Origin of the sequence: Candidatus Nitrosocaldus islandicus (assembly GCF_002906215.1) — an archaeon.
GTDB lineage: Archaea > Thermoproteota > Nitrososphaeria > Nitrososphaerales > Nitrosocaldaceae > Nitrosocaldus > Nitrosocaldus cavascurensis.
Window position 1 is genome coordinate 1,321,548 of record NZ_CP024014.1, and the last position, 228,515, is coordinate 1,550,062.

The following is a 228,515-nucleotide window of genomic DNA, read 5'->3' on the forward strand; positions in this document are numbered from 1 at the left end:
TCATGGATGAGGTAAGATGAGCTATCTAATAAAATCATAACTCGCATCTAATTGGTACTATATACCCTAGATTGGTTTATAAGCAGTATGCAGGTTAAGGCATCTGTATGGATGATAGTAATGATAATAACAATAAGTTAGTGCTAGATACCAGCATAATAATAGATGGAAAGGTAAGCAGGATGCTTGAGTATGGTGAGTTGAACAAGTGTGAGATAATAATACCAATTGCGGTTCTGGATGAACTACAAGCACAGGCATCTCTAAGCAGGGAGCAAGGCTTCATTGGCCTGAATGAGGTTAAGAGGCTAAGGGAGCTATGTTCAAGCAAGGGGATAACGCTAAGGTTTGAGGGTGAGAGGCCAAGCATGGATGATATAAAGTTGGCTAGGCATGGGAGGATAGATGCGTTGATAAAGGATGTTGCAAAGAAGGAAGGAGCGACACTTATAACTGCAGATTATGTACAAGCACTGGTAGCAGAGGCTGAAGGTATCAATGTGAGGTATATACGCAAGGATGTGAAGAGAGAGCTATCATTTGAGAGGTACATAGATGAGCAGACCATGAGCCTGCACATGATGGAGGATGTTAGCATATTTGCAAAGAAGGGTAAGCCTGGTGCATTCGAGTTGGTTAAGGTTAGAGAGGAGCCATGCACACATGCAGAGTTGATGAACATGATAAGGGAGATATCAGATGCAGCAAGGTTAACCCCTGGTGCAAATGAGATAAGCATGAATGGTGCAACAGTGATCCAGTTAGGAAACTACAGGATAGCAATAACTAGACCACCATTCTCAGATAAACTTGAGATAACTGTAGTTAGACCAACTGTAAGGCTAACGCTAGATGATTATAGGGTATCGAAGAGGCTCATGGAGAGGCTCAAGAGCAGGGCTGAAGGTATACTAATAGCAGGACCCCCAGGCTCTGGCAAGAGTACACTGGCAAGTAGCCTGGCAGAGTTCTACATGAAGCAAGGGAAGATAGTGAAGACATTCGAGTCACCAAGGGATCTACAGGTTAGCGATGCAATAACACAGTACGCACCATTGGAGGGGAGCTTCAAGAAGGCTGCAGAGATACTCTTGCTTGTAAGGCCAGACTACACAATATTCGATGAGGTTAGGAAGAGTGAGGACTTTGAGGTCTTTGCTGATATGAGGTTGGCAGGGGTAGGGATGGTTGGTGTAGTGCATGCATCAAGTCCATTGGATGCTATACAGAGGTTCATAGGCAGGGTTGAGTTGGGCATGATCCCCCATATACTTGATACAATAATCTTCGTTAATGCTGGAGCAATAGTCAAGGTTTATGAGTTGAACCTAACGGTTAGGGTACCTACTGGCATGGTTGAGCAGGATCTTGCAAGGCCTTTGATAGAGGTTAGGGACTTTGAGACTAACAGGTTGGAGTATGAGATATACACGTTTGGTGAGGAGAATGTTATAGTGCCAGTTGAGGCAGAGAGCAGTGGTGATGGTATAAAGAGGCTTGCAGAGGAGAGGATACTTGAGGTTGTAAGGAGGTTTGATAAGAGCGCTGAGGTGAAGATAACTGGTAGCAGTAGTGCACTGGTTAGGGTTGATCGTTCAGCAATACCATTGCTTATAGGCAAGAGTGGTTCAACAATAAAGGAGCTTGAGAGAATGCTTGGCATAAGCATAGATGTTGAACCAAGGATCAGATCTATGGGAGAGCAAGTAAAGTTTGATATAAGTGAACAGGGTAACTCACTATACATAACATTTGAGGATATTGTAAACAAGAGTGTTGATGTATACGTTGATGACCAATACCTATTCTCTGCAATGGTTGGAAAGAAGGCTAGGATAAAGGTCTCCAAGGACTCTGATGTTGGTAAGAGGCTACTACAGGCATTGCTTGCAAATAGCAGGATAAGCATATTGGTAGACAGAAGGGGTAATGGATAAGACTAACTATAATAAAAGAGAGTAGAGATAACATTATATCAGATGACATCATAACTATCTGTATGAGTGGGATGCTTGATGATGGTTCAGCACTTATAATAGTTGATATGCAGAACGACTTCATGCCAGGAGGCTCCCTACCAGTACCAGATGCAGATAAGATCATACCTATCATAAACAAGTATATAGAGATATTCATGGCCAAGGGACTACCAATATTTGCTAGCAGGGACTGGCATCCTCCAAACCATATATCGTTCAAGCAGAGGGGAGGAGTATGGCCTGTGCACTGTGTTAGGAATACCTTGGGTGCAAAGTTCCATCCAGATCTTAAACTGCCTAGAAGTGCAATTGTTATATCGAAGGCAACTGATCCAAACAGGGAAGCATATTCAGCATTCGATAGGACTGAACTTGCTGATAGGTTGAGGGAGAAGAACATAAAGAGAGTGTTTATAACAGGGGTTGCAACTGATTACTGCGTAAAGAATACTGCATTGGATGCGCTTGAGAATGGGTTTGAGGTTATACTGCTTGAGGATGCTACAAAAGGGCTAGCAAACAGTGAATCTGCAATAGAGGAGATGAAGGCCAAAGGGGTTAAGATGATGAGGTTGGAGCAGCTCATAGCAGTAAAGAATAGATGATAAGCATACCTCACCTCTTATTTAGTTATGTTGTAAATAATATGGTATTATAGATTGCTTATCCTCTTCGCTATGCTCTCATCACTCTTTATAATCTGTATAAGTTGCTCTAACCTCTTGAGCGATCTGTTATCGAAGTAATGCTCTATACCCTCTGTTATCCTGTGCGCATCCTCCTCCTCTATACCTAGAAGTAGCAGTAACTCTATAAGTATGCTATGCCTCTCCCTTATCATCTTGGCAATCTCTAGCCCTTTATCCTTCATCCTTATCCCTCTATACTTCTCATACTCTATGTAGCCAGATTCATGCAGCCTCTGCACCATCTTTGTAACGCTAGCAGAACTAACGTTGAGGTAGTTGGATATATCGCTCATGCTTACATAACCCTTATGCTCCATAAGCTCGTATATAACCTCCAGATAATCCTCCATCCTTTGAGTCCTTCCTCTTCCACCCATGCCATGCTTACTATGTGCAGCCTTTATGGACTCTAGCCTATCCCTAGCCTTACCCAATACTATAATCTGGCTAAACCTACTTATATACACTTTATGTATGTATGTATGGTTATGCTAGTAACTGTTGATGAATTGAAGAAGATGCTAGATGCAAAGGCTCAAGACCTCCTCATAGTAGATGCTAGATCATGGCATGAGTACTGCTATGGGCATATACCTGGAGCAGTTAACATGGACCTCTTTGCATTCCACTGGGCAGATACAAGTGATGAGGGTATAGAGAGGTTCAACTCAAGCCTGAAGATGCTGCTCAAAAGTGCTGGCATAACATATGATAAGCATATCATATTCTATGATGATATAACTGGCACTCTAGCTGCTAGAGGCCTATGGCTCATGCATTACATATGCCATGAGCATACAATGGTCCTTGATGGTGGGTTTAGCATGTGGAGGAGGAGAGGCTATCCAGTTGAGAAGGAGCCTACAAGACCAAGCCCTGTGAATGAAGAGTACACATACAGGTTCAATAATGATGTGCTTGCAACATACAGATACATACTAGAGAGGATGAACAACCATAATGTTAGGATAGTTGATGCAAGGAGCAGGGAGGAGTATTATGGTATCCATGTGAGAGCATCAAGGGGAGGGCATATACCAAATGCAGTGAACATAGACTGGGAGGCTAACATGATGCATAATGGTACGATGAAACCTGTTGAGATGCTCAGATCGGTGTACTCTTCTATTCTGCATAGAGATGATGAAGGTAATGATGATAAAGAAGGTGTAAAGGAAGATGATGATAATGATATGGAGATAATCTGCTACTGTCAGGGAGGTTACAGGGCAGCCCATGCATACCTAGCATTAAAACTACTAGGCATGAAGAAGGTTAGAGTATACCTTGGATCATGGTATGAGTGGGGGAATAGGTATGAACTACCAGTAGAGTAAGTTAAGTTACCCTAATCCTTCCCCCTCTCCTTCATTCATTCATTAATTAATTCATCCATTCCATTATGCAACTATGTTGAATGGTCTTATACCCCTTGAATTCATGAACCTTCTTATATCCTCTATTATAGAGGATAATGGGATTATGGATCTTGATGGTTTTGATTTAGATACCTGATCTACATACTCATCCATCATATAGACCCTTACATTATCTACCATATCAGTTTCAGCATCGCCAACAATAACAGCCCACACGTTCACCTTTGGATGAAGAGCATAAACCCTTTCCAGTCTATTGTTAAGCAAACCCATCTCATCACCTCTAGCAATTAGTATGATTAGTGTATTATCTGGATTAGACCTCAATGCTCTCATCGATGGTATGACTAGATCAAGCATAACATCATCAAGTTGAATCTTCCTCTCGCTCTGGATCATGCACTCAGTAAGCAGGTAATGCATGAGTGCTGTTACTAGCCTAATGATAACATCTTTATCCTTATCCATATCGTTACTGCTGAGCTCTTTCATGCATGAGTGCATTATTGTTGCTATTGCACTCCTACTATCCTTTGCAAGATCCCTCCTCAACTCATCCCTCCCAAGCCTCTCTATAACTGAGTAGAGTAGTGCCTTTGCATCAACACCATCGATACCTGAACCATCCATCGCTATATGCTCAATAACCATCTATATTAAATTGATTCTGCTAATCCAGTATTGTAATTGTTGAGCCTATACCTATGTTATGCTCTCTCACGAATCCAGAGTTAACCTCAAGCACGTATCTTGCCCTAACATCTGGGTAGTATGTGCACTGCCTTATATCCTCTCCACTGCTACCCTTGCATGGTTCAGCATCCTCAACTATGTACACAACCCTCCCAGATGAGTCTATCCAGAGTATGTCAATATTGAACCTCATATTCATCATCCAGAATGAGTATCTACCCTCTGTAGGGAATATGAATAGCATCCCTTTACCATCATCAAGCCCTTCTCTATACATAAGCCCTAACGCTCTCTTCTCATCAGTATCTGCAACCTCAACCTCCAGCATTATACCATCTATCATTATCCTCTTAACCTCATATTTAGAGGGTATATAACTAGCCGTATCGTTACTCTCATCTACCCTACCTATCCCTGTAGTCATGGATAGTAGGAGTGCTGTTATCCCATATGCAACTGCCCCTACCCCTACTGCTATCAAGAGATGCTTTAACTGCAATCTAAAGGATAATACATGCTCACTTATATAATACTATCATGAGCATCAACATGGATGAGTTCACTGAACATGAGAAGGAACTGCTCAAGCAGCACTTCTCCAACACAGATAAGCCTGTATTCGTGATAACAACACCAAAGCAGGTTGATAGAGGAGCTCTGATGTCAAGGTACAGTAGATCAAGCAAGAGTATGAGGAGGATCTTCCTAGATGAGTTCCTCAACAATCCCAGCAGAGGAGAGGAGTTCTACGAGCGTGTACTAGTTGAGTATGGGGATGATAGCGTTGCTGAACTTGGGCTTGTACAGGTTGGCATAGAGGGTATATCACAGATAGCCATACAGAGCATTGAGGATAGGAGAATAGGCTTATCGTACCTTGAAAAGTCAACAAGGTATGTTAGGTTTGATCAGAAGGGCAAGGATGGCATGTACCAGTATTATAGAGGCGAAGATATGATGGAGTTGAGGTATGCTGATTCCTATATAGAGGCATGTGATCTAGCATTCAACACATACAGCAAGAGTATAGAGTCAATGATCAAGTACCTTAAGGAGGTTGAGCCTATACACTCAATGTACTTCCTAGATAGCAGTAAGGGTGTAGAGGTGCCATTCGATGAACTCAAGAGCAGTGATGATATAAAGAGGGCAGAGAAGGCATACGAGGCTAGCATAAGGGCAAAGGCTCTGGATATACTTAGGGTACTTCTCCCAGCATCTACCCTAACCAATGTTGGTATAGCAGGGAATGCAAGGGCATTCGAGTACTTACTTAACATACTTCTTGCATCTAGGCTAAAGGAGGAGCATGATATAGCATTGATGCTCCATGATGAGTTAACAAAGTATATAGGGCCATTCATAAAGAGGGTTAGAACAAAGTATGGCGAAGTATTCAGAGAGTACCTGAACTCAACAAGGGATGGTATTGCAAGTATTGCAATGAAGTATCTTGCCAAGGATGATGGTAATAGAGATGGTACATATCTGGATGAGGTTAGGCTTGTTGATTATGAGGATAACGATACTGTAGAGGTTAAGGTTGTAGCATCCATACTATATGAACATGCATCTGCATCGTACACTAATCTCCTCGAACTTGCTGCTAAGATGAGTAGGGAGGAGAGGGCAAAGATAATAGATGAATATGTTAGGCATAGAGCAAATAGAAGGCATAGACCACTGAGGGCATTCGAGATACCATATTATACATTCGATCTATGCACAAACTTTGGTATATTCAGAGACCTACATAGGCATAGGATACTAACTATGCAGAGGCAGATGCTTACTACTAATCATGGTTATTATAAGCCAACGGAGGTTATAGATGCTGGTCTTGAGAAGGAGTTCGATGAGTGTATGCAGAAGAGTAAGGAGGTGTATGAACTGATTGCGTACAAGGAGGGAAAGCCACTACAAGCCCAGTACGTTGTTAACCTAGCATATAGATACAGATACCTTATCAAGATGAACCTTAGGGAGGCTTATCACATTATAGAGTTGAGGACACCCCCGCAAGGGCATCCAGCATATAGGAGGATTGCACAGGAGATGTATAAGGCTATCGCAGATGTACATCCAAATCTAGCAAGGGGTATGAGGTTCGTGGATATGAGGGACTATTCATCACGTATAGATGCTGAGAAGAGGAAGTTACTGAAACTAAAAGATAAATAAGTTAGGGAAGAGAGATGGATGGTATGAAGTGCCCAATGTGTGATGTTGAATTACATATTGCTGAGAGGCATGGTATAGAGATCGATTACTGTCCAAAGTGTAGGGGTGTATGGCTTGATAGAGGCGAGTTAGATAAGATAATCGAGAGGGCAACATGGTCAGATAGATATGATGATGAGAGGTATAGGCATTATGATGAGGATGATTACAGGGATAAGGATAGAGATGAGTATAGATACAGAAAGAAGAGATCGTTCTGGGGAGAGATATTCGACTTCGACTAGTGCTCCATTATATCTGTTAATTGGTCAAGAGAACCACTGCTCTAGGCTGCTACCCCTTATCCGTATAGCCTCATTCAACCTCTTGATTGCATTACTAACCCTCTCCCTAGAGAAGTTATGCTCATCACATAGAAATCTTGTTACACCTTGCTCATCAACCTCTTTGAATATAATATTTACATTAGAAGGTTCAGCAACCTCTGGCTTGAGGAATATTTCTCTTATTGCATTGTAATCTACCATCTTCAACTCATCCCTTAGACCCTCAACATCTATATCCTCAAGCCTACCATACTTCTTTATCAACTGTAAAGCCTTCTTTGCACCTATACCCTTGAAGCCTTCAGGATTGAAATCGGTGCCTATCAGTATTGCAACATCTACAAGCGCTTCCCTGCTTATGCCTAGATCTCTCAAGAGTTCATCCAACTCTATAATCTCTGGGTTGACATCAACGTACACATTCTTATTTGGAAGTTTCCTCCTCCCGCTTATTGTAAGGTTCCTTACAAGCCTCCTTGAACCAAAGAGTAGTGAGTCATAATCTTGGCTTGCTGTTGCATATGCCAATCCTATGATGGTTAGGTATGCTGCTGTAGCCTCGCCCTCTGATGGTGCCTCCACGTATGGTATGCCCATGAGTGTAAGTAGTGTCTTTGCATCATTCAGCATGTAATCCTTTAGCATTGATGTTGCTTGTGCATACTTCCTTGCATCCTCAAACCTTCCTTCCTGCAACGCCTCCTCATACTTTGCAAGTGCCTCTTCCTTGCTCCTCCTCCTACTCTCAAGTTCAGCATGCTTGAGTGCTGGAGGCTTTCCATCAAACACGTATACAGGCTTTATTCCAGCAGCGAGAAGGTTAACACTCCTGTAGAAGAGCCCGCTTAGATGGCTTGTAACCCTACCATGTGCATCCATAAGAGGCTCTCCAGTATAACCTCTAATCGTTGCTAGGAACTGGTATAGTGCATTGTAAGCATCTATGGCAATAACCTTACCTGCTAGACTCTCAAGTTTTATCTCCTTAGCCTTGATCAATGGTTTGAGATCAGTGCCCATACATGATTAAGATAATTAATAGGATTTACGTATTTTGGTTAGTTGGTACTTGCATATACAGAATACAGGGAGAAGGAGAAGAGACTCATTCTAGCACTAATACTTGCATTGGTTATAGGTCTACTAGAGGTGGTTGGGGGCATAATAAGTAACAGCCTTGCATTGATAAGCGACTCTATACATGTATTCATGGATGTTGTTGCTATAACAATAGCGCTGGTAGCAGTAAGGCTTGCATTAAAACCTCATACGCCAACGCTAACCTATGGCTATCATAGGGTAGAGGTTCTTGCAGCATTTATAAATACAGCGCTTGCAGTGGCATTATCAATAATACTGCTCTATGAAACATATATGCGATTATTGGAGCCTAGGGTTATAGATTGGGGCTATATGCTAATGATAGCAGTTGCAGGACTTGCTGTAAATCTTATCATGCTAAGGATACTCAAGCATGGACATGGAGGGTTGAATGAGGAGCAAATGCAAGGACAAGGGCAAGGGCAAGAGAGGTATGGTGTAGAGGAGCATGAGCATGGGATGCTTATAAAGAGCGTAAGTTTGCATATAGTAAGTGATATACTAGGCTCTCTAGCAGTAATCTCTGCAGGTGCTGTAATAGCATTAACATCATTAAGCATAGTAGATGTTATAGCAAGTGTTATCATAGTTGGGCTAATACTTAGGCTAGCATTACAGATGCTCAAGAGGTGCATAATCATACTGCTAGAGGGTGCACCTGAAGGTATAGATATAGTCACCATCATGGATGAGATCAGGTCTATAAATGGTGTAGTTGATATACATGATGTACATGTATGGAGTATAGCACCATCGATGCCTTCGTTAAGTGCACATGTTACAATTAGGAATGACGCAGATGCAAAGGAGGTGATGAGGAACATAAATACTGTCCTCTCAAGATATGGCATAAAGCATACAACTGTACAGATAGAGGAGGAAGAGCTGATAAGGCCTGATAGGTTAGGATCGGAACAGGGGCCGGGGTCGGATAGTCAGGTAGTCCGCCAGCCTCGAGATCTGATGGATGAGTAGATAGATAGATGGATGGATAGGGCTAGTGGATCAACCAATGATCTTCAGGATAGAGAGCTGGTGCCAGCAATGGCTCGTGGGTTCAAATCCCACCCCCGGCGCCTCTTGATAGAACTATTATACTACACATAACGATCTGCATTAAAGAAGCTCTCAGCATGGCAAGTGTGAGAAGGAGGGAGAGGAGAAGGGTTGGGTTCTAGCATGACGAGCATAGTACTTTATGCTACCATAGCAGCAGTGATAGGTGTTATAGGATACACAGGATGGAAGATATTGAAGATGAGGAGTAAGGTGAAGGTATGATGTATATACTTCTCTACCTCGCCATTATTTTATCACAGTAAATCCTCTAGCCTCTGAGGAAGCAGAAGATATAGCCAAAGCATTAGGATGGATGGTTATAGGTATAGGTGTTATAGTAAACGTTATATTCATCCTATACAACAGGGTAAGGAAACGCTCTGCAACCTATCTAGGTAGTAATGCAACACGGTCATTGGCACTTATGTACAAGCCAATGCTTAACATGCACATAGCATTAAATACTATTGGATATATAGCAGGGATGGTTCATGGGTTACTCTTCATAAGATACCTAGAGCCTATCACATTATCACTTAATAGTTATGAGTGTACTGATCATTAGTGGAGTACTGTTGAGGTATACATCAAGAGATGTAAAGATATTTAATAGGCTACTGCATGGACAATCCATACTTACTATAATGCTTGTACTGCTGGTAATGCTACATGTATTTACTGCTTATGATTGATCTGCAGATATGAGTGAGTAGTCATATCTTGCTCAGCCTAATGTATATAAATGTCGGTTACTGCTCTCCTACCATGAAGGTAGAGGTTGAGTTCTCTACAAAGAGCGGTGATAAGGCTGAGGTATTAAGCAAGATAGCACAACTTGTAAGGACAGCGAATGAGTTAGGGCTAAGCATAAAGGAGATAGAGTTTGAAGAGGATGAGGGTAAGGAGGAAGAAGAGAGCTAGGAATTGATGAATAAATGATAAATAAAATCTTGGTTTTATTAACCCAACATTTATTAATGAATAACCCCGCCAACTAGGAGAAGAGTGAGTACGAGCATGAGGTTTGCTGATAAGGTTGTGCTTGTTACTGGTAGTGGGACTGGGATAGGACAGGCAGTAGCAAAGAAGTTTGCAGAAGAGGGTGCCAGTGTAATAATAATGGGTAGAAGGAGGGAACCTCTAGAGGCAACTGCTAGAGAGTTGGAGGCTATAATGAAGAGTAGGAACAGCAATGGCAAGGTTAGGATGTTCCCTGGCGTTGATGTTAGCAGTGTTCAAGAGGTTATAGATATGTTCAATGCAATAGGCAAAGAGTTCAATGGTATAGATATCCTTGTTAACAACGCTGGTGTCTCTGGTCCTGTAAAGATTCTGGCATCACAACCATTCAAGGAGTTCAGGGAGTGTGTAAGCATACACCTCACTGGAACCTTCTGGATGAGTATAAATGCTCTAAGGTACATGAACGATAATGGTAGGGTAATAACCATAGCAACTTACTTCACCGAGGAGAGGCCTTATGAGCAGAGGCCTTACAGGTTCAGAACCCCATACACTAGTGCTCAAGGTGCAAAGAACAGGCTATCTGAGGCACTTGCATGGGAGATGGCAGAGAAGGGTAAGAGGATATACTTCATAGTAAGCAACCCTGGTCCAGTACACTCGGACAGGATATACAAGACTGTCTACCCAAAGGCTGCTGCAGAGTTCATAAGGATAGGTGGCTTCCAAGGGTTAAGTGCAATAGATATTGAGAGGATAGCAAGTGATGTGCTCCCATATGTAGGGGAGGATGATGGGATGCTTGAGAAGGCTATAGATAGGCTTGCATCAAGGATAGCAGAGGAGCGTAGTAGAGAAGATAGTATGCAGGCTAATGCTACCCAGGATACCTCAAACATAGCATCTACTATAAGATCATGCCTTGATAAGATAAGGGAGGTTGCAGAGAAGATACAGAACAACACAAAGAATATGATAGTTGATGGGAACTTCCTTACACAAGAGGAGACTGCAGAGATAATACTCAACCTAGCAGATGTTGAGGTTAGCAGGCTTGTTAATGGTAGGATAATGCCATCAGATAGGGTATTCTACCCAGTCAAACCACTGATATCTACTTACCAGCATAGCGATGCTGTTGATGCTAACCTTGCTGGTAAGAATATACTACTCTCAATCTCAAGTAACGATGATGTAACGATAAGAAGGGTTAAACACCTCATCTCCAAACTCTCTGGCTATTATGCAAGGTGTACACTACTTAGCCAGCATGATGTAGCATTAGATGGTGTGGATAAACGCATATGTAATATGATGGATGAGGATGAGGTTAGAAGAACAATAAGAGATGTGAGGCCTAACATAACCATACATCTAACTGGCAACTATGATTACAACAGGGAGGTAACATCGCTATCAAGGGAGGAGTGGGATGCGTTAGTTGATAGATTCATAAACATCCCAGCGCTTATAAGCAAGGAGACCCTTAATGCTATAGTTTATGATGGAGGAAGGGAGCCATCTAGGTTCAAGAATAGCAATGGTATGATAATAATAGTTGGACCAGATGCACCGTATGGGAAGAAGGTATCCAATCTGCTAAGGGCTAGGGCAGAGGTCTTCAGAGGGGCATTGAGACCATTCGCCGTAACTGCAACACAAGAGTTGAGCGAGGTATTGAACTCCAACATGCGTGTATACCTTGTACTCCCTGGAAGTATAGATGGTAAGGAGCCAGATGATGGTAGGCTTGTAGATACATGCCTATATCTAGCATCTGGAAGAGCAATAAACAGGGTTGAGGTTATCTACTATCCCGATGAAGTAAGGACATGAATAATAATGGTGATTAATGGTGATACTATTATCTTAATGGATGATGCTATCATAGATAAGCCTTGCTGCTACAATCATCATCGCTATTGAGACCAATCTTCTAAGCACTATATCCCTTACCCTTCCTAGTAGCCTAGAGCCTATCTGCGCACCAGTGAATGTTCCTCCAACCAACATCACTGCAAGCATGTACTCTGGATGCCCAAGCATTGCATGTGTAGCAACACCAGAGATTGATGATAATAGTATGATAAGATGCACTGTAGGTACTGCTACATGCATATCCATTCTAAGAACCATGAGCATCATAGGTACAAGTATTGCTCCACCACCAACCCCAAAGAGGCTTGCTATGAAACCAGAGAGGAAGCTTACAGCATATGATACCTGCTTTGGGTAGTGCTTCTCTTTGACATGGTAGTATGGGTTTATGAGCATATAGGATGCTACTCCTGCAAGTAAGAGTGCAAAGTACAGTTTGAATGATGCAAGATCTAGCAGGGATGATGAGTATGCACCAATAACTGCTCCTGGTAATGCAAATACTGCAAGTCTTGATGCAGTAGCATAATCTATTCTACCAACCCCCCTCCTACTACTACCCCTCCTCTTCTTCTTATTCTGCCTATCTCTCCCATCACTACCATCATCATTATCGTTACTACCATCACCATCACCATTACTATCATAGCTACTACTGCTACCCATGTTGGTTCTATTACTATCATTGCTATGATCTTCCCTCTCTCTGTAATTACTCCTGCTACCTCTCTGCATAGCATATGATGCTGTTGAGGATGCTGATGTTGAGAGTACTGTGAACATACTTGTACCAGCGATCCTGCTAGGTTCTATGCCTAGGAATGCAAGTGCTGGCACTATTATAAAGCCTCCACCCAATCCAAGCAGGGAGCCTAGTATACCTGCAGATATCCCTACTACAACAACCACCAATATACCTATCGCATCCAAACCAATCAACCATCCAACAGAAAGGAGTAGAAACTAGCATAATATATAAAGAAAGGGTATATTGATTGGTAGAAGAGGAAGGCTGGGTTAGGTTGAGGATCATCCTTGTAGGTTTTGGAGTTGTAGGACAGAACCTAGTGAAGCTGCTACTATCAAGGGCAGATGATATATACTTGAGGTATGGTATGAAGCCAAGGTTGGTTGCTACAGTAGATAGCAAGGGGGTAGCAGTAAGCCAATCTGGTCTTGATTTGCAGAGACTGCTTGAGGTTAAGAGGTTGTATGGTACTGTAGCAGCATACCATGATGATGGGCAGAGAGGCGAGTCAGCAGATATAGATTTGATAGATAGGAAGAAGGGTGGTAGATGTAGGGTAGAGGAGATAATAAGGGAGATGGATGCTGAAGTACTTGTAGAGGCTACTCCAACGAATCTGAACGATGGTGAGCCAGGCTTGAGCAACATAACCACTGCAATAAAGCATGGAAGGAACGTTGTCACTGTAAACAAGGGTCCATTGGCACTTGCAATGCCATCCCTACTCGAACTTGCAGAGTACAATGGTGTTATGCTAAGGTTCAGCGGTACAGTTGGAGGAGGTACACCAATACTTGAGTTTGCAAAGCACTGCTTGAGGGGCGATAGGATACTCTCATTCAAAGGTATACTCAATGGTACAACCAACTACATACTCAGCATGATGGAAGATGGGCTAACATTCGATGAGGCGCTAAATGATGCTAGGAGCAAAGGTTATGCAGAGGCAGACCCAAGCCTTGATATAGATGGGTTTGATGCTGCTGCAAAGTTGGTCATCATGGCAAACTGGATAATGGGTATGAAGGTAACCATGAGGGATGTGAGGTTCAAAGGTATAAGGGATGTAAGGCTAGAGGATATTCTTGAGGCTAAGAAGCATGGAAAGGTTATAAAGTTGATAGCCTCATGTGATGAGAGTAGGAGGCTAAGGGTTGAGCCAATGAGTATAGATAAGAATGAGCCTCTATGCGTCAATGGCACGCTAAACGCTGTAACCTTCACATCTGAGCACTCTGGAGAATTAACAGTGATAGGCAAGGGTGCTGGAGGTATGGAGACTGCAAGTGCTATACTAAGGGATCTAATAGAGGTTAGGGAGGCTATGGGTATGGGTATAGGGTTGAATAGGAGTTGAGGGAGTACCATCTATCCAAGAGTGATATAGATGTTATTATGCAGAGGATAAGGGATGGATGGCCAAGGCATGTAAGTACAGGAATAAAGAAACCCAAATCATTAAAGATAATAGAGATGGATGATGGGAGCATTGATGATAACTCTATACTTGTTGGTGAAGGTATGATACTTGTTATTAAAGATGGCATGATACTACCATTCTTAACTATGAATTCTTTACTTGCACTCTTTCCGAGTGTCACAGTTGATATGGGTGCTGTGAAGCATGTATGCAATGGTGCAGATGTCATGCGACCAGGGATAGTAAACATGGATGAGTTTGATAAAGGCGGTATAGTTGGTGTGAATGATGAGAGATATGGAAAGTATATAGCAGTTGGCATAGCATCTGTAAGCAGTAATGATGCAAGAGCTATGAGCAAGGGTGTTGTTGTATATAACAAGCACTACATAGGCGATAGGTTCTGGGAGGAGTGCAAGAGGAGGAGCATAACCTGATACCATACCTTAATCTATTGTTTATAAATAAATTGTATGTTCATTCGCTAATCCACTAATTAGTTAGTTCGTTCATAGCATCCATTTTATGTTTCTTGGTTTTTGTTTATACTTAACTTAACTTAAGCATGAGAGACTCTTCCTTACAACCATTCTTAGTTATTATCAGCATATCTACACCATCACCACTTGCAGCATCCCTTGCCACTGCTGCCCTTATTGCCTTGAGAGTAAGGTCCCTAGCCTCCTGCTCATTCATATCTGGCCTATATGCACTCTCTATAACACCTATGGCCATCTCAGCCCCTGTGCCTACTGCTGCATAATCATCTGGGAGTATTGAGCCCAATGGATCTAGGGTGTAGATGGCTGGCTTCTCAGTATAAACATCTATACCTCCTATTATTATCTGTGTAAGCAATGGGAAGTACCTCCTCTCGAAGAGGAGTACTGAGACCAACTTGCCTATGGAGTTTGGAGGAACCTCTCTCCTTATCTCAAATGACTTAAGCCTTGCTATAGACTCTACCTGCCTCATAAGTATCTGCATATCAGCAACCATACCAGCACATGCTGCACCTACCCTCTCAGTTATCTTGAATACCTTCTTCCCAGATCTACTTACAACGTATGTTCCAAAGGATACCCTCTTCTCAGCAGCAAGTACTACACCATCAGCAAAAGCTATCCCTACTGCTGTTGCTCCTGGCATGAACTGCTCGAATGCCATATCACACCACCATTATGCACATGCTAGGTAAATTTAGTCTTTTCTACCTAGCCTTGCTGTAAAGAGAAGTATCATTGCTATCAGCCCTGCTAGTATAGGAGGGGCTAGAGGGAACTCTGGTATCACTCTAGCAGTAGCATTAAGCCTCTCAACATTGCTGCCATTGCTCAACTCTACCTCAACGTTCCATACACCTTCCATACTTGGAATGAACTCATCCTCAGCCTTGCCATTGCTTATACCCTTTGTTACTTCTCTTACTATGCTACCATCTGGGCCTATCCATATGAACCTTGCAGTATTCATGCTGGAGTGTACAACAGCCCTTATGCTCTGCCCAACATCCACAGTACCATTCAGCAGTTGTAGTGATGACTTACCTTCATCCCTGCCCAGTTCTATACCCTCAGTACTACTGATCTTGAATACCTGAACCCTGTTGTTCCCAGTATCAACCACAACAAGCATATCATCACGTACAGCAACACCAGTTGGGAAGCTGAACTCTCCATCTCCTGAGCCTTCCTTTCCAAACTTGAATAGGAAGTTACCGTTACTGTCAAATACTTGGATCCTGTTGTTGAATGTATCAGCAACTATAATGTTACCATAGCCATCAACTGCAACCCCATTTGGAAAGCTGAACTCTCCATCTCCTGAGCCTTCCTTTCCAAACTTGAATAGGAAGTTACCGTTGCTGTCAAATACTTGGATCCTATGCATATAGGTATCAGTAACTATTATCCTATCCTTGCTATCTACTGCAACGCTTATGGGATAGGTGAACTGCCCATCGTAGGAACTTGGCTCGCCAAACTGAAACTTATATACACCATTCCTATCAAATACTTGTACCCTGTAGTTGTGTAGATCTGCAACTATTATATCTCCATTACTGTTTACTGTTACCCCAGATGGATGTGTAAATCCTCCAGGATCATACCCTGGTATACCAAACTTGAATAGGAAGTTACCGTTGCTGTCAAATACTTGGATTCTGTTGTTAAAGTTATCAGTAACTATTATCCTACCATTGCTATCTATCACAGCACCATATGGAGTGTTGAACATACCATCGGAATCATTGTAACCTGTTATTATCTTAAGTAAATTAATGTTGTATCTATTCTCAGCATAAGCATCTACTATAGATATGGAGATGAGCATTACAATGATAAGTAAGAATGGAGATGGTTGCATCAACTGAGTGATTGTGCAGAGTATTTAAATCTTCTAAGAGAATAAAAAGAAAATATATGGATTATCCTACTTACTGGAATCTACCCTTTGCTGGATTCTCATCCAACGTTGGGTACCAATTTGCATTTGGTATCGCTATTACACCCATGCCTCCCCATGAATCGCCTAGATCAACATCTCCAGCAACTGCTATCATTGGATCATTCTTCTCTATTGCCTCTTCTATCTTCTCAACATCTATTACTCTGAGCACTGGTGCAAACTTTGCTGTCACATATGCGTAGAGCCCTCCACCTTGCTTATAGCCATATGAGACACCATGTGTACCTGCATAGCCTGGTATTACTAATGCTACATCTATCTTGCTTGGATCCTCATAATCTAACTTCACAACAGTTATTGCTGGCTTTGCATGCTTCTCATCATCTATAACGAACAGTCCTCCAGAGTTTGCACTTATCACGTATCTACCATCTGGGGTTATTGGGCTCTGTATTGGTGTTCCATTAACCTTGAGAACCTTCACTAGTGTTGGGTTTGATGGGCCTCCAACCTTCTCGCCTATATCGTATATTAAGAGTCTTCCTTGCAGTAGCCTATCGTGCTCTAGCATCACAAATGCAGTTACCCAGTACCTATGTCCATTGATCTCTGGCCCAATGTATGATGCTATAGGTATACCTGCGCCCAACTTCTTTCCTGGAGATGCTGGATCATCAAGTTGAGCAGGGTTTATTGGTTTATGCATCTCCTTCCTCTCATTCAGAGAGAGTACTGCTATATGATTGGCCATATGGTATGGTCCTGCTATCAATCCATCTGGAGTAAGCCAGAAGCCATGTGGACCTGCAAGAGGAACACTAGCCCTTATTGAGAATTCTGGCTTTATATCCTCTGCCTTCACATTTGGATCGAACATCTTGCTAGCATCGAAGACTTGGAACTCAGATCCAGCGTTTATACCTGTTACAACCCACTTGTTATCTGGTGTAACTGCTATATGTGCTGGATCCATGCCAGTTGTAATGTAGTTCTTGAATATCTCATGCTTCTCAGCATCTATGACTGTTAGGTAGTTGTCGTGCCAGTTGGTCTGTACAACAAACTTACCATCTGCTGACTCCCAGAGGTTATGAGGATTGTTGAGACCTTGGCCTATCTTTGCCTTCCTCTCCCAGGTAGTTGCATCTATAACATTTATGCTGCCTGGCCATGGCTTTGCAAACTTACCTAGCAGAGTGCCAAGGTACTTGTCCTTCATGCTATCGAACTGTGCATCAACCCATACCTCACCAACTCCTGGTGTAGTTGGTTTTGGTAGTATGCTAGCAGGTCTCTCCCATGGACCTGGACCCCATATCCATGATGCGAACTTTTGTGTTGTTATATCATTTGCTGGATCGCTATCCTGTGTTATTGCATTATATGGTACACCAACTGAGATCACACCAACCATGTATGGGTGGATTGCACATACATACACATATACACCAGCATCTGGCTTCCATACCTGTGATCTATCACCAGGGTTAAGTATTGCTAGTGTCTTTGCTGTGAACTCCTTATCCATATTCAACTGGAGATCTGTTATCCTTGTTACTACTGTTATTGTATGAACTGATGCAGCCTCACTAGCATCCCATTGTACTGATGTTCCAGGCTCTATCTGTAGTGCTGATGGTACAAACCATGGTACAAACTCACTAACAACAATGGTTCTAGGCATCTCTACCTGAGGCTGAGGTAGTTCTCCACTCACTGCTCTAGCCTGGTAGTACACTGTTACTGTAGCATTGAACTGCTCGCCCTTTGCATTGTGTATTGCTACAGCAATAGCATTGTTGAATGCCCAACTACCTTCACTACCAACATCAAGGTATACCTCAAGATCAGCCTCAGCTCCTTCAAGTGGTCCTTGTCCCTTCCATGGTATTGCACCAGGGAATGTACCCTTTGGATGCAATATCGCAACATCAATAGACTTGTCTGCCTTGAATGTTAACCTACCAGAGTAGACAACGTTTTCCTGTGGTGGTAGCACAACTGCTATCTGATGCTGCTCATGTCCAACACCAAAAGACTCAAAGTCTGATGTCAACTGCTTAGTCTCTATTGAACGCTTGATCCTTGCAGCATCAACATTCTGAAGGCTTATTGGTGCTATTAGGAAACCGAAGACCGCTACTGCTGCTATGATTGCACCTAACACGGTTTTGTTCATCACCTAACTCTACCTATACAGACTATATAAGATTTTTGTACCATAATACTTAAATATATCAGTAAGAAAGTGATCTTATGATCAAATGTGTTTGAAATAGTGTATTTAGTTACCCTAATATGATAATTACACCTTCTATTAGTGATTAATTGTGACTATTGAGTTATTCTATCATGCCTCTTCATGACATATGCTATCTCATCTATCATATCAGTTGGCATGATATGTAGACCAAGCCTATTGTAAGCATTGATGCCAGCAGAACCATTTATGTATGCAGAAGCTATAGCAGCATCAAATGGCTCCATGCCCTTGGCAAGTAAACCTGCCAGGAGCCCTGAGAGTATATCCCCTGTACCTCCTACAGTCATCGCACATGTATGTATCCTATTGATAGCAACCTTGAAGCCATTTGAGATAACATCAACCCATCCCTTCAGTAACACCGTTATGTTATACTGCCTTGCCTCCTTCATAACATTCATGACCCTCTCCTGCTCACTTGCACCAGCATCATAACCAAAGAGTCTCTTGAACTCTCCAGCATGGGGTGTAACAACAACCCTTCTACCCTTAACCACCTGTAGCACATCCTGTATTAGTGCACTTGCATCAAGCACTATACTACTACCCCTATTGCTGCTATTAGACTCTACAAGGTACATTATGAGGTCCTTTAGTGCATCTACCTTTGCTATGCTCAAGCCCATACCTATAGCAGCGCTATCAACCCTCTTTGGTAGCATACCCTTGAGCCTGTTAACTGAGCCCTTTGTTAACCTAGCATCTGGGAGTGGTAGCACTATTATGCTTGGATTATATGCCCTCAAGGCTGGAGCAATGCTCTCTGGCACAGCAACATAAACAAGATCTACTCCACTCCTGTATGCTGCTAGCGCTGCTAAGAGTGGTGCGCCATGGTATATCTTGCTCCCTCCAACTATTAACACTACACCATTATCCCCCTTCTTTGCTCTACTAGATCTAGCAGGTATCAACTGCTTTACGTAATGCTCGTCAACCTCTATCAGATCACTGCTCATTCATCATGACCTTCCTTCCAAAGGCTAAATAAGTTGTATGCCCAACCATCCTGAATACTGGCCTTGTCATTCCCTCTCTAGCCTCTATATGCCTTATCATCAACTCTGTAAACTCAAGGTCAACAAACTTTCCCTTCATTGCTGATGAGATCTTCTCTAGTTGGTTCATAGTAGGGCATACTGCACATAGGGGTGCACTACCCTTCATAGCATCATATACATTCTCAAGGACCTTCCATGGGTCTCCAACATCTATAACTGCAGCATCAACATCGCTAACCTCTAACCTCTCAGCACTAGCATCCTTGTTTATTATTGTAACATAAGGCTCAAGACCCAACCTACTCAGATTCCTCTTTGCTATAGGGATGAACTCACCCCTAACCTCGTAAGAGTATACATGTCCTTCAGGCTTGATTATGCTTGCTAGGAATGTTGTTAGTGCCCCACTCCCCATACCTACTTCTAGTACATTCATACCAGAGCGTATGCCTAGTCTTGAGGCTATGTAGCCCATATCCTTTGGGTACACTATCTGAGTTCTCCTCTCACTCTTCATGACAACATCGTACGTTGTGGGCTTGAGAAGGTATATCCTCTTCCCTAGACTACTCTCTATGTATGAGCCGTACTCCTTACCTATAGCCTCATCAATATCTATAATGCCTAGATGTGTGTGCATCTTCTTACCCTTCTCTACCCTAATGAGCCATGATCTCTTGCCATGGAATAATATTAGGTAAGTACCCTCTCCTATCACACTATCATCCATATTTCTTACTAGCAATGAGTAGAGCATTATTAAATATTTGTTATATCATCATTCCTCTGCTCATGTTGAAGATAAAGCTATAGGCTAGGATAGTGTTGTTATGGTTATTGTATGGTTGCGATTGTGCTTATGATTAGCAGTATTTGAAATAAATTATATGACATCATCTCCCTTTACCATCTTTGCAAGTTTGCCCTTCAACTTCACATCTAGCCTAAAGTCATCTGGCGATAGAGAGTCTCTGGTACGCCTCCTTATCACTAGACCACATCTGCCCTCAGTAAGCAACTTGCTCCTTACACAACTAGCATATGCACATGATGGACCTAGGCATTCTTGCTCAAGCCAATCACACCATAGAATATTGCCCTTGAATCTCAGCACGTTCTTACCACACTTGAACCATGTACACTTTGGCCAACACATACCATCCTTATCTGGACCCTCAACCTTCATGCCTCTACCCTTATCTACACTTCACTGATAAAAATAATTTTCTTTTCTACAAATATAAAGTATGTGTTGGTAACCTAACTATATATCATCATCTTGCATTTGCTCTTCCAGATACGAGTTAGTATTATCCACAGATTTATGGGTTGTACTCTAGCCATCCAGAATAGGCTAATGTAAAGCAAAGCATCCTCTACATCCTCTCCAGCGCATCTATACCTAGTAGGTACATGCAGTTACTCATGGTTGTTGTGAATGCCTTAACTATGGATAGCCTCATCCTTATTAGATCTGTATCCTTCTCATGCAGCACAGGCACCTTCTCGTAGAACTCATTGAATACCATTGCAAGGGTGTAGCAGTACCTTGCTATTGTCTTGGGGTTTAGGCTCTTAACTGTATCCTCAACAACCAGATCGAACCTTGCTATAGTCTTGATCAACGCAACCTCTCCATTACCTATAAGATGGGTAGATGAAGGGTCTATATCTATGCCTCCTCTTCTCCCTCCTTCTTCTTCCCCTTCTTCTCCTCCTCTTCCTTCTCCTACTACTACTGCTGCTATCCTTGATGCCTTCTCCAATATCCTTGATGCTCTAGCATATGCATACTGTATGTATTGACCACTCTCACCCTGTAGGTTTAGAGCATCCTCTATATCGAATGTTATTATCTTATCAAGATCCTGCTTGAGCATACTGTACCTCAGTGCTGCAACTGCTATACTCTCAGCAGTACTATGCAGCCATTGTTCATCCCCATCTGGGTTCCTTGCCTTAACCTCCTCATAAGCCTTGTTGTGAAGCCTATCAAGCATATCATCTGCATTTATGTATATACCCTCTCTCCCCTTCATATGAGCAAACCTCCTATCACCTATATCTATGTTGAATAGCCTTGCTGTACTAGCACTCAATGCTACAACCTCATATGCTAGATGCTTGTATCTACTGCTATCCTTATCTAGCATTGATAGTATCTTGGCTATGATCTTCTGTAACCTACTCTGCCTTACATCTATTACAGTTATAGCAATATCTGCACCATTGAGCTTAAGCAGAGAACCATTACTATAGAGTGATGTTGCCCATAGCATGCTACCATCTGGCTGCTTAGCATACTCTACATACTTGAATGGATCCTCTACTATCCCTAACTTCCACATTGCATATGGTATATCCTTTGCTATGTACGTTGCTGTACCATCGCTCCTCACAAGTACCTTCTCCTCACCCTCTATGCCTGCTTTAACCACTATACATCCATGGTATTTGGATGCAGGATCATCATCAACCTTGAGTATATCCTTTGACTGCATAAGACTCAATGCCTTATCCCAGAGTCTTGATGCTATGATCTGTGACTCAAAGTTGAGGCAGTCATACCTTGCATTTAGCCTCCAACATGTCTTCAACTGCTCATTCAATACCCTACAGGTAACCTCTCTAGCAAACCTTGCTATATCTGAGTTGTAATCCTCCATTGCCTTAAGCACTTCTCTCCTCTTTGCAAGGAGAGATGGGTCATGCTCATACATCTCATTAACCTTAACATATACCTCATCCCCACAGTAGTGGTCGAACTTCTTGCTACTCTCAAGTGGGAAGTTAAGGAACATGAACCCAACTATGATATCTGCAACCTGTAGACCAGAGTCATCTATGTAGTTTAGCACTATAGCATCATGGTTTGTAAACCTCAATAGCCTGTATATGGTATCTCCAAGCACTAGGTTGCGCACATGCCCTATATGCAATGCCTTGTTTGGGTTCACACTTGTATGCTCTATCAGCACCCTCTTACCCTTCCCAATATCTATGGAGCCATACATCCTACCCTTACTCTTAACCTCCTCCAACGTAATCCTTGCAAGTTCATGCATGTCTAGCCTGAAGTTTATGTACCCTGCCTTGTGAGGCTCCATCGCTCTTATCAACCTACACTTTGCAATTGATCCTGAACATAATCTGCATATCTCCTCTGCTATCATGCTTGGGCTCTTCCTAAGTATCTTGCTTAGCTGGAATGCTATGTTGGAGTATAGATCGCCATACTGCTCCTCCTTGGGCTCTGCAACATCATATGCTACATCCTTCAACCCATAATGGCTTATAGCCTCATCCAGCAGCGCTCTTGCCTCATCTATAGCCTTTCTCATTGTCATATTTGATAACCTGCCACACTACTGCTTACTACTCCTCATCTATATCATTTATTGCTATTGCTATTGTTATTGCTACTACTACTAATGCCATTGCAATCATCCACCATCTCAACCATGTTATCTACAACATACTGTAATGCTTCTATCAAACCATTACCATTCTTGCCCTTAACACTTACCTTTGCCATACTCTTCACTTCATCATCCGCATTCCCTATGGCTATACTATACCCACATGAGAGGAAGAGTGGTATATCAGTTGCACTATCCCCTATGGCAATGCACTCCTCAAGCCTTATGCCTAGATTATCTAGTGCTACTCTCAGCCCTACAGCCTTGTTTATGCTCTCATGATTTATATGGTAAGCATACATGCTATCAACTATAACCACTGGAAGTCCCTCCTTCCTTATTATATCCATTGCATCATCTATACTGAACGTACGTTCAAGAACAACTTCTGTCATCCTTGGGAATACTGGCTTCAACCTAACATCTGTTATTCTACTCCTCAACAGTTCATATGCCCTCTCGCTATAGCCCTTATCAACAAGCAGTATATGCTCGGTTGGCGAGGTTGTTATAACTCCACCATTCTCCCCTATAGCAACCCTTGTTGTACCAAGGAACATAGCCAGTATGTAAGCCTCTATCGATGATCTCCCAGTAACGAAGAGCACCCTATAGCCTGAACGTTCCAATGCTCTAAGCATTGAGAGCGATTGGAGATGAACCTTGCTACCATTCTCTGTCAGTGTACCATCTATATCTATTGCAAATGCTCTAACCTTCATCATCCCAACCTCTAACTTTATAAAGAATAAATAGTTATGCTGCTTTGCTCATCAACTATATATCCACTACACTACCATGCTACCAACACTTACTATACTATACTACAACCCATCTATATCTATCTACCCTTGCTTAACACATTGATTACATCCTCATCTGATACTGGGCTAAAGTCCTCATAGAACTCCCCAACTGCACCAAAGTCTACAGGGAGGAGGAGTGATACTATCCTGTCTACCTTGCCCTTCATAACCTCATACACATCTCTGGGCATGACTGGAACAGCAAGAGTTATTGATGCTGGTCTATGGTCTCTACACCATGCTATGCTGACGAGTACAGTTGCGCCAGTTGCTATACCATCATCAACCAGCACCACATGCCTACCTTCAATGCTGTACTGAGTGCTTCCTCTATAGAGCATGAGCATCCTTACACTCTCCTTCATCCTCTCCTCCTTCGCACTCTGTATGTAACCCTGCTCAACACTTAGCATCCTTGCTATATGCTCGTTTATGTAGCATTTACCATCATGCATAACTGCCCCTAGAGCAAGTTCAGGATTGTATGGTGAGCCTATCTTCCTAGGCACTATAACATCAAGCGTAGCATCTATACATTGTGCAATCGCATAGCCAACAATAACACCGCCCCTTGCTATTGCAAGTATTAGTGCATCTTTACCCTTCAAGTATGCAAGTTCGCTGCATAGGAGCGATCCTGCATGTACTCTATCCTTGAACCTCACAGTATGATTGCTATACACATGATCAAATCCTTTTCTATCTATTAGAAAGAATCAATAAAATGGAGTGAGGGGTGTAGGCTTTTGCATCTAGCCCTTAACAAGGTTCAGCAGTAATGCATCTGGCTCATAAAAGTCATTCCTACTACTATCCCTCAGCCCCTTCAGTGTATCTACAATCCTTGCATAACCTGTACGCTCTGCTAACCCGAATATACCCTCCTTTAGTCCCATGCCAAGCATAAGGGCCTTCTCAACATCATCCTTGCCTGCAACATCATTGCTTATAAGCCATGATGCATTATTTACTGCAACTGCTAGAAGCCTCACAGGATCATAGCGCTCAGCCTCCTGCATACTCAACTCTACCCTTGCATATGAACCCTGCTTGTACTCATAGAAGCCTCTACCAGACTTCTGCCCATAGTGTCCTTTGCTGTAAAGATCCTCAATGATTGGGCATGGGTTCACAACCTTCCTATCCCTAGCATACATCTCCTTCGTTGCCTTGTGCACAACATCTATGCCAGTGTAGTCAGCCAACTCAAATATACCCATGGGGAAGCCAAGCTTGAACTTGAATGCTGCATCTATCTCCCTCATCCCTGCCTTACCCTCCTTGAGTTCCCATGCAGCCTCATGCACTAGTGGTATGAATATCCTGTTCACTATGAACCCAGCAACATCCTTCCTGCAGAGTATGGGCTCCTTCCTTAGACTCTTAACATAGTTGATTGCTACATCTAGAGTGCTCTTTGATGTCCTTGCTCCTGGTATAACCTCAACAAGTTGCATAAGTTGGGGAGGGTTGAAGAAGTGTATTCCTATGAACCTATCCTCCCTCTTCGTTGCACCTGCCATCTCTGTTATAGGCAATGTACTTGTATTTGATGCAAATATTGTATGGGATGGGGCAATGCTATCTATCTTTTCAAATGTCTCCTTCTTAAGCCTCATATCCTCTGGTATAGCCTCTATGATGAGATCAGCATCCTTTACAGCCTCTTCAATATCAACAGTTACTCTTATCCTCTCTAGTATGCTATTCATCTCATCCCCTGATATCCTGCCCTTCTCCACAAGTTTGCTTAGACTCCATCTTATCCTCTCCATAGCCTTATCAAGGAACTGCTGCTCTATATCACGCATAACAACCTTGTAGCCAGCCATCGCTGAGATCTGTGCTATGCCATGACCCATTATGCCAGAGCCTAGAACAGTTATCCTCTCTATGGCCATGTGTGAACTGGAATATGGCTTAATATATAATATTATAATATTGAGTTGGTTAGGCTATACTCTTCCTAACCTTCTCATCCACCTTTGCCTCTAACTCTGCTATCAATTCAAGTATATCCTTCTTGTTTGCATTAAGGTAGTTCTTTCCTCTATCAGCATCCTTCAACCTTATAAGGTAGAGCCTCAGATCCCTGTGAAGATCTGGTACATGCTCTATAAGTATTGAGCCAAAGAACCTTGGTTCAACTAATCTGCTTATATGCTCTACAACAGCATCAACATCGCCCTTCTCAACGCTACTCCTTGTCTTGTCTATCTCCTCGCTTAACTCCTTGAATACATGAACCCTCTCAAGTACCTCCTTGCTCCTGTTCCTGTTCTCATCTGTATCTGTATGCATTGTCTGTGGCTTCTCTAAGCCTATCCTACTTGCAAATTCTGGGGCAAGCTCGTACTGATCCTCCTTACCCATCGTTAAACCCAACTGTATACCTGTCTTCTTAACTACAAGTCCCTTCAGCAGTAATGAGTTCAATGCCTCCTCTATCTCCTGCCTATTCATCCCTGTGACCCAGATTATCTTACCAACGTTGCTGTGCCCCATCCTTATGGCCTCTAGCACAACAACTTCTATTATCCTCTTGAAGACTATATCATGCTTTATATTATCAAGATCTCTATCCTTAACAGCCTTCCTAGCATACGCTATATCTATCTCTATTGCTCTCTTCAATGCATCTATAGCCTCCTCAACCCTCCCTGCAAGTGAGAGGTAGCATGCTTTGTTGTACCATCCCATCCCATCGTTCGGATCTATATCTATAACCCTATTGACACACTCTATAGCCTTATCGTAGTTCTTCATCTTATAGAACGCTAGAGCCTTGAGGTTCCATGCCTCAGTGTTATTTGGCTCTATTGCTAATGCCTTATCGTATGAGATTATTGCTTGGGAGTAGTTGTTGAGGTGGAAGAAGCAGTAACCCCTCTTTATCCATGCATCTATTAAGTTTGGATCAAGCCTTAGAGCAAGATCGAAGTACTGTATAGCCTCATCTAGGTTCTCATCAGCCATCTTGTTCAAGCCCTTCTTGAAGAGGTCCTGCACTGCAGCAGAAGTCTGCCTCTGCCCACCCTGATCCTTACTACCTTCATACTCATCACTACCCTCATCCTGCCTCTCACTACTCTTCTTGGTAGCCCCCTTTGAAGAGCCCCAGAAGAATCTACCCATATCCCTATTAATTGATTATAAACATAAATAGGTTTTGGTCTCTAACATGTAAGGTATAGCATAGTGTGCAAATAGCAACAAAATAGTTGAATATAGTGTATGAGGATGATTAATAAGGAAGTTGAGTTATGATATGGGGATGGAAGGTAATGAAGAGGTTTATCCAGTCAAGAGCTATGAAGGGTTTGAGCAGAAGGTTGTAGATGGTTACACAATCTACAAGAGCAGCAAACGTTGGGTTGCATTGGTTGTTGTTGAGACAAGCAATGGTAGGGAGTTGAGGCTATACTCATGGGAGATGAGGAAGGGTGAGTGGAAGGTTGCCCTTGCAAGCCAGAACGTTGGGTTCTGGGACTGGGATGTTATAGTTGGGAAGGTGAAGGAGCTCAAGGAGAAGTATGCAATAAAGTAAGCGATGACAAGTTTACAGATGCATCTCTTGCTTTACTCTATCATTCCTTACAAGCTTACAAGCAGTACAATATGCTGGAGAGATGCTATTGTATAGATCATGTACCAAGTATAGCCCTCTTCATCTCCTCTGCCCTACCTCTTATTATGTAGTACATCTCAAGCAACTCCTCTTGGTTCATAGCCCTCCTATTCATAACTGTGAAGTAGTTGTAGAACCCACCTATTATCTCCCCAACAGCTATGCCTAAAGCAAAATCAGCATCGTTACTTACCAATGGTCTGAACGACCTTGCAATGTTAACAAAGTCAGCACTCTGCGTTATTGTATCATCTATCAACTGCTCAAGCACATCCCTGAGTTGCTTATTCAAGCCCATATACATCTAGTTGCTCCAACAGATAAATAATCTTATTCTGATTAGTTAATTATTTATTCTAGGTTGTAGAGATGTTAGTATTATGCATCTATGGCATGATATAGAGCCTGGGGAGCATATACCAGAGATAGTCAATGTAATAGTTGAGATACCAAAGGGTTCACAGAACAAGTATGAGTATGATAAGGATAAGAACATAGTAAAACTTGATAGAGTGCTCTTCTCCCCCCTCCACTATCCTGGTGACTATGGACTCATACCCAGAACACTTGCAGAGGATGGTGACCCTCTTGATGCTCTTGTACTTGTAAGCAACCCAACATATCCAGGTGTGCTTATACAAGCCAGACCTATAGGACTGCTGAGGATGGTAGACTCTGGTATGAAGGATGATAAGATTCTATGCGTAGCAAAGGATGATCCTAGGTATGAAGGGTACAAGAGCATGATGGATATGGAGGAGCATGTGTTGAAGGAGATAGCACACTTCTTCCAGGTGTATAAGCAGCTTGAAGGAAAAGAGGTTGAGGTTATAGGTTGGAAGGATGCTGATGAGGCTAAACAGGTAATCCTTAATGCTATAGAGAACTACAGAAAGGGGTTAATTGAGAAGCGTTAAAGTAATAAAGTTATTACAATCAAAAAATTTAGATGCAAGTGTATATGATTTACCAATATGAGTAAAAGTATGATGGATGAAGCATCGCCATACGATATATTCTGGGAACTTGCTGGTGAGTTAAGGAGGAGCATACTCTTCAAGTTGAGTGAGAAGAGCATGAAGCTCTCAACCCTTGCAAAAGAGTTGGATGCTACAGTGCAAGAGGTACACAGAAATACCAACAGGCTAATTGATGCTGGGCTTGTTAAGAAGGATGCTGATGGAATGCTCTCACTAACAACATATGGTAGGAGTGTGATAACACAGATACCATCGTTCGAGTTCCTAGCAAAGAACAAGCACTACTTTGAGGAGCATACGTTTGGAGATCTACCAATGAAGTTCATACAACGTATTGGTGCACTTAACAACACTGAACTTGTCAATGGTGTTGTTGCAGTGCTTGAGAGGTGGAAGATGATGTATGCTAATGCTCAGGAGTATATAATGGAGTTGATGGCTCAAGTGCCTCTAGACCTTATAGAACCTCTAGTAGAGAGGGTCAGGCAGGGTATAAGATTCTCATACATATTTGGCTACAATACCATAGTACCAAAAGGTAGGAAGGAGATACTCAACAGGCTAGGCTGGCAGGAGTACATAAGGAAGGGTATAGTTGAGAGGAGGATGTGTGAGAGGGTTGAGGTTATGGTTATAGCAACAGATAAGCATGCTGCTGTACTCTTCCCTGATCAGCATGGTAATACAGATCTCAACCACATGCTATTTGGTAGCGATCCATTGTTCCGTGAATGGTGCATAGACTTCTTCAGGTACAAGTGGTATGCCTCTGGTTCATTCGATGAGAGCAAGTTGAAGGAGGTCTAACCTGTAGATAAAATTAATGAATAATAAGCTGCCTTCTTGATGATTATTCTAGAAATGAAATTCTTATTATTTTATGCTGAAGCATGTTTATATTCAAATTCTTATAGTATAGTGTTGGTGATCAGGATGATAGAGGTATACGCAATAATTGCGTTCGTAGTAGGGATGTTCGGTACATATACAATACTTGACATAATAAGCAAGAGGAAGACCAAGACCAACATGACAATGGTAAGGAGTAATAAGTAGCATAAGAGATTTTTTTTCTATCTTAGAGTACCTATTTATCTTTATTATTTATATTATCATTGATTGTATTCAACAAAAATTAGGGTAAAGATCAATTCATCAACCATGCTATGGGGATATCCTGATAGTGCCCATCTGGGAGTATGCGCCTTATGGATATAGGCAGTGCCTTACTACTCAGTTCATACTCTGCTATTGAGATAGGATCTACTGCATCCTTTGGTATCTGGATGAGTGGTGGTGCGCCTAGAGATAGTTGCAGTGCTCTAGCACCAACTATCCTAGCCTTCTCAAACCTTGTTAGCCTAGCAGGACCTATCAGAACCTTTCTATCCTCTGCTCTAACCTCTACAAGGTTTATGCTTACCTCATTGCTACCCTTCGATGACTGCTCCTGCTGCAGCTGTGCTTGCTGATCTACTTGAGTTCTCTCTACCTCAACAACAAGTGTAGAACCTACTTGTGCTTGAACATCCTTCCTCTCAGCACTCTCATCCAAAGTATCTTTAACATCATGCTCTTGCTTACCAGCATCATCACTCCTTCCCTTCTCTTCCTTCTTTGATGCTTTACTCTTCTTTGACTTGGAAGGTTTGCCCTCTTCTACCAAACAGATGCAGAATCCTTAACAATACAAATAAACGTTACTGCTGGTGAATGCTTGCATAATGTCTGTATCTAGGATAAGGCTTACTCTAGAACTGAAGGGCAAAGGTAGGTGTGAGTGCGAGTTTGCTAGGCATCTAGCCCCACTCACAGTAGGCTCAATACTTAGAGCATTGCCAATAGAGGGTAGGGCTCATAGGTACGATGGACTCTTCATCTACATGGAGACAGGGCTGGCAGTTGGTAGGGAGAAGCAGAGGGATGAGTTCAAGAGGGGGGATATAGGGTTCATGGTTGCAAATGGTGCTGTATGCATATTCCTCAAGGATATAAAGGGTATGATGTTCAACCCTTTGGGAAGGGTCGTAAGCAATATGGATGTACTAGAGAGTACAAGCGCTGGAGATGTACTCTTGCTTGCTTCCGCCTAATCATTATAAGATGCTACACTATACAATCAATAACAATAATATCCTCTCTACCTATTTGGTAGCCTTGCTATCTACAAGTTGATAGACGTAGTGCCCACTATAGCCTCCAAACCTCTTAAGCATACCTTGAGCCTCAAACCTCTTCAGTATAGAGTTTGCAACTGAGACCTTAACCCCTATGCTCCTTGCTAGTGCATGAGCAGTTATAGCCTTGAGGGAGGATAGGGCATTGATCACCTGCTTATCATCAACCATCACAGCACCTTTCTGCCTCTCCTCACCCTTCTCCTTCTTGCCCTTCTCCTTCCTCGCCTCTTGCTCCTGTTCCTTAAGCTGCCTCTTAGCCTCTGCTCCTATTGACTTCTTTCCTGCTCCACCCATGTGATTGAGTTAGGGCAACCAACTTATTAACCTATCATGTTAAATGTGCTGTATGGACTACTCTATAGTGGTAGATGTATTCAACGAGATGGAGGCTACAAGCAAGAGAACAGAACTTACCGATCTCATCGTTAGATTACTCAAGAGCACTCCAAAAGAACTCATAGACAAGGTTGTATACCTCATGCTTGGAAGGCTAAAGCCAGAGTATGAGGGTATAGAACTTGGTATAGCGGATAAGATGGCCCTTAGAGCACTATCCATATCCTCTGGCATTGATATGAAGAAGGTTGAGGAGATGTATGTAAGGAGAGGGGATATAGGCGAGGCTGCTGAGGAGGCATTGAGCAAGAGGCTTCAATCAGTACTCTTCAAGGATAGGCTAACTGTAGAGAGGGTTTACTCTACACTAGAGAAGGTTGCAATGCTCAAAGGCGAAGGCTCTCAAGATGTAAAGATAAGGTATCTATGCAACCTACTTAACGATGCTGAGCCTAGAGAGGGTAAGTACATACTTAAGATGGTTACTGCTAAGTTAAGGCTGGGTATAGCAGATTATACACTGCTTGATGCACTAGCAATAGCATTCACAGAGAGCAAGGAGAATAGAGAGGTTCTTGAGAGGGCCTATAACCTTACAAGTGATCTTGGGTTGGTAGCAAGGGTGCTAGTGTATGGAGGGCTTGATGCTGTAAAGGCGATAAGGATGGAACTCTTCAGGCCTATAAGACCAATGTTGGCTGAGAGGGTCTCAAGCGCTGAAGAAGCACTTGGGAGGATGGGGGGGAGGTGTGCTGCAGAGTACAAGCTTGATGGCGAGAGGCTTCAGATACACAAGCATGATGATACAGTTAAGATCTTCTCTAGGAGGCTTGAGGATATAACCAATCATTACCCTGATGCTGTAGATGCTATAGCAGGTATAAGAAGAGCAAGAGACCTCATAGTTGAAGGGGAGGCAGTTGCAATAAATCAGGATACCCAGGAGTATCTACCTTTCCAGGAGTTGATGCATAGGCGCAGGAAGTATGGTATAGAGGAGGCTATGAAGGAGTATCCTATAACCTTGAACCTATTCGATATCCTCTACATAGATGGTAAGGAGTGCATAGATCTTCCATACATGGAGAGGAGGAGGATACTTGAGGATCTTATCTCTGATGTAGAGAGTAGCAATAGTAGTAGTATGGTAAGTATAGTTCCTATGCTTATGGTAAGTGATGCAAAGAGCATAGAGGATTACATGTTTAAGGCAATAAATGAAGGGTGCGAGGGGCTAATGCTCAAGGATCTTAACAGCCCATACAGGGCTGGTGCAAGGGGCTATGCATGGATCAAGTTGAAGAGGGAGTATAGGAGTGAGTTGGCAGATACCCTAGACCTTGTTGTCGTTGGTGCATTCCATGGTAGAGGTAGGAGGACTGGAAGGTATGGTGCACTGCTCCTAGCATCATACAACAGGGAGGATGATACATTCTATACAGTATGCAAGGTTGGTACAGGGTTCACAGATGAGGATCTGGAGAGGTTCCATACTATGCTCAGCCCATACATACTCAAGCATAGACATGTTAGGGTAAACTCAAGGCTTGATGCTGATGTATGGTTCGAACCCAAGATAGTTATAGAGGTTATAGCATCTGAGATAACGCTCAGCCCATTGCATACATGTGCACTGAACGTTATAAGGGAGGGTAATGGCCTAGCGTTGAGGTTCCCAAAGTTCACTGGAAGGATAAGGGATGATAAGAATGCTGAAGATGCTACAAGTGTTGATGAGATAGTATCTATGTATAGGAGGCAGTTGAAGGTTACAAGGCAGGTTCAGAGTAATGAAGGGAGTGCAGATAGGATAGAGTGAGTGATTTATTTATCAATTAACTGAGCAGTAGTAGCAAGAGTGTTTGTTATGGTTAACTAACTAACTGATTGGCTGAATGGCTGGGTTGATGGATTTATGGATTTATGGCTGGATAAGTGAATAAGCATTCCACCAATCAATAAACCATGCTATCATCATCTTGATTTACACCTTCATGACTGCTCTATTATCACTGTTAACCTCTGAATGCTGGGGAACCTCTTCCTTACACTCTTCTTTATGCTATTAGCAAGTCTCTTGAACTCAGCAACAGTCATGCTACCATCAAGCACCACATTTATATCAGCATACAAGAATGGACCCATAGGACGCAATGATATACTGCTAACCTTCACACCATGGCTCCTCTCTATAAGGGTCTTTACCTGCTCAACCATCTGAGGATTACTTATTATATCCAAGAGCACCAATGAAGAGTCCTTGAGTATGTAGTATGATATGGAGAAGATGAATGCTGCTATTATTATAGCGCCTATGGGATCTGCCTGTGGGAAACCAAGGTACACTGCTACAAGTATGCTGAAGAACCCTATCACTGAGGCCATGCTATCCTTTATTGCATTCCTTGCTCCAGCCTTCAATGAGAGTAGTTTATACCTACCTGCTATCCTATTCATCTGCACTGCCCTATAGCCAGATATGCCAGCAGCAAATGCAAGGGTTATCAATGCTATCTCTGGATGCACAATCTCTATAGGATTGATCAACGCCTCTACTGCTCTAACTATTATCACTATACCCATTCCAACCATGCCTATTGCAGCAACGAATGCAGCGAAGCTCTCTATCTTGTAGTAGCCTAACCAAGGTTGGTTTGCATCATTGCCTGAACCATTGCTTCCCTTACTATTATTATTCTGCTTAGTAGCAAAGAATAAGCCAAGTAGTACTATGAGTATTATTGCAGAGTCACCAAACGAGTCTATACCATCTGCTATGAGCACTACACTATTGCTTATTAATCCTATGGCTACCTCAGCAACCCCAAGCGCAAATAGGGTTATGAATGCTATCTTGGATACCCTTCTACCAGCATCAAAACCCACGGTATGATCATCACTACCACTACTATCGCTATCCATAGCTTCTGGTACAGGATTAGATTATTCAACATCCTATATAAGATTTTACCATGCAAGCTGTAGTGTGTAGGCATGGTCATGCATATCAGATAAGATACCTTGCATTGTGCTATACCAACCATTAAATATCACTACTGAGGAGTATGCATATGCCTATATTTGCAAAGGTGAGCGAGAAGGAGATAACCAGAGCTATAGCGGAGATGTTCCATGAGACGTTCATGGAGTATGCTGATAGCGATGTTATAATAATAGGTGCTGGTCCTGCAGGGCTTATGGCTGGAAGGGATCTTGCAAGAAGAGGATTCAAGACACTCATAGTTGAGCAGAACAACTACCTTGGAGGAGGGTTCTGGATTGGAGGCTTCATGATGAACCCTATAACCATCAGGGCTCCAGCAAACAAGATCTTAGATGAGTTGGGTGTGAAGTATAAAGAGGTTAGCGATGGTCTATACGCAACTCCTGGTCCCAATGCATGCTCCAAGTTGATAGCATCTGCATGTGATGCTGGAGTGAAGTTCCTTAACCTAACAAAGTTTGATGACCTAGTGCTTAGGAGGAATAGGGTTGCTGGTGTTGTTGTTAACTGGATGCCAGTATCTGCACTCCCAAGGAACATAACATGCGTTGATCCAGTAGCACTAGAGGCTAAGGTTGTTATAGATGCATCTGGTCATGATGCTGTTGCTGTGAAGAGGCTCATGGATAGAGGGCTAGTTAAGTTCTCTGGCATGAACCCAATGTGGGTTGAGCAGTCTGAGGATTTGGTAGTTGAGCATACATCAGAGGTTTACCCAGGACTGATAGCTGCTGGAATGAGTGTTGCTGAGACATTTGGGCTCCCAAGGATGGGACCTACATTTGGTGCCATGCTACTATCTGGAAGGAGGGCAGCAGAGATAGCAGCAATGAAGTTGAAGGAAGAGGTTGAGGTAAGCGTAGAACCCTGATTAGATAATAGATCTACATAAGATAAGATCTCTACTAGAGCTGGTAGTAACTATGCTAGCAGTAAAGTATACAATTATACAATCTATTTTTGCTCATATGCTATAGTTACATTCTCACCCTTAACAAGTAGGCTTATCAACCTTGATATGAGATTGCATCTATTAGATGCTATGCATAGATGAGCATTGCTCTCAGCATCATTCATGATACATACTTTATTATTATTAGTATAGTACATGCCTACATTACCCTCCTTCCCTCTCCTTACAATGCCAAATGCTGACTTGATAAGTTCAATGACAAGCCTAAAGAGTGCTGCCCTACCCCCATATGCCTTTATACAGTCAGGGTTGAAGTACAACAACCAGAACATGCCATCTGGATCATTACAGTGTTCATATAGCAGAGACTTGATCCTGTAACCCTCTATGCTGTTAAGCCCTATAAGCATCATCCCATCTCCCATCTTAGCGAGTCTATACACTAGGAAGGCAAACCTTGTACAGTAATTACACCTATCATCATACAATAGGAGTAGTGGTAGCGATGGTGACGTCATTCCATATCCTCATCCTTATGAGTTAATATCATATCATGATTTAAATAAGGTTTGCTTTGATGCTCTCCCATGTCCAACTCCATACACATATCAACAATATCTATGGAGGAGGGTGGAGAACTCAAGCCAAAGTACTCAGTTATAATCCTTGGCTCTGGTCCTGCAGGTCTGACTGCTGCCATATACACTGCAAGGGCAAAGTTGGATACGCTTGTGATAAGTGGTAACCTTCCAGGAGGGCAGTTGATGAACACAGGCACTGTGGAGAACTTTCCAGGCTTCCCCCATGGGATATTTGGACCAGAGTTGATGATGAATATGCGTGCTCAGGCAGAAAGGTTTGGAGCAACCATACTGGATGACGTTGCTACAAGTGTTGATTTCATGCATAATCCCTTCATAATAAACACTGTGGATAAGAGGTTTGAGGCAGATGCTGTTATAATTGCCACTGGAGCATCACCAAGGAAGCTTGGTTTGAAGAGTGAGGAGAGGTTTGCTGGCAAAGGTGTATCGTACTGTGCAACATGCGATGGACCATTCTTCAAGGGCGAGGATTTAGTTGTAGTTGGGGGAGGGGATAGTGCAGTTGAAGAGGCACTATTCCTAACAAAGTTTGCAAATAGGGTTCAGATAGTGCATAGGAGGGATAAGTTGAGGGCAAGCAAGATACTGCAAGAGAGGGCATTCACAAACCCAAAGATAAGTTTTGTATGGAACTCTGTGGTTGAGGATATACTTGGAGATAGGAAGGTTAACGCAGTACTCATAAGGGATCTCACAACTGATAAGAGGTATGAGTTGAAGTGTGGAGGGGTATTCGTTGCTATAGGACATGAGCCTAACACACAGATATTCAAGGGTCAGATAGATATGGATGAACATGGCTACATAAAGGTTAGAGATCGTACAAGGAGCAATATAGATGGTGTATTCGTTGCTGGGGATGTACATGATCCAGTGTATAGACAGGCTATAACTGCTGCTGGGTTTGGGTGCATGGCTGCTCTAGATGTTGAGAGGTATCTTGCTGAGAAGTATCATCATAACAAATAATATTGTAGTGTATTTCCTCACAAATTATATCTATAGGTGTTTGTTGGTGGTGGAAACAACTTTATTATAGTTCCTATCCTTTGAGCAAGTCTTTCTATGGAGTCGTTAATAATAACATTATCTACACTTGTTAGGGTGTATGCAATCTATCAGGTATGGATTTATAACATCGCCTACTGGAACCTCTCTTATAGGTATCCATTAATCATCCACAAACCAGAACTTATCCATATCTCGTAGTAATGATTCTATTAATTCTCTTTCTCTACATCCCATCTTACCTTAGTCATACTAATAAAGTTTGTTAGGATTACTAATCAATAATAATTTCTAAGCAAAGTTTATATAAAATATACCTATTATTCTATAAATATCGCTGGTCAATGTGGATATTATGAAGCGCTAATACCTTTCTTAATATATTGATACATACAGGAATTATCTTAATGAATAACTATCAGAATACAATAGAACCACACCAACATCAAACAACAATTCATTCATCATATAGTCATCTTTATTCTAAGAGATTGATATCAACAGTCAACTCCACTAATGTATTAACTGAATCTAAATAAATCAATTAAAAGAACGATTCACCAAGCATGATAGCATTCCTTAATGCATCATCGAACTCTTCATTACTGAATACACCTTGCTGAGAATATAGGCTTCTGAACTTTCTACCGTTATCTGCAAATACTACAACTATGATATTCTCCCTTCTTCCATTACCATTACCATTTCTATTACCATCATCACCATCATAATCCTCCTCAACTCTATCTAATGAGGACTCTATCCTCTCCTTAACCTTGCATACTGCAGCCATTGCACATCCAGATGATGGTCCTACTAGAAGCCTCTCCCTCTCATACAGTTCTCTAACCATCTTGAATGACTCCTCATTTGTTATAGTGTGCCATTCATCAACAACATTTGCCCTACGCTCAAAGAGTGTTGGTATATTGGACTCTTCAAAGTTCCTTAGTCCTTGGATCAGATGCTGCTTCTGAGGCTGAACTGCTATAACCCTTATAGCCTTGTTCCTCTCCTTCAAGTAGAGCCCTACACCAGTTATAGTACCTCCAGTACCAACCCCTGCTACAAAGTGTGTTACCTTACCATTTGTCTGTGCCCATATCTCAGGACCAGTACCCTCATAGTGTGCAAGGAAGTTAGCATCATTCTCATACTGATTGGGCATGTAGTACTTATCTGGTCTAGCCCTTGCTATTGCCTTTGCTAGGGATATGCTTTGATCTGTGCCAACACCTACCCTAGGGCAGAGATCATCAGATGTCTCGTAGAGGTTTGCTCCTAATGCTCTAAGGATGTCCTTGGTCTCCTTACTTACCTTCTCAGGTATGACTATCTCAACCTCATAGCCTAAAAGCCTTGCTATCCCTGCAAGTGCTATCCCAGTGTTACCAGATGTTGGTTCTATTATAACATGCTTACCTCTAGCTATTAGCCCTTTACCCTCTGCATCCTTGAACATCCAGTACGCTGCTCTATCCTTGACAGAGCCGAAAGGATTGAACCACTCCAACTTTGCAAGTACCCTTACCCTGCTACTTGAGAACGATCTTAACTCTATCAATGGCGTATTACCTATCTTATTCAGGAGTTCTGGTGTTAATGCCTTCATCTTATCTCTTCTCCTCCCTTCTTCTCTCTCACTCACTCCCCTCCTCTTGCTTACATCTTCTACTTCTTCCTTATAAGGAAGATCAGATTGCTTCCTTCCTTGCTTAGGCTGATCAGTTCATGGCCTGTTCTTTGAACCCACCTCTTTATATCCTCCTCAGCATCTGGATCATCAGCAATAACCCTAAGCATGCTACCAACAGAGAGCCTCTCCATTGCAATCTTTGTTCTGAACACTGGTTCAGGACAGAATAAGCCTCTTACATCTATAGTCTTTACATCCTGACTAACTTCACTACTCATAGATATGCACCATCACTATATCATATTTAACGTTTACCATATTTACCTTGCCATAGCCAGCATCAACACATAACCGCAATGGTATGGTAACCTTTGCTATCATAACATATACATCACCTTTACAATAGCCATTAATTTATATTTAGGTATCTAGAAGAAGGATAGGAGGTGTAACGTACGAAAAGAAATACAGGCTTCGATATAAGACCTAAGCCAGTAGAGAAGGGACAGGAGTACACAGTAAGGATAGATGAGATGAGCAAGAAGGGCGATGGTGTTGCAAGGATCAAGGGTTTTGTTATATTCGTGCAGGGCGCAGAGATAGGTAAGGAGTACAAGATAAGGATATCCAACGTTGCAAACAGGTTTGCAACAGCAGAGATCGTAGCTTAGGTTACAGCATGTGTAGATAGGTTAATCATAACATAATACGACACAACACAACAAGGACTACTTTAACAACTTTTTTAAATAGGTTCATTTTCTTTCTTCCCTATGGTTACTGGGAGGGAGATTAGGCTAAGCAGGATACTGAGGGATGGGAAGATGCTCTGCATCCCAATGGATCATGGCATCTCCTCTGGCCCAATAGCAGGGATAGATGATATCCATAGCATGATATACAGATGCGAGGATTCTGGGCTTACAAGTGTGCTTATTAATAAGGGTATATTGAGGAGCATGCCTAGACCAAGCAAAGTTGGTATCATAGTCCATCTCTCAGGTAGCACAAGCCTTGGTCCTGCACCAAACAGGAAGGTGCTTATGGGCAGCGTTGAGGATGCTGTTAGGCTTGGTGCTGATGGTGTATCTGTGCACATAAACATAGGCTCCAAGGAGGAGCCTGAGATGCTCATCAAGCTAGGGCATGTAGCAAGTGAGTGTATAGAGTGGAATATGCCATTGATAGCAATGATGTACCCTAGAGGTGAGAATATAAAGAATCCACATGATCCAGATGTTGTTGCACATACAGCAAGGGTTGGTGCTGAGGCTGGTGCAGATATTGTGAAGACTGTCTACACTGGAGATCCTGACAGCTTTAGGAGGGTAGTCAAGGGATGCCCTGTACCCATAGTTATTGCAGGAGGCCCAAAGACAAGTAACGATGAGGAGGTGTTGGAGATGACAAAAGGGGCAATGGAGGCTGGAGCAGTAGGTGTTACATTTGGCAGGAACATATTCCAGCACAGAGACCCTCCAGCCATGATAAGGGCTCTAGCAAGCATAATATTTGAGAATGCAAGTGTTAAAGAGGCGTTGAAGGAGATAGGTGAGTAATAACATGTTAGACAAGATTGGCAAAGGTTACAAATCCTTAATTGTTAAGCCTCTGGGCTCCAACATAGAATCATTCCTATCCCAACTGAGGGATGAGGGTATAAGGTACATCTACATAGATCCATCATTGCTATCATCCTCATCACTTGATTACTTTGTAACAGTATATGAGAGCGATGATGCTGATATGAAGGTATGCTCAAGCATTGATGAACTCATCAAGACAAAGAGCAGTGGCAAGAGCGCTGGCTTACTTGTAAATGTTAAGAGCAAGAGGGATGAGGATACTATAGTTGATGCTGCAAAGCATAATGCTGATTTTGTGCTAGTTGATGCTGATGATTGGAAGATAATACCATTGGAGAATATAATAGCGAAGTTACAGGGCATGAAGAGTATGATACTTGCATATGCAAGGGATGCTAATGAGGTTAGGACATTGCTTAACGTACTCCAAGTAGGAGTTGATGGTGTTGTCCTTGAGGCTAGTGATATAGCAAGTGTTAGGCAGAGTCTTGTTTACATGCAGAGTAAGGAGTTCAAACTTGTATATGCGGTAGTGAAGGATGTGAGGGACTCTGGTGTTGGAGAGAGAGCATGCATAGATACAGCATCCATGCTGAAGGTTGGAGAAGGGATGCTTATAGGAAGTAGGGCAAACTTTCTATTCCTCATGCACAACGAGGCTATAGGCTCTGAGTTCACATCCCCAAGACCGTTCAGGGTTAATGCTGGAGCAGTACACTGCTACACACTCATGCCAGATGGTAGGACAAAGTACCTCTCAGAGATCGAGGCTGGGGATGAGGTGCTTATAGTGAATATGGATGGGAAGGCTAGGAACGCTATTGTGGGAAGGGTTAAGATAGAGACTAGGCCTATGAGGCTTGTTAAGGCTGAGGTTGATGTAGATGGGGTAAAGGAGGAGGGTAGCATAATAGTACAGAATGCAGAGACTATAAGGTTCATAGGCAGGGATAACAGGCTCATAGCAGTTACAGATCTTAAGGTTGGGGATGAGGTGCTTGTGTATGCAAAGGGTAGCAGAGGAAGGCACTTTGGCATAGAGGTTGATGAGTTCATCCTTGAGAAGTAACATTATCTTTATAGATGGAATTGAATTAATTAATTGGTTGGTTGTATGATGTATGGATGGTTGTATGGATTGATAGATGGATGGATAAGCATATGGTGATTTATTATGATTATTAGTTATAAGATATGTACAAGCATACAAGCAAGAGATAGCAGTAGGAGCCTTGCATTGGATGTAGCAAGAGCATTCAACGAAGGCTCAGATATGGTAGAGGTTAGGTTTGATTACTCCAGCAAGGAGGCTATAAATGATCTACTAGATGTGGTTATGGAGCATAGGGATAGGATGATCTTCACATGCAGGAGCAGGGATGAAGGAGGAGCCTTCAATGGGAGTGAGGCTGAGAGGTTGATGGTGCTGAAGAGGCTAGCATCATTCAGACCAATGCTGCTTGATGTTGAGTACAAGACTGTAGAGAGGGATGAGGAGTTGTATGATCATCTGAGGGCACTTAACTGTGATCTTCTCATATCATACCATGACTTCAACAATACACCAAGCAGGAATAGACTTGCTGAGATAATGGATGGGATGTTAAAGTATAGCAGGAATGTGAAGATAGTAACGATGGCAAAGAGCGTAGAAGATAATGAGAGCATACTCTCACTATACGATATTATAAAGGATAAGTATAAGAAGAAGGATGGTATCCAACTAGTAGCATTCTGCATGGGGGAGCATGGATTAGCATCAAGAGTACTATGCACAATGCTTGGTGCACCATACACCTACGCTGCTCTAGACAAACCTCTAGCACCATCCCAACTCACGCTAAGGCAGATGAGAATGATATACAAAGTCATGGATGAGAATGGCTATGCAAAGAGCATAAGGAATGACAGATATACTATAGATATGGTAGCAAGGCTTATAGGCTCTGTATTACATGATATGCATGGATAGATGAGATAGGTAGGAGTGATGAATAAACAACCAAGCATGGCATACTGATTAGTATTATGATAAATAAAGGTAGGTATGGTAATGGTGGTAGTAGTAGTGCTATGATGGATAGTAAAAATGGCAGGAGTAGCAATGATAGCAATAGCAACAGTAGTAGTAGCATTAGTATTAGTAATAACGATAGCAAGATCTTCTGTGTCATTGGTGACCCTGTAGAGCATTCTCTATCCCCAGCAATGCATAATGCAGTATTCTCTTCTCTAGGGCTTGGTTATAGATACATTGCTATGAGGGTTAAGGAGCATGAGTTGAGTAGTGCAGTTGAGATGCTTAGGGATAGAGCATTAGGCTTCAATGTAACCATACCGCACAAGATAAGGATAATGGATATGCTTGATGATCTAGACCCTCTCTGCAAGAGGGTAAATGCAGTCAACACTGTGAAGGTTGATGGCTCAAGGCTTAAGGGCTACAATACAGATGTTTATGGCTTCATCCAACCATTGAGGAGGAGAGGTATAGAATTGAGAGGTAAGAGTGTGATGATCATGGGTGCTGGTGGTGCTGCTAGGGCAGTATTGATAGCACTCATTGATGAGCATGTTGGCGAGGTGATAATTGCTAGCAGGAGGGTTGATGATGCTAAGGTTAAGGCACTCTACGAGATGGCAGTTAGCAATGGTATAGAATGTAGGATAGTGCAACTTGAGTATGTTAGGATGTACTCCAAGCAATGTTATCTCATAGTCAATGCTACTCCTATAGGCATGCAAGGCTACCATGGGTATGAGGATGTTAGCATACTCGATAGCAATGATATAGATAGTAGGAGCATAGTCTATGATCTAGTCTATAGGCCTATGGAGACTAGACTGATAAGGAATGCCCTCAATGCAGATGCAATGATCATCCATGGTTATGAGATGCTTGTAGAGCAGGGTGCAAAGGCATTGGATATCTGGCTTGGTATAGATGCACCTAGAGATGTTATGAGCAATGCTGTGCTAAGATACTTGGCATTTGGTGATAGGCATGGATAGAGATACCAATAGCAATACTAGGATTGCCATGGTAAATATGCATGGTGCAATATCCATAGTAAATGCAATACCAACTGGCAAGGGTTCAACCCTTGGTATAGGGTTAGGAGTCAACGTTACTGTGAGGATGAGCAGTGGGCAAGGTAGGATTGTGTCTAATACAGGAGATGTAGGGTTCATCCATAACATAATCAAGAGGATCATGCCAGATGATATGCTCAAGCATAAGGATATTGCTATAGAGATAAGGTCAAGGATACCTATGGGCTATGGTCTCAAGAGTTCAAGTGCTGTATCAAATGCTATAGCACTTGCCTGCCATAGGTTAGTTGTTAACGATGATAATTATGGTGATGAGGATAACCATGATGATGCTAGAGATTGGATAACTGCTAGAGATCTTAAGGTTATAGATGCTGCTGTCTCAGCCTCTATAGAGAGCAGGGTGAGTATAACTGGGGCATTCGACGATGCATGTGCATGCTACTTTGGTGGTATATTTGTTACTGATAACCATGCTAGGAGGATACTAAAGCATGAGAGGGTAGATGAGAATGTTAATGTTGTGATACTCCTACCTATGGGGATAAGGAGGAGTGATCCTATGAGGCTTAGGCACCCTCTACTTGTAGAGCATTTCAACCATGCTGTAAGGCTTGCAGAGGATGGGAGGTATTGGGATGCTATGATACTCAATGGTGTGCTAGTCTCATCTCTTCTATCTATTCCATACAACCTTGTTCTGGATGCCCTTGAGCATGGTGCTCTAGCAGCAGGTATAAGTGGTAACGGTCCAGCAGTTACTGCAATCACTGATAGCGAGAGCAAGGCTAAGGATATAGCATATGTATGGCAGAACTACGGAGAGGTTATAAGGAGTAAGGCAAGTAATGAGAAGGCAGTGGTGAGCATGGTTGAGGGATAGCGTTGAGGTTAGGCGTTCAAGGATAGATGGTAGTATAGTATGCCCTCCAAGCAAGAGCTATACGCATAGAGCAATCGTTGTCTCTTCCCTAGTTGATGATGGCAAAGCATCCATAGTAAGGAATGCACTCCTTGCTAGGGATACCAATGCAACTATACATGGATGCAGGGTACTTGGCTCCTACATAGGACTTGAGGATGATGGGTATGGTGGTGGTAGTAGTAGGATTACTAGCAGCAGTACTCGTGATAGCATTGGTAATGCTAGCGGGGGTAGCGAGGGTAACAGGGGTAGCAGGGGCAGGATGCTCATAGTTTATGGAAGAAGGGAGTTTACACTTGGCTATAGAGAGATAGATGCTGAAAACTCTGGCACAACAATAAGGATACTTGCAGCTGTATCAGCATTAGTCAAGGAAGGGAGTACACTACTCTATGGCGACTCTAGCCTCAATAGGAGGCCTATGCAACCACTGCTAGATGCGTTGAAGCAGTTGGGAGTACAATGCCGGTCACTTGCAGATGGCACCCCTCCATTACTCATCAATGGGCATGGTATTGAGGGGGGAGAGGCAAGGATAACTGGTAGCATATCAAGCCAGTTCATCTCTGCACTGCTTATACCATCTGTATATGCAAGGCATGATGTGGTGTTGAGCATCATGGGAGAGCAGGTGTCAAGGCCGTACATAGACTCAACAATAGCAGTTATGAGAGCATTCTCAGCAAGAGTTGATAACGATGATTACAAGCATTATAGCATAGCAAGACAGGAGTACAAGCATACCAACTTTACAGTACCAGGGGACTTTTCTAGTGCTGCAATAATGCTTGCTGCTGGTGCCCTTGCTGGTGGGAGTGTTAGGGTTGAAGGCTTGGACTTTACACTACCACAGGGTGACTCTAGGATAGTTGATATACTGAGGGATATGGGTGCTAGGATACATGTTGATACTGGGAGAGGTATGGTACATGTTGAGGAGAGCATGCTTGATGGTGGAGCGTTCAACCTTGCTGATACACCAGATCTCCTCCCAGTTGTTGCTATACTAGCATTAAAGAGCAAGGGGAGAGTTGAGATAAGGGGGGTTACACATGCAAGGTTCAAGGAGACAGATAGGATAGCAAACCTTGCTAGGGAGTTAAGCAAGTTTGGGGCTGTTGTAAAAGAGTTGGATGATGGTCTTATCATAACCCCTCCAAAGGTTCTCAAGAATGCTATGCTAGAGTCTTATGATGATCATAGGCTGTTCATGGTACTCTGCATAGCATCCATGCTTACAGAGCACTCAATAGTTAGAGGGCTTAGCAGCGTTGATGTCTCATATCCATCGTTCCTAGATGATCTTGTAAGGATAGGTGCAGATGTTAGGATCATAGACTGAGATTTACATCGTGTAACTTCATATTTTCATTATCATTAGAGATATGTAGAGCAAGTTTTCTCACAATCCTTGCTTCAAGTGCAGGGTTTATCTCTATCCCTATACACCTCCTACCCATCTTCCTACATGCTTTCATGGTTGTGCCAGAGCCAAGTACTGGATCAACAACCAGATCGCCCTTGTTTGATGATGTGTATATGCATCTCTCAACCAACTCATCTGGAAGTTCATTGCCAGCAGTAGCCTCACCATGCTTATATGGTCTCTTTATAATCCATACATCCTCAGCATAATGTTCTGGCTTGTTGAACGTGTATCTATCCTTATCCTTTACAAGAAGCAGGAGATGGTAGTGGGATGTTACAAACCTCTTGCGTGTAAATACACCAAACTGGTACTTCCATATAACATGGTTCAGTGTTATGAACCCTACATCATCAACAGCATCAAGCACATGTCTAAGATTGTTCCAACCTGAGACTAGCCACATACTCCCATCATCCTTAAGGTTAGTATAGCACCACCCAACAAGGCTCTTTATGAATGCTGGGTACTCTTTGCTTGGTATCTCAACGTATGATAATGCATCTGGGCTCCTGTTGTATGTTGCCATGTTTGCCTTGAACTCTATCCCAAATGGAGGATCAGCAAATATCATATCTGCCTTCTCATCAAGTTCAACATTATGAAAGTCATCAAATACTATGGTATGATCCTCATCTATCTTCATAATATTGTTTGATCTACACCTGAGCATGACCTTGCTTTACCTCTACTACTTTTAAATGTAAAGGTAGATATGTTGACAAAGATACCAACTTGCAACACCATCAATTGATATGTTGGGATGCTTATGGTATCACTTCAAGTAGATGATTTTAAAAGATATATGTCTCTATATAGATAAGCCTTGCATATGCTTGGTAACGTGTTAGGGGAGCGTCTCAGCATGATAACATTTGGGGAGAGTCATGGTAGATGTGTAGGGGTTGTAGTAGATGGTTGCCCCGCTGGCCTCCCCTTAAAGGAAGAGGATATACAGATCAAGTTGGATCTGAGGAGGCCTGGCCAGTCAATAGTTACTACTCAAAGGAAGGAGGAGGATAGGGTTGAGATACTCTCTGGGGTCTTCAATGGATACACTACTGGCGCACCTATATGCATGCTCATCTGGAACAAGGATCAGGATTCTAGAGCGTATGAGCAGATCAGGTTCAAACCTAGACCAGGTCATGCAGATTACCCAGCATATATCAAGTATGCTGGATACAATGATTACAGGGGAGGGGGTAGGTTCTCTGGTAGGTTGACTGCAACATTCGTCATGGCAGGAGCATTGGCAGAGAAGTTACTAGCCTATACACTTGGCATAGAGGTGATAGCATATACTCTTGAGATAGGAGGTATAAGGATGGACTCAAACCTATCAATAGATGCAAAGAGGTTAAGATACAGCAACGATGTAAGGTGTCCAGACCAAAGGACTGCTGAGCTTATGAGGGAAGCAATAATCAGAGCAAGGCATGATGGTGATTCCCTTGGCGGGGTTGTAGAGTGTATTGCATTGAACATGCCCATAGGGTTAGGGGAGCCAATATTTGGTGCATTAGAGTCTGATCTAAGCAGAGCATTGTTCTCTATACCAGCAGTTAAAGGTGTTGAGTTTGGATCTGGTTTCCATGGATCAAGTGTGAGAGGCTCTGAGAATAACGATCCATATACGGTAAAGGATGGTAAGGTTGTTACTACCAGCAATAATGCTGGTGGCATACTTGGAGGGCTCAGCAATGGTATGCCATTACTGCTAAGGGTTGCATTCAAACCAGCATCATCGATAGCAAAGACCCAAAGCACTGTAGATCTTGAGAGCATGCAAAGTACAGAGATAGTTGTTGCAGGGAGGCATGATCCATGCGTAGTACCTAGAGCAGTACCAGTTGTAGAAGCAATGGTTGCATTCATCCTTGCTGACCATGCTATAAGGGCTGGTATGATAAAGCCAGTGCTGAATGCTAGTAAGTGAATGTGATCTACATGAGCAATGAACTTGATGAGCTTAGGGCAGATATAAGGAGCCTAACAGAGGATCTTGCTAGGTTGCTGAGCAAGAGGTTAGATATTGCAAGGAGGATAGGCATGGTGAAGAGGATGCATGGTCTTGGGATAGTTGATACAAAGGCAGAGGATGAGTTGAGAAATCATATACTGAGCATGTGTGATGCTCTATCCCTTGATAGAATATTCGTTAACAGGATACTAAACCTACTGTTTGCAGAGTCAACAAGGGTGCAGGAGGCTATGTATGAAGAGATGGGTAGAGGAAGGGAGGGGGAAAGAATGGGAGGAGATGGGGCTACTACTGCTACTACAACAACAGTTGCTACTAATACTACTACAACTGTTGTAGGTAGAGATTCACCAAGGATAAGACCAGTGGATGTATTCTCCAAAGCAAGGATGCTTGAGCGAATGGGAAGGGAGATAATACACATGGAGATAGGGGAGCCAAGGCTTACCATCCCATCCAAGGTTAGGCAGTCGCTCATAGATGCGTTGGATAAGGGAAGGTACCATTACACTGAGAGCAAGGGTATAGAGGAGTTAAGATCTGCAATGGCAGATATGCTCAATGCTAGATACAGTGCATCATTAAGCAAGGATGATGTAATCGTTACTCCTGGAGGGAGGTTCGCAGTATACCTTGCAATGCTAGCATCGTTGAAGCCAGGGGATGAGGTGCTTGTTGTAGAGCCAGCATGGCCTGCATACATCGATATTGCTGAGTTCATAGGGGTAAAGGTAAGGAGGTTAAGTACAAGGCTGGAGGATGGATGGAGTATAGATGTTGAGAAGTTAAAGAGCATAATAAACCAAAATACAAGGATGATCATCCTTAACTATCCAAACAACCCTACTGGTAAGATGATAGAGAAGGATACCCTAGATGCTATAGTTGACGTTGCAAGGAGCAAAGGCATGATGATACTGAGCGATGAGGTATACGCTGATCTTGCATTCAAGGAGTTCACAAGCATCCTCTCCTACAATGATGATAAGATCATAATGGTATCATCTTTCTCAAAGGGTCCATCGATGACTGGCTTCAGGATAGGTTATGCTGCTACTACATCAAGGCAGATTATAGAGGGGATGAGCAGGTTGCAGAGTATGATGCTTACATGCGTTGCAGAGCCTATACAGTACTCTGCACTTGCTGCACTCTCCAGTATGGATGATGTTAAGAGGAATGCTGAAATAATAAAGTCAAGGCTTGATCTTATATGCAGAAGGCTCATGGATATGCCATTATCCTTCTATAGGCCAGATGGAGCAATGTACGTCTTTGCTAAGGTTGATCTCAACTGTGATATGAAGAGGTTTGTAGATGCGCTACTTGAGAGGGGTGTTGCAGTTGCTCCAGGGAGTGGATTCGGCTCTTGCTATGATAGGTTCATAAGGATATCAGCAGGAGTGGATGAGAGGCTTCTTAGTATAGGGCTTGATATAATCAAGGATGTGCTAGAGAAGGTTAGTGGTGTAGAGGAGCAAGGAAAGGCTACGATGTGATGTACATACTGTTTATGGGGTAGCAATACATGAAGATAACCATAATAGGCGCTGGAGGAAGGATGGGTTCATGGTTTACAAGGTACTTCTACATGAGAGGGTATAGCCTATACATCAACGATATAGATGATAACGCTCTACAAGCATTATCATCTATATTGCTTGAGGGTAAAGATGTTGCTGGGGGAGGAAGAGAAGTAGAAGGAAGAGGAGAAAGGGGAGAAGAGAGGATAACCATAGTCAACTCATCACTACTCAATGATGTTAAGAGCAATTATACCTCATCATCTACTTATACAATCCTTAACAACTCAGATCTAATCATGCTCTCCCTCCCTATGGATATGATGCCAAAGGCCATATACAGAGTAGCAAGGTACATGCATAGAGGCTCCATACTTGTAGAGATATCATCACTCAAGCATGATGTGCATAGAGCGTTAAGGGATGCTGTAGAGAGGTATGGTGTAAAGCCACTCTCATTGCATCCACTCTTTGGTCCTGGTGCTGATATCAATGCATCCAACAGGTTTGTACTCATCCCTGTAATTGATGGAATGGAGGAGGAGAATATTGCAAGGGAGATATTCCCTAATGCTACACTCATCAGGGTTGATGATGTTGATGAGCATGATAGAGCAATGGCTCTAGTCTTAGGCATGGTATATGCAATGAACGTAGCATTTGCTGGTCTACTTGACTGCAAGGATATAGCACTATGCAAAGAACTTGCAGGAAGCACGTTTACACTTCAATCACTCATATTCGAAGGTATACTTAACGATGATCCAAGGCTATTCTCATCTCTACTCATGAATAGGCATGTTAAGCGCTACCTTAAGAGGTTCATAGCAGGTAATGAGCATCTCCTTTCCTGTATAGATACTAGGGATAGGGATGCGCTTGAGAGGATCTATAACAAGGTAAAGCATAAGATAGCATCATGCACTGATATAGAGGGTTCATATAGGCTCATGTACATGCTGCTGAAGGAGATTAGCGGTAAGAGATGGGTGGAAGGGATGAAGGAGAGAGGAGAGTAGAGTAGAGGAGAGAAGTGAGGGAAGAAAAGAGAAGGGCTTAGAGAGGAGAGGATGAGAGGGATAAGATGAGGAGGGTGCATGTTGTAACCTCCTTTGTAATGCATAAAGGTAGGATACTAATCCTAAGGAGGAGTAGCAGGGTTAAGACCATGAAGCACAAGTGGGCTGGGATCTCAGGCTATATAGAGCAGGCTGAGGATGCGTTAGAGAGGGCATACAGGGAGATAGAGGAGGAGACTGGCATCCCTAGAGCATCTCTTATGCTTATAAGTACTGGAAGAGAAGTGGAGGTTGTGGATGAGGATAATGATACCATATGGGTTGTACACCCATACCTATTTGAGTCTAGTAGCAATGATGTAAGGCTTGACTGGGAGCATGATTCATACCTCTGGATAAAGCCTGAAGAGATCTCATCATTTGATACAGTGCCTATGCTTAAGGAGGCTCTAGAGTCATGCCTCTACAAAGCGTATTGATCATGGCAGCAAATATACAAGATAATTATCTTAAGGAACTTAACTGCACTTATATTATAGTACAAGGTATAAGATTTGGAGGATGAAGTGGAGGCAACTACAGCATAATGGTGTAGCACTACCTCCCCCCTATGAGCCTAAAGGGCTCAGCATAAGGATAAAGGGTGAGATGATAAGGCTTACACCAGAGCAGGAGGAGATGGCCTATGCATTTGCAAAGAAGAAGGATACCCAGTATGTGAAGGATCCTGTGTTCCTACTCAACTTCCTTAGCGACTTCCTCAAACTCTTCCCTGAGAAGTATAGAGATGCTAGAGTAGAGGATATAGACTTCAGTGAGGTGTATGCCTATGTTGATAGGGAGAAGGAGATGAAGAGCAGTATGGATAAGGAGACTAGGAAGAGGCTAGCAAGTGAGAGGAAGAGGCTTAGGGAGCAGTTGAAGTCCATATATGGATATGCTATAGTTGATGGTGAGAAGTATGAGGTAGCAAATTGGATGGTGGAACCTCCAGGCATATTCATGGGTAGAGGTGAACATCCACTTCGAGGAAGATGGAAGCCAAGGGTTGAGGCTAGCGATGTGATCCTTAACCTTGGTGAGGATGCACCAGTACCTGAAGCGAACTGGAAGGCAGTAGTGCATGATCATGACTCCATATGGCTTGCAAAGTGGATAGACAAGTTGACAGGCAAGGAGAAGTATGTATGGTTGGCAGATTCTTCAAGGATAAGGCAGGAGAGGGATAAGGCAAAGTACGATACCGCAATGAGGTTAGCGAAGCAGATAGGCAAGGTTGTAGCAAGGATAGAGAGGGAGATGAAGGCTAGGGATGAGAAGAGGAGGAAGGTTGCAACAGTATGCTACCTCATCTACAGGTTAGCTATGAGGGTTGGGGATGAGAAGGATGCTGATGAAGCAGATACAGTTGGTGCAAGTACTCTAAGGGTTGAGCATATCAAGTTCAATAGTAATGGCAATGGTAAGAGCATAGAGTTCGACTTCCTAGGTAAAGACTCTGTTAGATGGCAGAAGAGCATAACAGTAGAGGATGAGATGGATGAGATAGCATACAAGAACCTTGAGGAGTTCATAGCAAATAAGAAGGAAGGGGAGGAGATATTTGCTGGGATAACATCCAGGCATGTTAACAGGTTCTTGAGTGGCATAATGGATGGGTTGACAGCAAAGGCATTCAGAACCTACCTTGCTACAGATGTTGTAAAGGGTTACTTGTTGAGCGTTGATGGTAAGATAAATGGAGGGAGTGATTACCTCAAGGTATACCATGCAAAGATGGCCAACCTTCAGGCAGCGATAACATGCAACCATAAGAGAGCAGTGCCAAAGAACTTCGAAGAGTCGTTAAGGAAAAAGGAGGAGAGGCTGAAGGAGTTGATGGGTAAGGAGGTGAAGACCAAGAAGCAGGAGGAGAGGCTGAAGGAGAGGATAGAGAAGTTGAAGTTACAGATAGAACTTGCAAAGCAGTGCAGGGATTACAACCTAGCAACATCCCTAAGGAACTACATAGATCCTAGGCTCTTCTATGCATGGTGTAAGTATGCTGGGATCGATTGGGCTAGCATATACACAGCATCACTACAGAGAAAGTTCCAATGGGTGAAGCATAGTAATGCTAGATGGGATGCTATGTTAAAGGCATATGGTAAGGATGGCAAGGATTAGTTGTTAGATTTATGTATAGATGTATGCTGATTGATGCAGTGGTAAATAGTTTATAAATGATGGCAGATGGGCCTAGTTTAGGTATTAGTTTACATCTCTGATAATAAAGTAAATTAAATGCTTCTTACAACCTCTACATGCCGGGAGAAGCCGGGGTACTGAACATAGCAGAATAGAATGAGTAGGCCTGAGAGCTTAGCCTGGTTAGAGCGCCAGACCTCCACAAGAGGGGCAAGACTCATAATCTGGAGGTCGCGGGCTCGAATCCCGCCCCCGGCACATCTCCATGGATTTGCATACCTACTTTTTCTATGAATAAGCAATAATCAATGGTCAATAATAACTACTGACAACAACTCATTAACTAATAAAAAATGGGGTTATTCTGCCTCTCTATTCTAGGCAGAAGCCTACTTCCTCTTCATCTCTCCAGCCTATGTAACTGCTATCAACTATGGTTCTATCAGATACAGTTAAGCGTACAACATACCCGCATGGAAGCATGCCATTTGTATTCAACTGCCATATTCCATCTGGTAACGGTATTGGATATGGTGGTGGAGCAGGCAGTTGTATACTAGTAAGTATAGATGGGTATGAGTTTGCTGCTGGCATATGTTTAAAGTTCTGTGGTGTTGGGTTACCTCCTATGGGTGATGGAAGTACTGCAAAGCTGTAAGAGTAGAAGTGCTCTGCGAATGTACCTACATCCTTTGCACTAAACCTGCCTATTATATATACTCCTACTTTCATCTTACCGCATATAGCCATTGGAGATGTTGGTGTTGCAACTGGGTTGCTTATATAATCTGAGTTCGCTATCATATCTATCGTGAGTTCTGCTTTAGGTTTAGTATTATCCAAGCGTACCTTAACTGTGCTTATATGTTTGCCATTACTGCAGATTAAAGTACCTGTTGTCCATGTCTGGTTAGTAACCGGGTTGAGTACATCTATCTTAATCTCCCACAACCCATCACTAAGCCCTGAGGTATTCCATCTTGCCAGTACATCTGCAAAGACATCTCTCCATGGACCTGGAGGATTATCCTGTATATATTCAAAGTATCCATTCTGATCTGGCGTCTGAAGCATGTTATAGGTTACTGGAGTAAGACTGCTTATCTGCTCTGTCACCTGAATCCAGAATGGGTTAGTTACTGCTTGCCATTGGGTAACAATTGGGCTGAGTTGGCGTACTGAGACCTTGTACTTCAACTTTGTTCCAGCATTTCCACCACTCAAGTAATGTGGAGGATTTGCTATATAGCCAGAGATTGTAACTGTGCCTCCAAATGGACTATCTACTGCTGTAAAGTTGGCTGTACCGGTACTAGGACCATTCGCTAACCCTGTACTCTGATCTATGTTGCAGACATTCATGCTTCCTACATTTATTATATAGGGGATATGTTCTCCTTCTTTAGCTGATGTGCCTGACGATATATGTACACGTGTATCCATCCTATTACCCCATACCGGGACCCAGTTTGGATCATTTGCTGGTGGCATTACATTCCATGAGAGTATTGCCCTAACCCTTGCCACCTTTGGTCCTTGCTCACATAACTGTTTTTTACTGCTCAGATCTACAGGTAGGTATACAGAATAGTCTAGCCCTTCCTTCGGCATGCTGCTTATATCATGAACCCTAACTGAGGTGGTACCTGCATATGTCCAGCCAGAACCATCAAGCCAGTCTATCCAGAATGATACATATTCCACACTACCACTGGTACAAAGGTTACCAGAGTAGCCAGATGGCAACTTCATCCTCACTACTGCTATTAGCGCATCTTCATTTGTATCTAGACCTACACAAGTGATCTCTTCATATGTTGTGTTATACAGTATCTGTGATATCTTACTGACTATATCAGAGAGGTTTATACCGTACTGTGATGCTATATATGCTGCTTCTATTGGATTAACTTGAGTGGAAAGCATCTTATACACATCCTTGAAGGCAAAACGGTGCTCAGGCACCTCCTTACCTTTATCTTTGTATAGTTCCTTGAGCTGTATAATACTTAACTCCTTTGGCTCCTTAAGCATAATCTTTTGCTCCATATCTATCTCTGCAAGTTCTATTGGTATCTTTACATTAAGCACCTTTACAAAATCTTTGAGTGGTAACCATTTGAATGTATCTATCTGTATATGTGTATCTTTAACATTACCCCATACCGGGACCCAGTTTGGATCATTTGCTGGTGGCATTACATTCCATGAGAGTATTGCCCTTACCTTTGGTAGCTTCTCTACCTTGCAGAAGACATCATCTACATCTATAGCCAATGTTACCGCATACTCGAGCGGTTTCTCACCTAGTATGTTGTATACTGTGAAGCTAACCATCCCAACATCCTTCCAGTTACCATCGTTATTCCAATCTATGAAGAATCTAACATACTCTTGTGTTCCAGCAGAACATACCCCTCCACCATAACCAAACGACTGTTTTATATGTACGACTGCCTCCAACCTCTTCGATGGCGGATTATATCCTACACACATAAGTTCCTCATACTTTGTACTTAATTTAAGGGGTTTAACTGGTTCCAGTATACTATCTTTAATATTACCAAAGTAGTTTGGATTCTGGAGAAGAAGTTGTTTGAAGTATATCCTCTCAGGCTCCACCTCTCTAGCAAGTACAGATACTGCTATATCTGTAAACCTCTTCTCTCCTATTCCAGGCACGCTCATTACATCATCAAGAGACTTGAATCCTCCAATCTCAGCACGTTTTGCAACTATGGCCTCTGCAATCTTTATCCCAATGTCTCTCTCCCCTATAACTTCTATCTTTGCAGCAATAGAAGATGCATCTTTTGTATTATTTAAGAAATCTAGTATGCTCTTTATCTCATTCTCGTTTAACTGGTTTGGCTTTATACTTGCCGTCTCCATACGAGTTCTAATAGTTCTAATAGTTTCTCTCTGCATTCTTAGTAATACTAAGAATATTAATTTAAATCTTTCTATATTTTTTTGAACCATAATTATAATAATTAAAGTAGATCTTGGCTATTATTATAAAGTATTGTATAATAAAATAACACTATCCTCCATATACATGAACTAAATGATATCTGTTAAGGCATATTCTATATATATCTAGTAACAGATATGCATACTATTATTGCGAATATCGTTATGATGATATCTATTTAGTACTGTAAACCACTACTATTGTACCGAACCTGTATACCTAATCATGTATACAATTATACATGATACATCGATAGGGAGTGAAGAGAACTAGTTGCCATCTTATTGTATGAATGTAGATGAGATAAAAATAATGATGAGATTCAGATGCCTAATAGTAATTACTATCAATCATTATCTCTGTATGTTCCTACATTCAAACTCATGCACATGCTCAAGATTGTGTACTCATGGTTATTGTACACTATAACAATGGGTTTCTATCTTTAGATCTGAACAGGAAGATATATTATCATAATTATATCGTCAATCCCTGCAACCTCTATATAACTACAAGGACTGTATAGAGAGATTATGTAAACCATCTATGGATCCTCAATTCTGCATCCCATGTACTAATCTACTCATCGATCACCTTCCCATCTACTATACATTGCAATACTATTGTAATTATGCACCTCTTATACCATAACTGTATAGCATAGCATAACTACTTAACCCACATTCTTCACAGATAGGTTTCATGGCGTTCATATCTGCACTTCCTATACAGCATGGTCTCTTAATCCTACCCATATGATCTAGTGATAATATTGCCCACGATGGGCATGCTATAGGCGTTGTGCCTTTACCTCCCCAGCTCCTTCTCAAGAGTTCAAGATGCTTTGGATGATTGGCGATGAATTTAGGATACCTCTTCCTCAACTCCAGTAACTTTGAAACCACATAATCTCTCTCTTCCCCGAATGGAAGTATGAGGGGGTCTCCCTTCATGAATGGTGTATGGAACTGTACTGCAACTTTATTCACTACACCATACCACTCCTCTATGCAATCCTCTACACTTCTATAGTTTATTGAGTTTATGGTGAATGATAACCATATATCCTTCCATGCTTTATATCCATTATTGCTGTAACGCTCTATGTAATCAAGTATGTTCCTCCTCGTCCTATCGTAAGAACCCTTACCCCTTATCTGGTCATGTACATCTCTAGTCCCATCTATAGACACAAAGTAAAAGTAAAGACCATCTATCCTCTGCAATGAGAGTGTACCATTAGTTACTACAGATACATGCCTAGGCATCTCCTCGCAGAATACCTTGACCACATCCAAGCGTAGTAATGGTTCTCCCCCAGCAATACCAACATGCATAACCTTGCCCTTGAGCATCTTACGTATTATCCTTCTCCACTCTTCAGCACATAAGCCATCCTCCTCCTTTCTATTAAGCCACCAGTAACAATGTGAACAGTGAAGGTTACATACATTGGAAACATCTACGGAAGCAAGTAGTGGATACTTTGCTCTAACTAACCTTATGCTACAATACCTTCTGGCAAGGGAGATGTATAGTGGAGTATCTCTTATTATCTCTCTCAAACTTCTACCAAAAATCTCCATTATATATTATAAGCAGATGTACTAATAAATGTTTGTAACTATGGACTCACTGATACATCGTATTATTCTGCCCAGAATCTCAACTTATAATAAGAATCAGGTTAATAACACCATTTATATTATATTCTTATTGAGTCTGATAATACTTAACTGCATTCCTAACAACCTCCAATAGTCTATTATCCATAATATTCGGTATTATATATCTCTCGCTAATGTTATTACCAGCAAGGTCTGCTATAGCAAATGCAACATGAATAAGCATATCCCATTCTATACGTTTTATGGTTAGGTCAAGCATAGCCCTCATCAACGATGGGAATACAATAGCATTATTTATCTGATTATGGTAATCCGATCTGCCAGTAGCAACTATCCTTGCTCCAGCCTTCTTTGCCATATATGGTGGTATCTCAGGCACTGGATTGGTCAATGCAAAGACTATCGCATCCTTACTCATGCTTCCAACCATTGCTTTGCTCACTATATCTGCCTTGCCAGATACACCTATGAATACATCTGCGCCCTTTATAGCATCCTGCAGCGAACCTCTAACCTGCTCTGGATTGCTCATCTCTGCTATCCTCAACTTATATGGATTCATATTCTCCTTCCTATCCCTACTTATTATCCCTGTGGAATCAACTACGAGTATATTCCTTGCGTTGGCTCTGTGTAGTATGCTAACTATGCCATAACCTGCTGCCCCTGCCCCTGCAACAACTATCTTTGCATCCTCCAACCTCTTACCAACGAGCCTCAATGCGTTAAGTAGTGCTGCAAGTACTGCTACTGCAGTACCATGCTGATCATCATGGAATACTGGTATGTCTAAACCACTCTGGAGTTCATCAACTATTGCTAGGCACTTTGGTGACTCGATATCCTCTATGCTTATTGCTGCAAATGATGGGCTTATACCCTTGACTATCCTAATTATCTCATCCTTATCCTTTGTTGCCAAGCATATGGGGAATGCATAGACTCCTCCAAACTGCCTGAATATCATTGCTTTACCTTCCATGACTGGGAGCGCAGCCTCAGCGCCTATATCCCCTAGACCAAGTACTCTTGAGCCATCTGTAACTATTGCTACGTTATTCCACTTTGATGTGTATATGTAAGCATTGCTCTTATCCCTTGCTATCTCCATCGCTACATCTGCTACACCAGGAGTGTACACAAGGCTAATATCACGCATTGATCTTATAATTAACCTGTTCCTAACCTCTATCTTGCCCCTCAGCCTCTTGTGCAGGGTAATTGCATTGTAACTATCATCAGCATCAGTCTTGCCACTCATCCACTCTCTGTGCTATGCTAGAATTTATTAACCTTTTATCTACCAACAAGCAGTAATAGTAGCAATGTTAAGGATCATCTTACAACTACTATAGCAAGGATTGCAACTGCTATTAACCCTAGACCTATAAAGCCTATGATGAATCTTAGCACTACCTCAGACTCATCTATAAGGAAACCTACACCAACTATTATTAGACCAGCTATAAGCAATGTTATATAACCAGGCAATGCAAGCAAAGGGTTCATAGCGCATCCCTCATCCATTCATTAACTCATTCATCAATAACAACCTACTACTACTATTGTATGATCATATCAATGAGTTCCTTGATGGAGCAAACTACACATTCTACATCATGCATTCTGATAGCCCTTTTATTAACTAGACCTTTATCATTATAATAATTCCCTTCACACCTTCTATCCATAAGTATTGCTTGCATACCAATTGATCTTGGTACCTTGAGATCCTGCACCACATCATCACCTACATGCAATATACTCTCTGCACTAACATTCATCTCCTTACAGATTATACTATAGAACTCTTTACTCTTGACCATATTGTATGATATGGAGGAGAATAGCGCATCTACACTAACATTGCTTCTCTTGATTATGGATAGTTTCTTCTTTGCCATTGCTGGTGGGTTACATGTTGATATGATCAGTCTATACCTCTTACCTATCTCTGCAAGTAAAGGCACATCATCATACATGCCATTGGCATAGTATTGCTCTTCCATTATGTTGAGTAGATGGTCTAGCATAGTGTAGGTAAGTCCAAATCTACAGAACCAGTACTCTGGTATATACCATCTTATATCATTTGGACCTATAGAGTCATACTCGTTAATAACATATCTTACAGCCTCATCCATGCTTATGCCCTTCTCTCTAGCAACCAACTCTGGTATCAATCTATTCCAGAAGATGTCATCCAACCCCTTCTTGAAGATTGTACCATCTAGATCGAATGATACAACCTTCAATGCAGTGTTATCGATCTTGCAAGTAACAATGCCTTCTCTACATCTATATCAGTTATTTCTTTCTTACTGTACCTCTGGCTGAAGTAGATTAGATCTGCTATCTTATACTTATCAATACTTACAAACACTGCCCCATTGCTGCTATTGCTTCCTATGTTGTTGATAACTAGCAGTCTATCAACACTTATGCCCTCATGGTACAGATCCTTCATGCTTGCATAGTCCTTGCCAAGGATTACCATCACACCAACCCTCTTCATATTTGCATCCATGTATACAGCATCTGCACTTATACTGTTTATTGCAGTATCGTACTCAACCCTTGATATCTTACCATGTTCCTGCATTAGTGCTAGGAGGTTCTTCACTGCCTGCTTAACACCATGCTCAAGTGCATCAATGCTTGAATGCTCCCTCCTTATCCTCATGTACTCTGCTATAGGAACGTTCATAAGGCTACCCCTCACCCTAAGCCCTGGATATGCCTGCTTTATAGCCTCCTCTATTGCCTCCTCGCTTAGCACCTTATCACTCCTCCTTGCTGCTATCTCCATAGCATGGTAGAGTATGTTTAGAAGCGATCTTATGTTCCTGAACTCTATGAACTCATCGTACACAACCCTTATCTTGCCTGTTATATCGCTCTCATGTATGCTGAACCTTAGATCCTTCACATTCTTCCTTATGTACTCTAATGCTATATCAGCAATCTCATCGAACGTGCTTGAGCCTACAAGATCTATCTTGTAGTTAGCCTTCTCAAGCCTATCGAATAGGGATGGGCTTATGCTCCTTATTGAATCATAAACAGATGGTGTTGTTATAAGAAGCACTATTGTAGAGGGGAGGTGTGCATTTATTATGGCTTTAACGAATTCTATAGAGTCCATGTTGGAATCGAACTCATCTATCTCTATAACTGTAATCTTGCTTAAGAACCTCTGGTTTATCCTTGCTAGGGAAGCAAGGAATGATAACATATCCTCAAGGCTACTTAGATCAGATACATCTGTGAACCTATTCTCTACTATCTTCTTAATTACAAGGAGTTCATACTCATCCATATCTATATCCATATCAGCAAGGGCATGATTCAAGTACCTAAAGTCTGGTTCCCTCTTACCCTTCATAACATCATCAGCAAGCCTCTCTATGTTGCTGAAGAAGAGCGATGGTCTGAAGAACTTCCTTGCATGCTTATTACCTTCCATCGCTCTCCTCTTAATCTCACCAACTATAGTTGATCTTAAATGCTCTACATACTCTGAATCGAATCCTCTCAGTATGCTAGAGAAGAGACCATGCATGCTCTTTGGTGAGATCGTGCTAAGATCAACATAGGAGCATATCACATCATCCCTTGTGCTCTTTATGTGCAATGCAAGGTGTGTCTTGCCAGAGCCTATATCCTGTACTACAGTAACCAACCTAAAGTCCCTTGAATCATAGTTACCATCCTTTGCCTTCAACTTTGAGTAGAGATCATCTATACATGCAACTATAGCATCCCTAGCCTCTCTATGCCTCTTACCTCCTAGCACCCTAGCATCATGTATGGTTGGTGTTGGGCTGCTAGGGAATGGGTTCTGCTCCAATCCATAAGGGTAGAGGTTTACACTCATGCCTATATCCTCCTAACGAACCCATGCACTAATCCCCTGATCACTATACCCTCCTGCCCTCCAGATGAGAGTTCATATCTGTTACTGAAGCGCTCTAACAGTTGTGATACAAGCGAGTAGAACTCATGTGCTGTGATATCATACTTCCTGCACATCCTCTCCCTTATGCTTATCAACTCAACCCAGCCTATGGATGAGGATGCCTCTGCAAGCATTCTATCAAAATCTATCCTGAACTGCTCTAGCGTTATATGCTCTCTGCCAGCATCATTGTTAGTCTTACCATTTCCATTAGTATGACCATTACCCTTTGTTGTTATAACCTTAACCTCCTCCAACATACTACCTATAGCCTTGATCTCATCGCTTAGAGCAGATATCCTCTCGCCCATCTCAACCTTTATCCTTGTAAGTTCATCATGTATGCTCTCATCTATCCTGATTATCCTAGATGATAGATCATCCTTCAATGCAGAGATCCTACTCTCTATCTCTAGATGAAGGTTATTCAACCTCTTATCCATCTCCTCTCTTATAGATGATACATTCTCATTCATAACATTCCTTATATCTTGAATCTCATCAGCAACATTCATACCTGCAATCCTTCTCTCTACATCAATTAGGATAGAATTGATCTTCTCCTCCAACCTGTTAGTTGAAGTATTAAACTCATTCTTTACATTCTCTAACTTTAGATTAAGATCGTTGTTTGTTGATGATATCCTCTCATCTATAATGGTGTTGAGCAGAGATAGTTTATTGCTCAACTCCTCTTTAATATTTGATATCTCTTGCATGATATGGCTGTTTATACTTGAATAATCATTCTTGATCAATGAGATATGCTCATCTATATACCTGTTTAGATCTCTAACCTTCTCATCTATCGTATTATGCATCATATTCACTACCCTCTCCTCAAGAGCATCATACATTCTACAATCTTCCTCTCTGCTTGTTGTACCATTGCTTATAGAGTTAATCATAACCTGAATTAACTTGAACTTTGGATCGTTCTCCATAACATACTTGATGTAGTTATCCTTTGTCCAGTATGTTATTGCTCCACTCTTCTTGTCAGCGAAGATAAGACCAGATGATATTAACTCTTCAACATGCTTATCCACATCCTCGCCAAACTCTTTTCTAAGATCTACTCGCCTAACACCATATATACCTGCTACCTCTATTCTATTGTAAACCTCACTAGCCATCACTATGCTTTAAGAGAAGATTATTTATGCAAAGGTGTAAGCATTATTTGCTAAGCATGTTAATTTAATTTAATTAATGTAGGCATAGCCATAGATAACAGGATAAAGAAATAATTTAATATACTACTTCATGGTTATCTAGATTCACTTGTTAAACAGTATTCCGATCTATACTGACTAAATATGTGAAATAAAAGGTATTTGTGCAGATACTATACGCTACTATACTACTTTACGCTCTGTCCTTCTACCCTTTGCTATTATAACTGCTAAGAGCGCTACAAATGCAACCTGAAATACCTGCACTGCTATACCCATCTCGTTTATTGGTCCGCCTCTATTAGTTATAGGATTTGGAACCCTAGTTATAGCCCATAGTGCTATTAAGCCTATAGTGCCTCCAATACCTACATAGTTGAATATGTTTGAGTATTGCTTTATAGTTGGAAGTACCCAGAAGAGTTGTAGTATCCCTGCTATTATGAAGAATGCCCCACCTGCTACATTGAACTCAAGTAGCCTAGGGGCCATGATGAGGTGTAGTATTCCTCCTATTGCAGTACACGCTGCTGCAGCATATAGTATGCCTCTCATGTTAGTATTAGATGTTCATGCTTGCTATGAATATATCTATAATCTAAAGCTTATTATAATCTGTTAAGCTTATTATATGCAATAGAGTTTATCATTACATCAACAACCAACTATCAAGAGTGAATACAAGCAATGTATTTAGCAATAATATAGGTAGAATAGATAGGATGAGAATGTTGAGAAGGTATGGTATAATAGCAGCAATAGTCGCTGCTGCAATAGTTGCAACCATAGGTGTAGTATCAGCATACAAATACTATTCTACACCAGAGATACAGGGTTCTGCCAACCTTGCTGCTGTTATAGAGAACTTCATAAAGGAGAATAGAAAGGTTACATTCGAATCAGCATCAAAGACTGTTGAGGCTGGTAATGTAGGGGTGATAGTTACAGAGGGAAGGTTCACAGTAATGCAGGGCTATCTGGTTTATGCATTTAGAGTAGTAGACCTTGAAAGAGGGGAAAGTTACAAGATGATAGTAGATGCTGGTAATGGTTCTGTGCTTTACACATCTGAGCCAGTAATATTCAGATCATCAAAGTATGCATATGCAAATATAGCTGTAAAGATATCAGATGCAGCAACAAATGCAGTCAAAGAGGTTGTCAATGGAACTGTTGAGTCTGGTAAATTAATTATAGATAAGAATAACGGTAGCGCATTCTACACCTTCATGATTAAGGATGGTGAAGGCAAGTTCTATATGGTAAGGGTAGATGCAAAAGATGGTAGTGTAATTGATGTTGTTGAAACTGGTAATAGCAAGGGCTGGTACAAAGAGTATTGGCATGATCATTACTACTATGGCTACGGCCATGAATATGGATATGGATACAAGCATGGATGGTAACGTTAGGTATTAGGTACTGTGATGTATCTATACCAATTTTATTTTTATTATATTTAAATAAATCTTATACCTAAAATTATCCATGAATGATGCTAGTAGTAGTGATGACGAGGATATACATATAACAGCAGATCTACTCTACGAACTTGCTAGTCCAAGCAGATTGGCAATACTTTACGAGTTAAGCAAGGGAAGAGAGTTAAGGCTTGGTGAGGTTGCAAGAGCACTGAACCTCACAATGCAAGAAACCCACAGAAACATGGCTAGGCTTGTTGATGCAGGTCTGGTTGCAAAGAATACCAATGGTAGATTCGTACTAACTGAGTGTGGCATGCTTACTGCTAGACAACTCAACTACTTCAGATTCATAGCAAAGCATATAGACATCTTAAGATCATACACACTAACAAGGATACCAAGTGTATTCATGAACAGAGTTGGTGAACTAGTTAACTGCAGAGTTGTCCATGGGGTCTCTGTTGTTCTAGAGAAACTGAAGGCGTTGGAGGCTAGAGCAGAGGAGTACATTAACATAATAGTTGCACAGGCGTGGTATGAGGAGGGTAAGATTCTGATAGATAGGTTGAGTAATGGCATCAATATAAGAATGATCCTTACAAATAGCACTATAGTACCTAAGGAGATAATAGATTCTGGTATACCAAAGACCATGCATGGATTTAAACTAAAGGGCGTACTTCAAACAAGGGTAGCGGAGAGTGTAGGTGCTGCTGTATATGTATCGGAGAGAGAGGCAGGGCTTATGCTACCAAACCTATCTAGTATATTCGATATGAATATACTATTCCTAAGCGAGGATAAGTACTTCCATACATGGTGCAGTGATCTCTTCATGCACTACTGGAACAGTGCTGATGAAGCAAAGGGTGTAGAAAGGATAGTTAGGATAGTTGAGTAAAAGCAGCAATAATAAGGCTATGCGTTAACTCATTGGTTCATTAATATTATACAACTATAATGGATAGAAATATGAAGAGAAGAAGGAGGAGGAGAAGGAAGGGTATGCTTGAGGAACTCTTAAGCAAGGCCATACATGCAGATGATATCAATGCCTACACTGTTGTCTACAGGGATAAGGATATGCTGAAGGAGTTAAGCCTTGATGAGTTCCTTAAATTATCAGAGAACTTTCAGAGCATACCTGCAAGTAGGATAGTTTATGTTAAGAAGTATGGAAATGAAGTGTATTCCTCATCAAGAGCAAGGGTAGAGCAGGAATAATTTATGGATAGATATTGATAAATGGATTGATTGATAGATAGATGGAGATCGATCTGCCTACCTGTATGACTTCTGCCTTCTCCTCCTTGCTCCAGGGCCACCAAACTTCTTTGGTTCCTTCTGCCTTGGATCCCCTATGAGTAGATGCCTATCATACTCAATTATCCTCTTCTTTATCTCTTCCCTAACATTCTTTGGTAGTGGATGATCTTTAACCTCCCTCTTGCCTTTAGCATATCCAGTTAACGCCCTTGCTATAGCTATTGCAGATGCCAATGCTTGACCAATAACACCTCCTCCTTCAACCTTAACCTTAAGATCAACCTTATCCCTTGCATCCCCAGCAAGTATCAATGGGGTTAGAATGATATATCTAGCAACCTCTGGCTCAATTATCTCCAAAGGGGTATTGTTTATCCATACCCTCCCTTTACCCTCGCTTATCACCGCTACTGCTCTAGCAGTCTTCCTAGCCCCTGGGTATAGTTCCATCATACTGCTACTACTCATGGACTCCACCCTATTGATCTAGCAAGATCATATATACTTATGTAGTATGACTCTGGCTTCCTTATCTTTGCATCATCAAACACCTTGAACTCTGCACCTGCATACTCCTCTGGCACGCCTATGTATACTCTAAGCCTCTTCATTGCACTTATACCCTTTGGCCTCTTCCTTGGTAGCATGCCTCTTACCATCCTCCTTATTATGTTATCTGGCCTCCTTGGATGGAATGGACCATGCTTTGGATGCACAACACTTGCTATCTCTAGGAATTTATGCCACTCCTCTATGACAGAACTTCTCTTACCACTTATAAATGCCTTCTCTGCATTGACTATAACTACACTCTTACCTTCTAATAGTAACTTTGCTACGTATGAGCATAGCCTACCTGCTATATGCCCTGTAGCATCCACAACTATAGGATTACCCTTACCATCATCTTTGCCCTTATCCTTACCCTTAAGATCCTGCTTAGCATCACTTATACTAGACAATTATCCTCACCCCAGTACCCTTTGGGTTCATCCTAACCAACTCATCTATGCTCAACACCTTTCCTTTTGCATTTAGTATCTTCTTTACAGCAGTGTTGGAGAATGAGAATGCTGCTACAGTAACTGGATGCTCTATGCTACCAGAGCCCAATACCTTCCCTGGCACTATGATCATACTGCTAGTGTTACTGTTGCTACTGCTGCTCTTACTACTACTAGCGTACCTTGCTATCTTCGATACATTAACCTCTGCCCTCCTACTCCTAGGCCTAGCAAGCAACTCCGCTACCCTACTCCATATAGGGGCATCATGCTCCTTTGCTGCCCTCTTGAGCATCTCTATACACTCAACCAATACTAGGTTTTGCATCTGCATATGCTCTCAACCCTCCTATGCTATCACCAATCCTAGTTATCTTCTTCTCTAATATGTTTATAGCCTCAAGCAGTATATCCCTTGCATGTAGTGAGCCTACAGACTCCAGCTCCATTATGTAATCATCCTTGCTACTATCAACCTCCTTCACAACAGATATGGTTGTAGGCTGCCATTTTGCATGCATCTTCCCTATACCTAGCCTTGCATATGCTTCAAGCCTTATACTCTGCCCCTTTGCAAGTGTTACTATGGGTATATTCTCACTTATAGGCTTGACAGACTCATCCTCAGATACAAGATCTGAAGATAGTACAGTTCTACCCCTCTCATCTGCAGTAACATCAAGGTAGAGTAATACCCTACACTTTGGACATCCTAAAGGACTCTTACACTCACACTCCTCCTGCATAACAAACCTGTGCAGTGGTGTAGATAATGGTATAAGCCCTAGCCTATGTGCAAGTATCTCATCATGCATAACTGATGAGTTCTCATATATAACAACATCATCTATCGCCATTGTTGGCACCTCTACCATTGCAATCCTCCTCAGGGCATTAACATACTGGATAGGGTAGCCTGTGAGCCTAACCACTATCCTATGCTCTGATTGCTCCACCACCTTTATCATACTAACCTCTTCTCTTCTGCAAACTAGAGGACCATTTAAAAATCTACCGTTAGGACAAAAGTTAGGGCTTGCATATTAATATATAGGTGTACAATAAAATTTAAACCATGGCAGATAAACTAAGCATAGTTAGGCTTATTATAGAAGGGGAGAAGTTTGAGATACTGGTCAAGCCAGATCCAGCACTAGAGTACAAGATGGGCAAGAGGACTGATATCTCAAACATACTTGCAAGTGATGAGATATACACGGACTCTAGCAAGGGTAATAGAGCATCGAAGGAGAAGTTGGAGAAGTACTTTAGAACCTCCAACACTATAGATGTTGCAAGGATCATACTTGAGAAGGGCGAACTCAACCTTACAAGTGAGCAGAGGAGGAGGCTTGTGGAGGAGAAGAGGAAGCAGATAATAAACATAATAACCAGGTCATACGTTGATCCAAAGACCCATCTACCCCATCCACCACTGAGGATAGAGCAGGCTATGGAGGAGTGCAGGGTCTCAATAGATCCATTCAAGAAGGCTGAGGATCAGGTTAAGAGCGTTGTTGATGCTCTAAGGAGTATACTCCCAATGAAGTCTGAGAGGCTGAAGTTTACTCTTATAGTGCCAGCACAGTACACTGCACAATCATATAGTGTGATAAAGAGCATGGGTGAGATAATCAAGGAGGAGTGGCAGGCTGATGGTTCTCTAAAGGTTATAATAGAGATCCCTGCTGCAATACAGGCGAACATGATGGATAGACTAGCATCGATAACAAAGGGTACAGCGCAGGCGGTGATGATGAGATGATAGCAAAGAGGTATGTACTTCCAGGAGATCTGATAGTTGAGGGCAATCCTCATCTCAAGCCATTGGCAAATGTTATAAAGGTAGGGGATAGACTGCACTCCACAAGGATAGGGATAGTTGAGATAAGCCAGAATGGTGTTAAGGTAATCCCGCTCTCTGGCATATACATACCAAGGGTTGGTGATCTTGTGATAGGTAAGATAATAGACTACTCAGCACTTGCATGGGAGGTTGATATAAACTCGTGCTTCCTAGGTCATCTACCAGCACAGGATGTATTTGGGAAGGAGTTCTCACCAAGCAGGGATGATCTAACGAAGAGGTTCAACATAGGAGATGTTATAGCATGTAGAATACTCAACTTTGATAGGACTAGAGACCCATTGCTTACAGTTGCTGATAAGGATCTAGGCAAGATAGGTGAGGGGGAGATAGTGAAGATAAACCCAACCAAGGTACCAAGGCTTATAGGTAAGAGGGGTTCAATGATACAGATGATAGAGCAGTTGACAAGATGCAGGATATTGGTTGGGCAGAATGGTGTGCTTGTAGTTACAGGAGCAAACAAGGATGCCATGCATGTGGCGGTTAAGGCTATAAGGATGGTTGAGGAAGGTGCACATACAGCAAACTTAACAGAGAGGGTCAAGGAGATGCTTCAGGGGGTGCAAGTAGGAAGATGAGCAAGTTGATGAGTGAAGAAGGTATAAGGATAGATGGGAGGAGATGGAATGAGCTAAGGCCAGTGAAGATAGAGGTTGGTGTACTCAAGAATGCAGATGGCTCATCCTATATAGAGTTTGGGAAGAACAAGATCGTAGTTGCTGTTTATGGGCCCAAAGAGGTGCATCCAAAGCATATGGCACTTCCAGATCGAAGTGTGCTGAGGTGCAGGTATCATATGCTCCCATTCTCTGTTGAGGAGAGGAAGAACCCTGCACCATCGAGGAGGGAGATAGAGATATCGAAGATAACCAGGGAAGCACTTGAGCCAGCACTGATCCTTGAGGATTATCCTAGAACTGTTATAGATGTGTTCATAGAAGTGCTCCAGTCAGATGGAGGATCAAGGTGTGCTGGGATAACTGCTGCATCTGTAGCGCTTGCTGATGCTGGTATAAATATGCGTGACCTTGTTGCTGCATGTGCTGCTGGCAAGGTTGGAGGGAGGATAGTGCTAGATATAAATGATGAGGAGGATAAGATGGGCGAAGCGGATATGCCTGTAGCATATCTACCAAACCTAAAGCAGATCTCACTGCTACAGTTGGATGGCAAGTTGACAGCAGATGAGTATAGAGAATGCCTTAACCTAGCTATAAGTGGGTGTATGCAGGTATATAACATGCAGAGGGAAGCACTGATGAAGAAGTACTTCAGCACAGCAGATAATGGAGGAGGAGAGGATGATGAGGAAGAGGGAGAGTAGGGAGGTTAATGGGGATGAGTGTTAAGAAGACTACCACCATAGTAGAGCAACTAAGGAGGGCACAGATGAGCGAACTCCTTGCAATGAGCAAGAGGCTTGATGGCAGAGGGCTGAGGGATTACAGGGAGTTGAGGATAGATGTTGGGTTGATAAAAAAGGCCAATGGCTCTGCCCTTGTCTCTCTTGGCAATACACAGGTTATAGCAGGCATAAAGGTTGAGGTTGATGAACCCTTCCCAGATATGCCAGATAAAGGACTATTCATATGCAATGCTGAGGTTCTGCCATTGGCATCACCATACGCAGAGCCAGGACCTCCAGATGAGGATGCAATAGAACTTGCTAGGGTTGTTGATAGAGGGATAAGAGAGTCAGAGATGATAGCATTGGACAAACTCGTGCTTATAAGTGGGAAGAAGGTCTATGCTGTATTTGCTGATGTTAGCGTACTCAACTCAGATGGCAACCTATTCGATGCAACATCATATGCTGTAGTAGCAGCACTACTTACAGCAAGGATACCAAAGTATGATGTACAGGATGATAAGCTGGTTAAGAGTGAGGAGACCATACCTCTACCAATAAACACCATACCTGTATCTGTTACTATGGCAAAGATAGGGAATAGCATAATAGTTGATCCAACTGCTGAGGAAGAGGCATGCATGGATGCTAGGATAACAATGGCTACAGATGAGCATGGAAGGGTATGTGCCATACAGAAAGGAGGTAGCGGTACATTCTCATTAGAGCAGTTGAGCGAGGTGGCAACTCTAGCAATAAGCATAGGGAAAGAGATGAGAGAGAAGATAGGTAATGTTGCTGCAAGAGCAAGAGAGCAGGAGCAGGACAAATAATATAAGTATGGCTAATAGCAGAGTGAGTGGTATGAAGTATAAGAGCGAGAGTTTAAAGGGTTTAGGTGCAAAGTATGGTGCTACGTTAAGGAGGAGGTATACCAAGATCTACTTGATGCTAAAGAGGAGGCGTAACTGTCCAATGTGTGGCTCAATAAGGTTCAAGCGTGAGGCAATAGGGATATGGAAGTGCGGCAAGTGTAACTACAAGGTTGCTGGAGGAGCTTATGATCTCTAGGGTTGATGCTACAGTAGAGGTAGAGGATGATAGGAGCAGTGGGAGGGATAGGGAGAGTAGTAGTATTAGTGTAGTAAGATCTATCTATGTTGCACTTGAACCTGAATGTAGAGCAAACAGTAAAGGCAAGGATGAAGGTGTTGAGACTAGCATAGTACTTGAGGATTCAAGAGTTAGGATGATGATACATGCAAAGGATGTATCAACTATTAGGGCTGTACTAAACTCATACCTAAGGTTTATAGATGCTGCGTATAGATCGCTAGCAGTTACCAAGCAGTAAAGAGTTTTATTTTAGGAGCATTAGCATACCCACCATCATCCTATATGAATTTATTTCAGTTCTGTATATGCTCTAGCATGAGCGAGCAAGAACTACCACCGTGGTTGAGGGAGCAACTTGCAAGGCTGAACCAACTACAGCAGAACCTACAGGCTATACTGATGCAGAAGCAGCAGTTAGAGATAGAATCTGTTGAGATAGACAAGGCAATAGAGGAGTTGAAGAAGGCTGGAGTTGATGATGCTGTGTACAAGAGTGCTGGACCAGTACTGATAAAGGGTAAGAGGGATGATGTACTCAAGGAGTTGGAGGAGAAGAAGGAACTGCTAAGCACTAGGATAATGGTGCTCAGCAAGCAGGAGAGCAGGTTGAAGGAGAACCTTAAGGATGTGCAGAGCAGGATAGATGAGATGATAAGGGGACAGAGTACTGGTGCTAGGGCTGAATGAATAAGACAAGGCTGCTTAACCAGCAGCAGTAGTAGTAAACAACAATAGCAATCTATATCTAATATCTATCCATCTATCTTGCTAGGATTACTATATGTTGGATATGCTAATATTATTAGTTTATAAAGCATAATCATGCTCTTACTACCATAAGAGTAGGCTGGATTTGATGATGATGAGGAGGATAAGACATCTATGTATAATTACTCATAGGCTTGCTGATGTTGATGCCTACTGCTCAGCCTATGCTCTATCATCACTATTCAAGAAGTATGCTAGGGATATAACTGTTGTATTCCCGGCAGGATTGAATGCTATAGCAAGTAAGGTTATGCAACATCTCCCACTGGATGTAAGGACTGTGATCGTTGATGAAGGGAAGGATGGTGATAACGATAATGATGGGAAGGGTAGTAATAATGGTAGTAGTGGTGGTATTAATAGTAATAATAATAAGGATGGCAATAATAATAAAGGTGTTAATAATTCTCTTACAAGAGATGTAGCATCTGTTGTTGGTATGTTGGAGCATTATGATGAGAATGATCTGATACTTATAGTTGATACCAACAACCCTGTTATGCTAGCAGGTGTATCTGAAGGAGTAGCAAGAAGCAAGGCTAGGAAGGTTTTGATAGACCATCATCCTATAGCAGTAGAGGCATCAGTGCTAGGTATAGATGAGATGCGTGTTGATGTTGATGCTTCCTCAACATGTGAGATGGTCTATAGACTCTTCAAGGAGTTGAGGAGGAGGTTGAGCAGGGACGTTGCTATGGCATTACTCTTAGGGGTACTAACAGATACACAGAACCTAACAATAGCAAAATGCAGCACAGTACCCATGCTAGCAGATATATGCAGGTTTACATCACTTGAGGAGTGCAGAAGCATACTAGCAGTGGAGAGGGATTACTCTGAGAGAATTGCAAGGTTGAAGGCAGCACAGAGGTGCAGACTCTACAGGGTTAAGGTTGGCAATACTGCAGATTCTAATAGTAACCCATCCATCATTATAATTGCAGTATCCAAGGTTGGTTCCCATCATGCATCTGCAGCGAAGGCACTTGTTGATCTTGGAGCAGATCTATCTATAGTTGTTAGCAGAGAAGGTTCCATAGCAAAGGCAAGTCTAAGATCAACCCAGAGTTTCTATACTAGAACAAAACTCCATCTAGGCACTGATATACTTGCAAGGATTAGCAGTGCTGGAGGTGGGCACTCCACAGCAGCATCCATAGCATTGGAGATGGATGAGGATGGACTGATCAGAAGCATACTACAAGTTATCAAGGAGAGGCTTGGAAGGCTCGATGCACTATGTTAACATTTGTATACCATTAATGATGGCATAGCAATGTAATAAATACAATAAGAGAGGGAGGAAGGGAGGAAGAGGAGGATGGAGAGTAGTAAGAAGGCTAGGTTAAGGATAGTAGTTGATGAGAGGGAGAAGAGGAGCATGGTGCCAGATGCACTGAAGGAGTTGGGCGCTAATGTTGAGTATGCAGTATTGGATGTTGGAGATTATTTGGTTTATGGAAACTGCTGTATTGAACGTAAGAGTGTTGATGATCTAATCAACTCCATATACGATGCTAGGTTATTCATACAGGTGGATGAGATGCTCAAGCACTACTCAAGGTCAGTAGTTATAGTTGAGGGTTCATCAGAAGATATAGAAGGTATGGATAAGCCAAATGTGCTATATAGTGCTTTGGCATCGCTAGCAGTTGAGTATAGAGTGCCAGTTGTATACACCCCATCCTATCTACATACAGCACTTGCCATAGTTGCATTGGCAAAGCACTGCAGTAGCAAGGAGGATGCATATAGGGAGCCTTTGCTTAAGAGGATAAGGAAGAGCAAGGATGGATTGCTAAGGGAGCAGCAGTTAAGCATCATAGCATCTCTTCCAGGAATAGGGAGTAGGTTAGCATCAAGACTGCTTGAGAGGTTTGGATCTCCAATAAACATATTCAATGCCTCTACAGCAGATCTAGCAAGGGTTGAGGGCATAGGATATGCCAAGGCAAGAAAGATAAGATATGCTCTTGATACAAGCATTAGCAGTAAGTTTACTAGGCATAATTTGCTTGATGATTACACAGATGCTACAGATGTAAGGAATGGATGAAGGAGGTTGGATGGAATATGTGTGTATTACTACTATCTAGCTTTCATACATGAAATTATTATTATTATCGTCATTTATTCTCCCTCCCTCCTTCCCTTCCTCCTTCCATTTTCTTTTGCTCCTCCTCCTTCCTCCAACTACTCACCAGTCTAGACCTGAGTCTGTTTCCACATACTCTGCATACCTTGCTTGCATCGTTGTAAGTTATTCTACAAACCTTACAGTATCTAACCCATTTACCAGAATATCTTATGCCTCTACTCGTTATGTAGGATATGCTTAATCCTATAACCATTGCTACATTCACTATACCATAATCATCACTAGCTATTGTAACCTCATATGATGGTTGGAGCATCAATGCCAATGCTATTATTGAGATATCTGCATCAGATAGATCGTACTCTCCTACCTTCTCTGCATATGCTCTAGCCTCTTCCATATACTCTTGCTTAGGATCAGCAACTATGAGCTTACCTGTATTTACTAGAAGGTTAATAGCATCTATACTCTGCTTTATATGCCTAACCTCATCTAGGACTAAAGATGTAGTGTAATATTGAATTGATGGATGGGAGAATGAGGATAATGGTATACCAGCATAGAATGCAGTTGCATCCAATACTATAACTTTCTTCTTTATCATTAATATTCAAAACCAATCCATCTTATTATTATTATTGTTATTAAGATGTTGTATCCCACATTATATATTTGCAAGTTGCCTAAGTCCTCTAGGCTCAAACCTGATGAAGAGTGCATCATGCTCATACCTTCCTATACTTATAACCTGATCCTGCTTCACATCATACACTACCTGCCCATCTATGACAACCTTGGCATCCATGTTGCTCCTAACTTCAACATCAGTAACAGGGATGACTATGCTTGGCATCCTATTTATTGGTGCTATAGGGGTTATCATCATAGCCTCTAACCCCTCATACACTATTGAACCTCCAAAGGATAATGAGTGCCCAGTTGAGCCTGTTGGTGTTGAGACTATCAGTCCATCCATCCTATATGCTATTTCTGTACCAACCAACCTCATCCTATAAGTTGGTGTCCTTGTAAGATTATCCCTTATTATCAGCATCTCATTGAGTGCTGGCTGTAGTTCTCTACCATCAACACTTGCCATTATGCGCATCCTCCTCTCTACATAGAATGAGTTTGAGAATAGCCTGTGTATAGCATGCTCTATATCAGACCTCTCTGCAGTAACCTCTGCAAGCATACCCTTGCTTGTAGGTAACTTTATTGCAAGTACTGGTACATGCTTTGTTGATAACCATCTAACAGTTCTAAGTACTGTACCATCCCCTCCTATTGCTATAGCAAGATCTATATCAAGAGCCTTGATCATACTCTCATCAACCTCTCTTGTACCTTCAACCTTAATGGGGTTAACAGTGTAGATACTACAACCTTTATCATGTATCATACCTACTATGCTTGATGCAAGTTCTGATGCCCTTGCACTACCATACCTTGCTGTTATCAACACACTCCTTATCTGCACACATCCTCTTCCTTCAATAGAAGATAAAAACTATGCCTTACACTTATATAGAATTGTGCTTACACTCCCTTGCTATGGGTGATGTTCTGAAGGGTGGGCAGTTCTTCATTGTGTATGATGCTGATGGTGCATTTGTGCTGGAGGATAAGACGAAGAGGAACCTTACAGTACTTGAGGTATCCAAGGATGATAGGTATGGTGTTGATGCAGAGAAGGGCATAATATACGATGCAGATGGGAGAGGGCATAGAGTGAGTATAAGATGGTACTTCCCAAAGGATAGGTTCAGGCTTGATGATGTGCTTGATGTAGCAAAGGGCATAGAGGAGTTCTATAGAAGGCTGAGAGAAGAGACGTGTCCTGATTGATTGATTAATGATGGTTATTCTTATCCTATACTACATCATCCTATCTGATGGTTAGTATATGCATTATCCCTATAGATCAGTGTACCATCTGGCCAGATGCTATTAGCATTATATTGATAATGATGATGAGTATAACTGCAATTACACCTGCTAGCCTTGTATAATACGTTACAATACCCATCCTTGATATCAGCACTACTAATGGTATTACTACAAATGGTAGGAGTAGTGATAGTACTACCTGTGAGTAAACAAGTATATCTATAGTCTTTATTCCTATGGATAAGGCTATAAGCAATGGTACCATGTTGATCATCCTTACAACCAACCTTACCTTCCACTGTGTTATACCCTTACCCCTTATGCTCTCAAATACCTTCTGTCCTGTAACCACACTTACCAGCGATGATGATATGCCAGATGCTAGTAGTGCTATACCAAACGCATGTGCAGCAAGTGAACCATAGAGTGGGATGAGCGTATTGTATGCTTCAGTCATATCCACAACCTCTATATCCTTTGTATAGAATGCACCATATGCTGCTATCTGAAGTGATGCATTTATCATAGCTGCTACTGCTAGATACACTATGGTCTCCCTTGTATGCCTCTTGACCTTCTCCCTCATCCCATTCCACCTCTCAGCAGTAAGATATCCATGGAGGATGAGGGCATGGGGCATCACAGTTGCACCAAGTATGCTTGCTGCTAAGAACACCTTCCCCTCATCAAGTGTTATGCTTACGCTCTTCTCAAGCACTACACTAGGTTCTGGAGCAATTATGTAGAGTTGCACAACGTAACTCAACCCTATTATAACGACAAGTAATCCTATCAGGAGTTCAAGCCTACCTCTCTTCTCAGATGCTAGAAGAAGTATAAGCACATCAATCACTGCTAAACCTGCTGCTACATGCAATGGTATGGCAAAGAGCAGATGGAGCCCCAATGCTATGCCTAGGAACTCAGCCATATCAGTTGCTATAATCACTGCAATCAAGGGTATGGAGTATGCTATCCTAGCATATCTACTGCTTAACCTAGATAGGGTTAGATCAACCAACGATCTACCAGCAACTATTCCAAGCTTTCCAGAGAGGTACTGTAGCAGCATAGCTACTGCACTTGCCATCCATACAACCCATAGCAGATCCAACCCATGGAGAGAGCCAGAGGCTATGTTGCTCCCAAAGTTCCCAGGATCCATATACGCTACGCTGACGATGGTAGCAGGACCAAAGAGCCTTAGCAAGCGTAGCAGCCTCACATATGATGGTAATAATTTAGACTATTTTAACTTTCTTAGATTAGACTAACTTATATGATATAAAGGTTTTTAGGTAAGTGCGTTGCAATTAATGCAATGTCCTCACTACTAGAAGATAAGGTGTATGCTGTACTCTCAGAGACAACTAAGCGTGGCGTATACCCTCTCCATGGATACAAGTATGGTCTATACAGGATACCAGTGGATCTAACAAGCAAGGAGGATATACAGAGCGTTGTATCATCCCTTAGCAGTATCTTCAAGGTTGATGTTTATGCTGATAGGATCTACGTTACGTATAGGTGGAAGGAGCAGGATGTAACGCCTGTAAAGCCAGAGGAGTGGAAGGAGGTTGAGTTAGAGGTTACTGTTGAGATAGTTACTGGTGAGGTTATTGATATAATATATCAGGTTAAGCCCCTTGACTACTTCCCAGATGCTTACTGGGTAAAGAATTACAGGGTAAAGGCAGATAACAATGCAAAGATGGTTATAGATACCATACTGAGGAGCACGATCATAGGGGAGAAGCTGGTTAAGGACTGGGTGAAGAGGTACAAGATGGATGAGCAGACTGCTAGGAGGAGGCTTGAGGGTCTTACTCCATTGGCAAGATCTATGGAAGTTGCACCTCTAGCAGTTCAGCAGACGGTGCAGCAGGTTGCAGCACAGCAAGTACAACAACAGCAACAGGCGGCAACAGCAACAGCAGCAACAACACAGGTACAAGCAAAACCAACTGCAAAGCCTGCTGCTTCAACTGCAGCAGGAGCAGGAGCTGGAGGAGCACATGCAGGAAAGGGTATAGATCCAAACTTCACCAAGAATAGGCAGGTTGCTGGTGAGCATGCTGGTCATGCTGTATGGGGTCCCGTGAACCCTCCACAACTGCTAGGCATACATGGTACTTACGTTGCTGTTGACTTTGATATATGCGTTGCAGATGGTGCATGCATTGAGGCATGTCCTGTCAATGTGTATGAGTGGTTTGAGACGCCTGGACATCCAGCATCTGAGAAGAAGGCAGATCCTGCAAGGGAGGCTGACTGCATATTCTGCCTTGCATGCGAGACTGTATGCCCTCCAATGGCCATAAAGATAACCAAGAGATCTTAAAAGATGGTCTATACAGATGATTTTTATCAATTAACATTATAAATATAGGTTATCTTTTCCCCAATCTCTTTAATAATTTTTGGAGTATTACTTATATTGTTATTCCACATGAGCATTAGGCGTGATAGAATACCTTGCATATGTGATATTTGTTACAGTTTCGTGGATGATGAGTATATATGGTTTCAACTTCTACTATCTATTCTTCCGTTCACTTAACAATAAGAATAGTAAACAGTTGATCATTAAGAATAGTAATAGTAGTAATGGTTACAATGGTGATTGCAATGGCAATGGAGATGGAAAAGGCAGTGGCGAGGAGGTATTAAACCAAAACTACAACCACACCTACGACTACGATCTAAACCCTCCATACGTAACCATACAGCTACCAATCTACAATGAGAAGTATGTTGCTGAGAGGCTCATAAAGGCAGTATGCAAGATGGACTATCCCAAGGATAGAATGCAGATACAGGTTCTTGATGATTCTACAGATGAGACTAGAGAGATATGTGCTGAGCTTGTAGAGTACTACAAGGCAAGAGGGTATAGGATAGAACATATATGGAGAAGGAATAGGGCAGGTTACAAAGCAGGTGCACTCAAGGAAGGGTTGAAGAAGGCAGATGGTGAGTTTATAGCAATATTTGATGCTGATTTTGTACCTCCTCCATGGTTCCTAAAGCGTGTAATACCATACTTCGCTGACAAGAGGATTGGATTGGTGCAGTGCAAATGGGGGCATCTGAATGAGGATTACTCTACACTAACACAAGCACAGGCATTGAGCCTTGACTTCCACTTCACTGTTGAGCAGAAGGCTAAGAGCCTAACACACCTCTTCATGAACTTCAATGGTACAGCAGGGGTGTGGAGGAGATCATGTATAGATGATAGTGGGGGATGGCATGTTGGTACACTGGTAGAGGATCTTGATCTAAGTTATAGGGCACAGATGAAGGGATGGAAGTGCGTATACCTTGATGATGTAGTTATAAATGCTGAGCTCCCAGTGCAGATAAATGCTGCAAAGAGGCAGCAGTATAGATGGGCCAAAGGTTCTATACAGTGTGCAATTAAACTTCTGGACAAGATAATCTTGAGCAAGCATCTCTCAATAGATACAAAGATTCAAGCATTCATACAACTTACAAGGCATGTTGTTCATCCATTACTGCTTATACAGTTCCTCCTCCTCCCACTCCTCCTTGCAATGAACTACAACATCTACCCTATACAGAGTGCTCCATTATCTCCCTTGATAGCATATGCCATACTTGGTCCAGGGTTCTACATGTACGTTATAAGGAGGCTCTGGCCAGATAGATGGTTCTCAAGGGTTAAGGCTTACTTCTTCCTCATCCTCTTCTTCACAGGCATATCTGTAAGCAATACAATAGCAGTATTTGATGCTCTACTTGGGAGTAGATCTGAGTTCCATAGGACACCAAAGTTTGGTATAGTGAAGAAATGGGAGGATTGGAGGGGCAAAGATTACGTTCTTCCATTCACCAAGACAACACTGCTGGAGATATTCTTTGCTGGCTATGGTATAGTTGGCATATTCATCTCTATATTCAATGGTAATGCTGTATATGCACCATTGCTTGCACTCCAGACATCTGGCTTCATATACATAGCAGCATTGAGTATATCACACTCAATATTTAATAACAGGGGTAGGGTTGATAATGGTGCTGGAGGTAGGGTAAGGGATGAGTCTAGCATCAACATCAAGGTCGATTATAGTTATGTTGGGAGGATTGAGAAAGGAAGAGAGGGAGGTAAGGATAAAAGTAATGGCAAGGGTAGAGATAAGGAAAGGGAGATTGAGGCGGGGGTTGGTTATAGTATGAAGCACTATAAGCTTGTGCTTGGAGGCATACTAGCACTCCTTATGTTTGGTGTTGTAATGGCATACATAGGCTATGCATCCAGCGTATACCCCCTAGAGAAGGCTAGAGGTTACATAGCTGTAGCGGTAACCTCAAACTCTCCAACAACAATGCTGGAGTATGTGCTTGAGATAGAGCAGTTGGTACCAGAGAATGGAAATCCAGTATGGGTATTCCCTACTCCAAAGACAGACTTTGGGATGATGCATAAGAGCCTTGATGAGATCAAGGAGAGGTTGAGGGTTATAGCTACACTGCCTAGAGATAGCGAGGCATTCAACACTGGCATGAGTGATGTTAGAGGTCAACTAGCACAACTTGAGGATAACATAAGGGAGGCTGTACCATACGTGTATGTGAGCTTCCAGAACGTTGTGCTTAGTGCTATTTGGATAACAGTTATACTTGCAATATTCACGCTCATGAAGAGGGGCAAGGCTAGGATAGAGAGGTTCGAGGATGTTGAGAGTGAGAGGGTTGGTAATAATAACAACTAATGATCACTTCATTCTATATTGATATACTCTATCTTGATGTTGATGTTGCTAACCCTAAACCTTGTATCTGCAGTAACTATTGTTGCATTGAACTTCTTTGCCAATGCTATCATATACGCATAGACCATTGGCATGCTAGGGTTTGAGGCCTTTATCCTACCAGCATCCCTTATCAACTCAAAGTCAACATTGATGAGCCTTATGTTTGAGTTCTTTATTGCTTCTAGCCTGCTACTTGCTACAGTGTAACCAAAGTACTCCACCATCTTCTGGAACAACTCTACCAGCATGGGTTCAAGTATATAGCCATAGGCATGCTCCTCTATGATGTTCTCTACCACAGTCTTTGCATCCTCATTGCCTATGAAGTAGAGGAGGAGTACTGTAGGATCTATTATGTATGCTTGTGAACTCATAACCATACCCATAACTCATATGCACCCCATCAACCCATAATACCTTGCTATCCGTATAATCTTTGGTAATCTACTAGCATCAACCATACCATTACTAATAGCAGGATGAGGGATCAAGTTATCATCATCCTCCTACCCTCTAGTATCTCCTTAAGCATACGCATAACGACATCTCTATTCTCCTTATCTATACCAAACATGCCTCTCAGCGATACTAGAGGTATAAGCCTTATCCCATCCTCACCATCTATGAACTTCATCTTTGAGCCCTTGGTTATCCCATACTTACGCCTCAATGGGATGGGTATTGATATGGTACCAAGTTTGGTAACTGTATGTATATACTCCCTCTCTTCTCTCTTGCCTTCTCTAACCTCTCCTCTATCCTCTTCCACATCTTCACCCTTACTAGCCTCCTCCTCTTCCCTCTCATCACTCACATACCTTGTTATATCATCATCCATATTATTAGCCATGATATAATAAATTGTTGTTCCATATTAATAATCTTTTTATTAATAAAAGATACTTACTTATTCTGGGGTATAGTTGAATAGCCCTCCAGCATCTACTATCCTCTTTATCAGAGGAGGGAATGGTTTCATCGCGTATACCTTACCCTTGCTAATATTCCTCACCTCATTCCTCTCAATATCTATCTCCAACTCATCACCATCCTCTATCCCATTGTATGCATCCTCACCTATCTCTATTGGAAGAAGATAGGCACCATCTACAGCATTCCTATAGAATATCCTTGCAAATGATAGTGCAAGGACAGCACTTATACCAGCATAGCTCAATGCTATAGGTGCATGCTCCCTGCTTGAACCACAGCCAAAGTTCCTCCCAGCAAGTATAAAGTCTCCCTTCTTTACCTTCTTCACAAACTCCCTGTCAAGACCTTCCATAGCATGCTTTGCAAGCTCGTTATGGTCCATTATCTTTAGGTATGGCCCAGGTATTATAACATCTGTATCTATGTTATCCCTAGCGTATTTGTGCACCCTGCCCCTCATCATGCATCATCACCACACATAACTACTACCATCACCACCTTCATCCATCAACAACATCTCTAGGATCTGTTATCCTCCCTGTTACTGCTGATGCAGCAACAACCTTTGGAGATGCTAGATACGTCTTAGACTCAACATGGCCCATCCTGCCTGGGAAGTTCCTATTGGTAGTACTCACACATACCTCATCCTTTGCCAATACACCCATGTGTGCACCACAGCATGCACCACAGGTTGGTGGACCTATAACTGCTCCAGCCTCAAGGAATATGCTCAGCAAACCATCGTTCAATGCCTTCATGTATATGCTCTGTGATGCTGGTAGCACTTCAAGCCTAACCTTTGCCTTCCTACCCTTGAGGATCCTTGCTGCCTCTAGCAGGTCTGTGTACTTTGCCCCTGTACATGAGCCTATATACGCTCTATCTATCTCTACGCTATTCAACTCCCTAGCATATGCTATGTTTGCTGGAGAGTATGGCTTTGCAACTATAGGCTCGAGTTTATCAACCTCGTAGGTGAATACCTCCTCATACTCTGCATCATCATCACCCTTCAAAACCTTGAACGGTCTATCTGTTCTCTCCTTCACGTATGCTATAGTCCTCTCATCTGGCTCTATTATGCCATTCTTTGCACCAGCCTCTGTAGTCATATTGGTCAAGGTGAAGCGCTCATCCATTGGCATCTCTGCTACTGCAGAGCCTGCAAACTGCATAGCCTTGTAGTTTGCAACATCAGTACCACTATCACCTATTATCTTAAGGATGATATCCTTGGCCATTATATAGGTAGGGATATGGCCCTCTAGCCTAAAGAGCAGGGTCTCTGGTACCCTGAACCATATCTTGCCGTGAATGAGCACATAAGCTATATCTGTATGCCCCATACCGGTAGCAAAGCATCCTAGTGCACCTGTTGTATTTGTATGGGAGTCACCTCCAACATACACCTCTCCTGGTAGCACCATGGCCTCCTCGTGTGAGAGTGTATGGCATATACCATACTGCCCCAACCCATATCTGAAGTGCTTCTTTATACCAAACCTCTCACTCATCCTCTCTAGCGTGATTATATTCTCTGCTGCTATCTTATCTACTGCAGGTACAAAGTGATCCTCTGCGATCCAGACTCTATCAGGGTCCCATACCCTCTCTACCCTCTTCCCCTTCCTCTCAAGTTCTCTCAGCACCATCATAACCCCAGGACCAGAGACATCATGAACCATCACCTTATCAACACTTGCAAATACAACATCCCCTGCTGTAACCCTCTCTCTATTGGATGCTCTAGCAAGTATCTTCTCAGTTATGGTCATCCCACACATAGCAGATGCTTATAGGATAAGCCATTAATAATGTTTTTGAGATCTAACATGTATGAAGGTTATAGGGATAAGGGTTAAGCCTAGGCACGAGAGGTTTGATCTCTTCAAGGTTATGGTAGATAGTATAAGAGCATGCAATGAGCATGTAGAGGATGATGATATAATAGTTGTATCTAGCAAGTTCGCTGCTATGAGCCAAGGTAGGGTTATAGATATGAACAGTGTTGTGCCAGCAAAGGATGCATATGCCATATCCTCAATGCATAACATGGATGCAAGGATGGCTGAGTTGGTGCTTAGGGAGGCTGATCATATATTCAGTGGTGTCCCAGGGTTCCTGCTAACTGTTAAGGATGGTATGCTTGCTCCAAATGCTGGGATAGATAGATCAAATGTTATGCATGGGCTATCCATACTCTACCCTGTCGATGCGTTCAGGGTAGCAGATATGCTAAGGGATAAGTTCCTCATCCATGAGGGGAGGAGAGTAGGGATAGTGATAGCAGATAGTAGGCTGATGCCAACAAGGATAGGCACATCTGGAGTAGCACTAGCAGTATCTGGATTTGAACCTGTGAAGGATAGAAGGGGTAGCAAGGATCTGTTTGGGAATGTTATGCGTGTTACACTTCATGCTATAGCAGACTGCATAGCATCTGCAGCAAACTTGGTTATGGGGGAGACTGATGAGTCTACACCAGTAGCAATAGTAAGAGGGTTAAATGTTAGGATGGATCAGAGGAGTTATGATTGGAGTGATCTTGCTATAGAGTATGAGCAGTGTATATATGTTAGAGGACTCAGCATGCATGGAAGTAAATTAGTTAGTTAGGCAGTTAGGTAGGTAAGATATCCCAAGATATAACGCTTGTCCATTCACAATCATGGTTGCACACTCATCCTATCCTATATCCTTGGCATATCCCAGCCCCATCTCTGCCTATCCCTCTCCTCCTTCCCTGCTCCTATACCTACATTGAATTGAGCATCCTTGTACTTTTCAAGTTCTAGCAGCCTTGTGAGTTCAGCCTTCAATTCTAGCATATTCCTACTCTGAATGTAGAGTGTTGCAGGTCCTGTAACATCAATGCCAAGACCCTCTCCCCCTAGTAGCAAAGTCTTCATACCTCCTATCTTCACAACCTTGTACTCTGCTGTAGCATTCATAGCAACTAGATGGTAGTTATCTACAACAATCCTCTCCCCATCCTTTAACTCCTTCTTGAATAAACTGCCATATGTGTTAACGAAGACCAATCCATTCCCATCTACCTTGAGCATAAAGAGTTCTGTACCAAACAATCCCTTTACCATGCCTTGGAACTTTGTATCTAGCGAGAGATTGCCTATGGATGCTAAATATGCCCTAGACTGTACTATGTAACTACCATCTACATGTATACCCTCTATATCCCCTATCATTGGACCAGCAAAGCCTAACATACATCTACCATTTGCTATGTAATCATTCAAGAAGAACGACTCCCCTCCAAGGATTGTGCTCTTAACCCTGCTTAGCAATCCCTGCTCCTTTATCTTGGTGCTTGTCTTAACCTCAACATCACCCTGCATGTACACTAGGGCACCAGGCTCTGCTGTTATAACCTCTCCTCTATCCATAACAACCTCCAGCATGCCTAAGGGGGTTCTTGCTTACCTTCCACTCCATTTCCCAATCTATTAGAAGATACTGAGTAATAAGTAGATGTAAACCATACGTTACTACTACTATTATTAGCATTAGTTATTGATCAATCAGATAAGGGATGACGGGCCCGGTGGGCTTCGATCCCACGACCTAGGGCTATTTACTGTACTAATAAAGCAAAGCAACCGCAAGCCCTCGCCATATCCTGACTAGGCCACGGGCCCTTCATACCACATCAGCAGCATGCTTTTAATTTATAGTTATAGAACTGTCTTTATTACCAATAATCTGTTATCTATCTACATTATTGTTAGCAGGAGAAGGTTTTAATCCCTATGCTAAGAAGATGATCTGTTGAGGTTTGAACTACCAAGAGGGATGAGGGATATTGAGGATGAGGAGTACATGCTTATAGAGCATGCTAGAGATAGGTTCATAGAGAGTGCAAGGCTCTTCAACTTCTCCATGGTTGAACCATCGCCTATAGAACTACTCTCTACACTAGAGGCAAAGAGTGGGCCTATGATAGCAGATGAGATCTATGCGTTCAAGGACAAGGCTGGGAGGGATATAGCATTAAGGTTTGATCTTACAGTTGGTATAACAAGGTATGTAGCAGGGAGGAGGGATCTTAAGATGCCCATAAAGCTTGCAGCATTCGGACCAGTGTGGAGATACGATGAGCCTCAGATGGGAAGGTATAGATGGTTCCATCAGTGGGATGTGGAGATATATGATAACTTTAGCATAGAGTCTGATGCTGAGGTTATAGAGTTCACAAAGCACTATCTCAACTCACTTGGAATACAGGCTAGGATAGAGGTATCTGATAGGAGGATGCTTGAAGGGATGATAAGGAGAAGGTTGGGTATTGAGGATGAGCATCAAGTGCTTGAGATGCTTAGAGCTGTTGACAAGTTATCCAAGAAGAGCAGGGATGCTATACTGCAAGAGTATGCATCTAAAGGTATAGATGCTGAGAGACTAAGGTTACTGCTTGATGTAGCAGGATTGAAGGGCAGCCTTGATGATGTGTTGAAGAGTGACCATCTCAAAGGTATGGATGTTGATACATCTAGGTTAACTGCACTCATAGACTCTCTCAAGGCTAGAGGTGTGAGTGATGTGGTAGTGAATATGAGCATAGTTAGAGGCTTGGATTACTACTCTAGCATAGTATTTGAGGTATTCTCTGGTAAGAGTAACCTTGCACTTGTTGGTGGAGGCAGGTACGATATCCTTCCAGAGGTGTTTGGGAGGAAGGATATGGGCGCAACTGGTGCTGCTGGAGGTGTTGAGAGGCTTATACTCCTCCTCAAGGATATTCATGGTGAGGGTGATGGTCTAATTATGCATAGCAAGAATATGGCTAGCATCTTCATTGCATATGCAGATGATGGGTTAAGGAGCAAGGCAGTCATGCTAGCATCGGATCTTAGAAGGAAGGGTGTTAAGAGTGAGTGTATAGCAGCAAGTCTTAAGAGACAACTCGATTATGCATCAAGCAAGGGTTACAGGTTTGCTGCAATACTTACTGATAGAATGGGTAAGGAGAAGATGGTTACGCTAAGGAATATGGTTGATGGGAGTGAGAAGGTTATCATGATTGATAAACTGCTAACAGATCCACTTGCAGTCATAGGCAACTGATTCATGATTTTTGATCTATTGATTATTCAATGAATTAATGATTAGTTGATCTACAACCACAATCATGTCTTGAATGCTCTACTCAGCATAACCATCTCTGGACCTGTGGTTAATGATCCTACAACCACTGCCTTTGAGTTTGCTACTATACCAGATGATACAAATGGCACACCTCCATTAACAGTTGCTGGCTCAACATCAACCTCCAGTATGCTGCTAACCCTCTCTATCTCCTCATTGCTAGCATTTGGATGTATAACAGCACCCTTGTTTGTACATGAGAGTACAGCGCCTACCTGATGGTATGATGCTATACTCATAGGTACTACCTTAACCCCTAGAGCATCCCTTATGAGATCTATGGAACCATCAAGTAGGGTTGATACTATCGCTGCTCTATCATTCGCTGCTACAAGGTTGCCTACTGCAGTAAGCCTAGAGTTGAGTCTAACAACCTTCAAACCTGTAGTCTTGAATGCGTTCAGTTCATCCTCATCCACTATACTTGCAGTTACTATACCATGGTTGTTTGCAACCATCAGTGGACCAAGCAGTCTTGTATGTGCTATAGATACCCTTATGCTCTTTGCAGATAGGAACTCTTCAAGCCTAGATGCCTTGCTATGGGCGAAGCCCTTGGGTATGAATATGTAATCATCGTTAGTCCTTATGAATATTCCTATGTTAGCGCTCCTATACACCCTATACTTGTATATTGACACAAGATTAGAGTCAATTAATGCAAATATGAACTTATAGTATGGTGGTATAGGCTGATGATAGGTTATATTCTAGGGTTTGGTATGTTGCTCATACATCCTCCATTTACATACGATATCGTTTATATAGCATCGTTACATAAGAGGCATGAGGTAAAGAATATGCCTATAGATCCAGACTTTCCAAAGGGACTGCAGGTGATAGGGAAGCACTATAACAAGGATGGGGAGCACTTCCACTTCGTCTGGGGTCCTGGAAGGCTCAAGGATGCTGCAGAGAATGAAGAGGCTAAACGTGACTTTGCTGCTAGAGGGGAGGAGATAGTACCTATAGGAGTCCATGGTACCATGGTTGCAGTTGATTGGGATGCATGCTATGCAGATGGTGCATGCATAGAGGCATGTCCTGTACAGGTGTATGAGTGGTATAGAACAGCAAACGATGTACCAGCGATAGAGGCATGGAAGTACCCAGGTGGTAATGGTGAGACTGTCAAGGATCACAGGAAGGACCATACTGACAAGGCAGATCCAATAAGGGAGCATGACTGTATATGGTGTATGGCATGCGTGTCAGTATGCCCACCCCAGGCAATAAAGGTTGATCAGTCAAACTTGGAGTACCATGAGAAGGCTGCAGGGACTTACAACCCAGAACTTGCAAAGAGTGCACAGCCTCCACCACATGGCCACCATTAATAGTTAGCCATCTCAAATTTTTTCATTATCTACACCTAGAGTCCTTATCATCCTCTTAACATCCATCACTATAACCTGCCTTGGTATGTTTATGTTGAGCATCTTCTCATCTGGCTGATTGAATCTTAGTACATGAATTAGCATGCTATTACTGTTGCTACTACTGCTATTACTACTATTGCTGGAGTAAGGGGAGGGTGAAGACGATGATAGCGATGGCTCTATCCTTGTCCTTGCTCTTGCTCTTGCTCTTATCCTGTTTGTAGGTATCCTCCTCTTCTCTATAACAACCTCTGGCTCAAAGAGCACATCAAACGTATAGATGTAGGAGTTGTTCCATATAGAGAATGAGTACTCAACCCTGTAGTATGGTATAGATAGCCTAGGGGTGCTTAGGCTGCTTGAGGAGTGTAGAGCCTCCTCAGCATCATAGAACCTATTATGGAACTCATCTATGAATGGTATCTTTGCATAAACTGTTCTCCTCACCCCCTTCCTCTCCATTATGCTTGAGTACTTTACAAACTCCTGCTCTGGCAATATTGAAGGACCATATCTATGGTCATCGCATAGCATTATCCTTCTATTTACTATCAACCTGTTATCGTTGAGGGTATTCAAGAGTCTAACTATATTCTCTATGAACTGCTGCTCATTGCACTCATATACTACCAAGTTTGAGCACCTCTCTTATCCTGCCTATTGTATCATCGCTAGCATACATGCTTATAACAGGGTCTCTAGGGTATGCATCACCTATCTCCTCAGATACACTTACACACTCACTACCCCTTATGAAGAGCATCTTCCTCCAGAACCTACCATCGCTAACCACCAATGCATCCTTCTCCAAGACAAACCCTAGCTCTAGTAGGCATGATGTAACCTTCTCTAGGGGTATCAGTACTGCAACTGACTTTGCCCTAAGCTCAACCATCGTATAGTATTAGATGCATACAAAATATAAATTTGCCCTTAGTTAGTAGTATAGATGACAGCATGCATGCTACAATTAATAAGGGATTGGTTAGTTGGTGAACCTATCATATTAGGATAATGTATGGGTGGGTGGATGGATAGATGGAGGGAAGGCATATGATGTTATGCAAGGTAGCAGTTATGTATGGTAGGGAACTGGCAAGGTATGGGTTTGGAGATGCACATCCATTTGGGAGTGATAGGCTAGATGCATTCTGGTCAAGGTTCACAGTAACCATGTTAAGCAATGGCAACAATAATGGTAGTAGCAACATTAATGCTAACACTGATACTAACGCTAGCAGTAGTAGCAACAGCAACACGCCTCCTACTTCTAGTAATAGTAACAGCATAAGTAACTATTACAACTCATCCATAACTATAGAGCAGCCCTTGCTCATTGATGAGCAGATACTCCTTGAGTTCCATACAAGGGAGTATGTTGAGTTTGTGAAGAGGGCGTCACAGTTTGGTATAGGCTACATTGATTATGGCGATACCCCTGCATACAAGGGTATATTTGAGGCAGCATGCTACGTTGTTGGCACTACTGTAAGAGCGCTGGATATGGTACTTACTGGAAGGGTAGATCATGCATTCAACCCTATAGGAGGATTGCATCATGCTAGAAGGGACTCTGCTGGTGGCTTCTGTGTATTCAACGATATAGGTGTAGCAGTGATGCTTGCAAGGAAGGTCTATGGACTCAAGAGGATAGCCTATGTTGATATAGATGCCCACCATGGAGATGGAGTGTACTATGAGTTTGAGGATGATCCATTACTCTTCATTGCAGATATACATGAGGATGGTAGGTACCTCTACCCTGGAACTGGGTTTGAGTATGAGGATGGCAAGGGCGAAGCAAAGGGTACCAAACTGAATATACCGCTCAAGCCTTACTCAACGAGCAAGGAGTTTATAGATGCGTTCAAGAGGGTTGAAAGGTTTGTAGAGGATGCAAGACCAGAACTTATCATAATGCAGTGTGGTGCAGATGGCATAGCAGGAGATCCATTGACACATCTACAATATGGTAGTGATGTGCACTACTATGCTACCAGTGCATTGCATAGGATAGCACATGAGTACTGCAATGGGAGGATCATAGCATTGGGAGGGGGAGGCTATAATAGGAGAAACCTTGCCAATGCATGGGTAGATGTTGTTAGAGCACTACTTACTAGCAACCAATGGTAAATAGGTAACTTGCTTGATGTGAATTACTATATATATCATATACACTTCAATCGTATAGGCGCCGGTCTGCCGGGATACATCAATAAATTTAGTTCATGACCGAGGGCAGAGTGGACTAATGCGCCGGCCTTGAGAGCCGGTGAGCCACAAGGCTCGCAGGGGTTCGAATCCCCTTCCCGGCGCTATTATATTTTGGTATGAACGTGTATAACCATAGGAAGGTTACAGAGTACTGGCTTACAAGGATAAAGGGTGAGCATGCTGAATATGCTGATACCATCTATGCATTCATACAGGCTTTAAGGCTATATGGTATCGGGGAGGCTAAGGTAAAAGACTATGCACAGTTTTCATTAAGAATAATTGAGATATATAAGGATAGAGGTAGAGGAGATGATACCAAAAGCAGTAAGAACAGCAATAATAACAATTACAGACCTATAGACAAGTGGGACAAAGAAGATATCGACAGGATAGCTAACATAATAATTAGTAACAAGAAGTGGAGTTACGCTACAATAGCAATAGCATTACGTGTATTAAAGCGTTTAGTACATTATGCAAAGCATAGAGAGGTAGCAGATGGTAAGAGTATAAAATACTGCTATGAGGTAGAGCATATACACCCAGATAGATATAAGCGTAAGGCAATGAAGGAGGAGACTGTAAAAAGTAGTGATCTCTTAAGCAAGGAAGAGTTCCTTAAACTTATAGATACAGTACCTAAGGTAAGCAGATACCCAGCAAGAGATAGAGCATTACTGTATGTAATGTATGAGTATGCTAGCAGACCATCTGAATTGCTGAATATGCGTATTAAAGGAGTAAGATTCTATGATAACTACTGTGAGATAACTACTGAAGGTAAGACAGGAGTAAAGACACTAGCACTTGTATTATCATATAAACCATTGCTAGAATGGATGGAGGAGCATCCAGATAAAGAGAACCCAGAAGCATATCTATGGTATAGTAGACCAAAAGGTGTAATAAGTTATGGAAGGTTAAGGAGGTTTATAAAAGAGTTAGCAAGGGAAGCAGGGATAAAGAAGAGGGTATGGTTATACCTTATAAGACATACAGCATTAACAGCAGTAGAGAAGGAGTTCGGTTCAAACATAACAGAGATATATGGTAACTGGAGGAAAGGTTCACCTATAAGGAATAGATACATACACTTAGCAAGCAGTGACCAAAGGGAAGCAATATTAAGAAGATATGGTATAAAGAATAATGATGATAATAATAACAATAATAATGTTAGCATAGTAACTTTTAGAGAATGCAATAGATGCAATACAAAGAATGACCCTAATGCTAGGATATGCAAGTTATGCGGTTTAATACTAGATAGAGAGTATGCTTTAAGGATTAAAGATGAGAAGGAAGCAAGAATAAAAGAGTTAGAAGCAAAGATAGAAAGATTGGAGGGTATTATCAATGCTTTAGCAGAGAGGCTAAAGTAGCAACTATCTCTCTCATCTCTTTTATCTCCTTCTTTGCTTCCTCTATCAATTCTTTACTGTCCTTACTATTGCTACTACTATTGTTATTGCTGTTGCTACTATTCTTATTATCCTTACTACTCTTCATCATCACTTTATAATAGAAAAAAGAAGAGGGGTTATGGATTAAGGATATAAGGTAATAGTAGTAGGTGAGCAAGGCACTGCTACTGCTATAGCTATTGTTACCCGTAATAGTACATGATTGATATCAACATACTTACTACTACTGTTGTTACTTATCCTGTTACTTCTCTTCTCTTACTACTCTTTCTTCTTCCTGTACCTGCTCTTGCTTACTCTTTACCCTAGGTTGCTTAAACCCTCGCTCTACAAGTATCTTATTCACTTCCCTTATCGCAAAACAGAATCCAACATGCAAGCAGTCATCTCTCTCACAATACCTACAGTAAAGGAATCTCTTTCCTATACCCCTATCATGTATCTCTACCTCAACTATCCTATCCTCAAAGTGATCCTTTATTGCAATTGTATTATCGCTCTCGCTTATACCTATATACTCTAGCGCTGGTGCATATCTGGATAGTAACTCATCCTCTTCTAACACCTCAAGCATATACTTGTTAATCCATGTTGTGAAAGAGGTTACTGGGGCATTTATGATCTTCCTCTCTTTACTAGCGTATCTCTCATACTTTTCATAGAACTTGTTATATATGTCCTCTCGTATTATTATGTTCTTCCACCCCTTCCTAGTCATACTGTATTATAATTTATGGTAAAATTTAAATGTACTTTTGTCTATTATATAGTATGATAAATATGTGTATATGTCAATATGATATAATCTGTGAAGTCGTTAATTATATAGTGATGGAATGTAAGCATGAGAAGATAATAACAACTCCAGAAGGAGAAGAGGTATGTTGCAAGTGCGGTATGGTGTTAGGCGATAGCAGAGAGACTATAGAATATGCAGAGAAGTATGAACCTAATTACTACTTCCATGCTCTGGGGACTTCTCTAACAAAGAAGGAGAAGCAGAAGATATTGAAGCATAAAGTAACAAAAGAGGTTGAGGATGCTAGTATAATCAACAATATATGCAGAGGTAAATTAATGCTTAATGCTCAAACTGAAGCTACAGTATCACAGATATACAATAAGTTAAGCAAGTATGCTAGAGGTAAAGCAGATATAATAACGGTAGCGGTTTTGGTAGCATGCTATAAGCATAGCATCAAATCAAGACTAACATTAAGAGAGTTATATGATATTGTCTGTATAAATGCAGAAACAAACAGCATGCCAGATATCAACAGACTATACAAACTCTTATGCATATATAACTATCTATCAAGAGCGAATATTCCTAGCAGTATATTCTTTACAAATGCTATAGACAATGAGATACCACCAATATATTATAAGGTGAGAAGATAGATGATGGTAGAAAAGGATAAGATAAAGAATACAATAGTTATTCCAAGCATATATGATGATAGAGTAAAGTTAGCAAGGTATAATGATGAACTATACCTTATCAAAGGTAGATTAGATAAAGATGAGATTAATGCAGATGATATAATACCTGTTAATAGCATGGAAGAGTTATATGCTATAACCTTAAGAGAGAATCTTAGAAATCCTATAAATTATTTCAGACTAGCATTGATAATAAGAGGGTATCCAAGACTAAAGAATATTTTAACAGAGGAGTTAAAGGAGATAATTAGCATAGCAGATAAATTACCAGCTTCTCTGCTAGAAGAGTTATCTAAACTATTAGAGGATAAGAGTGATGGTAGTAAGGAAGTGGTAATATCTGCTAACATAATTTATATGATAAATAAATGCTTAGAGTATCTTAAAAGGAGTAATATCAATGAACCTGAGAAGGAACTATTAGATGCTGTAAAAAGGTGTATTGTAAAGACAGATAGGATACTTGAGTTTCCCACACCTTCAAGGTTCAATGCCGAGATTGAAACACTTTTAGAGATTAGAGAACTTATAGAGAGTAAAGATGCTAAGAGAGGTAAAGATAAAGATAAAGAGATTGTAGCAACCGTTCCAACTGATTCACCAGTTGAAACAACACTACTACCAGCTGAAGGATTGCCAGATGTTAGAGTTAGAGAACCAACAGTAGATGAGTTACCAATTACTAATGGACAGGAGGACTCTATAACAGTAACAGTGGCGGTAAGTGATGAACTTAGTAGAAGTTTAGCATTAGATAGGATAAAGAATAGCAATGCTAGTATCGTTAGACTTATCCTAATATTGGAGAGAGAGGTTGCGTTAAGGTTACTAGAGAGTATAAAGGTGTAATGAGATGGTATCTGAACTGCTCAGAGAAGCATTAAAGCTTGAGAGAGCAGATTACTCATACCCTAAACGTTTCAAGATGCTAAAGAACGGTATAATAATGGATATACTTGAACTATGCTATACAAAACCGACCCTAAATGATATCTTTTCTTTATTTTATGGTAAAGTAGATCCTAAAGAGATACTAGAAAGGTTATACCTTCTATTAGAGAATAGATGTATATTTATTCATAAAGAGAAGGTTAAAATTGATTACATGGGTCATATACTATTCCTCTCTTTGAGATTAGATATACCACCTTTTGCATCTCATTTCCTTGAGATTCTATACTCATCATATAGACTAACAAAATGCGAGATAGTAAAATTTACTAGGGAGAGAGCTCTACACGATGCATATTTCAGGAAATATACTAAAATGACAAAATGGCAGGCTGTTAATCTTTTAAAGAAGAGAGGTTTGATAGAAACAATAGGGTATAACAAGTATAAACTAACACCAAAAGCATTAGAATACTCAAGATATGATCATTTTGAGGAGTTTACATAGGAAAATCCTTAATTATAACGGGTCTTATAATTAAGGAAAATCCTTAATTATAACGGGTCTTATAATGCACATAAAACGTGCATTATAACAGGTCTTATAATTAATGATTGACTACCTCTTGTTTGCCGTTACTCTATTGAATGACAAACGTTTTCGCTAGCGATATTCTAAGTATTACTCTGATAGAATACATGAATGTGAATGTGGTATTAAAATAGATAGAGACTATAATTCTGCTTTGAATATCCTTAAGAAAGGATTAGAGTATATGCATAGTAATAAATTTAAATATAAATATCTACCCATGGAGCATGGGGGAGTTACGCTTGGGGAGATCCTTAGAGGATCTATGAACCAAGAAGCTCCTGACTTTAGTCAGGAGTAGCGCACGATTGTTACACTATAATCAGATAGTGTAACTTCCAAGTTTAACAATAATGATTAACATTATTATTATTCAAACGTTTTAATTATATGTCAATATTTGATATTAAATATTTCCCTATTTATTTTATTTATCTATTTATGAACTTTATCCGTGAACTACCTAACTCTATATACAGTTCTTTACCGTATGCAAAACGGGTTGTATCATTATATACCGTATGGTCATAGTAGTAAAGAAGGAGAAGAGAGAAAAGAAGACTAATAACAATAACAATAACAATAACAGCAATAGTAATAGCAGTATCGCTAAAGGTAATGGTAATGCTAGCATTGCTGATAGTAATAACGGTAATAGCAACAACAGTAACAGTATTAACAGTATCGATAGTAATAATAACAACAGCAACAACACTATGTCTTACCTGCTTAAGGGTGATCCAGTACCTGCTATACAGTTAAGCAACCACACTGTAGAAGAGACGCTAATGCTTTATAAGCACAGGGGTATAGCAGTAGAGTGCTGTCAATGCGGTTATAAATACATAGATAAGAAGGAGAAGGATATATGGACATTTGACTTTAGTATATGTCCTAAATGTTTAGGGTTTAACTCATTCAAGGACTACATATTCGGTAATAGAAGAGTAGGAAGAAGAGCGAAGGTGCTTATCTCAAGGGTATTTGGTTCAAGTGAAGACCTTATAAGATTCCTTAATAACAGGAAGTATGATTTCCCTGAAGATATATCTGTTGCAATAACATTAAAGTTCAACAGCAAGGAAGAAGCATTACAGTACCTAGCAAGGGTAGCATATAGCAGAGAGATAGATGCTGTTATAGAAGGGTAATTATAATAACAATAAGAATAAGAATAATAGTCTATTGCTTCTTCTTATCTATATCCTTCTTCTTTTATTTATTAATTTAGAATGACCAAGGGTCTTCCCCTGCTTCCCTATCCTTCTTATACTTCTTTCGATCATCGTCATAGTAATCTTCATTCCAGTAACCCCGTTCTAGATCAGCACACCAATAGCAGAGCATTCTACCCGTTCTAGTCAATATGCTATCCTTATCTCCTACAGGTTTACCACATCTTGAGCATGACCACTCCATACATTATATAATGAAGGAGTATGAAGGTAGAACTAGATAGCAGATATGGAGAGTGCTGCAAAGATAGCAGGAACTGGGAACTTACAGAGTGCTTCGAGATAGCATGCAATAAGTGCGGTAGAATCCTGACAAGTGAAGAGATAGTAGTAGCAGTAGCATTCGCATAACTACAACAATAATAACCAATCACCTTCTTTCTTCTTTCTTCATTCTTTATTCTTCTTTGTATGAACACTCATTATATAATGATGATGAGAGCAGTACACAATACAATAACAGAAGCAGTATCTATAGCAAAAGCAGTAGCAAGCACACCATTAATTCTTAGCGAAGTAACAGAGGATGAGAGAGCAAGATGGATGAGGATGCTAGTAGTATTAGGATTAGCAGGTATAATGATAATATTTTCGCCAGATATAATACAGTTCATGACAGGTATGCAGATACCACAGAACCCTGTAGATAACAACAACGATGGTTTAGAAGATACAACAGGTCTACCTCTAAATACTGTAAGAGCTACACTGAACTTGTTCCTGATATTAAGGTTCATGGGTGTAGCAGTAGCAGTGATAGGCGGGGTCTTCAGCGTGGTGAAGCTGTAAGTGGAGCAGGGTGGAGGGGGAGGTCAGTAACTGAAACGCTATAGGTACTGCATGCATGTACAAACAAAGAGGTCAGCATAATGCTGACCTAACCTATTTCTCCCTTCAGGATAATCCTTAATTATAAGGATCACGTATGCTATTCTGTGAAGTATTTAGGGGCTGAAGAGTACGAACTGTTGAAGAGGACAAAGGAGCTCCTAGAGGAGTTGCTAGAGACTATGGATATCCTTGCAGATGAGGAGACTCTTCATGCGATAAGGGAAGCAGAATCAGATATAAGGGAAGGCAAGGTCAGGGACTTCCCCATCTGAATTAATGAAGACTCAATGTACGGCATAAATATACTGACATTAGCAGCTTAAATATACCTATAGATATTATTAGGGTATGACAGACTTCAACGTAAAGGTTACCAGTAGATTTGAGCGTGATTACAGTACCCTTAACATTGAAACAAAGAAGAGCCTGACGGAACATATACAGTTGCTCCAGAGCAATCCATATCTGGGTAAGAGACTCCATGGAGAACTAAAAGGTAAGCTGAGTCTAAGGATAGGTGATTACAGGCTTATCTATATGATAGATGAGAAAGAGAGGGTAGTATACCTGCTAACTATAAGACATAGAAAGCATGTATATAATAGTTAGTACATGAGACAAGAAGTGAGGAAGGAAGAGGAAGAAGAAAATACGTTATCAATATTATACTATGAATGAACTGGTTCACCCTGCTCATAGCATGTGGTATCCTGCTCGCTATAATAACAGTATTAACCATACTCGAAGCTGCATGCTACAAGTATCATTACTGTAAGGATAACAGCAGTAGTAATAATAGTAGCATAAGTCCAGATACAGGTATAGATATAACAAAGACAGGTATCTCATTCAACAATCATGTTATAGTTAAGACTGATCATACAGTTGTAAAGAAGAATACAGCAACAGAATACGCTAGATTAATGTTGATAAAATCACTATTAACAGAGAATCATGACTCAATAAGACAGCATATCCCTATACACTTTTATAGTCAAGAAAACAATATTACAGGTAAGTTTGAATATCATTCGCTAATAGAATCAAAAACATTAGCAGTAGCAATCAGAGTAATGCTAGTTAACAACAATCCTGAATATTTGCAGATAACAAGGATGATTATAAAGAGTATAGAGGATAGAGAACTATTCATCCTTGATACTGATATTCAGATACAACCATATCAACGTCTATACATAGTCTGGTATTTGCAGTTAGCTGGAGAGAATATTACAGAAGCAGGTATATCTCAACTCTTAACAGCATTAGCATATGGTAGAGATACACAGTATAAGCATTCAATACTGAAAGATATAGTACTATTAGATAGTTCAGGTAATATATTACCCTTCTATCCGTTACACATGGATATAGAAGATGATGACTACTCAATAACATTAACAGCATATATGAAGAATAATACAGCTAAAGAACAGAAGGTAAAGACTATAGCAGTAAGGAATACTGCATTAGATTACATATTTGCTTATGACCTTGAGGAAGAACTGATCATAAAACCATACAGTAAGGTAAGCATAAAGGTGAAGATATCTACATGAACAACATCTGTTTGTTCTTAGTCTTGTTCTTAATGCTTCCTGTTGCTATAGCGATAACAACTACTGTAGATCATATCTTATATGATAGCATATCCTTAATTGCTAACTTTAAGTATGAAGTAGAGTCATTCTTACATTATTCTAAAGACTTCATAATTACTACTGCTCTCTTTCTTATAGAGAGTATTGAAGAAGAGATAATAAGCAGACATAGGGATTATCCTACAGCAAGTGCAGAGTTCAGTTATAGTATAGTAGAAGATATGTATGAAAAGAGTAGAGGAGAAGCAAGAATAAACTTGCTAATAGAGATAAGAGTTGATAGCGATGAGAGAGATGATAGTAAAAGTGGTCATAGTCATAGTCATAGGAATGATAAACTATAGATATGGTTAGAGAATCCCTCTCTTCTATTCTTCATAATAAGATACTGCTCTTTAACATCATAGTTGTAACAGCAGTCATTATCTTCTTGCTTATAGCAAACATACAGCATGAAGTAGACTTAGAAGAGTATGTTACAATACCTTATGACCACTCCCCAATTTTGAGAGAACCAAATGAATATACGGATATTGAAGTTATATACGATAAAGATACATTCCAACTAGAATATAGTGTCTTTAAGAATAATAATAATACTACTGACTGTATATCTATAGAAGACAATAAGGAGAAAGCATTACCTATGAGTCCTACTACTACAGTATATTTTATATGTGGAGAAGGAGTATGGACTGTAGCAGTAGCAGTAAAGAAGATAACAGATGAACCTGCAGTCTATATGCTTAAGATAAATGGTAAGATAGTAGCATACTTCAGTGATCCATTTCCTACTGGTTATAACTCTATACTGCTATATTCAACAGTAGCAGATGCTAAAATAAAGATAGAGATAAACAAGGTTGAGAGATTAGGTTAACATATTATAAGTTCACCTTTCTTCTATTGACTTCTTTCTCAGTATTCTATTATATATTATGATGCCTCCGATGTGGTTCATGGGACCACAACGGTATCATCTTCCACTACTATTATATTATGATGATGACAAAGAGAAATACAAAAACAGATAGAGCAGTAGTAGCTACTACAGCATTCATTCTATCAGAAGTTACAGAAGATGAGAGAGCAAGATGGATGCGTATGCTAGTGATACTAGGACTAGCAGGTGTCTTGATCATATTTGGAAGAGATATAGTTCAGTTCATGACTGGTGTAACAGTCCCTGTACCACCACCTTCAGCTGGTGCATGTCCTTCAGGAGCTATACATGGAGCAACAGGATTACCGTGTGATACTGTGAGAGCATTATCACAGCTATTCGTATTGTCAAGATACATAGGTATAGCAATTACAGCTATAGGTGGAGCATTAGCAGTAGTTAAGCTGTAGTTGTGGTAGTAATGATGATTAAGCACAGTAATAATAGGTGATACTATAATGAAACCAATAGAGATAATTTGGTTTGAGAACATATCTGCATTCAATGAACAGGTATTAGGATTAGGAGGAATAAGAGTATCAATGAAGCAGTTACTCTTCACATTCCTTGCATTAGGGTTAGCATTATCCTTGCTTAACTTTGCTAAGAACCTCATATTAGCAGTATTAATACCTTCGTTTCTGCTTATGTTAGCATTTGTTAGACCGTATAACATAGGTATGGAAGAATTATTAATTGATATGGTAAGCTTCTTTTCTAGAAAGAAGAGCATAGGAGCTGTAGAGGATAAGAAGGAGAAGGATAAGAGCAAGAAGGAGAAGGAAGACAAGGATAAGGTGTCTTCAAATAAAGAAACAGAGATACCAATTACTACTACCGCTACAGCAACACCAGATACAGTAACAATTGTTACACCTACAACAGCAGTAACAGAACCAGATTTAGAGATACCAGTAACTAGTGTTATACCTGTAACTAGAAGTAACCTCCTGCATTACATAGTACCATTAAGTAAGGACTTCAACCTAGAGATTACAGATAAGGAGTATGTTATTGCTACAGGTGAGTCAACTATACATATAAGCAAGGATACTGTTAATGCTATAATTGCTATAGAGATCAAAGATAATGCAGTAGCAAGGATAACAGTTAACAAGCACCCATAATAGATAGCAGAACAGCAAACGTTCTGCTATCAGTCTTTATTTATTCATTTTATTTATCTATTTATTTATTTATTCATTTATAATCTTTGTTTTATCTTGTTAATAAACAAATAACTCCTTATGAATGCTGAAGTATGAATAACAGCGAATAAAATAAACAGTAGTGCTAACCCAGAACTATCAAGTAAGAATAACGATAGCATGTAGATGATAGCATACTCTATGCATAAGACTTTTATAAATGCTGTTACTATGTCCTTGCTTCTTCTTACTATCATATTCAACTCATACATCTTTACATACCTTCTATTCAGAAATGTATAGGTAGCATCTAGCATGAATGCTATGAACCATATCAGATATGCTATCTCTACTTGAATAGGGATGAAGACAGTAAGAATGACAACAGTAACACAACCAAATAATATAGTTAGAAGGTTATCTCTAACCCAACACATCGTATTATAATATGATGATAATAAAGAAGAGCAATAATAATAAGAATAAGAAGAAGAACTTAGATACGATAACAACTACTGCTGCTACTACTACAGCATTACCTTCCTCATCTTCACCTTTATCTGTACCATTCCTCAAAGACTGCTATATATATGAGATCAAGAGTCTAAGCAACTTCTTTGTCCTTAATGAAGAGAAACAGCATAACCTAATCATTAGATTCCTTCAGTTCATAAATAATGCTACTGTACTGCATAGTCTGCATATGCTTATCTATAGGGATAGCATCCAATATCATCAAAGAATATATCCTGTAATAAGGGTATTTATCGCATCAAAAGACTTAACATTGGAGCATCTCTTAATGAACTCAGAATACAAGTATAGCAAGGTGCAAGAGTTACCGTTCTTCTCTAATATTAAAGGGGTAAGAGAGTATGCTACATACCTTAAACTACATCCAAATGAGGTATATGCTAGGATATTCTCTTTAACAGCATTACCGTCTACACTGTATCAAGCATGGATATTCCAATTGCTTAATCATTGTGATCTGCTTTTATTAACGTATAAGAGAGTTGAGCAAGCAACTGCAGTATCCTCTGTAATAAGGTTAGCTTCTATGTTAAAAGCAACACAGAGCAGAAAGTTAGAGTTAAAGATACAGAGAGCAGAGCAGTTAAGAGAAGCATTGGTAAGACAAGAGACTTCTTTATTTAAATTATCTTTGAATGCTGTAATAACAGCAAGAGATAAGCAAGAGTTGATAACATATAGCAAGTCATTCAAGAGATCAATGAAAGCACAGTTAGTCAAGTTTGTAGCATACCCATTCAAACAATATTCAATGTTATACGAAGGTGAAGGTAAAGAACTATACATAGAGTTAGGTTCATTAGCAATAACATACCCGTTTGTATCTTCAGATATGCTTGAACTAGATGGTATCATGCTAGGAGAGAATATTGTTACAAAAGCACCAATTTTATATGACTATAGAGTAAGAGATAATTACAATTGCTTAATCTTAGCAACTTCAGGAGCTGGTAAGTCAGTTACAGCTAAACTACTGCTAACAAGGTTACTATCAAGGTATCCTAATGCTTACTGCTATGTTATAGATCCGCAAGGAGAGTATGAGAGGTTACAGGGAATGCTAGGAGCAAGTGTTATCAGGTTAACAGGTTATGAACAACTAGGGTTAGACCCATTTCTATTATTCGATAAAGTAGAAGTAGCAGATATAATAGCAGATATAGCAGAAGCACCAGATACAATAAGGAAGGAGTTAAGATCAGTATCACAATACTGTAATACAATATTTGATCTTTATGAGAAATGCTCAGATAATGCTAAACTATACCTAGTTGACCTAGTTAACTCACCTATTTCTTTGATATTCAAAGGTAAGACAATGTTACAGCAAAGGAATATCCTATCCTTGAAAGGAGCATATGCTGGTGAAGCTAAAGTTACTATGCTACTAATACTAGCATTAGCAAGAGCATGGAAGCAGATCAACTCATTACCTGCTAATATACCTAAGATACTAGTGATAGATGAGGGTTGGATGCTCTTTACTATGCATTCAACTGCTAGATTCGTTAATCTCATTGCTAGGGTAGGAAGGAAATTAAACGTAATATTCATATTCATTACTCAGAGACCAGAGGATGTTATTGCAAATGAGTATGGTAGAGCATTATTGGATAATGCAGATACAAAGATACTGTTAAGGAATAATGAACTTGCTTCAGCAAAGATATCTGAAGCATTGCAGTTATCAAATGAAGAGAAGAACCTTCTAGTAAATTTCATGCGTGGTGAAGCATTATTGCTTACTAGGGAGTATAGATTAAGGATACAGATAAAACCTACTGAAGAAGAGTTACAGTTGTTCAGTACTAGTCCAATATCTATATAGAATAGTAATTTAACTACTAGTAGCGAATATTCATTCTCCTCTTTTATAGGTATTATTATATTTTGATATGAGTAGATGGAAGAAAATAGATAAACTTGAAGGAATAAGCAGAATTATGTTGTTAATGATAATAGGTATGTGTATAGGTTATACATTAGTCACTCTCTTTGGATTGATAATAGGTGCTATACTCTCATCTGTTCTGCTATGGTTCTTCATTAGGGTTATGAAATCTACATTAACAACAGAAGACTCATCAGTCTTACTCGGTAAGAAGTCTACATCCACTAAGATAAGATATAGATGTCTAGCATGCAATAATAGTTATACTGACAAAAGAGAGTGTCCTAAATGTGGTTCTAAGATGAAGCAGATTGAGTTCTATTAAGAAGTATTAACTATCTCTATTACTACAACTATTTATTTATCCTAATTGTGTAAGTCTTCATATTATAGAATGTGAAGAAGAATAGCATCATCTTTCTTCTAGGAAAGATAATATTCTCAGTAGCATTCATAGTCTCTGTTATCTCTGTAACCCCAACAGTATATGCTACACATACAAGTTTTCATCCTATCTGTTATGAAACAGAGGATGAGAGTGATGAGGATACACCTTCATACTCAAGGTATCGTTATAATTATTACAAATTATGCGAATACTATGAGAATGGGGAGAGAGTTAAATATACACTCTCTATTATGACGATAGATAGGTATAGCAGTAAGACAAGTGTATACAACTATCATAGAGTATATGAGACTGATAAGATATACACTATACTAAATAGGGAGTATAATGAGTGGTTAACATCTGGTTATGAGCTTCGTTCAAATTATACACAGTATGCTGGTCAAGGTGGAAGAGATTACTTTAAAGAGGTTAAAGAATGGTATGATACAGAGGCAAGAAGAATCTATACCTATCTGGAGTATAGTGGTTGGTATTCTTACCCTGGTTGCTGTAGTGCTGAATGGTCTCAAATCAGCACCAACGGTGTATCATGGGATGCATTATGCTATCCTTACAGCAATGCTGCACAGCGTTACTTTACTGTAAATGGTTTACCTACAGGTAATGAAGATGGAACATTTTATAGGAATGACTCATTCAACTATAAAGCAGAGATAGAGTTAAGGAGGAATAATGATGTTCTTCCATGTTACTTCTCTAGAGGTTATAATTTTAACTTTAATGCTCTTACAGCATTGCAGTTAGATGCATGTTATAAGTATTTTACTCATCCTGAACTAAGAGAAGAGAGAGTAGTAAGATATGGTGCTAACAATAGCAGATTTGTTTACTTTTACTACTATCCTACAGGTAATACAATAACTACTGATATATGCATTGATGCTGATATTAAGGTTAGAGATAATGCTTCTTATGGTAATCATTACATATCTGCTAGCATAGACTATGTTTATCCTATAACAAGGATATGGAATCATACAAATTACTGTAGTAGTATTCCTTGGGGTAACTGCGCTAGACCTACTGATGAGAGTGGATATCAGAGATATTATGGTTACTATCTACCGTTAGCAACTGCTATGGTTGTTCATTATAATCCTAAGTTTTTAATCTATCCATTCCTGAATATCTCTGATCTGTATAGATGGTCATATGATAAGCAGTTATCATTAGCAGTAAAATATCTAGGCTCACAGGGTAATAGCAATGATCCAACAGATACCACCATATATCCTAACAGGAGAGCGTTAATTAATAAGAATGAAGAAGAAGCATATGCTTATCAAATATACAGGGGTTATGGTATACCTACTGTAGATCCCAATAGGGTTAAGCAGGTATTAGATATACCAATAGAGTATAATGTAAGGACTGCTTATAACTGTCCTACACCTGATATCAGGATTAATAGCAATCAAGAAGGTTATGTACAGGGTATAGCAGTATTAAGATCAGCATACTTCATATTAGATGTTAAATTCACAGATAGTAGCAGAGAACCATCTGATTATGTATTTGATTTCCAGAGATACCAACTAGCAGACTTGACACTGAAAGGTTATTTATATACTAAAGCAGGTAGTATAGCAGGTAATGACCTTATAACAGATAGGCAGGTAGCAGAGTATGAATACATATATCCAGCAAGAGTATTCCTACGAATAGTATCATTGCGTATTGTGACTGAAGATAATAATAGTCAACTAGTACCCTTAACAGTATACAAGATAAAAGTAGAGTCTATACCTTCTAATACTAGAGAAGACTATGACCTACTCTCTTATGCAAGAATGAAGTATAACTATGATATTGCTAAACTTAACAACAATATACCTGATCCTGCTCTAGTAGAGCTTATAATCTGTGTAGAGGATGCTGATAATACATATAAACCTGTTAATATTGAGAGATATAATACTAATTTCATATCATTTCTGGATAGGTTCTATATGCTTAGGTTACCAGAGAATGCAAAAGAAGTCTTTAAAGTTAACAACCTATTAGATATACCTTTGCATTATGTATTGCAATCTTTAACACCTCAATACATTAAGATAACTATCCAGACATATCCTTACCAAGGAGAGATAACTAACGTGTATCCATTACCAGCATACCATCAATATGCTATATATCAGAGGGATATTTTCTTAGGTACAGGTATATGGACTGATAAATATGTTAAGCGTATTGGTTCTTTACTGCATATAGAAGCACCTAAGCACTTTAACATACAAGAGGTTATTGTGAATGCAGGAGGTATCTTTACTCTACAGAACTGCTCAATAGGTTGCATAGTTGATGTTGGTAATAATAGAGTAGTAGGAGTTGCATATAACGAATGGGGGGCAGTAGGATTATTCTCCTATCCAGCAGTAACAATACCTGCACCATCTGAAGATAAGCATATTGGTTGGACTATGCTTGCTATAGGATTGTTAGTAGGTTTTGTAGTCTTGATGCTTCTAAGATACTTTAGGAGAGAGATAGCAGAAACAAAGGAGTAAGATAATGATGGAGAGATCTGATTATTATTACTATTATATTATGAGGGACGATGGATAATAAGGTAGTATTCAATAAAGAGAGAGCAAGAGAAGCAGGTAAAGGTAATAGTAGCAGTTTCTGGAATCCTAGTGGTGATGCAGAAGCAGTCTTTGAGGTATTAGATGAACCAAGAGTAATAGCAAAGACTGGAAAGATGAGGAGAGACGCTTGGGTTCTGGATGTCAGAATACTTTACGGTAAGGATTATGATAGTGAAGGTGAAATAATAGAATTAACAGGAGAGAAAAGAGCATTAATACTGAACTCAAAGACTGTGATAGAGAGTAAAGTAAAGAGGTTGATTGAGCAGTATAAGACACTAAAAGGAATGAGATTAGTCTTAATAGGACTAGGAGAGGTAGAAGGAGAGAACGGTTCTTACATAGACTTCTATATTAATACAGAGGAGAATGCAAAGAAAGATGGTGTAGTAGAAGTAGTAGAAGAAGAGACTAACTAAATCAAACCATCATTTTTATTTATTTATTTATTCAAGAATAGAATGAATAAATTATATTATGATTATGAATAACATCATAAACAACTACTCATGTTATCAGTTAATCTTTCAACAGCAGTATGATTTCATAGCAACAGCAAGACAGCTAGAACTCGTAATACAGAGGATACCAGAACTTATCTTCCTCCTCTACTCTAAAGAGAGAGTCTATGCTATGCTATTGATAGAAGCAAAGTATAAAGAGTTGTTTAATACAATAAATACTCTAACATTACAGGAATATCCTACTGATGATATAATGCTAAGCATTAATAATAAGCATATCTATGCAGTTATGAAGTTTAAACAACATTATGCTATACCGTTTGTTCTACAACCTGAACACTTCCCATTCTACAAAATATTAGCTGATTATACATATAAGCATACAAATAGTAACATTAGCAATAGCAATAGCATTAGCATGAGTATTAGTTCCTCAATACCACTACTCTTTACTATGCATATTAAACAACATAATGAGAGAGTATCTATAGCATCATATCTAAGGAAGCATGATCTGAAGAGAACCTCGCTATTCTATGCTTACTCTGAACACATGAGATTCAAGTTACAGCAGACACATTATCATTCAACTTTAATAGTAGCAGGAGATGATAGAGAGATATTACTAAAAGGTTTAACAGCATTCAAGACTCAGTATTTCACATACAGGATCAAGAGTAATAAGAATTATCGTAATAACAATAATAAAGAGCTATATAACTCAAGACTGTATAAGGATATATTCAATAGACCAAAGAAACCACTCTTTAATAATAACAGATATACAGTATTATCACATACAGAAGTAGTATCTCTAATGCTACCTGATTCATTAATGCTAAGACTAACGATAGATGGTGTAAGACCATATACCACGGGTAAGATGCTATGAAGGAAGATTGTAACTATTATAGAGAAGAGAAATATACTAATATTTAAGATTTTAACGTAAGATGCTATGAACTTACTTACTTACTTTTACTTTTGTCATCATAACATGAAAAGATAGGAGGTAGAACTATACTTACTGAAGCTGTATTTGCATAAGTAACGAACCTCCGTTTCTGCTAACATATCATTATATAATTATATTATGAGGTATGGAGAGCATACAGGTAACAAAAGAAGGAGCAGTGATAGGGACTATAGAACTACAGAACCTTAGATACCCGTTTGAGCAATACCCTGTAGCAGAAGCTAGTATGGTGTTACATTTAGGTAATACGGTAAGACAGTTAAACAAGGTTAAAGCTGTTTTAAGCAATAACGAGTTGGTAGCAATAGTAGGTAAGCACTTCGCAGTCATACCAAATCAGTTAGTAATGGATATGGTAGCAGAAGCAAGCAAAGACTTGAACCTATCAACTCTAGCAGTAAAATATACAAAAGAAGGATATGCTGTCAGAATAGATATGCTATCAGATAGGAAGGAAGCAGTTGAACCAAACGATTTGGTGCAGTTTGGAGTATCAATAAGGAACTCAATAGACGGTACTTCAGCATTAGCAGTTGATATGTTCACATACAGGTTAGCATGTAGGAATGGAGCAACTGCAAGGATACAGAACCTAACATTCAATGCTAGACATGTTGGTGATGTCAATAGACTCTTAGATATGTTTAGAGAAGCATTAAGAACAGCGCTAGAGAACTGCTACCAGTTGATAGAGATATACAGGAAAGCAACAAAAGTCAAACTAGATGATGCAATAGCAGAGAAGATAACAGAGTTAAGACTTCCTTACCTATACTACAGATATACCCCAATAAGAGTGAGGTATGGTGAAGAAGAGGAGATAGAAGTATTAAGAGAAGCAACACTCTGGGAGGTATTCAACGGTATAACATATGCTGTTACACATAAGAGCAGAGCAAACCCAATAGCAAGGTCAAGGATGACTAACAGACTACATAGAGTTATTGCTGAGCTAGTAGAATAATAAAACAAACAAACAAAAACTCTCTTTTCTTTTTACCAATTAAAAGAATGACAATACCAAAGTCTTACATTCTCTAGCAAGATTAGAAATAAAATGTGGAGATTTTATTGTAGTTGTTATTGTTATTTATTGTAGTTGTTATTATTGTTGTTACTACAATTATTATTTATTAGTGTTCCTTATTGCTCGTTAAATATGCTTTCTCTTCTTTCATGTCTATATAGAGAGTAAGCAAACCAGCTGTTGTGTATAGTCTATACATGTATAGACTACCCCTACCTGTTTCTAACCATATCGCTATGATATTGTTAGCGTTTAATGCAACACCATACCTCTTTGCTACTTTCACTAAACCGTCTATGTCTACTTCTATTTCTTTCTCCATTGTCTTCATCATAATATAATAAGAGTTTTGTCTCTCTAACCCCTGTATTTATCATTATAATATGATGAAAGGGGTAGGAAGAGACCAAAACCAGCAAGACCAATACCAACCAACTGCACTAGAGAAGATAGAGCAGTTACTCTCTATAGCATCAGAGAAGATGAATATTGCTAATAATAGCAAAGGAAGAGAGAGACGAGAGGCTCTAGAGGAAGCATTAAAAGCTTACATAGAAGTAGTCCCCCACCTAAGAGGTGGTGCGTTGATGATTGTAGTCATACAGCAGATACATGCAATTGAGGAGATGATTGAATTAGAGATGTCTTTAAATTCTTCTAACGAATCTAGCATAGAATGCAATAATACTGTATATACCATACACAAGTATATAGACTGAAACCTACCATAACCTTTTTCTTATTTCTTGCTTTAGATTCATTATATTATTATAATATAGATGATAAAAGATAATGATAGAAGAGAAGAACTCTTCAAGGAATTATGGAATGTAAGACAACAACTCTATAGACTATATGATCTTGAGAAGATGACAGAGTGGAAAGCTAAAGACCTGATAGCATTATATGAACTATTTGAGGAGTATGCTATTGCTGATAATAATAATAATAAGGATAGTATGCTGACTCATCTACATACTATAAAAGCAAAAATAGATGAGAAGATAAGAGAAGCAAGTATAAAAGGAGAGACAAGAAGAAAAGCTTATCTATCAAAGCAGATAGACAAGGTATTAACGCTTATAGCGTTAGCAGAATCAGATAATAAAGAAGGAATAAACAGATTAGTATCCATGTATAAATTGCTTATGAATAATAAGCAGTTATTAGAAGCGTTAAAGGAGTATCTAAAGAATAAGGAAAATGAAAAGTTAAATGAAGTAATAAATTTGGTTAAACAAGACTTAGAGAATAAGATAATAGAATTGAAGAAGAGGCTATTATAACAGACTACTGTTATATGTTCAAAACAAGGAAGCAGAGTGATAAGAATAGTAGTAGTAAGAGTAGCTATACTACTACTGTTGGTAGTAGCAATAATAATAATAATGATAGACTAAAGGATATAATCCTTAATAACCCAGACCAAACAATTATAGGTTATGATCCATATAAGGATAAGTTCTATGCTATACCATCGCAAACAAGAGTTCATACATTCATAGTAGGAGAGACAGGATCTGGTAAATCAGAGAGCATAAAGTTGCTTATATATCAACACATTATTAGAAAGGAAGGTTTCATGCTTATTGATCCGCATGGTATGCTTGCTAGGAGTGTTCTTAGAATGCTTAAGAGAGAGATGAGTGGAGAGGAGTTCAATAACAATGTAATATACATTAATCCTTCAATGACTCAATATAAGATTAATCCTTTAGAGGTTAAGGATTACAGCAAGAGACATATAGTAGTTATGTCATTCATAAATGCATTAAAGAACTTATATGAATATGCTTGGGGTGATAGGTTAGAAACCATATTAAGGAATGCTGTAAATTTAGTTATGGAGTCAGATTATCCTTGCACACTAACAAAGATTGCTAGAGTATTAGCAGATAATAAATATAGAGATATGCTGGTTAAGGGTTCATTGGAGAAGGATTATGAGTACTTCTGGTATTCTGTGTATCCTAATTATGCTAGAGAGGCTTTTACAGCTGTATATAACAAGTTAGATAAACTATTATCTATTAATTCAATAAGGAGTGTATTTAATGTTGAAGAGAGCAATTTAGATATCTCACAAGCAGTAGATAGTAGAAAGATAATAATAGTTGATTTAGCATCTGGTTTCACAGATGATATTATAAAATTTTTAGCATCTATATTCATACACATGCTGTATATAACTGCTAAGAGGATAGATAAGATAGAGAGTATAGAGTTAATAGTACCACAATCAACTATAGCACCTTATTATTTGTATATCGATGAAGCACAGTTAATAGCAACTTTTGCTATAAGAGAGGTATTAAACGCAATGAGGAAGTTTGGAGTTAAAGTAACATTAGCTACACAAACGATTAATGCATTTGATAAGGAGGTTCAAAGAGAGATATCTGCATTATGTAGAACAATAATATGCTTCAGATCAGATATAGATACTGCTAATGCATTTGCTTATCTATTCAATATAAGAGCAGAGCATATATACACATTACCATTGCATTACTTCTACTTCTATTCGCAAGGAGAAGAGAGTATAAGGGGTTTAGCAAAGAGCTATGTGTTAGGATAGAGTGATCATAACAGGATAGAATAATAATAATAGTTGTAGTAACAATAATTCCAGAACCGTATAAATTATTTATAATTATCTATTGATGATAGCAAGAGCATTAGCATTAGAACCAAATGAGCGTTATACTATAACTGTAGCACCAGAAGTAGCACTATACTTCATAGATAGTTTATATGCAATGTATTCATTGCATGTTGAGGTTAATGAAGCAAATACAGGTATAGTCATACATGTAAAGAATAAACCTGATAAGAAGACATTGCATATAAGCAAGAGAGCAAGGTTAATCCTTGAGAAGTACTTAAGCTGAAGACTCGATATTTAAGCAGGATACTGCTAAGCAAGTAATAGCTGGAGACCAACAACAATAATAATAACTATCTTCACTATCATTATTCTTCTTTATTTTTCTTCTTTATTCTTCATTATTATATTATGAATGGTATTAGGATTAGACTCAGGAATACTCTTAATGTCTGTAATAGTAGCAGTAGCTGCATTAGTAGCATTCGTTAATGCTGTAGTTATCCCTGAGGCTGGTTCGTGGTTCTTGGATGCTGTAGTTAAGATGCCTAAGTTCGATTATAAGTTCCAGAATGGAGAGCAAGGTAATGATAACTGGGTAATGTACAGGAATCTAAGGACAGTGGCATTTCTAATAATAGCAGTAGCATTAACCTATGCAGTAATCATACTAATAGGAGAGGAGTTTGAGGTATACAGGAAGGGAGAAGCATTCGCAATGCTATCAAAAGGATTGCTTATAATAGTATTCATATTCACATTTCCTCCTATCTGGGATCTCTTTGCCTCTGGTATGGAAGGATTAGCAAAGTATGTCTTAAATCCTTCTAATCCGAACCAAGCAAACAGACCAATAAGCACTTTAGTTCAGATGATAGGAGGAATAGTTCCTCCTAACTTTGATTGGACTACAATAATTAATGGGTTAACTGATCCTAACTCATTCCAAGGTTTCTTCAGAGATGTATTCCTAGCAGTATTCAAAGCTTTCATTGCTGCTCTATTAATGTTCTTAATGTTTGTGATAGGGACAGTAAGGATAGTATTGACAGGTGTATTAGCAATAGCATTACCCATAATCCTAGCATTCTCCATAGTACCATATTTATCAAGGGTAATGGATAGACTGAAGGATATCCTTATAGGGTTATCATTAGCACCATTACTATCAGCACTATCGGTCTCAGCAGGTTTAGCATTAATAAACTCTACAAACTTCTCTCCATTGCAGGAATGGTTAGCAGCTATAGCAGTAGCACTATTAGCGGTAACATTCCCTGTTATTACTGCTCCTGTATTAGGCTCTTTGGTAAGCACTGCCTCAACAATATTCACAGGTGGTATGCTTGCTGGTACACTATTTGGTGGTTCAGCAGTAGCAGGAGTAGCAACAGGAGCATATAGAGGTATACAAGCAGCTATGCAGACAGGAGTGATGAGTCCTTTAGGGATAGCAAGAGCAGCATTAACAGGTGCTGGTTCTGGATTGTATACAGGACTGCAAACAGGAACAGTAACCTCAGCATTAGAAGCAGCAAAGAGCATGGGATTTGCTAGGTTAGCAGAACCTTTGCATAGAGCAGAGCAGGTAGCAGTAAGAAGGTTAAGGGAAGCAGGACTAGAGACTGCTCATCAAATCATAGATAATTATACAGGTTCTTATGTTGAAGGGTTACTACCTAAACTAGCATTAGAGATACGTTATAGCAACGAAGATATACAGAATGCAATAAAGTATGCTAACAGAGTTAAAGCATCAGCAAGTAGAGGTGAATACTCAAAGATAACAGATGAGTTCACTAACATGACAGGTATTGCTATACACGATAAAGAGAGGTTTGGTAAGATGTATGCAGAGCAGATAGAAGCATATTCAAAGAATCCTGAAGCACTAGCATCAATCTATAGAGGGTTACAGAATTATAAGAATAAACCACTAGATGCAGATGATGTATCATCAACGATCGCTACTAGAGATATGACTAGAACATTAGCATCAGGTAAGTTTGGTATAGATATACCTAATCCAGAGTTTGAGGTTCTAGATAAGAAACACGGTGTGCCGAGTGAAGTAGAGTTAGCTTATAACCTCAAGTTAGGTATTGGTCATGAACTGGATGATATTGCAAGAGGTATAACAGATACAAATGTTAAAGCAGTTGATACACATTACACATTAGGGGATTTCTACGAAGGTATAGAGAATCGTCAAAGACTACTAGATGAGTTGAGGAGTGAGATAATTAGTTCGTTTGGTGATGAACCTAAGAATGAAAACTTTGTAAGACAATTTGCTGACTCAGTCATATCAGACTTGAGCAAGTATGACAACTATACGCTTGCTGGTCTGAAAGATAAGATAAAAGATATAGCAGAGAAAGGTTTGAAAGAGCATAGAAAGCATATAACTAGAGAGTTATTTGAGAAAGCAGATAAGATGCTACCTAACGTGCATATAAGAGAATTACTGAAAGATACTGAATCTAAATCTCAATAACTAACAACATTCTTATTTTTCTATATTATTTAATATCTTTTAAACTAAGTTCCCTTTCTCCATAACCGTAACTCCTAGTATATTTACCGTATCGCTTAAGCACCTCGTTCATTATTATCTTTTCAACCTGATAAGGAAGCAAGTCTGCTGATAGATCCAAGTCTAACAGTACCTCTAATTTCTTCCAACCTTCATGAGTAAACCTAGGTTTTGTGGTTAATAGATGCTCTATGTATTCTCTAACGTAATCCCTATTAGGATCTATATCAATCTCTGGATAGATACCTCTCTTGTATAATACTTCTGCATAGTCTATAAGCATATTTGCTAAACCGTAGTAATACGTTACTAACAATCTATTACCGCTATTAGTTTTCTTAATATACTCCTCATAGAATGCTCTTATCTCATTTGTTAACTTTCTTACTCTCTTCATATCCCTATTTTTGAATGCTAATCCCCACTCTACTGCGAGAGGATAATACTTCTTGATAACAGGATACACCCACGTAAACATATCAAGAGCGAACTCGTCCTGTCTTGCTTCAGATTCAAACAATTCAGTAGATGGTCTTAGACAAGGATAAAATGCTTCTTTTACAAAGTGATCTAGAGTGCTAACCCATCTTCTTAAACCATCAACAAGTTCCTTCTCACCATCAAAGATTACTATCTTCCTTCTAATAGATGGTGTTATCATTATACCAACTATAGTATCTTTAATTTCATAGACACCGTGTCTATAATCATCTGGTTTGATGTTCGCTTTCTGGAAGTCATAATCACGCTCGTCTTTAAGATAAATTCTTAATGTTGATGCTAATTCAACTATCTTAGCGTAAATATCCCATTTCAATTCATTAAATTTATCTCTATGAGAGTATGAACTCTTAAGGAAATACCAACCTCTCGATACAAAGTATAACCATAACTCAGGCGGATAGGGTAGTTTCCAATTCTTTAACCACTTTGCACCTTTGAGTGTTTGTGCTACTTCAAACGCTTTTACAAACTTCTCATACTCCTCATCATCAATGATATATTTGTAGAAAATCTCTCTATTCCTATACTCTTTCTTATCAATTAACAAAGGATACCTGTCTAGTATCTCATCTACCTTCTTTATTCTAGTTTCCTTATCCCAAGGTTTATACGGCATATCTATAATATAATTGTAATAAATACAAAAGTTTTATGCTTCAAAGAAAGAAGATATTTTTAAAGTTTACGTTTTAAGATTAAAGCGTTTCTGCAAGACCTCAAAGATGCTTTTATCCTTCTCTATCAAGATGCAGTTACGCTTCAACTCTAAACATGCCTCTGCAGTTGTTCCTGTTCCTGCGAACACATCTAATACTGTATCACCTTCCCTGGTCAGTCTTTGTATTACATATTTAGCAGAGTATGTATCCTGCTTCCACTCATGTAATGACTTATCTGGCTTAGGAGCTACTATAGCATCTTCAATAGCATGCTCTATATTTATAAAAGGTTCTTTCTGGAATAGAAGGATAGGTTTCCACTTCTCTATGATAGAACGTTTATGAAATATAAGATTGCTATCAGGCATATACATTGCTATAGTCCAATAGTATCTTAAACCTTCAACCTTGAATATCTCAAATATCTCTGGTAGGTATTTTACACCATACATTAATGCTATGAAAGAGGATGGTCTTAATACTCTAACAGCTTCTTTAGCAAAAACCTCCAAGTCATCAAGGTAATCTTGACTATAAGGTGGATCAGTAAAGATTAGATCAATGCTATTATCCTCTATCTCTCTAATCTTGTCTTTAAAATCACCAAATAACAGTCTAACAAAGTTAGTATTATCATTATTCCTAATAGGTTTAACCTTCTCTTTTGCTTGCTTCTCCTCAACCTTTTTAATAATAAAAGAGAGGTTATCTGACTTCTCAAATAACTCCTTGATAGTATTATCCTTCTCTGCTAGCTCTAATGCTCTTAATCCTTTCTTCAGACGGCTATTAGATATGTTTAACATCTTAGCTACTTTCTCTATAGACCTCCCTTTCTCCGTTGTGGTCCCATGAACCACAACGGTTACGCTAGCGATATCGTTAGTGATATTAGTAGTATTATTACTACAGTCATCTTCACTATCATTAGCGATATTCTTATTCTTAAACTGCTTTAATGCTGATAATTGCCTTAACCTTGCTCTCTCTTGCTCTATCTTAAGCAACTCTCTAGCAATCATAACCTTCTGAATATCATTTAGATGTCTTCTCTTAAGATTTAATGCTATTACACTCTCTTTCTCTTCTAGTCTATCATTAAAATTCCTGATAACTACAGGGACTTTTGAGATACCTAACTCTTTAGCAATCTGCAATCTAGTATAACCATCTAAGAGATGTTTATCTTGATTAATTACTAGAGGAACTACTATTCCTCTCTCTTGGATATCTCTCTTCAGGTTCTCATACTCAACGTTACTGACTCTTGGTAACAATCTTTTGTATTCATCGTTTATAACAATCTCTTCTATTGCTATCTCTTCTATTGCTATCATCAGACTATAATTATAGAATAGAATGCTTGATGAGATGATAAAGAGAGAATGCTCTAGATACGGTATATCTTTTAATGACCTCTTATCTTTACTGCTTAAGAGGATAGAGAAGGTAGGTATAGAAGAGTTCTATAAAGAGATAAAAGCGTTGTCAGAGTTAGACTCTAAGCGCTCTTATTTTCTAGAACAGATAAAGATTAGGGATTGGATAGAGAGGAATATTCCTCGTGATAAATACGTCTTCACAGATATAGACTATTTAGCAGTTACATTTGATTCTGCATTAAGAGATAAAGGAGTATTCTCTGATAGGTTTATGCTCTTAGAATTCAAATATGGTAACAGACCGTTCAGATTAGGTTTTGCACAGATGAAGAGCTTTGATGCTCTTGATAAAGTATTAAGAACAAGCAGGTTATCAGAGCATTATCTTGGATTTTATGTAATAACGCTTGATGATATGAATATAGATAATGCTGAAAAGATATACATAAACAATAAAATAGTTAATAAAGAAGAGTTGAAGAGGTTTTTGATGTTTAACGGAGATTATTAATAGTAGTAGTAATAAATGCTTTGTGGCTTAATTATTTGTTATTAGCCATCTCATCTAGACTTTACATTCAATCCTATAGATTTACTATCATATTGTATATGTATGCTTTAGTAATAAGCTCTTTAACTATAGTATTCATATTTTTAGCCATACAATACTCCCCATATAATCTTTTGAATGTTGAGAATGCTGTCTAATCATTAATCTCTTACCATATCCTACAATCTTACTCCATATCTCTTCTCCATACTTATTTATCATCTTAACAGTATTCCTTCTCTCTGGCGGTCCTCTATCTACTCTTGCATTCCTTCTAGGCTTGATGAATGCTTTTATCCCTATACTCTTAATTTTATGATCTATATGAATCATAGGCTCCATCCATATATGCTTTAGTTATTACTCTATGCTTAGATGCTTCTCTAATAAGCTTATTTATAACCTTAGATTCATGAGTATCATCAGTAGTTATATCCATAGATATTATCTCTTTTGTCTTAATATCTATAGATAGCAAAGTGTATCTTGATATATCTTCTTCCTTCCATACATCCTTTCAACCCATCTATACATTTATGTACTCTTATACCACTTGCATCTATAGCTATTGCTACTGGTTCTTTAGAATCTCTTAATTTATAGTAAGGCTTTAGATCAAGTTTAAGAATACGCTTCCTAACCCATGAGTAGTCTATTGATAGCTTTGGTATTAGTCTATTCAATGCTCTTGTAAATCCTTCTAATTGTCTATATGGCATAGAGAAGATATAACGTGTTATAGTTATGAATAAGATATAGCTATTAGTGATCTTAAAAGGACTACCTTATTATTATTATTACTATTCATAGCTTTAAGCTCATGATCATAAAACTTAAGGAGATCAAGACTAAATAAATAATATCTCACCACGCCTAATAAGCTTATTATCAATAGCTTTCCAGTTCATAAATAGAGATAAGAAAAGTGAAATTAAAAGGATTAAGCCACAAAGCATTAATTATATATTTAATTAGTTTAAAAGTTAATAGATTAACTATAAAATGATTTAGATGATGTCAAGATAAAGTCTTACCTTTTTGTTAAGGATATTTGAGCAATTCCATCTTATTCTTGTTAATAGTATTAGATTATGTCTGCACTTGCTCTTTGATAGGGTTAGGGAGTCAAGGGTATTTAGGAGGAATAAAGTTAGTCTAGAGGTTAAGGTACTTGCAGCAGTGATCTACTCCTCTGGATTATCATACAGGAAGATCTCTTCTCTTGCTTCTCGTATGAGGCTGTAAGGCTAGTATAATGCATTAAACAGTATTACCAAATCCTAGCGTAAGCATTAGATGCATAGCTGTTGATGAGACTGAGTAAGCTTTGCAATGAGCATATCTGTCTACATAAGGCTCTAGAGATGTTGATAGCAAGGAGCTTATAACATAGAGTATCCTTCACTAGATCAAGCTTAGATGCAGAGCTCTTTCTAAAGGATGTGCTTCAGTACTGTGAGAATAAACCACTAATTATAGTAGATAAAGGTCCTTGGTACAAGGATGCATTAAATTTTAAATTTTAAATTTTAAAGACCTTTCTAGAATAGGCATGAACCCTAAAGGGCATGAGACCTTCGGTACAAGAAACAGCATAGAAAGGTGGTTTGGTATACTAAAAGCCAAGCTTAAAACATTCTATAACCGCTTCCCAGCTAACACAACAATTACATCAATAACCAACTTCCTAAAAGCCTAGCCATCTATAACTGCTACTTAATGGATTATCTTGACATCATGGATGGTTGAAACGTAAAAATTAAAATAGCTGAAAAATTCGGAATTTAGACCATGGAAGAACTAATAGAAAGGGTCAGAGGGGCCTGGAGGGTCATACGAGATTATCAGGCTGGGCATACCGTCGAGGAGGATGCGTTGAGGTCGGCCTTCGTCACGCTCAGGGATAGCTTGGAGCGCTGGTACGTCGAGCTCGTTGCGAAAGCGGTTGGGAAAGTGAATCAGAACACTTTGAAGGACCTTCTAACCATCTTAGAACCGATTATACGTAATATATATAACGTTCGCGCAGCTCTAAACCTATGCCTGGTCGCCCTTGACCTCTTCCATTCGGATGAGAGGCTAAGAAGGAGTTTTGTGGTTCTCACGTTGGCTAACGCGCCTCCTATCGAAGGTCTGGTAACATCAATGGAATACCTAGAGAAATCCAAGTAAGGCGAGTTCGCCCTCCGGCTTTGGAGGGGTTCGACGGATGTTACAAAGACGACGTCGACGGTCAAGTCGGAAACTAAGCCGTTCGCCGGTATGAGGTTTGTAGGGGAAACGCCGAATGTAGTTGCAGTCGACGATAGGGGTTCGCTTCAGCCCGTTGTATAACGGTTTAAAAGGGGATGGTTGTAGAAGTCTACTAGGGTTGAAGGGGAGGGAGAGCGGGTGAAGAAACTGGCCGAGATAGGTTAAGGACTTCAGTTGCTCAGAGTTCTTCCTCACGGCGAAGTGAGTTCCGGGCTACGATTCCGTGAAACTCACTGGCCCCGCTACCGTGGTAACGTCGCCCCTCTAGAAGAAGCGATCTAGGCTCTTTCTCCAAGAGGTCAGCAAGATCTCCAGGATCCTCCTCCTGGCCTCCTCCACCCGCTCGGGGGGCACCAGGCTGTAGAGCACCTTGTTGAACTCCGCATCGTGGTGCCTCTTCCCCAGCTTCAGGTGAACCAGCTCGTGGATCAAAAGATACCTTAGCGCATCCTCATCCAGCCCCAGGAGTTGGGAGTTAATCACCACTTCCCTCCTGCGAAGGTGGGCCGCGGCGGCCTTCGTCTTATAGGCCCTTAACCTGAGCTTTACGTCGCCGTCGTAGCCCACCAGCTTCTTGCACTCGGCCAGCAGCCCCCTCAGCGCACGCCCGTCCAACTCCCCACCGACCTCCTGACGTACTCCATGAGCTCCTCGGCTAACCTGCTCTTCTCCACCGTATTTACCCCCTTAAGCTCCCTGAACAGGTCCTCTAGCAGGCCCACCTTGAGCCTCTTCTCCTCGCTTTCGTGAAGTAGCCTCGGGCCGAGCGGCAGGGCGCTCAGCTCTCTCGAGAACCTCTCCAGCCTGACCTCCACGCCGTACCTCTGCCTTACGGCCAGCCTCACATCTGAGAGCACCCTCTCGTAGGGCCCCAGCTCCCCCGCCTTTCTCATGTACTCCTCCACCTCCGAGCTCAGCCTGGCCAGCTCCGCGATCACCTCCAGCTTCCTGCTTACGAGCCACTCCTCCTCAAGCCTCTTCAGGCGCTCGTAAAGGTACCTGTGGACGGGGTTGGCCAGCTCCAGCTCCAGCACGCTCCTGAGGCTCAGGAAGGCCTCGGGGGCCACCTCGGACATGGAGCTCTCAAGCCTCCTCCTAAGCTCCTCCAGGCTGGCTTGGTCTAGGCTCGAGGCGTCCAAGGTCGCCTCTTTCACTAGGCTGAATTCGGGTATCTCGGTCCTCTCCTGCACGTAGGCCAGGAGCCTTTCCCAGAAGCGCTTATCGGGGATTCTACCGGCCCTAAGGCGGCTCCACACGTACTCGTACAGGCCCAACACCAAGTTGTAGTCCTCCACGTAGTCCAGCTTCTCGGGGTAGGAGCCCAGGGCTCTGTAGAGTCTCACCACCTCCCTCATGAGCTCGAGCGTCCTGTAGACCTCTGGCTCAGGGGCGCTTAGGGCGAGCAGGTTGAGCGCGCGCTTAAGCTCTTCCTCGCGTTGCTCGATTAAGGCGCCCTCCCCTCCCCTGAATACCTCCTTCAACTCATCTATATCTATGGTCACGGCCCCAGCTCTTGTCCTGATCCCCGACCTTAGCATGGACTTGAGGTTCTTCAGGTCCTCCTGAAACTCCTGGAACATAGAGCCCAGGTCCCTTAGCATCGACCTCCCTAGGTCCTCGGCCACTTCCCTGTCCCCGATCGCTTCGAAGGTGAGCAGGGCTTCCCTGACGTGCCTCAGTAGCCCCACGGAGTCCACCACTAGGCCAAAGCGCTTCTCACCCCCCTCTGCCCTGTAGGGCCTGTTTACCCTGGCTATGGCCTGAAGGAGCCTGTGCTCGTAGAGGGACTTATCGAGGTACATCACCCTGAGCCTGGGGAAGTCGAAGCCCGTTATCAGCATGTTCGTCACGATCAGGACCCTGGGCTCATCCCTCTCCTTGAAAGAATCCTGTATTAGCTTGTTCACCTCCTCAGCCTCCCCCAGGCTTCTCCACCTTTCCAAGAGCTCCCTCCTGAACTCCTGAATCTCCTGGGGGTCGTTATGAGAGTAGGTCATGACGACCTCGCTCCACCCCCTGCTCGAGCTGCCGTACCTCTCGGCCAGGGCCTCGTCCAGGGCCCTCTTCATCCTGACGCAGGCGAGCTTGCTGGCCACCACCACCATCGCCTTGTACCTGAAGCCCTCCGTATCCCCTTCTATCCTCTTGGCTATGTGCCTGGCCAGGGCTTTCAGCCTCTCTGGGTTCTCCAGGAAAACCCTTATCCTGTTCAGCCTCCTCCTGATGTCCTGCTTTGTGATCATGGGCTCGTAGGAGGCCTCTCCCTCCTCGGCCTCCTCGGCCAGCTCATCCAGGCTGCCTAGCGCCTCGGCCTCCCTGACCCATCCGCTCACGATGTCCCTCAGCTCCTCCTCGCTCACGTTAAGTTGTGACCCATGGGCCTCGGCCACCACGTGGTACACCAGGGGCACGGTGTAGCCATCCTTTATCGAATCCCCGACGAAGTACCTGTGCAGGTAGAGCTCGCCCTCATCTGGGTAGGCGAACTCCCTGAAGGTGTTCCTTTCAAACTTGAAGACGGGGGTTCCCGTAAACGCCACCCTCACGGCGTTGGGCAGCTTCCTGAGCATCGTGGCGGCCAGGACCCCGTATTGGCTCCTGTGGGCCTCGTCCACCAAGACGAGGACCTCCTTCTTCCTCACCTGAGGGATTTCGGCCAGCCTCTCGGGCTGGAACTTCTGCACGAGGACGACGTATACGCCCCTCTTGATCGCCCTTCCCCTGGCCTCGCTCTCAGCCAGCCCCCTCAGCACCCCGGCCAACTCCTCGATGGTGCTCACCACGTTTATGTTCTCGAACCCCGTGGCGTCCAGGTCCGCGATGAACTCCTCGTACAGCTGCCTCTGTAGTTCTAGCCTGTCCACGATGAAGAAGACCACCGGGTCCCTCTCGTGGTACCTCTGGTAGAACTGGTGCGCGATGAAGAACATGGTGTAGGTCTTGCCGCTGCCTTGCCAGTGCCATATGAGCGCCCTGTTTCTCCCCTCGACGCCCTCCAGATACCCCCTGATCCTCTCCATGGCCCTCTCGGCAGCCCAGAACTGCATGTACCTAGCCACGATCTTCTTGTCCTTGCCCTTGAAGAACGCGTACCACCTGATGAGCTTGAGGAGCCTCTCGGGCCTTAGCAGGTCAAGTATGTCATACCTCGTGCCATCTCCCTCAACCCCCCACTTGGTGTAGGGGATGGACCTGCTGGCCCGCTGGCGGTTGGGCAGGGCTGGCCTGTAGACAGAATCGCTCCTGCCCACGTAGGCCACGGCCAGCTGGGCAAACCTGAATAGTTCTGGAGAGTTGGACTCATATCTGGCGAGTTGCCCCAGGGCCTCTTCCAGCGCGTCTGGCTTCAGGGAGGCCTTGGCTTCTAAGACTACGAGCGGGATGCCGTTGACGTATAGGACGACGTCGGGCCTGGAGTTCTCGGGCCAGCCCTGGAATTCTACCTCGTGGGCGTAGCAGAGGCTGTTCCTCTTGATGTCCTCGTAATCTATGAGCCTGACGTTGACGGGCACCCCCCTGACCCTGATGCTGATGCCTAGCTTCAAGAACCTCAGGATGTGCATATCCTCCGCCCTCTCCAGCAGGTCCCTGACGCTGCCCTCGAGCTCGCTCAGGACGCCCCTGAAGGCCTCCTCGCCAAACCTCTTCCTGAGTTCCTCTAGGACGTCGCTGTTGATCTCCCTGAGCCTATCAAAAAGGATGGACCACTCGACCACGCTACTCCTAAAGCCCCTGATGCCGCCGTCCGTCCAGCCCAGTCCCTCTAACTCCTTTAGCAGGGCCCGGACTTCCTCGGCCTCCTTAACTGGAAGGCTCATGATGTACCCTGACACGGATCTTACCAGACAACAGCAACTCCATCAAGCCACGCTTAACCCTCTCCAATTTCTCTCTACGCATCTCTTCAAGCTCGATCCAGCGATCGACTGTAAGTAGAACCTCAGCGATTTTTTGTTGCTCTGGAAGAGATGGAAGTGGTATTTTAAGCCTCTCAACAACTTCCTTGGGGATCCTTTGCCTTCCAGTCGTTCCTCTCATAGAGAACTCAAGAACTTTTCGAAACTTATTAAGTTTCAATATATAGAATAAAAAGAGCCCGTCAATTCCTTCACAAACAATTGGGAATACCTCAGTCGTTGCAAACGCAAATCTATTGGGTACATTAGGCGGAACTATACCTTGTTTACCATTTTCAAAACAAGGGGTTATTTTAGGAAGTAATAAGTCACCAGCTTCACAATACACATAACTCCTTACATGTTTTATATCTCGAATTTCGTAGCTTGCAAAAATCGCATTGTCCGGGATAAGATCCATTGTTATGAACGCAACTTTATCAAACCAGCTCGGCCTCTTAATTCCCCTAATCCGGGCAACTCCTTTATCGCCTAATCTTACTATTCTCCACTCCCTTGGTATCTTCCCTATCTCCGTTTCTTGGGACTCCCTGTGTCCTATGCCCTTCGTTAATAATTCCTGCATCAGGGCTTTCTTGAGCTTCTCGAGCTTCTCGATGAGCCTCTCGGTCTCCTCGATAGCCCTATCAGTAGTTGATAAGACCTCAGCGATGCCCCACTGCTCCTTGAGGGGAGGAAATGGTATCTGGAGATCTTTCACTAAATCATGGTTTAGATGCAAAACGTTTGTTCCCTGGGCGAAACTCCTCATAACTTGTCTGATTTTATTCCAAGTAAAGAAATAGAAGAAGAACTTAGTATCAATAGCCCTCTTCGGAGTTATTTTTGTTAAATCCATGGAGAATACTAATTTTTCTCTTTCATTAGTGACAAAAAAATTGTCAATATATAGAGGAGCGCCTATAATGAATCCCTTACTCATATCGGTATTTGCTATTAACAAATCTCCTTTGTTAACAAAGAAACGAGCTTCTATCTCCAAAGCATCTTTAAGATAGAGAATTTTACTATCCTTTTTCTTCCCTCCTTCTTTTTCTAAATTGTCTATTGTGATAAATTTAATGTACGTTGGACTTTCACTAATATCTCTTTTTCTGTAGGAAAATCCCCGTTGAAACTCCAATAAATCCTTTATCTTTACTATTTCCCATTCTTTTGGTATCTTCCCTATCTCCGTTTCTTGGAACTCCTTTTCCCTATAAAACCCTGCTATTAGTGGCATCCCATCTCACCCAGCTCTTCTGGCCTCTAAGATTTGTTGAATGTACTCTAGCGCGCTGAGCCTTGCCTCCTCGGCTCGTTTCGATACTTCCATGAGGTCCTGTAGCTCGCGCTCTATGTCTATCTCCTCAGCTTCTTGAAGAGGAGCTACGTAAAGGGTCACGTTCAGGTTGTACCCATTCTTCCTGATCTCATCTAACTCGACCACCTTGGAAAAGCCCTCCACCGTGGCGAACTCCCTACACGCCTTAGCTATTTTCTCTATGTGACCCTCCCCCAGCCTGTTCAGCCTCCTAACCTCTGGGTGGGGCTCGTACTCTCTACTCGCATTTATGAATAGCATCTTGCCCTTGCGCTCGACCGGCTTCTCCTTGTTAAAAAGTAGTATTATCCCAGGTGCCTGCGTGTTGTAGAAGAGCTTCTCGGGCAGAAGTATCACGGCCTCTATCAGGTCCCCGTCCACGACCTTGCTCCTTATCGAGGCCTCCTTGCCCTCCCTGAACAGGGCCCCTTGGTCCAGGACCACCGCGGCCCTCCTCTTCACGAGGTATAATATCAGCTGGGCCCAGGCCCAGTCGGCGGTCGTCTTAGGCGGGTAACCATAGGCGTATATGCCCCTGAGCTCGGCCCTGCCCAGCCTTGCCTCGTCGTAGCCGTCCTGGTTCCAGGGCACGTTGGTTATAACGTAGTCGGCACCGCCCTCCCCCACGGCCTCAAGGAGCCTGCGGGGGTTCTCCAGGCTATCCCCCACGTAAACCTGGGCCCCCGAGGATATGCCGTGAAGCAGGAGGTTCATCTTAGAAACGGCGACCATGACATCGTTGAGGTCCTGGCCCACCAGCTTCAGCCTGGGCTCCCCACTTACCTTGCTTCTCACGTAGTTATAGGCCTCTATGAGCATGGCGCAGGAGCCGCAGGCCGGATCCAAGACCGTGGTTTGGTCCTCTATATCCAGCAACCTTACCATCAGCTTGATGACTTCCCCAGGCGTGTAGGTCTCTCCCTCCTTGGCCTTCTCAGGCGCGAAGTGCCCTAGCATCCACTGGTAGGCATCCCCCAGCGCGTCGTAGCTGACGTTGGAGAAGTCATAGGGGTTGAACAGCTCCACGAGCCTCACCAGGATGCTCCTCTTGTCCCCCTTGGCCAGCTCCGTTAGGCCAAGCCTGTTCAGCAGAACGCGCAGCTCCTCTAAACCCCTGTTCAGCTCCGACACCCTTACCAGCGCCCTCTCTATCTCGTGTATGGTGTCCACCTTCCTGGCCACGCTGCTCCAGGTCAGCAACAGCCCGTCGTTCTCGTCGTAGAGCTTCACGTACTCCGCGTTGGCCAGAATGTAGGCCTCCTCGTCGCTGAGCCCCTCTGCCTTATGCTTCATGGCTATGAACTCCCACTTATCACTCACGGCCTTATAGAATACGAACAGCAGTATCACGCTGTAATCTACGGCAGTCCTTATGAGGTCGGCGGCGCTTTTCATCAGCTTCAGGAGCTCATCCCTAGTGGGAACCCTGACGGCCTTATCGCCGTTTACCCTTATCTGGTACCACTTGACCCTGGGATCCCTGACATCAGAGAAGAAGGTGAGCAGGCCCACTTTCTGAAGGGGGGATAGAACGTTGTAGATGTTCTCAATGCTGAGCCCCTTCTTTTTTAGGGCGTTCTCGGCATCCTCAGCCCTAAAGGGCTCGCCCCTGAACTCCTCATAAATCGCCCAGTAGTACCTGACCACCCACTGGGGCTCCACCTTAGACAGCCTGTCCCATATGTCGAGCGACAACAGCCCCCTTAACTCCTCTACCCTATATAATATTTTAGGTAGAGAAGCCGCTTAGGAGGGGTGAGTTGTCTGGGCCTTCTTACCTCTAACTTCTCCTCAGGCCCTGTTACCATGGTAGCACGCCCACGTACTCAAAAACCAAGCAAGCACAAGTAAACGATATGCCTCAGTCCCTCGCCAGGCTGAACCTGCACGTGGCCCTGTACTCGCCCACAAGGGACACCAGGGAGGCCATGAGCCCGTCGTATTCGAGCATCTCCCTGTACTTGGGGCTGCTCTTGTCCGTGCTTATCCTGCTCGAGCCCACTAAGAATACGAGGACATTACAATCTAGCAGCGCCCTGAGGTTTGGGGGATGAGCTCCACGATCGAGAGCCCCTCTCCTTGACCAGCTGGGCCGCCCTCATTATCATATCAACGTCATCCCCAGAGATGTCGTAAAGCCCGAACGAACTCATCACAAAACTATTTAAGCTTTCTTTGCCATGGCTTTGTCGTGGAGTTCCGTGAGCTCTCTGATGGCGAGTGGGAGTTCATTAGGCCCTTCTACCTCCTAGGGTCGGTAGGCCTAGAGCTGATGACAGGAGGACGGTGAACGGCATGTTGTAGGTGGATGGATATGCCTACTAGGTATGGCTCGTATAAGACTTGCTGGAGGAGGTTTAGGTGTTGGAGCGAGGACGGTGTATGGGCTAGAATACTTGAAGCGTTGATGGCCAGGGGGTACTCCATGGGTAGGTTAAGCGTGGATAGGGTCGCCGTTGACAGCGCAACCGTGGAGGCTAGAAAAGGGGGAGCTCGTAGAATACGATGGATATAAGAACGTGAAGGCTCAATCCCTACCGTTAAGCGTGGAAATGAACATGATAGCAAGCGCTTCATAAAGGTCTTGAATGGTGTAAAGCAGAAGGGGTAGACCGAGGACGAGGCCTGGAGAGGTAACGGGGGATTCAGCGTACGACACGAAGAAGATAAGAGTCTATCTAAGGAAGAGGGGCGTGAAGGCTAACATACCCGTGAACCAGAGGAATAGGCGTAAGCCCAAGCCTGGAAGACCATACAAGCTTGACGTTGAGACCTATAAAAGTATGAGAAGCGCAGTTGAAAGATTTTTGCATGGATAACAGGAGGGTTTAGGAGGCTAGCAATAAGATGGGAGAGACTTAAATCAACATTCATAGGATTCATACAACTAGCATGCATAATAATAATATACTGGAGAGTTTTGAGATGAGTTCTAGGGTTAATGAACTTGAATATTGGATATACTCTTTCTATAGCGAATATAGCATACCACTTGCCATTTTTACGCTTGATAGTTACCTGTTTAATATTACCTTCTATCATTCTATTAATTTTATTCTAATATAACCAATCTTTGATAACCATCAATACCATCTATTATCTCTATTAATGATGTGAGCTACCTACCTGCTATCTACAATTGGTTATACATGATACAACGATCGCATGCGGGATTAAACTGAAACGATCCTTGTGTCTCTTTACTTTTCTTTTCTTTCTCTCTATTCTTCTTATTAAAATTCTATTCCTATTCCAATATTATGCATGATATAATTGATCATTGATTAATGATCGTCTTTTGTAAATATTGTTAGATAGTTATAAGATAATAACAATATTTTATGAAGAGAGTAAAGAAAAAGAAAAGAAGAGGAGAAGAAGAGAAGGGGAAGTGGAGAAAGAATTAAGAGAACAATAAAGAAAAGAATAGACCACTATTAGCAGTAATAGCAAGTATCATTTTGCAATACTCTCGCATGTGATCATTGAATAACTGCATCAAAAATTTTTAACCTACTCTAAATCTTATATCGTTAGCGATATAAAATGATAATATAAATCTTTCGCTAGAATAAGGATAGCTTACGCTAGGACTCTTATTTGCTTGCAGCGTTGAATTTAGCAAATTCATGATCTATTCCATGGTATGCTATAGGAGTTAATATATCAAAGAATTCTCTAGCTTTATCTATTGTGATGTTATCATTAACAAGCTCCTCAGGTATAATGAACTCTTTGTTACAGTATCTGCATATCAGCTTATTACCTGATTGCGTATAGAAGTCCTTTCTAAGATTGTTTAAGAGATTGTTAACCTTCCATATCTCAAAGTCATCCTTCATCTGCTTCATCTTCCTCTTTACCTCTTCGTCTAGTGTTACTGTTGTTGTTAGTGTGTGGTCTGTTCCCCTAGTAGTCTGTTCAGTAGAACCAAAGGCATGCTCAGATGTATGCTCAAAGACTTCTTTACTCATAACCTCTGGTGTAGTATCTACATAATCTCTAAAGCATCGGTGCTTCCAGACAAATTCTTTTAGTGATACTCCTACTACTCTCTCATTACAGACTGAGCATACATGTATAAGACTACCATCTTTGTATATGACGTTGATAGGATTGTAGAGGGGAGATTTTAATTCTAATTTTGGTTCTGGTTCAACAGGATTCCGATTATTGCCACTACTGTTGTTATTGCTACTATTGTTATTGTTGCTATCGTTGTTATTGCTATCGTTATCGTTGGTGTTGATATCATTATTGTTGTTATTATTGCTAGTTATGGTGTTGCTATTAGTGGTAACACCACTACTAGCACTACTACTAGTATTATCTCCTCCATCATCATCTAAATCAGTATTAATACCATCTATAGTTGGTTGATCTCTTATCTTGCAGTTCTTCTTATACGTTATCCTACCTGCTATTATAGAGGCAAAACCTTTCTTCTCCAATCCTTCTGATAAACTCCTCTTTGATAACGGCTCAACATTCTTTAACCTACAGAACTCCTCATATTTATCATAGATATCTTTGAACGGTGTATTTACACCAACAGCCTCAACCAGATACCTATCAACGAACTCTTTGATATGGTCTTTCTCCCAGATTATTTTGTTGGTGTATCTCTTCACCTTTTCTGGTATCAGCTGATAGATATTAGTTGACTCTAGAAATCTATTCAAACCTGCTAATAGCAGGTTAAAGATACCTTCTCTCTCTTCCAGCAATATCTTATGGTAATCTGGTATAAGTTTATCATAAGGTATAGGATGGTTGAACGGTATTATCACTAACTTCCTTAATGTACCTTCTGTATCATCATCTAGCATAGGTTTTGGGTTTGTGGATATTATTAGGTTAAAGGTCTTCTCATACTCTTGCGGTCTAGCATTCAATGTCCTAGCAGACTTCTTACCTGTGGATATGATTGATTTCAGTATTGAACCTATAATTTTAACCTTAGTAGGTTCATCTATGACAACTAGATGCTTATAAGCACTAGCAACAAACTCTGGATTCTTTCCTTCCTCTTCTCTAGTAGTTATTAGCGATATATTAGCCTCTCTGGCATAGTCATTCATTATATATTTCATAACCTCTAGTAGTGTGGTCTTACCGTTTCTACCAAAACCATGAAAGATATAGCATACCTCTGCTCTCCTCCTAATCAAGCATGAGCCGAGGATAGTTGCTAGGAATTTGACACTCTCTATATCATCTTCCATGATCTCTTTCAAGAACCCAACGAATCTATCACATTTAGCATTAGGATCATATCTAACATTCATAACCTTGGTAAGGTAATACTTTTTGGTCTCTTCTCCATGTGGTATTGCTTGGAATATCTTTAGACTTTTATCGTAAACTAGAAGATGAGTTAGAGTATTTACGATTATGTCATCATTATGGTTATCTAGCTGATCCTCAAATATCTTAAAATCGTTAAAATAGTTACTCTTCTCCAGTGCGTTAAGGAGCTGACTCTTTGAGTTTCCAGAATCAATACTATTGCTTAAGAGATGCATTGCTTTAATGTAACGCTTCTTAACAGCTTCTCTCTCCTCTTCATTGCTTATAGTTGCTAACTCTCTATTAAGTGCATCAAACAGCTGATCTATCTTGATATTGACATATCTATCTAAATCTTCTATGAGTTCAATATCATTAGCTTCTTCCCACTTATACCCTAACCATTTATACCACCTTCCTTTATTCTCATCACCATGTGCTTTACGCTCTTTAACGAACAGATAGTCTCTTAAGAACTGAGCTTCCTTTACATTATTATCTAATTCATATCTTAATAGATGTATGACTACCTCGTAATTAGTATGTTTCATACTGAGCGTTTCAAGAATTCTTAAGAGATCAGACTCTTCTCTGTGTTTGAATATTCTATTCAAGGATAATGCTAGATTCTCATCTATCTCCTTTGCTATGCTGGAGCTAGCAACCTCCTTATCTATTGCTTGCTTATATGTCTGCTCTACACATTCTCTTATCCTTTTGCTACCTTCCTCATCGTTAAAGTATCTGGTTATGCATTTTATGATTTGCTTAGCATCTTCAATATCATATCCTGCTTTCCTTAAATACCCAGATAATGCTAAGCATATCTTATCTCTATAACCTTCTTTGTAGTATGGTTCTAAAGCATCTATTATTGCTAATAGCTTCTCTATTCTATCTCTTAGGTTCTGTAGTTCATTAAATGATATGGTCTTAATGCTAGAGAATGGTGTTATCTCCTCATAACCTTGCATATAGGTTACAAAATACCTCTTTGCTAGATAGATCTCTACTCTTTTCTCATTAATACTTACACTAATGCTAGCAGAAGTAGAATCCTTGATATGCTCTCTTATATCCTCATTAACAATGAACATGATATGCATACCTCTCCTAGTCTTAACCTTCCATGTATCTATTTCTGAGATTGCTTCTGCTAACCTGCTATCATCTACATCTATTCCTACTAACCACCTAGTGTAGTCTGGTTTTCCATCCTTCCATAACGCACCTAATATTATAGCATAACCTTCTCCCTGTCTAACCTCTAACTCTTCAAGGGTAAACCTCTTGCTATAGTTATAGCATGCTTCTAACTCTCCTTTCGTTAATGCGGGTGCTTTATTATCATATACCTTGATTATGTTGATACCGTATGTTTCTAACTGCTTCAGTCTTTCTTTTGTGTCCATCTATAATATAATTATAGGCTCAAAACTATCCATGGAGCGGGGGGATTCTCAATAGAGTATCTATGAACCAAGAAGACTCACATTTCAAGGTGAGATGGCTCACTGGAAGCATCCTAAAGCTAAAGCTCATAACCTCTAACCTTTTGCTTTGAGGGTCAACTAGTATATACTTAAATCCAAGTTTTTGCAGGATATAGTATAGAAGGTTTTGGATTATTTCATAAATAAGATGATAATATTAGAGATTTAAACCAAAATCCTTAAATCTCCTTCCCGGCGCCATTATATTCTGGTATGTGTGCACAATTACAAGAGCATAAGAGTACTGGCTGGAGTACTGGCTGTAAATGCTGATGGCTATGACTATGAAGAAGAGTAGGATATCATACCAGAGGCTTAGAATATTCCTGAATAACGCTTCTTTACATTACGTTTCAATTTAGCTTAGAGATATAGCGGAATAAGTACTTAAAGAAGTAATTTATGACGATTCTAGGCTCAAAATGCTATATGAGTGAAGGGTATTGCTAATATCAGAACTATTGCAATGGACTAGATGAGAAGAGGATTGAGAGTAACTCTGCCCAGCCAAGACATGACTATCTATTAATATAAAGTCCACCAAGATTGTAGTCGTAAAAGTTATTTATAATCATACAGAATCCTCGCTATGAGGCTAGTGGAGAGGTTTAGCATAAAGTCAAAGGAGAGTATCATCAGATTCCTAAACAGCATACCTTCAGGAACGCTAGGTAGCATAGATGAGAATGGGTTCCCTCAACTCATACCCATGAACTTTGTATATGCAAATGATGCAATATACATGCACTCACACCATGTTGGAGAGAAGATAGATAATATAAGGAGGAACAACAAGGTAGGGTTTGAGGCTCACAAGCATGTTGAGTTCTTACCATCATACTTCTTTGATCCAGAGGATGCTTGTAGTGCAGATACCCTATACATAAGCGTAGTTGTAAAGGGTTTAGCATCATTAGTTGAGGATCTGGAGGAGAAGGCAGATGCATTGAACAGCCTCATGGAGAAGTATCAGAAGGAAGGGTACTATAAGAGGTTGAGCAAGGATATGAGCAGTGTTAAGCATGTTACTGTGATAAAGATCAAGCCTATAACAATGACTGGCAAGTACAAGTTAGGGCAGCAATGGTCTAGAGAGTATAGAAGGTACATAGCATCAAAGATCCTTGAGAGAGGCTCATCTACTGCAAGGGAGAGTGTAGCACTCATGGGCTTCGATCCTTACACGCTAGAGTATATTCATGAACCAAGCTTTTAGATGTTATAACAACATTTGGCATCAATCTTTTAATCCCTCATCTTTATTGATACTGTTATGTGGAGCAAGATAATACACAAGGTTCTAAGGCTCCCTGCGCACAAGGATATGGTGGTAGAGAAGAGCAGTACATTGGTGCATCCAACCCTTGTAGGCTTTAGGCGCTCCATTGGGGAACCACATGGGCAGAGTGCAGATTATAGGTTGAGGCTTTACGATGGCAAGAGCATACACGTTAGAGAGTATAGTGATCATTATAGAGTGCACTGGGATAGGGTTGATCCTTCAGTGAGCGTAGTTGCACACCTTAAGCATGATGCGCCACACATCTACATGCTCCTTCTAGGCATACTTGGTGTATCTACAGGTATAATGCTAGGAAATATACTATCAAGGTTAAGGAAGGTCTAAGTGATGATATATGGCTATTGTTTAACGTGAGGCCATAGCAATCCTCTCCTGCTCATTCTTCTTCTTTATTGCAAAGCTGTTTGGATCGTTGTTTGCAGCAAGTATTATCTCATCTGCAAGGGCCTCCTCTATAGTCTTTGGGTTTGAGTATGTTGCCTCTCTAGCCCCTTCTGCTATAAACCTTAATGCAAGATCAACCCTCCTCAATGGGGAGACATCAACAGATACATGGTATACAACTCCTCCATATATTATCCTTGTAGTATCCTCGTTTGGTGATGTATTCTCTACTGCTTTAACAAGCACTGCTATTGGATTCTGACCAGTCCTTAGGTGTATTATATCCAGCGTGGTCTTTACAATGTTTATTGCTCTTGCCTTCTTGCCAGCCATCCTACCTGTGTTCTTTGCATACCTCTTACCAAAATGCATTATGCTGTTAACTAAACGCTCAACTATGTTAACATCGGCCTTGCCGAACCTCTTATGCTCATGCCTCCCAAAGCTTGTTGGTACAAGCATTGGTTTGAGCGATATTGTCCTCTGCAATCCTGGATCTGTAACCTTCACCTCTCTAAAGTCCCATTTGTTGAATAGCATGAGGTTTGGTTCTTCTTTACCCATCTCCATCTAAACACCTTTATACTCTCTTATTTATCTTCCCATCACTAACCTGCTATACATAATAGTATTGATGAGATCATCTCCTTGGCTTCTCCTTCCTTCCCCTCACAAGCTCCCTCAGCGATACACCATTAACCTTAGATACCTTCCATCTAACACCTGGTATATCACCCATTGCTCTTCCCATGGAGCCACCTATACCCTCTATCACAACCTCATCATGCTCATCTATGTAGTTTAATGCACCATCCCTAGGGCAGAATGCAGTTACAACCTTGCCATTCTTTATCAACTGAACCCTAACACACTTTCTAACAGCAGAGTTTGGCTGCTTCGACTCAACCCCAACCTTCTCAAGCACTATCCCCCTTGCCTGAGGTGCGCCTTCTAGAGGATCTGCCTTCTTATCTAGCATGAGCACTCTACGCTTGAACCTCCTCTCAGACCACCTGAACTTGAGCCTCTTCTGCTTAAGCGTTCTAGCAGCGAACATCCCTACTGGTGAGTTTGCCATCAGATACTCGCCTCCTGACCCCTTATTATAACGTTAGCAACATCAAAGTAACGCTTGGTTAGAAGCCTAGCCTTCTCAACATTCCTCCCTTCTCTACCAACAACCATCCCCTTCTTCCTTGGATCAACTATGACTGTTACAACCTTGCCATTGGATGAGTGATTGCCTATCTTCACATCCAGCACAACCTCTCTCCCAAATATGTTCTTCACAAACTCTGCAAGATCATCAGCATACTCTACAAGTTCTATCCTCTTACCTATCATGCTCTGCAATGTCCTTATAGTTGAGCCATTTCTTCCTATAGCCAAGCCCATGTCCCCTTTATCTATAATGAATATAACCCTGTCCATCTTCTCATCTATAACACAGTCCCTAGCAGTAACTGTTGTTATGCTTTGAAAGAGGGACATCAGCCTCAACTCATCGGATGTTAACCTTATACCTGTCATACCGCTTTATAGCATCCCTCTGCTATATCGCCACATTTAAAGATAACACTTGGCTATATATAATAGGCTTAGGAGCATTGTAGCATGCTAGACCTTAATTGGGCTATTAACATAACCAACAACATAACATAACCCTGCTTAGGCTAAGTAAAGTAAACTTATATTTAAGGGACAGAGATAGCAAGAAGAGGAAAGAGGGAATGCCAACAAAGAAGGGAGGTAAGGTAAGAGATAAGTGGAGGGATAAGAGATGGGTGGTTGTACATGCACCATCGGTCTTTGCTAATCAACCAATAGCATACATACCTATAACTGATGAGAAGCATGCTATAGGTAGGGTTATAGAGTGTACACTCTTCGATCTCTGGCATACAGATCCACAACAGCATGCAATAAAGCTCTACTTCCAGATAGAGAGGATTGAGGGGGATGATGCATATACCTACCTCAAGGGTCATGAGTATACTAAGGAGTTCATAAAAAGCATGGTGAGGAGGGGTTCATCTATGGTTAACTTCATAAAGGATTACACAACTGCAGATGGCTACACGTTCAGGATATACACGATAGCATTCACACAAAAGAAGGTCAACACATCCAAGAAGCATGATATAAGGAAGGTCATGGATGAGGTGTTGAGTAGAGAAGTGCCAATGTTGAACATAGACCAGTTCATTCAAGCAGTGGTTGGGCCAAAGTTGAATGCAGATATACATAGCAGGGTCAAGGATATAATCAATGTTAGGTTCGTTGCAGTATGGAAGACCAAACTGCTTGGCAAGAAGCAGCCTATAATTCAAGTGCAGCAGGAGCAGCAGGCACAAACATTAGATGTATAATGGATGTGATAGCAGTAGTGTAGCATAGTATGATAGGAGAAGAGGGTAGATATAGATAGATAGGGTAAGGGGGAGAAAAGGATTAAATTAAAATTCCATAATAAGAGAGAGTAGGATGTATATTCCAACCAACGATCTATTAATTAAACATCTAGGCAAGGCAAAAATGGTGAAATATCTTGATATAAAGGTGTGTCATAATAAGTGCAATAGCCTCATATTTAAAGGGGATGCTATCGCTGCAAGGGAGGATGAGGATATTGTAATAACTGCTAGAGCAGTAGCAAATGGGTACGGTATAGCAAGTGTTAGCAAAATCGAGTCTACACCATCTAGCAGTCTAGAGCATAGCATAGATGATATTGTGGAACAGGCAATAGAGCATGCTACATCATCATTATCATACTCACAAGCTGATGGTAGTAGTAGTGGTAGTAGTATTAGTAATGGTAGTAATAGGAGAGGAGGCTATGGTGTAAACCTTGTAGAAGTTGATGTGGAGAGAGGGTATGCTACAACCCCAGTAGCAGACTATGATAGTACAAGTTTATACGAACTTATAGATTATGTGGTATCTACGCTTAGGAGCAGGTTAAGGGGTAGGGATGATGTAAGGATAGAGGTTAGCCTATCATATGTTGAGAGTGAGAATGGGTTGGTTAGCAGTGAGGGCACTGATATTAGAGAGCGTACTGCAACAACAACCATAGATATAAGGCTGACAATGAGGTACCATGGAGGCATCATCCAAGTCAGTAAGAGTATGGGAGGGAGAGGGGGTATAGAGGTGCTCAAGCGTAAAAGTATGGATGATGCTCTAGATGAGATGATTGCTACCATGAACCATCTAGTACATGCAAAGCAGTTCTCCATACTAGAGTCTGGGATAAGGTTCAAGGTTGTACTTGATAATGAGGCTGGTGGTGCACTTGCAAGACTAATAGGGAATATGCTTGAGGCTGATGAGTTCAACCCAAAGATATTCTCATCCCTGTATGTACAGGAAGGTGTTGAGGTTGTAGATGATCCAACACTACCAAATGGTTATGGCTCATTTGTATGGGATGATGAGGGAGTAAGGGGTAGGAGGAAGGTACTCATCGGTAGTGATACCCTAAACCTACTTCATACAAGGCTCACTGCATGCATCCCTGAAGATGGGTACTCAACACCAGGCAATGCTAGAGGGGTTGATGGTATACCAAAACCAAGCGTAAGCAATGTGTACATAAAGCCCATGGACTGGTATGTTGATGAGATGGTTGATGATGCTAGAGAGTGTATACTGATGAAGGGTGTTGAGAGGGTAAGTGCTGATACTAGAAGGGGTATAGTTGAGATAAAGCCAATAATAGCATACCATGTTAAGGATAATGAGATGATGTACGCTATTAAAGGTATAAGCCTACAGGATAGTATAAGGAACATACTGAAGGGTATAGATGCTATAAGCAGGGTTGCTATACTGAAGCCATACAGGGATGAGCGCTATGGATTCAGGATTGGAGAAGGTTCCCCATACATAAGGCTGGAGTCTGCTAGGTGTGTATGCAGCGTCATCTAGCAGGTTATCATATTAGTTGATGGTGAGATAAGAGCATGGATGTGAAGAAGATTGGTTCAGTATTCACATCTGCAGAGATAGAACTTATAGTACATGCAACTGAGAGCCTTGATAAGTTGATCGATGCTCTTGGCAGTACCTTAGGGGTGAGGAGTAGCATATTAACCAGAGAGGTGCTGACTGGGCACCATGGCAATGAGATAATACTGCTCAAGGGGGGTGTTGTTGGTGATGATGCAAGGAACCTTGCAGATAGGCTCATGGGATCGTTGAGTAGTGAAGATATCCTTCGCATATATAGGGACTTTGACCTCTACACAGATAACAGATCATCATTCTACATAAGGATAAGCAAGCAGGAGATGGTTAAGGGGAGGATAAGGCTCTCACAGTCTGATGCTGTAAGAATAAGGCTAAGGCTTGCAAAGCGCATGCATAAAGCATCCCTTGAAGCGTTGAGGAGTGCCTTGGTTGGTTGATGTATAGATGAGGTATAAGAAGAGGTACATACTTGTGTATGTAGATGCTCACAATCCATATGGTTATCAGAGGAAGATGCTCAAGATGATAAGGGATGCATATGCTGAGATTTTTGGTAGTAAGGAAGTTGATGAGGCAAGGATCACCTTTGTTAGCTATGGTAGTAGGAGGAGGAATGGTAGTAGTAGCAGCAGTAGTAGTAGGGATGGTAATGCTGCTGATGAGATGGGTAAGATTCATGGAGCAAAGATAGGTGAGGAAGTTGGCAAGGCTGATGTGTCAAGGGGGTACATCCATGCTCATAGAACGATGCTACCACTTATAATCAGGTGCAACCTAGAGCATTATGGTAATGTAATGCATATACTCTCCATACTTGGTATACGTACTGTAACAACATCTGGAACGTTGAAGGCACTGCGTAGGAGGCAAGGATTAATAGGGGAAGAGAGGAAGATAGATGGGGATGAGGTGAGAGCCGCTCCAGGCTGAGCCTAGCAAGCAATGAAGACCTCGCGACAATCCGACCCAAATAAAATATTAGAGCAGCAGATGATCATTATTTTAGGATCGTTAACTTATTATCATGCTATAGGATGGTAGATAGATGGATTGATGTATGGTTATGTAGCAGAAGAAAGAGTTTTTAACTAGTAAGCACTCTGCCATTGCATGCATAGTAATGGTTATGATTACGATATAATAGTTGCTGGGGCTGGTATAGCAGGTACTATAGCAGCAATAAGCGCTGCAAAGCATAACAATAGCATGAGGATACTCCTCATCGATAAGAACCCAGAGTATGAGGCAGGTAAGAAGACCTTGAATGGTTGGGTATGTGGCGATGCTGTAGGCAAGAACAATGTAGATTATCTAGCAAAGCATACAGGGTTAAGATGGGATAGACCAGAGATTGAGCATGATGTGAAGGGAGTAGTTGCATACTCCCCAGACCATGAGACCCCAATATACTTTGAGGGCGATGGCTACATACTGAACAGAAGGCTACTACCATTCAAGCAGATAGAGTATGCAAAGAAGTTAGGGGTAGAGTTCAGATGGAATGTGATGCTTAGGCAGGTCATAGCAGAGGATGGCTATGTTAAGGGTGTTCAAGGAATAGATTTAAGCAGTAATCAGCCATTCAAGGCTAGGGCAAGGGTTGTTATAGACTGTACTGGTATAGCATCCCTGCTAAGATCTACCCTGCCCATACACACGTATATACAGAGGAGCATAGATAAGGATGATATAGAGGCTACTGGAAGGTATATACTAACCTTCGATCCAGCCAAGGAGGATAGAACATACTTCGACCCAGACTATGCTATAATCCATCTCAACCAGATCATTGCTCCAGGTGGCTATGCATGGGTATTCCCTAAATCTGATAGGAAGGTGAATATAGGTTTAGGGGTTCAGCATAGAAGCCTTGAGTTGAGGAATGCAATGCTCAAGAGGAGCGATACGCTCAAATCACTAATAGATGCCTATGTAGCAAGTAACCCAGTTATCAGTAACCCAAGGCTTGCAGATGGAAAGGATGATGATGGCAATGCTTGGGGCACATGGCAGGTATCTGTTAGGAGGCAGAATGACTGCTTGGTAGCAAATGGATACATGCTTGCTGGGGACTCTGCATGGATGCCAAAGCCTCTTGATGCTGGAGGCATAGGTCCAGCAATAATTGCAGGGGTTATAGCAGGTAGGGATGCTGTTTATGCTATTGAGAGCAATGATGTGAGTGAGTATGGGTTATGGAGGTACAATGTAGACTTTGTTGATGAGTATGGCTACAAGACAGCAGGGCTAGAGGTGTTCAGGAGGTTCCTACAGACACTCTCCAATGAGCAGATAAACTATGGGATGAAGCACTTCATCTCTAAGCTTGATGTTGAGAAGATAAGCAAGGGAGAGCATCCAGACTTTGGGTATGTGGATAAGATAAGCATGCTTATAAGGGGAGTATTGCATAGGAGGACTGCTGAGGGCTTGAAGTACACAGCAGATGTTAACAGGGTGCTGGTTGAGCACTATAGGAACTATCCTAGAAGCCCAGATGGGTTTAGAGAATGGCATAAGAGGCTCATGACCATCCTGAACGATGCATTTGCTAGGTTCAATGTAAGGCCTGAGATCTACGCAGTGCATTAGCAGCATTATGTGCAAGCCTCAATGGTTCTGGCAATGGTAGGGATGATGGTAAAGAAGAAGAGGATAATGGTATTGACTTTGACTTTCTTGCCCTTGCTCTTACTCCTTCTGCTGCAGCCTCCTCTCCATAATGGATGAGTGATCTAACTATGCCCTCTGCACTATCTAGGCTTATCTTATGTCCTATGCTAACGTATATCCTCTTACCATTGTACTCTACTACCCTAGCAACCTCCCTGCCATTCAGCATAACGCTCCCATCACTGCTCTTGCTTATGATTGTACCACAGAGTAGGGACTTGCTTACCCCTACCGTTGGGATATCTATGAGGATGCCTATGTAGCATGCAAGTCCAAATAACCTTGGATGGAGCATACCATTACCATCAACAATGACTATGCAGTCATCTATGCAACCTATGCAAGATCTCCCATACACATACTTGATCAGGCTCCTCAATGCACTCAGCATTGGTGCACCCTCCCTCAGGAATAGTAGCCCTGGTATGTATGGTATGTATACCCTGCTTATGCTATTTGACTCATACACTATCTTACCATCTAGCCTATCAACCATAACAGCTGCTGCAAATGCCATATCACCCTTGTATGCCACATCAACGCCAACTGCATACCTGATGCTCTCAACATCAACAACATCATGTGCTACAACCTTACAGGCCATCCTTGACTGATAGCGCTTAATAGTCTCAACTTGGAGCATTCTCTATCGCTTATATAATCAACAATCATTCATCTCCTTCTTCCATTCTCTTCTCCTTATTACTCTCCTCCTTCTCTTCTCTTCCTACTCCTATACTCTTCTCCTTCTCAACCATCATCTCCATCCTCTGCATAACCTCCAGCATCGAACTCCTCCTAACCTCTTCTGTAAGCATTGCTCTAACATCCTCTATAAGTATCCTTGCCACGTCTACCTTCCTCTTTACTCCCTGTACTATGTTATCGTATGCTGAGAATGGGAGGAGCATGGCATACAATGCTTCCATCATACTGAATAGCCTCAATGCATCGCTACCCTTCCCTTCCCTAACCCTATCGTATACTTGCCTCTTCAACTCCCCTATACAGTCAAGTAAACCAAGCAGATATGCCTTCATACTAGTCATACTCAACCCATCTATGATTGGTACTCTATGCTCTCTAACTATGCTGTAGAGAGCCCTTGCCTCAACCAGTTCTGCCTCAGCACCAACAAGGTATGCCTGTAGATTAGGGTACTCCTCTGCTACATGCTTCAACTCATCCATCATATTTGCTGCTCTTACTATCTGCTCCCCTGCAGTGTTGAGATCACTTGCATGTATATTCACTATAGCCTTGCTGCATAGCATAACAACATCCCTTGTACCCTTGATGAGCCTCTCCCTCCTCTCCTCAATAGCCTTGAGCATCTCCATAATTCTATCAAGAGGCTCCTTAAGGTAATCCACATCACCCATGCAAGTAGTAGTTAGCATATTACTATAAATAAATACACTCATAGATCAATTGGTATGGATGCTATAACAACTCAGGAGATGATGGGTATAGAGGAGAGGGCTCATGCAATGGGTGTAGTAAGGCTGCTCATGATGGAGAATGCAGGTGCAGGTGTTGCCCATCACATAGCAAGTAAGTTCAATGACAAGGATCTTGAGGAGAAGAGAGTGCTACTCATAGCAGGGTTAGGGAACAATGGAGGGGATGCTATGGTTGCAGCAAGGCACCTAACCCATTATAGGACAGATGTTACAGTTCTACTCATAGGTAGAAGCAAGGATATAAGGACTGAGGAGGCAAGGACTAATTGGAGCATACTGGAGAGGATGAGCAGGAGCATAAGGCTTGTAGAGTTCGATGAGCATTCAATGAACAGCATAAGGAGCATGATCATGATGGATGCTGATATCATAGTTGATGGTATATTTGGTACTGGCATAAAGGGCAGCATAAGGGAGCCTCATTCAAGCATAATAGATGCTATAAATGCAAACAAGAAGGCTTACAAGGTTGCTGTTGATGTACCATCAGGCCTAGATCCAGATACTGGGAGGTATGAGAAGTGTGTTAAGGCAGATGCTACCATCACGTTTCATAGGGTAAAGAGAGGCTTACTTATAAGTAGCGATGTCTGTGGTAAGATAATAGTATGGCCAATAGGCATACCACCAGAGGCTGAATCTGGTTGATTATTTAGAGATGTGGTGATTGTTAAATGATTGTGAGGCAGATAAAGGTAGGGAGGATGGCAAACTTCACATATATAGTAGGGGATGAGTCAAGCAAGGTTGCAGCAGTTATAGATCCATCATGGGATCTAGAGGTTGTAATGGATGAGATTAAGCGTAATAGTATGAGGTTGGAGTATATAATAAACACACATACACACTTTGATCATGTGCTTGGGAATGAGCAGTTGAAGGCTCTAACAGGTGCAAAGATAGTAATGCATGCTAACTCTCCACTAGATAAGGATGTTGCCGTTGATGATAATGATGTTATAGCATTAGGTAACCTAAGAATAAAGGTTATCTACACACCAGGGCACTCAAAGGATAGCATATGTTTACTTGTTGAAAACAAATTGTTTACAGGGGATACACTATTCGTTGGCTCATGTGGTAGGGTAGATCTTCCTGGAGGAGATGCAGGTGAACTCTATGAGAGTTTGAGGAGGATTGCTAGCTTAGATGAGAGCATAGAGGTATACCCTGGGCATGACTATGGTTATGAGAGATACTCAACAATAGGCAAGGAGAAGAGGAGCAATCCAGTGTTGAGGGTTAAGAGCAAGGATGAGTTCATTATGCTTGTAGGTGGTTAGGATGCATGAGTTCTATGGTAATAGCAAGAGTGTAGGAATAGCACTGAACAAGGATGAAGGGGTTAGGTTCCTCAACTCAATAGCAGGCAAGGAGTTCAGGTTCATACTCATAACATCCTACACTGAGACTGCAGAGATAGATGGGATAACAGTTGCTGGAGCAAACAAGGATCTGATCAAGTTCACACCTCCAGCAGATGCAGAGTTCCTCTACCTAGGAAGGTGTAGATGCATAGACTCTGTACCAGCAACACCAGATGGCAAGCCAACACCAGCAGTAATAACAAGGGCAATGCTCAAACTTGCTGATATACCATTGAGCATAGTAGACTCTGGCAGCATAGTTAAGCCAATGGTACCTCACTACACTATGGCTACTACCCATGGTAGAAGCATAATACATGGATATGCTATGAGCAGGGAGGAGGTTGAAGGTATATACAGGCATAGCATAGAGTTGGGAAGGATACTTGCAAGGAGTGCTGATTGCTTAATCATAGGTGAGAGCATACCTGCTGGTACAACAACTGCACTTGCTGTTATGCTTGCAATGGGTATAGATGCTAGGTTCAAGGTGAGCAGTAGCATGCCTAGCAATCCTCATGAACTGAAGTTAAGAGTGGTTGAGGAAGGGATGAGGAATGCTGGAGTTGAGTTTGGTTCCCTCAAGGATGACCCATTAAATGCAATAGCAATGCTTGGGGATCCAATGATGCCATGTGCTGCTGGTTTAGCAGTAGGGGCTATGGATCATGCTAGCGTTATGCTTGCTGGAGGAACACAGATGACTGCAGTTCTAGCAGTGATCAATGCTCTAAGCAATAGGTTGGATAACATTGCTATAGCAACAACATCCTACATAGTTAATGATCAGAGCGCAGATATAAGGTATCTTGTTAGTAATGCTGCTGGTGCTGATGCACATGTGCCGTTAATCTATGCAGATCCAACACTTACACTATCTAGCAAGAATGGGCTTAGAGCTTATGCTGAGGGCTTTGTGAAGGAAGGTGTTGGTGCTGGAGGAGCATGCATTGCAGCATTGGCAAGGAATAGATTCAGGCTAGATGCTGATGATATACTTCATGCCATTGAGATGGAGTATGAATATGCTATAGAGATACCAATGAAGGGAGTACGTAATACACTGGATGGATGAGCAAAAACATACCATCGTTTATTTAATGTAGGTTATTGTTTTATTACACTAATCGTTGATTCTTTAGATCATATTACATGTGATGCGTTCAACTTTACACTCTGGAAGACTTTACAGATCCTTTGTAGGAATTTATCACATTTTAATCAACTACCATATTCTCAATGATGGTAGAAGAGGGAATCTCAAACGTAGATAATGATAGGATGATAATGATGAACTCAGTTCTAATCTACGATTTATCACTTTTACCATCCATCAAAGAGTTGAAATATACATCTGGCTACCATAGCAAGGTAAGTGCTCCTATCAACATACTCATCAGTTACCTTCTATAAAATCAAAGCATCTAATACTCGATTAGTGAGAGTCTTGTGTTAGGATGGGTCTACACGAGTAGTAACACTATGATAATCTCTCCTAAAATAAAATATAGCCCATACAATACAACCTTTAACTGCTGTAGGTAACACAATTACAGTTAATATTAAAATGAATGCATACTCATAGAAGAGGATTACTTATAGAGAAGAGATGAGAAGGGGTAACAGGCATCCATTATCATAATAATACCATCACAATCTACCACCTGCCTTCCTGTACTCATCAGCAATTATATTGTAAACAGTCTCAAAGTAAAGCCTTGATGAGTAAGGCATCTCCTGCAATGCATCATCTATAACCTTTAGCAGCAATGGTACTACACGCTTCGATACATTGAGTCTAAACTTCATGGGCAGTATCTCATCCTGCTCAACCCTTATCTTATCCCTCAACTCCTCTGGGCACGATGCTCTTACTCTCTCAACTATTATTGAGTACCAGAATGCTAGAGCCTCTGGCACTAAACCACTCCTTGCCTCATTGACAACCTTAGCAAGTATGAGATCTATGCTCATAGTAGAATTGAATGTATGACGATAATTAATTGGTTGGATCAACTATGATGTAGTGTTGTGTTGAGCAGAGTAGACAACAACTTGACCTGACTCATACAGACTAATTAGGCTAGGGTTATCTTATCCTCCTCTCCCCTCTGCACCCAGTATCCAGGTCTATCAACACATCTATCCCCTATCATCACATGCCTATGCACTATCATCTGCCTTGCCTGCAATGGTGTCTTTGCAAGACCCTTCTTGAAGACCATGGTCTGGAGCCTACGTTCAAGCAGATCGTGAACCTTGAGGTTAAGCACATCATCAAGTGTAGCATTCTCTCCTACCAAACCCAGCCTGCTAAGTGATCTGAGCAGTTCTACCTCTCTCTTGCTCCTAACCTCCACTGGAAGTGCAAGTAGATCCCTTGCCCTCTTCCTTATCCTTGATAGTTCTGATTGTGCCTTCCATAACTCACGCTTGTTCCTCAGCCCATAGTTACCAACTATCTCAAGTTCCTGCATTAGAAGGGAAGAGTCCCAGTGTCTCTTAGGTCTATGGTATGTCTTCCTTGGTTTCTTCACATCACCCATGCTCTCAACCTCCCTCCTCCTTCTTCTCCTTCTCCTCCTCTCCTATCATCTCATCTCCCCATCCATAGCATACATACATATATCACTTCTGCTGCTGTTGCTGCTGTTGTTGTGCTGCTGCAGCAGCCTTACCTCCTTTCCTAACACCAACGGTACCACCTTTCCTGCCAGTTGTTCTGGTCCTCTGACCCCTAACCTTCAAGCCATACATATGCCTGTACCCTCTCCAACTCATTACACCCTTCTCCCTCTCTATATCACTCTTGACTATAAACTCAAGATCAGAGCTGAGTAGATGCATATCCTTACCAGTATCCATATCCTTCTGCCTATTGAGGTACCATGTGGGGAAGCCTATACTTATAGGGTCCTTCAAACCATTCTCTATTGCTGTTATATGAGAGTCTGATGCAAACCCTATCCTCATGTTTGGATCTATACCAAGGGCTGTAAGCAGGGAGTAGGCAAAGTTGTATCCTACGCCCTTCAGTTCTGCTAGGGCAGCAACTATCTTCTTGCGCCCATCCACATCCTTTCCAGCAACCCTAACTATATGCCTGAACTCCTGAGCACTCATTGCTATCTGCAGATGCTAGATCTAGCATACCTAAATAAAAACTATGCTGGTTATATTCAAGATGAAGATGGTATCAAGAATAATGCACTATAGCAAGAACCTTTAAATTTAGTGCTCTACATCTCATACCTGCATGGATTCAGAAAGGATAAGGGAGTTGGTGTATAAAAGTTACTCCTCTAAGCCAAGTTACGTTGAGGTTATGCCTGGAGTTCCTGAAGATTACAAGAGGATAGAGACCCTTGGACAACTCCTTGAGGTTAACTACAAGTACATCAGTGTAGATGAGCAGATGAGGAGGAACCTTATAGAGAAGAGGAGGAGCATGAAGAATCCCTATCCAGGGATAATAGGCTATGATGATGTTATAGCAGCAACTGATAGAGCAATACTTGCTGGACATGACATACTCTACATAGGCAAGATAGGGCAGGCAAAGACCAAGCTTGCTGAGACGATAGCAAGGAACCTACTCTCCCCAATACCAGCAGTTAAAGGGTGCATAATACATGATATACCAACCCTTCTACCTGCTGATGAACTTGCAAGGCTGCTTGCAGGTTATGAGCCAGAGCATATGACACTTGAGTTCCATATATGCAATGAGTGTGAGTACAGGATAAGGGATGATGGGCTTGATACTAGGATAGAGTGGATAGATGGCATGTCAAGGTATAGGTATGTGCTTGCTACCCCAGACATCTCTATAAAGGATCTTGTAGGACAGATAGATGCAGCAAAGATAGCAAAGGGTGCTACACTATACAGCATAGCATCCTACTCTCCAGGACAGTTGCTGCAAGCAAGGCATGGCATACTATGCATAGATGAGCTTCCAGTTCTAGACCCAAGGAAGCAAGTAGTGCTTCTAAGCGTACTGCAGGAGGGCAAGTTCACAACAGGCTCCTATCCTGTAATCTTCAAGCCATATGTTAGGGTTATAGCAACAGCAAACCCCGTTGATTACACACATGCAAGCAAGATAATAGAGCCATTGGTAGATAGGTTTGAGAGCCACATAGTTACACACTACCCATACACGATAAGGGATGAGATGGCTATAATGGTGCAGGAGGCTAAGGTTGACCATTCCTATAGCAGTGTAGTGCTTCCAATATTCATGCTTAAGATGATTGCTAGGATAACACATCTTGCAAGAGAGCATCCAGATGTAAACAAGGAGAAGGGTGTAAGCGTTAGGATGAGCATACATGCTCTTGAACTCCTTATAAGCGAGGCAATGAGGGTTAGAGCACTCTACAATGATGGGGTTGCAGCAGTACCAAGACCATCTGATATGCATGCTATAGTACCAGCAGCAAAGTTCGAACTATCTGAGTTGGAGGATAGTAGTGAGAATAGGAGGAGGGTGCTTGAGCAGATAATGGATGAGAGCCTAAAACAGACATCCTTGGAGTATGTGATGGATCTTACACAGGAGCAGTTGGCAAGCATAAGGGAGGAGTTCAAGGGTAGATCCATCACTGTTGCACAGACAACCCTATGGGGTGATGGTAATAGCAGAAGGGATGGAGGAATTCATAACAATCATGATGAGGTGTATAGCATACAACTAGCAAAGTTCAGGGTATTGCCAGCACTAATAGATAGCATTATGCTAAAGGTGGAGAGGGAGCATGTGGAGTTCATGGAGTATCTAAGGAGACATGGGATAGATACAAGACTGCTAGAGATAGGTGAGGGAGGTAGTAGCAACAGTAGTGGTAGTGATAGTGTTGGGGAGATAAAGGCATCGATATTCGAACTTGTTCTGGAGGGTTTGAGGCATATGAGGCCTCCAGTTCTAGATAGGAGGGAGAAGGGGGTTTATGTGGCAACCTAACGATGCTAAGGCTTATGAGTACTATGAGAGCAAGGGCAGTAGTAGCAATAGCAGTAGCAATAGTAGTAGTGATGCTCAAGGCATACCTAGAGAGTTAGTGAATAGGATGCTACTTGCCATAGGGAAGGAGGTACTCAAGAATAGTGATAGTACAACCATGGATGAGTTGGAGAAGATGATGGAGAAGATGATAGTTGAGGAGATGACCAAGATGGGTAGTGTTAGTAAGAGCCTTAATTGTAATGATAGGGATGATCATGTGAAGAGTATAAGCAGTAGATCCATGCTGGCATACCTTGAGGGAGAAGGTTACATAAACAGAGGAAGGAAGAGGATGCTTACAGGCAAGGGGTTCATGAGTATAGGGATGCTCATGCTCAAGGATGTGCTAAAGGCATTCAAGAGCAACACTCTAGGCATGCATGAGACTAGCAAGAGTGGCCATGGTACAACTATACTTGAGAGTAGTAAGAGGTATGAACAGGATGATGATCTCAAGGATCTCAATGTGCCTAAGAGCATGCTTAATGCTGTTGAGAGGATAATGAGGGAGAAGGGGAGTGTTGAACTACCAATAGAGTTCAAGGTGGAGGATCTGGAGCAGTATGAGTTGCTCAACGAGGTTAAGATGGCAGTGGTATACTGCATAGACCTAAGTTCTACAATGCGCTACTCCTCGCTTAACGATGATGTTAGCAGGATAGAGGCTGCAAAAAAGGCGCTCTGGTGCCTCTACATCCTTAACAGGAAGTTCTTCCCATCAGATAGCATACACCTACTAGGCTTTGGTGCACTAGCAACCAAGATAATGCCCCAAGATATACCATATCTAAAGACATTCGAGCCAGGACATGACTTTCTGCACTATACAAACTATCAAGCAGCATTCAGGCTTGCAGTGAAGATACTCAACAAGGAGGATGCTACAAGCAAGAGGGTAGTGCTTATAACAGATGGTCAGCCAAGTGCATGCTTCGTTGATAGCGAGGCTGAGAAGGAGAGGATACTCAATGCTAGACCATACTCACACTTCTACAAGCCAGATAAGGCTATGCTTGATGCGTTAAGGGATGAGCATGGGATGAGGGTAGATACTGCAAGTGGTTCACTAGTATATCTCTGCTATAGGTATAGACAGGTTGATCCATACGTTGCTGCAAAGACGATACTTGAGGCTAAGAAGTGCAAGAGGCTTGGCATAGATGTTGATACACTCATGGTGAGTGAGGAGGATGTACTTCTCAAGTTCGTTAATGATATGGAGAGGCTTGTTAAGGGTAGATCATACTACATAAGCCCATCAGATCTTGGTAGAGTGCTTATAACAGATTACATACATAATAAGAGGCAGGTTGTTAGGGCATCTAGCAGATAATAATAGTAATCTCTTCTAGCCTTTATTACAATTACCTTCTCTATATCATGGCTGTACAAGGCTAAGGTCTATGTTAGGGTTCATCCTCTTAACCTTCTCCCAATCAGCAAGGAATGTACTCAAGCCCTTATCAGTTAATGGATGCTTTATCATCTTCTCAAGCACATCTGGTGGCATGGTTATAACATCTGCCCCAATCTTTGCTGCCTCTACAACATGCACTGGATGCCTTACGCTAGCAACAAGAACCTTAGTACTGAAGTTGTAGTTCCTGAATATCTGTACTGTATCCCTTATAACCTGCATTCCATCATGCCCAGCATCATCAAGCCTCCCTATGAATGGGCTAACATAAGTTGCTCCAGCCTTAGCTGCAAGTATAGCTTGGTTTGGAGAGAATACTAATGTACAGTTTGTCTTTATCCCTTCACTTGATAACCTCTTTATTGCCTTGAGACCATCTGGGGTCATGGGTATCTTTATAACAGCATTTGTACCAAACCTTGCTAGTCTGTGAGCCTCTTCAAGCATCCCATCAATATCAGTGCTTACAACCTCAAGGCTAACTGGACCCTTGACTATCCTGATTATCTCCTTCATTATCTCTATTGGGTCACTATTCTCCTTTGCTAGAAGTGTAGGGTTGGTTGTTACACCATCCAGTATACCCATATCGTTGTACTTCCTTATTGCATCCAAGTTTGCAGTATCAAGGAATATCTGAACCATACATCTGGATTGATTCAGAAGATATTTATTTATTATTTCTAATAATATTGATAGGATACGTATCCTTGAGTAATTGAAGTTATAGGCATGTCATCTCTATAGTCCAAAGTGTAAAGCTAAAACCAATGCTACCTTTCTCATCTGTTATATGCAGATAGGCTAGCATGATCTCATCAGCATCAGGAGATAGCCTCTTTGCAACCATTGTAGAGTAGAGTATCTTATGCTTTGCTATAGGTCTGTTATTAGAACCAAACTTTGCTCTTTGAACTATTGGTATTCATCATCATCTACTATCTATTCTTTGCTTTGCTCTAACAGCCTCTCTAGCAGCACTTGCTATATCCCTTGCCTTAAGACCATACTTTGCTAGCAGTTCTTCATGCTCCCCAGACTCACCAAACGTATCTTTAACGCCTACCCTCTTCATTATGCATGGGGCATGCTCACATACAACCTCTGCAACTGCAGAGCCCAAGCCCCCAATGATGTTATGCTCCTCTGCAGTTACTATTGCACCAGTATCCCTTGCTGCCTTCACTATAGCATCAGAGTCTATTGGCTTTATGGAGTACATGTCTATAACTCTGCATGATATACCCTCCTCAGCGAGGATATCTGCAGCATCCAGCGCCTCAGCAACCATTAAGCCACATGCAATTATTGCTACATCACTACCATCCCTAAGGATGTTACTTGAACCTATGGCAAACCTAGCATCATCCTCATAAACAACTGGGGACTTTGGTCTTGCTAACCTCATATAGCATGGACCACTACTCTCTGCCATTACAAATACAAGCCTCCTTGTTGAGTACTCATCAGCAGGAGCAAGAACCTTCATATTTGGTATTACACGCATAGTTGCTATATCCTCAACCTGTTGATGGGATGCACCATCAGGTCCAACGCTCAAGCCAGCATGGGATGCAACTATCTTAACGTTAAGGTTTGGGTAGGCTATCGCATTCCTTATCTGATCAACACACTTGCCAGGGATGAATGCAGCATAAGTGCTTACAAACGCTATCTTCCCTGCAAGTGCTAGACCTGCTGCTATAGATACCGCATTTGATTCAGCAATGCCTATGTTGAAGAATCGCTCAGGGAACTTGTAGCCAAATAGCGAGGTCTTGAGTGACTGTGTTGTATCTGCACCAACTACAACAACATCCTTCCTCATGCTACCAAGTTCTGCTAGTTCCTCTCCATACCCTGTACGCATATCACCCATCTTCTTACTTGCCTTGCTCATCTAGATCGCCTCATCCCTCCTCATCTCCTTCTTTATTTCCTTCTTTCCTTCTTTCTTTGTCAATACTCGCACTTGTATCTATTGCTAACATTGCCCTCTCCCTTATACTCCTTATCGCTGAGGCTATATCGCTATTGCTATACACACCATTACCAGCAACTATTATCCTTGCTCCTGCACTAGCAACATCATAAACATTGCTTGCATCTATACCTCCATCAGCCTCTATGAGTGATGATGCACCATGATCTCTTAGTATTTGACCAAGCCTACTCATCTTCTCAAGTGTAGATGGTATGAACCTCTGCCCAGGGAATCCAGGGTATACAGACATGACATTAACAACATCTACATCATGTATGCTATCAATAGCCCATGGTGGTAGATCTGTATTAGGGTTTAATGCTATACCTACTCCAACCCTGTTGCTCTTAAGGATGGTGCAAATCTCTCTGAATATGCTTGCATTGCATACCTCAACATGCACAGTAACTATATCACAACCAGCCTTTATGAACCTCTCAAGGTACTTGAGGGGTTCAGAGATCATGAGATGGGTATCGAATGGCAAGGATGTGCATCGCCTTAATGCTCTTATCGTATCAGGGCCAAACGTTATGTTGGGAGCAAAGTGACCATCTATAACATCAAGATGGAGCATGTCTGCACCAGCCTCCTCAGTGCTTGATGCTACAGAGCATAGGTTTGCAAGGTCAGCAGCAAGTATTGATGGTGCAACCATTACAGTGTTGTTTCTAGCATCTATCACTCTCTTACTACCAGCAGTATTCATAGCAGTCCCATCTCCTCCAGTATCTTGCTAACCTGCTCCTTCTTTGGTGCTTGACCATGCCACTGTGGTGACCACTCCATGAACGATACACCCTTGCCCTTCGTTGTGTGTGCTATTATAACAGTAGGCCTATTAAGGGTCTCTTCAGCCTTGTTGTATGCATCTATTATCTGCTCAAAGTCATAACCATCTATCTGGATAACGTTCCAGTTGAATGCCTTCCATTTTGCTGCCAAAGGTTCTAAAGGCATTATATTCTCTGTAAGCCCGTCCTGCTGTATCCCATTCCTATCAACTATTGCTGTAAGGTTATCTAGTCTGTACTTAACAGCAGCCATTGCAGCCTCCCACACCTGCCCCTCCTGCATCTCCCCATCCCCTAGGAGCACATACGTTCTGTAACCTTTGCCATCAAGCTTTGCTGCTAGAGCAAGCCCAATACCTACAGATAACCCTATACCCTCAGAGCCAGCACAGTACTCAACCCCTGGAGTCCTAAAGTCTGGATGTCCTTGGAGCATGCTACCCAACTTCCTAAGGGTCTTCAACTCCTCTATTGGGAAGTACCCTGCCTGAGCAAGTACAGCATAGAGCAATGGGGCAGCATGCCCCTTTGATAGTATGAACCTATCCCTATCCTCCCACTTTGGGTTCTTTGGGTCATGCCTCATCTTGTGGAAGTACAATGCTACTACCAACTCAACGGCAGAGAGTGAGCCACCTGGATGCCCTGATCCAGCCTCCGCTACAGATTCTATGATAAGCCTCCTAGTCCTCCTTGCTATCTCCTTGAGCCTAAGCAGATCCTGTGCCTGCATCATCATTACACACCATAACCCTATGATTTATGATGCTTCCATGATCCCTTCAATATATTCTTACTTGCACCTCGCACTATTATAATTATCATCATCATCTCACCATCCAACCCACCCATCCATTATCATCATCGTCATAACATAATAACAAGCTCATTTGTACAGGGGTACCTGTGATATACCCTCCTCTATCTCCTTGCTGTAGAGGCTTGCCTCAATATCCTTGAACGACACTATCATGGTCTCTGGCTTGATAGTTGCAGTTGCTGCCACAACATTGCTTAGTATAGATGCCTCAACAACATCTGCATTTGATGCTAGTGCTAGTGCAAATATTGCCATGGTTGCATCCCTTATCCCTATTGCACTCATGTACTCCTTCTGCACGAAGAAGGGTATGTTTATCATAGAATTGCCCTTGAATATAGTCAAGCCTCTGTTCCTGCTTAGCACCAATGCTTTACAGTTCAGGCTTGAGAGTAGATGTACACCTAGATTATGGAAACTAGATTCATTCATTATCTTTATCCCTGTTGCTCTTACAGCCTCTGCCATGGTAGATCTCAGGTAATCGAAGCCTATGAAGTCTTTGTAGTGCTTGACCTTTGGCTGACCTATGAGCATTATACCCCTCTCAACAGCAATCCTTGTTATGCTCCTGAGCAGTAATGGTGTTACAGTACCCTTGTCATAATCAGATACGCATATGCAGTTAACATCATCAACACAATCCTCAACAGCACCAATGAGTGAGGAGGTAGTACCTCTATCCACATCCTCCCTAACCTCCCTATCTATCCTCAAATATATAGAGCCTGCTATATGATACCTACTCTTCAATGGTGTAGGTCTTGATTTAGATGTTATAACATGCTTGATATCTATGCCTCTTGCTTCTAGGATGCTACAAAGTACCCTACCCTCATTATCATCACCTACCATACCTACTACCGATACCTTGCCTCCAAGGGAGGCTATGTTAACTGCAAGGTTTGCTGCACCGCCAGCAAAGTACTGCTCATCAACAACCTCATTAATAGGGATGAGATGCTCCCTAGAGAGCCTCTTAACCCTAGTCTCAACATAGTGATCAAGCATAAGGTCGCCTACAACTAGAACCTTCTTACCAGCGATACTTGCAAGTATATCCCTGAACCTATCCCTTGATATGGAGGTTGGTGATGACGTTGATTGAACCAATCAAATAGGTAGAGTTGGTAAGGGGGATAAAAAGATATTGTTGTTGCCTTTGCTACTACACTGCTCTACTCTTACTGTTGGTTGTTGATTAACTGTACCTCCTCCTTATACTACGATATCTTCTTTATCTCTATATCCCCTGTTATCTGATCTGGATGCTCAACACTCCTGTACTTGAGTGTTGTGTAATCGTTGTAGGCAAACTCTAATGACTTGGTCTCCCCTGGAGCTATTGGTCCAGTTGATGCACCAGTACCCTCAACCACTATGGTATGTGTATTCTGACCATTGTTGGTTATGGTCAACTTCAACTTACAGGCTAGGCAACTGAACATCACTGGATTTGGGTTTGCATTTGCAACATCACCAATATTGAATAGCCTATCAGCACCATTAACGTTCTTTATGACCAGTTTGATCTCTGTTGTTGCTGGGGTCTGCTTGTCAGGTCTAACATCTGGGAATAACTTTCCTCCAGTGGAACCGAATATGCCCATTATTGCAGCTATACCAACTGCCAAGGGTATCGCTGTAACTGCTATACCCAACGCTAGTTTATTCACCATTGCATTATCTTAACAGGAGGATGTATATATCGTTTTATATTAGCACTAATTTATTATCAACTATTCTAGCAGTGATTGTATTTCTAGATGGTAGAGAGGTTATACAAGATATGTATTGATATTTGATGGGTTGATGAATGAAGCGATGGGTACCGGCACTGCCGCTTCGCGAGGGCTTGCGCACCTCACTAGCACGGCAGCGACGACAGGTTTGACTTCTGGGTTCGGAATGGGACCAGGTCTTACCCTGTCGCTATGGCCGGCTATGCTTAATTATGAGCAATAGTAAATTAAACCTTTCTAGTAGGCAAGCAACTGGGAGCAATGAGTATATATTACACATATAAAGCATGAACTTGATGCATAGGATAGCGGTTATAGATAAGGATCTATGCAAACCAAAGAACTGCAGTCTAGAGTGCATAGCATTCTGCCCTCTCAACAGGGATGGGGGCAAGTGTATAACACTGAGCGAGGAGGATAGGAGCAAGGCTATTGCAGTAATAGATGAGGATATATGCAATGGCTGTGGCATATGCGTGAAGAAGTGCCCATTCGAGGCAATAACCATAATCAACCTTGCTGAGGAGTTGGAGGAGAGGAAGGTCCATCAGTATGGACAGAACTCTTTCAGGCTTTACAACATACCAGTACCAAGAAGCAATGCTGTTGTAGGATTACTTGGCAGGAATGGTATAGGGAAGAGCACTGTACTCAACATCGTTGCAGGGCTACTTAAGCCAAACCTTGGAAGGTATGATGATGAACCATCATGGGATGAGGTTATTGAGCACTTTAGAGGCACAGCAGTAAAGGAGCATCTCAAGGCAGTTGCTGAGAAGAGGCTAAGGGTTGCTATGAAACCACAGCAGGTCTATCTCATAGCAAAGGTCTTCAAGGGTACTGCTAGGGAACTTCTAGACAGATATGATGAGAGTGGTGATGCGATGCATTATGCTAAGAGGCTTGCCCTTGATGATTCTCTAGACAGATATGTTAATGAGTTGAGTGGAGGGGAACTGCAAAGGTTGGCTGTTGCAGTTGCAGCAAGCAAGGATGCTGACCTCTACCTCTTCGATGAGCCATCATCCTACAACGATGTATATCAGAGACTTGAGGTTGCTAGAGTGATAAATGAGATAGCAGGTAAGGGCAAGAGTGTTATGATAGTTGAACATGACCTAACCATGCTTGATTACCTTAGCGATTACGTGCATATACTCTATGGTGAGCCTGGTGTGTATGGCATGGTATCTGATGCAATGAGCACTAACACAGCAATAAACGAGTTCCTTCAAGGCTACATATCAAGCATAAATGTAAGGTTTAGGGATAGGGCATTCAGGTTCGAGTCTGCTACAAGCGGGGAGGATCTTATAATGGAGGAGGTTGTTGCTGAGTATACTAGGATAGAGAAGAGCCATCCTGGGTTCAGGCTTGTTGCTGATGGTGCAAGGGTTAGGAAGGGTGAGGTTGTTGGTATAGTTGGTGCTAATGCCCTTGGCAAGACAACGTTGATGAGGATGATAGCAGGTGTTGATAAGCCTGATGCTGGGGAGTTCAGGATGAATGCAAGGATATCCTACAAACCACAGTATCTTGAGCAAGATTATGAGTATGATGTTAGAACCCTTCTATCTGAAGCGTATGGGAAGGGTATAGAGGGGAGTAGTGCTGAGGCACTTATAGTTGAGCCTTTAAGGATAAGGAAGATGTATGATAAGATGGTAAAGAATCTAAGTGGAGGGGAGTTGCAGAAGGTTGCAATAGCCTCCTGCCTGCTAAGGGATGCTGATATATATGCTATGGATGAACCATCAGCATTCCTAGATGTTGAGGATAGGATAACCGTAGCAAGGTTCATACAGAGGTTTGTGAAGGGGCAGGGTAGATCTGCAATAATAGTTGATCATGATATGCATATGGTTGATATGGTTGCAGATACGCTCATAGTATTCACTGGCATGCCAGGAAGGGAAGGGTATGCTACAAGAACGTTGAGCAAGAGGGATGGGATGAACCTCTTCCTTAAAGGGTTGGATGTAACGTTCAGGAGGGATGAGGAGAGCAATAGACCAAGGATAAACAAGATGCATAGCAGGCTTGATAGGATGCAGAAGGAGAAGGGTTTATACTATGCTATATGAAATAAGGATCAGCTACCAACGCTCTTCCTTGCAGAGTCTATCCATCTCCTAACATCCTCTATGCTCAGTCTGTATCCCTTGGGTACCCTAACCCTCCTCTCCTTTATTGCACTGTCAAGTATTTTGAAGAGCTCTTCTGGATCACTCTTTGCAAGCATCTCCCTAGAGTCTACCTTCCCTGCTATAACAAGCAACTCTGCTGCCTGCTCATCCATCCCTTCTAGCCCTGCAAACTCGCTCATTGCCATGAGTCTAGCCATACCTATGAACTTGCTTGCGCTCTTCTCATCTATACCTATAGTAGTAAGATCTCTTGCTGATGCTCTAGCAAGATCTGCTACAGTGCTAAGCCCTTTAGCCCTCAATACGCTGCCCAACTTTGGTCCTATACCCTCTATAACCTCAACTGGTCTAGGTTTAGGCTGTGGTTGTGGTTGAGCCCCTGCTCTATAGGGTAATGGTATAGGCTTTATGGATATGTTTATCGTGCTAAGCAATTCAGGCCTTATATCCTCTGCCCTTGATGGAAGTGCTAATGCAACCTTATCATCCTTCTGTGTAACAACAGCCTTCAACTGTACATTAAGATCAGAGACAACGTATGTTGTGCTACGCTCCTGCTTGAGTGCAAACTCATCAACCTTGAGAAGGTCGCTCTGGATAGCCTTTATGAGTGTAGCAGGCTCTACAGTTAGTGTGAAGCTCTTGCTCATCTCTGCTATCCTATTCTTCAAGGCTTCATTCTCCTTCTCCAACTCTGCCATCCTAGCAACTCTCTGCCTCAAGACCTCATTCTCTTCTCTTAAAGTCTTAAGTATCTTCTGCAGATCCTCAAAGTTTGACAGATCACTCACCTCCTCCCTCCATATCCTGCACATCTATACTCGATCCTGCTCCCGCTCCCGCTCCAGATGATGCTGGAGTGCTGGATGATCTTGGTATTGGGGATATTCTAGCCTGTATGATTGCATCCTTACCCTTGCCATAGTAGTTTGCTACAAGCGCATTGGAAGGCATAATGTACACACCATCATCAGCGTTATACTCTAAAGAGCATCTTATACCAACCTCTATAGATGATGGGATGAATGTTAAAGGCTCCTCAGTAGAATCTCTAACTGCACTCTCTACAGCATGGTTGATGCTATCTACAAGTGCCTCCAAAAAATGGTAGAGTTGGATGGATGCTACTAGCAGCATATCCATCACAACTATGCGGGTATCTGTGGAGGATTATCTGCTGCTATCTTCTCTATAGCCTTCATGAGTGGTTGTGGAGGGGGTGCTGGAGCAACCTGTATCCTTATGTAACTTGATGCCTCTGCCTTGTATGAGTATGTGTTAGAGTACTTTGCATCAACAGATACACTAGCGAACCAGAACTTTGCCTTTGCCTTTACACCCACTTGGAAGTCTGTCCTCCTCTCCATTGTTATTGCCATCTTCACCTCTATAACCCCACTCTGTATTTGGAGCATGGTTGGGAGTATTCCAAATGCTAGAGCATTTCCACTTATAGTCTTCTCTTCTTCACCAGAATCTGTCTTTTTCTTGTACTTTATCTCTACTATTGTATCTGCAAGCTCCTTTATACCCTCTATGAATGATGTATTAGCCTCATTCTGTGCTGCAACCATTGCTAGTAAAAGGTTCTTTATCATCTCATCGAATGGTGCAGATGCTAACTCTTGTGCTATCGCACTACCTGAAGCCATGATCAACTTGCAGTATCCTTCTACTTAAAGCCTCTTGTGAATATCTTAAGAGAAAACTTTAGCAATGCTAAACTCTTAACCCCATACATACCTCTCGAGTTCTTTTAGCATGAACTCCCTAGGCTCTACCATCAGCTTGAACGCTATGATCTGCAGGTAATATGGTAGTGATGCTACCTTCCCATACTTTGATTGATCCAATTTGAATGATACCTCTACCATAGCCTTGCCATCTCCGTGGTCCTTGCTGCTGGATGCTATTATTGAGATATCATGCTCCTTCTTGAACTGCTCTAATCTTGTCCTGAACTCCTCCCTCTCTCCTACTACACGTGTGTATGCTATTCTAACAGGATCGTAGTAGAATCTTACCACTTCATACATCAACTGTATGAAGCCATTGTAATCCTCAACCTTTGGCTTTATAGATGCTATTATAACCCTTAGCACGTTATCTAGAGTGCTGGATGTGAAGTCCTTGAGCACATTTATGTATCCCTGCACACCCATAGCATCCCTCTCTACTCTATTGCTCAAGAACTCTAGGAGTGAGTCTGCTACATTACCATCATCTATATCATCTATGGTGTGGTTACTTGCATAATCTACAAGTGTGTTGTATATGCTATTCTCTTTAGCATCTACCAAACCTATGAGTATGAGTGCAAGTGCAAGCCTATTCCCCTTGTATGCACCATCTGCTAGAGTATTCATTATAATCCTATTATCTCTGAATGATGGGATGGATAGGATCATCATGACTATACATCTTGGTGTTGGTCTGTAGAGCCTGTATCTATCCTTACCCTTGCCTTTACTATCTCCATAGCCATAAGTAGCATCAAGTCTATGGATGAGTCCCTTCCTGTACAGATATCTCAACGAGCGTTGATCAGCACTATCTAACGATCCAAGTATATCAATACATCTCTTAAATGCTCTGTAGTTGGCAAAGAGGTTTGGGAATAACCTTGATACGGTATAATATGCACCTCTCTCTACCCCTCCTTCCATGCAAAGATAAATTAGATGTTAGCATTAATAGGTTTGTATGCCCATGCTCAAGGAAGCATTGAGAGGCATACTTAGCGAGGAGGAGATAAAGCATCTCTACACTTCATTTGATGTTATAGGCCAGATTGCAATAATAAAGGTGCCAGATGAGTTGCTAGAGAAGAGGTATGAGATAGGCAATGCAATAATGAGGAGTATCAAGCATGTGAGGAGTGTTTACATGCAGGTATCTCCAGTGAAGGATACCTATAGGGTAAGGGAGGTTGAGTGTATAGCAGGTGTTGATGATACACTAACCATATACAAGGAGCATGGGTGCAGGTTCAAGGTTGATGTTGCAAAGGTTTACTTCTCCCCAAGGTTATCAACAGAGAGGGCAAGGATAGCCTCCCTTGTAAGGGATGGGGAGAGTATAGTGAATATGTTTGCAGGTGTATGCACGTTCTCAATAATAATAGCGAAGAGGAACCCTACATGTACTGTGTATAGCATAGATATAAACCCAGATGCTGTAATGCTATGCAGTGAGAATTCTAGGCTGAATAAGGTTGAGGATAGGGTTCATGTAATCCTTGGGGATGCTAAAGAGGTTATAACAGGGATGCTTATGAACAAGGCTGATAGGGTGCTGATGCCATTACCAGAGAAGGCCAAGGAGTACATGCAGTATGCTCTCATGGCAGTTAAGGTTGGGCAAGAGTGCTTCATACACTACTTCACGCATGTAAGGGGTAGCAAGGATAAGGTGTACGATATGTGCAGGGAGGAGTTGGATGGTATCATGCAAAGTTATGGTAGATACAGTGTTGATGGGCTTGAGTACAGGTATACATTCAACATAGCAAGCATGAGGATAGTTAGGGAGGTTGGACCAAGGGTGTACCAAGTAGTTGTTGATATAACAGTTAGAAAATCTTTATATAAATGAATTATAATGCAGCAAGGTCTAACCATTGCTCAACCCTTATGCCCACCATCACCACTCCTGCTGCTGCTACTACTCCTACTGCTCTTACTCTTTGCTATAGCAATACTCAACCCAAGCCATGCAAATATACCTGTTATGCATGCAACTAGCATGAGTGTTGTGTACTTTATGATAAGCAGGCTCCATTCAGATGCTAAGAGTAGCCAAGCATAGAGCATAAATGCTGCTATACTTGTTACGAAAACTACTATTCCCATTGCCCTCCTTCCATGCTGCATATCTAGACTGGTTCATCCCAATTTATTATCCTTGATTATACTAATAGTTGATTGATTAATATATTGTTGGCATTACTCTTGATCATCTAACTATTTTGCTCATGTAGGTCTAGAGCCATGAGATAGGCATCCTCTCCATCTCTATAGTATCCTCTAAGCCTTGACTTTATGATGAACTTGAGGTTCTCATACACACTTATTGCAGGCTCATTGCTTACCCTAACCTCAAGATAAGCCTCATCGCATCCCCTTGCAATCATAGCATTTATCGCTTCCTGCATTAGTGCAGTGCCTAAACCCTTGCCCCTATGCTCCTTGAGTACTGCTATAGAGACCACATGCCCCTTCTTAACGAATCCTAGCCTCTTGAAGTTTGAGAACCCATACTCTACCTTGCACATTATATAACCAACTATGATACCATTGATCTCTGCAACTATGAATGCCTCTGGGAACTCCCTCAAGAGCTCCTCAAAGAAGTACTCAGAGTAATGCTCCGATAAAGCAACCATGTTTATCTCCATAACATGGAGTAGATCCTTGTACTCACACCTCCTTATGATGTAGTCATCAACATGCCTAAGCACTACCTGCATGTAATTGATTATCATACAAAGGGTATTTAACTCTTAGAGGTTGTGAACCAAACATATTAAAGTGATGTTATAGTAAATAAGGTAGTGGAGTACTCAGAGAGCGAGCATGGGCATGTGGATGATAGGATACCCCTGCTAGTATCAAGTCTATTCAATGTTAGGAGTTACTATATACGTGAGGATAAGGCTTATGAGTTCCACGTTGATGCAAAGGATACGCTCAAGCATGACTTTGTAAGGCTTGTGCATGAGCTTGATGGGTATGGATACCATGCTATGCTAAGCAAGGCTGAAGATGAATCTACTAGCGCTGATGTTGGTGCTGTAAGTGATCTAATCCTTCTAGTCATACCAAAGACACAACCTACTAGGAGGTTCAAGCCATGGATGCCTGTAGTGCTATTCATAGCAACTGTTGCCGTTGTGCTCTACGATGGGTTGCTTAGATCTAATGGTCTTGCAGGGCTAGTGTATGGACCATGGCAGATGGCTGTGCTCTATACACTATCGCTCATGGGGATACTTGGCATACATGAACTTGGGCATATGCTGGCATCGAAGGCTCATAGGATAAAGGCTACATGGCCATTCTTCATCCCAGGCATACCAGGGTTCTTCGTGCCTACATTTGGTGCTGTTATATTCTCCAGAGCACCAATGACAAACAGGGATGTGCTCTTCGATATAGGTGTATCAGGTCCAATAGCAGGGCTTATCGTTACAATAGCTGTCTCATTCTATGGTGCAATGCTAAGCCCATTGATAGATGAGTCTCAGGCTAGAGCGATGATGGCAAATGCACAACTCATCCCATTGCAGCCCAGCATACTCATGGAACTTGCATTTGAGTTGACAGGCAAGTCTGTGCCAGGATATATCCCAGTACTCTCCCCTGTTGCATTTGCTGCTTGGATAGGGTTCCTAATAACATTCCTTAACCTGCTTCCAGCATGGCAGTTGGATGGTGGGCATATAGCAAGGGCAACCCTAGGCTATAAGTGGCAGAGGAGGCTTACATTCGTTAGCGTTGTTATACTTGCTGCTCTAGGCTACATATTCATGGCTATGTTCATAATGTTCATGAGTGCTAGAACGCAGGATGTTAGACCATTGGATGATGTCTCTCCTCTCTCTAAGGGTAGAAGGATACTATTCGTAATAGCGATGGTTCTTGCTGTACTATGTGCACCAATACCATCATGGGTATGAATGAAGAAAGGCTAATACTTTGCTAGTTAGTTGTTAGTTATGATACTCTCTTCATTGGCATTATCAATGCATCAGATACTATCATAACCTTATGCCTCTGCCCCATCTTGCCAAGTATGTAGGCTAATACATCCTTTACCTTCCTGAATGGCTTGAAGCCTAGAGCCTTAACGTAGAGGTCAGGGAGCATGGTTAGGAGCCCTATATCATAACCTCTCTTACCCATAACATCAAGTATATGTATGTACTCTAGTCCATCTATATATCCCTCATCCATTGGATAGGTATTAGCATGCCTAATCCTACCCTCAACAAGCATCTGTAGTGCCTTAGCACCAAGACCCTCCATACACTCAGCCATAACAACTATGATACCATCATCCCTAAGCACAGTTGAGCAGTTCCAGAGTGCGGTTAGGGCATCAGATAACCTATATGCATGCCCTGGACTTGCTATGATCGATCTGCATAAATCTGTAGGATATGCCAATCCATCAAGTCTAGCATGTACCTCTGCATATGACCTTGTGGTATCACATACGATGAGATCTATGAGCCCATCTCCATAAAGAACCTCTAGCGAGATGAGGTTCTTATCCTGCGTATATGAGTTTATGATATCCCTTATACCTGAATGATCATCACTGATGAATCTTCTGTAAACATCCTGCATAACTACCCCATCAAGCCTCATGAGTGCTGTAGCGGTGCATGAGTACTTGAATAGTGGATCAAGTGCAGCCCTTGAGATGAGTACTGCTTTACTGCCTATACTGCCTATATCCTTGAATAGCCTTGCTTCCCTTCCAGCAACCCTAACCTTTGATGTTGCATAAATGCTCCCTATGCTCCTACCCTTACCCTCAAGGTATGCTATAAGCATCGATGCTACCTCAACAACCATCCTAGAACCATCAAGCACAACAACATCTATGCTGGAGCCATCTATAAGAGCATCTACAGCCTCGAACCTTGATTGCACTACATCCTCTCCCATGTACTGTGCTACTCTAGCATACTTTAGTATATTCTCAGCCTTTATATCAAGAACAACCTCGCTAGTCCCATACCGCATCCATAGTTCTGGCATGGCATATCTTATTATAGGTGTAGATAAATGCTTAGGTCATGAAGAGCGAACTTGCAGAGTTCCTACTCAAGTCAAATGCTATAAGGTTTGGTATCTTCAAGCTTGCTAGTGGGAAGGAGAGTACATACTACATAGACCTTAGGGTACTTCCAAGCTTCCCTGCATACTTTAGGATGGCTATAGATGCTATGAGGGATGTTATAGAACAAGGAATAGGCACTGCTTCTATAGATTACATATGCTCCATACCATCTGCAGGGATTGCATATGCATCTGCTCTAGCATACACCCTTGAGAAGGGTCTGATATATGTGAGGAAGGAGGCTAAGGATCATGGTACATCTAAACTTCTTGAGGGCTACCTCAAACATGGCTCAAAGGTACTTATCCTGGATGATGTTGCTACCACTGGCTCATCCCTTGCACATGCTGTGGATGTTGTAAGGAGCAATGGTGGTGTTGTTGAGCATGCTCTAGTGCTTATAGATAGGCTTGAGGGTGCTGGAGAGTTACTTGCAAGTAAGGGTGTAAGGTTGATGAGCATAGCAAGCATAGAGGAGGTAGTGGATCTACTCTATGAAGCAGATCTTCTTGATGAAGATATGGTAAGGATAATAAAGGCACAGATAGGGAGCAGATAAGAATTTATAGAAAAGGAAGAGAAACTGGTAACAATAGATCCTGTAGATATCTTATAAATACAAGAAATATAAAGAGATCTTTAACGGTAATAGTTCCTCAAATCTATGATTTTTATAATGCTTCAGCCATTTAATCTATTATCTATCTATACATCATCAGTCCCTTCTCCTCCAACACTATGTGTAGGTTATTGACTGCTCTATAGACCTCCTCCTCCTTCTTTGCTCCAGTGCATACCAACTTGCCAGATGCAAATAGCAGGATAACTGTCTTTGGGTCTAGCATCCTGTGTATCAAGCCTGGGAACTGCTCTGGCTCATACATGCTCCTTGGGAGTACCCTAGCAGCCTGCTCCAGATGTATCTTTCCTCCCAGGCTTGCAGATGCAACTATATTCTGTATCTCTATTATAGGCTCATTATCTATCTCTATACCAGCCTTCCTGAGCTTTGCTACTACAGTCTTCACAGCCTTTATAGCCTGCTCCTCAGACTTTGAACCAGTACACACCATCTTACCAGAACTGAATATCAGAGTTGCTGTCTTTGGTGCCTTGAGCCTGAAGACCAAGCCTGGGAACTGGTCTGGATGGTACTCAACATCTGGGAAGAGTTGTGTTATATGGTTAAGGTTTATGGTCTGGTTCACAGTTGCAGATGCAACCACATTCTCTATACTTATTATGGGTTTTGTTTGGGGCATACCTATCTTATATATAAGGGGTATATAAATCATAGATATAAATATTACTGAGTACTACCTAACTGTAAGGTCTCATCAAACCTACATACATGCTAATGCTCATCATCCCTCCTCCTAACCTCATCACTTGAACCTTTGCTAGTAGAGGTATCGTTGATGGGCTCTCTAGCATGATGGTTAGAAGTGCTACTACTATCTACTTGAGTATTACCATTTCTATTGCTAGTCTCAGTAGCACTTCCATCTAACCTTACATCGCTTAACTTGCTAGAATCTCCATCTCCCTCCTTCTTCTCCTCCCCCTCCTTCCTCATACTCTCCCTAGTATCCCTAAGCTTACTCAAGAATATAACAGCAAGTATTATCCCTATAACTATGTAGTTTACTGGAGGGCTAAGCACTTTGCTAACCAACCCCAGTTTGGGTACAACGAAGACAACCTTACCTATGTACTCCTTCTTTGTTATAGGATAGTCTATCCCAGGTATAGAGATGGGGTTGTTATCACCCTTTGTTGTTATAACCTTCTCACTTGAGTGCTCTACCTTAACAACCCTATGCACTATAACCCTGTCATGTGTAGATGGGCTTTGGAATACTATTATATCTCCAGGCTTGACCTCCTCAAACGTTGAGCCATTCCTTACCACTATAACATCATACACCTGAAGTGTAGGCACCATACTCTCGCTAGAGACTACATAGAACGGGTTATCTGTAGCAAAGGCTACCCTAAGAGCAAGCCATACAGATGCTACCCCAATAACTATTATAATCACATCCTTCACTGCTCTATTCAGGTTCTTGCTTGGCAACAACATGATATACTCTCTCCTATTAGTAAACCTTACTAGATTAGCAGCTCAGATCAATGCCTTATCATCATCTTCCATTCAGATTAACTCTGAGTCTTCATAGCTGCTGCAGGTGTACTATAGCCTAGCCCATATATAGCCATGACTGTAGCAAATAATGCTAGAGTAGGTAGGCTGGGCTTGTACTCTTATTCTTTGGAGACCTTCCTAGGAGGAGTATCTTCTTAATCAGATGGGATAACTTTGACCAGGATTTACCTGTCTTTACTATCTTGTAAACCTTGAGGGATATCTTTGCTACCTTGAATATGAACAGGAATGGGATAAGCGCAATCATGATGATGTCTATCCAATGAATCCTCAAGAGTAGCCTAAGATTACCTACCTTCTTATACTTCAAGAGTATATCAAGTGAAGATAAGGCAAGTATTATCCAAGGTATATAATGCCAGAGCTTCTCTACCCATGCGGGTAGATCAAGCATAGGTCTGTTAGAGAAGTATACATCTGGCATGAACTCAAGTGAACCTATGAAGAATAGTATGAGTAGGAAGAGTATGGAATAGGTTAACACTTTATGTATATGCAGTGCTGTAATGCTTAGCATATCCACTCATTTGCTCCAAACCAATATATTATATTATTATGCTCTATTATAATACTCGATGATTGCATCGTTTGCAAGTCTATCCGCATCTGCATTCTCTTCCCTCGGTATGTGTATATAACTTACGTTGAGGTTATTCCTTGCTATGATATCATCTATCTGCTTTACCATCTCTCGTAGATGAGCCTTCTTTACCTTATACTCCTTGCGCATCTGCTTAACAAGCAATCTACTATCCATCATCACTGTTATATCATTACCATACTCTGCTGCAATCTCTAACCCTTTCTTCAATGCTATATACTCTGCCATGTTATTGGTTGCTACACCTATATACTCCTTGTACTTCCTCAATACATTACCATTACAATCCTTTATTACAAGTCCTATTGCAGCATCCCCAGGGTTACCCTTGCTTGCACCATCAACATACAGGTATATGCTCACACTAGCAAGTCCATAACTCATCATATAACTTTTTAAGCATGAGAGGTGTATAATCTACATGGGAAGGAAGGGAAGAGAGATAGTAGGCTCTAGGATAGATGAGATAGTTGATGATTTGAAGGTTGCATACTGCAACGAACTCATGGCATTCCATTACTACTGGTATACATCACTATACATGCAAGGCATAGGCTCTCTAACTATAGCAGGGAAGTTCAAGGACTCTGCTATGGAGGAGTTGAATCACGCAGGTATGATAGCTGAGAGGCTCAACCAACTTGCTGCAATGGCCCCAACCTCGCCAGCAGATTGGGCTAACATGAGTATATTTGGTAATGTTGATCCAAGCAAGTATACAACGCTTAGAGATGCTATAGAGAAGGCATTAGAGATGGAGGGTCTTGCTATAGTGCATTACAATGAATTGATAAAGAAGGTTAAGGATGTTGATTATGCTACATACGATATACTTCAAGATATACTAGTGGAGGAGGTTAAAGAGGAGCAGGATCTAGAGGATATACTTGCTAGACTAGAGTTAAGGGAAGTTGAAGAGAGGGAAGAAGGTAAGGAGATAATAGAGCAGTTTTAGATATCAAGAGATTTATCATTTTTATTAATAACTATTTGTAACATGTTATATAGATGTATTATGAGATAGTTTTATTTATATACGATTCATGGTTAAGAAAGGTTGGTGAGGAATAGTAGTAATAGCAAGAGTGGTGTAGTAAGGATCAGCATATCCCTCCCATCTGATCTACTGGCTAGTTTCGAGAGAGTTAGCAAGAAGGCTGGCTTTACTGATAGATCGAAGGCTATACAGACAGCTATGAGGGCATTCATATCAGAGAATGAATGGCTCTCTGGAAATGAGTCTGGCAAGGGTGCTGGCTTGATAGAGCTCCTATACGATCCACATACTAGAAATATTGAGAAGGCTCTAACCCTTATACAACACAACTATAATCACATAGTTACCGCTAGCACGCATATGCACCTTGATGATGATAACTGCCTTGAGGCTATACTAGTAAGAGGAGATGCTAGGAGCATAAAGAGGCTTGTCAAGGAATTGGTAGAGAAGAAGGGAATAAAGAGCATAAAGGTGAACTTTGTTAAAGTAATATAATTAGGAAGCAAGTTGAGATGATGTTAACTAACTATTATGTTCATGAGGATCCCATTTATGCATGTGTTTATGCATTACCCTTCTGTGCAAGTGTTTATGATAGACTCTGTATAGAATTACTATTCCAAATACGCTAGCACTAAACAGTACTATAGTTGCGCCAGAAGCAGAATCAAAGAGGAAGCTTAGATACATACCTACAAATGCTGTTATAGCACCAATTACTGTAGATAGAATTAGCATCTTGATGAAGTTATTTGTTAATAGTCTAGCAGAGATGGCAGGAGCAACTATTGCTGCTGCAAGTAGTGTAACACCTATTGCATTCATTGTTGCTATTACAACTATAGCAAGGAGTATAGAGAATACAAAGTCTACAGCATCTGTCCTTACTCCATATACCTTTGCAGTCTCTCTATCAAATATTGTAAATAACATAATCTTGTTAAATAGTAGGAAGAATACAACTACTACGGTAGAGACTACTGCTATTACAATCATATCAAGATAGGTTATGCTGAGAATATTACCAAAGAGTAGTGCCTCAAAGTTCCTTGTGAAGCTCCTACTGCTACTTATTAGGAATACACCTATTGCAAATCCTGTTGTGCTTATAACACCTATAGCTGCATCTGCCCTAATCTTACCACTTCTACTAACTCTATTTATAGCAATACTTGAGATTAACCCCCATAGTAGTGCACCAATGTAGATATTGATATTAAGCATATGGCTTACTACAGCACCACCAAAGACTGCATGGGAGAGTCCATGTCCTATGTAACTCATACCCCTCAGCACTACATACACGCCTAGTAGACCATTTACTCCTCCTACAAGTATAGCAACTATAATACCCCTAATGAAGAACTCGTACTGAAATGGTTGGAGTAGTGTGTTGAGTTCGCTCATATACAATTCCTCCTATCATACTACTTAATAGAATCTATCAGACCATAAACTCTTAGCAGGTTATCCTTTGTAAGTATATCCTTAGCATATCCATCTGCCATTATACTCTTATTAAGGCATACTACTCTTGGAAGGTTCATTGCAACACCAATTATATCATGCGTACTGAGTATTATGGTTACCTTTGTCTTTCTATTCAGTTCATAAAGCATCATTAGTATATCATCTCTAGTGCTTGGATCTGCACCTGTTGTTGGCTCATCCAATAGCAGTAACTCTGGATCATGCACTATTGCTCTTGCAAGGAAGACCCTCTTCTGCTCTCCTCCAGAGAGTTCCCCTATCTGACTCTTCGCCTTACTACTCATACCAAGATCTTCAAGTACATTATACACCTTCTCTCTAACATTCCTGCTAGTATGCCATGGCATCACTCCTCTAGATCTATTCCATAGACCTAGTGCTACAACCTCCTCCACAGTTATAGGAAAGTCCAAGTCTATACCATCTACCTGTGGCATATAGCCTATAACAGGTCTATTACCTATTCCATCGCCAAACTCTATTGAACCAGACCATGGCTTGATGAGTCCTGCTATGATCTTGAGTAATGTACTCTTGCCAGAACCATTGGGGCCTAACAGACCTACTACCTCTCCTCTATTCACATCCAGATTTATCCTCTCAAGTACTGGTGCATGGGTATAGCCATAAGTGATATCCTTTATGCTTACTGCTACCACCCTACTATCATCTCTACCCATGTTCATAGACCTCAACCATTGCAAACATCTCTTGGATCTATACCATGTAGTGCATCAACATTACCGCCCAATGGTACTACTATGCTACGCATATTCTCAAGCATCATACCAATGTATGTATGCTCTTGCTCTCCTACTCTACCTGGGAGTACATCATCTGCTAGAGTCTCAACTATCTTAACATTTGCCTCTCTTGCTATCTGCTCTACTACCTTGCTTGGGAATACCTCTGATGCAAATATCGCTGGAACATTCTCTTCCCTTATCTGCTCTATTATCCTTGCAACCTCTTGAGGAGTAGGTTCGCCAAAGTCTGATGGCTGTACTGCTCCTATAACCTTCATCCCATAACGCTTAGCAAAGTATGCCCATGAGTCATGATATGTTAGTAACTTTCTATTCTCTACAGGGATGCTTTGCACTGCCCTCATTATACCTTCATCTAGCATCCTTAGCCTTGCTATATACTGCTCTGCATTCTTAGCATAGTATGATGCATTATCTGGATCCAACTCTATTAGTTTATCCCTTATTAGTTCAACGTACCTTATGACATATGCAACATTAAGCCAGAGATGTGGGTTTGGATCTCCCTTCTCTTTAGGGAATGAAAAGTCGAATATCCATTCTTCATGACTTATAGTGTTATCAGCAAGTTTGAGTAACTGTATCCTTGGATTATCTTCTTTCGCTGCATCTACTATCCTCTCAAATGATACCTCTAGGTTAAGACCATTTATGATTACCAGATCTGCACTCCTTATCCTTATAGCATCTGAAGGAGTAGGTTCAAATGTGTGTGAATCTACACCTTCTGGAACGATCCCTATCAGATCTACTTTCTCACATACAACATTCTTAACTATATTAGTTATAGGAGCTACAGATGTAATAATAACAAGTTTATTATTCCCATCATCAGAGATGGTTCTCCCACCATCAGGAATACCCATTGTACCTAGCACGATTAATATGGTGATCGTTAGTATACTTCCTGCAGCGAATAATGGTATTTCCATCTACGTGTTCTTCGATATGCAAGTATTAAAATTTTATCACCTAGTAATACTGAAAAGATGGAATCAGTCGACATCGACTGAGTATTACTAATCTGATACCAAGTAATACAAAATTAAAAGATAAGGATAATAAAGACAATCAGAGTACGCTTGCTTCCTATTCTATTGTGTGTCAATATAGATGCAGCAAGCATTACACTAACCAGTACTATAAGCACATAACTTAAACTCTGGCACCACATTGATCCAAAGATCACTCTAGCATCATCGTCATTTATCTCAAGCATAACTGTAACCATAAGCCAGATATAGTCTAGCCTAAATAGAGATGTAAGATACTTCTAGTGAATGTTAAGAAGTGTAGTGTAGACATACTAGCATGTCTGGTGAGGGATATGCTTATAAGTATAGGTGAGCATATGCAATGCATACTAGTAACTGATACACCAACAAATACCGCTAAATAACGCTTTTAGCCTCAGATTGGAGTTTCATAAGGAGGAGTTATAGTATGGAGGAGGTTGAGGCAATATGGTCTCTATAGCAGATATAACGTTTTATAGAGCAGGAGATTGGATTGTTCTAGTAGAGTTTGGTGATGGTGAGATTATATCCATAAAGGCAAGTGTTGCATTCAATGTTGTACCAGGAGGGGTCTTGGGAACAATAGCAATTATCACTATCACACTAGCAACTACAGTACTCTATCTTAGAAGGCGTATGGGCAATCATAAATGCCAGTAATACAATATTTTCTTCCTTCCATTATTTAATCATATGATGGTGGGTCAAAGATATTTAAACCCGTTGGGTTCAGAATCCTCTAAAATCCTTATAATTCTTGTATAAAGAATGGTATCAAAATTTACAATAAATTCAAGAAATTGATTATATAGGCTTTGCTGAAGTTAGAGACGGGATTGTCAAGATAACATTTATGCTTGCTATTCTAATTACTCTCATAAGTGAATTGGACTACCTTATTAGCCTAGAGAGTCTCATATATTCAAGAGGAATAAGGTACCTTTAGAGGATAAGGTTCTTGCTGCACTTATACACTATTCTGGCTTATCATTAAGGAGTATATCAAAATTGAATGTTATAGTACGAAGCTGTTAGGCAGTGGCATAATGCTTTGAAGAGCATATTGAAGTAGCCTGATAAGAAGTAGAGGAGGATTATTGCAGTGGATAAAAACAAGACAAAGCTTAATGGTGATAATGTCTATGTATCATGCTAGAGATATAGATGCGAGATACTTGCTCTAAGGGTATCATATACTAGAAGTATATTGGATGTAGATAGAGATATTCCTAAAGAAGATACTCAAATGCTGCGAGAATAAGCCATAACAGTATTTAGATATACAACCTAGATCAAGGGGATTATCATGATAGGTTGGTTGATTAGTGAGTAGTTCATCTTTAAGAGTAATACAAAGATGCTTACCTGCGGACTGACGAATATGGGATAGAGGTAAGATTAACACTTGATTCCCTCAACCACCCCTATCGTCTTCGATGGAGGGTAGTGTGTCTGCAAGTATTGCAGCCCCGCTCTTTCCAGCAATGCTGCATATTCTTTTTCTGTCCTCTCCCTCCCAGTAAGGGCGCACATCATATGTATATCAAACAGCTTTGAGAAATGGGGAGTTTCATGGCCAGGCACTACATGCTCGGCTATAAGAATTCGTCCACCTAGAGGGGATGCCTTATGGATGTTTGACAGAATCGCAACACATTCTTCGTCGTTCCAGTCATGCAAGATCATTTTCATGACGTATACGTCCGAGCGTGGAACTTCCTTAAACATATCACCTGCTATATAGATGCACCGGTCTGCCACACCCATCTTTTCAGCCCATAGCAGCTCCTTGTTGTTAATTGTGGATTCAAGCTCCAGCACAATGCCCTGCAAGTGCGGATGTTCACGGAGGATGCTGCAGATTAGGTGTCCGTGCCCACCGCCAATATCGCACAGACTCTTGATCCTAGTAAAGTCGTAGCCCTTCAGGGCTTCAAGCACCATCTTTGTAGTTCTGGCAGAGTAGCTGTCCATAGCATAATTGAACGCATCCCTGTACGCAGGGTTCTGTGACATATAGTCGAAAATCCTGAGGCCAAACTCGCGCACAAAACCATCCTGCCTACCATCTCTTATCATATCAGATAGATGCTTCCAGATTGCATAGTGCTCAGGACCTTCTTCCAGTAAGACAACTCCCCTTAGAGTCTCTGGGTGATCCTTTCGAACAAGTTCTCCCATGGATGTGATAGTAAATTTCTTGTCGCCCTCTTCATTCAGAAATCCTAGTGAAGCAAGAGCACGCAAAAGTCGATAAAGCAATGAAGCATCGAGGTTCAATTGCCGAGCTATTTCAGAGTAATGCTTTGGAGTTCTGTCTAGCGATTCAAAGATTCCAAGCTTTACGCCAGCGTACAGGATTTGACTCTTCCATCTGCCTAGTATAGTATCGACAACCTTTTCGTAGTCTGACATGATCAAGATACGCTTGTGAAGATAATAAAGCTTTGGTTGTTGGAAAATTTGTAACCCTTGATGGGACGCTTAGGTTAGAGCGGGTTCGGAGAGTTTTGAACCCAAATGGGAGTGGGCCCGAAGGGCTTCGATCCCTTGACCTACCGGTCTCCCAGTTCTCCTTCCTACACAGTCTAGCCTCATGCTTATGAGCCGGTCGCTCTTCCAGGCTAAGCATCCCGCCACGTTAAGTGGTTACGGGCCCACCTGCTAACAGGCAACCGGCTTTACTACATACTAACTTATATTATATATAATCTCTTTGGCTTATCATCAGCACTCTCTGCCTATATACCTCTCATACACAGCATCCAGCAACATGTTCTGTGCAGCCATGGACTCTACAGCACTAGCATGAAGTGCATCATGGTTATGCTCAGGCATATCTGCTATCATCCTCCTCCAAACATCTGCATGCCTAACATCAACTATGCTATGCACCTTATGGTACTCAGTAGCATCATCACTGCTCATATTGTAGTACTTGATCAGCCCCTCAAGCTTTGTACTGCTTATCTTTGGTAGTTCTGCTTCATATGCATACATTGCTGCTACCCCTGAAGGAGTAGATGTTAGTTCTAGAAGTTTATGTACTGCATCCTTTGTCTTGCTGCTAGCATTGTATGCGTAAAGATCTGCCTCGCTTATCCCAAGCGCCTTGACAAACCTTATCCATAGTGCAACATGCTCCCTCTCCTCCCTAAGGTTAACATCTATCTCCCCAGCATACTCTGTGCTAGCATAGTGCTGCATTATATTCTCAACCATCCTTGGCACATTTTGCACAAGGTAAAAGTACTCCAGCGCATACCCCTTAAGTGCTTCCATGCTTAACTTGCCTTCAGACCATAGTCTATAGAATGGGTGCTTCAAGAGGCTCATCCTCTCCATCTCAACGTCTATCCTCTTAACCATCTCTCTACCCATGGCTTAGCATCCCATAACCCCATAAAAAATCTTTGCTCTATCCATCAAAGATGGGTAAGGATTTTATTGTTATTAATACATGCTACTAGAGTGTGTGCTCCGGTGGTGTAGCCCGGTCAAGCATGGCGGCCTTTCGAGCCGCAGATCGCGGGTTCAAACCATGCTGCATATATGCATGGGAGAGTCCCGCCCGGAGCACTATAATTAATAATAAATATGGAACCTTATTATGATCTTTCTATTCTGTAATGTAATTAATCATATAATTGACCAACAATATTATATAATTTAGCACAGATTAAGGTTGAAAGACGTTAAACTATATATAGATAATCAAAACCATTACAAATGTGATGGTATGACGGTAAATAACCCTCTTACCCTACCATATCCTTGGTGGTATGAGATATATCAAAGGATAAAACTTGCCCCTTGGTGGTTCAGTTACAAGCTTGGAATAAGTAAGCAGGCATTACTACAGGATAAGATAATAGATCTTGCTGTTGATATAGGGCTTCAAGACCTCTGGGTTAAGAGTGTTATAAAATTTGCAATAACAGAGTTCTCAAAGAAGGGTTTGGGTCCAGATTACTATGGCTACCATAACATTGATCATGAACTTGAGGCTACATACTTTACATTACTTATAGCAGATACGCTTAGGAATAGGCTAAGTAAGGATGACCTCTACTACCTATTCTTTGCATCCCTCTTCCATGACTTTGATCCACTGAAGGACTTCGATAGACCCAATGAGGACTCTGTTGAGTGGTTCCTAAGGAACAACAAGAGGATAGTAAAGTTCGCTGAGTACGTTGATCTCAACCTAGATATAGTTATAGCGATGATATACAGAACAGCATTTCCATTCACTGGCAGTGTAAAGGAGCATGCATTGAATAGGATTGATGAGTTGTTTACAAGGGCTGGTATACCTAAGAACGATCGTAAAAGGGAGCATTACATGTGGCTTGGTTGGATAGTCTCTATAGCAGAGAGGGTTGCAGGATATGCGATGAAGGATTACAATGGGTGTATGGAGCTTGCAATGAAGAATGCCCATGCACTAGGCTGGCATCCCTCCATGATAAATAGAGAGGCTGTTAAGTACTTCAAAATAATGCTGGAGGATGAGAAGGATATGCTTGATCTCATCCTCTCAGCAGTACCAGCAGAGTACAGGGAGAGGTTCTACAATAACGTTAATTCATTCAAAGAAGCATATGCAAGAGAGTTGGAGATAAGGGAGATGATAAGACAGGGGCTCATAAGGTTCAACATTAAGGTTGAGAATAGTAATGGTGGTTATTGTTGTTCAGATTCATGCATAAACTCCCTCCTTAGATTACATAAACTACTACCACTTCCAATGCGTATTAGCGATGAGCAGTTCGTATCTACACTTAAGCGTAATGATACTTTGCTCATCACGTTGAGGAAGATTGTCAATGGCAATAATGATGATGATGCTAGCAATGATGATGGGGATAACATACTTGGCTACTCCAAAGGTGGACCTCTTGAACTATATAGGCTGAGAAGAGGTACTAGGGATGAGAATAAGGGTAAGAGGAATACCATATACCTTGAGCCAATAAGTATAGACTATCCATACTGGGGTGCAAATGGTGGCCATCTCCTACGTTACTCATTCATACTAGAGGCTAAGAGGAGAGGCTACAGATTCCTTACAGCATATGCTCATAGATCGGTTATAGAGGAGAGGATTGCAAAGGGTGAGCCTATAGAGGTTATATGCAAGTACGATCCAGATAGATTCGATTACTATAGATATGATCTCTCAAAGGTTGATGAGGGTTACCTTGCTAGGGAGATAGAGTATATGCTAAGAGATTCTGAAGGCTAAGGGGTTCTTGATCTGGAAGGGCTAGAGTGTGATGAACCTTCTACTACGGTTGTTACTGCCTTATCTTCTTCCACTACTCTTACTTCACCATTAGCGGTAGAATTAACTCCACCATCGTAATTGTTACTGCCATCAGTCTTACCATCACCATTACCATTACCATTACTGTTAACACCATTTGCACCCACCTCACCAGCCTGAACAGATTGATTGTATGTAGTAGTACTACCGTTACTGTTACTCTTACTACCATCCATACTCTCAGCATTGCTATTGCTATGCTCCTGCATGCTAGACTGCAACTCTCTTGGTAGTGTAGAGAATACATCACTTGCTGGCACAGATGCTTGAGCAAATGATATCAGTGGAGCAGGATATACTCCAAACCCAACCATGAATGCTAGAGCAAATGCAAGTACTGCAAGTATAAGCCTAGGCTCCCTTACCTTGAGCATACCCACACTACCATACACATAACTCTGGTTCAATGCTGGGATAGAAGTAGGCTCATCGAAGTACATACGCCTTATCACCCATGCATAGTAGCCTAGAGATAGTGCGCTGTTTAATATACCTGCTATTGCAAGGTATGGGGCCCATGATACTGTAGAACCAGCATTAACAGCAGCAGCAAAGAGTATGAACTTGCTCCAGAACCCGTTCAATGGCGGTACTCCAGCAAGTGCTAGCAGTGATACAGCCATTACTAGAGATGTTATTGGCATCCTACGTCCTATACCTCTATACTGGTCTATGTTCATAGTGCCTATGACCAGTGCTATACCAGCAGCAGCAATGAATGCTGAGGACTTCATTACAGCATGGTTCATAACATGTAAGAGTGTACCTTGCATTGCAAGATCTGAGTATGGAGCAAGGCTCAATCCTATAAGCATGTAACCTGCCTGGGATATGCTTGAATATGCAAGTATCCTAGTCATACTCCTTTGCGTTAGAGCAGCAAGGTTACCTATGGTCATTGTGAGTACTGCTATAACAGCAAGCATCAGACTCCACTCAACGTTGAATACAAGCATTCCAAATATCACTGCCTTGAATGCTGCTGCAAACCCAGCCTTCTTTGTTGCTGCTGAGAGGAGTGCGCTTATTGGTGTTGGTGCACCCTCATACGTATCAGGGATCCACATATGGAATGGGACTAGAGCCATCTTGAACCCAAAGCCTGCTATGAGTAATGCTAATGCTATTAATGCCAATGGCCCCAATCCTTTATCTATGTTGATGAGTGACTGTATAACTACTGCTATGTTGGTTGAGCCAGTTATGCCATAGATGAGAGATGCAGCATATATGAGTATGCCAGATGCAAGTGCACCAAACAGGAAGTATTTGATCGCTGCCTCGTTTGTCAATGGATCCCTCTTCCTGTAGGCTGCAAGGACATAGGTAGGGATGCTCATCAACTCCCATGCAACTATAAGCATAAGCAGATCTGTAGAGTATGCTAGTATGACCATGCCTATAGATGAGAGTAGGATGAGGGAGTAGTAAGGTCCTGGGTTTGGTACCCTACGCATATATTCAACTGATGAGACTACAGTGCTTACTGCAACTATTAGCATAGCTATGCTGAAGAATGAACCAAACATATCATCTGCCATAACCTGATCTGTAAACGTTATGCCTAGAGGTATAGAGCCAGATGCTATCCTAGCAAGTATAACTGCTATGGAGAGGATTAGTGCGCCAAAGGCTATGCTACCATGCACCTTATGGCTCATATCCCTCCTCCTGAATGTATCAAGCAATGGAAGGACTAGACCTGTAACCCCAAGGATTATGGTAATTATGACTGGTGTAGAGTAAAGATCTACCACCATGATGCTATACCACCACCTATACAAACACAATAGCTACTACTATTACTACTACTACCATTACTAACATAGCCAATACCAACGGCACCTTGCTTACTACAACCATACAAATCTCTACCTCCATGCATAGTTGAGTGCGTATACTTGCTCATCATCCCCATCCTAATCATGACCCTTAGCATGCTCATTATCATCATACTTATAGCCCTAGCCATCACAACCATAACCATAACCATAATCACCATAATAATAACAATAACAGCCACCATCATTATGCACCACTCCCTGCTATGACTAGCAGTAGTACGAATATAATCCCAACTGCAAATGCGTATATGTATGTTTGAACAACACCAGTCTGCATATACCTTACAACCTTTGACCACCATGCCATTGCAAACTGGAATGCTGGATTTATACCATCTATAACAATCATCTCAAAGTATCTCCATGTTAGCCTAGATGCTAACAGTGGTGCTATAACGAATGCCCAGTAGTAGATGCTGTTAACATACCATCTATTCTCTAAGAACCTGTATACTGCATATGCTACTGCACTCCTTGCTACAACCTCTGGACTTACTGCTCTCCTTATGTAGAATATGTAGCCAAGACCAGAGCCTATACCAAATGCTATCACAGATGATGCTACCGCTTCAGGATTAATGGCAACCTCTCCATGACTCTCTATACCATATGAGTTGAGTAGGAAGATAGAGAAGAGTTCATGGAGTTGCCCTTCTACAAATGGTCCTGCTACACCTATTGCTATAGTAAGCCCAGCAAGTATGCCGAATGGTACCCACATAACAGCACTAACATCATGGAGTTTATGCCCATGATGCTCCAACTCCTGCAAGTGCTTGCTCTTCTCCCCAAACATCACCATACCTACCATCCTTATGGTGTAGAATGCAGTCATCACTGCTGTAAGGAATGCCATCCAGAAGAGTACTGGAGCATAAATGTAATGGGATTCTAGTAGTGATGCAAATATTGCATCTTTGCTCCAGAAGCCTGATGTTATTATTGGTGCACCAGCAAGGGAGAGTGCACCTGCAAGCATGAATATATAGGTTCTTCTAGCATGCTTCCTCAACCCTCCCATATCATCCATGAACCTACTCTCTGCTATATGCAGTATACCTCCAGCAGCCATGAATAGCGATGCCTTGAACATAGCATGGCTTGCAAGATGGAAGAGCCCTGCTGTATAACCATTTATGAACTCTGCTGATAGACCTGCTATGCCTAATGCTAGTAGCATGTAGCCTATCTGAGAGCCTGTTGAGTATGCTAGAACCTTCTTTATCTCCTTGTTCACTATTGCTTGGGATGCAAGCATGAATGCTGTTATTGCCCCAACCCATGTAACAACCTCAAAGAATACTCCAACATCCATACTTGCTACAGCAAAGAACAATGGACCTAGCCTTGCTACGAGGAATACCCCTGCCTTAACCATGGTTGCTGCATGTATGAGTGCTGAGACTGATGTTGGACCAGTCATAGCCTCAAGGAGCCATTCATGTAGTGGGAACTGTGCAGATTTGCCTATTGCCCCTACAAATATCAGTACTGCAGCAGGTACAAGTAAGCCATTTGACTGCATCACATGTGCCCATTCTGTATCCTCAAGGAGTAACTTGTACTCGAATGTGCCAGCATGTATGAAGATGAGGAACATACCAGCAAGCATTGCAGCATCCCCCGCCCTAGTCATGAGGAATGCCTTCATACCAGCATGCGATGGTGATGTGTACTGTGCTATACCCCATGCATGGTGACCTATCCTACCAACGTAATCCTTTACCCTATCCTTGTACCAGAAGCCTATTAGCGCATAGGATGCAAGGCCAACACCCTCCCAGCCGAAGAAGAGCATGAGTAGGTTATCAGATAACACTATCAACTGCATACTTCCTATGAAGAAGTTCATGAAGAACCAGTATCTAACCAGATTAGGATCGCCCTTCATGTAGCCTATGCTGTATACCATGATGAGGAAGGATATCCATGCTACCAGGTTGCTCATAATTATGCTTAGGGTATCTGCTATAACACCAGCCCTTATGCCTAGATCTGGTATCCAGGTGTACTGGCTATGTACCTCATCCCCTGCAAGTGCTATGGGGATGAGTGTTGATGCTAGTATTGCACTTGCAAGTGAGAATGCTGCTGGTGCTGTATCCCTAACTCTACTACCAATCCTTCCAAACAACGGGCTTAACATTGCACCTATCATAGGAAGTACCCATACAAGCCATATGTTGAGTGCTAGAGCATCAAACTCTGGATTATGGATGAACCTATCAGCACTCTCCTCTACTGCCCCTGCTGCAAGCACTATTATGCTTATGATCATGCTTAGATCTACCATCATCTCTCCATCTTCACCCCATCCTATTCATGCTAGTACTCATAACCCCATCACATCCACCTTCTCCTATCATCATATCATAACCCTCCTCCAAACAATGCCTTCATGAATGGTACTATGATCGAGGTAAACATATCTGGATATATGCCTATCACTATGGTTAGTACTGCAAGGAACATCATTGGTGCAGTCATGTACATAGAGCCTTCCCTAACATGCTCCATACCTTCCCTACTTCCATAGAATATACGCTTGTACATCCAGAGTATGTATGCTGCTGTAAGCACAGTTGCTGCCATTGCTAGGGCAAATGCTACTACCCTTACAAGGGAGCCATGCTCTACACTAACAGCGCTCTCAAGCACACCAAGGAATAGCATCCACTCTGCCATGAACCCATTTGTTGGTGGTATGCCCATTATTGCCAACCCTCCTATCATTGCTGTAACTGCGGTTATTGGCATCCTCCCTGCTAGCCCACCAAGTCTGGCAAGGCTCCTAGTCCCTGCCTGCATTATAAGCATCCCAGCCATCATGAAGAGCAGTGCCTTACCAGTACCATGGCTAACATATAGCATCACAGCACCAGTAGAACCTATAACGCTTAGGGATGAGATGCCAAAGAGGAAGTAGCCCATCTGGCTTATGCTGGAGTATGCTAGAACCCTCTTCACATCATCCTGCATTAGTGCCATTGCTCCTCCATATATCATGGTAACAAGCCCTCCAAGGTTCAACCATATAGAGATATCTGCATAGGTGCTTGGAAGCAACTGCATTACAAGCCTTGCCAGTGCATACCCTCCTATTCCTATCATAGCTGGGGATAAGAGTGCGCTTATAGGAGTTGGTGCTTCAGCATGGGCATATGGCAGCCATATATGCACTGGGAATATCGCTAACTTTACTACAAGCCCTATAACTATGGCTCCTGCTATGAATGGTAGCAGACCTTTATCTATCATAGCCTCATCTATGGAAGAGATATCGAAACTGTTGGAAGATAGACCCATGGCTATGAGTCCTATCAAGAGTACTACAGCACCAACATGCGTCCAGAAGAGGTACATGAGTGCTATCCTCTTCCTTGCACCATAGCCATACAAGGCTACCAGGAAGAATGATGGTACAAGCATCAACTCAAAGAATATGTAGAACTGTACAAGGTTGGTAGCAAGTACAGTTCCAAGCATACCCATGGCAAATGCAAGGTACAATGCATAGTATATGCCCATGTTGGTGTTGATATACTCTACTGGCACCTCCACAACTGCTCTAACTGGTGCACCCCCAGCATTTGCATGTTCATGTTCGTACTGTTCAACTATCTTGTGAACCATGTATGGCTTTGAGTAGAGCACCAGCACTGTTGAGAGTATGTATATTATTAAAGCGAATGGTATGCTCAACCCATCAAGGAGTAATCCAAACTCACCCAACTGGCTCCATGGATAGTGCTCCTCATACCTTCCCTGCATAGAGGCTAGGAGTAGCATGAGTGTAGAGTACAGCATTATTGCAAAGGTGAACCATGTTGATGCGTTTACCCCATACCTCCTGCCTATGTAGTAGGCTAGGGGTGATAGTAGAAGTGGTATGAAGACAGCCTGCAATAGGTAGTACATTACCCGCTTAGCCTCTTCAACCCCTTGATATCTATGTTCCTATATATTCTATATGCAACTATTATCAGCGCTAACCCAACCGCAACCTCTGCTGCTGCTATTGCTATTGAGAATAGTGCGAATGTCTGTCCTGTTGAATTTGGAACTGGCATTAGCCTAGAGAATGCTACAAGGTTTAGATTTGCAGCGTTAATGATTATCTCTACAGCAAAGATCATCCTTATAAAGTTCCTCTTCACAGTAAGTCCATAGATGCCTATTGCAAGGAGTATTATTGAGACTATGGTATAATCTAGTATCTCTGCCATACACTCTTCCTCCTCCTTCTCCTTCTCTCCTCCTCCCTCTCCCTCTCCATCATCATCCTTCTTCCCTCATACACTTTCAAAACACTGGTATTGACTTCATATCTAACTGTTGCTGTTACCATCTGCCAATTCACCCCTCTCCTCTCTTGCTTACTTACTCTTCCCTTCCCATTCCTGCTCCCCTACCCTATTCTCCTCCTCACTACCAACACCCTCTGCACTCTCCTCTCCCTCTGCCTCTCTCTCTACACCTCCTCCTTCCCTCTCCTTACCCCTCTCAACCTTTGCAAGCACCAATGCACCTATTACAGATGCTGCAAGTGTCAATGCCAATGCTATGAATGCTGGAGAGTAGTATGTGAGCATCTCCTCCCCTATCTGTATTAGGGTTGGAGCATTCTCAGATGCTTGCCATCTTGCTATGCTTGAGCCTGCAAGTAGAGCACCAACGAGCCCTATAACTGCTAATGCCACAACCGCACCCATAACCCTCCTCCTTCCTCCCTCATCAAGCTTAAGCCATGATTCTCTTCTAACAAGCATTATCGTGAAGATTATGAGTACTACAACTGCACCAACGTAAACTGTTATCTGGAACATTGCAACGAATGCAGCATCTAGGAGCACAAAGAACATTGCAATGCCTAGGAGTGTGATTGCAAGGGCTATTGCACCGTATATCAACTCCCTGAACTCGAGTGCTATTATGGCTGATGCAATTGTTATGGCAGATACTGCTATGAAGTAGGGATCACTCATCATGATATGCACCCAACTCATCTATCTTTATCTCGTATGTGCCTTGGTACTTTGGCTTCACAGCAAGCTGGTCTGGTGTGTATATTAGATGCTCCTTAGTGTATGCTGCTAACTCATAATCATCTGTCATAAACAATGCATAGAATGGACAGGCATCAACGCAGAGCCCACAGAAGACACACTTCCCATAGTCTATCTGGGGCATTATACCCTTCTTGTTCTGCTTGTACTGCTTATCAACCTTAACCATGCTTATTGCTTCTGCTATACCTTCACATGCTATTGAGCAGAGTTGGCAGCCAGTACACTTGTCATGGTAGAGGATGTGTCTGCCTCTATACCCTACAATCCCAACACCATCTTTTGGATCGAATTGATAGCCATCACCAACGAACTTCAACTTCTGCTCTGGATAACGTAGGGTGAACCTCTTTATTGCTAGATGCTTGCTACCAGATGCCAGTGCCCTTAGCATACCTGAGACCGAACCCATTAATCCATCACCACCATACTACTATCACCATCACCATCACTAACTACTGCTAACCTTGTTGGCATCTGAACCAACGCTAACGATATCAGCATCATAATTATCAACCTCAAGGATCAACACCTACAACACCATGTAGAGTAGTGCTACTGCTATAAATACATTGATGAATGCCAATGCTATCAACTTAGACCATCCTGCCCTTAGCAGCACATCTATCTTCACCCTCGGATTTATACCCCTTATAATTATCATGAATAATGCTACACCAAGTGTCTTGATGGTGAACCAGAACATGCCACTAACCTCACTACTGCTGAGCACTTGCACATTGAAGACTTCTATGCTAGGAAGGAACTCTGGCCCTATCCACCCACCAAGGAAGAGCGTTGTGAAGAGTGCTGATAATGCATACATCTTTATGTAGTTTGCTAGCTGGATTAGCCCATATGCCATGCCAGAGTACTCAGTCAACCATCCAGCAACTATCTCACTCTCAGCCTCTGGGAGATCAAATGGTATCCTCTCAAGCTCTGCTAAAGCAGTTACAAAGAATACAAATGCCCCTATAGGCACAAGCAGTATGAACCAGTATGCATACTGAGCCTCAACTATGCCTGTTAGGCTTAGCGTTGATGCAAGTATAACTATTGGGAGTACTGCAAGTATCAATGGTATCTCATATGAGATCAACTGGTATAGTGCCCTTAGCCCTCCAATGAATGGGTACTTGCTGTTGCTAGCATAGGATGCTAGAAGAACTGTTAGGGGGAAGAAGCCTAGAAGTGCAAAGACTGCCAGAAGGCTCACATCAATATCTGCTATCACCCATCCTGGTGCTACAGGGATTAGTGCTATGAGTCCTGCTGCTGCTATGACAAGAACTGCAGGTGCAGCCCAGAATATTGGTTTATCTGCGCCAGATGGTACTATTATCTCCTTGCCCAGTAACTTGAGTAGATCTGCTATAAGTTGGAGGAACCCTCCAAGGGAGTTTGCCCACCAGAACGCCTCTCTACCAGCATGGTAAGGCCCTACCCTCAACTGCATCTTTGCAAGGGTCTTCCTCTCAGCAAATATGAGGACTGTAGCGAAGAGAGCAGCAAAGGTGAACCCTGGGAATACTGCTATCCTGAAGAATAGGCTCTCTATCGTTGGTCTTATCAATGGTGCGCCAACCTGAGGGTTGATCAGCATAGTTAGCAGTAGATATGGGTTTACCTCAACCCCATTTATGACTGGAGGAGGGACATAGAAGAGCACTATGAATATTATAGGAAGTACTATGAGCGAGACTATCATGAGTATCCAGAAGAGCAACCAGAGCACGCTCTTTACAAAGTTTGAGAATGTGAACTCGCTAACTGTAGCCATCACTCATCCTACCTCCTCCTACTCACCCACTCACCCACTCACCCATCTCTCCATCTCTATATCTACCTATCAACTACCTATCAGCCTCCACCGGCCAGTAGTTCATACTCCAGTATATACTTGGCATATCTGCAAGTTTTGCTCCCCTGAGTAGGTGTGCCATCACAGGTATCTCCCTGAAAGATGGTACGCTCAACTTCACCCTGTATGGTTTTGGATTACCATCGCTAACAAGGTAGTATGCCAACTCCCCTCTTGCTGCCTCAACACGCTTGAATACCTCTCCAACAGCGCCCTTTGGGTTTGGTCCCAACTTGGTCCTTACTGGGCCTGAGGGCATCTTCTCCAATGCCTGAAGTGCAATCTCAACACTCTCATACATCTCAAGCCATGGTACATATGCCCTAGCAAAACTATCCCCCTCCTTCATAGTTATAACATCAAAGTCAAGTTCATCGTAAACATCGTATGGCTCTACCTTACGTATATCATGCTCAACACCAGATGCTCTAAGCACTGGACCAGTTGCACCAAGGTTTATCGCATCCTCTTTACGTAATATACCAACACCAACTGTTCTAGCCTGGAATAATGGATTATCGTAGAATATATCCTTGTACTCCTTTAGCCTGTTCCTGAAGTAGAGTAGATGCTTTCTAGCCTTCTCAGGGAATGCATCTGGTAGATCATTCCTAACCCCTCCTGGAACAAAGTATGCATGTGTAACCCTTGCACCAGAGGCCATCTCAGCAAGGTCTATGAGCAGTTCCCTATCAGCCATTGGCCACATGAACATTGTAGAGTGGCCTAGGAATATGCCGTATATTGCAAGCCAGTATAGTTCGAATATGCATCTGTTGATCTCAGCCATTATAACCCTTATGTACTTTGCACGTTCAGGTACTGGTATGTTACATATCTCCTCAACAGCAAGAACGTATGGGTAGAGTATACCACATGAGTCTGCTATCATTGGCCTCTCAAGGTGGGGTATGTTCTGTATGTAGTTCCTATACTCGCACATCTTCTCCTCTCCTCTATGCACATACCCTGGGTCTGGTAATGCCTCAACTATTATATCACCATCAACCTTAACTATGAGCCTAAAGTGCCCAGACCCTGGGTGCTGGGGGCCAACGCTGAGGGTAAGTATACCTCTATCCATGCCATCCTCATCTCTTCCTTCCAACTCGAACCCAGGTATCCTCTCTTCTTCTCCTCTTCCTCTTCCCTTCCCAATCTCAATACCCATATCTCTCACCTTACTAGCAGGTTAGATCACTCCTCCCTCCCCTTTATGTGGAAGTCCTTACGTAACGGTGGTATATCTGCCCAGTCCTCTGGAAGGAGTAAGCGTTCAAGCCTTGGATGTCCATCGAATATAACTCCAAGCATCTCAAATGTCTCACGCTCATGGTACTCAACCCCTCTATACACGGGGGTTAGTGTAGGCATAACAGGATCATCCCTGTTTAGTTGTACAGCAAATGCAAGAACGAATGATCTATAATCATTGCTAGTGCATGAGCCTATATGATACACAACATCTATCATCTTGTTCTTTGGGTAATCAACACCTGAGACAGATATTGGATGGTCAAATCCTAACTCATCCCTTACAAATCTAGCAAACTCTATGATGTGATCCTTGCTCACATTGAACCTTATCCTTCTAGGCTTTACATATGCTACCTTGACATTCTCACCAAACCTTGCAATAACCTTATCTACAATCCCTTTCTCAACTATCAACTGATCAGTGCTTGCTTGACCTTGACCTTGCTGGCTCATATGCCACCATCTAGCTGTTGCTATTGCTAACTACCTGAACCTAGTCCTCTTTATCTTCTCCTGCAAGAGTATGCAGCCCTGTATCAACGTCTCTGGCCTTGGAGGACATCCTGGCACATAAACATCAACTGGTATAACACCATCTATACCTGGGAGCACGTTGTATGAGTCAAAGTATAATCCTCCAGTTATTGCACATGCGCCCATGGCTATAACATACTTGGGCTCTGGCATCTGATCATAGATCATCCTTACCCTTGGTGCCATCTTCCTTGTTACAGTGCCCTGTATAACCATAAGATCACACTGCCTCAATGAGCCAAAGGCCTCGATTATGCCGAAGCGTTCAACATCATATCTAGGGCCAGATGCTGCACCAAACTCAAGACTGCAGCATGCTGTCTCAAGGTGTACAGGCCAGAGTGACCATAACCTTCCCCAGTTTATTGCATAGCCCAATGGCTTATCAACTGCCCTTACAAGTACTTCAGATAACTTACCAACTAGAACGTTGAAGTTTGCTGGCCTCTCACCATCAACCCTCTTACTCTCAGTCTTAGGGCTTAGGAGTTCTCTTAACATACAACTTCATATACCCTATCCTAACATATTATTTATACCTTATCAATTATGATTAACAGGAGGTTAGCATTATGATAGTAGTAGCAGTTATTGATGGATGGATTGATTGATGTTGGTTGCAATAGATATGGTGAGGATAACTTCTACTCACCATATATCCCTTCTTGCAGATAGGTACATGGCATAGCCTAGTGCAGCACCTAGAATGGCAAGGAAGATTATTATTGGAAGGGTAACCGTTCTTGGTAGAGCAAACAGTGATGCACCCCAAGCATAAAGGAAGATGGTCATAACATCAAAGACAACGAACATGAGCACGTATGAGTAGTACTGCATCATGAACCTAGTCCTACCTTCTCCAGTTGGAACCTGCCCACACTCCATTGGCATGAACTTAACAGGGTTGAAGAACCTCCTCCTTGGTGCTATCATCTTTGCTACTATGAGTGCTGGCACTGATGCTACAACGCCAAATAGCAGCATCCAGAGCAGTGGCTCAAACGATGCGCTTGCGCCCAACCTCTTCCTCAGCCTCTAACTAAAGGAGGCAAGCAGTTATAAAAGGATAACTATCTGCTATTGCTCTTACTGCTACCAGATATGTTGCTATTGTATAAATAATGTTCATCCTACTTCTTACCCATATGCTTCTCATCTCAACATGGAGCAGACCATTCGTCATAGCAAGTGTAGTAATGCTCTTCATAGGCAGTAGCATAGGTTCAACATGGATGTTAACCCTCTCTGGCTATAGTGTAGGTATACCAGCAGGTGCATTCACATTACATAAGGAGTTGCAGACTGGAGCAGTCACACTGCTCATAATGGGAGTTATGTACATGCTGCTACCAAGGATAAGGAGTATAAGGTTTACCCATGTAAGGGAGGCAAAGATATCATTCATCTTGATGATCATAGCATTGATTGTACACTCTAGCAGGATTATAGCAATGGATACGGTGGATGGTACTGCTGCTATTGCTACTACTATGACTGTAACATCATACACACTCAAGATAACTGCATTAGTGCTATTCTCTATAGTGATACTATTGATGCTAAAGATTGCCCCAAGGGTAGGTAGGTTGGCAGATTACTACTTTATACTTGCATTAGCTATGCTAATCATCTACAATGTACTTCATACACTTACTATAACAGATATAGGCATAGGTATGGAGCCCCTGAACCTAATATACATATGGCTAACATCAGTAATATTAACGATATTTGGTGTACAGTACAAGGTTGTGCCAGTATTCTTCAACCAATCAACCCCCATGAGTGGTATTGATAAGGTTGCATTCATCTCTGCTCTAGCATCTTCATCCCTGCTCTTACTACACCTCTTCCTTTATGCAATGATTGCTATGATAGCATCTTCTCTAACATTTGCCTACAGCATATACATCATGCGTAGATTAACCATACCTGAGTTCCTCTACACATCTGATGATCCTCAAGCAATGGAGAAGGTAGCAAGGTTAAGGTTCTTTGCTACACTCTTGAGGGTATCTTATGTAGCACTGCTCCTAGGCCTTATATCTGCAATACTTTACGCGATAAACCCTTCCTTCAACCTTTACGATCTAGCAATACACATAGTTACTATAGGATTCATAGGCATAACAATAATGAACTTCATGCCAATAATGCTGCCTCCAATACTTGGGAGGAATGTTAACTATACAAGATTCAACATGGTCCCATTGATAGTACTATTAACTGCAATAGTATTGAGGGTTGCATGGAATATACTTCCATACATGATGCAGGTAGAGAGGGTTGTATTCGGTATATCTGGAATTGTAACTGTTGCAGCAATGCTGCTTTACATAAATATGCTCCATGCATCTATGGACCCTCCTTACATCTCCATGCCCAGATGAGTTGTGTAGTATACTGGTTAATATGTAGCAGTAGCAACGTATTCACTTTTACTTTACTTGACTGTTACAGACTTTGCTATGTTCCTTGGATAATCTGGATTACAATCCCTCTTCAGTGCCATATGGTATGCTAGCAACTGAAGTGGTATAACCTCATACAAGGGGTATAGTAGTCTATCTACTCTAGGTATTTCAAGTGTAAAATCATACATATTACATCTAGAGTCAGATACACCTATTATGCATGCACCCCTAGCCTTTGCCTCATGAATAGATGCTAGTACATCACTATAAGTATCATCCATTGGGTTCAGTGCTATAACTATGCTCTTCCCATCTATCAATGCTAGAGGACCATGCTTCAACTCTCCAGCATGTATACCTTCAGCATGCACATATGCAAGTTCCTTGAGCTTCAATGCACCCTCAAGAGCTATGACATGATGTATGCCCTTTGCTATTATGTAGATGCTGTTTACATTCTTTATACTCTCTGCAAGATCGCTTATGTATGCCTCCATCCCTAATATCTTATCTACATAGATATTGGAACTACCTATATCTAGCGTTAGAGGGTTCATACCATTGCTCCTTGAAGCCTCGATGCTCATCCTGTACAGAAGTGCCATCTGTGCTGTGAAGCTCTTTGTTGCAGCAACTCCTATCTCTGGACCAGCATTTATACTCAGATAGATATCGCTCTCCCTTGCAAGGGTAGATAATGGAGCATTCACTATCGATGCTATCCTGAAGTTCTTGCCTCTTGCTATCCTAACAGCATTAAGCACATCTGCAGTCTCTCCACTCTGTGATATTGCAATGAGGAGAGGCTTACCAGCATTATTTGCATAGGTATCGATGCTGTATATGAACTCACTTGCAACTATAGCATCACAGGCTAGCATGCACAACTTGGAGAAGAGATGCTTTGCAATCAATGCTGCATGGTAACTGCTACCAGAGCCAGTAACTATTATCCTATCAGCATTAATTAGAACGTTAATGAGTTCACGTAATCTATCATCACTAGCATTGAATGCCTTGCCTATAGTATACCTCTGCTCATGTATCTCTTTCAGTGTATAGTGTGCAAATCTGCCCTTATCAACATCAGCAAACTCCCATGCTATCTGTGTGATCTCTTTATTAGTTACATTACCATTCCTATCGAATATCTTAACCATAACCCTCTGCTTAGATGCATCAGCATACCTAACAAGGAATGCTTCGCCATCAGCAAGGAAGACAGCCTTATCTGTATACTCTATGAATGCTAGAACATCGCTTGCTATGAAGCACTCATCAGCATATAATATGCTATCATCACCACCATCATCACCATCATCCTTACTTGGATTGGTTAACCCTATTATGAGTGGCTCATGGTACCTTGCTCCTACAAGCATACCATTACTTACCAATGCTACAAATGAGTATGAGCCATTCAATAGATTTAACACATTAACCAATTTGCCTAGCATCTCTTCTTCATCAGATTGAGGTTCTGTAAAAGCATCTTCTAGTAGGTGTGCTATAACCTCGCTATCTGTATCGCTTCTAAATACATGCCCTTCAGAGGCAAGTGCATACTTTAGAGCAGCATAATTCTCTACTATACCATTATGCACTACTGCTATCCTCCCATCACAAGATACATGAGGATGAGCATTGATATCGCTAACTACTCCATGCGTAGCCCATCTTGTATGCCCAATCCCAACCCTACCATGCATCCTATCAAGGTTAAGTCTAGAGTTAACATAACCAACATTGCCAACACCCTTCTTAACCATGATGGTTGAGTTGTTATGTGCAGTTGCTATACCAACACTATCATAGCCTCTATACTCCATCCTAGATAACGCTTTAACTATTAGAGGAGCAGCATCTCTGTAACCCTTGTATGCAATTATGGAGCACACAGTATACAATCCTTATGCTGGTATTTCAATATTTAGAGGATAGAATGGTGGTAGTGCATAATTATCTCTGCGTATCTATGTGTATACCTTGCCTATCTGCCTCCTCATCATCCTTATGAGCCTCATCTGAGAGCGCTTAACTACTAGAGAGAGTACACCTATACTCATTCCCTGTATTGCTACTAGAAGTAGTGCTACACCTACAAGGAACCAGTTGCTTGAGAACTTCCCAGTGTACATAACCTCAAGTAATGAGTTGAAGAATATTATGCCAGTAGGTATAAGCAAGAGGCTAACCAATAGTGAGTAGAATGCACCAGGGTTATGCACCTTTGCAAGGTTGAATATACTGCTAATTATCCTGAACCCATGCTTCCATGTTGAGAGCTTCTGCCTCCCAATCCTTGCTCTATAGTTTATTGGAACCTCTGTTATGCTTCCTATGCTTGCTATCTGTGCAGCAATCTCAGCCTCAACATCGAAGCCAGATGTGTTAAGATCGATCTCCCTCATCGTATCTGTCTTGAGCATGTACATGCCAGAGCATACATCTGAGAGGTTTGTATTCATGAGTAGGTTGAATGCCTTTGTTATCACAGCGTTACCAAACCTGTGTAACCTGCTCATACTAGCATCATCAACAGGTATCCTTGCACCTATTATCTCATCATAGTTGTCCATATGCTGGATGAAGCGCTCTATGCTCGATGCATCGTAGGTGTAATCTCCATCCATGACAAGCATGTATGGAGTATTAACATGCTCAACAGCAGCCTTGAGTGCTCCAGTCTTACCATGCCCATGCTGGTAGATGACCCTTGCACCTAGACTCTTTGCAACATCAACTGTTCTATCGCTAGAGTAGCCATCAACAACAAGGATGTTGGTTATGCCTAGAGAGTGCAACTCCTCTATAACCTTGGCTATACCCTGCTCCTCATTGAGCGTTGGTATAACTACTGTTATCAACTTGTTCACATCCATAGCCTTTAACCTATCCTTTAACCCCTCCTTGACCTCTACACCCATCATCTCTAATCACCTTTATCAGAATACTTCTTGCTTAATATACTAGCATTCGCCCTACCAGTATTTAAGCTTTCATAGAACTTTAGGTACTCAAGCCCCTTCTCAGTTGTTACGTATATATATCTGCCTCTCTTGCCAGCAGTATTATCCTCATACACTCTAATAAAGCCAGATTCAATGGCGTAATTTATATAGTACTTCACCTGTGCAAAGTTTAAAGCATTACTATACATTATCTTGGTCTTGGTTGTACCGTTTATGGCTGATACAAGTACACTTGCCAATATCTCTTCTCTGCTCCTCCTCCTTGAATTCTCTAGCATTGTATCGCTCTTATTGCTCTTGTCATCATTCTTCTTCATACCTATTATTACTCTTCATAAGTAGGATATAAACACAGTTGTAATATAAGATATGTAATAGATGTTATGTAACAACAGTTACATAATTGAGTACACTTCTTAATGTATCCTTGCTATAAGTGCATACATACCCTGCAGTATAGATATGGATAAGAGTATAGAGAATGATACATGCAATATCATTGCTACAAACATCATATCGTTACTACCTCTAATCATGTTCTTTGCACTTATATTGCTACCAATTATATGATCAAGGAAGAGCAGACCATTTGCGGTGAAGAGATAGAGCATGGAGCCTAGAAGAGGTAGTATAACAACTAAACCAAGTATGTTACACCTATTCCTTGTAATAATAAACCTATCATACTTTATGGTTAAGAGTAATGCTAAGCCCAGACCAATGGACTCCATAGCCATATTTAGAGGTGAGAGTGCGCTGTAACCCATGCCTATCTCATACCTCCATGGCCATATCAGATTTGTACTTGCAACTATAACATCTCCAAGCATTATATGCTGTACAACTGCCATGAAATATGGTATGCTCCTCTTCCTATATGCTATGAAGAATGGTATGAATACAATACCCCAGAATAGCATGCTATGGGTTACAGATCTATGCTTTATGTACTCCTGAAGTAGGATATCAGCATCTGGCACCATTCCAAGCAACATCACTAGATAAGGGTTGATCTTAACGTTGAGCACTGATGCTAATGATCTTGATATAACGTATGCCCATGCTGCATGTCCTACAAGTAACACTTCTAAACTTGTATGAACAAGCTAAAAACCTTTATCCATGTATCTGCACTCTGATGTATGGCAAAGAGGTTCAACCCTGAGAGGTTTGCTAGATGCACAGCAAAGTCCTACAGCAGGAAGGAGGCAAAGGCTAAGAGGGTTAAGATCAGGAGAAGGAAGCGTTAACATTATTGGTTGCAATCAATAACAGTAGTAAGAACAATAGCAGTAGCAAGAGTAGTAACAAGCGTAATAGCAAGAGTAGCAGTAATGGTAGTAACAATAGTATAGTAAGCAATGTATTAGTTTGTTGCCTTGCCTACTTTGAGAACTCTTGCATTATGCTGCTAATATAGCATATGCCATCCATCACATTCCTTATACTTGTAAACTCATTAGGCGCATGTATGTTTGCATGTGCTGGTGAGCATCCAGTCCATACAGAGTTCATCTTGAGCAGTTTGGTGAATACATAATCTGGTCCAGATGCCCATGAGTTAGGGAATATAGATGGTTCTCTATTGTATACACTGCTAGCAGCACTTGCTACTGCTCTAACTATCCTTGAGTTTGGATCTGTCTTTGAGGGTTCAAGGGAGCCTAGCATAGTTAACTCAACATCTATGAAGCCCATCTTACTTAGATGATCCTGCAGCCTCTTGAAGAGCTCATCTGGCCTCTGATCATAAACAAGCCTAAAGTCAACCTTTGCCATTGCTTCGCTTGGAAGTACCGTCTTTGATCCTGAGGATACATAGCCAGAGTATATACCTGCTATGTTACAAGTTGGTTCAAATAGCAACTTCTTTAATGCAGCCTTGCCCTTAACCTTGCCTATGAACTCCCTCACGCCATAATCCTTCTTGATGCTCTCAAGATCGTACTCTAGCCTATCGAGTAAGACAAGATCATCCTTGCTTGGTACTCTAACATCATCGTACCAACCATCAACCATTATCCTACCATCCTTCTTCACACTATTCAAAGCCTTTATGAGGGTCCATGCAGCGTTAGGTGCTATTGGGGCAAGGGATGAGTGCATATCTACTGATGCTGTTCTTGTCCTAAACTCAACGTAGAGCAAACCTTTGAGGCCAGCGTATATGTTTGGGGTGCCAGATGGGTTCAATGAGCCATCAAAGCATACACATGCATCAGCCTTGAGCATATCTGCATGCTCCTTCACAAAGGCTGGTAGATGCACAGATGATATCTCTTCCTCGCCCTCTATGAGTACCTTAACGTTCAGAGGAAGTGTACCATTAAGATCAAACATAGCCTTGATAGCCTTAACCACTGCTATAACATTCCCCTTTGAGTCTGCTGCGCCCCTCCCATGCACCTTATCATCCGTAACTATGCCAGAGAATGGGTTGTAGCGCCATGCATCCAAAGGCTCTGCTGGCTGCACATCATAATGCCCGTAGAAGAGCAGCGTCTTCTTATCACTCCCAACATTAACTTCACCATAGACTATTGGATTACCCTCCTTTGGTCTTATTATCCTGCTCTCTAGCCCAGCATCACGCATTATCCCATTCAACACTCCAGCACACTCATCTATACCTATCCCTTGGGCAGATACGCTTGGATGCTTTATTAGGCTCCTTAGATCACTAACTATATCATCTCTATTCTCCTTAACGTACTCCCTTAACTTGTCTATCACTAGCATGTTATATGATGCAATGAAGTTAACTTAATACTTTGCCCTTATCATTTGGAGATATATTCTATTATTAAAATTTATATATGAATAATATATTACTATGATCAGCCTCTCCTAACTATTAATAATTTAATACACACCTATATATAAATCAAAATTTATATAATTCTGTATGCTATAATGGATGATATGGGCATGGCATTACTTCAGGTAGCGTTGGATGTTGTAAGGGTTGAGGATGCAATAAGCATAGCAATAATGGCTAGGGAGAATGGTGCTGATATCATAGAGGCTGGCACACTGCTCATAAAGAGTGCTGGCATCTCATCTGTAAAGAGTATAAAGGAGGTATGCAAGGATCTACCCGTTGTTGCTGACATGAAGGTACTTGATAATGGAGCAGAGGAGGTTGAGATGGCAGCAAGGAATAATGCTGATATAGTTACTGTATCTGCCCTAGCACATGATAAGACCATACTGGATGCTGTTATAACAGCAAGGAACCATGGTGTAAAGATAATGGTTGATTTTCTTCATGTAAAGGACCCATTGGATAGAGGCATGGATCTATGCGAGTTGGGTGTAGATTACATATGCATACACAGGGGTATAGATGCTGTGAGGGCAGGGGCAATGCGCATGGATGAGATGATCAAGGTTGTGAAGGCATTGAGTGGCTCATGTAATGTTCCTATAGCCGTTGCTGGAGGCATAGATGATTCAAACATATGTGAGTTGATAAGGGCAGGGGCTAAGATCATAGTTATGGGCTCATACATAACAAAGTCTGCAGATGTTGGAAGAACGGTGAAGTGGGTTAGGAGGTTCATAGATAGCGCAGTAGTATGACGCTACGAGTTGTACAGTTATGCTTATGTTATGCAACATGCATTTACACAGTACTTGCTCTAAACTCATTCAGTAATCTGCTTATATCTGCATATGGGTTACCATTACCATCATCTATCCTCTGGAGTGCTGGTGGGTTACTCATATAATCAGGTATCCTGCTACCTATCCTCTCCTCATACACTGGTATATGCTCGTTCTGGTAGAATATGCCTACAGGTATCCTATCCCCCCACTCTCTAGACTTGATTATTGCTTGCATAATCTTAGCATTAAGTTCATCCTCATCATCTAAGCTATGTACAACAGGATCATACCCTTGCTCCTCCAACTTGTATATCCTTGGCATTGCTCTTCCACTTGCTGGATCAACCCTGTCAAGGCCTGAGAACCACTCCTTTGTGTATATATCGTTGTATGTTGGGCATGGTTGGAGTACATCAACCAATGCTAGACCCTTATGCCTTATAGCCTTCACTATTATATCCTTAAGATGCTTTACATCATAGGCATATGCTCTAGCAATGAATGTGTACCCTGCTGCTAGAGCCATCATCACAGGGTTTATGCCTTGGTTTATGTTTGGTTTAGGAAGGGATTTGGTCTTCATACCAAGCTTTAATGTTGGCGATGCCTGCCCCTTAGTAAGCCCATAAACAGCGTTGTTGAATACTATGTATGTTAGATCTACATTCCTCCTCCCAGCATTAACAAAGTGCCCTGCCCCTATGCCATAACCATCTCCATCTCCTCCAACCGCTATAACCTCTAGCGATGGGTTTGCTAACTTTGCACCTATTGCAAATGGTAGCACTCTACCATGGAGTGTATGTATGCCATACACATTAACATAGTGAGGAGTCTTGCCAGAGCATCCTATGCCAGAGAATATCACTGCTCTATGCCTCTCAATCTGTAGATCAGCAAGTGCCATCTGTATTGAGTTGAGGATAGCAAAGTCTCCACAGCCAGGGCACCAGTCGTTATGCACATCTGTCTTGTAATCTGCCAACTTGAATTGTCTAGACACCATGCCTCAAAACCACCCTCTTACCCTTTATGCTTCCCTTGATTATACCCTTCAGTGCTTCATAAACCTCGCTAGATGACATTGGTCTACCATTGTACTTCACAACATAGTAATCAGGATCACGCTGTATATTAGCCCTCAACAACCTTGCTAGTTGGGCAGAGTAGTTCATCTCAACATCTATTAGCAGCCTTGTACCCTCAAGCAGGGATGATACCCTTGCTGATGGGAATGGGTTGAGTAGTCTTACCTGCACAAAGTTCATATCAATACCATCATTTGCCTTGAGCATATCAATAGCATCCAGTATAGCGCCTTTGGTTGAGCCCCAGCTTATAACTGTTGCATCAGATCTATAGCCATGCATAACTACCTGCTCATCCTCACTAACCTCTTTAAGCACAAGGTCTAGTTTGCTCATACGCTTATCCATCATCATTACCCTTAGATCTGGCTCCTCTGTTATATGCCCTCTCTCATCATGCTCATCTCCAGTATTCCAGAATATAGCGTTAGGAGTACCTAGCCTTACCCTTGGTGATACACCATCATCAGTTAACTTGAACCTCAAGTAACTACCATCTATTGGTGTAGTAACGTTAACAGTAGCAGCAGTAGCAGCATCAACACTATCAACCAGCAATCCTCTATCTATCTTCACTAGAGTAGGGTTGAACTCCTTGCATACAATGATGCTATTCGCTATAGCCTTATCAACTATATGTATCACTGGCATCTGATAGCGCTCTGCATAATTGAAGGCTCTTATTGCATCGTAGAACGCCTCCTCGACATCCCCAGATGCTATGACTATCCTAGGAAACTCACCATGCCCAGCATGTATTGCAAATAACAGATCTCCTTGCTCATGCCTAGTAGGCAGCCCAGTGCTTGGTCCTGCCCTCTGGTAGAGCGTTACTACAACTGGGACCTCGTTCATCCCAGCCCAACCAAGAGCCTCAGCCATTAGCGAGAACCCTGGACCAGATGTGCTTGTTGAGGATCTTGCACCTGATAGCCCTGCACCTATTGCCATTGATATAGCTGCTATCTCATCCTCAGTCTGCACAACTACAACTGAGCCTTTACCATCAAGCACCTCATTAGCCTCGAGGAACTCAGACTCATCCGATGCTGGGGTTATAGGGTAATAGGTCTGGAATCTGCAGCCAGCAACCATCTTCCCTAGAGCAACTGCTTGGTTACCTTGCATGAGTAGCATATTATGCATAGGCTCCCTTGCTGAGAGCCTATACCTCATGCTACCATCCTCATTAACATACTTGGCCTTTGTGTAGTTGTATGTGTAGAGTGCAGCATCAACGTTGAGATCTGCAATGCTCTTCTTTGCCTTGAATACATGCCTTATAGCATTTGCAAGTATCTGCTGATCATACTCAAGTAGTGCAAGGGATGATGCCAACATCATTATATTTATCATCCTTGTGAGCTTGCCAAGTGATGGTTCATTCCTCTTACTTGCTATATCTTGAAGGAGGTCATGGCATGGTATAGCATACAACCTTGCCCCTTGCATCTCAAGGAGTTTAAGCATGCCCCTTGCTGTACCCTCAAGCGAGTTGCTAGAGAGTAGAGATGCAAGCTCATCCCTTCTCCTCCTATCTAGTGTTTGTACATCATCTATCTTGGTATCTGCTATGGATGTATCGTAGACTACTACACCATCGCTTACAACATTCTTTGCATGCCTGAACAGGGTCTCAGCATCAAACACAACAAGCATATCTATATCGTCTACATGAGCCCTTACAGGCTCCTCACTTACATATATGCTGAAGTAACTATGCTCCCCCTTTATATTTGAGTGGTACTCCCTCTTGCCGAATATGTAGAGCCCTCCAAGTGCACATGCTTTAGCAAAGATGTTCGCTGCAGTATCTACACCACTCCCTTGTGGCCCTCCAGTCACCCAACTTAACCTATTGACCACTTTCATGCCTTATCTATACTGATCCTCTCTTTTATCCTATTCGTTACAATATATTTGAAAATTAGTGTATAATATATATGCATAATAAATAACACAACAATGCTAACCTCCTCCAGTTGTAGCATCAAATAGGCAACAACTGCAGCCTTCCCTCTCTCCACAGTAAGGGCATACACATGAGCATGCCTCTATAACATTCCCACATATATCGCAGAAGATGTTCTCTACCTCGTCACCATTACTATTATTATCATCACCAGCAACATCTACATCAGCAACGGTATCATCATTCATGGTAGTAGTAAGTACTACTTTCTTTTAAATATGTTTAACTGCGTATATTAAGAACCACATCTCTACTCCTTCTTCCTCTCAAAGGATTCTGTAATTAATTGAGAAGTTATGCTTATTGATTAGAGGTAGTTGCATGATGTTGCTACGCTCTTGAGTTCTGTGAACCTTACAGAGCCTTCAGGTATCTCACCATGCTTCTGCTTCAACTCAACCAACCTCTCTACAAGGGCTACATGCTCTCTACATACAAGGCCTATCATGTACTCCCCTCTAGAACCATCAAGTATGGAGATTATGTATGATGGTGCATTCATGCATGCCTTTAACCCTGTCCTTATACAGCACTTATCTGGGATCATATCATGCATATGCAACCTTATCCTCTTTTTATCTTTATCTAGTCAAGATTATTATTACTCAGACCTTCATCAGTTTATATGAAGAAGGATAGAATATTCAATGGTATAAGGAGGTATAGTAGTAGTGGTGGTAGTATTCAGGATATACTGCTAGAGCATATGAATATTGTAGTAGAGATACTTAACAACTTCAAGAGTATGATAGATTCAATCCTTACGCTTGATATAAGGAAGGGACAAGAGTATGTTGAGTTGATCGATGCTCTAGAGACTAGAGCTGATGATGTACATAGGGAGAATGTTATCAAGATATGCAAGGGTTCGTTCTTTGGTTACATGCGTGAGGATATTCTAGCACTCATGGAACGTGTTGATGATATAGCAGATAGTGCAAAGGAGGCATCTAGAACGTTGATGATTAGGAGAGTTCCAGATGATTCACTGCTCAAGTTCCTCAATGCTAACACTCTAGCATACATAAACGGGAGTATAGAGACTGTTATGTACCTTCTAGACCTTATAGATTCATTGCATGAGAAGAGAGATATCATACTAGAGAAGGTAAAGAAGGTAGAGCAGGGTGAGGAGAGGGTTGATGCAATAAAGAACATAGTGCTGCATGAGCTATACTCCAGCAACGCTTATGACATACTCACCATAATACAACTCAAGGAGTTCATACAGCTTATAGATAGGATTGCAGATAGTGCAGAGGATGCAAGTGATGTTATAATACTTATGCTAGCCAAAGGGTATGCATAGCATAATAACAGTAACATCAACCATCTATCCATTAGATACCATCCTACTACTCTACATAGCATTACTCTTTGGCATCAATAATGCTGGTATAGCAGTGGCAAATATGTTAGCCTCTGGCTTCAACTATAGGATCAGTGTGAGCATCTCAGCCCTAGGATTCATAGCTGGAGCACTACTTGAGGGTTGGAAGATGGGTAGCGTTATAACGTTAGAGGATTACACAACTACATCAGTAGTAACAGCCATACTGCTATCCATATTCTCATTCCTACACATACCTGTGAGCATGGTAAATATAATATTTGCAAGTTACATTGGGAGCACTATAGAGGCTACACCTATAACTACTCATACAGCATCTGTAATAGCATGGTGGATAATAACACCGTTCATAGCACTACTAACTACCATATCGATATACCATATCATAGTAAGGTTCACAACTAGATTAAGCCTTGTTAACCTACTCAGATTCTACTCTCTCATGCTTCCAGTTGTAACCTTCTATGCATCATACACCATAGGGGCAAACAATCTAGGGCTGCTCTACTCCATGAGCAATAGGTACATCACTGTTGATGATACTACTACTCCTACTCCTGCTAATGGTATATACATGATGCTTGCTATACTGTTAGTGTTTGTTATTGGTATGATTAAGGGTAGAAGCATAACAAGATTCTTAAGCGAGGAGATAGTTGGCTACACTCCCGCTACCATAGTTAGTGGTATATCATCATCTTCAATCATACTATGGTTATCTACACAGATGCAGATACCTCTACCATTCTCCCAGATGCTCATAAGCTCGCTCATAGGTATAAACATGATAAGGAAGCCACATGTATACAATAAGCGTTCATTGCTCTTACTTGTATCCTCTTGGCTAGGGTCAACGTTGCTAAGCTTCCTCATAACTTTTGCTATTACTAATTACATAAATTAAGAGTAGATAAAACATGCCACTCTATAACTAAAAATTTGGTTGATTTGCTATTGTTTGTACAATCTCTTCTTACTTCCATCCACCATCTTAATCATAATCATCATATCATTAATGGATTGATTTTTTACTATGGGATCAACGCTTTCTGGCAACTATTGTATGAGTCTTTGTAACATACCACCTTATCTTATCCTTGAATCCTGGCCACCAGTCAAGGAACTTATCTGCATCATCGCTCTCAAATATTAGAAATCCATTGTACTCAGTACCCCAAGCATGGATGTACTCACCAATCAACCTTATACCATCTGGGATGCTCTTCTTCAACTCACCCCATTCTTTACTTGCCTTGGATGCCTCCTCATCACTCATACTCTTGAACTGGTAGAGTACTAGGAATGCTGTAGTCATGCATGAATATTGATGAAGATGCTATTAAACATTACTTTGCTTCTTCACATCCTAATTTGTTGTGTCAACCATTATGCACTTACGTATACTATCCACATCTGTTACGCCTCTCATATCTATCATGGTGCTTATCTGGGCTCTAAACTCATCTACCTCATCCTTGCTTAATGTAAGTACTGCATCCTTGCCCATAGAACCTATTATCCTTCCCTCATCATCAATACCATTAAGCCATAAAGCAAGAAGTGACTGTCCTGCAAGATGCCCCTTAGAGTCCTTGCCAGCAAGTACTATGCACCTTATCCTCTTATCTGCTACAACATATCTTACAAGTGCATCTATACCTTTATTCTCGGATAACAGTCTTCCAGCAACTGCAATGCTATTCATTAGATCCGATCTAGATACCTCAAGTAGTAGATCTATACTTGCTAGGGTGCATAATGCTATGCTAGAACTTGTACTACCTATGAAGATATCATACTTTATTGGGAGTATAAACTTGCATACCTTCCCAGCAAGATCTCCAATTAACCCTCTAACCATCATGCTAGTTATCTACTTGCTAGTTAAATACATTAACGAGTTATAAGCCCCATGATACCTTCTTGATTATATTCACCTTTATGAATGGGGCTTCACCTTCATCCCAAGGCTCCCTCCTAACCCATTCAAACCTATCATAGAACAACTTGTAGATCTCCTTGAACTCCTGCCCATGCTCTATTATCTCTGCTACACCCTCAACCATGACAGCCTTGTTTGGTTTATAAACATCTATGACTAATGCTACATTCTTATTCCTTGATATATTCCTGAACTTCCTTGTGTTGTAGTCTGTTGCTATGTAGAAGCTGTTGTTCAGGAAGATGTAGCATACTGGTACCACATGGGGTCTATCGTTGAAGCACGTTGCTAGCCTGCATACCTCATGCTTATTTATAAACTCGATCTCCTTCTTTGAGAATTTAACATGCATACATCAACACCATAACATAGCAATATAATAAATATATAATAAGCAAAGGACGCCGGGGGTGGGATTTGAACCCACGAGCCATTGCTGGCACAGGCTATTTGTAAACATACTACTTGCTCACCCTAACTACTCCAGGCATAGGCTTGGTTGCTACCTACTGCTATCCTATCGCTACATCTGCTATCCAAACTGCCCCCTACCAGACTAGGGTACCCCGGCACCTTCATAGCATACCTGTGCAATCTTCCTCTGCACATAAATAAATATGATTCCTTATATGCTGGTGGGATTGTCAAGATAATAGCGTATAATTCTAGATGCTAACTTGACGAGCTGTATGCTGGTAAGCAAACGGTTTTAATAACCAATCATGGTAAGTACAACTATGAGTACAAGGTGGAGTTGTGCTATATGCTCAAGGCAGATAGCATGGAGCGAGTTGTTCACATTCTACTCAAAGGGTGCTGTGCACTTCACCTGCTTCAAGGAGACTACAATAAGCAAGGATAAGAGTGATGAAGTAAAAGTACTGCTTGATGCTCTTGAGCATGAACTGAAGATGATAGTTGCATACAAGGGCTATATTACAATGGTTAAGAACGATGATGCCAAGAGGCTGCTAGAGGAGAATGAGAAGGATGCTGAGAAGCATGCTGCACTATTAACAAAGCTTATAGATAGGCATGTGATGCAGGGTTAACCTTGAATCCTGTCTAGTAATTCTTTCTTCATTGAATTCATACAACTTCACTTCTACTACTACTGTTACTGCTACTGCTGCTCTTACTCTTCCAAGCCTTGGGGTATGTGTTTGGCTTCATAATAACACGTTTGAGTGTGAATGCTATACCCTTATCAGCCTCAGCAATCTCATGTGCAGACATCATAGCCTCTGCAAGTGCAACAAGTTCTCCCTTCAAGGTGTATATACCAACAAGATCACCCTTCTGCAGATCCTTGGATACCTTCAGAACCCCTGGCACTGCCAACTGTGCACCATGGCATATAGAGTCTACAGCACTATCCCTTACCACTACAGCCTTCACATGCATTAAAGCATACTCTATAGGCTTTATGATACTCCTTAACTTCTCCTCCTCACCCTTCTCCCTCCATAGCATGTATGCGTCGTAGAGGTCATGGAGCCTAACCATATCATCCTCATCTAGCATGCTAACCCTTGTCCTCCTCAACTCTACCATGCTTGCACCAGAGCCTAGTACCTCTCCTATATCGTATATCAACTTCCTAACATATGTTCCTGCTTGGCATAGCACCCTGAGCAGGAGTAACCTACCATGCTCCTCAAGCACCTCCAACTCATATATCCTCCTTACCCTAACCTCCCTCTTCACAGATGACCTCTGAGGGGGCCTCTGGTATATATCGCCTATGAACATGCTTACTACATCATGGAGCATCTTGCTAGGCACTACTGCATGTAGTCTTGCTATGGCATAGTACTCCTTGGGTCCAAGGAGCAGTACAGTTAGTGCCTTGGTTGCCTCTCCAAGCCCTATAGGAAGTAGGCCAGTAGTTGGAGGGTCAAGTGTACCACTATGCCCTGCACTCTCTACTGCAAGGATCCTCTTAACCCATGCAACCACCTCATGGCTTGTTGGTCCTGCTGGCTTGTCAAGTGCTATTAGACCATAGTCTAGCAGTACATCTATAGGCCTAGAGAATGGATGATAGCCATAATGCTCATCTGTAACATCATCATCTATGCTAAGCAGATCGTTGAGTTGAGGCAACTTGCTATTGCATATCATATGCCTTTACCCATATACTTGATTAGATGCTCTACTATATTGCATACTATATCTATAACGCTCTCTGCCTTGAGATGGTCAGTGTTTATAACAAAGTCAAACACATCTATATCCTTGCATAGATCTATATTGTAAAGTTTCTTGTAAAGGCTCTTGTTCCTCTCATCCCTTATAGTTACTATCCTTAGAGCCTCCTCATATGGTATGGAATCTCTAGCAGCCATCCTCTCTGCCCTCTTCTCCCTAGAGCCCTTGAGGAGTATCTTTATTGCTTCACCATCTATGAGCCATGGTAGTGTGTAACTTGTAACCACAACACCCCCTCTCTTAACCAATGCGATGAGGTAATCATCAACATGCTTATCGAACTCTGGATTAAATTCCCTCTCCTCAAGGAACATTATACCATGCTCCTTATCCCACCAATCGCTTCCAGAGTGCATGTAACCCCTTGCTATTGCCAACTCCTTCAGTATATCCCCTCCAGAGTAGTATAGTAGGTTGAACCTATCTGCTATTGCCCTTGCTACTGTGGTCTTGCCTACAGCAGGTAGGCCAGATACCACTATGGATAGCCTCTCCCCCATACCTTGAACTGGTGTTTGAGCCATATCTAATTTACTCTTCTTACTTAACTGCTTGCATACTTTGCTACTTACCTACTTACCTACCTATCTATCTATCTCTTACTTCCTACTAATTAGTTAGTTGATGCTCATCTCGGTCCTGGTTATCTTCATCACTATGCCAGAGAATGCTATGGATGCTATTGCATACCATGCCCAGAGCAGTACCTCATTCTCTGCTATACATGATGGTACCCTCTCCTGAACCTTGTTCTCTAGGTTTGCATTAAGTATGCTGTATGCTGTAAGTATCCTATCTCTAGCAGTTACATACTGCCCTGCATCAACCAACTCCCTAGCCTCCTTTGCAAGTGAGGTTACCTGATCCCTTATCACAGGGTTCTGTATAGCCTCTGCATGCTTGCTTATCTCCTCAGTTATGCTGTTAACATCCTTGACTATCATACCTTTTGTGCATGTTATTGGTAGTAGATCTCCAACTATGTTGAGTGAGATTGGAGATATGGCAACTGTATGCCCAAATACTTGAGGGAGTATAGCCCACCATATTATGAGCATGGGTATCATGAAGACCATCATTGGCCTGAAGTTCATCTGCATAACCTCCATGTTAAGTCTATTGATGTACTCCTGCTTATCCCTCAACTTCTCTATCCTGTCCTTATCCTGCTTCCTTATAGCATCCATGTACTCCCTCCTCCAATCATTCACCTCCTTCATCATCCTCCTCAACTTCTGCATATCTGTCATCTTGAGCCTGAGTAGTGCATAGAAGAACTGTAATGCTATTGCTATTATACTTACTAGTATTGAAGCACTCAGCATATTAGTTATGTATGGATGGGCAGATGCTTGAGGTGCAAACTGTAATGGTAGTATGGATGGTAATGATGATAATGATAATGATAATGGAGATGATAATGGATGCAGTAGCAGTGGTAGAAGAAGATATGCAGATATTGCATCTATTAGCCCAACCATGTTATCATCTAGCCCTCCTATCAGTAAGTAGGTTTGCCAACTCATGTGATGCCTCATCAACCCTGCCTTCTCTGTTCATGACTATTGCGAATGGTGCCCCAGTTAGTATTGAGCATGATGCAAGCATTATCCTTGCTATCTCCAACTCATGTGCTATCTCAGCCTCATCAACAAGGTCCCTCTGCCTTGTCTTATCGTTCATCCTCCTATTGAGTATCTCCCTAGGCTCTGCAGCAACCAGTATGAGGTTAGTTGGCTTGAGTAGGTTAAGAAGGTGCAGTGGTAATCCAGGATAGTAACCCTCCTTGGTGCTTATGAAGAGATGCGTATCTATTATTATCACATCATCCTTCATATTTGCTATCTTCACTGCAGCATTCTCCTGTAACCTTCGTTGCTCCTCAACGCTTAACCTACGCATCTCATCTCTATGCTTTACGCCCATCTTCATGGCCTCTTCAAACATCACTGTACCAAACACAACAAGTCTAGCATTTAAACCCTGAGTATTAAGCATCTCCACAGCCCTAGTTATCACTGTTGTCTTCCCAACTCCTGGTATACCTACCACTATTGCACGCTTGTTATTTATTATGCTACTTCCTTCCAAGGAGCGCACTCAACCTTGGCATGTAAACATCAATCTGCTCCCTCAGCAACAGGTTGTAGTAGTTGATCAGTATATCTACCATAAGCAGTAGCCCTGTACCAGTACCGAATGCACCTAGAACATCACTACCCCCAGCAAGGAAGCCTAGGAAGAGCGAGCTCATGAGCGTTACTGATGGTATGTAACGCTTCAACAGCATCTCTATAGATGACTCTACTCTCCTGAACCCTGGGACTTGGACATCTGCATCTATGAGGCTGCTTGCTGCTGCCTTTGGTGATAACCCTCCTAACTCTATCCATAATCTACCGAATAGCACAACTATACCTGTAAGTATTAGAACGTAAGCAATGGCATGCAATGGCTCAGACATTGCAGTCTCTATACCCCTTGTTGGGATGAGAAACTTTACTATGCCTCCTATTGGGGTTGTAGGATTATTTGGATCAAACATTGCTATCCAGTTGAACTCTTCTCTACTGTTCAATGGGTTGTAGTTTGCCCAGAAGAGTTGGGCCATGAATACAAGGTTAGCGATAAGTGCAGATGCAAGTATTACTGGAACGTTTGATACATACATGAACTTTATAGGGTATGAGGCTGTGAACCCTCTAAACCTGCTAGAGACTATTGGTATCTCAATCTTCATACCTTGCGTGAAGAGTAGGAGTGCTATTATCGCTATAGTTACAACTAGTCCTATGATGTTTGGTAACTGTCCAAACCTGAATAATGCATGCATGATATCAAAGTTACCACTAGAAGCCATCTGTATGAGCATGGGGAATACACCAAATGGTAAGCCGTCTTGTGCAGTTACAGGGCTGAACATGTGCCAGAGCACACTTTGTGCTACCCCAGCCATTATGAAGAGGCTTATCCCACTTCCTAGACCCCAGCCCTTCTGCACCATCTCATCAAGGAACATAACTATAAGACTTGCACCTATCAATTGCCCTATTATTATCATGGTAACATCCTGAGGCATCTTGTACACCATGGAGCCATATATTGCTCCCTCAACTATTATCACTATTATTGTAACAAGTTTCGTTGCTGAGGTGAAGAGTGCTCTATCCTCAGGGTTCTTGAAGTCTAGCTTGAATATCTCTGCACCTTTGAGTAGCTGCATCAGCAATCCAGCAGTGACTATAGGTCCTATACCAAGTTCTATCAACGTACCTTGTTGTGATGCAAATATAACCCTGAATGCAGCGAATGGATCGAATGGGCTTGTTGGTGCACCATAGAGAGGGATCTGCCCCATGACAAGGTAGACTAGGAGTGCTAATCCACTCCATACGAACTTCTGGGTAAGGGTTAACTTCTTCTTTGGTTTTGGTATCTGGGGCAGATATACTGCAGCCTTGTCAACTATGCTCCTAAAGCTTATACCAGCAGGTTTCAGCATAGGATGATCTCACCACCAGCGCTTATAACCTTGTTCCTTGCTGATTCTGTACATGCCTTGACAATAACACTGTAAGCACCCTTAACATTACCAGAGCCAAGTAACTTATCATAACCTAATGAGTTTAGATCTATAACCTTCTTCCCATTATTATCATCACCATCAACCTTACCATACTTGAGGAAGAGATCATCTAGGCTACCAACATTCACCCAGTGCTCTATGCTTTTACTGGTTGGGTTATGGAACCCATGCTTACCGAAGTACTTACCTTCCATGAGCACGGCTTGCGTCCACTTGTGCTTATGCAACCCAACCTTCCTATAACCCTTCTTCCCTGTATCCCTATGCTGACCTATCTGCCCCCATCCATGGGTTCTTGAGCCTCTCAACCTCCTAACCTTTCTACGCCTCGTTGCCACACATTACCAGATGAGGAGGCGTTAATTAAGCCTTGCTGAACCTCTATAAGAGGTAATAATGGGGATGGTGATGCTACAGTTGATGAATGATCAGCCAGAGAGAAGGTGCTTATACAGGATGGAGGTTCACTTGCATATGAGCATGGTGTATATAAAGCGTTGGCTAAAAGTAATAATATAGAGTTTGTTGTTGTAGATACCAGCATAGTAGCAGTTAATGTAGTATAATGGATGATACTGTCTATGATCTTATTGATATCTACTGGCACTTTATTCCCTTACTCTATACGCTTCTCTCTCCTTCGTTAATTTATTCATCCCTTAATTCATTCACTGGCTAGTGCCATTATTGTATCTATCATTAACCAGAATAATTTATCTACCATAATGTAAGATAAGTATTGTTAGATCATCCTACTTGCAAGTTCTAGCAACTCCCTATTCTCTCCTAATATACCACCATCACTGTACATATGCTTGCTACTCTTCTTGAAACCTCCTTTAGGAGGGGCTAGTGCAAACCAAGGCCTAACATTAAGTCTTGATAGTATGACCTTATCACTTGCAAGAGCATCTGCAAGCTCATCTATACTTGAGAACCCAAGTTTGTTTATATCTTCATACCTTCCTCTCTTCTCCAGCAACTGCTTTACAAACCCAGCATCAACCTTGCACCATGCTACATGATCCTTGACCTTCCTAAGCATTCCTAGGTAAGGCTCTTGCTCAGGCACTATGGTTGCGTTGAACCTTCTCTTAAGGTTTAGGAGTGCTAGCGTATGCCTTGCCCAGTATGGTACATTTATTGTACCTCTCAGCCTTATAACAAGGTAAGCCATATCTATGCTTCCCCTCCCTCCCATCTCAACCTATGCTGTACGTATTCCTCAACGCATTGTATACTGCTAAGGCTGTAGAGGACATGGTACTTGTGGAGCCAAATGTCCTTGTCCATGCATCCCTTATCCCTGCTAGTCTAAGCATCATCGTTATATTTGCTCCTGCTACAAGCCCAAGACCTCTAGGTCCAGGGATGATCTCTATCTTGACGCTCCCTCCCTTGCCCACTACCTTGAATGGTACTGAGTGCTGCACATTGCATCTACACTCCCAACTCCCACATCCAAGTTTTACTGGGATGATGTTAAGCATTGCATCCCTAGTTGCCTTGTCTATTGCAAGCCTCATCTGTGCTGCCTTTCCCCTTCCTATACCAAACCACCCATGCTCATCACCACATGCAACTATTGCACTGAACCTTGTTAGTTCTCCAGCATCTGTCTGCTTCTGCACAACACCAACATGCACAACCTCGCTCTTCAGATCTGGAAGTAGCATCTTCACTATCTCTGGCTCCCTAACTCTATAACCCTGCTCGAAGACCTGCTCCAGAGTAGTTATCTGCTTGTTTACTACATAGACACCTACCTTTGTTCTAGGTACCCAACCCTCTAAATCCTTGCCCTCCCCTCCTCTCCCAACTCCTTCTCTACCCGTATGTCTGCTATCTGAATGCATACCCATATCAATCACCATCCTCTCTCATTATATTATCCTTAACCTCGTTGAAGTGCTTAACATAATCCTCTGGTCTTAAACCTCTAGCAAGTATGGCTGAGAAGACCTTGGAGTAAAGTTCTTCATCCTCCTCCTTGAGCATCAAAGCATAATCTGCTATATGCTTGCCAGATATCCTCTCCTCATCTGGTAGAGCATCCTCACCAACTGGAACATCCAAACCTGCATCTATAATCCCTTTGGTGCATGCTCCTATCCTAGAGGAGAAGCCTCTTAACCCTGTATATATGATGCAAGAATCTATACCTGCAGCCTTTGCCTTCTTTCCAGCAAGTAAACCTGTAAGATAGCATGCTGGAATACATCGCCTCGAGCCCTTCCATCCATACTTGAGAAGTTCTCTGCTATGAGCAGATGCTAGCACTACATCACCATTTATTGATGCCTTGCTTATCTGAACAAGGATATTCTCATTGCTTATCCTCACAGTTGCAAATACATGCTTCCCTAACAGTATAGCCTTCCTCTTCCTGTAATCAGTTCTACCCTCCCTTATGCGTTTGAGTGTCTGTATGTAACCCAACCCGTGCTATGATGGATTTAAGCATTTATAAATCTTCAGCAGGTGTATCAGCCTCTACCAAAGCTATATGAACAAAATAAATAAAAACAAAAGAAAGGTTTGTGGTTGATGGATGGTATATAGCCTAGGCTACCTAATGCTTGCATATGCATTGTAGGTAAACCTAGGATTCCTGTTGCTCCTGCTCTTCTCTTCCCTACATGCTACTGCTTACTATCATCTACATCCTTCCATAGCATTGAGAAGAGTGCTAGTATAGACTCTATTAGTGCTGTTGAATCTGTCCATATCGCTGCTGTATCATTCTTATTCCTCTCCCTAATAACATGGACCATCTCCTTCCTATCCTTTATAATCACCAATGGGAACTTGCTCTCTATCCTCCTTACATTACTCAAGCCTACATCCATGAATACAGATGCCATGCTTGGGGATACACTACTTATTATCTTTACATTGCTGCACTTTGCTATTACATCAATTATGCCATAGTTGTACATCCTTAGGGCATCAACCTCATTGCATATCATGAGCAGTTCACCTGCATCAGCAACCATACTGCTTATCCTTGCGTATACATTATCCCTACCTTCAAGTATCTGGAACCTATCCTTATCATCGCATGAGGTCTTTGCAAACTCTGGTAGGTTGTTCCATACCTGTAGTATCTCCTCCCTCCTCCTATCGAACTCCTTAAGGCGTTCCATGCTTACATTTATCATAGTCTTCAACAGATCGTTAAACTCAACTGCTGCATATCTCACTGGATGCTCCATCGTTGCTATAACAAGCCCTCTGCTCTGCAACCTATTAAGTATCTGATACGTCTCAGTCCTTGGTATGCCTATATTCTCTGCTATCTCTATAGCCTTCCTGTAGCCAGTCTTTGCAAGGTACACATACACCTTAGCCTCGTTAAGCGTTAAGCCTAGATCCAACAGCACCCTGATTATCCTCTCTATAGGCTCCTTGTATTCATCGTTGTTGAAGAGCATGAACATGCCTGTCATCATCCCCTTACCTACACCCCCTTACTCCTCCCTCTTCCACCTGCAGCGTTTACAGCATCTGCAGACTCTACACCATCCATCTTGCTCTTTGCTATTACATTTGTGTTCATATCTTTAATAATTACACGTTTATTTAAAAAGTTTGTGTAAAATTTACTACTATTAACTAATTTCTATCAAATATTTAGTAGTAAGTACATACTAGAGACTCTATAGTATAGAATAGAGTGTATAGCATTGTTTGTTTGTTAGTTGGTTGGTTAGTTAATGCTAGTCTAGATTAGCATAGAATGGTGCGGGGGGTGGGATTTGAACCCACGAACCCCTAAGGGACGGGATCACCCATCTATCTATCTATCTATCTATCCATCAATCCATCCCATCAATTACTCAGTCAACCCAACATATCCACATATACCCTTGCATATGATGGGATAGATCTTGAGTCCCGCGCATTTGACCAGGCTCTGCTACCCCCGCTTCCTGTATGATAAAGATAGCACAACCTTTATTATAATGTGTTACTCGTGCAATCTATGCGAATATCTGATATAAGGAGTGGAATGAGCAAGGTAACAATAGATGCTGCAGAGGTTGTAAGCATATCTGAGGCTAGAGAGGTTAGGCTGAAGGATGGTGGTAAGGCAAAGGTTGCAGACTGCATAATAAAGGATGATTCAGGGAGGATAAAGTTAACGTTATGGAATGATCAGATAGATATGGTTAGAGAAGGCTCCAAGATATCTATAACAAATGGTTATACAAAGGAGTTCAAGGGCGAGAATACTCTGAATATAGGCAGATATGGTAAGTTGGATGTGATAGAGTATTAATTAAGATCAGCATAGCGTTGTATATATCGTAGATCTGTAAGATAAGGAAGGTAGGGTAAGATATCTACAAGGAATTATTATTATTGACTCTGCAATATTCTAACTTATGTAGCCTAGTTCCCTATCCCTGTCCTTCTCCTGCTCCTCCCTAAACTGCTCCTGCACCATGCCTCCCATACCACCCCTTCTTGCCTGCTGCTCCAGTGCCTTTATTATCATCTCTGTATCCTTTGCCCTCTTCTCTAAACTACTCATATCTATACGCATATTCACAAACTCCAGTAGCGACTTCAACACTGCTTGGGATGCCTTTGCATCAACAACATAGCCAGATGTCTCAGCAAGTAGGCATACACCATTGATACCCTTCAGCCTAGCCATACCAAGCAGTAAACCGTTCATACCTGTTATACTACCACTATCCATAGTTGCTATCCCTCTACTCTTTAGCCCTTCAATCATATCAGCGCTTGTTGCTGTTGCATAAACCCTTGGCTTATCCATGAATACACCTGTTATGTATGCTGCTAACGTGAATATCATCTTTGTATTCAACTCTACTGCTATATCTATTATGGTTTCAGCAAGTAGATGCTCTCCCTCTGGGGTTAGAGGCTGCGCATCAGCAGTTAGAAGGAGTAGATCATTATTGCTGTTACTGTTACTGTTAACATCCCTTCCCCCATAGTCCTGCCAATAGTAGATGCTGTTCTTCATGAGCTCAACTGTACCATCCTGCCTTATAACAACCTGTGGAGGGAATGAGTAAGAGTATATATCTATCATGGGCTTTGCTTTGAGTTCTTGCACTAGATGCTCCACAGCCAACTTACCAACATACCCACTCCCTGGGAACCCGCATATCATGTATGGCTCGTTGAGTCTTGGCTTATCTACATAAACAATCTTTATGTACTCATGCATACTGGTTCTACCATGATTGCCAATTTAAGTGTTAAATAGTATAGGAGAAGAAGGAGGGTGATAGTATTATTGGTACTTTGTTAATCTTCAACACAGACCATGGTCTCTGTATTATCAATCCCCTTTATAGCATGTATCTTCTGCGTAACTACATCTGCTATACCTTTAAGATCGCTAGCCTCTACACTTGCTATTATATCTGTATGTCCAGTAACAGCAAATGCCTCCTTAACCCCTTCCGTGCTCCTAAGCAACTGTATTATCCTCTCTATGTTTGCACCAGCCTCTATCTTTATCTCCACGAATGCTTTCATACAATAGTTAGAACTGGATATACTTATAAAGATTTGAACGCAAGATAGTAGACACCATACTGCCTGTAGATTGCTTTATTTACCTCTCCTTCAGTACAAAAGTCATGCATCCATCTCAAGTGCCAGTTATACACTCATTCATGGTGAGTGATGTGAATTCTGCCATGGATGCAATAGATGGTATACTCCAACTCTATGAGCAGCATAGAGCGATAAGGTTTAGAGTGCTATTACCAAAGAGCAGTAATGCAAGGAGCATAGGCTATGCACTGCTCAACGAACTCAACCTAAGGATAAGGCATCTCTTCAAGGGTAGCATGAGCATAAACATAAGATACCTTGTATACCATCATGATAGCAACCATTATGCACTACTACTCCTTGATGAGGATTCTGCAAATACGTTCATGTTATAAACATTAAGATGGTTGATGTAGTCTGAAGATCCTTGCCATGAAGTTACCAACTATCAGCCCCAATAACGTGCCTCCAACCACATCCATGGGATAATGTGCCCCAACGTATACCCTGCTGAATGATATAAGTATAGGATAAATCCAGAATAGCATCCCAATACTCATCCTACCAATACGCTTCTCCCTAAGCATGTAACTCATGACTAGAGCAAATGCAGTGCTCCATGAGGCATGACCAGATGGGTATGAGCTTGAACTTACTGCAATAGTATCCAACTCAACCTTGTACTCCAAGCCCTCTACCTTGAACTCATAATCTGGCCTATCCCTGTACACTATGTTCTTCAACTGCAATGATGCTAGAGCAGTTACAAGTATCACAAGCATGAGAACTGCTCCCATCCTTCTACTACTCTTCCTCACGATGAGTATGAATGCTATTATTAGCAATGGCGAGAAGTATATGGGAAATATATCTGATGTTGTTGTTACCCCAACCATGATAAGATCCATGCTATATGTTCTGGAGCCAGTTATAGCCTTGAATATGCTAGTATCTAGACCCTCTGTTACCCCCGATGCTACAAGGATGCTCACTACTACAAAGGCTATTAGTAGTGAGAAGAATGTTATGGAGCGTAAAGGTACCAATGCTGTTCTTCCAAGCACATGTAGCAGATCGTATACAAATAATATTATCATTACTATCTACTTGATGGTGGATAGATGAAGATAGAGAGTAGAGTGAAGGATGGAACAAAATAAAGTTTTTATCGCTATGGCATCTAGTAGATGCAGATAGAGGGTAGAGAGGATGAACATGCTAACAGTAGATGATATGGATCTTAATGGTAAGACTGTATTCATCAGGGTTGATATGAATGTTCCAATCCATCCAGATACACTCAAGATAATAGAGAGGATAAGGATAAGTGAGGCAAGCACAACTATAAAGGAACTGGAGCATGCAAGGGTTGTTGTAGGCTCCCATCAAGGCAGGGTTGGGCGCTATGACTACACAGATCTAAGCCAGCATGCTGAGATACTTGAAGGGATGATAGGTAGGAAGGTTATGTTCGTTGAGGATGTGATGGGTCCAGAGGCTAGGAGAAGGATAGAGGGTATGAAGGATGGGGATGTCCTTCTTCTTGATAACCTAAGGTTCTGTGCAGAGGAGAACTACGAGTTTGCTCCAAAGGATGCAGCAAATACAGTGATGGTCAGAAGGCTTGCAAGGTTCATGGATGCATGCATACTTGACTGCTTCCCATCTGCACATAGGGCACATCCATCCATAGTAGGCTTCCCATACCTGCTCCCTGCATGCGCTGGAAGGCTTGTTGCAAGGGAAGTTCAATCATTGGATAGAGTGCTTACTGTTGCAAAGGGACCATACGTTGTCATACTTGGAGGTTCAAAGATCTCAGATAGGCTTGAGGCTATAGAGACGCTTATACAGGGAGGCAGGGCTGATAAGGTACTCCTTACTGGGCTTATATCCATAATATTCCTCATGGCACAGGGTAGGTTCAAGGCAAACAAGCTAGGCATAAAGGAGGAAGCACTTGTTGAGAAGGCTAGAAAGTTGATGCAGAAGTACCCAAATGTATTCATGCTCCCTGTGGATTACGCTACAGAGAATAATGGCGAGAGGGTTGAGAAGAACCTTGATGAGTTCACTGATGATGATACCATCCTTGATATAGGGAGCAAGACGATAGAGAGTTATGAGAAGGTTATAAGCGGTGCTGGCACTATATTCATGAGCGGACCTGCTGGTGCATTCGAGAGGGAGCAGTTTGCATATGGTACAAAAACACTGCTAGAGATAGTTGCAAGGTCTCTAAGTACTACAATAGTTAGTGGAGGGCATATGACTGCAGCACTCCAGAGGTTTGGACTAAGCGATAAGGTTGATCATATAAGCACTGCTGGTGGTGCACTAGTACTCTACCTTGCTGGGAAGAAACTACCCATGATGGAGGTTCTGGAGATGGCGTATGAAAGGGTAGCAGCGAAGGCATGAGTAGAGTGTAGATAGATATAGCATATCATGATATTCCCTTCCTTCTCTTATAAAAGGCAATAACAACTACTAGAAGAGTTTTGATGCCTCCTCCTTTATGCTTGATGCCTCACTCTCGCCCATCTTATCAGCAAGGTAAGAGTATATGCCAAGCTTGAATACCTTGAGTGAGAGCAATGCACATTTGATCCTTGCTGGACCAAGGTTGGGTAAGCCAAGGGCCTCCAGTATATCCTGCTTCCCTAAAGCCTTAACCTCCTCTAGGCTCTTACCCATGACCATCTCTGTAAGCATGGATGCACTTGCCTGGCTTATTGCACATCCCTTGCCGTTGAACCTTATATCCTTTATCTTACCATCCTCAAACCTTATGTGCATCTCAACCTCATCCCCACATAGAGGGTTTGAGTCCCTAACCACAACATCTGGCCTCTCTAGCCTTCCATAGTTCCTTGGGTTTCTGTAGTAGTCAAGTATTATCTCCCTATAGATATCCGCACTACTCATAGATTGATCAACCTCCTACCCTGAATATCAACCTTGCCCTCTCTAGAGAGTCTATGAACCTATCTATCTCCTCCCTTGTGTTGTATATGTACAGGCTTGCCCTAGATGTTGCTGCTACCCCTAGCCTCTCCATCAATGGCTGAGCACAATGGTGCCCAGATCTTATCGCTATCCCATCCTCATCAAGTATAGTTGCTAGATCATGAGGGTGTATATCTGCTAGGTTGAATGAGAATACTGCCCCACGCCTATCTGCCTCCTTGCTCCCATACAACTTCAAGCCCTTAACCTCCATCAGCCTTGATAGCATGTACTCTGTGAGTTGGTGTTCATATGCTCTAACATTCTCCATACCTATTGCATTAAGGTAATCTATAGCTGCACCAAAGCCTATAACATCTGCTATATTGGGTGTACCTGCCTCGAACTTCCATGGCAGATCGTTCCATGAGGCAGTATACTTGTGCACCTCCTTTATCATATCCCCTCCACCTATGAATGGGTCCATGGCATCAAGTATATCCCTCTTGGCATAGAGTACTCCAACACCAGTTGGACCAAGCATCTTGTGTGCAGAGAATGCAAAGAAGTCACAACCAATATCCTTAACATCTATAGGCATATGAGGGGTAGATTGTGCACCATCAACAAGGACTTTTATGCCCTTATCCTTACATATATCAACTATCTCCTTTACTGGGTTTATAGTACCTAATACATTTGACATATGGGTTATGGCAACAAGTTTAACATTAGCATGGGATATAGCATCGTATAGATCATCAAGGATGAGCGAGCTATCACCATCATCACTATCACCATAACTATAACTATCACCATAATTAGTGCTATTACTGCTACTATTGCTTCTACTACTATTGCTACTATTACTTCCTTTGGCACCATCACCATAATCTATCCTAATGTAGTGCAATCTAGCACCCTTCTCCCTAGCAAGCAACTGCCAAGGTACTATGTTGCTATGATGCTCCATCTCGCTAACAACTATAGTATCCCCAGCCTTTATGTTTGCCCTACCCCATGCATATGCAACAAGGTTTATTGCCTCTGTTGCATTCCTTACAAATACAACCTCATCACTCTTAGCATTTATGAACCTAGCAACTTTGCTCCTTGCACCCTCATACGCTTCTGTAGCCTCCTCAGAGAGTTGGTGTACAGCTCTGTGTATGTTTGCATTGTAGTTCATGTAGTAGTTGTATATAGCATCTATAACCTGCTTTGGCTTCTGTGTTGTTGCAGCATTATCGAAGTAGATAAGCCTCTTACCATTCCTAACGCTCCTCTCCAGTATTGGAAAGTCAGCCCTTATCCTCTTAACATCGATTATGCTTAACATCTATTCATTCCACCTGCACGTATATATCATCGCCATCTATTTTAACATTGTACCTCCTCAATGGTCTCTCTGCTGGTGGATTCAATGCTACACCATCTTCAAGCCTAAAACTTGATAGATGCAATGGGCATGTGATCTGCCCCTCGGCAAGAAAGCCCATGCTCAGATCTGCATCCATATGCGTGCATATCCTATCCAAGGCATATATGATGCCATTCTGCACTATGAGCATCAACTGCCTTCCATCAAGATCTATGCTTACTACCTCTCCCTCTTTAAGATCGTACTTGCTGCATACCCTAACCCAGTTCATGCCCAATCAGTTAGTTGATCAATCAACCAATCAATCAATAGTAACAAACATTATCTATCTCATCTATACTTGTAATGCTTCTCAAATATATCGCTCTCTATCCTCCTAGACTCCTCCTCAACCTCCCATATCTCCCTCATAACATCATCCGATCTAAGCATCAACTGCCTTCCTCTCCACTTGCAATCAACTAGGTATGTTGTGTATATCCTTGCATCCATGCTTAGCCTCTTTAGCAATGGCTCTATGAAACCAAAGACTATAGCCCTCTTTGCCTCATCCCTGCTCATACCTCTACTCATCATGTAGAAGATCTGCTCCTCATCAATCTGTGCAACAGATGCAGAGTGTGTTGCTTTAACCTCATTGGTCTCTATCTCTAACGCTGGTATGGAGTCTGCCCTTGCCCCTTTGTTAAGGATTATTGCATGACCAGCAAGATAGGACTCTGAGCCCTTTGCATCCTTGCCTATATTTATCATACCCTTGAATAGTGATCTGGATGTATCCTTTACTATAGCCTTTGATAACACTCTACCTCTTGTACTTGCTTCCAGATGCATCATATTTGCTGTAAGATCGAATGCTTGGGTACCATCACCAAAGATGATGTTGAAGTGCTCTGCACTTGCACCAAACCCCTCTAGCATGTTATCTACCTTGCATCTACTCAATGTGCCTCCAAACAAGCCTAGATACGAGTTGAACCTTGCATCCCTTGCTATGAATGCCTTCCTATTTGTAAAGTATGCTATATTACTGCTCATACCTTGGGTTGTTATGAACTCTACATCTGCATTATCTGCTATGTAGCACTCGTTGGATTCAAAGTATGCCTGCTGTGTACCATTGCTAGCATTATTATCATCACCACTATAACCTGAGTAGAGTTCTTGAACTATCCTTACCCTGCTCGATACATCAGCATATACTATATTCCTCTCAACAAGGGTACCATCACTTGGCAATGAACGTATTATAGTTATAGGTTCATCAAGCACCATGCCCTTTGGTACGTATATGAAGAGGCCAGAGTTGAATAATGCATGCTCTAGTGCAAGGAACTTATCCTCACCAGTGTCTATCCTGCTTGATACTCTCCTTATAATCTCAACACTCTCATCATCCTTAAGTGCATCCATGATACCCTTTATGACCAACCCTTCCTCCTCAAGGCTTTTGCTCAACCCTTTAACCTCTATGCTTCTACCTGCTTGGGTTATGACTATACCCTTCCTTATCTCATCCCTCCTCCTCTTCAACTCATCATCCAACTCATGAGTACCATCAAGCATGATCATCAACCTGTTAGTATCAAGGAGGTTTGCTGTTGTATACTTGTTGAAGAGTGGTGACCTCTCATCTGGAAGGGTTCTATAATTGGATAATGCTTTAACCCTAGATTCTATGAGCCATGCTGGCTCATTGTACCTTAACCCAATAACCTCTCTTACCTTTTGATCATCAAAATATGAGATGGGTAATGCACTCTCCATCATATCGATCGAGCCTTGTCCTTTAACCTACAGCACCCTCCATCTCCATCTTTATTAGCCTATTGAACTCAACAGCATACTCCATTGGTAACTCCTTTGTGAATACCTCTAGGAAGCCTGAGACTATTAGGCTCAACGCCTCCTGCTCAGTATAGCCTCTACTCATTATGTAGAAGATCTGATCTTCGCCTATCTTTCCTACACTAGCCTCATGGGTTATTGTTGCATCATCCTCATTAACCTCTATGTATGGATATGTATCGGTTCTAGATATCTCATCTATAAGCAGGGCATCACATCGCACAGTTGACTTTACATTGGTTGCTCCCTTTGCAACGTGCAGCAACCCTCTGTAGGATGTTCTACCTCCATCCTTGCTAACTGACTTTGAGATTATCTTTGAGGTTGTGTTTGGTGCAAGGTGTACAGCCTTTGCCCCAGTATCCTGGTGCTGACCCTTGCCAGCAAAAGCAACGCTCAACAGATCTGCCCTAGCATTCTTTCCTAGCAGATATACAGATGGGTACTTCATAGTTAACTTGCTACCTATATTTGCATCAACCCACTCAACCACAGCATCCTCATATGCATATGCCCTCTTCGTTACTAGATTGTAGACATCATTGCTCCAGTTCTGGAGCGTTGTATAACGTACAGTTGCACCCTTCTTTGCTATAACCTCTACAACAGCACAATGCAATGACTCTGTTGAGTAGATAGGTGCTGTGCATCCCTCTATATAGTGTACCTTGCTGTATGGCTCTGCTATTATCAGTGTACGCTCGAACTGACCCATGTTCTGTGCATTTATCCTAAAGTAGGCATTAAGTGGCATATCAACCTCTACACCCTCAGGTATGTATACGAATGAGCCCCCGCTCCATACAGCACTGTTAAGTGCAGCAAACTTGTTATCGTTTGGAGGTACAACCTTTGCAAAGTGCTTCCTGAATATATCCTCATGCTCCTTCAGTGCTGTATCTGTGTCACAGAAGATGACGCCCTTCTTCTCAAGATCCTCCCTCAACTTATGGTATACTGTCTCTGACTCGTACTGTGCACCAACCCCAGCAAGGAACTTTCGCTCAGCCTCTGGTATGCCTAGGCGCTCAAAAGTCTTCCTTATATTCTCTGGCACGTCATCCCAACTCCTACCCTTCCTGTCGGTTGGCTTTGCATAGTAGTAGATGTTATCAAAGTCAACCTTGCTGAGATCTCCTCCCCATCTTGGCATGGGCATCTTCAGGAACATCTCATATGCATTGAGCCTAAACTTGAGCATCCACTCAGGCTCATTCTTTATCCTGCTTATCTCCTCTATGGTCTCCCTTGATAGACCCTTCCTGCTTATGTAAACATACATATCAACAGGGTCCTTAAAGTCGTACTTGCTGTAATCCCTTATAACATCCTGGCTTGCCATACCATTATAACTCTGTTATACATATTTAAACATTCTACTGCTCCATATTGCTCAATAAACACTTGTATTATGGATTATCTTCAACATCTTCTACAATCTTCAGTAATAATTCAAGTGTACCCTGTACCGTATGCTCATCAGCAACATAAGGATTAAGACCATATGCTCTAAGTGTATCTGCTGTTAATGGTCCTATGGCAACTATGCGAGTACCATTCTTCAAGATAGCATCTACAGCATCGTCCTTGCTATACTCGTTAATGATGGTGAAGAATGCATTAACAGATGATGAGCTAGTGAAGATTATATGATGTAAACTTCCATTTGCAATGTACTCTGCAACCTTCTTCCATCCATCATGCCTGCTTGGCACTACCCTGTATATATGCTCCTCATCAACCCTGAAGCCAAGAGAGGTTAAAGCATCAGCAAGGAGGGTGCTTGCCTCTCTACTCCTTGGTATGAATACCCTAACCTTACCACCATGCCTAGGATCATCCTTGATAGATCTGAAGAGTTCTATGAGACCATAGGATGAGTATCTTGGAGGGATGAGGTCTACCCTTACACCACTCTTAACCAACTCATCCCTAGTGCTTGGACCTACTGCAATAACATAACATCTATCATTAAGTATGCTAGGCTCAAGACCACTAGCATGTATAGCATCAATGATGAACCTAACAGCACTAACACTCATGAATACTATAAAGTCATACTCTGATGATATGAACCTCTTCAATGCATTGATGACCTTCTCCTCATCCCTTACAACATCTATGGTCTTATGAAGCATGAGATTGAACCCCTTCCCCTCCAACTCTGCAATTATGCTCTTAATCTTATTGCTACTGCTAGCATTACTCTCTTCACCCTCTCTCACCTCTATCCTATCCCTTGTGAGTAGTATGATCTTCTGCATTGCATAAATCACCTGAACGATCTATACTTGCATCCCTTGTACCATCTTAACTTCTCTGCAAGATCCACAGTTCTACCTATAACTATTACAGCAGGGGGTCTAACATCCCTTGCATACTCAACTATGTTCTTGAGCGTTGATATGGTAACCCTCTGCTTATCTTTAACAGTACCATACTCTACTATAGCAATTGGTGTATCCTCAGCAATACCATTGCTCAATAGAGTATCTACAATATCCTTGAGGTTTGATATACCCATAAGCACTACAAGAGTATCTACTACCTTTGCTATACCTGCTATATCAATACCATGCTTATCCTTGGTAGCCTCATGCCCAGTGATTATTGCTAGAGAGGATGAATATGCTCTATGGGTTAGGGGTATACCTGCATATGCTGGTGCAGCTATTGCAGATGTTATACCTGGCACTATCTCAAACTCTATACCATGCTCTACTAGAAACTCTGCCTCCTCCCCTCCCCTTCCAAATATGAATGGATCTCCTCCCTTAAGCCTAACAACCTTCTTACCTTCTCTAGCATACTTGAGCATGAGCATATTGGTGGTATCTTGATGGGTGGTATCATCCCCAACCTCTCTGCCAACGTAAACCTTCTCAACATGCTCAGGTATAAATCCAAGTACTCCATCACTAACAAGCCTATCATAAAGCACCACATCTGCCTGCTCTATAACCTTCAAGGCTTTGATGGTTAATAATCCTGGATCCCCTGGACCAGCGCCAACTATGTATACCTTGCCATTACCATTACCATTGCCATTACCATCGTTATTGCTACTATTACTACTATTGTTATGGCTATTGCTATCGTAGTTACCATCACTCTTACCATTGCTACCCATAGCCCCTCCTCCCCCTTCTTCTTCCTCCTCCTAACCTTCTCCCATGACCACTATTACTAGATGCTAGCATTGCTATGCTCAACAGTTGATCTCCACTCCTCAGATATTCTCCTTGCTCCTTGCTCTAACAGGGATCTTGCAACCATTGCTCCTAATCCCTCTGCATCAGCAATGCTTGATGATGCAGATGCCCTTACAACATCTCTACCATCTGCAGAGATTATACATGCCTCTAATGTTAGAAGGCCTGATGGATATGCTCTTGCAAGTGCGCCTAGAGGCATCCTACACCCAGCATTCATCTCCCTTAACAATACCCTCTCAGCCTCTATCTCTGCTCTAGATGCTATATCCTCTATACCCTTCAACAACCTGATAAGATCATTGCTATCCTTCCTTACAACTACTGCAAGTGCACCCTGTCCTGGGGCTGGCATCATTATATCCTTGCTAAGCCTCTCAACGAAGTAAGGCCTTAGCCCTGACCCTGATCCTAGCCCTAGCCTTGATAGTCCAGCCTCTGCAAGCACTACTGCATCATACTCCCCATTAAGCATCTTCCCTATCCTTGTATCCACATTACCCCTTATTGGCTTCACTACAAGATCACCTCTAACCCTCTTGAGCTGTACAAGCCTTCTTAGACTACTGGTGCCTATAACACTCTTGCTTGGGAGGCTTGTAAGGCTATAGCCTTGACCCTTGCTTATCAGCATATCATATGGACTATCCCTCTTTGGTACTGCTGCTATCACAAGATCCTCATGCAGATCTGATGGTACATCCTTCATGCTATGGACAGCAAGATGCACACTGCCAGAGAGCACTGCCTGATCAACCTCCTTCTCAAATACACCCTTACCATCTATAGTGTAGAGTGGTCTAGCATCCATATCGCCTTTGGTCTTTATAGTAACTATCTCAAACTCTATACTGCTATCTACATGCTTAAGGAGTGATATAACATGCTCAGTCTGCACCAATGAGAGTCTGCTCCCTCTACTCCCTACTAGTAACCTCAACCCTTTTGCTCAACTCCCTTGCTAATATACTCAATACTCTACCTATCTTCTCCCCTGTACTCCTTATGATGGTATCATCATGTGCAAGTGAGAGGAAGCATACCTCGAACTGTGATGGTGGTATGAATACCCCTTGCTTCAGGAGTTCCTTAAAGTAGGATTTGAATAGCGTTGTGTTTGATAGTTTAGCAGTAGCATAATCTCTAACCTCATTGCTTGTAAAGAATATCTGAAGCATTGATGCTATTGAGTTGATCCTTGCCTCAATCCCATTATCCCTAACCATATCACTCATCATACTTACAAGTTCATTGCATCTCTTCTCCATCAACCTGTATATTGATCTATGCCTCATCAGATACCTTATAGTTGCTATTGCTGCTGTAACACATACAGGGTTGCCAGCAAATGTGCTCCCTTGGTAGAGCCTACCCTCTGGTGCAAGCATACTCATAACATCCCTTCTCCCTGCAATACATGCTATTGCAAATCCATTTGCCATTGCCTTTGCAAATGTTGCTATATCTGGCTTGATGTTATAGTACTCCTGAGCCCCTCCCAAGGCTAACCTGAACCCTGTAACAACCTCATCAAATATAAGTAGTGAACCATGCTCCCTGCAGACACTGCTGAGGGTCTCAAGGAATCCATTGGATGGAGGTATTAATCCAGCATTGGCCATAACTGGCTCTACTATTATGGCAGCAACATCATCCCCTATCTTCTGCATAGCATCCTTGATGGCATCTATATCATTGTATGGTAGGATGATTGTGTTGCTTGCAACACCCTCAAGCATAGCAGAAGAGAGCATCTCATCCACACTTGCATATGATTTAACAAGTGTATAGTCATGGGAGCCATGATAGCAGCCATCGAACTTGATTATCTTCCTCCTCTTTGTATATGCCCTTGCTATCCTTATAGCATGGTACGTAGCCTCCATACCTGTATTGACAAGCCTTATGGTCTCTGCACATGGTATGCATCTGTTGAGTAGTTCAGTAAGCTCAACCTCATGCTCAGTTGGCATACAGTATAGGGAACCCTTTGAGAGTTGTGCCCTAACATCATCTATCACATCCTTGAATGCATGCCCAAGCAGTAATGCACCATAGCCCATGCAGTAGTCTATATAGGAGTTGCCATCAACATCATAAACCCTGCATCCTCTAGCACGTTTAACAAAGAAAGGATATGGTTCAAAGTACCTTATTGGGCTATTAACACCTTTAACCATATGCTTGGATGCTCTCTCGAATAGTTTGATGCTCTTATCCATCCCTCTACCTCTACTCATGATAGCCCTCATGAGATAACCATTAATAAAATTTATAATCTTATCATAGCATAGAATGATGATGCTATCTCTACTATCTATTCACTTTACCATTCATTATCTCTGCTGCTCTCTTTGCAAAGTATGTTATTATAATATCTGCACCAGCACGTCTTATGCATGTTAGCAACTCCATAATAACAGCATCCTCATCTATCAACCCTTGCATGGCTGCTGCCTTCACCAATGCATACTCTCCAGAGACGCTATACGCTGCCAATGGATGCTTGAACGTATCTCTAGCAAGCCTTATTATATCCAGATATCCTATCGCTGGCTTAACCATTATTATATCAACACCCTCAAGTATATCCTGCTCAATCTCCCTCATTGCTTCCCTAGTATTTGCATAGTAGAGTTGGTAACTCTTACGATCCCCAAACCTTGGTGCTGAATCTGCTGCACTTCTAAATGGTGCATAGAGGGAGGAGGAGTACTTTGCTGAATATGACATTATGAGGACATCCTTGAATCCATTATCGTCAAGTGCATCCCTTATTGCTCTAACCTGACCATCCATCATGGCTGATGGAGCAACTATATCTGCACCAGCATAGGCATGGCTGACTGCTATCCTTGCAAGAACATCAAGGGTACTATCGTTATCTACTCTATTTCCATTTATAAGACCACAGTGCCCATGTGTTGTGTACTGGCATGTGCATACATCTGTGATTATTGTAAGTTCATCACTACTGAACTCCCTCCTTAATGATGATACTGCCCTCTGTACTATCCCATCCTCAGCATATGCAGATGATGCATGCTCATCCTTGATTCTTGGGATGCCAAATAGTAGTACTGCTCTTACCCCTAACTCGATGAGGTGTCTCACTTCATGGTTGAGCATGGATAATGGGAGCCTGCTTAATCCTGGCATTGATTGGATAGGCTCCTTATCCTCTATACCCTCTTGCACGAATACAGGGTATACAAGGCTATCTAGGTTTATCCTGCTCTCCATAAGCATGCTCCTTATCACACTACTCCTCCTCAACCTCCTCAACCTACTAGATGGGAATGCTATGCTTGAAGTCATGCTTGAGATGCTTGATTTGGAAGGTTGTGGGTAAGGTTGCTGTTGAGATCTCTGCCCCTCTGTAAAGTTTGAACCCTTCAATACTATTCACCTTGTATGGTTATACTGCTCCTCCAAACCATGCCCATACTTGAATAACCTACTTGCAGTTCTTATAAACTCAACATCCCCATTCTCTGATGCCTTCCTCAACTCATCCATAGGTATGGATAGGATGCTCTCAACTATTGCATAACTCATCTGCTCAACTACTTGCTTACTATACTCATCAAGGTTGAGCATACTCAATGCCTTCTCCAACTCTCTCTGCCTTATCCTATCAACACTCCTGAAGAGTGAGTCTATTATTGGTTCTACCTCAAACCTCCTCAACCTAGCCTCCATAGCATTAACCTCTTCCCTAACTATACGCTCAGCCTCACTAACCTCCTTCATCCTTGCACCTATATTCCTCTCAACCATGCTCGATATCTCATCAAACCTTATCACCTTTATACCATCTATGCTATCTACCCTAGGCTCTACTGTGCTTGGGTTTGAGAGGTCTAGTAGGAGAAGGGAATATGCAGATGGTGCATGCTCAACCCCTCCATCCATATTGTTCATACCCCTCTTCCTCTTCCCCTCCATAACCTCTACCATCTTCTCATATGTTATAAGCCAGTACGGTGCTGTAGTAGCAATGAATAGTGCATCTACTTTATCCAACTCACTCATAGCATGATCAAACTCCATAGGCTTGCCTCCAACCCTCTCAGAGAATGCCCTTGCCCTCTCCATGGTTCTACTGGTAACTATGAACTCAATACCCTTATTCAAGAGGGGCTTTGCTACCATGCTTGCTGCCTCACCAGAGCCTATTAGCATTATCCTCCTACCATAAAGCCCATGGAGATGCTCCTCTGCAAGTTTAACTGCTATAGAGCCATAGGAGATACTGCCCTTGTTTATGTTTGTGCTTGCCCTAACCTTGCTACCAACCCTAACTGCCTTCTCAAATAGCATGCTAAGGTATGAGTCAACCCCATTACTCTTCCTAGCATTCTCTAGTGCACGCTTCACCTGTCCAAGTATCTGATCCTCTCCAACTACGAGTGAGTCAAGACCAGATGCAAGCCTGAAGAGATGAAGTATAGCATCCTTGCCTTTGCTCAACTCAACACTCTTCTCCAGCACTTCTCTATCAAGGTTAAGATACTCATGCCAGATATCTAGCAAGGATGATGGATCATCAACCTTACTGCTTGCTGCATACACCTCTACCCTGTTGCATGTCTGGAGGATGAGCAGTTCATCGAACCCATGCTTATCCTTCATCCTGTATATGGATGATGTATCCTTGAATGTGAAGCGCTCAAGCATGTGTATAGGTATTTGCCTGTATGTTACCCTAGCGTTTAGGATGTTCATCATCTAACGCTACCTCCATAACTGCTAAGAAGGGCTAATGCTCTTGCTCTAGCCTCCTCCAGCCTCTTACCCTTGAGCATATCTACTATCTCTCTATCCCTTATTACTGAGTATATGTAATCCTTTCTAGCATGGATATCGCTTATATGCTTCATAGCAATGCTCCTTGCATAATCTGCAAGTCTTATCATCTCTATATCCTCCTCTCTTATAAGCCTCTTGAGTACCCTCTCAGCCTTTATCCTTAGCATTCTAGCCATAGCTGGGCTACTCCCTCTAGTTGATATTGCGATGAAGAGTGTATCATGGATGTTGATAACAGCAGGATGGATGAAATCGCTTATTGCTGGGTCATCTGCAGCATATGCAAGTATACCCATGGACTTTGCCCTCTCCACTATACCTCTATTCAATGCTTTATCGTTGGTTGCTGCCATAACCAAGAATGGTTTCTCAAACTCATCAAGTATGGATGGATCCTTGATGCTCCTCTTCACCAACTTTATACTACCATCTCTAGCAAGATTCAGCAGGGATCTGTTGAACCTATTGCTTACTACAGTTATGCTCTTGCATCCCTGCCCTAGAAGTGCCTTAACCTTTCTAGTACCCTCAACACCAGCACCTATAACCAGAACACTCTTGCCCTGTATGTTGAGGTCAACTATCAAGTTGATCATCTAGCATAGGCTAACATCTTATTTATAGGTTGAGGTATACATGCCTAACATCCCATATGTATTATATGCCTATATTATAATATGCTAACAAGGTTGGTTACATACAGTTAATATGCAAACAAGGTTGTTACATACAGTTACCAATATTAACCACTTTGATATGAAGAGGTGTATGCAAGTACAACAACTAGATGCAGTAGATAGGGAGATACTTAACATCATACAATGGGAGTTCCCTCTAGTTGCAAGACCGTTCCTTGCTATAGGTGAGAGACTTGGTATAAGTGAGGAGGAGGTCATTGCAAGGATAAGGAGGCTCAAGGATGAGCAGATCATAAGGGAGATAGATGCTATATTCGATACTAGGAGGTTGAAGTACAAGAGTGCTCTAGTAGCGATGAGTGTAGAGCAGTCAAGGATAGAGCATGTAGCAGAAGCAGTGAATAGACATCCTGGTGTCAGCCATAACTACGAGAGGGATGATCCAAACTACAATCTGTGGTTCACGATAGCAGTACCTCCATATGGCAACGTTAAGCGTGAGGTTGAGAGGTTTGCTGCACTTGAAGGGGTGAGGAGGTACATGATACTCCCTACCATCAAGTTGTACAAGATAGGTGTAAGGCTTGATATGAGTGATGATGATGCAACAGATATCAAGCCTCTAGAGAATAATGCTGATACAGGTACAAGATCCACAGCAATAGCAACAAATGTTAACTTTGAGCCGGATGAGGTGGATAAGATGTTCATAAGAGAGTTGCAGAAGGATATAGAGGTGGTGAGTGAACCGTTCAGTGAACCTGCAAGGAGGCTTGGCATAAGTGTTGAGGATTATCTTGCTAGAGCAAAGTACTATGAGAGTATAGGTGTTATGCGTAGATTTGCAGCGATACTTAGGCATAGGAATGCTGGGTTTATAGCAAATGGGATGATTGTATGGATAGTGCCAGAGGCAAGGATAGATGAGGTTGGTACACTCCTTGCATCATTCCCTCAAGTTACACACTGCTATAGAAGACCAACTTATCCAGACTGGCCATACAACCTCTACAGCATGGTACATGCAAGGAGTAGAGAGGTATGTGAGGGTATAGCAATGGAGTTTGCAGCACGCGTTGGCATAAGCGATTACAGGATACTCTTCTCAACCAGAGAGTTCAAGAAGGAGAGGGTTAGATACTTCATAGAGGATTCTTAATTAGAATTTACTAGTTTGGCTATTATTTTATTTATTTATTTATTGGATGCTCTGCAGTAGTACAAAGTCCTTATCATACATCTCATTTATTACATTCAACTCATCACTATTCAGATACTTACCATCTGAGATTGTTGCATATGCCTCTAACTCCTCTATGCTGGTTACTGTTGGTAGCACTGATGATACACACTGCTCTGAGAGGATGAACTTTATAGCGAGTTCTCTTATGCTCCATCCCCTAGCCTCTGCTATAGGCTTTAGCATATCAAGCCTCTTGCTAGCCTCCTCTATCCATGCCCTCTTCCTGAATGCTCTATGATCGTTCTTATCCAACTGTGTATTAACCGTTAGTTTGCCTGTAAGCACTCCAGAGGCATCTGGTACCCTAACCAGTATACCAACATCGTTTGCTCTAGCATATGGGAAGAACTGCCTTGCTGGCTCCTGCTCCAGTATGTTATATACTGTCTGTAGAGCGGTAACATTCCTCCTCTCCATAGCATATATACCTTCATCCTTCCATCCTATTGCTGGACCTAAAGCAACACCATAGTGTCTTATCCTTCCCTCTGCTCTCAACTGCTCCAATGCTAGGAAGAGTGGATCATGCATTATGGCATACATCTTTGGGTTATGGAGGTTGTAGACATCAACGTAACTCCTCTCCAACCGCTCTAAACTCTTCTCTAAAGCAAATTTAACATATTTAGCATCGAACCTCTGTGGCAACTCACCATGCCCTATCTGCTCTATACTAGAGTATATATCATAGCCAAACTTTGTTGATATGATAACCTCATCCATTGCCATATCCTTGAATGCCCTTGCTATAAGCCTCTCACTCCTCCCCTTCCCATATATATCTGCTGTATCAAAGAAGTTTATGCCAAGATCATATGCACGCTTGAGCATCCTTATAGCATAATCATCATCCATCTGCTTGCCCCACCAATCCAATGCTATAGTCCATGCACCAAAGCCTATCTCAGAGACTAGTATGTTGCTCTTCCCAAGCCTTCTATACCTCATCCTGCCATCACCCCATCAACCTCCCTCTTTATCCTATCAAAGATGATATCATCAACAACAGGCTTGCCTATCCTAACACCCTTTAGATCATCCTGGTCAAGCCTTATCCATGATCTACACCCATAGTAATCTCCCTTCATAT

At 41.7% G+C, this 228,515-nt stretch carries 250 protein-coding genes, 8 tRNA genes, 1 rRNA gene and 1 pseudogene (2 of these 260 cut by a window edge); 111 read left to right on the plus strand and 149 right to left on the minus strand.

Annotation, left to right across the window (positions count from 1 at the left end):
• Nucleotides 1-4 carry the start of an amino acid kinase family protein gene (locus CRG89_RS06915; RefSeq protein WP_103287551.1) on the minus strand. The gene continues 1,427 nt to the left of window position 1, outside the view, so the window shows 4 of its 1,431 coding nt (coding positions 1-4); it begins with the start codon at nt 2-4; its stop codon lies beyond the left edge, outside the window.
• A gap of 103 nt (nt 5-107) precedes the next feature.
• Here CRG89_RS06915 and CRG89_RS06920 point away from each other — a divergent pair, with 103 nt between their 5' ends.
• Entirely contained in the window at nt 108-1,937 is a 1,830-nt protein-coding gene (locus CRG89_RS06920; protein WP_103287552.1) for a PINc/VapC family ATPase, read from the plus strand.
• Between the two features lie 62 nt (nt 1,938-1,999).
• Nucleotides 2,000-2,584, plus strand: coding sequence for a nicotinamidase (locus tag CRG89_RS06925; RefSeq protein ID WP_103287553.1), 585 nt, complete (start codon nt 2,000-2,002; stop codon nt 2,582-2,584).
• Nucleotides 2,585-2,631: 47 nt separating this feature from the next.
• Here the strand turns inward: CRG89_RS06925 and CRG89_RS06930 are convergent, their stop codons facing one another.
• Nucleotides 2,632-3,102 carry a metal-dependent transcriptional regulator gene (locus CRG89_RS06930; RefSeq protein WP_197706692.1) on the minus strand — a complete coding sequence of 157 codons (471 nt, stop codon included), beginning with the start codon at nt 3,100-3,102 and terminating at the stop codon, nt 2,632-2,634.
• Between the two features lie 48 nt (nt 3,103-3,150).
• Between CRG89_RS06930 and CRG89_RS06935 the strand changes: the two genes are divergently transcribed.
• Complete coding sequence (locus CRG89_RS06935; protein WP_217349406.1) at nt 3,151-4,005, plus strand: sulfurtransferase; 855 nt, start codon at nt 3,151-3,153, stop codon at nt 4,003-4,005.
• Between the two features lie 63 nt (nt 4,006-4,068).
• Here the strand turns inward: CRG89_RS06935 and CRG89_RS06940 are convergent, their stop codons facing one another.
• A complete protein-coding gene (locus CRG89_RS06940; RefSeq protein WP_148695120.1) occupies nt 4,069-4,698 on the minus strand; it encodes a hypothetical protein in 630 nt (209 codons plus the stop codon).
• A gap of 19 nt (nt 4,699-4,717) precedes the next feature.
• A complete protein-coding gene (locus CRG89_RS06945; protein WP_103287555.1) occupies nt 4,718-5,239 on the minus strand; it encodes a DUF192 domain-containing protein in 522 nt (173 codons plus the stop codon).
• Between the two features lie 38 nt (nt 5,240-5,277).
• On the opposite strand from CRG89_RS06945, the gene CRG89_RS06950 reads away from it, so the two are divergent.
• Together CRG89_RS06950 and CRG89_RS06955 are read left to right on the plus strand one after the other, a co-directional pair.
• Nucleotides 5,278-6,921, plus strand: coding sequence for an FAD-dependent thymidylate synthase (locus tag CRG89_RS06950; RefSeq protein WP_197706690.1), 1,644 nt, complete (start codon nt 5,278-5,280; stop codon nt 6,919-6,921).
• A 23-nt stretch (nt 6,922-6,944) separates the two neighbouring features.
• Nucleotides 6,945-7,205, plus strand: coding sequence for a TFIIB-type zinc ribbon-containing protein (locus CRG89_RS06955; protein ID WP_103287970.1), 261 nt, complete (start codon nt 6,945-6,947; stop codon nt 7,203-7,205).
• Nucleotides 7,206-7,229: 24 nt separating this feature from the next.
• Here the strand turns inward: CRG89_RS06955 and fen are convergent, their stop codons facing one another.
• Entirely contained in the window at nt 7,230-8,267 is a 1,038-nt protein-coding gene (fen, locus tag CRG89_RS06960; RefSeq protein WP_103287556.1) for a flap endonuclease-1, read from the minus strand.
• 129 nt (nt 8,268-8,396) lie between these two features.
• On the opposite strand from fen, the pseudogene CRG89_RS09195 reads away from it, so the two are divergent.
• From CRG89_RS09195 to CRG89_RS06980, 5 genes and pseudogenes are all read left to right on the plus strand, one after another.
• Nucleotides 8,397-9,173: pseudogene (locus tag CRG89_RS09195) on the plus strand (cation diffusion facilitator family transporter); the annotation flags it as partial.
• A 95-nt stretch (nt 9,174-9,268) separates the two neighbouring features.
• Nucleotides 9,269-9,424: transfer RNA gene (locus CRG89_RS06970), tRNA-Ser, on the plus strand.
• 296 nt (nt 9,425-9,720) lie between these two features.
• Nucleotides 9,721-9,972 (plus strand): hypothetical protein, encoded by a 252-nt coding sequence (locus tag CRG89_RS06975; RefSeq protein ID WP_103287557.1) that lies wholly within the window; start codon nt 9,721-9,723, stop codon nt 9,970-9,972.
• A 200-nt stretch (nt 9,973-10,172) separates the two neighbouring features.
• Complete coding sequence (locus tag CRG89_RS08835) at nt 10,173-10,328, plus strand: hypothetical protein (RefSeq protein WP_158648772.1); 156 nt, start codon at nt 10,173-10,175, stop codon at nt 10,326-10,328.
• Between the two features lie 84 nt (nt 10,329-10,412).
• Nucleotides 10,413-12,206 carry an SDR family NAD(P)-dependent oxidoreductase gene (locus tag CRG89_RS06980; protein WP_197706689.1) on the plus strand — a complete coding sequence of 598 codons (1,794 nt, stop codon included), beginning with the start codon at nt 10,413-10,415 and terminating at the stop codon, nt 12,204-12,206.
• A gap of 33 nt (nt 12,207-12,239) precedes the next feature.
• Here the strand turns inward: CRG89_RS06980 and CRG89_RS06985 are convergent, their stop codons facing one another.
• Nucleotides 12,240-13,178: a sulfite exporter TauE/SafE family protein gene (locus CRG89_RS06985; protein WP_158648773.1), complete on the minus strand. Its 939-nt coding sequence runs from the start codon at nt 13,176-13,178 to the stop codon at nt 12,240-12,242.
• 92 nt (nt 13,179-13,270) lie between these two features.
• On the opposite strand from CRG89_RS06985, the gene CRG89_RS06990 reads away from it, so the two are divergent.
• On the plus strand, nt 13,271-14,353 hold the full coding sequence (locus tag CRG89_RS06990) for a homoserine dehydrogenase (protein ID WP_103287971.1): 1,083 nt from the start codon (nt 13,271-13,273) through the stop codon (nt 14,351-14,353).
• Complete coding sequence (locus CRG89_RS06995) at nt 14,350-14,853, plus strand: PUA domain-containing protein (protein ID WP_103287560.1); 504 nt, start codon at nt 14,350-14,352, stop codon at nt 14,851-14,853. The genes CRG89_RS06990 and CRG89_RS06995 overlap by 4 nt, the downstream gene beginning before the upstream one ends.
• A 112-nt stretch (nt 14,854-14,965) precedes the next feature.
• On the opposite strand, the gene CRG89_RS07000 is transcribed toward CRG89_RS06995, so the two are convergent.
• The 11 genes from CRG89_RS07000 to CRG89_RS07050 form a co-directional block, all read right to left on the minus strand.
• Complete coding sequence (locus CRG89_RS07000; RefSeq protein WP_197706687.1) at nt 14,966-15,583, minus strand: Ntn hydrolase family protein; 618 nt, start codon at nt 15,581-15,583, stop codon at nt 14,966-14,968.
• A 33-nt stretch (nt 15,584-15,616) separates the two neighbouring features.
• On the minus strand, nt 15,617-16,783 hold the full coding sequence (locus CRG89_RS07005; protein WP_103287561.1) for a 6-bladed beta-propeller: 1,167 nt from the start codon (nt 16,781-16,783) through the stop codon (nt 15,617-15,619).
• A 70-nt stretch (nt 16,784-16,853) separates the two neighbouring features.
• On the minus strand, nt 16,854-19,004 hold the full coding sequence (locus CRG89_RS07010; RefSeq protein WP_148695119.1) for a YVTN family beta-propeller repeat protein: 2,151 nt from the start codon (nt 19,002-19,004) through the stop codon (nt 16,854-16,856).
• 155 nt (nt 19,005-19,159) lie between these two features.
• Complete coding sequence (locus CRG89_RS07015) at nt 19,160-20,047, minus strand: NAD(P)H-hydrate dehydratase (protein ID WP_103287563.1); 888 nt, start codon at nt 20,045-20,047, stop codon at nt 19,160-19,162.
• Complete coding sequence (locus tag CRG89_RS07020; RefSeq protein ID WP_103287973.1) at nt 20,037-20,819, minus strand: tRNA (adenine-N1)-methyltransferase; 783 nt, start codon at nt 20,817-20,819, stop codon at nt 20,037-20,039. Before CRG89_RS07020 ends, CRG89_RS07015 begins: the two co-directional genes overlap by 11 nt.
• 153 nt (nt 20,820-20,972) lie before the next feature.
• Nucleotides 20,973-21,275, minus strand: a complete 303-nt coding sequence (locus tag CRG89_RS07025; protein ID WP_103287564.1) for a hypothetical protein — start codon at nt 21,273-21,275, stop codon at nt 20,973-20,975.
• Between the two features lie 190 nt (nt 21,276-21,465).
• Nucleotides 21,466-23,436, minus strand: a complete 1,971-nt coding sequence (locus CRG89_RS07030) for an arginine--tRNA ligase (RefSeq protein ID WP_103287565.1) — start codon at nt 23,434-23,436, stop codon at nt 21,466-21,468.
• 44 nt (nt 23,437-23,480) lie between these two features.
• Nucleotides 23,481-24,233: a phosphoglycolate phosphatase gene (locus CRG89_RS07035; protein ID WP_197706686.1), complete on the minus strand. Its 753-nt coding sequence runs from the start codon at nt 24,231-24,233 to the stop codon at nt 23,481-23,483.
• Nucleotides 24,234-24,349: 116 nt separating this feature from the next.
• A complete protein-coding gene (locus tag CRG89_RS07040) occupies nt 24,350-24,997 on the minus strand; it encodes a phosphoribosyltransferase (protein WP_158648774.1) in 648 nt (215 codons plus the stop codon).
• Nucleotides 24,998-25,066: 69 nt separating this feature from the next.
• Nucleotides 25,067-26,215, minus strand: a complete 1,149-nt coding sequence (locus CRG89_RS07045) for a 3-hydroxyacyl-CoA dehydrogenase (RefSeq protein ID WP_103287567.1) — start codon at nt 26,213-26,215, stop codon at nt 25,067-25,069.
• A gap of 49 nt (nt 26,216-26,264) precedes the next feature.
• Complete coding sequence (locus CRG89_RS07050; protein WP_103287568.1) at nt 26,265-27,449, minus strand: tetratricopeptide repeat protein; 1,185 nt, start codon at nt 27,447-27,449, stop codon at nt 26,265-26,267.
• A 133-nt stretch (nt 27,450-27,582) separates the two neighbouring features.
• On the opposite strand from CRG89_RS07050, the gene CRG89_RS07055 reads away from it, so the two are divergent.
• Nucleotides 27,583-27,861 carry a hypothetical protein gene (locus tag CRG89_RS07055; protein ID WP_103287569.1) on the plus strand — a complete coding sequence of 93 codons (279 nt, stop codon included), beginning with the start codon at nt 27,583-27,585 and terminating at the stop codon, nt 27,859-27,861.
• 97 nt (nt 27,862-27,958) lie between these two features.
• Here CRG89_RS07055 and CRG89_RS07060 read toward each other — a convergent pair whose 3' ends face one another.
• Nucleotides 27,959-28,240, minus strand: a complete 282-nt coding sequence (locus CRG89_RS07060) for a hypothetical protein (RefSeq protein WP_103287570.1) — start codon at nt 28,238-28,240, stop codon at nt 27,959-27,961.
• Between the two features lie 82 nt (nt 28,241-28,322).
• Between CRG89_RS07060 and CRG89_RS07065 the strand changes: the two genes are divergently transcribed.
• The 3 genes from CRG89_RS07065 to CRG89_RS09125 all read left to right on the plus strand — a co-directional run bounded on the left by CRG89_RS07065 (nt 28,323) and on the right by CRG89_RS09125 (nt 29,978).
• Entirely contained in the window at nt 28,323-28,859 is a 537-nt protein-coding gene (locus tag CRG89_RS07065) for an inorganic diphosphatase (RefSeq protein WP_103287571.1), read from the plus strand.
• 57 nt (nt 28,860-28,916) lie between these two features.
• Nucleotides 28,917-29,729 carry a helix-turn-helix transcriptional regulator gene (locus CRG89_RS07070; protein WP_172437508.1) on the plus strand — a complete coding sequence of 271 codons (813 nt, stop codon included), beginning with the start codon at nt 28,917-28,919 and terminating at the stop codon, nt 29,727-29,729.
• A gap of 126 nt (nt 29,730-29,855) precedes the next feature.
• Nucleotides 29,856-29,978, plus strand: a complete 123-nt coding sequence (locus CRG89_RS09125; protein ID WP_269459689.1) for a hypothetical protein — start codon at nt 29,856-29,858, stop codon at nt 29,976-29,978.
• A 91-nt stretch (nt 29,979-30,069) separates the two neighbouring features.
• Here the strand turns inward: CRG89_RS09125 and CRG89_RS07075 are convergent, their stop codons facing one another.
• Complete coding sequence (locus CRG89_RS07075; protein WP_197706685.1) at nt 30,070-30,588, minus strand: DNA-directed RNA polymerase subunit K; 519 nt, start codon at nt 30,586-30,588, stop codon at nt 30,070-30,072.
• Nucleotides 30,589-30,631: 43 nt separating this feature from the next.
• On the opposite strand from CRG89_RS07075, the gene CRG89_RS07080 reads away from it, so the two are divergent.
• Nucleotides 30,632-31,015 (plus strand): cyclophilin-like fold protein, encoded by a 384-nt coding sequence (locus CRG89_RS07080; RefSeq protein ID WP_148695118.1) that lies wholly within the window; start codon nt 30,632-30,634, stop codon nt 31,013-31,015.
• Between the two features lie 51 nt (nt 31,016-31,066).
• On the opposite strand, the gene CRG89_RS07085 is transcribed toward CRG89_RS07080, so the two are convergent.
• The gene (locus CRG89_RS07085; RefSeq protein ID WP_103287574.1) at nt 31,067-31,396 is read right to left on the minus strand and encodes a 30S ribosomal protein S25; all 330 of its coding nucleotides are present in this window, start codon (nt 31,394-31,396) and stop codon (nt 31,067-31,069) included.
• A 52-nt stretch (nt 31,397-31,448) separates the two neighbouring features.
• Here CRG89_RS07085 and CRG89_RS07090 point away from each other — a divergent pair, with 52 nt between their 5' ends.
• Nucleotides 31,449-33,257: an ATP-dependent DNA ligase gene (locus CRG89_RS07090; RefSeq protein WP_103287575.1), complete on the plus strand. Its 1,809-nt coding sequence runs from the start codon at nt 31,449-31,451 to the stop codon at nt 33,255-33,257.
• Between the two features lie 173 nt (nt 33,258-33,430).
• Here CRG89_RS07090 and CRG89_RS07095 read toward each other — a convergent pair whose 3' ends face one another.
• A complete protein-coding gene (locus CRG89_RS07095; protein ID WP_103287576.1) occupies nt 33,431-34,360 on the minus strand; it encodes a cation diffusion facilitator family transporter in 930 nt (309 codons plus the stop codon).
• Nucleotides 34,361-34,503: 143 nt separating this feature from the next.
• On the opposite strand from CRG89_RS07095, the gene CRG89_RS07100 reads away from it, so the two are divergent.
• Nucleotides 34,504-35,313, plus strand: coding sequence for a sulfide-dependent adenosine diphosphate thiazole synthase (locus CRG89_RS07100; RefSeq protein WP_103287577.1), 810 nt, complete (start codon nt 34,504-34,506; stop codon nt 35,311-35,313).
• An 83-nt stretch (nt 35,314-35,396) separates the two neighbouring features.
• On the opposite strand, the gene CRG89_RS07105 is transcribed toward CRG89_RS07100, so the two are convergent.
• Nucleotides 35,397-35,873, minus strand: a complete 477-nt coding sequence (locus CRG89_RS07105) for a hypothetical protein (RefSeq protein ID WP_103287578.1) — start codon at nt 35,871-35,873, stop codon at nt 35,397-35,399.
• Nucleotides 35,874-35,942: 69 nt separating this feature from the next.
• Between CRG89_RS07105 and trxB the strand changes: the two genes are divergently transcribed.
• Nucleotides 35,943-36,929: a thioredoxin-disulfide reductase gene (gene trxB, locus CRG89_RS07110; RefSeq protein ID WP_103287579.1), complete on the plus strand. Its 987-nt coding sequence runs from the start codon at nt 35,943-35,945 to the stop codon at nt 36,927-36,929.
• 583 nt (nt 36,930-37,512) lie between these two features.
• Here the strand turns inward: trxB and CRG89_RS07115 are convergent.
• Together CRG89_RS07115 and CRG89_RS07120 are read right to left on the minus strand one after the other, a co-directional pair.
• Entirely contained in the window at nt 37,513-38,580 is a 1,068-nt protein-coding gene (locus CRG89_RS07115) for a pyridoxal-phosphate dependent enzyme (protein WP_103287976.1), read from the minus strand.
• Between the two features lie 59 nt (nt 38,581-38,639).
• Nucleotides 38,640-38,882 (minus strand): sulfurtransferase TusA family protein, encoded by a 243-nt coding sequence (locus CRG89_RS07120; RefSeq protein ID WP_103287580.1) that lies wholly within the window; start codon nt 38,880-38,882, stop codon nt 38,640-38,642.
• 255 nt (nt 38,883-39,137) lie between these two features.
• On the opposite strand from CRG89_RS07120, the gene CRG89_RS07125 reads away from it, so the two are divergent.
• The 7 genes from CRG89_RS07125 to aroA all read left to right on the plus strand — a co-directional run bounded on the left by CRG89_RS07125 (nt 39,138) and on the right by aroA (nt 45,511).
• Nucleotides 39,138-39,275, plus strand: a complete 138-nt coding sequence (locus tag CRG89_RS07125; protein WP_103287581.1) for a TRAM domain-containing protein — start codon at nt 39,138-39,140, stop codon at nt 39,273-39,275.
• 102 nt (nt 39,276-39,377) lie between these two features.
• Complete coding sequence (locus CRG89_RS07130; protein WP_103287582.1) at nt 39,378-40,163, plus strand: 2-amino-3,7-dideoxy-D-threo-hept-6-ulosonate synthase; 786 nt, start codon at nt 39,378-39,380, stop codon at nt 40,161-40,163.
• 4 nt (nt 40,164-40,167) lie between these two features.
• On the plus strand, nt 40,168-41,259 hold the full coding sequence (locus CRG89_RS07135) for a 3-dehydroquinate synthase II domain-containing protein (protein WP_103287977.1): 1,092 nt from the start codon (nt 40,168-40,170) through the stop codon (nt 41,257-41,259).
• Nucleotides 41,260-41,364: 105 nt separating this feature from the next.
• Nucleotides 41,365-42,162, plus strand: coding sequence for a type I 3-dehydroquinate dehydratase (gene aroD, locus CRG89_RS07140; RefSeq protein WP_103287583.1), 798 nt, complete (start codon nt 41,365-41,367; stop codon nt 42,160-42,162).
• A 56-nt stretch (nt 42,163-42,218) separates the two neighbouring features.
• A complete protein-coding gene (locus CRG89_RS07145; protein WP_103287584.1) occupies nt 42,219-43,202 on the plus strand; it encodes a shikimate dehydrogenase in 984 nt (327 codons plus the stop codon).
• Nucleotides 43,195-44,127: a shikimate kinase gene (locus CRG89_RS07150; RefSeq protein ID WP_148695117.1), complete on the plus strand. Its 933-nt coding sequence runs from the start codon at nt 43,195-43,197 to the stop codon at nt 44,125-44,127. Before CRG89_RS07145 ends, CRG89_RS07150 begins: the two co-directional genes overlap by 8 nt.
• Nucleotides 44,117-45,511 (plus strand): 3-phosphoshikimate 1-carboxyvinyltransferase, encoded by a 1,395-nt coding sequence (gene aroA / locus CRG89_RS07155; RefSeq protein WP_103287586.1) that lies wholly within the window; start codon nt 44,117-44,119, stop codon nt 45,509-45,511. The genes CRG89_RS07150 and aroA overlap by 11 nt, the downstream gene beginning before the upstream one ends.
• Here the strand turns inward: aroA and CRG89_RS07160 are convergent.
• Nucleotides 45,501-46,268 carry a DNA-methyltransferase gene (locus CRG89_RS07160; RefSeq protein WP_103287587.1) on the minus strand — a complete coding sequence of 256 codons (768 nt, stop codon included), beginning with the start codon at nt 46,266-46,268 and terminating at the stop codon, nt 45,501-45,503. The genes aroA and CRG89_RS07160 overlap by 11 nt on opposite strands.
• A gap of 159 nt (nt 46,269-46,427) precedes the next feature.
• On the opposite strand from CRG89_RS07160, the gene aroC reads away from it, so the two are divergent.
• The 6 genes from aroC (at nt 46,428) to CRG89_RS07190 (ending at nt 52,566) form a co-directional block, all read left to right on the plus strand.
• The gene (gene aroC / locus CRG89_RS07165; protein WP_103287588.1) at nt 46,428-47,534 is read left to right on the plus strand and encodes a chorismate synthase; all 1,107 of its coding nucleotides are present in this window, start codon (nt 46,428-46,430) and stop codon (nt 47,532-47,534) included.
• An 11-nt stretch (nt 47,535-47,545) separates the two neighbouring features.
• Entirely contained in the window at nt 47,546-49,078 is a 1,533-nt protein-coding gene (locus tag CRG89_RS07170; protein WP_148695116.1) for an aminotransferase class I/II-fold pyridoxal phosphate-dependent enzyme, read from the plus strand.
• 29 nt (nt 49,079-49,107) lie between these two features.
• On the plus strand, nt 49,108-50,121 hold the full coding sequence (locus CRG89_RS07175; protein ID WP_103287590.1) for a prephenate dehydrogenase/arogenate dehydrogenase family protein: 1,014 nt from the start codon (nt 49,108-49,110) through the stop codon (nt 50,119-50,121).
• A gap of 65 nt (nt 50,122-50,186) precedes the next feature.
• Nucleotides 50,187-50,600, plus strand: a complete 414-nt coding sequence (locus CRG89_RS07180; RefSeq protein WP_103287591.1) for an NUDIX domain-containing protein — start codon at nt 50,187-50,189, stop codon at nt 50,598-50,600.
• Nucleotides 50,601-50,682: 82 nt separating this feature from the next.
• Entirely contained in the window at nt 50,683-52,287 is a 1,605-nt protein-coding gene (locus tag CRG89_RS07185) for a DNA topoisomerase I (RefSeq protein ID WP_103287592.1), read from the plus strand.
• A 149-nt stretch (nt 52,288-52,436) separates the two neighbouring features.
• Nucleotides 52,437-52,566 (plus strand) — tRNA-Met (locus CRG89_RS07190).
• Nucleotides 52,567-52,680: 114 nt separating this feature from the next.
• Here the strand turns inward: CRG89_RS07190 and CRG89_RS07195 are convergent.
• The 8 genes from CRG89_RS07195 to CRG89_RS07230 form a co-directional block, all read right to left on the minus strand.
• A complete protein-coding gene (locus CRG89_RS07195) occupies nt 52,681-55,236 on the minus strand; it encodes a ComEA family DNA-binding protein (RefSeq protein ID WP_158648775.1) in 2,556 nt (851 codons plus the stop codon).
• A gap of 675 nt (nt 55,237-55,911) precedes the next feature.
• Nucleotides 55,912-56,847 (minus strand): radical SAM protein, encoded by a 936-nt coding sequence (locus CRG89_RS07200; protein ID WP_231911522.1) that lies wholly within the window; start codon nt 56,845-56,847, stop codon nt 55,912-55,914.
• A 148-nt stretch (nt 56,848-56,995) separates the two neighbouring features.
• Nucleotides 56,996-58,171, minus strand: a complete 1,176-nt coding sequence (locus CRG89_RS07205) for an NAD(P)-dependent malic enzyme (protein WP_103287595.1) — start codon at nt 58,169-58,171, stop codon at nt 56,996-56,998.
• A gap of 74 nt (nt 58,172-58,245) precedes the next feature.
• Entirely contained in the window at nt 58,246-58,437 is a 192-nt protein-coding gene (locus CRG89_RS07210) for a hypothetical protein (RefSeq protein WP_103287596.1), read from the minus strand.
• Between the two features lie 35 nt (nt 58,438-58,472).
• On the minus strand, nt 58,473-59,165 hold the full coding sequence (locus tag CRG89_RS07215) for an HAD family hydrolase (protein ID WP_103287597.1): 693 nt from the start codon (nt 59,163-59,165) through the stop codon (nt 58,473-58,475).
• A complete protein-coding gene (locus tag CRG89_RS07220) occupies nt 59,162-60,787 on the minus strand; it encodes a hypothetical protein (RefSeq protein ID WP_103287598.1) in 1,626 nt (541 codons plus the stop codon). The genes CRG89_RS07215 and CRG89_RS07220 overlap by 4 nt, the downstream gene beginning before the upstream one ends.
• A 2-nt stretch (nt 60,788-60,789) precedes the next feature.
• The gene (locus CRG89_RS07225; protein WP_103287599.1) at nt 60,790-62,004 is read right to left on the minus strand and encodes a hypothetical protein; all 1,215 of its coding nucleotides are present in this window, start codon (nt 62,002-62,004) and stop codon (nt 60,790-60,792) included.
• Nucleotides 62,005-62,226: 222 nt separating this feature from the next.
• Nucleotides 62,227-62,598, minus strand: coding sequence for a hypothetical protein (locus CRG89_RS07230; protein WP_103287600.1), 372 nt, complete (start codon nt 62,596-62,598; stop codon nt 62,227-62,229).
• Nucleotides 62,599-62,765: 167 nt separating this feature from the next.
• On the opposite strand from CRG89_RS07230, the gene CRG89_RS07235 reads away from it, so the two are divergent.
• The 3 genes from CRG89_RS07235 (at nt 62,766) to CRG89_RS07245 (ending at nt 64,691) form a co-directional block, all read left to right on the plus strand.
• Nucleotides 62,766-63,449: a PepSY domain-containing protein gene (locus CRG89_RS07235; RefSeq protein ID WP_148695115.1), complete on the plus strand. Its 684-nt coding sequence runs from the start codon at nt 62,766-62,768 to the stop codon at nt 63,447-63,449.
• Nucleotides 63,450-63,531: 82 nt separating this feature from the next.
• The gene (locus CRG89_RS07240) at nt 63,532-64,368 is read left to right on the plus strand and encodes a helix-turn-helix transcriptional regulator (RefSeq protein WP_103287602.1); all 837 of its coding nucleotides are present in this window, start codon (nt 63,532-63,534) and stop codon (nt 64,366-64,368) included.
• A 71-nt stretch (nt 64,369-64,439) separates the two neighbouring features.
• Nucleotides 64,440-64,691: a DUF504 domain-containing protein gene (locus CRG89_RS07245; protein WP_103287978.1), complete on the plus strand. Its 252-nt coding sequence runs from the start codon at nt 64,440-64,442 to the stop codon at nt 64,689-64,691.
• Nucleotides 64,692-64,748: 57 nt separating this feature from the next.
• On the opposite strand, the gene CRG89_RS07250 is transcribed toward CRG89_RS07245, so the two are convergent.
• From CRG89_RS07250 to CRG89_RS07265, 4 genes are read right to left on the minus strand one after another with little or no spacing between them, the layout of a single operon-like run.
• Nucleotides 64,749-65,201: a 30S ribosomal protein S9 gene (locus CRG89_RS07250; RefSeq protein WP_103287603.1), complete on the minus strand. Its 453-nt coding sequence runs from the start codon at nt 65,199-65,201 to the stop codon at nt 64,749-64,751.
• Nucleotides 65,198-65,695, minus strand: a complete 498-nt coding sequence (locus CRG89_RS07255; protein ID WP_197706682.1) for a 50S ribosomal protein L13 — start codon at nt 65,693-65,695, stop codon at nt 65,198-65,200. Before CRG89_RS07255 ends, CRG89_RS07250 begins: the two co-directional genes overlap by 4 nt.
• A complete protein-coding gene (locus CRG89_RS07260; protein WP_197706681.1) occupies nt 65,688-66,071 on the minus strand; it encodes a 50S ribosomal protein L18e in 384 nt (127 codons plus the stop codon). The genes CRG89_RS07255 and CRG89_RS07260 overlap by 8 nt, the downstream gene beginning before the upstream one ends.
• Nucleotides 66,043-66,705, minus strand: coding sequence for a DNA-directed RNA polymerase subunit D (locus CRG89_RS07265; protein WP_103287605.1), 663 nt, complete (start codon nt 66,703-66,705; stop codon nt 66,043-66,045). Before CRG89_RS07265 ends, CRG89_RS07260 begins: the two co-directional genes overlap by 29 nt.
• Nucleotides 66,706-66,812: 107 nt before the next feature.
• Here CRG89_RS07265 and CRG89_RS07270 point away from each other — a divergent pair, with 107 nt between their 5' ends.
• The 9 genes from CRG89_RS07270 to CRG89_RS07310 all read left to right on the plus strand — a co-directional run bounded on the left by CRG89_RS07270 (nt 66,813) and on the right by CRG89_RS07310 (nt 72,895).
• The gene (locus CRG89_RS07270; protein WP_103287606.1) at nt 66,813-67,502 is read left to right on the plus strand and encodes a ribosome assembly factor SBDS; all 690 of its coding nucleotides are present in this window, start codon (nt 66,813-66,815) and stop codon (nt 67,500-67,502) included.
• Nucleotides 67,499-68,185, plus strand: coding sequence for an exosome complex RNA-binding protein Rrp4 (rrp4, locus tag CRG89_RS07275; RefSeq protein ID WP_103287607.1), 687 nt, complete (start codon nt 67,499-67,501; stop codon nt 68,183-68,185). The genes CRG89_RS07270 and rrp4 overlap by 4 nt, the downstream gene beginning before the upstream one ends.
• On the plus strand, nt 68,182-68,931 hold the full coding sequence (rrp41, locus tag CRG89_RS07280) for an exosome complex exonuclease Rrp41 (RefSeq protein WP_103287608.1): 750 nt from the start codon (nt 68,182-68,184) through the stop codon (nt 68,929-68,931). The genes rrp4 and rrp41 overlap by 4 nt, the downstream gene beginning before the upstream one ends.
• Before the next feature lie 14 nt (nt 68,932-68,945).
• The gene (rrp42, locus tag CRG89_RS07285) at nt 68,946-69,788 is read left to right on the plus strand and encodes an exosome complex protein Rrp42 (protein WP_103287980.1); all 843 of its coding nucleotides are present in this window, start codon (nt 68,946-68,948) and stop codon (nt 69,786-69,788) included.
• A 31-nt stretch (nt 69,789-69,819) separates the two neighbouring features.
• Nucleotides 69,820-70,026, plus strand: coding sequence for an eL43 family ribosomal protein (locus CRG89_RS07290; RefSeq protein ID WP_103287981.1), 207 nt, complete (start codon nt 69,820-69,822; stop codon nt 70,024-70,026).
• Nucleotides 70,001-70,309, plus strand: a complete 309-nt coding sequence (locus CRG89_RS07295) for a KEOPS complex subunit Pcc1 (RefSeq protein ID WP_148695114.1) — start codon at nt 70,001-70,003, stop codon at nt 70,307-70,309. Before CRG89_RS07290 ends, CRG89_RS07295 begins: the two co-directional genes overlap by 26 nt.
• Before the next feature lie 77 nt (nt 70,310-70,386).
• Entirely contained in the window at nt 70,387-70,758 is a 372-nt protein-coding gene (locus CRG89_RS07300) for a prefoldin subunit beta (RefSeq protein ID WP_103287610.1), read from the plus strand.
• A gap of 169 nt (nt 70,759-70,927) precedes the next feature.
• Nucleotides 70,928-72,085 (plus strand): DHH family phosphoesterase, encoded by a 1,158-nt coding sequence (locus CRG89_RS07305; RefSeq protein ID WP_103287611.1) that lies wholly within the window; start codon nt 70,928-70,930, stop codon nt 72,083-72,085.
• 75 nt (nt 72,086-72,160) lie between these two features.
• Nucleotides 72,161-72,895 (plus strand): ERCC4 domain-containing protein, encoded by a 735-nt coding sequence (locus tag CRG89_RS07310; protein WP_103287612.1) that lies wholly within the window; start codon nt 72,161-72,163, stop codon nt 72,893-72,895.
• 70 nt (nt 72,896-72,965) lie between these two features.
• Here the strand turns inward: CRG89_RS07310 and CRG89_RS07315 are convergent, their stop codons facing one another.
• Both CRG89_RS07315 and CRG89_RS07320 read right to left on the minus strand, forming a co-directional pair.
• The gene (locus tag CRG89_RS07315) at nt 72,966-73,541 is read right to left on the minus strand and encodes an NOB1 family endonuclease (protein ID WP_103287613.1); all 576 of its coding nucleotides are present in this window, start codon (nt 73,539-73,541) and stop codon (nt 72,966-72,968) included.
• 60 nt (nt 73,542-73,601) lie between these two features.
• Nucleotides 73,602-74,417: an NAD(+)/NADH kinase gene (locus CRG89_RS07320; RefSeq protein ID WP_103287614.1), complete on the minus strand. Its 816-nt coding sequence runs from the start codon at nt 74,415-74,417 to the stop codon at nt 73,602-73,604.
• A gap of 74 nt (nt 74,418-74,491) precedes the next feature.
• Here CRG89_RS07320 and CRG89_RS07325 point away from each other — a divergent pair, with 74 nt between their 5' ends.
• Nucleotides 74,492-74,785, plus strand: a complete 294-nt coding sequence (locus CRG89_RS07325) for a hypothetical protein (RefSeq protein ID WP_103287615.1) — start codon at nt 74,492-74,494, stop codon at nt 74,783-74,785.
• A 76-nt stretch (nt 74,786-74,861) separates the two neighbouring features.
• Here CRG89_RS07325 and CRG89_RS07330 read toward each other — a convergent pair whose 3' ends face one another.
• Nucleotides 74,862-76,052: an Nramp family divalent metal transporter gene (locus tag CRG89_RS07330; RefSeq protein ID WP_148695113.1), complete on the minus strand. Its 1,191-nt coding sequence runs from the start codon at nt 76,050-76,052 to the stop codon at nt 74,862-74,864.
• 804 nt (nt 76,053-76,856) lie between these two features.
• Here CRG89_RS07330 and CRG89_RS09155 point away from each other — a divergent pair.
• Together CRG89_RS09155 and CRG89_RS07340 are read left to right on the plus strand one after the other, a co-directional pair.
• Nucleotides 76,857-77,168 carry a 4Fe-4S binding protein gene (locus tag CRG89_RS09155; RefSeq protein ID WP_103287982.1) on the plus strand — a complete coding sequence of 104 codons (312 nt, stop codon included), beginning with the start codon at nt 76,857-76,859 and terminating at the stop codon, nt 77,166-77,168.
• A 166-nt stretch (nt 77,169-77,334) separates the two neighbouring features.
• Nucleotides 77,335-79,563 carry a cellulose synthase family protein gene (locus tag CRG89_RS07340; protein WP_197706679.1) on the plus strand — a complete coding sequence of 743 codons (2,229 nt, stop codon included), beginning with the start codon at nt 77,335-77,337 and terminating at the stop codon, nt 79,561-79,563.
• Between the two features lie 8 nt (nt 79,564-79,571).
• Here the strand turns inward: CRG89_RS07340 and CRG89_RS07345 are convergent, their stop codons facing one another.
• From CRG89_RS07345 to CRG89_RS07360, 4 genes are all read right to left on the minus strand, one after another.
• Nucleotides 79,572-79,991: a PIN domain-containing protein gene (locus CRG89_RS07345; protein WP_103287617.1), complete on the minus strand. Its 420-nt coding sequence runs from the start codon at nt 79,989-79,991 to the stop codon at nt 79,572-79,574.
• A gap of 101 nt (nt 79,992-80,092) precedes the next feature.
• Entirely contained in the window at nt 80,093-80,455 is a 363-nt protein-coding gene (locus tag CRG89_RS07350; protein ID WP_103287618.1) for an AbrB/MazE/SpoVT family DNA-binding domain-containing protein, read from the minus strand.
• A 57-nt stretch (nt 80,456-80,512) separates the two neighbouring features.
• Complete coding sequence (locus CRG89_RS07355) at nt 80,513-80,998, minus strand: LeuD/DmdB family oxidoreductase small subunit (protein ID WP_103287984.1); 486 nt, start codon at nt 80,996-80,998, stop codon at nt 80,513-80,515.
• A gap of 40 nt (nt 80,999-81,038) precedes the next feature.
• Nucleotides 81,039-82,316 carry a 3-isopropylmalate dehydratase large subunit gene (locus CRG89_RS07360; RefSeq protein WP_103287619.1) on the minus strand — a complete coding sequence of 426 codons (1,278 nt, stop codon included), beginning with the start codon at nt 82,314-82,316 and terminating at the stop codon, nt 81,039-81,041.
• 61 nt (nt 82,317-82,377) lie between these two features.
• On the opposite strand from CRG89_RS07360, the gene cofE reads away from it, so the two are divergent.
• Nucleotides 82,378-83,157, plus strand: coding sequence for a coenzyme F420-0:L-glutamate ligase (cofE, locus tag CRG89_RS07365; protein WP_103287620.1), 780 nt, complete (start codon nt 82,378-82,380; stop codon nt 83,155-83,157).
• Between the two features lie 74 nt (nt 83,158-83,231).
• On the opposite strand, the gene CRG89_RS07370 is transcribed toward cofE, so the two are convergent.
• On the minus strand, nt 83,232-83,960 hold the full coding sequence (locus CRG89_RS07370) for a TIGR00266 family protein (RefSeq protein ID WP_103287621.1): 729 nt from the start codon (nt 83,958-83,960) through the stop codon (nt 83,232-83,234).
• A 135-nt stretch (nt 83,961-84,095) separates the two neighbouring features.
• Nucleotides 84,096-84,197, minus strand: a tRNA-Arg gene (locus CRG89_RS07375).
• A gap of 130 nt (nt 84,198-84,327) precedes the next feature.
• On the opposite strand from CRG89_RS07375, the gene hisS reads away from it, so the two are divergent.
• Complete coding sequence (gene hisS / locus CRG89_RS07380) at nt 84,328-85,623, plus strand: histidine--tRNA ligase (protein WP_197706677.1); 1,296 nt, start codon at nt 84,328-84,330, stop codon at nt 85,621-85,623.
• A gap of 62 nt (nt 85,624-85,685) precedes the next feature.
• Here the strand turns inward: hisS and CRG89_RS07385 are convergent, their stop codons facing one another.
• Nucleotides 85,686-86,345: a translation initiation factor IF-6 gene (locus CRG89_RS07385; protein WP_158648776.1), complete on the minus strand. Its 660-nt coding sequence runs from the start codon at nt 86,343-86,345 to the stop codon at nt 85,686-85,688.
• Between the two features lie 159 nt (nt 86,346-86,504).
• On the opposite strand from CRG89_RS07385, the gene CRG89_RS07390 reads away from it, so the two are divergent.
• Nucleotides 86,505-87,041, plus strand: coding sequence for a 4Fe-4S dicluster domain-containing protein (locus CRG89_RS07390; RefSeq protein ID WP_103287986.1), 537 nt, complete (start codon nt 86,505-86,507; stop codon nt 87,039-87,041).
• Nucleotides 87,042-87,053: 12 nt separating this feature from the next.
• Here CRG89_RS07390 and CRG89_RS07395 read toward each other — a convergent pair whose 3' ends face one another.
• Together CRG89_RS07395 and CRG89_RS07400 are read right to left on the minus strand one after the other, a co-directional pair.
• The gene (locus CRG89_RS07395) at nt 87,054-87,716 is read right to left on the minus strand and encodes a hypothetical protein (protein WP_103287623.1); all 663 of its coding nucleotides are present in this window, start codon (nt 87,714-87,716) and stop codon (nt 87,054-87,056) included.
• A complete protein-coding gene (locus CRG89_RS07400) occupies nt 87,703-87,978 on the minus strand; it encodes a hypothetical protein (RefSeq protein ID WP_103287624.1) in 276 nt (91 codons plus the stop codon). Before CRG89_RS07400 ends, CRG89_RS07395 begins: the two co-directional genes overlap by 14 nt.
• Nucleotides 87,979-88,121: 143 nt before the next feature.
• Here CRG89_RS07400 and CRG89_RS07410 point away from each other — a divergent pair, with 143 nt between their 5' ends.
• From CRG89_RS07410 to CRG89_RS07420, 3 genes are all read left to right on the plus strand, one after another.
• Entirely contained in the window at nt 88,122-89,219 is a 1,098-nt protein-coding gene (locus tag CRG89_RS07410) for an acetoin utilization protein AcuC (RefSeq protein WP_197706675.1), read from the plus strand.
• Nucleotides 89,220-89,287: 68 nt separating this feature from the next.
• Nucleotides 89,288-89,401, plus strand: a tRNA-Ser gene (locus CRG89_RS07415).
• A gap of 21 nt (nt 89,402-89,422) precedes the next feature.
• Entirely contained in the window at nt 89,423-90,685 is a 1,263-nt protein-coding gene (locus tag CRG89_RS07420; RefSeq protein WP_158648777.1) for a tyrosine-type recombinase/integrase, read from the plus strand.
• Here CRG89_RS07420 and CRG89_RS08845 read toward each other — a convergent pair.
• Complete coding sequence (locus CRG89_RS08845) at nt 90,657-90,815, minus strand: hypothetical protein (RefSeq protein ID WP_158648778.1); 159 nt, start codon at nt 90,813-90,815, stop codon at nt 90,657-90,659. The genes CRG89_RS07420 and CRG89_RS08845 overlap by 29 nt on opposite strands.
• Nucleotides 90,816-90,971: 156 nt before the next feature.
• Nucleotides 90,972-91,445: a hypothetical protein gene (locus CRG89_RS07425; RefSeq protein ID WP_103287627.1), complete on the minus strand. Its 474-nt coding sequence runs from the start codon at nt 91,443-91,445 to the stop codon at nt 90,972-90,974.
• Between the two features lie 110 nt (nt 91,446-91,555).
• Here CRG89_RS07425 and CRG89_RS07430 point away from each other — a divergent pair, with 110 nt between their 5' ends.
• The 4 genes from CRG89_RS07430 (at nt 91,556) to CRG89_RS07450 (ending at nt 94,804) form a co-directional block, all read left to right on the plus strand.
• Nucleotides 91,556-92,128 carry a hypothetical protein gene (locus tag CRG89_RS07430; RefSeq protein WP_158648779.1) on the plus strand — a complete coding sequence of 191 codons (573 nt, stop codon included), beginning with the start codon at nt 91,556-91,558 and terminating at the stop codon, nt 92,126-92,128.
• Entirely contained in the window at nt 92,129-93,019 is an 891-nt protein-coding gene (locus tag CRG89_RS07435; protein ID WP_103287629.1) for a hypothetical protein, read from the plus strand. It begins immediately after the preceding gene.
• Between the two features lie 4 nt (nt 93,020-93,023).
• A complete protein-coding gene (locus CRG89_RS07440) occupies nt 93,024-93,569 on the plus strand; it encodes a hypothetical protein (protein WP_103287630.1) in 546 nt (181 codons plus the stop codon).
• Between the two features lie 605 nt (nt 93,570-94,174).
• Nucleotides 94,175-94,804, plus strand: coding sequence for a hypothetical protein (locus CRG89_RS07450; protein ID WP_158648780.1), 630 nt, complete (start codon nt 94,175-94,177; stop codon nt 94,802-94,804).
• 76 nt (nt 94,805-94,880) lie between these two features.
• Here the strand turns inward: CRG89_RS07450 and CRG89_RS07455 are convergent, their stop codons facing one another.
• Nucleotides 94,881-95,072: a hypothetical protein gene (locus tag CRG89_RS07455; protein WP_103287633.1), complete on the minus strand. Its 192-nt coding sequence runs from the start codon at nt 95,070-95,072 to the stop codon at nt 94,881-94,883.
• A gap of 20 nt (nt 95,073-95,092) precedes the next feature.
• On the opposite strand from CRG89_RS07455, the gene CRG89_RS08855 reads away from it, so the two are divergent.
• From CRG89_RS08855 to CRG89_RS07525, 13 genes are all read left to right on the plus strand, one after another.
• On the plus strand, nt 95,093-95,239 hold the full coding sequence (locus CRG89_RS08855) for a hypothetical protein (RefSeq protein ID WP_158648781.1): 147 nt from the start codon (nt 95,093-95,095) through the stop codon (nt 95,237-95,239).
• Between the two features lie 78 nt (nt 95,240-95,317).
• The gene (locus CRG89_RS07460) at nt 95,318-95,677 is read left to right on the plus strand and encodes a hypothetical protein (protein ID WP_103287634.1); all 360 of its coding nucleotides are present in this window, start codon (nt 95,318-95,320) and stop codon (nt 95,675-95,677) included.
• 146 nt (nt 95,678-95,823) lie between these two features.
• Nucleotides 95,824-95,991, plus strand: coding sequence for a hypothetical protein (locus CRG89_RS08860; protein WP_158648782.1), 168 nt, complete (start codon nt 95,824-95,826; stop codon nt 95,989-95,991).
• Nucleotides 95,992-96,067: 76 nt separating this feature from the next.
• Nucleotides 96,068-96,328, plus strand: coding sequence for a type II toxin-antitoxin system RelE family toxin (locus tag CRG89_RS07465; protein ID WP_103287635.1), 261 nt, complete (start codon nt 96,068-96,070; stop codon nt 96,326-96,328).
• 65 nt (nt 96,329-96,393) lie between these two features.
• The gene (locus tag CRG89_RS07470) at nt 96,394-97,278 is read left to right on the plus strand and encodes a hypothetical protein (protein WP_103287636.1); all 885 of its coding nucleotides are present in this window, start codon (nt 96,394-96,396) and stop codon (nt 97,276-97,278) included.
• Between the two features lie 472 nt (nt 97,279-97,750).
• Complete coding sequence (locus CRG89_RS07480) at nt 97,751-98,200, plus strand: hypothetical protein (RefSeq protein ID WP_158648783.1); 450 nt, start codon at nt 97,751-97,753, stop codon at nt 98,198-98,200.
• Nucleotides 98,201-98,319: 119 nt separating this feature from the next.
• On the plus strand, nt 98,320-98,673 hold the full coding sequence (locus CRG89_RS07485) for a hypothetical protein (protein WP_158648784.1): 354 nt from the start codon (nt 98,320-98,322) through the stop codon (nt 98,671-98,673).
• A 48-nt stretch (nt 98,674-98,721) separates the two neighbouring features.
• On the plus strand, nt 98,722-99,390 hold the full coding sequence (locus CRG89_RS07490; RefSeq protein ID WP_103287640.1) for a hypothetical protein: 669 nt from the start codon (nt 98,722-98,724) through the stop codon (nt 99,388-99,390).
• A gap of 469 nt (nt 99,391-99,859) precedes the next feature.
• Nucleotides 99,860-101,773, plus strand: a complete 1,914-nt coding sequence (locus CRG89_RS07500; RefSeq protein ID WP_103287642.1) for a VirB4 family type IV secretion system protein — start codon at nt 99,860-99,862, stop codon at nt 101,771-101,773.
• Between the two features lie 702 nt (nt 101,774-102,475).
• Nucleotides 102,476-104,755 (plus strand): hypothetical protein, encoded by a 2,280-nt coding sequence (locus tag CRG89_RS07510; protein WP_158648785.1) that lies wholly within the window; start codon nt 102,476-102,478, stop codon nt 104,753-104,755.
• A gap of 50 nt (nt 104,756-104,805) precedes the next feature.
• Nucleotides 104,806-105,255, plus strand: coding sequence for a hypothetical protein (locus CRG89_RS07515; protein WP_103287645.1), 450 nt, complete (start codon nt 104,806-104,808; stop codon nt 105,253-105,255).
• Between the two features lie 58 nt (nt 105,256-105,313).
• Nucleotides 105,314-106,192: a hypothetical protein gene (locus CRG89_RS07520; RefSeq protein ID WP_158648786.1), complete on the plus strand. Its 879-nt coding sequence runs from the start codon at nt 105,314-105,316 to the stop codon at nt 106,190-106,192.
• 208 nt (nt 106,193-106,400) lie between these two features.
• A complete protein-coding gene (locus CRG89_RS07525) occupies nt 106,401-107,240 on the plus strand; it encodes a DUF932 domain-containing protein (protein ID WP_103287647.1) in 840 nt (279 codons plus the stop codon).
• 169 nt (nt 107,241-107,409) lie between these two features.
• Here CRG89_RS07525 and CRG89_RS07530 read toward each other — a convergent pair whose 3' ends face one another.
• Nucleotides 107,410-107,625, minus strand: coding sequence for a hypothetical protein (locus tag CRG89_RS07530; RefSeq protein ID WP_158648787.1), 216 nt, complete (start codon nt 107,623-107,625; stop codon nt 107,410-107,412).
• A gap of 61 nt (nt 107,626-107,686) precedes the next feature.
• On the opposite strand from CRG89_RS07530, the gene CRG89_RS07535 reads away from it, so the two are divergent.
• From CRG89_RS07535 to CRG89_RS07555, 5 genes are all read left to right on the plus strand, one after another.
• Nucleotides 107,687-108,022, plus strand: coding sequence for a hypothetical protein (locus CRG89_RS07535; RefSeq protein WP_103287649.1), 336 nt, complete (start codon nt 107,687-107,689; stop codon nt 108,020-108,022).
• Nucleotides 108,023-108,082: 60 nt separating this feature from the next.
• Nucleotides 108,083-108,589: a hypothetical protein gene (locus CRG89_RS07540; protein WP_103287650.1), complete on the plus strand. Its 507-nt coding sequence runs from the start codon at nt 108,083-108,085 to the stop codon at nt 108,587-108,589.
• Nucleotides 108,590-108,603: 14 nt separating this feature from the next.
• Nucleotides 108,604-109,881: a type IV secretory system conjugative DNA transfer family protein gene (locus tag CRG89_RS07545; RefSeq protein ID WP_103287651.1), complete on the plus strand. Its 1,278-nt coding sequence runs from the start codon at nt 108,604-108,606 to the stop codon at nt 109,879-109,881.
• 85 nt (nt 109,882-109,966) lie between these two features.
• Nucleotides 109,967-110,194: a hypothetical protein gene (locus tag CRG89_RS07550; RefSeq protein ID WP_103287652.1), complete on the plus strand. Its 228-nt coding sequence runs from the start codon at nt 109,967-109,969 to the stop codon at nt 110,192-110,194.
• Nucleotides 110,195-110,356: 162 nt separating this feature from the next.
• The gene (locus tag CRG89_RS07555; protein ID WP_103287653.1) at nt 110,357-112,405 is read left to right on the plus strand and encodes a hypothetical protein; all 2,049 of its coding nucleotides are present in this window, start codon (nt 110,357-110,359) and stop codon (nt 112,403-112,405) included.
• Between the two features lie 25 nt (nt 112,406-112,430).
• On the opposite strand, the gene CRG89_RS07560 is transcribed toward CRG89_RS07555, so the two are convergent.
• Both CRG89_RS07560 and CRG89_RS07565 read right to left on the minus strand, forming a co-directional pair.
• Nucleotides 112,431-113,564: a hypothetical protein gene (locus tag CRG89_RS07560; RefSeq protein WP_103287654.1), complete on the minus strand. Its 1,134-nt coding sequence runs from the start codon at nt 113,562-113,564 to the stop codon at nt 112,431-112,433.
• Between the two features lie 66 nt (nt 113,565-113,630).
• Nucleotides 113,631-114,944 carry a DNA methyltransferase gene (locus CRG89_RS07565; protein ID WP_103287655.1) on the minus strand — a complete coding sequence of 438 codons (1,314 nt, stop codon included), beginning with the start codon at nt 114,942-114,944 and terminating at the stop codon, nt 113,631-113,633.
• 22 nt (nt 114,945-114,966) lie between these two features.
• Here CRG89_RS07565 and CRG89_RS07570 point away from each other — a divergent pair, with 22 nt between their 5' ends.
• Nucleotides 114,967-115,500: a hypothetical protein gene (locus CRG89_RS07570; protein ID WP_103287656.1), complete on the plus strand. Its 534-nt coding sequence runs from the start codon at nt 114,967-114,969 to the stop codon at nt 115,498-115,500.
• 135 nt (nt 115,501-115,635) lie between these two features.
• Here the strand turns inward: CRG89_RS07570 and CRG89_RS07575 are convergent, their stop codons facing one another.
• The 3 genes from CRG89_RS07575 to CRG89_RS07580 are packed head-to-tail and all read right to left on the minus strand — an operon-like array spanning nt 115,636 to nt 116,309.
• Complete coding sequence (locus CRG89_RS07575) at nt 115,636-115,872, minus strand: hypothetical protein (protein ID WP_103287657.1); 237 nt, start codon at nt 115,870-115,872, stop codon at nt 115,636-115,638.
• The gene (locus CRG89_RS09200) at nt 115,853-115,978 is read right to left on the minus strand and encodes a hypothetical protein (protein ID WP_425430389.1); all 126 of its coding nucleotides are present in this window, start codon (nt 115,976-115,978) and stop codon (nt 115,853-115,855) included. Before CRG89_RS09200 ends, CRG89_RS07575 begins: the two co-directional genes overlap by 20 nt.
• 19 nt (nt 115,979-115,997) lie before the next feature.
• Nucleotides 115,998-116,309, minus strand: coding sequence for a transposase (locus CRG89_RS07580; RefSeq protein WP_103287658.1), 312 nt, complete (start codon nt 116,307-116,309; stop codon nt 115,998-116,000).
• Nucleotides 116,310-116,640: 331 nt separating this feature from the next.
• On the opposite strand from CRG89_RS07580, the gene CRG89_RS08865 reads away from it, so the two are divergent.
• Both CRG89_RS08865 and CRG89_RS07585 read left to right on the plus strand, forming a co-directional pair.
• Nucleotides 116,641-116,784 carry a hypothetical protein gene (locus CRG89_RS08865; RefSeq protein WP_158648788.1) on the plus strand — a complete coding sequence of 48 codons (144 nt, stop codon included), beginning with the start codon at nt 116,641-116,643 and terminating at the stop codon, nt 116,782-116,784.
• Nucleotides 116,785-117,330: 546 nt separating this feature from the next.
• Complete coding sequence (locus tag CRG89_RS07585; protein WP_103287659.1) at nt 117,331-117,711, plus strand: hypothetical protein; 381 nt, start codon at nt 117,331-117,333, stop codon at nt 117,709-117,711.
• 345 nt (nt 117,712-118,056) lie between these two features.
• Here the strand turns inward: CRG89_RS07585 and CRG89_RS07590 are convergent, their stop codons facing one another.
• Genes CRG89_RS07590 through CRG89_RS07605 form a run of 4 tightly spaced genes read right to left on the minus strand, consistent with a single transcriptional unit; the run spans nt 118,057 to nt 124,707 of the window.
• On the minus strand, nt 118,057-118,407 hold the full coding sequence (locus CRG89_RS07590; RefSeq protein WP_103287660.1) for a SprT-like domain-containing protein: 351 nt from the start codon (nt 118,405-118,407) through the stop codon (nt 118,057-118,059).
• Complete coding sequence (locus CRG89_RS07595; protein WP_103287661.1) at nt 118,389-121,610, minus strand: type I restriction endonuclease subunit R; 3,222 nt, start codon at nt 121,608-121,610, stop codon at nt 118,389-118,391. The genes CRG89_RS07590 and CRG89_RS07595 overlap by 19 nt, the downstream gene beginning before the upstream one ends.
• A complete protein-coding gene (locus tag CRG89_RS07600) occupies nt 121,594-122,931 on the minus strand; it encodes a restriction endonuclease subunit S (protein ID WP_103287662.1) in 1,338 nt (445 codons plus the stop codon). Before CRG89_RS07600 ends, CRG89_RS07595 begins: the two co-directional genes overlap by 17 nt.
• Before the next feature lie 6 nt (nt 122,932-122,937).
• Nucleotides 122,938-124,707, minus strand: a complete 1,770-nt coding sequence (locus CRG89_RS07605) for an N-6 DNA methylase (RefSeq protein ID WP_103287663.1) — start codon at nt 124,705-124,707, stop codon at nt 122,938-122,940.
• 619 nt (nt 124,708-125,326) lie between these two features.
• Here CRG89_RS07605 and CRG89_RS07610 point away from each other — a divergent pair.
• Complete coding sequence (locus tag CRG89_RS07610) at nt 125,327-125,527, plus strand: hypothetical protein (RefSeq protein ID WP_158648789.1); 201 nt, start codon at nt 125,327-125,329, stop codon at nt 125,525-125,527.
• Between the two features lie 1,081 nt (nt 125,528-126,608).
• Here CRG89_RS07610 and CRG89_RS07620 read toward each other — a convergent pair.
• Complete coding sequence (locus CRG89_RS07620; RefSeq protein ID WP_103287666.1) at nt 126,609-129,713, minus strand: DNA primase family protein; 3,105 nt, start codon at nt 129,711-129,713, stop codon at nt 126,609-126,611.
• A gap of 670 nt (nt 129,714-130,383) precedes the next feature.
• On the opposite strand from CRG89_RS07620, the gene CRG89_RS07625 reads away from it, so the two are divergent.
• Entirely contained in the window at nt 130,384-131,010 is a 627-nt protein-coding gene (locus tag CRG89_RS07625) for a pyridoxamine 5'-phosphate oxidase family protein (RefSeq protein WP_103287667.1), read from the plus strand.
• A gap of 57 nt (nt 131,011-131,067) precedes the next feature.
• A complete protein-coding gene (locus CRG89_RS07630) occupies nt 131,068-131,421 on the plus strand; it encodes a hypothetical protein (protein ID WP_103287668.1) in 354 nt (117 codons plus the stop codon).
• Between the two features lie 21 nt (nt 131,422-131,442).
• Here the strand turns inward: CRG89_RS07630 and CRG89_RS07635 are convergent, their stop codons facing one another.
• The 3 genes from CRG89_RS07635 to CRG89_RS07645 form a co-directional block, all read right to left on the minus strand.
• Entirely contained in the window at nt 131,443-132,051 is a 609-nt protein-coding gene (locus CRG89_RS07635; RefSeq protein WP_103287669.1) for a 30S ribosomal protein S7, read from the minus strand.
• 70 nt (nt 132,052-132,121) lie between these two features.
• Nucleotides 132,122-132,559, minus strand: coding sequence for a 30S ribosomal protein S12 (locus CRG89_RS07640; RefSeq protein WP_103287670.1), 438 nt, complete (start codon nt 132,557-132,559; stop codon nt 132,122-132,124).
• On the minus strand, nt 132,559-133,011 hold the full coding sequence (locus tag CRG89_RS07645) for a NusA-like transcription termination signal-binding factor (RefSeq protein ID WP_103287671.1): 453 nt from the start codon (nt 133,009-133,011) through the stop codon (nt 132,559-132,561). The genes CRG89_RS07640 and CRG89_RS07645 overlap by 1 nt, the downstream gene beginning before the upstream one ends.
• Before the next feature lie 200 nt (nt 133,012-133,211).
• Between CRG89_RS07645 and CRG89_RS07650 the strand changes: the two genes are divergently transcribed.
• The 5 genes from CRG89_RS07650 to CRG89_RS07670 all read left to right on the plus strand — a co-directional run bounded on the left by CRG89_RS07650 (nt 133,212) and on the right by CRG89_RS07670 (nt 138,048).
• Nucleotides 133,212-133,850 carry a 30S ribosomal protein S3ae gene (locus CRG89_RS07650; protein WP_103287672.1) on the plus strand — a complete coding sequence of 213 codons (639 nt, stop codon included), beginning with the start codon at nt 133,212-133,214 and terminating at the stop codon, nt 133,848-133,850.
• Between the two features lie 190 nt (nt 133,851-134,040).
• Nucleotides 134,041-135,414 (plus strand): TldD/PmbA family protein, encoded by a 1,374-nt coding sequence (locus CRG89_RS07655; RefSeq protein ID WP_158648790.1) that lies wholly within the window; start codon nt 134,041-134,043, stop codon nt 135,412-135,414.
• Nucleotides 135,415-135,449: 35 nt separating this feature from the next.
• Nucleotides 135,450-135,893, plus strand: coding sequence for an RNA-binding domain-containing protein (locus CRG89_RS07660; RefSeq protein ID WP_103287674.1), 444 nt, complete (start codon nt 135,450-135,452; stop codon nt 135,891-135,893).
• Between the two features lie 7 nt (nt 135,894-135,900).
• Nucleotides 135,901-136,386 (plus strand): hypothetical protein, encoded by a 486-nt coding sequence (locus CRG89_RS07665; RefSeq protein ID WP_103287675.1) that lies wholly within the window; start codon nt 135,901-135,903, stop codon nt 136,384-136,386.
• 180 nt (nt 136,387-136,566) lie between these two features.
• Nucleotides 136,567-138,048 carry an NAD(P)/FAD-dependent oxidoreductase gene (locus tag CRG89_RS07670; RefSeq protein ID WP_103287676.1) on the plus strand — a complete coding sequence of 494 codons (1,482 nt, stop codon included), beginning with the start codon at nt 136,567-136,569 and terminating at the stop codon, nt 138,046-138,048.
• Here CRG89_RS07670 and CRG89_RS07675 read toward each other — a convergent pair.
• Both CRG89_RS07675 and CRG89_RS07680 read right to left on the minus strand, forming a co-directional pair.
• Entirely contained in the window at nt 138,014-138,772 is a 759-nt protein-coding gene (locus tag CRG89_RS07675; protein ID WP_103287677.1) for an endonuclease V, read from the minus strand. The two genes, CRG89_RS07670 and CRG89_RS07675, sit on opposite strands and share 35 nt — an antisense overlap.
• A 25-nt stretch (nt 138,773-138,797) precedes the next feature.
• The gene (locus CRG89_RS07680; protein ID WP_103287678.1) at nt 138,798-139,511 is read right to left on the minus strand and encodes a translin family protein; all 714 of its coding nucleotides are present in this window, start codon (nt 139,509-139,511) and stop codon (nt 138,798-138,800) included.
• A 54-nt stretch (nt 139,512-139,565) separates the two neighbouring features.
• On the opposite strand from CRG89_RS07680, the gene CRG89_RS07685 reads away from it, so the two are divergent.
• The 3 genes from CRG89_RS07685 to cobT are packed head-to-tail and all read left to right on the plus strand — an operon-like array spanning nt 139,566 to nt 142,034.
• Nucleotides 139,566-140,240, plus strand: a complete 675-nt coding sequence (locus tag CRG89_RS07685) for an NAD(P)H-hydrate epimerase (RefSeq protein WP_103287679.1) — start codon at nt 139,566-139,568, stop codon at nt 140,238-140,240.
• A 26-nt stretch (nt 140,241-140,266) separates the two neighbouring features.
• A complete protein-coding gene (locus CRG89_RS07690) occupies nt 140,267-140,875 on the plus strand; it encodes an MBL fold metallo-hydrolase (protein ID WP_103287680.1) in 609 nt (202 codons plus the stop codon).
• Between the two features lies 1 nt (nt 140,876).
• Complete coding sequence (cobT, locus tag CRG89_RS07695; RefSeq protein WP_148695111.1) at nt 140,877-142,034, plus strand: nicotinate mononucleotide-dependent phosphoribosyltransferase CobT; 1,158 nt, start codon at nt 140,877-140,879, stop codon at nt 142,032-142,034.
• A gap of 575 nt (nt 142,035-142,609) precedes the next feature.
• On the opposite strand, the gene CRG89_RS07700 is transcribed toward cobT, so the two are convergent.
• The 3 genes from CRG89_RS07700 to CRG89_RS07710 form a co-directional block, all read right to left on the minus strand.
• On the minus strand, nt 142,610-142,933 hold the full coding sequence (locus CRG89_RS07700) for a hypothetical protein (protein WP_103287682.1): 324 nt from the start codon (nt 142,931-142,933) through the stop codon (nt 142,610-142,612).
• Nucleotides 142,934-143,037: 104 nt separating this feature from the next.
• On the minus strand, nt 143,038-143,505 hold the full coding sequence (locus CRG89_RS07705; protein ID WP_103287683.1) for a 30S ribosomal protein S4: 468 nt from the start codon (nt 143,503-143,505) through the stop codon (nt 143,038-143,040).
• An 82-nt stretch (nt 143,506-143,587) separates the two neighbouring features.
• Complete coding sequence (locus CRG89_RS07710) at nt 143,588-144,082, minus strand: 30S ribosomal protein S13 (protein WP_103287684.1); 495 nt, start codon at nt 144,080-144,082, stop codon at nt 143,588-143,590.
• A gap of 133 nt (nt 144,083-144,215) precedes the next feature.
• Between CRG89_RS07710 and CRG89_RS07715 the strand changes: the two genes are divergently transcribed.
• Together CRG89_RS07715 and CRG89_RS07720 are read left to right on the plus strand one after the other, a co-directional pair.
• Complete coding sequence (locus tag CRG89_RS07715) at nt 144,216-145,925, plus strand: AAA family ATPase (RefSeq protein ID WP_103287685.1); 1,710 nt, start codon at nt 144,216-144,218, stop codon at nt 145,923-145,925.
• The gene (locus CRG89_RS07720; RefSeq protein WP_103287686.1) at nt 145,912-147,300 is read left to right on the plus strand and encodes a VWA domain-containing protein; all 1,389 of its coding nucleotides are present in this window, start codon (nt 145,912-145,914) and stop codon (nt 147,298-147,300) included. The genes CRG89_RS07715 and CRG89_RS07720 overlap by 14 nt, the downstream gene beginning before the upstream one ends.
• Nucleotides 147,301-147,345: 45 nt before the next feature.
• Here CRG89_RS07720 and fsa read toward each other — a convergent pair whose 3' ends face one another.
• The 7 genes from fsa to rrf form a co-directional block, all read right to left on the minus strand.
• Entirely contained in the window at nt 147,346-148,029 is a 684-nt protein-coding gene (gene fsa / locus CRG89_RS07725) for a fructose-6-phosphate aldolase (protein ID WP_103287687.1), read from the minus strand.
• 286 nt (nt 148,030-148,315) lie between these two features.
• Nucleotides 148,316-149,284 (minus strand): transketolase family protein, encoded by a 969-nt coding sequence (locus tag CRG89_RS07730; protein ID WP_197706674.1) that lies wholly within the window; start codon nt 149,282-149,284, stop codon nt 148,316-148,318.
• A 10-nt stretch (nt 149,285-149,294) separates the two neighbouring features.
• Nucleotides 149,295-150,077, minus strand: coding sequence for a ribulose-phosphate 3-epimerase (gene rpe, locus CRG89_RS07735; RefSeq protein ID WP_103287688.1), 783 nt, complete (start codon nt 150,075-150,077; stop codon nt 149,295-149,297).
• Nucleotides 150,074-150,901 carry a transketolase gene (locus CRG89_RS07740; RefSeq protein ID WP_197706673.1) on the minus strand — a complete coding sequence of 276 codons (828 nt, stop codon included), beginning with the start codon at nt 150,899-150,901 and terminating at the stop codon, nt 150,074-150,076. The genes rpe and CRG89_RS07740 overlap by 4 nt, the downstream gene beginning before the upstream one ends.
• Nucleotides 150,902-151,048: 147 nt before the next feature.
• Nucleotides 151,049-152,095 (minus strand): bifunctional heptose 7-phosphate kinase/heptose 1-phosphate adenyltransferase, encoded by a 1,047-nt coding sequence (locus tag CRG89_RS07745; RefSeq protein ID WP_103287689.1) that lies wholly within the window; start codon nt 152,093-152,095, stop codon nt 151,049-151,051.
• A gap of 110 nt (nt 152,096-152,205) precedes the next feature.
• Nucleotides 152,206-152,661, minus strand: a complete 456-nt coding sequence (locus tag CRG89_RS07750) for a hypothetical protein (protein WP_103287690.1) — start codon at nt 152,659-152,661, stop codon at nt 152,206-152,208.
• Between the two features lie 147 nt (nt 152,662-152,808).
• A 5S ribosomal RNA gene (gene rrf, locus CRG89_RS07755) occupies nt 152,809-152,928 on the minus strand.
• A gap of 89 nt (nt 152,929-153,017) precedes the next feature.
• Here rrf and CRG89_RS07760 point away from each other — a divergent pair.
• Nucleotides 153,018-154,808: a ribosome biogenesis/translation initiation ATPase RLI gene (locus CRG89_RS07760; RefSeq protein ID WP_103287990.1), complete on the plus strand. Its 1,791-nt coding sequence runs from the start codon at nt 153,018-153,020 to the stop codon at nt 154,806-154,808.
• Between the two features lie 8 nt (nt 154,809-154,816).
• On the opposite strand, the gene CRG89_RS07765 is transcribed toward CRG89_RS07760, so the two are convergent.
• From CRG89_RS07765 to CRG89_RS07780, 4 genes are all read right to left on the minus strand, one after another.
• Entirely contained in the window at nt 154,817-155,686 is an 870-nt protein-coding gene (locus tag CRG89_RS07765) for a DUF4332 domain-containing protein (RefSeq protein ID WP_103287691.1), read from the minus strand.
• Nucleotides 155,655-156,014 carry a hypothetical protein gene (locus CRG89_RS07770; protein WP_148695110.1) on the minus strand — a complete coding sequence of 120 codons (360 nt, stop codon included), beginning with the start codon at nt 156,012-156,014 and terminating at the stop codon, nt 155,655-155,657. Before CRG89_RS07770 ends, CRG89_RS07765 begins: the two co-directional genes overlap by 32 nt.
• A 5-nt stretch (nt 156,015-156,019) precedes the next feature.
• Nucleotides 156,020-156,523, minus strand: coding sequence for a DUF2589 domain-containing protein (locus CRG89_RS07775; protein WP_103287693.1), 504 nt, complete (start codon nt 156,521-156,523; stop codon nt 156,020-156,022).
• A 75-nt stretch (nt 156,524-156,598) separates the two neighbouring features.
• The gene (locus CRG89_RS07780) at nt 156,599-157,537 is read right to left on the minus strand and encodes a hypothetical protein (protein ID WP_103287694.1); all 939 of its coding nucleotides are present in this window, start codon (nt 157,535-157,537) and stop codon (nt 156,599-156,601) included.
• A 37-nt stretch (nt 157,538-157,574) separates the two neighbouring features.
• On the opposite strand from CRG89_RS07780, the gene CRG89_RS07785 reads away from it, so the two are divergent.
• Entirely contained in the window at nt 157,575-158,465 is an 891-nt protein-coding gene (locus tag CRG89_RS07785; protein WP_103287695.1) for a class I SAM-dependent methyltransferase, read from the plus strand.
• A 29-nt stretch (nt 158,466-158,494) separates the two neighbouring features.
• On the opposite strand, the gene CRG89_RS07790 is transcribed toward CRG89_RS07785, so the two are convergent.
• Entirely contained in the window at nt 158,495-158,743 is a 249-nt protein-coding gene (locus tag CRG89_RS07790; protein WP_103287696.1) for a transcriptional regulator, read from the minus strand.
• An 86-nt stretch (nt 158,744-158,829) separates the two neighbouring features.
• Nucleotides 158,830-159,339: a ribosomal protein S18-alanine N-acetyltransferase gene (gene rimI, locus CRG89_RS07795; RefSeq protein WP_103287697.1), complete on the minus strand. Its 510-nt coding sequence runs from the start codon at nt 159,337-159,339 to the stop codon at nt 158,830-158,832.
• Between the two features lie 84 nt (nt 159,340-159,423).
• Between rimI and CRG89_RS07800 the strand changes: the two genes are divergently transcribed.
• Nucleotides 159,424-160,548 (plus strand): site-2 protease family protein, encoded by a 1,125-nt coding sequence (locus CRG89_RS07800; protein WP_103287698.1) that lies wholly within the window; start codon nt 159,424-159,426, stop codon nt 160,546-160,548.
• Nucleotides 160,549-160,585: 37 nt separating this feature from the next.
• Here CRG89_RS07800 and CRG89_RS07805 read toward each other — a convergent pair whose 3' ends face one another.
• Nucleotides 160,586-161,638: a nickel-dependent lactate racemase family protein gene (locus CRG89_RS07805; RefSeq protein WP_103287699.1), complete on the minus strand. Its 1,053-nt coding sequence runs from the start codon at nt 161,636-161,638 to the stop codon at nt 160,586-160,588.
• A gap of 38 nt (nt 161,639-161,676) precedes the next feature.
• Between CRG89_RS07805 and pyrE the strand changes: the two genes are divergently transcribed.
• Nucleotides 161,677-162,279, plus strand: a complete 603-nt coding sequence (gene pyrE / locus CRG89_RS07810) for an orotate phosphoribosyltransferase (protein WP_103287700.1) — start codon at nt 161,677-161,679, stop codon at nt 162,277-162,279.
• A gap of 142 nt (nt 162,280-162,421) precedes the next feature.
• Here pyrE and CRG89_RS07815 read toward each other — a convergent pair whose 3' ends face one another.
• The 4 genes from CRG89_RS07815 to CRG89_RS07830 form a co-directional block, all read right to left on the minus strand.
• On the minus strand, nt 162,422-162,982 hold the full coding sequence (locus tag CRG89_RS07815; protein WP_103287991.1) for a TATA-box-binding protein: 561 nt from the start codon (nt 162,980-162,982) through the stop codon (nt 162,422-162,424).
• 92 nt (nt 162,983-163,074) lie between these two features.
• Nucleotides 163,075-163,803, minus strand: a complete 729-nt coding sequence (locus tag CRG89_RS07820) for a signal peptidase I (protein ID WP_103287701.1) — start codon at nt 163,801-163,803, stop codon at nt 163,075-163,077.
• Nucleotides 163,804-163,957: 154 nt separating this feature from the next.
• Nucleotides 163,958-164,404: a hypothetical protein gene (locus CRG89_RS07825; protein WP_148695109.1), complete on the minus strand. Its 447-nt coding sequence runs from the start codon at nt 164,402-164,404 to the stop codon at nt 163,958-163,960.
• A 36-nt stretch (nt 164,405-164,440) separates the two neighbouring features.
• Entirely contained in the window at nt 164,441-164,875 is a 435-nt protein-coding gene (locus CRG89_RS07830) for a ribonuclease HI family protein (RefSeq protein ID WP_103287703.1), read from the minus strand.
• 34 nt (nt 164,876-164,909) lie between these two features.
• Here CRG89_RS07830 and CRG89_RS07835 point away from each other — a divergent pair, with 34 nt between their 5' ends.
• A complete protein-coding gene (locus tag CRG89_RS07835; RefSeq protein ID WP_103287704.1) occupies nt 164,910-165,443 on the plus strand; it encodes a ferritin-like domain-containing protein in 534 nt (177 codons plus the stop codon).
• Between the two features lie 105 nt (nt 165,444-165,548).
• A complete protein-coding gene (gene nikR / locus CRG89_RS07840) occupies nt 165,549-165,983 on the plus strand; it encodes a nickel-responsive transcriptional regulator NikR (RefSeq protein WP_158648791.1) in 435 nt (144 codons plus the stop codon).
• Between the two features lie 27 nt (nt 165,984-166,010).
• Here nikR and CRG89_RS07845 read toward each other — a convergent pair whose 3' ends face one another.
• Genes CRG89_RS07845 through CRG89_RS07855 form a run of 3 tightly spaced genes read right to left on the minus strand, consistent with a single transcriptional unit; the run spans nt 166,011 to nt 168,678 of the window.
• The gene (locus tag CRG89_RS07845; RefSeq protein WP_103287706.1) at nt 166,011-166,895 is read right to left on the minus strand and encodes a metal ABC transporter permease; all 885 of its coding nucleotides are present in this window, start codon (nt 166,893-166,895) and stop codon (nt 166,011-166,013) included.
• A 20-nt stretch (nt 166,896-166,915) separates the two neighbouring features.
• Nucleotides 166,916-167,665 (minus strand): metal ABC transporter ATP-binding protein, encoded by a 750-nt coding sequence (locus tag CRG89_RS07850; protein ID WP_103287707.1) that lies wholly within the window; start codon nt 167,663-167,665, stop codon nt 166,916-166,918.
• A gap of 5 nt (nt 167,666-167,670) precedes the next feature.
• Nucleotides 167,671-168,678, minus strand: coding sequence for a metal ABC transporter substrate-binding protein (locus CRG89_RS07855; protein ID WP_217349407.1), 1,008 nt, complete (start codon nt 168,676-168,678; stop codon nt 167,671-167,673).
• Nucleotides 168,679-169,209: 531 nt separating this feature from the next.
• On the opposite strand from CRG89_RS07855, the gene CRG89_RS07865 reads away from it, so the two are divergent.
• Nucleotides 169,210-169,422 carry a hypothetical protein gene (locus tag CRG89_RS07865; protein WP_103287709.1) on the plus strand — a complete coding sequence of 71 codons (213 nt, stop codon included), beginning with the start codon at nt 169,210-169,212 and terminating at the stop codon, nt 169,420-169,422.
• A gap of 738 nt (nt 169,423-170,160) precedes the next feature.
• On the opposite strand, the gene CRG89_RS07870 is transcribed toward CRG89_RS07865, so the two are convergent.
• The 3 genes from CRG89_RS07870 to CRG89_RS07880 form a co-directional block, all read right to left on the minus strand.
• On the minus strand, nt 170,161-171,177 hold the full coding sequence (locus CRG89_RS07870; RefSeq protein WP_197706670.1) for a methyltransferase: 1,017 nt from the start codon (nt 171,175-171,177) through the stop codon (nt 170,161-170,163).
• A 112-nt stretch (nt 171,178-171,289) separates the two neighbouring features.
• Nucleotides 171,290-171,421: transfer RNA gene (locus CRG89_RS07875), tRNA-Ile, on the minus strand.
• Nucleotides 171,422-171,489: 68 nt separating this feature from the next.
• Nucleotides 171,490-172,143 carry an iron-containing redox enzyme family protein gene (locus CRG89_RS07880; protein ID WP_103287710.1) on the minus strand — a complete coding sequence of 218 codons (654 nt, stop codon included), beginning with the start codon at nt 172,141-172,143 and terminating at the stop codon, nt 171,490-171,492.
• Nucleotides 172,144-172,239: 96 nt separating this feature from the next.
• Between CRG89_RS07880 and CRG89_RS07885 the strand changes: the two genes are divergently transcribed.
• Together CRG89_RS07885 and CRG89_RS07890 are read left to right on the plus strand one after the other, a co-directional pair.
• Nucleotides 172,240-172,341: transfer RNA gene (locus tag CRG89_RS07885), tRNA-Glu, on the plus strand.
• A gap of 160 nt (nt 172,342-172,501) precedes the next feature.
• Nucleotides 172,502-174,010, plus strand: coding sequence for a hypothetical protein (locus CRG89_RS07890; protein WP_103287711.1), 1,509 nt, complete (start codon nt 172,502-172,504; stop codon nt 174,008-174,010).
• On the opposite strand, the gene CRG89_RS07895 is transcribed toward CRG89_RS07890, so the two are convergent.
• The 13 genes from CRG89_RS07895 to CRG89_RS07950 all read right to left on the minus strand — a co-directional run bounded on the left by CRG89_RS07895 (nt 174,007) and on the right by CRG89_RS07950 (nt 185,640).
• The gene (locus tag CRG89_RS07895; RefSeq protein WP_103287994.1) at nt 174,007-175,848 is read right to left on the minus strand and encodes a proton-conducting transporter transmembrane domain-containing protein; all 1,842 of its coding nucleotides are present in this window, start codon (nt 175,846-175,848) and stop codon (nt 174,007-174,009) included. The two genes, CRG89_RS07890 and CRG89_RS07895, sit on opposite strands and share 4 nt — an antisense overlap.
• A complete protein-coding gene (locus CRG89_RS07900; RefSeq protein WP_148695108.1) occupies nt 175,842-176,078 on the minus strand; it encodes a hypothetical protein in 237 nt (78 codons plus the stop codon). Before CRG89_RS07900 ends, CRG89_RS07895 begins: the two co-directional genes overlap by 7 nt.
• 41 nt (nt 176,079-176,119) lie before the next feature.
• Nucleotides 176,120-178,093 (minus strand): NADH-quinone oxidoreductase subunit 5 family protein, encoded by a 1,974-nt coding sequence (locus tag CRG89_RS07905; RefSeq protein ID WP_342747494.1) that lies wholly within the window; start codon nt 178,091-178,093, stop codon nt 176,120-176,122.
• Between the two features lie 212 nt (nt 178,094-178,305).
• Complete coding sequence (locus CRG89_RS07910; RefSeq protein ID WP_103287713.1) at nt 178,306-179,853, minus strand: complex I subunit 4 family protein; 1,548 nt, start codon at nt 179,851-179,853, stop codon at nt 178,306-178,308.
• The gene (gene nuoK, locus CRG89_RS07915) at nt 179,853-180,161 is read right to left on the minus strand and encodes an NADH-quinone oxidoreductase subunit NuoK (RefSeq protein ID WP_103287714.1); all 309 of its coding nucleotides are present in this window, start codon (nt 180,159-180,161) and stop codon (nt 179,853-179,855) included. Before nuoK ends, CRG89_RS07910 begins: the two co-directional genes overlap by 1 nt.
• Nucleotides 180,146-180,283: a hypothetical protein gene (locus CRG89_RS08870; RefSeq protein WP_158648792.1), complete on the minus strand. Its 138-nt coding sequence runs from the start codon at nt 180,281-180,283 to the stop codon at nt 180,146-180,148. The genes nuoK and CRG89_RS08870 overlap by 16 nt, the downstream gene beginning before the upstream one ends.
• Before the next feature lie 28 nt (nt 180,284-180,311).
• Nucleotides 180,312-180,920: an NADH-quinone oxidoreductase subunit J family protein gene (locus CRG89_RS07920; RefSeq protein ID WP_103287715.1), complete on the minus strand. Its 609-nt coding sequence runs from the start codon at nt 180,918-180,920 to the stop codon at nt 180,312-180,314.
• Nucleotides 180,913-181,413 carry a NuoI/complex I 23 kDa subunit family protein gene (locus CRG89_RS07925; protein ID WP_103287716.1) on the minus strand — a complete coding sequence of 167 codons (501 nt, stop codon included), beginning with the start codon at nt 181,411-181,413 and terminating at the stop codon, nt 180,913-180,915. Before CRG89_RS07925 ends, CRG89_RS07920 begins: the two co-directional genes overlap by 8 nt.
• 120 nt (nt 181,414-181,533) lie before the next feature.
• Entirely contained in the window at nt 181,534-182,784 is a 1,251-nt protein-coding gene (locus CRG89_RS07930; RefSeq protein WP_103287717.1) for a complex I subunit 1/NuoH family protein, read from the minus strand.
• A gap of 73 nt (nt 182,785-182,857) precedes the next feature.
• Complete coding sequence (locus CRG89_RS07935) at nt 182,858-183,949, minus strand: NADH-quinone oxidoreductase subunit D-related protein (RefSeq protein WP_103287996.1); 1,092 nt, start codon at nt 183,947-183,949, stop codon at nt 182,858-182,860.
• Between the two features lie 113 nt (nt 183,950-184,062).
• Nucleotides 184,063-184,575 carry an NADH-quinone oxidoreductase subunit C gene (locus tag CRG89_RS07940; RefSeq protein WP_103287718.1) on the minus strand — a complete coding sequence of 171 codons (513 nt, stop codon included), beginning with the start codon at nt 184,573-184,575 and terminating at the stop codon, nt 184,063-184,065.
• 30 nt (nt 184,576-184,605) lie between these two features.
• On the minus strand, nt 184,606-185,157 hold the full coding sequence (locus CRG89_RS07945; RefSeq protein WP_103287719.1) for an NADH-quinone oxidoreductase subunit B: 552 nt from the start codon (nt 185,155-185,157) through the stop codon (nt 184,606-184,608).
• Between the two features lie 147 nt (nt 185,158-185,304).
• The gene (locus CRG89_RS07950; protein ID WP_103287997.1) at nt 185,305-185,640 is read right to left on the minus strand and encodes an NADH-quinone oxidoreductase subunit A; all 336 of its coding nucleotides are present in this window, start codon (nt 185,638-185,640) and stop codon (nt 185,305-185,307) included.
• A gap of 161 nt (nt 185,641-185,801) precedes the next feature.
• Here CRG89_RS07950 and CRG89_RS07955 point away from each other — a divergent pair, with 161 nt between their 5' ends.
• A complete protein-coding gene (locus CRG89_RS07955) occupies nt 185,802-187,046 on the plus strand; it encodes a hypothetical protein (protein ID WP_148695107.1) in 1,245 nt (414 codons plus the stop codon).
• Between the two features lie 53 nt (nt 187,047-187,099).
• Here CRG89_RS07955 and glmS read toward each other — a convergent pair whose 3' ends face one another.
• From glmS to CRG89_RS07980, 5 genes are all read right to left on the minus strand, one after another.
• On the minus strand, nt 187,100-188,968 hold the full coding sequence (glmS, locus tag CRG89_RS07960) for a glutamine--fructose-6-phosphate transaminase (isomerizing) (protein ID WP_103287721.1): 1,869 nt from the start codon (nt 188,966-188,968) through the stop codon (nt 187,100-187,102).
• 75 nt (nt 188,969-189,043) lie between these two features.
• Nucleotides 189,044-190,000, minus strand: coding sequence for a glycosyltransferase family 2 protein (locus CRG89_RS07965; RefSeq protein WP_103287722.1), 957 nt, complete (start codon nt 189,998-190,000; stop codon nt 189,044-189,046).
• Nucleotides 190,001-190,002: 2 nt separating this feature from the next.
• Nucleotides 190,003-190,359, minus strand: coding sequence for an Sso10a family chromatin protein (gene sso10a / locus CRG89_RS07970; protein ID WP_103287723.1), 357 nt, complete (start codon nt 190,357-190,359; stop codon nt 190,003-190,005).
• Nucleotides 190,360-190,458: 99 nt separating this feature from the next.
• Entirely contained in the window at nt 190,459-191,127 is a 669-nt protein-coding gene (locus tag CRG89_RS07975; protein WP_103287724.1) for a metal-dependent hydrolase, read from the minus strand.
• A gap of 298 nt (nt 191,128-191,425) precedes the next feature.
• On the minus strand, nt 191,426-192,781 hold the full coding sequence (locus tag CRG89_RS07980) for a M20/M25/M40 family metallo-hydrolase (protein WP_103287725.1): 1,356 nt from the start codon (nt 192,779-192,781) through the stop codon (nt 191,426-191,428).
• A gap of 183 nt (nt 192,782-192,964) precedes the next feature.
• On the opposite strand from CRG89_RS07980, the gene CRG89_RS07985 reads away from it, so the two are divergent.
• Nucleotides 192,965-193,624, plus strand: coding sequence for an orotidine 5'-phosphate decarboxylase / HUMPS family protein (locus CRG89_RS07985; protein WP_158648793.1), 660 nt, complete (start codon nt 192,965-192,967; stop codon nt 193,622-193,624).
• A 43-nt stretch (nt 193,625-193,667) separates the two neighbouring features.
• Here the strand turns inward: CRG89_RS07985 and CRG89_RS07990 are convergent, their stop codons facing one another.
• The 4 genes from CRG89_RS07990 to CRG89_RS08005 form a co-directional block, all read right to left on the minus strand.
• Complete coding sequence (locus tag CRG89_RS07990) at nt 193,668-194,657, minus strand: 2-oxoacid:ferredoxin oxidoreductase subunit beta (protein ID WP_103287727.1); 990 nt, start codon at nt 194,655-194,657, stop codon at nt 193,668-193,670.
• On the minus strand, nt 194,647-196,611 hold the full coding sequence (locus tag CRG89_RS07995; protein ID WP_103287728.1) for a 2-oxoacid:ferredoxin oxidoreductase subunit alpha: 1,965 nt from the start codon (nt 196,609-196,611) through the stop codon (nt 194,647-194,649). Before CRG89_RS07995 ends, CRG89_RS07990 begins: the two co-directional genes overlap by 11 nt.
• Nucleotides 196,612-196,707: 96 nt before the next feature.
• Nucleotides 196,708-196,899 (minus strand): hypothetical protein, encoded by a 192-nt coding sequence (locus CRG89_RS08000; protein WP_103287729.1) that lies wholly within the window; start codon nt 196,897-196,899, stop codon nt 196,708-196,710.
• 119 nt (nt 196,900-197,018) lie between these two features.
• Nucleotides 197,019-197,267 carry a hypothetical protein gene (locus tag CRG89_RS08005; protein WP_103287730.1) on the minus strand — a complete coding sequence of 83 codons (249 nt, stop codon included), beginning with the start codon at nt 197,265-197,267 and terminating at the stop codon, nt 197,019-197,021.
• A gap of 69 nt (nt 197,268-197,336) precedes the next feature.
• On the opposite strand from CRG89_RS08005, the gene CRG89_RS08010 reads away from it, so the two are divergent.
• Together CRG89_RS08010 and CRG89_RS08015 are read left to right on the plus strand one after the other, a co-directional pair.
• A complete protein-coding gene (locus CRG89_RS08010) occupies nt 197,337-198,020 on the plus strand; it encodes a DUF47 domain-containing protein (RefSeq protein ID WP_103287731.1) in 684 nt (227 codons plus the stop codon).
• Nucleotides 198,013-198,966, plus strand: a complete 954-nt coding sequence (locus CRG89_RS08015) for an inorganic phosphate transporter (protein ID WP_103287732.1) — start codon at nt 198,013-198,015, stop codon at nt 198,964-198,966. Before CRG89_RS08010 ends, CRG89_RS08015 begins: the two co-directional genes overlap by 8 nt.
• Nucleotides 198,967-199,101: 135 nt before the next feature.
• Here the strand turns inward: CRG89_RS08015 and CRG89_RS08020 are convergent, their stop codons facing one another.
• From CRG89_RS08020 to CRG89_RS08875, 4 genes are all read right to left on the minus strand, one after another.
• Nucleotides 199,102-199,377 (minus strand): DUF3303 domain-containing protein, encoded by a 276-nt coding sequence (locus tag CRG89_RS08020; protein ID WP_103287733.1) that lies wholly within the window; start codon nt 199,375-199,377, stop codon nt 199,102-199,104.
• Between the two features lie 51 nt (nt 199,378-199,428).
• A complete protein-coding gene (locus tag CRG89_RS08025; protein WP_103287734.1) occupies nt 199,429-199,926 on the minus strand; it encodes a tetrahydromethanopterin S-methyltransferase subunit A in 498 nt (165 codons plus the stop codon).
• A gap of 37 nt (nt 199,927-199,963) precedes the next feature.
• A complete protein-coding gene (locus CRG89_RS08030; RefSeq protein WP_103287735.1) occupies nt 199,964-200,356 on the minus strand; it encodes a pyridoxamine 5'-phosphate oxidase family protein in 393 nt (130 codons plus the stop codon).
• A 50-nt stretch (nt 200,357-200,406) separates the two neighbouring features.
• Nucleotides 200,407-200,575, minus strand: a tRNA-Ser gene (locus tag CRG89_RS08875).
• A 151-nt stretch (nt 200,576-200,726) separates the two neighbouring features.
• Here CRG89_RS08875 and CRG89_RS08035 point away from each other — a divergent pair.
• On the plus strand, nt 200,727-201,056 hold the full coding sequence (locus tag CRG89_RS08035) for a DUF2175 family protein (RefSeq protein WP_197706664.1): 330 nt from the start codon (nt 200,727-200,729) through the stop codon (nt 201,054-201,056).
• A 37-nt stretch (nt 201,057-201,093) separates the two neighbouring features.
• On the opposite strand, the gene CRG89_RS08040 is transcribed toward CRG89_RS08035, so the two are convergent.
• From CRG89_RS08040 to CRG89_RS08065, 6 genes are all read right to left on the minus strand, one after another.
• Nucleotides 201,094-202,128 (minus strand): RNA-guided pseudouridylation complex pseudouridine synthase subunit Cbf5, encoded by a 1,035-nt coding sequence (locus CRG89_RS08040; protein WP_103287736.1) that lies wholly within the window; start codon nt 202,126-202,128, stop codon nt 201,094-201,096.
• Entirely contained in the window at nt 202,125-202,715 is a 591-nt protein-coding gene (gene cmk, locus CRG89_RS08045; protein ID WP_103287737.1) for a (d)CMP kinase, read from the minus strand. The genes CRG89_RS08040 and cmk overlap by 4 nt, the downstream gene beginning before the upstream one ends.
• Before the next feature lie 117 nt (nt 202,716-202,832).
• Nucleotides 202,833-203,741, minus strand: a complete 909-nt coding sequence (locus tag CRG89_RS08050; protein WP_158648794.1) for an EMC3/TMCO1 family protein — start codon at nt 203,739-203,741, stop codon at nt 202,833-202,835.
• The gene (locus CRG89_RS08055) at nt 203,701-204,306 is read right to left on the minus strand and encodes an adenylate kinase (RefSeq protein ID WP_197706662.1); all 606 of its coding nucleotides are present in this window, start codon (nt 204,304-204,306) and stop codon (nt 203,701-203,703) included. Before CRG89_RS08055 ends, CRG89_RS08050 begins: the two co-directional genes overlap by 41 nt.
• A complete protein-coding gene (gene secY / locus CRG89_RS08060) occupies nt 204,293-205,717 on the minus strand; it encodes a preprotein translocase subunit SecY (RefSeq protein WP_103287739.1) in 1,425 nt (474 codons plus the stop codon). The genes CRG89_RS08055 and secY overlap by 14 nt, the downstream gene beginning before the upstream one ends.
• Nucleotides 205,711-206,139 carry an uL15m family ribosomal protein gene (locus tag CRG89_RS08065; protein WP_103287740.1) on the minus strand — a complete coding sequence of 143 codons (429 nt, stop codon included), beginning with the start codon at nt 206,137-206,139 and terminating at the stop codon, nt 205,711-205,713. Before CRG89_RS08065 ends, secY begins: the two co-directional genes overlap by 7 nt.
• 105 nt (nt 206,140-206,244) lie before the next feature.
• Between CRG89_RS08065 and CRG89_RS09130 the strand changes: the two genes are divergently transcribed.
• Nucleotides 206,245-206,367: a hypothetical protein gene (locus CRG89_RS09130; protein ID WP_269459687.1), complete on the plus strand. Its 123-nt coding sequence runs from the start codon at nt 206,245-206,247 to the stop codon at nt 206,365-206,367.
• Nucleotides 206,368-206,543: 176 nt separating this feature from the next.
• Here the strand turns inward: CRG89_RS09130 and CRG89_RS08070 are convergent, their stop codons facing one another.
• The 5 genes from CRG89_RS08070 to CRG89_RS08880 form a co-directional block, all read right to left on the minus strand.
• Nucleotides 206,544-207,002 (minus strand): 50S ribosomal protein L30, encoded by a 459-nt coding sequence (locus CRG89_RS08070; RefSeq protein WP_197706661.1) that lies wholly within the window; start codon nt 207,000-207,002, stop codon nt 206,544-206,546.
• A gap of 1 nt (nt 207,003) precedes the next feature.
• Nucleotides 207,004-207,663 carry a 30S ribosomal protein S5 gene (locus CRG89_RS08075; RefSeq protein WP_197706660.1) on the minus strand — a complete coding sequence of 220 codons (660 nt, stop codon included), beginning with the start codon at nt 207,661-207,663 and terminating at the stop codon, nt 207,004-207,006.
• A gap of 1 nt (nt 207,664) precedes the next feature.
• Entirely contained in the window at nt 207,665-208,240 is a 576-nt protein-coding gene (locus CRG89_RS08080) for a 50S ribosomal protein L18 (RefSeq protein WP_103287741.1), read from the minus strand.
• Between the two features lie 203 nt (nt 208,241-208,443).
• On the minus strand, nt 208,444-209,253 hold the full coding sequence (locus CRG89_RS08085) for a TrmB family transcriptional regulator (RefSeq protein ID WP_103287742.1): 810 nt from the start codon (nt 209,251-209,253) through the stop codon (nt 208,444-208,446).
• A gap of 288 nt (nt 209,254-209,541) precedes the next feature.
• Nucleotides 209,542-209,730 (minus strand) — tRNA-Leu (locus CRG89_RS08880).
• A 56-nt stretch (nt 209,731-209,786) separates the two neighbouring features.
• On the opposite strand from CRG89_RS08880, the gene CRG89_RS08090 reads away from it, so the two are divergent.
• A complete protein-coding gene (locus CRG89_RS08090; RefSeq protein ID WP_103287743.1) occupies nt 209,787-210,083 on the plus strand; it encodes an OB-fold nucleic acid binding domain-containing protein in 297 nt (98 codons plus the stop codon).
• Between the two features lie 99 nt (nt 210,084-210,182).
• Here CRG89_RS08090 and CRG89_RS08095 read toward each other — a convergent pair whose 3' ends face one another.
• A complete protein-coding gene (locus tag CRG89_RS08095) occupies nt 210,183-211,007 on the minus strand; it encodes a proteasome assembly chaperone family protein (RefSeq protein ID WP_103287744.1) in 825 nt (274 codons plus the stop codon).
• 80 nt (nt 211,008-211,087) lie between these two features.
• A complete protein-coding gene (locus CRG89_RS08100) occupies nt 211,088-211,321 on the minus strand; it encodes an Lrp/AsnC ligand binding domain-containing protein (protein WP_103287745.1) in 234 nt (77 codons plus the stop codon).
• Between the two features lie 104 nt (nt 211,322-211,425).
• Between CRG89_RS08100 and CRG89_RS08105 the strand changes: the two genes are divergently transcribed.
• The gene (locus tag CRG89_RS08105; RefSeq protein ID WP_148695104.1) at nt 211,426-211,737 is read left to right on the plus strand and encodes a hypothetical protein; all 312 of its coding nucleotides are present in this window, start codon (nt 211,426-211,428) and stop codon (nt 211,735-211,737) included.
• Between the two features lie 3 nt (nt 211,738-211,740).
• Here CRG89_RS08105 and CRG89_RS08110 read toward each other — a convergent pair whose 3' ends face one another.
• Nucleotides 211,741-212,406, minus strand: coding sequence for a phosphatase PAP2 family protein (locus tag CRG89_RS08110; protein WP_158648795.1), 666 nt, complete (start codon nt 212,404-212,406; stop codon nt 211,741-211,743).
• 145 nt (nt 212,407-212,551) lie between these two features.
• Between CRG89_RS08110 and CRG89_RS08115 the strand changes: the two genes are divergently transcribed.
• Nucleotides 212,552-213,763, plus strand: a complete 1,212-nt coding sequence (locus tag CRG89_RS08115; protein ID WP_103287748.1) for a phosphoglycerate kinase — start codon at nt 212,552-212,554, stop codon at nt 213,761-213,763.
• 69 nt (nt 213,764-213,832) lie between these two features.
• Here the strand turns inward: CRG89_RS08115 and sufU are convergent, their stop codons facing one another.
• From sufU to CRG89_RS08175, 12 genes are all read right to left on the minus strand, one after another.
• Nucleotides 213,833-214,270, minus strand: a complete 438-nt coding sequence (sufU, locus tag CRG89_RS08120) for a Fe-S cluster assembly sulfur transfer protein SufU (protein WP_103287749.1) — start codon at nt 214,268-214,270, stop codon at nt 213,833-213,835.
• Between the two features lie 7 nt (nt 214,271-214,277).
• Nucleotides 214,278-215,630: a cysteine desulfurase gene (locus CRG89_RS08125; protein WP_197706659.1), complete on the minus strand. Its 1,353-nt coding sequence runs from the start codon at nt 215,628-215,630 to the stop codon at nt 214,278-214,280.
• Nucleotides 215,631-215,634: 4 nt separating this feature from the next.
• Nucleotides 215,635-215,943 carry a Rieske (2Fe-2S) protein gene (locus CRG89_RS08130; RefSeq protein ID WP_103287750.1) on the minus strand — a complete coding sequence of 103 codons (309 nt, stop codon included), beginning with the start codon at nt 215,941-215,943 and terminating at the stop codon, nt 215,635-215,637.
• 59 nt (nt 215,944-216,002) lie between these two features.
• Nucleotides 216,003-217,442, minus strand: coding sequence for a SufB/SufD family protein (locus CRG89_RS08135; protein ID WP_103287751.1), 1,440 nt, complete (start codon nt 217,440-217,442; stop codon nt 216,003-216,005).
• Nucleotides 217,443-217,461: 19 nt separating this feature from the next.
• Nucleotides 217,462-218,862: a Fe-S cluster assembly protein SufB gene (sufB, locus tag CRG89_RS08140; RefSeq protein WP_103287752.1), complete on the minus strand. Its 1,401-nt coding sequence runs from the start codon at nt 218,860-218,862 to the stop codon at nt 217,462-217,464.
• 67 nt (nt 218,863-218,929) lie between these two features.
• Nucleotides 218,930-219,784: a uroporphyrinogen-III synthase gene (locus tag CRG89_RS08145; RefSeq protein ID WP_103287753.1), complete on the minus strand. Its 855-nt coding sequence runs from the start codon at nt 219,782-219,784 to the stop codon at nt 218,930-218,932.
• A gap of 8 nt (nt 219,785-219,792) precedes the next feature.
• Complete coding sequence (gene cobA, locus CRG89_RS08150) at nt 219,793-220,650, minus strand: uroporphyrinogen-III C-methyltransferase (RefSeq protein ID WP_103287754.1); 858 nt, start codon at nt 220,648-220,650, stop codon at nt 219,793-219,795.
• A gap of 56 nt (nt 220,651-220,706) precedes the next feature.
• A complete protein-coding gene (gene hemC, locus CRG89_RS08155) occupies nt 220,707-221,672 on the minus strand; it encodes a hydroxymethylbilane synthase (protein ID WP_103287755.1) in 966 nt (321 codons plus the stop codon).
• A complete protein-coding gene (locus tag CRG89_RS08160) occupies nt 221,650-222,972 on the minus strand; it encodes an aspartate aminotransferase family protein (RefSeq protein ID WP_197706658.1) in 1,323 nt (440 codons plus the stop codon). Before CRG89_RS08160 ends, hemC begins: the two co-directional genes overlap by 23 nt.
• A 73-nt stretch (nt 222,973-223,045) precedes the next feature.
• Nucleotides 223,046-224,050, minus strand: coding sequence for a porphobilinogen synthase (hemB, locus tag CRG89_RS08165; RefSeq protein ID WP_103288004.1), 1,005 nt, complete (start codon nt 224,048-224,050; stop codon nt 223,046-223,048).
• 87 nt (nt 224,051-224,137) lie between these two features.
• Nucleotides 224,138-225,463 (minus strand): glutamyl-tRNA reductase, encoded by a 1,326-nt coding sequence (gene hemA, locus CRG89_RS08170; protein ID WP_103287756.1) that lies wholly within the window; start codon nt 225,461-225,463, stop codon nt 224,138-224,140.
• The gene (locus CRG89_RS08175) at nt 225,460-226,140 is read right to left on the minus strand and encodes a precorrin-2 dehydrogenase/sirohydrochlorin ferrochelatase family protein (protein ID WP_103287757.1); all 681 of its coding nucleotides are present in this window, start codon (nt 226,138-226,140) and stop codon (nt 225,460-225,462) included. Before CRG89_RS08175 ends, hemA begins: the two co-directional genes overlap by 4 nt.
• Before the next feature lie 172 nt (nt 226,141-226,312).
• Between CRG89_RS08175 and ahbB the strand changes: the two genes are divergently transcribed.
• Nucleotides 226,313-227,341: a siroheme decarboxylase subunit beta gene (ahbB, locus tag CRG89_RS08180; RefSeq protein ID WP_103288005.1), complete on the plus strand. Its 1,029-nt coding sequence runs from the start codon at nt 226,313-226,315 to the stop codon at nt 227,339-227,341.
• 39 nt (nt 227,342-227,380) lie between these two features.
• Here ahbB and CRG89_RS08185 read toward each other — a convergent pair whose 3' ends face one another.
• Complete coding sequence (locus CRG89_RS08185) at nt 227,381-228,373, minus strand: aldo/keto reductase (RefSeq protein ID WP_103287758.1); 993 nt, start codon at nt 228,371-228,373, stop codon at nt 227,381-227,383.
• A protein-coding gene (locus tag CRG89_RS08190) for a DUF1802 family protein (protein ID WP_103287759.1) crosses the window boundary here: on the minus strand, nt 228,370-228,515 show its end. It continues 451 nt past the right edge of the window; only the last 146 of its 597 coding nucleotides appear in the window; its start codon lies off the right edge, out of view; it ends in the stop codon at nt 228,370-228,372. Before CRG89_RS08190 ends, CRG89_RS08185 begins: the two co-directional genes overlap by 4 nt.

Excerpts from the sequence above, each read along its gene's own strand:
- CRG89_RS06920 (WP_103287552.1), top strand. The coding sequence starts at position 108 with ATGGATGATAGTAATGATAATAACAATAAGTTAGTGCTAGATACCAGC.
- CRG89_RS06925 (WP_103287553.1), top strand. The coding sequence starts at position 2,000 with ATGAGTGGGATGCTTGATGATGGTTCAGCACTTATAATAGTTGATATG.
- CRG89_RS06935 (WP_217349406.1), top strand. The coding sequence starts at position 3,151 with ATGGTTATGCTAGTAACTGTTGATGAATTGAAGAAGATGCTAGATGCA.
- CRG89_RS06940 (WP_148695120.1), bottom strand. The coding sequence starts at position 4,698 with ATGGTTATTGAGCATATAGCGATGGATGGTTCAGGTATCGATGGTGTT.
- CRG89_RS06950 (WP_197706690.1), top strand. The coding sequence starts at position 5,278 with ATGAGCATCAACATGGATGAGTTCACTGAACATGAGAAGGAACTGCTC.
- CRG89_RS06955 (WP_103287970.1), top strand. The coding sequence starts at position 6,945 with ATGAAGTGCCCAATGTGTGATGTTGAATTACATATTGCTGAGAGGCAT.
- fen (WP_103287556.1), bottom strand. The coding sequence starts at position 8,267 with ATGGGCACTGATCTCAAACCATTGATCAAGGCTAAGGAGATAAAACTT.
- CRG89_RS06975 (WP_103287557.1), top strand. The coding sequence starts at position 9,721 with ATGGTTATAGGTATAGGTGTTATAGTAAACGTTATATTCATCCTATAC.
- CRG89_RS08835 (WP_158648772.1), top strand. The coding sequence starts at position 10,173 with ATGAAGGTAGAGGTTGAGTTCTCTACAAAGAGCGGTGATAAGGCTGAG.
- CRG89_RS07000 (WP_197706687.1), bottom strand. The coding sequence starts at position 15,583 with ATGGCATTCGAGCAGTTCATGCCAGGAGCAACAGCAGTAGGGATAGCT.
- CRG89_RS07005 (WP_103287561.1), bottom strand. The coding sequence starts at position 16,783 with ATGCAACCATCTCCATTCTTACTTATCATTGTAATGCTCATCTCCATA.
- CRG89_RS07010 (WP_148695119.1), bottom strand. The coding sequence starts at position 19,004 with ATGAACAAAACCGTGTTAGGTGCAATCATAGCAGCAGTAGCGGTCTTC.
- CRG89_RS07015 (WP_103287563.1), bottom strand. The coding sequence starts at position 20,047 with ATGAGCAGTGATCTGATAGAGGTTGACGAGCATTACGTAAAGCAGTTG.
- CRG89_RS07020 (WP_103287973.1), bottom strand. The coding sequence starts at position 20,819 with ATGGATGATAGTGTGATAGGAGAGGGTACTTACCTAATATTATTCCAT.
- CRG89_RS07025 (WP_103287564.1), bottom strand. The coding sequence starts at position 21,275 with ATGAAGGTTGAGGGTCCAGATAAGGATGGTATGTGTTGGCCAAAGTGT.
- CRG89_RS07030 (WP_103287565.1), bottom strand. The coding sequence starts at position 23,436 with ATGACAATGAGAAAGGCTATAGATGAGGCAAGAGCGCTGCTGGATGAG.
- CRG89_RS07035 (WP_197706686.1), bottom strand. The coding sequence starts at position 24,233 with ATGATGAAGGTTAGAGCATTTGCAATAGATATAGATGGTACACTGACA.
- CRG89_RS07045 (WP_103287567.1), bottom strand. The coding sequence starts at position 26,215 with ATGGCCATAGAGAGGATAACTGTTCTAGGCTCTGGCATAATGGGTCAT.
- CRG89_RS07050 (WP_103287568.1), bottom strand. The coding sequence starts at position 27,449 with ATGGGTAGATTCTTCTGGGGCTCTTCAAAGGGGGCTACCAAGAAGAGT.
- CRG89_RS07055 (WP_103287569.1), top strand. The coding sequence starts at position 27,583 with ATGGGGATGGAAGGTAATGAAGAGGTTTATCCAGTCAAGAGCTATGAA.
- CRG89_RS07060 (WP_103287570.1), bottom strand. The coding sequence starts at position 28,240 with ATGGGCTTGAATAAGCAACTCAGGGATGTGCTTGAGCAGTTGATAGAT.
- CRG89_RS07065 (WP_103287571.1), top strand. The coding sequence starts at position 28,323 with ATGCATCTATGGCATGATATAGAGCCTGGGGAGCATATACCAGAGATA.
- CRG89_RS07070 (WP_172437508.1), top strand. The coding sequence starts at position 28,917 with ATGAGTAAAAGTATGATGGATGAAGCATCGCCATACGATATATTCTGG.
- CRG89_RS09125 (WP_269459689.1), top strand. The coding sequence starts at position 29,856 with ATGATAGAGGTATACGCAATAATTGCGTTCGTAGTAGGGATGTTCGGT.
- CRG89_RS07085 (WP_103287574.1), bottom strand. The coding sequence starts at position 31,396 with ATGGGTGGAGCAGGAAAGAAGTCAATAGGAGCAGAGGCTAAGAGGCAG.
- CRG89_RS07090 (WP_103287575.1), top strand. The coding sequence starts at position 31,449 with ATGGACTACTCTATAGTGGTAGATGTATTCAACGAGATGGAGGCTACA.
- CRG89_RS07095 (WP_103287576.1), bottom strand. The coding sequence starts at position 34,360 with ATGGATAGCGATAGTAGTGGTAGTGATGATCATACCGTGGGTTTTGAT.
- CRG89_RS07100 (WP_103287577.1), top strand. The coding sequence starts at position 34,504 with ATGCATATGCCTATATTTGCAAAGGTGAGCGAGAAGGAGATAACCAGA.
- CRG89_RS07105 (WP_103287578.1), bottom strand. The coding sequence starts at position 35,873 with ATGACGTCACCATCGCTACCACTACTCCTATTGTATGATGATAGGTGT.
- trxB (WP_103287579.1), top strand. The coding sequence starts at position 35,943 with ATGTCCAACTCCATACACATATCAACAATATCTATGGAGGAGGGTGGA.
- CRG89_RS07115 (WP_103287976.1), bottom strand. The coding sequence starts at position 38,580 with ATGAAGGCATTAACACCAGAACTCCTGAATAAGATAGGTAATACGCCA.
- CRG89_RS07120 (WP_103287580.1), bottom strand. The coding sequence starts at position 38,882 with ATGAGTAGTGAAGTTAGTCAGGATGTAAAGACTATAGATGTAAGAGGC.
- CRG89_RS07125 (WP_103287581.1), top strand. The coding sequence starts at position 39,138 with ATGAGCAAGAAGGGCGATGGTGTTGCAAGGATCAAGGGTTTTGTTATA.
- CRG89_RS07130 (WP_103287582.1), top strand. The coding sequence starts at position 39,378 with ATGGTTACTGGGAGGGAGATTAGGCTAAGCAGGATACTGAGGGATGGG.
- CRG89_RS07135 (WP_103287977.1), top strand. The coding sequence starts at position 40,168 with ATGTTAGACAAGATTGGCAAAGGTTACAAATCCTTAATTGTTAAGCCT.
- aroD (WP_103287583.1), top strand. The coding sequence starts at position 41,365 with ATGATTATTAGTTATAAGATATGTACAAGCATACAAGCAAGAGATAGC.
- CRG89_RS07145 (WP_103287584.1), top strand. The coding sequence starts at position 42,219 with ATGATAAATAAAGGTAGGTATGGTAATGGTGGTAGTAGTAGTGCTATG.
- CRG89_RS07150 (WP_148695117.1), top strand. The coding sequence starts at position 43,195 with ATGGATAGAGATACCAATAGCAATACTAGGATTGCCATGGTAAATATG.
- CRG89_RS07160 (WP_103287587.1), bottom strand. The coding sequence starts at position 46,268 with ATGCTCAGGTGTAGATCAAACAATATTATGAAGATAGATGAGGATCAT.
- aroC (WP_103287588.1), top strand. The coding sequence starts at position 46,428 with ATGCTTGGTAACGTGTTAGGGGAGCGTCTCAGCATGATAACATTTGGG.
- CRG89_RS07170 (WP_148695116.1), top strand. The coding sequence starts at position 47,546 with ATGAGCAATGAACTTGATGAGCTTAGGGCAGATATAAGGAGCCTAACA.
- CRG89_RS07175 (WP_103287590.1), top strand. The coding sequence starts at position 49,108 with ATGAAGATAACCATAATAGGCGCTGGAGGAAGGATGGGTTCATGGTTT.
- CRG89_RS07180 (WP_103287591.1), top strand. The coding sequence starts at position 50,187 with ATGAGGAGGGTGCATGTTGTAACCTCCTTTGTAATGCATAAAGGTAGG.
- CRG89_RS07185 (WP_103287592.1), top strand. The coding sequence starts at position 50,683 with ATGAAGTGGAGGCAACTACAGCATAATGGTGTAGCACTACCTCCCCCC.
- CRG89_RS07195 (WP_158648775.1), bottom strand. The coding sequence starts at position 55,236 with ATGCAGAGAGAAACTATTAGAACTATTAGAACTCGTATGGAGACGGCA.
- CRG89_RS07205 (WP_103287595.1), bottom strand. The coding sequence starts at position 58,171 with ATGAGTGGCAAGACTGATGCTGATGATAGTTACAATGCAATTACCCTG.
- CRG89_RS07210 (WP_103287596.1), bottom strand. The coding sequence starts at position 58,437 with ATGGATGAGGGATGCGCTATGAACCCTTTGCTTGCATTGCCTGGTTAT.
- CRG89_RS07220 (WP_103287598.1), bottom strand. The coding sequence starts at position 60,787 with ATGAGTGTAAACCTCTACCCTTATGGATTGGAGCAGAACCCATTCCCT.
- CRG89_RS07225 (WP_103287599.1), bottom strand. The coding sequence starts at position 62,004 with ATGGCTAGTGAGGTTTACAATAGAATAGAGGTAGCAGGTATATATGGT.
- CRG89_RS07230 (WP_103287600.1), bottom strand. The coding sequence starts at position 62,598 with ATGAGAGGCATACTATATGCTGCAGCAGCGTGTACTGCAATAGGAGGA.
- CRG89_RS07235 (WP_148695115.1), top strand. The coding sequence starts at position 62,766 with ATGAGAATGTTGAGAAGGTATGGTATAATAGCAGCAATAGTCGCTGCT.
- CRG89_RS07240 (WP_103287602.1), top strand. The coding sequence starts at position 63,532 with ATGAATGATGCTAGTAGTAGTGATGACGAGGATATACATATAACAGCA.
- CRG89_RS07245 (WP_103287978.1), top strand. The coding sequence starts at position 64,440 with ATGAAGAGAAGAAGGAGGAGGAGAAGGAAGGGTATGCTTGAGGAACTC.
- CRG89_RS07250 (WP_103287603.1), bottom strand. The coding sequence starts at position 65,201 with ATGAGTAGTAGCAGTATGATGGAACTATACCCAGGGGCTAGGAAGACT.
- CRG89_RS07260 (WP_197706681.1), bottom strand. The coding sequence starts at position 66,071 with ATGCAGATGCAAAACCTAGTATTGGTTGAGTGTATAGAGATGCTCAAG.
- CRG89_RS07265 (WP_103287605.1), bottom strand. The coding sequence starts at position 66,705 with ATGATAAAGGTGGTGGAGCAATCAGAGCATAGGATAGTGGTTAGGCTC.
- CRG89_RS07270 (WP_103287606.1), top strand. The coding sequence starts at position 66,813 with ATGGCAGATAAACTAAGCATAGTTAGGCTTATTATAGAAGGGGAGAAG.
- rrp4 (WP_103287607.1), top strand. The coding sequence starts at position 67,499 with ATGATAGCAAAGAGGTATGTACTTCCAGGAGATCTGATAGTTGAGGGC.
- rrp41 (WP_103287608.1), top strand. The coding sequence starts at position 68,182 with ATGAGCAAGTTGATGAGTGAAGAAGGTATAAGGATAGATGGGAGGAGA.
- rrp42 (WP_103287980.1), top strand. The coding sequence starts at position 68,946 with ATGAGTGTTAAGAAGACTACCACCATAGTAGAGCAACTAAGGAGGGCA.
- CRG89_RS07290 (WP_103287981.1), top strand. The coding sequence starts at position 69,820 with ATGAAGTATAAGAGCGAGAGTTTAAAGGGTTTAGGTGCAAAGTATGGT.
- CRG89_RS07300 (WP_103287610.1), top strand. The coding sequence starts at position 70,387 with ATGAGCGAGCAAGAACTACCACCGTGGTTGAGGGAGCAACTTGCAAGG.
- CRG89_RS07305 (WP_103287611.1), top strand. The coding sequence starts at position 70,928 with ATGATGATGAGGAGGATAAGACATCTATGTATAATTACTCATAGGCTT.
- CRG89_RS07310 (WP_103287612.1), top strand. The coding sequence starts at position 72,161 with ATGGAGAGTAGTAAGAAGGCTAGGTTAAGGATAGTAGTTGATGAGAGG.
- CRG89_RS07315 (WP_103287613.1), bottom strand. The coding sequence starts at position 73,541 with ATGATAAAGAAGAAAGTTATAGTATTGGATGCAACTGCATTCTATGCT.
- CRG89_RS07325 (WP_103287615.1), top strand. The coding sequence starts at position 74,492 with ATGGGTGATGTTCTGAAGGGTGGGCAGTTCTTCATTGTGTATGATGCT.
- CRG89_RS07340 (WP_197706679.1), top strand. The coding sequence starts at position 77,335 with ATGATGAGTATATATGGTTTCAACTTCTACTATCTATTCTTCCGTTCA.
- CRG89_RS07345 (WP_103287617.1), bottom strand. The coding sequence starts at position 79,991 with ATGGGTATGGTTATGAGTTCACAAGCATACATAATAGATCCTACAGTA.
- CRG89_RS07350 (WP_103287618.1), bottom strand. The coding sequence starts at position 80,455 with ATGGCTAATAATATGGATGATGATATAACAAGGTATGTGAGTGATGAG.
- CRG89_RS07355 (WP_103287984.1), bottom strand. The coding sequence starts at position 80,998 with ATGAGGGGCAGGGTGCACAAATACGCTAGGGATAACATAGATACAGAT.
- CRG89_RS07360 (WP_103287619.1), bottom strand. The coding sequence starts at position 82,316 with ATGACCATAACTGAGAAGATACTTGCTAGAGCATCCAATAGAGAGAGG.
- cofE (WP_103287620.1), top strand. The coding sequence starts at position 82,378 with ATGAAGGTTATAGGGATAAGGGTTAAGCCTAGGCACGAGAGGTTTGAT.
- CRG89_RS07370 (WP_103287621.1), bottom strand. The coding sequence starts at position 83,960 with ATGCTGGAGGTTGTTATGGATAGAGGAGAGGTTATAACAGCAGAGCCT.
- CRG89_RS07390 (WP_103287986.1), top strand. The coding sequence starts at position 86,505 with ATGCCTATAGATCCAGACTTTCCAAAGGGACTGCAGGTGATAGGGAAG.
- CRG89_RS07400 (WP_103287624.1), bottom strand. The coding sequence starts at position 87,978 with ATGGTTGAGCTTAGGGCAAAGTCAGTTGCAGTACTGATACCCCTAGAG.
- CRG89_RS07410 (WP_197706675.1), top strand. The coding sequence starts at position 88,122 with ATGGAGGGAAGGCATATGATGTTATGCAAGGTAGCAGTTATGTATGGT.
- CRG89_RS08845 (WP_158648778.1), bottom strand. The coding sequence starts at position 90,815 with ATGATGAAGAGTAGTAAGGATAATAAGAATAGTAGCAACAGCAATAAC.
- CRG89_RS07425 (WP_103287627.1), bottom strand. The coding sequence starts at position 91,445 with ATGACTAGGAAGGGGTGGAAGAACATAATAATACGAGAGGACATATAT.
- CRG89_RS07435 (WP_103287629.1), top strand. The coding sequence starts at position 92,129 with ATGATGGTAGAAAAGGATAAGATAAAGAATACAATAGTTATTCCAAGC.
- CRG89_RS07440 (WP_103287630.1), top strand. The coding sequence starts at position 93,024 with ATGGTATCTGAACTGCTCAGAGAAGCATTAAAGCTTGAGAGAGCAGAT.
- CRG89_RS07450 (WP_158648780.1), top strand. The coding sequence starts at position 94,175 with ATGGTCATAGTAGTAAAGAAGGAGAAGAGAGAAAAGAAGACTAATAAC.
- CRG89_RS07455 (WP_103287633.1), bottom strand. The coding sequence starts at position 95,072 with ATGGAGTGGTCATGCTCAAGATGTGGTAAACCTGTAGGAGATAAGGAT.
- CRG89_RS08855 (WP_158648781.1), top strand. The coding sequence starts at position 95,093 with ATGAAGGTAGAACTAGATAGCAGATATGGAGAGTGCTGCAAAGATAGC.
- CRG89_RS07460 (WP_103287634.1), top strand. The coding sequence starts at position 95,318 with ATGATGATGAGAGCAGTACACAATACAATAACAGAAGCAGTATCTATA.
- CRG89_RS07465 (WP_103287635.1), top strand. The coding sequence starts at position 96,068 with ATGACAGACTTCAACGTAAAGGTTACCAGTAGATTTGAGCGTGATTAC.
- CRG89_RS07470 (WP_103287636.1), top strand. The coding sequence starts at position 96,394 with ATGAACTGGTTCACCCTGCTCATAGCATGTGGTATCCTGCTCGCTATA.
- CRG89_RS07485 (WP_158648784.1), top strand. The coding sequence starts at position 98,320 with ATGATGATGACAAAGAGAAATACAAAAACAGATAGAGCAGTAGTAGCT.
- CRG89_RS07490 (WP_103287640.1), top strand. The coding sequence starts at position 98,722 with ATGAAACCAATAGAGATAATTTGGTTTGAGAACATATCTGCATTCAAT.
- CRG89_RS07500 (WP_103287642.1), top strand. The coding sequence starts at position 99,860 with ATGATGATAATAAAGAAGAGCAATAATAATAAGAATAAGAAGAAGAAC.
- CRG89_RS07510 (WP_158648785.1), top strand. The coding sequence starts at position 102,476 with ATGACGATAGATAGGTATAGCAGTAAGACAAGTGTATACAACTATCAT.
- CRG89_RS07515 (WP_103287645.1), top strand. The coding sequence starts at position 104,806 with ATGGATAATAAGGTAGTATTCAATAAAGAGAGAGCAAGAGAAGCAGGT.
- CRG89_RS07520 (WP_158648786.1), top strand. The coding sequence starts at position 105,314 with ATGATTATGAATAACATCATAAACAACTACTCATGTTATCAGTTAATC.
- CRG89_RS07525 (WP_103287647.1), top strand. The coding sequence starts at position 106,401 with ATGGAGAGCATACAGGTAACAAAAGAAGGAGCAGTGATAGGGACTATA.
- CRG89_RS07530 (WP_158648787.1), bottom strand. The coding sequence starts at position 107,625 with ATGGAGAAAGAAATAGAAGTAGACATAGACGGTTTAGTGAAAGTAGCA.
- CRG89_RS07535 (WP_103287649.1), top strand. The coding sequence starts at position 107,687 with ATGATGAAAGGGGTAGGAAGAGACCAAAACCAGCAAGACCAATACCAA.
- CRG89_RS07540 (WP_103287650.1), top strand. The coding sequence starts at position 108,083 with ATGATAAAAGATAATGATAGAAGAGAAGAACTCTTCAAGGAATTATGG.
- CRG89_RS07545 (WP_103287651.1), top strand. The coding sequence starts at position 108,604 with ATGTTCAAAACAAGGAAGCAGAGTGATAAGAATAGTAGTAGTAAGAGT.
- CRG89_RS07550 (WP_103287652.1), top strand. The coding sequence starts at position 109,967 with ATGATAGCAAGAGCATTAGCATTAGAACCAAATGAGCGTTATACTATA.
- CRG89_RS07555 (WP_103287653.1), top strand. The coding sequence starts at position 110,357 with ATGTCTGTAATAGTAGCAGTAGCTGCATTAGTAGCATTCGTTAATGCT.
- CRG89_RS07560 (WP_103287654.1), bottom strand. The coding sequence starts at position 113,564 with ATGCCGTATAAACCTTGGGATAAGGAAACTAGAATAAAGAAGGTAGAT.
- CRG89_RS07565 (WP_103287655.1), bottom strand. The coding sequence starts at position 114,944 with ATGATAGCAATAGAAGAGATAGCAATAGAAGAGATTGTTATAAACGAT.
- CRG89_RS07570 (WP_103287656.1), top strand. The coding sequence starts at position 114,967 with ATGCTTGATGAGATGATAAAGAGAGAATGCTCTAGATACGGTATATCT.
- CRG89_RS07575 (WP_103287657.1), bottom strand. The coding sequence starts at position 115,872 with ATGATTCATATAGATCATAAAATTAAGAGTATAGGGATAAAAGCATTC.
- CRG89_RS09200 (WP_425430389.1), bottom strand. The coding sequence starts at position 115,978 with ATGGATATAACTACTGATGATACTCATGAATCTAAGGTTATAAATAAG.
- CRG89_RS07585 (WP_103287659.1), top strand. The coding sequence starts at position 117,331 with ATGGAAGAACTAATAGAAAGGGTCAGAGGGGCCTGGAGGGTCATACGA.
- CRG89_RS07595 (WP_103287661.1), bottom strand. The coding sequence starts at position 121,610 with ATGAGCCTTCCAGTTAAGGAGGCCGAGGAAGTCCGGGCCCTGCTAAAG.
- CRG89_RS07600 (WP_103287662.1), bottom strand. The coding sequence starts at position 122,931 with ATGCCACTAATAGCAGGGTTTTATAGGGAAAAGGAGTTCCAAGAAACG.
- CRG89_RS07610 (WP_158648789.1), top strand. The coding sequence starts at position 125,327 with ATGCCTACTAGGTATGGCTCGTATAAGACTTGCTGGAGGAGGTTTAGG.
- CRG89_RS07620 (WP_103287666.1), bottom strand. The coding sequence starts at position 129,713 with ATGGACACAAAAGAAAGACTGAAGCAGTTAGAAACATACGGTATCAAC.
- CRG89_RS07625 (WP_103287667.1), top strand. The coding sequence starts at position 130,384 with ATGAGGCTAGTGGAGAGGTTTAGCATAAAGTCAAAGGAGAGTATCATC.
- CRG89_RS07630 (WP_103287668.1), top strand. The coding sequence starts at position 131,068 with ATGTGGAGCAAGATAATACACAAGGTTCTAAGGCTCCCTGCGCACAAG.
- CRG89_RS07635 (WP_103287669.1), bottom strand. The coding sequence starts at position 132,051 with ATGGAGATGGGTAAAGAAGAACCAAACCTCATGCTATTCAACAAATGG.
- CRG89_RS07640 (WP_103287670.1), bottom strand. The coding sequence starts at position 132,559 with ATGGCAAACTCACCAGTAGGGATGTTCGCTGCTAGAACGCTTAAGCAG.
- CRG89_RS07645 (WP_103287671.1), bottom strand. The coding sequence starts at position 133,011 with ATGACAGGTATAAGGTTAACATCCGATGAGTTGAGGCTGATGTCCCTC.
- CRG89_RS07650 (WP_103287672.1), top strand. The coding sequence starts at position 133,212 with ATGCCAACAAAGAAGGGAGGTAAGGTAAGAGATAAGTGGAGGGATAAG.
- CRG89_RS07660 (WP_103287674.1), top strand. The coding sequence starts at position 135,450 with ATGGATGTGAAGAAGATTGGTTCAGTATTCACATCTGCAGAGATAGAA.
- CRG89_RS07665 (WP_103287675.1), top strand. The coding sequence starts at position 135,901 with ATGAGGTATAAGAAGAGGTACATACTTGTGTATGTAGATGCTCACAAT.
- CRG89_RS07670 (WP_103287676.1), top strand. The coding sequence starts at position 136,567 with ATGCATAGTAATGGTTATGATTACGATATAATAGTTGCTGGGGCTGGT.
- CRG89_RS07675 (WP_103287677.1), bottom strand. The coding sequence starts at position 138,772 with ATGCTCCAAGTTGAGACTATTAAGCGCTATCAGTCAAGGATGGCCTGT.
- CRG89_RS07680 (WP_103287678.1), bottom strand. The coding sequence starts at position 139,511 with ATGGGTGATGTGGATTACCTTAAGGAGCCTCTTGATAGAATTATGGAG.
- CRG89_RS07685 (WP_103287679.1), top strand. The coding sequence starts at position 139,566 with ATGGATGCTATAACAACTCAGGAGATGATGGGTATAGAGGAGAGGGCT.
- CRG89_RS07690 (WP_103287680.1), top strand. The coding sequence starts at position 140,267 with ATGATTGTGAGGCAGATAAAGGTAGGGAGGATGGCAAACTTCACATAT.
- cobT (WP_148695111.1), top strand. The coding sequence starts at position 140,877 with ATGCATGAGTTCTATGGTAATAGCAAGAGTGTAGGAATAGCACTGAAC.
- CRG89_RS07700 (WP_103287682.1), bottom strand. The coding sequence starts at position 142,933 with ATGAGCATAGATCTCATACTTGCTAAGGTTGTCAATGAGGCAAGGAGT.
- CRG89_RS07705 (WP_103287683.1), bottom strand. The coding sequence starts at position 143,505 with ATGGGTGATGTGAAGAAACCAAGGAAGACATACCATAGACCTAAGAGA.
- CRG89_RS07710 (WP_103287684.1), bottom strand. The coding sequence starts at position 144,082 with ATGAGTGCTCAGGAGTTCAGGCATATAGTTAGGGTTGCTGGAAAGGAT.
- CRG89_RS07715 (WP_103287685.1), top strand. The coding sequence starts at position 144,216 with ATGGATTCAGAAAGGATAAGGGAGTTGGTGTATAAAAGTTACTCCTCT.
- CRG89_RS07720 (WP_103287686.1), top strand. The coding sequence starts at position 145,912 with ATGTGGCAACCTAACGATGCTAAGGCTTATGAGTACTATGAGAGCAAG.
- fsa (WP_103287687.1), bottom strand. The coding sequence starts at position 148,029 with ATGGTTCAGATATTCCTTGATACTGCAAACTTGGATGCAATAAGGAAG.
- CRG89_RS07730 (WP_197706674.1), bottom strand. The coding sequence starts at position 149,284 with ATGAGCAAGGCAAGTAAGAAGATGGGTGATATGCGTACAGGGTATGGA.
- rpe (WP_103287688.1), bottom strand. The coding sequence starts at position 150,077 with ATGAATACTGCTGGTAGTAAGAGAGTGATAGATGCTAGAAACAACACT.
- CRG89_RS07740 (WP_197706673.1), bottom strand. The coding sequence starts at position 150,901 with ATGATGATGCAGGCACAGGATCTGCTTAGGCTCAAGGAGATAGCAAGG.
- CRG89_RS07750 (WP_103287690.1), bottom strand. The coding sequence starts at position 152,661 with ATGGTGAATAAACTAGCGTTGGGTATAGCAGTTACAGCGATACCCTTG.
- CRG89_RS07765 (WP_103287691.1), bottom strand. The coding sequence starts at position 155,686 with ATGTGCAGGATATGGAGGGAGGAGGTGAGTGATCTGTCAAACTTTGAG.
- CRG89_RS07770 (WP_148695110.1), bottom strand. The coding sequence starts at position 156,014 with ATGGATATGCTGCTAGTAGCATCCATCCAACTCTACCATTTTTTGGAG.
- CRG89_RS07775 (WP_103287693.1), bottom strand. The coding sequence starts at position 156,523 with ATGGCTTCAGGTAGTGCGATAGCACAAGAGTTAGCATCTGCACCATTC.
- CRG89_RS07780 (WP_103287694.1), bottom strand. The coding sequence starts at position 157,537 with ATGGAAGGAGGGGTAGAGAGAGGTGCATATTATACCGTATCAAGGTTA.
- CRG89_RS07785 (WP_103287695.1), top strand. The coding sequence starts at position 157,575 with ATGCCCATGCTCAAGGAAGCATTGAGAGGCATACTTAGCGAGGAGGAG.
- CRG89_RS07790 (WP_103287696.1), bottom strand. The coding sequence starts at position 158,743 with ATGCAGCATGGAAGGAGGGCAATGGGAATAGTAGTTTTCGTAACAAGT.
- rimI (WP_103287697.1), bottom strand. The coding sequence starts at position 159,339 with ATGCAGGTAGTGCTTAGGCATGTTGATGACTACATCATAAGGAGGTGT.
- CRG89_RS07805 (WP_103287699.1), bottom strand. The coding sequence starts at position 161,638 with ATGCCAGAACTATGGATGCGGTATGGGACTAGCGAGGTTGTTCTTGAT.
- pyrE (WP_103287700.1), top strand. The coding sequence starts at position 161,677 with ATGAAGAGCGAACTTGCAGAGTTCCTACTCAAGTCAAATGCTATAAGG.
- CRG89_RS07815 (WP_103287991.1), bottom strand. The coding sequence starts at position 162,982 with ATGCCCCAAACAAAACCCATAATAAGTATAGAGAATGTGGTTGCATCT.
- CRG89_RS07820 (WP_103287701.1), bottom strand. The coding sequence starts at position 163,803 with ATGTTGTTGCCAAGCAAGAACCTGAATAGAGCAGTGAAGGATGTGATT.
- CRG89_RS07825 (WP_148695109.1), bottom strand. The coding sequence starts at position 164,404 with ATGCTAAGCATTACAGCACTGCATATACATAAAGTGTTAACCTATTCC.
- CRG89_RS07830 (WP_103287703.1), bottom strand. The coding sequence starts at position 164,875 with ATGATGAGTTATGGACTTGCTAGTGTGAGCATATACCTGTATGTTGAT.
- CRG89_RS07835 (WP_103287704.1), top strand. The coding sequence starts at position 164,910 with ATGGGAAGGAAGGGAAGAGAGATAGTAGGCTCTAGGATAGATGAGATA.
- CRG89_RS07845 (WP_103287706.1), bottom strand. The coding sequence starts at position 166,895 with ATGAGCGAACTCAACACACTACTCCAACCATTTCAGTACGAGTTCTTC.
- CRG89_RS07850 (WP_103287707.1), bottom strand. The coding sequence starts at position 167,665 with ATGAACATGGGTAGAGATGATAGTAGGGTGGTAGCAGTAAGCATAAAG.
- CRG89_RS07855 (WP_217349407.1), bottom strand. The coding sequence starts at position 168,678 with ATGGAAATACCATTATTCGCTGCAGGAAGTATACTAACGATCACCATA.
- CRG89_RS07865 (WP_103287709.1), top strand. The coding sequence starts at position 169,210 with ATGGTCTCTATAGCAGATATAACGTTTTATAGAGCAGGAGATTGGATT.
- CRG89_RS07870 (WP_197706670.1), bottom strand. The coding sequence starts at position 171,177 with ATGTCAGACTACGAAAAGGTTGTCGATACTATACTAGGCAGATGGAAG.
- CRG89_RS07880 (WP_103287710.1), bottom strand. The coding sequence starts at position 172,143 with ATGGGTAGAGAGATGGTTAAGAGGATAGACGTTGAGATGGAGAGGATG.
- CRG89_RS07890 (WP_103287711.1), top strand. The coding sequence starts at position 172,502 with ATGACGGTAAATAACCCTCTTACCCTACCATATCCTTGGTGGTATGAG.
- CRG89_RS07900 (WP_148695108.1), bottom strand. The coding sequence starts at position 176,078 with ATGGTTATGGTTGTGATGGCTAGGGCTATAAGTATGATGATAATGAGC.
- CRG89_RS07905 (WP_342747494.1), bottom strand. The coding sequence starts at position 178,093 with ATGATAGGTGCAATGTTAAGCCCGTTGTTTGGAAGGATTGGTAGTAGA.
- CRG89_RS07910 (WP_103287713.1), bottom strand. The coding sequence starts at position 179,853 with ATGTACTACCTATTGCAGGCTGTCTTCATACCACTTCTACTATCACCC.
- nuoK (WP_103287714.1), bottom strand. The coding sequence starts at position 180,161 with ATGGCAGAGATACTAGATTATACCATAGTCTCAATAATACTCCTTGCA.
- CRG89_RS08870 (WP_158648792.1), bottom strand. The coding sequence starts at position 180,283 with ATGGTAACAGCAACAGTTAGATATGAAGTCAATACCAGTGTTTTGAAA.
- CRG89_RS07920 (WP_103287715.1), bottom strand. The coding sequence starts at position 180,920 with ATGAGTGATCCCTACTTCATAGCAGTATCTGCCATAACAATTGCATCA.
- CRG89_RS07925 (WP_103287716.1), bottom strand. The coding sequence starts at position 181,413 with ATGGGTTCGGTCTCAGGTATGCTAAGGGCACTGGCATCTGGTAGCAAG.
- CRG89_RS07930 (WP_103287717.1), bottom strand. The coding sequence starts at position 182,784 with ATGGCTACAGTTAGCGAGTTCACATTCTCAAACTTTGTAAAGAGCGTG.
- CRG89_RS07935 (WP_103287996.1), bottom strand. The coding sequence starts at position 183,949 with ATGGATAGAGGTATACTTACCCTCAGCGTTGGCCCCCAGCACCCAGGG.
- CRG89_RS07940 (WP_103287718.1), bottom strand. The coding sequence starts at position 184,575 with ATGAGCCAGCAAGGTCAAGGTCAAGCAAGCACTGATCAGTTGATAGTT.
- CRG89_RS07945 (WP_103287719.1), bottom strand. The coding sequence starts at position 185,157 with ATGTTAAGAGAACTCCTAAGCCCTAAGACTGAGAGTAAGAGGGTTGAT.
- CRG89_RS07950 (WP_103287997.1), bottom strand. The coding sequence starts at position 185,640 with ATGCTGCTATTTGGCGTTGTAGCATCAGTGCCAGCACTCATAGTAGCA.
- CRG89_RS07955 (WP_148695107.1), top strand. The coding sequence starts at position 185,802 with ATGCTTCTCATCTCAACATGGAGCAGACCATTCGTCATAGCAAGTGTA.
- CRG89_RS07965 (WP_103287722.1), bottom strand. The coding sequence starts at position 190,000 with ATGATGGGTGTAGAGGTCAAGGAGGGGTTAAAGGATAGGTTAAAGGCT.
- sso10a (WP_103287723.1), bottom strand. The coding sequence starts at position 190,359 with ATGAAGAAGAATGATGACAAGAGCAATAAGAGCGATACAATGCTAGAG.
- CRG89_RS07980 (WP_103287725.1), bottom strand. The coding sequence starts at position 192,781 with ATGCTAGTGATAGACAAGTTAAGGGAGTACGTTAAGGAGAATAGAGAT.
- CRG89_RS07985 (WP_158648793.1), top strand. The coding sequence starts at position 192,965 with ATGGGCATGGCATTACTTCAGGTAGCGTTGGATGTTGTAAGGGTTGAG.
- CRG89_RS07990 (WP_103287727.1), bottom strand. The coding sequence starts at position 194,657 with ATGGTGTCTAGACAATTCAAGTTGGCAGATTACAAGACAGATGTGCAT.
- CRG89_RS07995 (WP_103287728.1), bottom strand. The coding sequence starts at position 196,611 with ATGAAAGTGGTCAATAGGTTAAGTTGGGTGACTGGAGGGCCACAAGGG.
- CRG89_RS08000 (WP_103287729.1), bottom strand. The coding sequence starts at position 196,899 with ATGAATGATGATACCGTTGCTGATGTAGATGTTGCTGGTGATGATAAT.
- CRG89_RS08005 (WP_103287730.1), bottom strand. The coding sequence starts at position 197,267 with ATGCATGATATGATCCCAGATAAGTGCTGTATAAGGACAGGGTTAAAG.
- CRG89_RS08010 (WP_103287731.1), top strand. The coding sequence starts at position 197,337 with ATGAAGAAGGATAGAATATTCAATGGTATAAGGAGGTATAGTAGTAGT.
- CRG89_RS08015 (WP_103287732.1), top strand. The coding sequence starts at position 198,013 with ATGCATAGCATAATAACAGTAACATCAACCATCTATCCATTAGATACC.
- CRG89_RS08020 (WP_103287733.1), bottom strand. The coding sequence starts at position 199,377 with ATGACTACAGCATTCCTAGTACTCTACCAGTTCAAGAGTATGAGTGAT.
- CRG89_RS08025 (WP_103287734.1), bottom strand. The coding sequence starts at position 199,926 with ATGATGGTTAGAGGGTTAATTGGAGATCTTGCTGGGAAGGTATGCAAG.
- CRG89_RS08030 (WP_103287735.1), bottom strand. The coding sequence starts at position 200,356 with ATGCATGTTAAATTCTCAAAGAAGGAGATCGAGTTTATAAATAAGCAT.
- CRG89_RS08035 (WP_197706664.1), top strand. The coding sequence starts at position 200,727 with ATGGTAAGTACAACTATGAGTACAAGGTGGAGTTGTGCTATATGCTCA.
- CRG89_RS08040 (WP_103287736.1), bottom strand. The coding sequence starts at position 202,128 with ATGATATGCAATAGCAAGTTGCCTCAACTCAACGATCTGCTTAGCATA.
- cmk (WP_103287737.1), bottom strand. The coding sequence starts at position 202,715 with ATGGGGGAGAGGCTATCCATAGTGGTATCTGGCCTACCTGCTGTAGGC.
- CRG89_RS08050 (WP_158648794.1), bottom strand. The coding sequence starts at position 203,741 with ATGAGTTGGCAAACCTACTTACTGATAGGAGGGCTAGATGATAACATG.
- secY (WP_103287739.1), bottom strand. The coding sequence starts at position 205,717 with ATGCTGAAACCTGCTGGTATAAGCTTTAGGAGCATAGTTGACAAGGCT.
- CRG89_RS08070 (WP_197706661.1), bottom strand. The coding sequence starts at position 207,002 with ATGGGAGGGAGGGGAAGCATAGATATGGCTTACCTTGTTATAAGGCTG.
- CRG89_RS08075 (WP_197706660.1), bottom strand. The coding sequence starts at position 207,663 with ATGGGTATGCATTCAGATAGCAGACATACGGGTAGAGAAGGAGTTGGG.
- CRG89_RS08085 (WP_103287742.1), bottom strand. The coding sequence starts at position 209,253 with ATGATGACAGGCATGTTCATGCTCTTCAACAACGATGAATACAAGGAG.
- CRG89_RS08090 (WP_103287743.1), top strand. The coding sequence starts at position 209,787 with ATGCGAATATCTGATATAAGGAGTGGAATGAGCAAGGTAACAATAGAT.
- CRG89_RS08095 (WP_103287744.1), bottom strand. The coding sequence starts at position 211,007 with ATGCATGAGTACATAAAGATTGTTTATGTAGATAAGCCAAGACTCAAC.
- CRG89_RS08100 (WP_103287745.1), bottom strand. The coding sequence starts at position 211,321 with ATGAAAGCATTCGTGGAGATAAAGATAGAGGCTGGTGCAAACATAGAG.
- CRG89_RS08105 (WP_148695104.1), top strand. The coding sequence starts at position 211,426 with ATGCATCCATCTCAAGTGCCAGTTATACACTCATTCATGGTGAGTGAT.
- CRG89_RS08115 (WP_103287748.1), top strand. The coding sequence starts at position 212,552 with ATGAACATGCTAACAGTAGATGATATGGATCTTAATGGTAAGACTGTA.
- sufU (WP_103287749.1), bottom strand. The coding sequence starts at position 214,270 with ATGAGTAGTGCGGATATCTATAGGGAGATAATACTTGACTACTACAGA.
- CRG89_RS08125 (WP_197706659.1), bottom strand. The coding sequence starts at position 215,630 with ATGTTAAGCATAATCGATGTTAAGAGGATAAGGGCTGACTTTCCAATA.
- CRG89_RS08130 (WP_103287750.1), bottom strand. The coding sequence starts at position 215,943 with ATGAACTGGGTTAGGGTATGCAGCAAGTACGATCTTAAAGAGGGAGAG.
- CRG89_RS08135 (WP_103287751.1), bottom strand. The coding sequence starts at position 217,442 with ATGATGGAGAGTGCATTACCCATCTCATATTTTGATGATCAAAAGGTA.
- sufB (WP_103287752.1), bottom strand. The coding sequence starts at position 218,862 with ATGGCAAGCCAGGATGTTATAAGGGATTACAGCAAGTACGACTTTAAG.
- CRG89_RS08145 (WP_103287753.1), bottom strand. The coding sequence starts at position 219,784 with ATGCAGAAGATCATACTACTCACAAGGGATAGGATAGAGGTGAGAGAG.
- cobA (WP_103287754.1), bottom strand. The coding sequence starts at position 220,650 with ATGGGTAGCAATGGTAAGAGTGATGGTAACTACGATAGCAATAGCCAT.
- CRG89_RS08160 (WP_197706658.1), bottom strand. The coding sequence starts at position 222,972 with ATGAGTAGAGGTAGAGGGATGGATAAGAGCATCAAACTATTCGAGAGA.
- hemB (WP_103288004.1), bottom strand. The coding sequence starts at position 224,050 with ATGACTTCAAGCATAGCATTCCCATCTAGTAGGTTGAGGAGGTTGAGG.
- hemA (WP_103287756.1), bottom strand. The coding sequence starts at position 225,463 with ATGATGAACATCCTAAACGCTAGGGTAACATACAGGCAAATACCTATA.
- CRG89_RS08175 (WP_103287757.1), bottom strand. The coding sequence starts at position 226,140 with ATGATCAACTTGATAGTTGACCTCAACATACAGGGCAAGAGTGTTCTG.
- ahbB (WP_103288005.1), top strand. The coding sequence starts at position 226,313 with ATGCAAGTACAACAACTAGATGCAGTAGATAGGGAGATACTTAACATC.
- CRG89_RS08185 (WP_103287758.1), bottom strand. The coding sequence starts at position 228,373 with ATGAGGTATAGAAGGCTTGGGAAGAGCAACATACTAGTCTCTGAGATA.